The sequence below is a fragment of the Tomitella fengzijianii genome (assembly GCF_007559025.1).
GTDB lineage: Bacteria > Actinomycetota > Actinomycetes > Mycobacteriales > Mycobacteriaceae > Tomitella > Tomitella fengzijianii.
Map to the genome: position 1 here is coordinate 3,671,605 of NZ_CP041765.1, position 228,347 is coordinate 3,899,951.

General features: G+C 70.5%; 214 protein-coding genes and 2 pseudogenes (2 of these 216 only partly in view). 116 read left to right on the plus strand and 100 right to left on the minus strand.

The annotated features are described in order from the left end of the window. The 9 genes from FO059_RS16650 to FO059_RS16690 form a co-directional block, all read left to right on the plus strand. A protein-coding gene (locus FO059_RS16650) for an MCE family protein (protein ID WP_143910057.1) crosses the window boundary here: on the plus strand, positions 1-188 show its 3' portion. Its footprint begins 988 nt before the window's first position; only the last 188 of its 1,176 coding nucleotides appear in the window; its start codon lies beyond the left edge, outside the window; it ends in the stop codon at positions 186-188. Continuing rightward, positions 185-1,426 (plus strand): MCE family protein, encoded by a 1,242-nt coding sequence (locus tag FO059_RS16655; protein WP_143910058.1) that lies wholly within the window; start codon positions 185-187, stop codon positions 1,424-1,426. The genes FO059_RS16650 and FO059_RS16655 overlap by 4 nt, the downstream gene beginning before the upstream one ends. Next, complete coding sequence (locus tag FO059_RS16660; protein WP_143910059.1) at positions 1,423-1,935, plus strand: hypothetical protein; 513 nt, start codon at positions 1,423-1,425, stop codon at positions 1,933-1,935. Before FO059_RS16655 ends, FO059_RS16660 begins: the two co-directional genes overlap by 4 nt. Beyond that, complete coding sequence (locus FO059_RS16665) at positions 1,932-2,405, plus strand: twin-arginine translocation pathway signal (protein WP_143910060.1); 474 nt, start codon at positions 1,932-1,934, stop codon at positions 2,403-2,405. Before FO059_RS16660 ends, FO059_RS16665 begins: the two co-directional genes overlap by 4 nt. A gap of 99 nt (positions 2,406-2,504) precedes the next feature. Continuing rightward, positions 2,505-3,161, plus strand: coding sequence for a TetR/AcrR family transcriptional regulator (locus tag FO059_RS16670; protein ID WP_143910061.1), 657 nt, complete (start codon positions 2,505-2,507; stop codon positions 3,159-3,161). A gap of 196 nt (positions 3,162-3,357) precedes the next feature. Beyond that, positions 3,358-4,245, plus strand: coding sequence for an NHL repeat-containing protein (locus FO059_RS16675; RefSeq protein ID WP_143910062.1), 888 nt, complete (start codon positions 3,358-3,360; stop codon positions 4,243-4,245). A gap of 209 nt (positions 4,246-4,454) precedes the next feature. Then, positions 4,455-5,906: an FAD-binding protein gene (locus FO059_RS16680; RefSeq protein ID WP_143910063.1), complete on the plus strand. Its 1,452-nt coding sequence runs from the start codon at positions 4,455-4,457 to the stop codon at positions 5,904-5,906. 165 nt (positions 5,907-6,071) lie between these two features. After that, positions 6,072-6,527 carry a Zn-ribbon domain-containing OB-fold protein gene (locus tag FO059_RS16685; RefSeq protein WP_143910064.1) on the plus strand — a complete coding sequence of 152 codons (456 nt, stop codon included), beginning with the start codon at positions 6,072-6,074 and terminating at the stop codon, positions 6,525-6,527. Further along, positions 6,524-7,714 carry a lipid-transfer protein gene (locus FO059_RS16690; RefSeq protein ID WP_143910065.1) on the plus strand — a complete coding sequence of 397 codons (1,191 nt, stop codon included), beginning with the start codon at positions 6,524-6,526 and terminating at the stop codon, positions 7,712-7,714. The genes FO059_RS16685 and FO059_RS16690 overlap by 4 nt, the downstream gene beginning before the upstream one ends. Positions 7,715-7,806: 92 nt before the next feature. Here FO059_RS16690 and FO059_RS16695 read toward each other — a convergent pair whose 3' ends face one another. The 5 genes from FO059_RS16695 to FO059_RS16715 form a co-directional block, all read right to left on the minus strand. After that, positions 7,807-8,574, minus strand: a complete 768-nt coding sequence (locus FO059_RS16695) for a hypothetical protein (protein WP_143910066.1) — start codon at positions 8,572-8,574, stop codon at positions 7,807-7,809. 98 nt (positions 8,575-8,672) lie between these two features. Further along, positions 8,673-9,557 carry an ABC transporter ATP-binding protein gene (locus FO059_RS16700; protein WP_143910067.1) on the minus strand — a complete coding sequence of 295 codons (885 nt, stop codon included), beginning with the start codon at positions 9,555-9,557 and terminating at the stop codon, positions 8,673-8,675. Next, positions 9,554-9,970 carry a GntR family transcriptional regulator gene (locus tag FO059_RS16705; RefSeq protein ID WP_143910068.1) on the minus strand — a complete coding sequence of 139 codons (417 nt, stop codon included), beginning with the start codon at positions 9,968-9,970 and terminating at the stop codon, positions 9,554-9,556. The genes FO059_RS16700 and FO059_RS16705 overlap by 4 nt, the downstream gene beginning before the upstream one ends. A 219-nt stretch (positions 9,971-10,189) precedes the next feature. Then, on the minus strand, positions 10,190-11,002 hold the full coding sequence (locus FO059_RS16710) for an ABC-2 transporter permease (RefSeq protein WP_143910069.1): 813 nt from the start codon (positions 11,000-11,002) through the stop codon (positions 10,190-10,192). Then, positions 10,999-11,934: an ABC transporter ATP-binding protein gene (locus FO059_RS16715; protein ID WP_199256970.1), complete on the minus strand. Its 936-nt coding sequence runs from the start codon at positions 11,932-11,934 to the stop codon at positions 10,999-11,001. The genes FO059_RS16710 and FO059_RS16715 overlap by 4 nt, the downstream gene beginning before the upstream one ends. A 206-nt stretch (positions 11,935-12,140) precedes the next feature. Here FO059_RS16715 and FO059_RS16720 point away from each other — a divergent pair, with 206 nt between their 5' ends. Together FO059_RS16720 and FO059_RS16725 are read left to right on the plus strand one after the other, a co-directional pair. Continuing rightward, positions 12,141-13,268, plus strand: coding sequence for a DMT family transporter (locus tag FO059_RS16720; protein WP_143910071.1), 1,128 nt, complete (start codon positions 12,141-12,143; stop codon positions 13,266-13,268). Between the two features lie 18 nt (positions 13,269-13,286). Further along, a complete protein-coding gene (locus tag FO059_RS16725; RefSeq protein WP_143910072.1) occupies positions 13,287-14,147 on the plus strand; it encodes a DMT family transporter in 861 nt (286 codons plus the stop codon). Here the strand turns inward: FO059_RS16725 and FO059_RS16730 are convergent, their stop codons facing one another. Next, the gene (locus tag FO059_RS16730; RefSeq protein WP_143910073.1) at positions 14,148-14,873 is read right to left on the minus strand and encodes a polysaccharide deacetylase family protein; all 726 of its coding nucleotides are present in this window, start codon (positions 14,871-14,873) and stop codon (positions 14,148-14,150) included. A gap of 23 nt (positions 14,874-14,896) precedes the next feature. Here FO059_RS16730 and FO059_RS16735 point away from each other — a divergent pair, with 23 nt between their 5' ends. From FO059_RS16735 to FO059_RS16745, 3 genes are all read left to right on the plus strand, one after another. Next, positions 14,897-16,000 (plus strand): MGDG synthase family glycosyltransferase, encoded by a 1,104-nt coding sequence (locus tag FO059_RS16735; protein ID WP_143910074.1) that lies wholly within the window; start codon positions 14,897-14,899, stop codon positions 15,998-16,000. Between the two features lie 80 nt (positions 16,001-16,080). After that, the gene (locus FO059_RS16740) at positions 16,081-17,238 is read left to right on the plus strand and encodes a sensor histidine kinase (RefSeq protein WP_143910075.1); all 1,158 of its coding nucleotides are present in this window, start codon (positions 16,081-16,083) and stop codon (positions 17,236-17,238) included. Further along, positions 17,235-17,903: a response regulator transcription factor gene (locus tag FO059_RS16745; RefSeq protein ID WP_143910076.1), complete on the plus strand. Its 669-nt coding sequence runs from the start codon at positions 17,235-17,237 to the stop codon at positions 17,901-17,903. The genes FO059_RS16740 and FO059_RS16745 overlap by 4 nt, the downstream gene beginning before the upstream one ends. A 75-nt stretch (positions 17,904-17,978) precedes the next feature. Here FO059_RS16745 and surE read toward each other — a convergent pair whose 3' ends face one another. The 5 genes from surE to FO059_RS16765 form a co-directional block, all read right to left on the minus strand. Further along, positions 17,979-18,956 carry a 5'/3'-nucleotidase SurE gene (gene surE, locus FO059_RS16750; RefSeq protein WP_158726364.1) on the minus strand — a complete coding sequence of 326 codons (978 nt, stop codon included), beginning with the start codon at positions 18,954-18,956 and terminating at the stop codon, positions 17,979-17,981. Positions 18,957-19,128: 172 nt separating this feature from the next. Next, positions 19,129-20,529, minus strand: coding sequence for an APC family permease (locus FO059_RS16755; protein WP_143910078.1), 1,401 nt, complete (start codon positions 20,527-20,529; stop codon positions 19,129-19,131). A 177-nt stretch (positions 20,530-20,706) separates the two neighbouring features. After that, on the minus strand, positions 20,707-20,793 hold the full coding sequence (locus FO059_RS19035; protein WP_372497927.1) for a putative leader peptide: 87 nt from the start codon (positions 20,791-20,793) through the stop codon (positions 20,707-20,709). A gap of 113 nt (positions 20,794-20,906) precedes the next feature. Further along, positions 20,907-22,904, minus strand: coding sequence for an acyl-CoA dehydrogenase family protein (locus FO059_RS16760; RefSeq protein WP_143910079.1), 1,998 nt, complete (start codon positions 22,902-22,904; stop codon positions 20,907-20,909). A gap of 167 nt (positions 22,905-23,071) precedes the next feature. Further along, positions 23,072-24,484, minus strand: a complete 1,413-nt coding sequence (locus FO059_RS16765) for an MFS transporter (protein ID WP_233266675.1) — start codon at positions 24,482-24,484, stop codon at positions 23,072-23,074. Between the two features lie 127 nt (positions 24,485-24,611). Between FO059_RS16765 and FO059_RS16770 the strand changes: the two genes are divergently transcribed. From FO059_RS16770 to FO059_RS16780, 3 genes are all read left to right on the plus strand, one after another. Beyond that, positions 24,612-25,406 carry a (Fe-S)-binding protein gene (locus tag FO059_RS16770; protein ID WP_143910081.1) on the plus strand — a complete coding sequence of 265 codons (795 nt, stop codon included), beginning with the start codon at positions 24,612-24,614 and terminating at the stop codon, positions 25,404-25,406. A 101-nt stretch (positions 25,407-25,507) separates the two neighbouring features. Further along, positions 25,508-26,983 carry a lactate utilization protein B gene (locus FO059_RS16775; protein ID WP_143910860.1) on the plus strand — a complete coding sequence of 492 codons (1,476 nt, stop codon included), beginning with the start codon at positions 25,508-25,510 and terminating at the stop codon, positions 26,981-26,983. Further along, the gene (locus FO059_RS16780; protein ID WP_143910082.1) at positions 26,980-27,684 is read left to right on the plus strand and encodes a LutC/YkgG family protein; all 705 of its coding nucleotides are present in this window, start codon (positions 26,980-26,982) and stop codon (positions 27,682-27,684) included. The genes FO059_RS16775 and FO059_RS16780 overlap by 4 nt, the downstream gene beginning before the upstream one ends. Here FO059_RS16780 and FO059_RS16785 read toward each other — a convergent pair. Beyond that, positions 27,668-28,102 carry a DUF6314 family protein gene (locus FO059_RS16785; protein WP_143910083.1) on the minus strand — a complete coding sequence of 145 codons (435 nt, stop codon included), beginning with the start codon at positions 28,100-28,102 and terminating at the stop codon, positions 27,668-27,670. The two genes, FO059_RS16780 and FO059_RS16785, sit on opposite strands and share 17 nt — an antisense overlap. Positions 28,103-28,291: 189 nt before the next feature. Here FO059_RS16785 and FO059_RS16790 point away from each other — a divergent pair, with 189 nt between their 5' ends. After that, the gene (locus tag FO059_RS16790; protein ID WP_143910084.1) at positions 28,292-29,182 is read left to right on the plus strand and encodes an alpha/beta fold hydrolase; all 891 of its coding nucleotides are present in this window, start codon (positions 28,292-28,294) and stop codon (positions 29,180-29,182) included. Positions 29,183-29,216: 34 nt separating this feature from the next. Here the strand turns inward: FO059_RS16790 and FO059_RS16795 are convergent, their stop codons facing one another. Further along, complete coding sequence (locus FO059_RS16795; RefSeq protein WP_143910085.1) at positions 29,217-30,440, minus strand: ATP-grasp domain-containing protein; 1,224 nt, start codon at positions 30,438-30,440, stop codon at positions 29,217-29,219. Between the two features lie 699 nt (positions 30,441-31,139). Here FO059_RS16795 and FO059_RS16800 point away from each other — a divergent pair. After that, on the plus strand, positions 31,140-32,393 hold the full coding sequence (locus FO059_RS16800; protein WP_143910086.1) for an EamA/RhaT family transporter: 1,254 nt from the start codon (positions 31,140-31,142) through the stop codon (positions 32,391-32,393). A gap of 25 nt (positions 32,394-32,418) precedes the next feature. Here the strand turns inward: FO059_RS16800 and FO059_RS16805 are convergent, their stop codons facing one another. The 4 genes from FO059_RS16805 to FO059_RS16820 all read right to left on the minus strand — a co-directional run bounded on the left by FO059_RS16805 (position 32,419) and on the right by FO059_RS16820 (position 37,024). Continuing rightward, positions 32,419-32,871 (minus strand): hypothetical protein, encoded by a 453-nt coding sequence (locus tag FO059_RS16805; protein WP_143910087.1) that lies wholly within the window; start codon positions 32,869-32,871, stop codon positions 32,419-32,421. Positions 32,872-33,062: 191 nt separating this feature from the next. Next, entirely contained in the window at positions 33,063-35,576 is a 2,514-nt protein-coding gene (gene pepN, locus FO059_RS16810; RefSeq protein WP_143910088.1) for an aminopeptidase N, read from the minus strand. A 40-nt stretch (positions 35,577-35,616) separates the two neighbouring features. Next, on the minus strand, positions 35,617-36,315 hold the full coding sequence (locus tag FO059_RS16815) for a hypothetical protein (protein ID WP_233266676.1): 699 nt from the start codon (positions 36,313-36,315) through the stop codon (positions 35,617-35,619). Positions 36,316-36,319: 4 nt separating this feature from the next. Further along, a complete protein-coding gene (locus tag FO059_RS16820; protein ID WP_143910089.1) occupies positions 36,320-37,024 on the minus strand; it encodes a hypothetical protein in 705 nt (234 codons plus the stop codon). Positions 37,025-37,217: 193 nt separating this feature from the next. On the opposite strand from FO059_RS16820, the gene FO059_RS16825 reads away from it, so the two are divergent. Together FO059_RS16825 and FO059_RS16830 are read left to right on the plus strand one after the other, a co-directional pair. Beyond that, positions 37,218-37,634 (plus strand): hypothetical protein, encoded by a 417-nt coding sequence (locus FO059_RS16825; RefSeq protein WP_143910090.1) that lies wholly within the window; start codon positions 37,218-37,220, stop codon positions 37,632-37,634. 69 nt (positions 37,635-37,703) lie between these two features. Continuing rightward, on the plus strand, positions 37,704-38,201 hold the full coding sequence (locus tag FO059_RS16830) for a hypothetical protein (protein WP_143910091.1): 498 nt from the start codon (positions 37,704-37,706) through the stop codon (positions 38,199-38,201). Between the two features lie 22 nt (positions 38,202-38,223). Here the strand turns inward: FO059_RS16830 and FO059_RS16835 are convergent, their stop codons facing one another. After that, complete coding sequence (locus FO059_RS16835; protein ID WP_143910092.1) at positions 38,224-39,669, minus strand: serine hydrolase; 1,446 nt, start codon at positions 39,667-39,669, stop codon at positions 38,224-38,226. 98 nt (positions 39,670-39,767) lie between these two features. Between FO059_RS16835 and FO059_RS16840 the strand changes: the two genes are divergently transcribed. Then, positions 39,768-40,586 (plus strand): enoyl-CoA hydratase, encoded by an 819-nt coding sequence (locus FO059_RS16840; RefSeq protein ID WP_143910093.1) that lies wholly within the window; start codon positions 39,768-39,770, stop codon positions 40,584-40,586. Between the two features lie 339 nt (positions 40,587-40,925). Here FO059_RS16840 and map read toward each other — a convergent pair whose 3' ends face one another. Then, positions 40,926-41,696, minus strand: a complete 771-nt coding sequence (map, locus tag FO059_RS16845) for a type I methionyl aminopeptidase (RefSeq protein WP_143910094.1) — start codon at positions 41,694-41,696, stop codon at positions 40,926-40,928. A gap of 95 nt (positions 41,697-41,791) precedes the next feature. Between map and FO059_RS16850 the strand changes: the two genes are divergently transcribed. Beyond that, positions 41,792-42,058, plus strand: coding sequence for a helix-turn-helix domain-containing protein (locus FO059_RS16850; RefSeq protein ID WP_143910095.1), 267 nt, complete (start codon positions 41,792-41,794; stop codon positions 42,056-42,058). A gap of 263 nt (positions 42,059-42,321) precedes the next feature. On the opposite strand, the gene FO059_RS16855 is transcribed toward FO059_RS16850, so the two are convergent. From FO059_RS16855 to FO059_RS16865, 3 genes are all read right to left on the minus strand, one after another. Then, positions 42,322-42,735, minus strand: coding sequence for a YccF domain-containing protein (locus FO059_RS16855; RefSeq protein WP_143910096.1), 414 nt, complete (start codon positions 42,733-42,735; stop codon positions 42,322-42,324). A 95-nt stretch (positions 42,736-42,830) separates the two neighbouring features. After that, positions 42,831-44,141: an NAD(P)/FAD-dependent oxidoreductase gene (locus FO059_RS16860; RefSeq protein ID WP_143910097.1), complete on the minus strand. Its 1,311-nt coding sequence runs from the start codon at positions 44,139-44,141 to the stop codon at positions 42,831-42,833. Between the two features lie 101 nt (positions 44,142-44,242). Next, entirely contained in the window at positions 44,243-44,875 is a 633-nt protein-coding gene (locus FO059_RS16865; RefSeq protein ID WP_143910098.1) for a TetR/AcrR family transcriptional regulator, read from the minus strand. A 141-nt stretch (positions 44,876-45,016) separates the two neighbouring features. Between FO059_RS16865 and FO059_RS16870 the strand changes: the two genes are divergently transcribed. Next, positions 45,017-46,315, plus strand: a complete 1,299-nt coding sequence (locus tag FO059_RS16870; RefSeq protein ID WP_143910099.1) for an NAD(P)/FAD-dependent oxidoreductase — start codon at positions 45,017-45,019, stop codon at positions 46,313-46,315. A gap of 55 nt (positions 46,316-46,370) precedes the next feature. Here FO059_RS16870 and FO059_RS16875 read toward each other — a convergent pair whose 3' ends face one another. Beyond that, positions 46,371-46,874 (minus strand): MarR family winged helix-turn-helix transcriptional regulator, encoded by a 504-nt coding sequence (locus FO059_RS16875; RefSeq protein ID WP_143910100.1) that lies wholly within the window; start codon positions 46,872-46,874, stop codon positions 46,371-46,373. Positions 46,875-46,945: 71 nt separating this feature from the next. Here FO059_RS16875 and FO059_RS16880 point away from each other — a divergent pair, with 71 nt between their 5' ends. From FO059_RS16880 to FO059_RS16910, 7 genes are all read left to right on the plus strand, one after another. Then, a complete protein-coding gene (locus FO059_RS16880; RefSeq protein WP_143910101.1) occupies positions 46,946-48,061 on the plus strand; it encodes an FUSC family protein in 1,116 nt (371 codons plus the stop codon). 345 nt (positions 48,062-48,406) lie between these two features. Then, positions 48,407-49,876: an MFS transporter gene (locus FO059_RS16885; protein ID WP_143910102.1), complete on the plus strand. Its 1,470-nt coding sequence runs from the start codon at positions 48,407-48,409 to the stop codon at positions 49,874-49,876. Positions 49,877-50,171: 295 nt separating this feature from the next. Further along, a complete protein-coding gene (locus FO059_RS16890) occupies positions 50,172-51,842 on the plus strand; it encodes an MFS transporter (RefSeq protein WP_199256971.1) in 1,671 nt (556 codons plus the stop codon). Between the two features lie 6 nt (positions 51,843-51,848). Further along, positions 51,849-52,319: a MarR family winged helix-turn-helix transcriptional regulator gene (locus tag FO059_RS16895; RefSeq protein ID WP_143910104.1), complete on the plus strand. Its 471-nt coding sequence runs from the start codon at positions 51,849-51,851 to the stop codon at positions 52,317-52,319. Positions 52,320-52,341: 22 nt separating this feature from the next. Beyond that, positions 52,342-53,229 (plus strand): sulfurtransferase, encoded by an 888-nt coding sequence (locus tag FO059_RS16900; RefSeq protein WP_143910105.1) that lies wholly within the window; start codon positions 52,342-52,344, stop codon positions 53,227-53,229. Between the two features lie 91 nt (positions 53,230-53,320). Further along, positions 53,321-53,797, plus strand: coding sequence for a hypothetical protein (locus FO059_RS16905; RefSeq protein ID WP_143910106.1), 477 nt, complete (start codon positions 53,321-53,323; stop codon positions 53,795-53,797). A 103-nt stretch (positions 53,798-53,900) separates the two neighbouring features. Continuing rightward, a complete protein-coding gene (locus FO059_RS16910) occupies positions 53,901-54,644 on the plus strand; it encodes a DUF305 domain-containing protein (protein ID WP_143910107.1) in 744 nt (247 codons plus the stop codon). A 45-nt stretch (positions 54,645-54,689) separates the two neighbouring features. On the opposite strand, the gene FO059_RS16915 is transcribed toward FO059_RS16910, so the two are convergent. Then, a complete protein-coding gene (locus FO059_RS16915) occupies positions 54,690-55,736 on the minus strand; it encodes a DUF4185 domain-containing protein (RefSeq protein WP_143910108.1) in 1,047 nt (348 codons plus the stop codon). A 279-nt stretch (positions 55,737-56,015) separates the two neighbouring features. Between FO059_RS16915 and FO059_RS16920 the strand changes: the two genes are divergently transcribed. The 3 genes from FO059_RS16920 to FO059_RS16930 are packed head-to-tail and all read left to right on the plus strand — an operon-like array spanning position 56,016 to position 58,122. After that, entirely contained in the window at positions 56,016-56,786 is a 771-nt protein-coding gene (locus FO059_RS16920; protein ID WP_233266677.1) for an ABC transporter ATP-binding protein, read from the plus strand. Further along, entirely contained in the window at positions 56,783-57,538 is a 756-nt protein-coding gene (locus tag FO059_RS16925) for an ABC transporter permease (RefSeq protein WP_143910109.1), read from the plus strand. Before FO059_RS16920 ends, FO059_RS16925 begins: the two co-directional genes overlap by 4 nt. Next, entirely contained in the window at positions 57,499-58,122 is a 624-nt protein-coding gene (locus FO059_RS16930; protein ID WP_143910110.1) for a TetR/AcrR family transcriptional regulator, read from the plus strand. The genes FO059_RS16925 and FO059_RS16930 overlap by 40 nt, the downstream gene beginning before the upstream one ends. Before the next feature lie 398 nt (positions 58,123-58,520). On the opposite strand, the gene FO059_RS16935 is transcribed toward FO059_RS16930, so the two are convergent. Beyond that, positions 58,521-59,453: a hypothetical protein gene (locus tag FO059_RS16935; protein WP_143910111.1), complete on the minus strand. Its 933-nt coding sequence runs from the start codon at positions 59,451-59,453 to the stop codon at positions 58,521-58,523. Between the two features lie 652 nt (positions 59,454-60,105). On the opposite strand from FO059_RS16935, the gene FO059_RS16940 reads away from it, so the two are divergent. Next, positions 60,106-60,333, plus strand: coding sequence for a hypothetical protein (locus FO059_RS16940; protein ID WP_143910112.1), 228 nt, complete (start codon positions 60,106-60,108; stop codon positions 60,331-60,333). A 43-nt stretch (positions 60,334-60,376) separates the two neighbouring features. Here FO059_RS16940 and FO059_RS16945 read toward each other — a convergent pair whose 3' ends face one another. Next, positions 60,377-60,727 (minus strand): DUF6278 family protein, encoded by a 351-nt coding sequence (locus tag FO059_RS16945; RefSeq protein ID WP_143910113.1) that lies wholly within the window; start codon positions 60,725-60,727, stop codon positions 60,377-60,379. Positions 60,728-61,571: 844 nt separating this feature from the next. Here FO059_RS16945 and FO059_RS16950 point away from each other — a divergent pair. The 7 genes from FO059_RS16950 (at position 61,572) to FO059_RS16985 (ending at position 66,530) form a co-directional block, all read left to right on the plus strand. After that, positions 61,572-62,078 (plus strand): hypothetical protein, encoded by a 507-nt coding sequence (locus FO059_RS16950; protein ID WP_143910114.1) that lies wholly within the window; start codon positions 61,572-61,574, stop codon positions 62,076-62,078. Positions 62,079-62,166: 88 nt separating this feature from the next. After that, positions 62,167-63,636 carry an MFS transporter gene (locus tag FO059_RS16955; RefSeq protein WP_143910115.1) on the plus strand — a complete coding sequence of 490 codons (1,470 nt, stop codon included), beginning with the start codon at positions 62,167-62,169 and terminating at the stop codon, positions 63,634-63,636. A 106-nt stretch (positions 63,637-63,742) separates the two neighbouring features. Further along, positions 63,743-64,318 carry a sugar O-acetyltransferase gene (locus FO059_RS16960; protein WP_143910116.1) on the plus strand — a complete coding sequence of 192 codons (576 nt, stop codon included), beginning with the start codon at positions 63,743-63,745 and terminating at the stop codon, positions 64,316-64,318. Positions 64,319-64,381: 63 nt separating this feature from the next. After that, entirely contained in the window at positions 64,382-64,855 is a 474-nt protein-coding gene (locus FO059_RS16965; protein ID WP_143910117.1) for a hypothetical protein, read from the plus strand. Positions 64,856-65,297: 442 nt separating this feature from the next. Continuing rightward, positions 65,298-65,558 carry a ribbon-helix-helix protein, CopG family gene (locus FO059_RS16975; RefSeq protein WP_143910119.1) on the plus strand — a complete coding sequence of 87 codons (261 nt, stop codon included), beginning with the start codon at positions 65,298-65,300 and terminating at the stop codon, positions 65,556-65,558. 89 nt (positions 65,559-65,647) lie between these two features. Then, the gene (locus FO059_RS16980; protein WP_143910863.1) at positions 65,648-65,827 is read left to right on the plus strand and encodes a pentapeptide repeat-containing protein; all 180 of its coding nucleotides are present in this window, start codon (positions 65,648-65,650) and stop codon (positions 65,825-65,827) included. A 91-nt stretch (positions 65,828-65,918) separates the two neighbouring features. After that, positions 65,919-66,530, plus strand: coding sequence for a GNAT family N-acetyltransferase (locus FO059_RS16985; RefSeq protein ID WP_143910120.1), 612 nt, complete (start codon positions 65,919-65,921; stop codon positions 66,528-66,530). Between the two features lie 11 nt (positions 66,531-66,541). On the opposite strand, the gene FO059_RS16990 is transcribed toward FO059_RS16985, so the two are convergent. The 5 genes from FO059_RS16990 to FO059_RS17010 all read right to left on the minus strand — a co-directional run bounded on the left by FO059_RS16990 (position 66,542) and on the right by FO059_RS17010 (position 71,088). Beyond that, a complete protein-coding gene (locus FO059_RS16990) occupies positions 66,542-67,330 on the minus strand; it encodes a fructosamine kinase family protein (protein WP_143910121.1) in 789 nt (262 codons plus the stop codon). Then, positions 67,330-67,860: a hypothetical protein gene (locus tag FO059_RS16995; RefSeq protein WP_143910122.1), complete on the minus strand. Its 531-nt coding sequence runs from the start codon at positions 67,858-67,860 to the stop codon at positions 67,330-67,332. Before FO059_RS16995 ends, FO059_RS16990 begins: the two co-directional genes overlap by 1 nt. An 84-nt stretch (positions 67,861-67,944) precedes the next feature. Next, a complete protein-coding gene (locus FO059_RS17000) occupies positions 67,945-69,645 on the minus strand; it encodes a flavin monoamine oxidase family protein (protein WP_372497922.1) in 1,701 nt (566 codons plus the stop codon). Continuing rightward, a complete protein-coding gene (locus tag FO059_RS17005) occupies positions 69,642-70,580 on the minus strand; it encodes a nitrilase-related carbon-nitrogen hydrolase (protein ID WP_143910123.1) in 939 nt (312 codons plus the stop codon). The genes FO059_RS17000 and FO059_RS17005 overlap by 4 nt, the downstream gene beginning before the upstream one ends. A gap of 22 nt (positions 70,581-70,602) precedes the next feature. Next, positions 70,603-71,088, minus strand: coding sequence for a hypothetical protein (locus FO059_RS17010; protein WP_233266678.1), 486 nt, complete (start codon positions 71,086-71,088; stop codon positions 70,603-70,605). A 166-nt stretch (positions 71,089-71,254) separates the two neighbouring features. On the opposite strand from FO059_RS17010, the gene FO059_RS17015 reads away from it, so the two are divergent. Beyond that, positions 71,255-71,557 (plus strand): nucleotidyltransferase family protein, encoded by a 303-nt coding sequence (locus FO059_RS17015; RefSeq protein ID WP_143910124.1) that lies wholly within the window; start codon positions 71,255-71,257, stop codon positions 71,555-71,557. Between the two features lie 47 nt (positions 71,558-71,604). Then, positions 71,605-71,895: a HepT-like ribonuclease domain-containing protein gene (locus FO059_RS17020; protein WP_168226632.1), complete on the plus strand. Its 291-nt coding sequence runs from the start codon at positions 71,605-71,607 to the stop codon at positions 71,893-71,895. A 20-nt stretch (positions 71,896-71,915) separates the two neighbouring features. On the opposite strand, the gene FO059_RS17025 is transcribed toward FO059_RS17020, so the two are convergent. Further along, entirely contained in the window at positions 71,916-74,339 is a 2,424-nt protein-coding gene (locus FO059_RS17025) for an ATP-binding cassette domain-containing protein (RefSeq protein ID WP_143910126.1), read from the minus strand. 117 nt (positions 74,340-74,456) lie between these two features. On the opposite strand from FO059_RS17025, the gene speB reads away from it, so the two are divergent. Then, positions 74,457-75,416: an agmatinase gene (gene speB, locus FO059_RS17030; RefSeq protein ID WP_143910127.1), complete on the plus strand. Its 960-nt coding sequence runs from the start codon at positions 74,457-74,459 to the stop codon at positions 75,414-75,416. Between the two features lie 76 nt (positions 75,417-75,492). Here the strand turns inward: speB and FO059_RS17035 are convergent, their stop codons facing one another. Next, positions 75,493-76,254, minus strand: coding sequence for an alpha/beta hydrolase family protein (locus FO059_RS17035; protein WP_158726366.1), 762 nt, complete (start codon positions 76,252-76,254; stop codon positions 75,493-75,495). 147 nt (positions 76,255-76,401) lie between these two features. Between FO059_RS17035 and FO059_RS17040 the strand changes: the two genes are divergently transcribed. Further along, on the plus strand, positions 76,402-78,558 hold the full coding sequence (locus FO059_RS17040; protein ID WP_143910129.1) for an FAD-dependent oxidoreductase: 2,157 nt from the start codon (positions 76,402-76,404) through the stop codon (positions 78,556-78,558). A 299-nt stretch (positions 78,559-78,857) separates the two neighbouring features. Here the strand turns inward: FO059_RS17040 and FO059_RS17045 are convergent, their stop codons facing one another. Together FO059_RS17045 and FO059_RS17050 are read right to left on the minus strand one after the other, a co-directional pair. Next, a complete protein-coding gene (locus tag FO059_RS17045) occupies positions 78,858-79,049 on the minus strand; it encodes a hypothetical protein (RefSeq protein WP_143910130.1) in 192 nt (63 codons plus the stop codon). A 383-nt stretch (positions 79,050-79,432) separates the two neighbouring features. Continuing rightward, complete coding sequence (locus FO059_RS17050) at positions 79,433-79,900, minus strand: hypothetical protein (RefSeq protein ID WP_143910131.1); 468 nt, start codon at positions 79,898-79,900, stop codon at positions 79,433-79,435. 342 nt (positions 79,901-80,242) lie between these two features. On the opposite strand from FO059_RS17050, the gene FO059_RS17055 reads away from it, so the two are divergent. Continuing rightward, the gene (locus FO059_RS17055) at positions 80,243-81,277 is read left to right on the plus strand and encodes an IS30 family transposase (RefSeq protein ID WP_143905932.1); all 1,035 of its coding nucleotides are present in this window, start codon (positions 80,243-80,245) and stop codon (positions 81,275-81,277) included. A gap of 342 nt (positions 81,278-81,619) precedes the next feature. Here the strand turns inward: FO059_RS17055 and FO059_RS17060 are convergent, their stop codons facing one another. The 5 genes from FO059_RS17060 to FO059_RS17080 form a co-directional block, all read right to left on the minus strand. Further along, positions 81,620-82,654 carry an NADP-dependent oxidoreductase gene (locus FO059_RS17060; protein ID WP_143910132.1) on the minus strand — a complete coding sequence of 345 codons (1,035 nt, stop codon included), beginning with the start codon at positions 82,652-82,654 and terminating at the stop codon, positions 81,620-81,622. A 259-nt stretch (positions 82,655-82,913) separates the two neighbouring features. Continuing rightward, positions 82,914-83,147, minus strand: coding sequence for a YlcI/YnfO family protein (locus tag FO059_RS17065; RefSeq protein WP_143910133.1), 234 nt, complete (start codon positions 83,145-83,147; stop codon positions 82,914-82,916). Continuing rightward, positions 83,144-83,449, minus strand: coding sequence for a hypothetical protein (locus FO059_RS17070; protein WP_143910134.1), 306 nt, complete (start codon positions 83,447-83,449; stop codon positions 83,144-83,146). The genes FO059_RS17065 and FO059_RS17070 overlap by 4 nt, the downstream gene beginning before the upstream one ends. A gap of 106 nt (positions 83,450-83,555) precedes the next feature. Further along, entirely contained in the window at positions 83,556-85,148 is a 1,593-nt protein-coding gene (locus tag FO059_RS17075) for a carboxylesterase/lipase family protein (RefSeq protein WP_143910135.1), read from the minus strand. Between the two features lie 197 nt (positions 85,149-85,345). Beyond that, on the minus strand, positions 85,346-87,520 hold the full coding sequence (locus tag FO059_RS17080) for a heavy metal translocating P-type ATPase (protein WP_143910136.1): 2,175 nt from the start codon (positions 87,518-87,520) through the stop codon (positions 85,346-85,348). A gap of 305 nt (positions 87,521-87,825) precedes the next feature. On the opposite strand from FO059_RS17080, the gene FO059_RS17085 reads away from it, so the two are divergent. Next, the gene (locus tag FO059_RS17085; protein WP_143910137.1) at positions 87,826-88,704 is read left to right on the plus strand and encodes an endonuclease domain-containing protein; all 879 of its coding nucleotides are present in this window, start codon (positions 87,826-87,828) and stop codon (positions 88,702-88,704) included. 79 nt (positions 88,705-88,783) lie between these two features. On the opposite strand, the gene FO059_RS17090 is transcribed toward FO059_RS17085, so the two are convergent. The 7 genes from FO059_RS17090 to fabG all read right to left on the minus strand — a co-directional run bounded on the left by FO059_RS17090 (position 88,784) and on the right by fabG (position 97,367). Then, on the minus strand, positions 88,784-90,859 hold the full coding sequence (locus FO059_RS17090; protein ID WP_143910138.1) for a 3-hydroxyacyl-CoA dehydrogenase NAD-binding domain-containing protein: 2,076 nt from the start codon (positions 90,857-90,859) through the stop codon (positions 88,784-88,786). An 87-nt stretch (positions 90,860-90,946) separates the two neighbouring features. Next, positions 90,947-92,179 (minus strand): acyl-CoA dehydrogenase family protein, encoded by a 1,233-nt coding sequence (locus tag FO059_RS17095; RefSeq protein WP_143910139.1) that lies wholly within the window; start codon positions 92,177-92,179, stop codon positions 90,947-90,949. A 52-nt stretch (positions 92,180-92,231) separates the two neighbouring features. Further along, positions 92,232-93,053, minus strand: coding sequence for an SDR family oxidoreductase (locus tag FO059_RS17100; protein ID WP_143910140.1), 822 nt, complete (start codon positions 93,051-93,053; stop codon positions 92,232-92,234). A gap of 23 nt (positions 93,054-93,076) precedes the next feature. After that, positions 93,077-93,760, minus strand: a complete 684-nt coding sequence (locus FO059_RS17105; protein WP_143910866.1) for a TetR/AcrR family transcriptional regulator — start codon at positions 93,758-93,760, stop codon at positions 93,077-93,079. A gap of 184 nt (positions 93,761-93,944) precedes the next feature. After that, positions 93,945-94,706: an SDR family NAD(P)-dependent oxidoreductase gene (locus FO059_RS17110; RefSeq protein WP_143910141.1), complete on the minus strand. Its 762-nt coding sequence runs from the start codon at positions 94,704-94,706 to the stop codon at positions 93,945-93,947. A 61-nt stretch (positions 94,707-94,767) separates the two neighbouring features. Beyond that, a complete protein-coding gene (locus tag FO059_RS17115; protein ID WP_233266679.1) occupies positions 94,768-96,615 on the minus strand; it encodes an acyl-CoA dehydrogenase in 1,848 nt (615 codons plus the stop codon). Next, positions 96,612-97,367, minus strand: a complete 756-nt coding sequence (fabG, locus tag FO059_RS17120; RefSeq protein WP_143910142.1) for a 3-oxoacyl-ACP reductase FabG — start codon at positions 97,365-97,367, stop codon at positions 96,612-96,614. Before fabG ends, FO059_RS17115 begins: the two co-directional genes overlap by 4 nt. Positions 97,368-97,568: 201 nt before the next feature. On the opposite strand from fabG, the gene FO059_RS17125 reads away from it, so the two are divergent. Together FO059_RS17125 and FO059_RS17130 are read left to right on the plus strand one after the other, a co-directional pair. Next, positions 97,569-98,255, plus strand: coding sequence for a TetR/AcrR family transcriptional regulator (locus FO059_RS17125; RefSeq protein WP_143910143.1), 687 nt, complete (start codon positions 97,569-97,571; stop codon positions 98,253-98,255). 7 nt (positions 98,256-98,262) lie between these two features. Then, complete coding sequence (locus FO059_RS17130; protein WP_158726368.1) at positions 98,263-99,924, plus strand: amidohydrolase; 1,662 nt, start codon at positions 98,263-98,265, stop codon at positions 99,922-99,924. Here the strand turns inward: FO059_RS17130 and FO059_RS17135 are convergent. After that, complete coding sequence (locus tag FO059_RS17135; RefSeq protein ID WP_143910145.1) at positions 99,914-100,516, minus strand: HAD family hydrolase; 603 nt, start codon at positions 100,514-100,516, stop codon at positions 99,914-99,916. The genes FO059_RS17130 and FO059_RS17135 overlap by 11 nt on opposite strands. Positions 100,517-100,599: 83 nt before the next feature. Continuing rightward, the gene (locus FO059_RS17140) at positions 100,600-100,926 is read right to left on the minus strand and encodes a YbjQ family protein (RefSeq protein ID WP_143910146.1); all 327 of its coding nucleotides are present in this window, start codon (positions 100,924-100,926) and stop codon (positions 100,600-100,602) included. 49 nt (positions 100,927-100,975) lie between these two features. Between FO059_RS17140 and FO059_RS17145 the strand changes: the two genes are divergently transcribed. After that, a complete protein-coding gene (locus FO059_RS17145; RefSeq protein WP_143910147.1) occupies positions 100,976-101,380 on the plus strand; it encodes an MmcQ/YjbR family DNA-binding protein in 405 nt (134 codons plus the stop codon). A gap of 31 nt (positions 101,381-101,411) precedes the next feature. Here FO059_RS17145 and FO059_RS17150 read toward each other — a convergent pair whose 3' ends face one another. The 3 genes from FO059_RS17150 to FO059_RS17160 form a co-directional block, all read right to left on the minus strand. Continuing rightward, positions 101,412-102,014, minus strand: a complete 603-nt coding sequence (locus FO059_RS17150; protein ID WP_143910148.1) for an FMN reductase — start codon at positions 102,012-102,014, stop codon at positions 101,412-101,414. Further along, positions 102,011-103,126, minus strand: coding sequence for an LLM class flavin-dependent oxidoreductase (locus FO059_RS17155; protein ID WP_143910149.1), 1,116 nt, complete (start codon positions 103,124-103,126; stop codon positions 102,011-102,013). The genes FO059_RS17150 and FO059_RS17155 overlap by 4 nt, the downstream gene beginning before the upstream one ends. A 159-nt stretch (positions 103,127-103,285) precedes the next feature. Further along, positions 103,286-103,924: a hypothetical protein gene (locus FO059_RS17160; RefSeq protein WP_143910150.1), complete on the minus strand. Its 639-nt coding sequence runs from the start codon at positions 103,922-103,924 to the stop codon at positions 103,286-103,288. Positions 103,925-104,234: 310 nt separating this feature from the next. Between FO059_RS17160 and FO059_RS17165 the strand changes: the two genes are divergently transcribed. Both FO059_RS17165 and FO059_RS17170 read left to right on the plus strand, forming a co-directional pair. Beyond that, positions 104,235-104,504 (plus strand): hypothetical protein, encoded by a 270-nt coding sequence (locus FO059_RS17165; RefSeq protein WP_143910151.1) that lies wholly within the window; start codon positions 104,235-104,237, stop codon positions 104,502-104,504. An 86-nt stretch (positions 104,505-104,590) separates the two neighbouring features. Beyond that, entirely contained in the window at positions 104,591-105,841 is a 1,251-nt protein-coding gene (locus FO059_RS17170) for a cation:proton antiporter (protein WP_143910152.1), read from the plus strand. 31 nt (positions 105,842-105,872) lie between these two features. Here FO059_RS17170 and FO059_RS17175 read toward each other — a convergent pair whose 3' ends face one another. From FO059_RS17175 to FO059_RS17185, 3 genes are read right to left on the minus strand one after another with little or no spacing between them, the layout of a single operon-like run. Further along, positions 105,873-107,072, minus strand: a complete 1,200-nt coding sequence (locus FO059_RS17175; RefSeq protein ID WP_143910868.1) for a bifunctional 2-methylcitrate synthase/citrate synthase — start codon at positions 107,070-107,072, stop codon at positions 105,873-105,875. Beyond that, positions 107,072-107,986 carry a methylisocitrate lyase gene (prpB, locus tag FO059_RS17180; RefSeq protein ID WP_143910153.1) on the minus strand — a complete coding sequence of 305 codons (915 nt, stop codon included), beginning with the start codon at positions 107,984-107,986 and terminating at the stop codon, positions 107,072-107,074. The genes FO059_RS17175 and prpB overlap by 1 nt, the downstream gene beginning before the upstream one ends. Beyond that, on the minus strand, positions 107,986-109,527 hold the full coding sequence (locus FO059_RS17185; RefSeq protein WP_235671097.1) for an MmgE/PrpD family protein: 1,542 nt from the start codon (positions 109,525-109,527) through the stop codon (positions 107,986-107,988). Before FO059_RS17185 ends, prpB begins: the two co-directional genes overlap by 1 nt. 174 nt (positions 109,528-109,701) lie before the next feature. Here FO059_RS17185 and FO059_RS17190 point away from each other — a divergent pair, with 174 nt between their 5' ends. Continuing rightward, on the plus strand, positions 109,702-110,628 hold the full coding sequence (locus FO059_RS17190; RefSeq protein ID WP_143910154.1) for an AEC family transporter: 927 nt from the start codon (positions 109,702-109,704) through the stop codon (positions 110,626-110,628). A 218-nt stretch (positions 110,629-110,846) separates the two neighbouring features. Here FO059_RS17190 and FO059_RS17195 read toward each other — a convergent pair whose 3' ends face one another. Together FO059_RS17195 and FO059_RS17200 are read right to left on the minus strand one after the other, a co-directional pair. After that, positions 110,847-111,749, minus strand: a complete 903-nt coding sequence (locus FO059_RS17195) for a hypothetical protein (RefSeq protein WP_143910155.1) — start codon at positions 111,747-111,749, stop codon at positions 110,847-110,849. Between the two features lie 160 nt (positions 111,750-111,909). Next, complete coding sequence (locus FO059_RS17200; protein ID WP_143910156.1) at positions 111,910-112,431, minus strand: VOC family protein; 522 nt, start codon at positions 112,429-112,431, stop codon at positions 111,910-111,912. 88 nt (positions 112,432-112,519) lie between these two features. Here FO059_RS17200 and FO059_RS17205 point away from each other — a divergent pair, with 88 nt between their 5' ends. Both FO059_RS17205 and FO059_RS17210 read left to right on the plus strand, forming a co-directional pair. Beyond that, complete coding sequence (locus FO059_RS17205) at positions 112,520-113,275, plus strand: (2Fe-2S)-binding protein (protein WP_158726625.1); 756 nt, start codon at positions 112,520-112,522, stop codon at positions 113,273-113,275. A 199-nt stretch (positions 113,276-113,474) separates the two neighbouring features. Continuing rightward, on the plus strand, positions 113,475-114,272 hold the full coding sequence (locus FO059_RS17210) for a YdcF family protein (protein WP_199257096.1): 798 nt from the start codon (positions 113,475-113,477) through the stop codon (positions 114,270-114,272). Between the two features lie 63 nt (positions 114,273-114,335). Here FO059_RS17210 and FO059_RS17215 read toward each other — a convergent pair whose 3' ends face one another. Beyond that, the gene (locus tag FO059_RS17215; protein WP_143910158.1) at positions 114,336-115,202 is read right to left on the minus strand and encodes a class I SAM-dependent methyltransferase; all 867 of its coding nucleotides are present in this window, start codon (positions 115,200-115,202) and stop codon (positions 114,336-114,338) included. 190 nt (positions 115,203-115,392) lie between these two features. Here FO059_RS17215 and FO059_RS17220 point away from each other — a divergent pair, with 190 nt between their 5' ends. The 5 genes from FO059_RS17220 (at position 115,393) to FO059_RS17240 (ending at position 121,120) form a co-directional block, all read left to right on the plus strand. Then, positions 115,393-116,529, plus strand: coding sequence for a Glu/Leu/Phe/Val family dehydrogenase (locus FO059_RS17220; RefSeq protein ID WP_143910159.1), 1,137 nt, complete (start codon positions 115,393-115,395; stop codon positions 116,527-116,529). A gap of 66 nt (positions 116,530-116,595) precedes the next feature. Next, positions 116,596-117,855, plus strand: coding sequence for an aspartate aminotransferase family protein (locus tag FO059_RS17225; protein WP_143910160.1), 1,260 nt, complete (start codon positions 116,596-116,598; stop codon positions 117,853-117,855). A gap of 2 nt (positions 117,856-117,857) precedes the next feature. Next, the gene (locus tag FO059_RS17230) at positions 117,858-118,601 is read left to right on the plus strand and encodes a GntR family transcriptional regulator (RefSeq protein WP_199257097.1); all 744 of its coding nucleotides are present in this window, start codon (positions 117,858-117,860) and stop codon (positions 118,599-118,601) included. After that, positions 118,598-119,644 carry a D-2-hydroxyacid dehydrogenase gene (locus FO059_RS17235; RefSeq protein WP_143910162.1) on the plus strand — a complete coding sequence of 349 codons (1,047 nt, stop codon included), beginning with the start codon at positions 118,598-118,600 and terminating at the stop codon, positions 119,642-119,644. Before FO059_RS17230 ends, FO059_RS17235 begins: the two co-directional genes overlap by 4 nt. Positions 119,645-119,683: 39 nt before the next feature. Then, on the plus strand, positions 119,684-121,120 hold the full coding sequence (locus FO059_RS17240; protein WP_143910163.1) for an amidase: 1,437 nt from the start codon (positions 119,684-119,686) through the stop codon (positions 121,118-121,120). A 12-nt stretch (positions 121,121-121,132) separates the two neighbouring features. Here FO059_RS17240 and FO059_RS17245 read toward each other — a convergent pair whose 3' ends face one another. From FO059_RS17245 to efeU, 4 genes are all read right to left on the minus strand, one after another. Further along, positions 121,133-121,939, minus strand: coding sequence for a siderophore-interacting protein (locus FO059_RS17245; protein WP_143910164.1), 807 nt, complete (start codon positions 121,937-121,939; stop codon positions 121,133-121,135). A 143-nt stretch (positions 121,940-122,082) separates the two neighbouring features. After that, complete coding sequence (gene efeB / locus FO059_RS17250) at positions 122,083-123,387, minus strand: iron uptake transporter deferrochelatase/peroxidase subunit (protein WP_143910871.1); 1,305 nt, start codon at positions 123,385-123,387, stop codon at positions 122,083-122,085. A gap of 31 nt (positions 123,388-123,418) precedes the next feature. Beyond that, on the minus strand, positions 123,419-124,597 hold the full coding sequence (gene efeO, locus FO059_RS17255; protein WP_143910165.1) for an iron uptake system protein EfeO: 1,179 nt from the start codon (positions 124,595-124,597) through the stop codon (positions 123,419-123,421). Positions 124,598-124,691: 94 nt separating this feature from the next. Further along, a complete protein-coding gene (gene efeU, locus FO059_RS17260) occupies positions 124,692-125,630 on the minus strand; it encodes an iron uptake transporter permease EfeU (protein ID WP_143910166.1) in 939 nt (312 codons plus the stop codon). 322 nt (positions 125,631-125,952) lie between these two features. Here efeU and FO059_RS17265 point away from each other — a divergent pair, with 322 nt between their 5' ends. Next, positions 125,953-126,567 (plus strand): phosphatase PAP2 family protein, encoded by a 615-nt coding sequence (locus FO059_RS17265; protein WP_143910167.1) that lies wholly within the window; start codon positions 125,953-125,955, stop codon positions 126,565-126,567. 44 nt (positions 126,568-126,611) lie between these two features. Here the strand turns inward: FO059_RS17265 and FO059_RS17270 are convergent, their stop codons facing one another. From FO059_RS17270 to FO059_RS17280, 3 genes are all read right to left on the minus strand, one after another. Then, positions 126,612-128,399, minus strand: coding sequence for a penicillin-binding transpeptidase domain-containing protein (locus tag FO059_RS17270; protein ID WP_143910168.1), 1,788 nt, complete (start codon positions 128,397-128,399; stop codon positions 126,612-126,614). A 68-nt stretch (positions 128,400-128,467) separates the two neighbouring features. After that, positions 128,468-129,418 carry a serine hydrolase gene (locus tag FO059_RS17275; protein WP_143910169.1) on the minus strand — a complete coding sequence of 317 codons (951 nt, stop codon included), beginning with the start codon at positions 129,416-129,418 and terminating at the stop codon, positions 128,468-128,470. Continuing rightward, complete coding sequence (locus FO059_RS17280; protein WP_143910170.1) at positions 129,411-130,346, minus strand: LysR family transcriptional regulator; 936 nt, start codon at positions 130,344-130,346, stop codon at positions 129,411-129,413. Before FO059_RS17280 ends, FO059_RS17275 begins: the two co-directional genes overlap by 8 nt. 101 nt (positions 130,347-130,447) lie before the next feature. Between FO059_RS17280 and FO059_RS17285 the strand changes: the two genes are divergently transcribed. Next, on the plus strand, positions 130,448-131,152 hold the full coding sequence (locus FO059_RS17285; RefSeq protein WP_143910171.1) for an NUDIX domain-containing protein: 705 nt from the start codon (positions 130,448-130,450) through the stop codon (positions 131,150-131,152). 50 nt (positions 131,153-131,202) lie between these two features. Here FO059_RS17285 and FO059_RS17290 read toward each other — a convergent pair whose 3' ends face one another. After that, a complete protein-coding gene (locus FO059_RS17290) occupies positions 131,203-131,505 on the minus strand; it encodes a hypothetical protein (protein ID WP_143910172.1) in 303 nt (100 codons plus the stop codon). Continuing rightward, positions 131,495-132,379 carry an SDR family oxidoreductase gene (locus FO059_RS17295; RefSeq protein ID WP_143910173.1) on the minus strand — a complete coding sequence of 295 codons (885 nt, stop codon included), beginning with the start codon at positions 132,377-132,379 and terminating at the stop codon, positions 131,495-131,497. Before FO059_RS17295 ends, FO059_RS17290 begins: the two co-directional genes overlap by 11 nt. Positions 132,380-132,695: 316 nt before the next feature. Between FO059_RS17295 and FO059_RS17300 the strand changes: the two genes are divergently transcribed. From FO059_RS17300 to FO059_RS17320, 5 genes are all read left to right on the plus strand, one after another. Continuing rightward, a complete protein-coding gene (locus FO059_RS17300; protein WP_233266970.1) occupies positions 132,696-133,931 on the plus strand; it encodes an esterase/lipase family protein in 1,236 nt (411 codons plus the stop codon). 139 nt (positions 133,932-134,070) lie between these two features. Further along, positions 134,071-134,691, plus strand: coding sequence for a 5,6-dimethylbenzimidazole synthase (bluB, locus tag FO059_RS17305; RefSeq protein ID WP_143910174.1), 621 nt, complete (start codon positions 134,071-134,073; stop codon positions 134,689-134,691). A gap of 104 nt (positions 134,692-134,795) precedes the next feature. Further along, positions 134,796-135,281, plus strand: coding sequence for a MarR family winged helix-turn-helix transcriptional regulator (locus FO059_RS17310; RefSeq protein ID WP_143910175.1), 486 nt, complete (start codon positions 134,796-134,798; stop codon positions 135,279-135,281). Then, complete coding sequence (locus FO059_RS17315) at positions 135,278-136,927, plus strand: MDR family MFS transporter (RefSeq protein ID WP_143910176.1); 1,650 nt, start codon at positions 135,278-135,280, stop codon at positions 136,925-136,927. The genes FO059_RS17310 and FO059_RS17315 overlap by 4 nt, the downstream gene beginning before the upstream one ends. 109 nt (positions 136,928-137,036) lie before the next feature. After that, positions 137,037-138,680: an HNH endonuclease signature motif containing protein gene (locus tag FO059_RS17320; protein WP_143910177.1), complete on the plus strand. Its 1,644-nt coding sequence runs from the start codon at positions 137,037-137,039 to the stop codon at positions 138,678-138,680. A gap of 272 nt (positions 138,681-138,952) precedes the next feature. On the opposite strand, the gene FO059_RS17325 is transcribed toward FO059_RS17320, so the two are convergent. Then, complete coding sequence (locus tag FO059_RS17325; protein ID WP_143910178.1) at positions 138,953-140,434, minus strand: FAD-dependent oxidoreductase; 1,482 nt, start codon at positions 140,432-140,434, stop codon at positions 138,953-138,955. A 162-nt stretch (positions 140,435-140,596) separates the two neighbouring features. Continuing rightward, positions 140,597-141,070, minus strand: coding sequence for a hypothetical protein (locus tag FO059_RS17330; RefSeq protein ID WP_143910179.1), 474 nt, complete (start codon positions 141,068-141,070; stop codon positions 140,597-140,599). Positions 141,071-141,141: 71 nt separating this feature from the next. On the opposite strand from FO059_RS17330, the gene FO059_RS17335 reads away from it, so the two are divergent. After that, a complete protein-coding gene (locus tag FO059_RS17335) occupies positions 141,142-142,233 on the plus strand; it encodes a tocopherol cyclase family protein (protein ID WP_143910180.1) in 1,092 nt (363 codons plus the stop codon). Positions 142,234-142,333: 100 nt separating this feature from the next. On the opposite strand, the gene FO059_RS17340 is transcribed toward FO059_RS17335, so the two are convergent. Continuing rightward, the gene (locus tag FO059_RS17340; RefSeq protein WP_143910181.1) at positions 142,334-143,104 is read right to left on the minus strand and encodes a class II aldolase/adducin family protein; all 771 of its coding nucleotides are present in this window, start codon (positions 143,102-143,104) and stop codon (positions 142,334-142,336) included. Position 143,105: 1 nt separating this feature from the next. Next, positions 143,106-144,323 (minus strand): amidohydrolase family protein, encoded by a 1,218-nt coding sequence (locus tag FO059_RS17345; RefSeq protein WP_143910182.1) that lies wholly within the window; start codon positions 144,321-144,323, stop codon positions 143,106-143,108. 153 nt (positions 144,324-144,476) lie between these two features. On the opposite strand from FO059_RS17345, the gene FO059_RS17350 reads away from it, so the two are divergent. After that, positions 144,477-145,202: an IclR family transcriptional regulator gene (locus tag FO059_RS17350; protein WP_143910183.1), complete on the plus strand. Its 726-nt coding sequence runs from the start codon at positions 144,477-144,479 to the stop codon at positions 145,200-145,202. Positions 145,203-145,218: 16 nt separating this feature from the next. On the opposite strand, the gene FO059_RS17355 is transcribed toward FO059_RS17350, so the two are convergent. Beyond that, a complete protein-coding gene (locus FO059_RS17355) occupies positions 145,219-145,617 on the minus strand; it encodes a DUF488 domain-containing protein (protein WP_143910184.1) in 399 nt (132 codons plus the stop codon). Between the two features lie 154 nt (positions 145,618-145,771). Here FO059_RS17355 and FO059_RS17360 point away from each other — a divergent pair, with 154 nt between their 5' ends. After that, the gene (locus FO059_RS17360) at positions 145,772-146,476 is read left to right on the plus strand and encodes a GNAT family N-acetyltransferase (RefSeq protein WP_143910185.1); all 705 of its coding nucleotides are present in this window, start codon (positions 145,772-145,774) and stop codon (positions 146,474-146,476) included. A gap of 39 nt (positions 146,477-146,515) precedes the next feature. Here the strand turns inward: FO059_RS17360 and FO059_RS17365 are convergent, their stop codons facing one another. Next, entirely contained in the window at positions 146,516-146,896 is a 381-nt protein-coding gene (locus FO059_RS17365; RefSeq protein ID WP_143910186.1) for a VOC family protein, read from the minus strand. 312 nt (positions 146,897-147,208) lie between these two features. Between FO059_RS17365 and FO059_RS17370 the strand changes: the two genes are divergently transcribed. The 4 genes from FO059_RS17370 (at position 147,209) to FO059_RS17385 (ending at position 152,644) form a co-directional block, all read left to right on the plus strand. Continuing rightward, positions 147,209-148,591, plus strand: coding sequence for a nucleotide sugar dehydrogenase (locus FO059_RS17370; protein ID WP_143910187.1), 1,383 nt, complete (start codon positions 147,209-147,211; stop codon positions 148,589-148,591). Between the two features lie 219 nt (positions 148,592-148,810). Continuing rightward, a complete protein-coding gene (locus FO059_RS17375; RefSeq protein WP_235671098.1) occupies positions 148,811-150,172 on the plus strand; it encodes a glycosyltransferase family 2 protein in 1,362 nt (453 codons plus the stop codon). A gap of 190 nt (positions 150,173-150,362) precedes the next feature. After that, complete coding sequence (locus tag FO059_RS17380; RefSeq protein ID WP_158726626.1) at positions 150,363-151,871, plus strand: polysaccharide deacetylase family protein; 1,509 nt, start codon at positions 150,363-150,365, stop codon at positions 151,869-151,871. Beyond that, positions 151,868-152,644 carry a hypothetical protein gene (locus tag FO059_RS17385; protein WP_143910190.1) on the plus strand — a complete coding sequence of 259 codons (777 nt, stop codon included), beginning with the start codon at positions 151,868-151,870 and terminating at the stop codon, positions 152,642-152,644. The genes FO059_RS17380 and FO059_RS17385 overlap by 4 nt, the downstream gene beginning before the upstream one ends. Here the strand turns inward: FO059_RS17385 and FO059_RS17390 are convergent. The 4 genes from FO059_RS17390 to FO059_RS17400 all read right to left on the minus strand — a co-directional run bounded on the left by FO059_RS17390 (position 152,641) and on the right by FO059_RS17400 (position 155,471). Further along, positions 152,641-153,657 (minus strand): arsenic resistance protein, encoded by a 1,017-nt coding sequence (locus FO059_RS17390; RefSeq protein ID WP_143910191.1) that lies wholly within the window; start codon positions 153,655-153,657, stop codon positions 152,641-152,643. The two genes, FO059_RS17385 and FO059_RS17390, sit on opposite strands and share 4 nt — an antisense overlap. Before the next feature lie 22 nt (positions 153,658-153,679). After that, positions 153,680-154,564: an SMP-30/gluconolactonase/LRE family protein gene (locus tag FO059_RS17395; protein ID WP_143910192.1), complete on the minus strand. Its 885-nt coding sequence runs from the start codon at positions 154,562-154,564 to the stop codon at positions 153,680-153,682. A gap of 60 nt (positions 154,565-154,624) precedes the next feature. Then, entirely contained in the window at positions 154,625-154,759 is a 135-nt protein-coding gene (locus tag FO059_RS18935) for a hypothetical protein (RefSeq protein WP_268892887.1), read from the minus strand. A gap of 79 nt (positions 154,760-154,838) precedes the next feature. Next, positions 154,839-155,471, minus strand: a complete 633-nt coding sequence (locus FO059_RS17400; protein WP_143910193.1) for a TetR/AcrR family transcriptional regulator — start codon at positions 155,469-155,471, stop codon at positions 154,839-154,841. A 103-nt stretch (positions 155,472-155,574) separates the two neighbouring features. On the opposite strand from FO059_RS17400, the gene FO059_RS17405 reads away from it, so the two are divergent. Beyond that, positions 155,575-156,528, plus strand: coding sequence for an aldo/keto reductase (locus tag FO059_RS17405; RefSeq protein WP_143910194.1), 954 nt, complete (start codon positions 155,575-155,577; stop codon positions 156,526-156,528). Positions 156,529-156,546: 18 nt separating this feature from the next. Here FO059_RS17405 and FO059_RS17410 read toward each other — a convergent pair whose 3' ends face one another. The 6 genes from FO059_RS17410 to FO059_RS17435 all read right to left on the minus strand — a co-directional run bounded on the left by FO059_RS17410 (position 156,547) and on the right by FO059_RS17435 (position 162,277). Beyond that, the gene (locus FO059_RS17410; RefSeq protein WP_158726627.1) at positions 156,547-157,107 is read right to left on the minus strand and encodes a MarR family winged helix-turn-helix transcriptional regulator; all 561 of its coding nucleotides are present in this window, start codon (positions 157,105-157,107) and stop codon (positions 156,547-156,549) included. 236 nt (positions 157,108-157,343) lie between these two features. Then, the gene (locus FO059_RS17415) at positions 157,344-158,363 is read right to left on the minus strand and encodes a TetR family transcriptional regulator (RefSeq protein WP_158726628.1); all 1,020 of its coding nucleotides are present in this window, start codon (positions 158,361-158,363) and stop codon (positions 157,344-157,346) included. Positions 158,364-158,551: 188 nt separating this feature from the next. Further along, on the minus strand, positions 158,552-159,301 hold the full coding sequence (locus tag FO059_RS17420; protein ID WP_143910197.1) for an SDR family NAD(P)-dependent oxidoreductase: 750 nt from the start codon (positions 159,299-159,301) through the stop codon (positions 158,552-158,554). 51 nt (positions 159,302-159,352) lie between these two features. Then, the gene (locus tag FO059_RS17425; protein WP_143910198.1) at positions 159,353-160,303 is read right to left on the minus strand and encodes an alpha/beta hydrolase; all 951 of its coding nucleotides are present in this window, start codon (positions 160,301-160,303) and stop codon (positions 159,353-159,355) included. Further along, positions 160,300-161,151 (minus strand): SDR family NAD(P)-dependent oxidoreductase, encoded by an 852-nt coding sequence (locus tag FO059_RS17430; RefSeq protein WP_143910199.1) that lies wholly within the window; start codon positions 161,149-161,151, stop codon positions 160,300-160,302. The genes FO059_RS17425 and FO059_RS17430 overlap by 4 nt, the downstream gene beginning before the upstream one ends. A gap of 55 nt (positions 161,152-161,206) precedes the next feature. Beyond that, positions 161,207-162,277, minus strand: coding sequence for a zinc-binding dehydrogenase (locus FO059_RS17435; RefSeq protein WP_143910200.1), 1,071 nt, complete (start codon positions 162,275-162,277; stop codon positions 161,207-161,209). Between the two features lie 465 nt (positions 162,278-162,742). Here FO059_RS17435 and FO059_RS17440 point away from each other — a divergent pair, with 465 nt between their 5' ends. From FO059_RS17440 to FO059_RS17490, 11 genes are all read left to right on the plus strand, one after another. Next, a complete protein-coding gene (locus FO059_RS17440; RefSeq protein ID WP_143910201.1) occupies positions 162,743-163,798 on the plus strand; it encodes a Rieske 2Fe-2S domain-containing protein in 1,056 nt (351 codons plus the stop codon). Then, positions 163,795-164,946 (plus strand): acyl-CoA dehydrogenase family protein, encoded by a 1,152-nt coding sequence (locus tag FO059_RS17445; protein WP_143910202.1) that lies wholly within the window; start codon positions 163,795-163,797, stop codon positions 164,944-164,946. The genes FO059_RS17440 and FO059_RS17445 overlap by 4 nt, the downstream gene beginning before the upstream one ends. 6 nt (positions 164,947-164,952) lie before the next feature. Then, a complete protein-coding gene (locus FO059_RS17450) occupies positions 164,953-166,062 on the plus strand; it encodes an acyl-CoA dehydrogenase family protein (protein ID WP_143910203.1) in 1,110 nt (369 codons plus the stop codon). Next, a complete protein-coding gene (locus FO059_RS17455; RefSeq protein ID WP_143910204.1) occupies positions 166,059-166,865 on the plus strand; it encodes an enoyl-CoA hydratase in 807 nt (268 codons plus the stop codon). Before FO059_RS17450 ends, FO059_RS17455 begins: the two co-directional genes overlap by 4 nt. A gap of 2 nt (positions 166,866-166,867) precedes the next feature. Beyond that, positions 166,868-168,448 (plus strand): class I adenylate-forming enzyme family protein, encoded by a 1,581-nt coding sequence (locus FO059_RS17460; RefSeq protein WP_143910205.1) that lies wholly within the window; start codon positions 166,868-166,870, stop codon positions 168,446-168,448. A 53-nt stretch (positions 168,449-168,501) separates the two neighbouring features. After that, positions 168,502-170,424: a flavin-containing monooxygenase gene (locus FO059_RS17465; RefSeq protein ID WP_158726629.1), complete on the plus strand. Its 1,923-nt coding sequence runs from the start codon at positions 168,502-168,504 to the stop codon at positions 170,422-170,424. A 4-nt stretch (positions 170,425-170,428) separates the two neighbouring features. Then, the gene (locus tag FO059_RS17470; protein WP_233266972.1) at positions 170,429-171,499 is read left to right on the plus strand and encodes a ferredoxin--NADP reductase; all 1,071 of its coding nucleotides are present in this window, start codon (positions 170,429-170,431) and stop codon (positions 171,497-171,499) included. A 58-nt stretch (positions 171,500-171,557) separates the two neighbouring features. Continuing rightward, positions 171,558-172,466 (plus strand): IclR family transcriptional regulator, encoded by a 909-nt coding sequence (locus FO059_RS17475; protein ID WP_143910208.1) that lies wholly within the window; start codon positions 171,558-171,560, stop codon positions 172,464-172,466. Between the two features lie 71 nt (positions 172,467-172,537). After that, positions 172,538-173,170 carry a TetR family transcriptional regulator gene (locus FO059_RS17480; RefSeq protein ID WP_143910209.1) on the plus strand — a complete coding sequence of 211 codons (633 nt, stop codon included), beginning with the start codon at positions 172,538-172,540 and terminating at the stop codon, positions 173,168-173,170. Between the two features lie 240 nt (positions 173,171-173,410). Further along, complete coding sequence (locus FO059_RS17485; RefSeq protein ID WP_143910873.1) at positions 173,411-174,571, plus strand: steroid 3-ketoacyl-CoA thiolase; 1,161 nt, start codon at positions 173,411-173,413, stop codon at positions 174,569-174,571. Between the two features lie 43 nt (positions 174,572-174,614). Further along, the gene (locus FO059_RS17490; protein WP_143910210.1) at positions 174,615-176,804 is read left to right on the plus strand and encodes an acyl-CoA dehydrogenase; all 2,190 of its coding nucleotides are present in this window, start codon (positions 174,615-174,617) and stop codon (positions 176,802-176,804) included. A gap of 41 nt (positions 176,805-176,845) precedes the next feature. Here the strand turns inward: FO059_RS17490 and FO059_RS17495 are convergent, their stop codons facing one another. Both FO059_RS17495 and FO059_RS17500 read right to left on the minus strand, forming a co-directional pair. Continuing rightward, positions 176,846-178,510 (minus strand): class I adenylate-forming enzyme family protein, encoded by a 1,665-nt coding sequence (locus tag FO059_RS17495; RefSeq protein ID WP_143910211.1) that lies wholly within the window; start codon positions 178,508-178,510, stop codon positions 176,846-176,848. A 147-nt stretch (positions 178,511-178,657) separates the two neighbouring features. After that, the gene (locus FO059_RS17500) at positions 178,658-180,265 is read right to left on the minus strand and encodes an ABC transporter substrate-binding protein (RefSeq protein ID WP_143910212.1); all 1,608 of its coding nucleotides are present in this window, start codon (positions 180,263-180,265) and stop codon (positions 178,658-178,660) included. Between the two features lie 342 nt (positions 180,266-180,607). Between FO059_RS17500 and FO059_RS17505 the strand changes: the two genes are divergently transcribed. The 12 genes and pseudogenes from FO059_RS17505 (at position 180,608) to FO059_RS18840 (ending at position 191,398) form a co-directional block, all read left to right on the plus strand. Continuing rightward, entirely contained in the window at positions 180,608-181,789 is a 1,182-nt protein-coding gene (locus tag FO059_RS17505) for an acyl-CoA dehydrogenase family protein (RefSeq protein ID WP_143910874.1), read from the plus strand. Then, positions 181,786-182,913, plus strand: a complete 1,128-nt coding sequence (locus FO059_RS17510) for an acyl-CoA dehydrogenase family protein (RefSeq protein ID WP_199257098.1) — start codon at positions 181,786-181,788, stop codon at positions 182,911-182,913. The genes FO059_RS17505 and FO059_RS17510 overlap by 4 nt, the downstream gene beginning before the upstream one ends. An 82-nt stretch (positions 182,914-182,995) precedes the next feature. Continuing rightward, positions 182,996-184,705, plus strand: coding sequence for an AMP-binding protein (locus FO059_RS17515; RefSeq protein WP_143910213.1), 1,710 nt, complete (start codon positions 182,996-182,998; stop codon positions 184,703-184,705). Continuing rightward, a complete protein-coding gene (locus tag FO059_RS17520; RefSeq protein ID WP_143910214.1) occupies positions 184,705-185,241 on the plus strand; it encodes an FAS1-like dehydratase domain-containing protein in 537 nt (178 codons plus the stop codon). Before FO059_RS17515 ends, FO059_RS17520 begins: the two co-directional genes overlap by 1 nt. Next, on the plus strand, positions 185,234-185,638 hold the full coding sequence (locus tag FO059_RS17525; RefSeq protein WP_143910215.1) for a Zn-ribbon domain-containing OB-fold protein: 405 nt from the start codon (positions 185,234-185,236) through the stop codon (positions 185,636-185,638). The genes FO059_RS17520 and FO059_RS17525 overlap by 8 nt, the downstream gene beginning before the upstream one ends. Positions 185,639-185,673: 35 nt before the next feature. After that, positions 185,674-186,090: a MaoC family dehydratase gene (locus FO059_RS17530; protein ID WP_199257099.1), complete on the plus strand. Its 417-nt coding sequence runs from the start codon at positions 185,674-185,676 to the stop codon at positions 186,088-186,090. Further along, entirely contained in the window at positions 186,083-187,261 is a 1,179-nt protein-coding gene (locus FO059_RS17535; RefSeq protein ID WP_143910217.1) for a lipid-transfer protein, read from the plus strand. The genes FO059_RS17530 and FO059_RS17535 overlap by 8 nt, the downstream gene beginning before the upstream one ends. Positions 187,262-187,432: 171 nt before the next feature. Next, a complete protein-coding gene (locus FO059_RS17540; RefSeq protein ID WP_158726631.1) occupies positions 187,433-188,860 on the plus strand; it encodes an MmgE/PrpD family protein in 1,428 nt (475 codons plus the stop codon). Between the two features lie 58 nt (positions 188,861-188,918). Then, on the plus strand, positions 188,919-189,701 hold the full coding sequence (locus FO059_RS17545) for an SDR family NAD(P)-dependent oxidoreductase (RefSeq protein ID WP_143910219.1): 783 nt from the start codon (positions 188,919-188,921) through the stop codon (positions 189,699-189,701). 78 nt (positions 189,702-189,779) lie between these two features. Further along, positions 189,780-190,946: a thiolase family protein gene (locus tag FO059_RS17550; RefSeq protein ID WP_143910220.1), complete on the plus strand. Its 1,167-nt coding sequence runs from the start codon at positions 189,780-189,782 to the stop codon at positions 190,944-190,946. Next, positions 190,943-191,131: pseudogene (locus FO059_RS18835) on the plus strand (zinc ribbon domain-containing protein); the annotation flags it as partial. The gene FO059_RS17550 and the pseudogene FO059_RS18835, both read left to right, overlap by 4 nt. A 12-nt stretch (positions 191,132-191,143) precedes the next feature. Further along, the gene (locus tag FO059_RS18840) at positions 191,144-191,398 is read left to right on the plus strand and encodes a Zn-ribbon domain-containing OB-fold protein (RefSeq protein ID WP_233266987.1); all 255 of its coding nucleotides are present in this window, start codon (positions 191,144-191,146) and stop codon (positions 191,396-191,398) included. Between the two features lie 138 nt (positions 191,399-191,536). On the opposite strand, the gene FO059_RS17560 is transcribed toward FO059_RS18840, so the two are convergent. Continuing rightward, positions 191,537-193,135: an ABC transporter substrate-binding protein gene (locus FO059_RS17560; RefSeq protein ID WP_143910222.1), complete on the minus strand. Its 1,599-nt coding sequence runs from the start codon at positions 193,133-193,135 to the stop codon at positions 191,537-191,539. Between the two features lie 521 nt (positions 193,136-193,656). On the opposite strand from FO059_RS17560, the gene FO059_RS17565 reads away from it, so the two are divergent. The 4 genes from FO059_RS17565 (at position 193,657) to FO059_RS17580 (ending at position 197,834) form a co-directional block, all read left to right on the plus strand. After that, complete coding sequence (locus tag FO059_RS17565) at positions 193,657-194,103, plus strand: nuclear transport factor 2 family protein (protein ID WP_143910223.1); 447 nt, start codon at positions 193,657-193,659, stop codon at positions 194,101-194,103. 130 nt (positions 194,104-194,233) lie between these two features. Then, positions 194,234-195,049 (plus strand): SDR family NAD(P)-dependent oxidoreductase, encoded by an 816-nt coding sequence (locus tag FO059_RS17570; protein ID WP_143910224.1) that lies wholly within the window; start codon positions 194,234-194,236, stop codon positions 195,047-195,049. Between the two features lie 116 nt (positions 195,050-195,165). Continuing rightward, positions 195,166-196,794 carry an ABC transporter substrate-binding protein gene (locus tag FO059_RS17575; protein WP_143910225.1) on the plus strand — a complete coding sequence of 543 codons (1,629 nt, stop codon included), beginning with the start codon at positions 195,166-195,168 and terminating at the stop codon, positions 196,792-196,794. A 134-nt stretch (positions 196,795-196,928) separates the two neighbouring features. Then, positions 196,929-197,834, plus strand: a complete 906-nt coding sequence (locus FO059_RS17580) for a TIGR03619 family F420-dependent LLM class oxidoreductase (protein WP_143910226.1) — start codon at positions 196,929-196,931, stop codon at positions 197,832-197,834. Between the two features lie 94 nt (positions 197,835-197,928). Here the strand turns inward: FO059_RS17580 and FO059_RS17585 are convergent, their stop codons facing one another. Then, on the minus strand, positions 197,929-198,834 hold the full coding sequence (locus FO059_RS17585; RefSeq protein ID WP_143910227.1) for an NAD-dependent epimerase/dehydratase family protein: 906 nt from the start codon (positions 198,832-198,834) through the stop codon (positions 197,929-197,931). A gap of 43 nt (positions 198,835-198,877) precedes the next feature. Next, on the minus strand, positions 198,878-199,615 hold the full coding sequence (locus tag FO059_RS17590) for an SDR family NAD(P)-dependent oxidoreductase (RefSeq protein WP_143910228.1): 738 nt from the start codon (positions 199,613-199,615) through the stop codon (positions 198,878-198,880). A gap of 214 nt (positions 199,616-199,829) precedes the next feature. Between FO059_RS17590 and FO059_RS17595 the strand changes: the two genes are divergently transcribed. The 3 genes and pseudogenes from FO059_RS17595 to FO059_RS18845 all read left to right on the plus strand — a co-directional run bounded on the left by FO059_RS17595 (position 199,830) and on the right by FO059_RS18845 (position 202,168). Continuing rightward, on the plus strand, positions 199,830-200,780 hold the full coding sequence (locus FO059_RS17595; protein ID WP_143910229.1) for an AraC family transcriptional regulator: 951 nt from the start codon (positions 199,830-199,832) through the stop codon (positions 200,778-200,780). A 70-nt stretch (positions 200,781-200,850) separates the two neighbouring features. Beyond that, positions 200,851-201,054 carry a hypothetical protein gene (locus FO059_RS17600; protein ID WP_143910230.1) on the plus strand — a complete coding sequence of 68 codons (204 nt, stop codon included), beginning with the start codon at positions 200,851-200,853 and terminating at the stop codon, positions 201,052-201,054. A 418-nt stretch (positions 201,055-201,472) separates the two neighbouring features. Continuing rightward, positions 201,473-202,168 (plus strand): annotated as a pseudogene (locus FO059_RS18845) (ISL3 family transposase). 69 nt (positions 202,169-202,237) lie between these two features. Here FO059_RS18845 and dnaB read toward each other — a convergent pair. The 7 genes from dnaB to FO059_RS17645 form a co-directional block, all read right to left on the minus strand. Then, complete coding sequence (gene dnaB / locus FO059_RS17615; protein ID WP_199257101.1) at positions 202,238-204,886, minus strand: replicative DNA helicase; 2,649 nt, start codon at positions 204,884-204,886, stop codon at positions 202,238-202,240. 622 nt (positions 204,887-205,508) lie between these two features. Further along, positions 205,509-205,970: a 50S ribosomal protein L9 gene (gene rplI / locus FO059_RS17620; protein WP_143910232.1), complete on the minus strand. Its 462-nt coding sequence runs from the start codon at positions 205,968-205,970 to the stop codon at positions 205,509-205,511. A gap of 16 nt (positions 205,971-205,986) precedes the next feature. Beyond that, entirely contained in the window at positions 205,987-206,241 is a 255-nt protein-coding gene (gene rpsR, locus FO059_RS17625; RefSeq protein WP_143910233.1) for a 30S ribosomal protein S18, read from the minus strand. Between the two features lie 116 nt (positions 206,242-206,357). Beyond that, entirely contained in the window at positions 206,358-206,882 is a 525-nt protein-coding gene (locus tag FO059_RS17630; protein ID WP_143910234.1) for a single-stranded DNA-binding protein, read from the minus strand. 221 nt (positions 206,883-207,103) lie between these two features. Further along, positions 207,104-207,391 carry a 30S ribosomal protein S6 gene (gene rpsF, locus FO059_RS17635; protein ID WP_143910235.1) on the minus strand — a complete coding sequence of 96 codons (288 nt, stop codon included), beginning with the start codon at positions 207,389-207,391 and terminating at the stop codon, positions 207,104-207,106. A 180-nt stretch (positions 207,392-207,571) separates the two neighbouring features. Continuing rightward, a complete protein-coding gene (locus FO059_RS17640; RefSeq protein ID WP_143910236.1) occupies positions 207,572-209,221 on the minus strand; it encodes a pyridoxal phosphate-dependent decarboxylase family protein in 1,650 nt (549 codons plus the stop codon). A 6-nt stretch (positions 209,222-209,227) separates the two neighbouring features. Continuing rightward, positions 209,228-210,628, minus strand: a complete 1,401-nt coding sequence (locus FO059_RS17645) for an MFS transporter (protein ID WP_199257102.1) — start codon at positions 210,626-210,628, stop codon at positions 209,228-209,230. A 142-nt stretch (positions 210,629-210,770) separates the two neighbouring features. Here FO059_RS17645 and FO059_RS17650 point away from each other — a divergent pair, with 142 nt between their 5' ends. The 3 genes from FO059_RS17650 (at position 210,771) to FO059_RS17660 (ending at position 213,859) form a co-directional block, all read left to right on the plus strand. After that, entirely contained in the window at positions 210,771-212,168 is a 1,398-nt protein-coding gene (locus FO059_RS17650) for a glycosyltransferase family 87 protein (protein ID WP_143910238.1), read from the plus strand. Positions 212,169-212,377: 209 nt separating this feature from the next. After that, positions 212,378-212,761, plus strand: coding sequence for a response regulator transcription factor (locus tag FO059_RS17655; RefSeq protein WP_233266974.1), 384 nt, complete (start codon positions 212,378-212,380; stop codon positions 212,759-212,761). Between the two features lie 837 nt (positions 212,762-213,598). After that, the gene (locus tag FO059_RS17660; protein WP_143910239.1) at positions 213,599-213,859 is read left to right on the plus strand and encodes a helix-turn-helix transcriptional regulator; all 261 of its coding nucleotides are present in this window, start codon (positions 213,599-213,601) and stop codon (positions 213,857-213,859) included. Positions 213,860-213,919: 60 nt separating this feature from the next. On the opposite strand, the gene FO059_RS17665 is transcribed toward FO059_RS17660, so the two are convergent. The 5 genes from FO059_RS17665 to FO059_RS17685 form a co-directional block, all read right to left on the minus strand. Then, positions 213,920-214,999 carry an N-acetylmuramoyl-L-alanine amidase family protein gene (locus FO059_RS17665; protein WP_143910878.1) on the minus strand — a complete coding sequence of 360 codons (1,080 nt, stop codon included), beginning with the start codon at positions 214,997-214,999 and terminating at the stop codon, positions 213,920-213,922. Between the two features lie 376 nt (positions 215,000-215,375). Next, on the minus strand, positions 215,376-216,125 hold the full coding sequence (locus FO059_RS17670) for a peptidylprolyl isomerase (RefSeq protein WP_372497907.1): 750 nt from the start codon (positions 216,123-216,125) through the stop codon (positions 215,376-215,378). A 55-nt stretch (positions 216,126-216,180) separates the two neighbouring features. Then, positions 216,181-217,764, minus strand: a complete 1,584-nt coding sequence (locus tag FO059_RS17675; protein ID WP_143910241.1) for a glycosyltransferase family 87 protein — start codon at positions 217,762-217,764, stop codon at positions 216,181-216,183. Between the two features lie 104 nt (positions 217,765-217,868). Further along, positions 217,869-220,277 (minus strand): transglycosylase domain-containing protein, encoded by a 2,409-nt coding sequence (locus tag FO059_RS17680; RefSeq protein WP_143910242.1) that lies wholly within the window; start codon positions 220,275-220,277, stop codon positions 217,869-217,871. Between the two features lie 242 nt (positions 220,278-220,519). Then, positions 220,520-220,924 carry a DUF5318 family protein gene (locus FO059_RS17685; RefSeq protein WP_143910243.1) on the minus strand — a complete coding sequence of 135 codons (405 nt, stop codon included), beginning with the start codon at positions 220,922-220,924 and terminating at the stop codon, positions 220,520-220,522. A gap of 189 nt (positions 220,925-221,113) precedes the next feature. On the opposite strand from FO059_RS17685, the gene FO059_RS17690 reads away from it, so the two are divergent. From FO059_RS17690 to FO059_RS17720, 7 genes are all read left to right on the plus strand, one after another. Next, positions 221,114-221,710 (plus strand): PadR family transcriptional regulator, encoded by a 597-nt coding sequence (locus FO059_RS17690; RefSeq protein ID WP_143910244.1) that lies wholly within the window; start codon positions 221,114-221,116, stop codon positions 221,708-221,710. Beyond that, entirely contained in the window at positions 221,703-222,803 is a 1,101-nt protein-coding gene (locus FO059_RS17695) for an inositol-3-phosphate synthase (protein WP_143910245.1), read from the plus strand. Before FO059_RS17690 ends, FO059_RS17695 begins: the two co-directional genes overlap by 8 nt. Positions 222,804-223,094: 291 nt before the next feature. Next, positions 223,095-224,609 carry an MFS transporter gene (locus tag FO059_RS17700; protein ID WP_143910246.1) on the plus strand — a complete coding sequence of 505 codons (1,515 nt, stop codon included), beginning with the start codon at positions 223,095-223,097 and terminating at the stop codon, positions 224,607-224,609. Positions 224,610-224,705: 96 nt separating this feature from the next. Then, positions 224,706-225,305: an FKBP-type peptidyl-prolyl cis-trans isomerase gene (locus FO059_RS17705; protein ID WP_143910247.1), complete on the plus strand. Its 600-nt coding sequence runs from the start codon at positions 224,706-224,708 to the stop codon at positions 225,303-225,305. 87 nt (positions 225,306-225,392) lie between these two features. Continuing rightward, positions 225,393-226,328, plus strand: a complete 936-nt coding sequence (locus tag FO059_RS17710; protein WP_143910248.1) for an LLM class F420-dependent oxidoreductase — start codon at positions 225,393-225,395, stop codon at positions 226,326-226,328. Next, positions 226,325-226,786, plus strand: coding sequence for a nuclear transport factor 2 family protein (locus tag FO059_RS17715; RefSeq protein WP_143910249.1), 462 nt, complete (start codon positions 226,325-226,327; stop codon positions 226,784-226,786). The genes FO059_RS17710 and FO059_RS17715 overlap by 4 nt, the downstream gene beginning before the upstream one ends. A 128-nt stretch (positions 226,787-226,914) precedes the next feature. Beyond that, positions 226,915-228,347, plus strand: partial view of an endoglycoceramidase I gene (locus tag FO059_RS17720; protein ID WP_143910250.1) — the 5' portion only. 121 nt of this gene lie beyond the right edge of the window; the window shows 1,433 of its 1,554 coding nt (coding positions 1-1,433); the start codon lies at positions 226,915-226,917; its stop codon lies off the right edge, out of view.

The window sequence follows — 228,347 nt, forward strand, 5'->3', positions numbered from 1 at the left end:
ACTATTCGAATCTGTTCATGACGCTGGACCTGACCGTGCCGCGGATCAAGAGCGACATGCTGCACGGTTCGCCGCTGGGCCGGCAGGCCGCTTCCGGTGAGGGCGCTCTGGGCAGCCCCGCCGGTCTCGGCGCGGACGCGGCCGACCCGTTGCTGGCGCCGCTGACGACGGAAGGGGGCACGCCATGATGCTCAGCAGGTTCGTGCGGTGGCAGCTGGCCGTGTTCGCGGTGCTCACCGTCGTCGGGCTCACCCTGATGTCAGTGCGGTTCCTGCGCGTTCCCGAGGCGCTGGGCGTCGGTCGCATCACCGTGACCGTCGAGCTGCCCGGCACAGGGGGACTGTACGAGCGCGCCAACGTCACCTACCGCGGCGTGACCGTCGGGCGGGTCCGGCAGGTGCGGTTGACCGACACCGGCGTGGAGGCGGTGATGACCCTGCCCGACGACGCGCGGATCCCGTCCGACGGGCTGGCGGTGAACGTGCACAGCATGTCGGCCATCGGCGAGCAGTACATCGACCTCGTCCCGGCCTCCACCGGAGCGCCGTACCTGCACGACGGTCAGGCGATCGGCCCGGACCGGGCGACGTTGCCGCAGGCGGTGGGACCGGTGCTCGACCAGGCCGACGCCCTGCTCGACGCCGTGCCGGACGGCGCACTGGACACGCTCGTCGACGAGACCTACACGGGGTTCGCCGGAGCCTCCGACGAGTTCAGCCGGCTCGTGCGCGCCACCCGGCAGTTCCTCGACACCGCGGGCCGCAACGCCGACGCCGCCGTGGGACTGCTCCGCGACGCACAGCCGCTCCTCGACAGCCAGGTGCGTTCGGAGCAGTCCATCAGGGCGTGGGCGGAGGACCTCGCCGGGATCACCGGCCGGCTGGCGGAGTCGGATGCGCACGTGCGCTCGATCTTCGACCTGACCGCGCCCACGGCCGACGCCGCACGGACCGTCCTCGACGAAACCGCCCCCGCGCTGCCGACACTGCTGCGCAATCTGAACGCCGGTGTCGCACTGGCGGACACCTACCACTCCGGCATCGAACAGCTGCTGGTGCTGTTCCCGCCGCTCACCGCTGCGATCCAGACGGTCGTCAACGGCAACCTGGAGGAACAGAAGGCCGTCGTGGACTTCCACATGCAATTCGGCGACCCGCCGGCCTGCCTCACCGGGTACCTTCCGCCCGGCGAATGGCGCATGCCCACGGCGACGGACACTCCGCCGACGCCGTCCGACCTCTACTGCAAGGTCCCCCAGGACGCCAGGATCGCCGTCCGCGGTGCGCGGAACCTGCCGTGCGCGGAGCACCCCGGCAAGCGCGCCCCCACCCCGGAGCTGTGCGACGATCCGCGCGGGTACGTGCCACAGGGCGACAACCCGCCCTTCCCGCCCGCGTCGGCACGCGGGAACGGAGGCGGCGGATGATCCGCCGCAGCGCACCCGCCCTCGCCGCCGTCCTGCTTCTCGCCGGTGCGCTTGCCGTCGGGGCCCTGCTCGTCCTGCAGGCCCGCTCCGACGATGCCCGGCACGACCGGACCGCCCGCGCCGTCGCGCTCGCAGCGGAAGCGGTAACCAGGCTCACCACGGTCTCGCCGGAGTCGGCCGAGGACGACACGGCACGCGTGCTGGCGCTCGCCGGTGGAGACTTCCGCGACAGGTTCGCCGTGCGCTCCGGGCCCTACACCAAGGCCGTGCGGGCGGCCGGGGCGTCGGCCACCGGCACCGTCGTGGCCGCCGGCGCCGAATCCGGTACGGCGTCCTCCGCCCCGGGGGAGCCCGGTGACATCACGGTGCTCGTCGCCGCCGGGCAGGAGGTGTCCTCCGCAGAGGCGGACGGGCCCCCGGTCACCGAGTCGCTGACCTTCCGGTTCCGGGTGACCGTCGCCGACGGTCCCGACGGCCCCGTGGTGTCGGAGCTGGAGTTCGTGCGATGAGGGCGGCGACGCGTTCGCTCCTGGCCGCCGCACTGCTGGTGCTGCTCTGCGGCGCTGTACTGCAGCACCATCACGTCCGGGCCGACGAGGAGCGCGCCGCTGCGGCGGGGGCCGTCGCGGCAGCGGAAGCGCAGGCCACCGCGCTGCTCTCCTACCGCCCCGAGACCGCCTCCCGCACCCTGCACGCCGCCGAGGCCGCGCTGGCGCCGGGCCCCTTCCACAACCGGTACGCCGACATGATCGAGCAGCGCACGATCCCGGCCGCGAAGAACGAGCGGATCGGCACGTCGGCCGAGATCGCGGGTTCGGCCTGGCTGTCCGGCGATGACGAGCGCGCCCGCGTACTCCTGTTCGTGAACCAGACGAGCCGCTCGGGCGACGATCCCCCTGAATCGGCAGGCAGCCGCATCGAGGTGACGGTCACCCGCGCCGACGGCGATTGGCGGATCGTCGAGTTCCGGCCGATCTGACCTGCGGCCGGGGCCGGACGATGGACCCGGCAGCCCGCGGCCCGGAGCCCGCGGCTCTCGGATACTGCCGGCGCGCGATGTGCAGTAGCGTCTGGTCACATGTCCGCGTACGAGTTCGAGTCCACACGCCGCCGGTTGACCGCCCACCAGGCGGAGACCGTCGCCGGTCTCACCGAAGCGGCCGTCGTGGTGTTGCGGGAACGCGGATACGCGGGCCTGACCGTCCGCCTCGTCGCCGCCGAGGCCGGCGTCGCGCCCGCCACGGCCTACACCTACTTCTCCTCCAAGAGCCACCTTCTGGCCGAGGTCTTCTGGCGCCGGCTCGCCGCGCTCCCGCACCGGTACGGTCGCGGCGACACCGCTCGGGGCGACTCCGCTGACGGCGACGCCGGCCGCGCGGACCCCCACCAGGACGGCCGGTCTTCCCGGTCCGACCGGGTCGCGACGGCGATGCGCGACGTGGCGTTGCTGGCGGCCGACGAGCCGGAGTTCGCGGCCGGCGTGACCGCCTCGCTGCTCGGGGACGACCCGGAGGTCGCTCACCTGCGCATCCGGATCGCGCTGAACATCCGCGCGCGGATCGCACGCGCCCTGGCCCCGGATGCCGAGGACCCCGTCGCCGCCGCGGACCCGGAGGTGCTCGAGACCCTCGAGGTGATCTGGGCGGGCGCCCTGCTGCGCGCGGGCATGGGGCATCAGTCGTACGCGAGCATCGCCGAGCGGCTCGAGGCGTACGTCCGCCACGTGGTCGAGTAGGCGACCGGTCCGCGTGATCGGACCGTGAGCGCCCGCAACGATCCGGAACCGCTGCCCCAGAGCGCAATTCACCACGTTGCGTTATCTGATCGTGATAATCGGCGCGGAAAAGATACGTCATTTGGCGGATTCTTTTTACTCCCGTGCGGTCTAACGTCGTATCCGCATCGACTCTTCGAACGATCCGGAGCAGACCATGAGCGCACCCACCACCGTCACGGCTTCCGCCGTCGCCGCACCCGCAACGCGCACCGGCCACCCCGAGATCCACGTCGCCGACTTCACCGGTGCAGGCATCATCACCGCCCGCGCCGTCGCCGGCGGCGCGGGTCCGGCCGACGCCGACGGGGCGTCCTCCACCGATCACGCCCCGCACCTCACCCGCACGCCCGCAGCCGGACAGCCGTTGTCGGTGGCCGCCGCCGGGGACTTCGTCTACTTCACCACCTGGAGCTCCCCGCTGGGGGACGGCACCGTGCAGAGGGTGCCGCGCCGCGGCGGCCCGGCGGAGACGGTCGCCGACGGGCTGCACTGCCCCGTCGGCGTGGCCGCGGACGCGCACACCCTTTTCGTCACGACGTTCTACGGGGCGCTGCACGTCTTCCCCCGCGGGGGGACGCCCTTCCGGATCGACCTGAGCGCACACCTCGAAAACCCCAACGGCATCGTCCTGCAGGGGACGACGCTGTACGTGGTAGACTGGACGGCCGGCGCGGTGGCCGCGATCGACACCGGCGAGCTCGGCGGCCCCGGTTCGACGCCCGCCGTCCGCACCGTCCTTCGCCCGGGCAGCCTGACCCGACCCGGGCACATCGCCGCGGGCGACGGCGTCCTGTACGTCACCCAGACCGGCAGCGCCAGGGGGCTCGACGGCACCATCGAGCGCATCGACCTGCGGACCGAATCGCCCCGCACCGAGACGCTCGCGGGCCGCCTCGCCTACCCGACCGGGATCACGCTGCACGACGGCACGCTCTACGTATCGACCGTCGACTCCCGCTCGGTCGTGGCGCTCGACGTCGACGACCCCCGTCCTGTGCAGGTCGTCTCCGGACTCGAAACACCCTGGGGGCTGGCCATCTGACCAGGGGAACCGCTTCGGCGCCGGCGACTCCGCGGAACCGGCGCCGGGGCGCGCGGCCCGAAGGCCGAGGCATGCGCAGGCCCGGGCACTCCATTGTCCGGACACGTGTCCGACGTCTAGGATCACACCGCATAGAACACGTTCCATCGCAGAGGTGATCGGACCGGCGGCCACTCCGGGCCCGGCCTGCGACGCGCCGAAGGAGCCCCATGAGCAACCCCAGCACCACACCCGTCCCGGCGCAGGCCGTCGACGGGTACTCCGACGAGGTCGACGTCCTGGTGATCGGCTTCGGCATCGCCGGCGGTTCCGCCGCGGTGGGCGCGGCCGAGCGGGGCGCCCGAGTGCTGGTGCTCGAACGCGCGGCGGAGGCCGGCGGCACCACCGCGATGGCCGGCGGCCACTTCTATCTGGGCGGCGGCACCGCGGTGCAGAAGGAGACCGGCCACGACGACTCGCCCGAGGAGATGGCCAAGTACCTCATGGCCGTCTCACGCGAGCCCGACGAAGCCAAGATCCGCGCCTACTGCGACGGCAGCGTGGCCCACTTCGACTGGATCGAGTCTCTGGGCCTGAAGTTCGAGCGCAGCTACTACCCCGAGAAGGCCGTCATCCAGCCGGGAACACAGGGTCTGATGTTCACCGGCAACGAGAAGGTGTGGCCGTTCAAGGACGAGGCCGTGCCGGCCCCGCGCGGCCACAAGGTCCCCCAACCGGGCGACACCGGCGGCGCCAGAATGGCCGTCGACGTGCTGCTGCGCCGCGCCGAGGAGCTCGGAGTCCAGATCCGCTACGAGACCGGCGCCAGCGCGCTCGTGACCGACGGCGACCGCGTCGTCGGCGCCGCATGGAAGCGCTTCGGTGAGACCGGGGCGATCAAGGCGAAGTCCGTGGTGATCGCCGCCGGCGGGTTCGTGATGAACAAAGAGATGGTGGACGCCCACGTCCCGCAGCTGGCCAAGAAGCCGTTCACCCTGGGCAGCACCTACGACGACGGCCTGGGCATCAAGCTGGGCGAATCGGCGGGCGGCGCCACCGAACACATGGACCAGGCCTTCATCACCGCACCCGTGTACCCCCCGTCGGGCCTGCTGACGGGCCTCATCGTCAACGCCGAGGGCCGGCGGTTCGTCGCAGAGGACTCGTACCACTCGCGCACCTCCGGCTACGTCATGGACCAGCCGGGGCAGCGGGCGTACCTCATCGTCGACGAAGCCCACATGGAGCGCCCCGAGTTCCCCCTGTGCCCCTTCATCGACGGCTGGGAGACGGTCGCGGAGATGGCGGACGCGCTGGGCATCCCCGCGGACGCATTGACCTCCACTCTGGACCGATACAACGCGGGCGCCGCACGCGGCGAGGACCCCGACTTCCACAAGTCGCCCGAGTGGCTCGCACCCCAGGACCACGGACCCTGGGCGGCGTTCGACATGACCCTCGGCAAGGCGCTGTACGCGGGTTTCACGCTGGGCGGGCTGCGCACGTCGGTCGACGCGCAGGTGCTCCGCGCCGACGGCACCGTGGTCGACGGGCTCTACGCCGCGGGCGCCTGCGCGTCGAACATCGCCCAGGACGGCAAGGGCTACGCCAGCGGCACCCAGCTGGGCGAGGGGTCGTTCTTCGGCCGGCGCGCGGGCCACCACGCCGCGGCCCGGCCCTGACCGCCGGCGGCGCCTGAACCCGGCCGACGCCGGACGCCGACTGCCGCAGATCGGGATGCGCGCGTGACCGCCCGCGCACGGCCGTGAGAACCTGAATCCTTGAGCCCCCGCGCGCCGCGTCGCCGCGGACGACCGGGCGCCGTCCCCCGACGAGTGAGGTTGTCAATGACCGAGACCGCCATTCCGGCTGTCGAGGGCTGGTTCACCACCGGCCCCGAGCCCGCGCTGGTGGGCACCAAGTGCACCGCGTGCGGCAACATCTCCTTCCCGCGTGAGACCACGTTCTGCAAGAACCCGGCATGCCCCGGCGAGACCTTCGACGACGTCGAGCTCTCGCGCCGCGGCACCGTGTGGTCCTACACCGACGCGCAGTACCAGCCGCCCGAGCCGTTCATCCCCGCCACGGATCCGTACGTGCCGTTCGCCCTGGCCGCCGTCGAGCTGCCCGAGGGCCTCGTCGTGATCGGCCAGGTGGCGGACGGCTACGGCGTGGACGACCTCACGGTGGGCGCCGAGGTCGAGCTCGTCGTCGAGCCCCTCTACACCGACGACGAGGGAGTCAGGACCATCTGGCGGTGGAAGCCGGCCGGTTCGGCGAGCACGAAGGAGCAGCAGGCATGAGCAAGCACGATGTGGCCGTCGCGGGCGTCGGCATGCACGCGTGGGGCAAGTGGGGCCGCCCCTTCGTCGAGTACGGCGTGGCGGCCGCGCGGGACGCGCTCAAGGATTCCGGCATCGACTGGAACGACGTCGACTTCATCGTCGGCGGCGAGACCGTCCGCAACGGCTACGGCGGATACGTCGCCGGCGCCACGTTCGCCAGCGCCCTCGGCTGGAACGGCGCGCGCGTGGCCACCTCGTACGCGGCGTGCGCCACCGGCGCCCAGGCGCTCGACACCGCCCGTACCCGCATCCTCGCCGGGCTGAGCGAGGTGGCGCTGGTCGTCGGCGCGGACACCACGCCCAAGGGCTTCCTCAAGCCCAACGCCGGCGAACGCTGGGACGACCCGGACTGGCTGCGGTTCCGGCTCATGGGGATGACCAACCCGGCCTACTTCGCGCTCAACGCCCGCAGGCGCATCGACCTGTACGGGGCCACGCAGGAGGACTTCGCCGCCGTGAAGGTGAAGAACGCCAAGCACGGGCTCAGCAACCCCAACGCGCGGTACCGCAAGGAGTTCTCCGTCGCCGACGTCATGGCCTCGCCCGTCGTCGCCGACCCGCTGCACCTAATGGACATCTGCGCCACCTCCGACGGCGGGGCCGCAGTGGTGCTGACGTCGGTGGAGTACGCGCAGCGCCACGGGCTCACCGGGCCGCGCATCAACGCCATCTCCACGGTCACGCCCACCTTCCCGCAGACGCAGCTGGACATGCCGTACTTCTCCTCGGAGTCCACCGCCGCCGCGCCGGCCCCGCAGTACACGCACAAGGAAGCGCTGGCCCGCGCCGCCTACGAGGAGGCCGGCATCAGCCCCGAAGACGTCGACGTCGCCGAGGTGTACGACCTGTCGACGGCCCTCGAGCTGGACTGGATCGAGGACCTGGGCCTCGTCGAACGCGGCACGGCCGAGCAGCTGGTACGCACGGGCGACACGTCCGTCGGCGGCAGGCTGCCCGTGAACCCGTCGGGCGGGCTGGCCTGCTTCGGCGAGGCCGTCCCCGCCCAGGCGCTCGCCCAGGTGTGCGAGCTGACCTGGCAGCTGCGCGGCCAGGCCGAGGGCCGCCAGGTGGAGGGCGCCCGCGTGGGCATCACCGCCAACCAGGGGCTGTTCGGCCACGGATCCTCGGTGATCCTCAGCGCGTAGCCCCCGCCGCACGGCCAATGAGCGCGTGCCCACGGTTTCCCGTACGGAACCGTGGGCACGCGCTCATTGTGGGTAGGCCCGGCGGAGGCCTCTCACGCCTCCACGTTGCGCATCATCCGGTACCCCGCCCCGAACAACAGCACGCCGAGCACCGCGGGAACGGCCAGCAGGAGCACCGCGACCGGCGTGTCGACAAAGAAGCGGCCGACGGCCGGCCAGCCGCGCTGCCAGGTGATCAGCAGCGCCGCCACGGCCGCCACCAGCGCCAGGATCAGCGCCGCGGTGAACATCCCGTTGGCCCGCCACTTGAGGTAGACCACCCCGGCGAACACGCCGAGGGCGGCGAACGCCATGGTCACGAGCACCATCGAGAAGAACACGAGCGCCGGGCTGTCGGTGATCCGGTACACGACCGAGAGCACTTCCAGGTGGACGGTATAGCCGTCCGTGGCCCGCTCGATCTGCGCGAAGATCAGCACCAGCACGCCGTTGACGACCCCGGTGCACAGCGACGTCAGCGCCGTACCCAGGTAGAAGTCGCGGCGGGTGACGCCGAGCCCCATCGCGAACGGGAAGTGCTGGGTGGTGATCGACGCGAACATGGCGACCGAGAAGAAGAACAGCGTCGACCCGACTCCGTTGAACCCCTCGTCCGGGATCTCCACGCCCTGTGAACGGACGATGGCGAGGATCGCGGCATGCGCCCACGTCACCACGAGGACGATCGCCCACGGCATGGCGAACAGCATCCACTGCCTGCTGTTCATGCGGGTCACCGCGAGCGCCCGCGAGAACGCGACGTTGCGCAATCCCGCCGCCGCCTCCTGCCGGCCTATCGCCGCTTCTTGTGCGTTCATCATCTGCTGCCCCGTCCCGTGGGCGTTCGCCCCGTCGTCCGGCCGTGTTCCCGCTGTCCTGGTCCCGGCTGTCCTGGTTCCCGCTGTACTGGTCCCGGTGTTCATGACGCCTGCCGTCCTTCCGTCCCGGTGGCGCCGATCATCAACTGCTGCAGCGACGCCGGTGCGATGTCCACTCCCCGCTCCCGCGCCCGGGCCAGGTCGTCGTCGGTGAAGTCGCCCTGCAGCGTGACGCGCGCCTGCGTGCCCAGGGTTTCGCGCCGCAGCTCCGTGCGCCCCGCGGCGAGGTCGTCGATGTGCGCGGTCCCGCCCGTCGCCACCACCGCTCTGCGTCGCAGGTTCTCGGCGCAGTCGTCGATGAGCACGCGGCCCCCGTCGATGAGCACCACGTGCTCGAGAAGGTTGGCGACCTCGTCCACCAGGTGCGTCGAGAGCACGATGGTGCGCGGGTGGGCGGCGTAGTCGGCCAGCAGCTCGTCGTAGAACATCTGGCGGGCGACCACGTCGAGGCCCAGGTACGGCTCGTCGAACAGCGTCACCGGCGCCCGCGACGCCAGCCCGATGATGATGCCGAGCATCGAGTGCATCCCGCGCGACAGCTTCTTCACGCGCCGGCCAGTGGGCAGATCGAACTTGCCCAGCAGGTCGTCGGCGAAGCCCTGGTCCCACTGCGGAAGCAGATCCGCGGCGGAGGCCAGCACGTGCTTGACCTTGAACTCATCGGGGTAGCGCTGGCTCTCCTTCACGAAGCACATCGACGACATGGCGTCGCGGTCCTCGAACGGCGCACGACCGAAGACGTCGACGCTGCCCGAGGACGGCTTCGCATGGCCGGTGATGATCTGCATCGCGGTGGTCTTGCCGGCGCCGTTGCGGCCGAGCACGCCGCAGATGGTGTTCTCCTGGATGGCGAACGAGACGCCGTCCAGCGCGGTGACGTCGCGGTAGGTCTTGCCCAGACCCGCCACGCTGATCGCTGTGGTCATGACTGCTCCTCAGTGGTTGCGGATTGGGCGGCGGCGAGGGCGTCGCGCGCGGTGTCGCCTTTTTCGAGCTGGGTGACGAGCCGGGCGATGTCGGCGGCGGAGATGCCGAGCTTGCGGGCCTCCTCCACGGCCGGCGCGAGGTAGCGGGCGACGAAGTCCTCCCGGCGGCGGAAGCGCAGCTTCTCGCGCGCCCCCGGGCTGACGAACATGCCGATGCCGCGCCGCTTGTACACCGTGCCGTCTGCGACGAGCGTGCCCAGGCCCTTCGCGGCGGTGGCCGGGTTGATGCGGTGGAACATGGCCAGCTCGTTGCTGGAGGGCACCTGCGCGTCCTCGTCCAGCGAGCCGTCGATGATCGAGTTCTCGATCTGCTCGGCGATCTGCTGGAAGATCGGCTTGTCCGACGTCAGCATGACCGCGCCCCCGTGCTCGCACCGCGGACCGGCCGGCGGTGCGCGACGGCGCACCCCCCGCTCCGGCCCTTTGGTTCGTTACTCATGTAATGAACCATAGCGCTACCGAACCGATGAGGCAAGGGTTGCGACGCGAAGCGGCCCCGCGGACCACGGCTGACGTGGTCGACGGGGCCGCTGGGAGATGCCGCCCGGTCTGCGCCGGGCGTGCCTCCGCTGCTACTTCACCTCGGAGCGCATGATCGCCCGCACCCCGATGGCCAGCGGGATCACCAGCCAGATCACGCCGGACACCCCCAGCGTCGCCCAATCTCCGGCCGGGCCCGACTCGTACATCCGGTTGAGCGAGTAGTTGAAGTCCACCCACGGCTGCAGGTCCGCGAACCACTCCTGCGCGCCGGCGAGCGCACCGAACACCCCGGGGACCACGAACGAGTACACGAAGTACCCGACGATGGCGGCCGGCGAGTTGCGGATGAGCACGCCCAGCATGAAGCCGACCATCAGGCCCAGCACGTTGATGATCACGATGCGCGCCACATCGACGGCGGACACGTCCCACGTCATGCCCGCGCCGCGGATGAGCGACCCGATCACGTTGCCGAGCGCGCCGATGCCCAGCGCCAGCAGCATCGACACCGCGCCGACGACCACCGAGGTGATGGCCTTGGCCCCGATGACGCGCCCACGGTCCGGCACCAGGGTAAAGGTGGTCAGCCCCGTGCGCTGGCTCCACTCGCTGGTCACCGACAGGATGGCCATGACCGGTAGCAGCACTGCCATGGGCACGCCGATGGCCGTGGCGAATGCGCCGTAGTTGATCTCGTCGGCGTCGATGAACGCGATCACCGCGATCGTCGCCACCAGGGCGAGCACCCCGATGCTGGCCATCAGCCAGAAGCCGGAGCGGGTGTCGAACATCTTGCGCGCCTCGACCCTGACGAGGCGGCTCATCGGGACCGTCGGCGCGCTGCCGTCGATGGTGATGGCGGGTGCCCCGGCGGCGCCCACGGTGCCTGCGGTGGTGCTCATGCCTGTGCTCCTACTGTCTGGGCGGGCGCAGCGGCGGACGCGCTGCCCTCACGCTGCGATTCGTTGGTGAGCTGCAGGAACATCTCCTCGAGCCCGGCGGACTCGGCGGGGCGCAGCTCGATCAGCGGAATACCCGCCGCCGCGGCCACCTTGCCCACCTGCTCGGGCGCGGCCTCCGTGGTGAGGCCGCCGCCGGAGCGCGGCGTGGAGGTGATGCCCGCGGCACTGAGCGCCACCGACAGCGCGGTGTCGTCGCCGGCCCTGACCAGCGCCCCCGACGCCTGCAGCAGCTCATCCTTGGTGCCCTGCGCGATGATCTTCCCCTGGCCGATGACGATGATCTCGTCGGCGATCACCTCGATCTCGTGCAGCAGGTGCGAGGAGAGCAGCACCGTGCCGCCCCTGTCCGCATATCCGCGCAGCAGGGTGCGCATCCAGTGGATGCCGGCCGGGTCGAGGCCGTTCGCCGGCTCGTCCAGGATGAGGATCTGGGGGTCGCCCAGCAGCGCGTTCGCGATGCCGAGTCGCTGGCGCATGCCCAGCGAGTAGTTGCGGACGCGGCGCTTGGACTCCTCGGGGGTGAGGCTCACCAGGTGCAGCATCTCGTCCACCCGCGACATGGGCAGGCCCATCGTCATGGCGCTGAGCGTGAGGATCTCGCGGCCGGTGCGCCCGGCGTGCTGCGCCGACGCGTCCAGCAGCACGCCCACCTGCGTCCCCGGGTTGGGCACGCGGCCGAACTCGACGCCCGACACCGTGGCCGAACCGCTGCCGGCCGGGGTGAGCCCGGCGATGATGCGCATCGTCGTGGACTTGCCTGCGCCGTTCGGCCCCAGGAAGCCGGTGACCATGCCCGGCTTGCAGGTGAACGAGACGTCGTCGACGGCGGTGAAAGCCCCGTACGTCTTCGTAAGGTTCTCAACGGTGATCATGGTGACCACTCTGCCGCCCGCGGGCGCCCGCGCACATCGGTCTACAGCCTGATTCTGTGCAGCCGAAAGTATGAGATCGCTCAGGGGGAAGTAGGGGATGTCCCCCGGGTTTCCCGGGCCTCGGGACGGCACGCGCGCCCGCGACGCGCAATAATCGACCATGTCGGCGCCCACGCGCCGGCCCGACGCGGAGGGGAGGAGCAACGTTGCTCGTCTACGTGCTCGCGCTGCTCACCGCCGTCGCCAACGCGACGGCCTCGGTGCTGCAACGGGCGGCCAACCGCAAGCGCCCCGCCGACGAGCTTTTCCATCCGCGCCTGATCATCCGGGTACTGCGCGAGCCGCTCTGGTTCGCCGGCATCGCCGCGCTGATCATCAGCTTCTTCCTGCTGGCCGGGGCGCTGGGCAGCGGCCCAATCTCCATCGTCGAACCGCTGGTGGTCCTCACCCTGCCGCTGACCCTGGTGATCGCCGACCTCACCTTCGGGCGCCACACGCGGCCCGCCGAGTGGGGTGCCGCGGCGGCCATCACCGTGGGCCTGGTGGGGGTTCTGTTCTTCCTCGCCCCGGAGGCCGGCCCCGGGGAACCGATCCCCGCATCCACGTGGGCATGGGGCCTCGGCGCCGCGGCGGTGTGCATCGCGGTGCTCGTGGTGGTGGCCGCCCGCTCCGCCGTCGGTTCGATGGCCCGGCCCGCCCTGCTGGGAGTCGCCACCGGAGTCGGTTTCGGAACCAACGCGGCGCTGATCAAGGCGATGACGGCCGCATTCAACCACGGCGGCCTGCCGGAGCTGGTCACCACGTGGCAGACGTACGGGGTCATCGTCTGCGGCGCGCTGGCGTTCTTCCTTCTGCAGGCGGCCCTGGGTTCCGGCCCGCTCATCGCGGCGCAGCCCGGGCTCACGGGCGCCGAGCCGATCGTGTCTATCCTCTGGGGGACCATCGTCTTCGGGGAGCATGTGCGCGGCGGGTTGTTCTACATCGGCACCGGCATCTCGGCCGCGGTCATGGCCGCCGGCATCTTCGCGCTCACCATGGCGTTCACCGCGGCCGTCGAGCCGGAGGGCATCGCCGCGGCGATCTCCGACGACCGGACGGCGACGCGCCGCCTGCACTCCGCACCCGATCCGCACGGCGCCTTCGGGCTGTGCGACGACCTCTTCCGGGACGACGACCTGCTCCCGGACCACCAGCAGATCCCCGACGACGAACCCGCCCCGGACGATGAGCACGCACCCGCGGTCAGGCCCGTCGACGAGGCCGGGAACCGTCAGGTCCCGGGGAAGCGGCGCGGCGCGGGCAACCGGCACCGGCCGGAACTCGAACCGGACTGACCGCCCGGGCCCTGCGCAGTGCTGGTCTACCTGCTCGCGATCCTCACCGCTGCGGTGAACGCCGCCGCGTCGGTCCTGCAGCGCGCCGCCAATCGCAAGCGTCCGCCCGACGAGCTCTTCCACCCGCGGTTGATCGTCCGCATCCTGCGCGAGCCGCTGTGGTTCGCGGGGCTCGCGGCGATGATCGCCAGCTTCGTGCTCATGGCGGCGGCCCTGGCCAGCGGGCCGATCGTCGTAGTCGAACCGCTGCTCATGCTGGACCTGCCGTTCACCCTGGTCATCGCGCGGGTGTTCTTCGGCCGCCGCACCCGGGCGGACGAATGGCGGGCGGTCGCCGCGATCACCCTCGGCCTGGCAGCGCTCCTGTTGCTCCTGGCCCCGACGGGCGGCGACGCGGCGGACGTGCCGGGGCGCACGTGGATCATCGGGCTCGGGGCGTCGGCCGCCGTCGTGGTCGTCTTCGCGGCGCTGGGCGCCCGCGCGCCCGTCGGATCGCTCGCCCGGCCCGCGCTGCTGAGTTTGGCCGCCGGCACCGGCTTCGGCGTGACGACGGTGCTCACCAAGGCGTTCACCACGGAGATCGTCGACGGGGGCCTGGCCGGGGCGTTCACGACGTGGCCCGTCTACGGCCTGCTGGTGGCCGGCGCGATCGCGTTCTTCCTGCTGCAGGTCACGTTCGGCTCGGGCCCGCTGATCGCCGCCCAGCCGGGGCTGACGGGCACCGAGCCGGTGGTGGCGATGATCTGGGGCGTCGTCGTGTTCGGGGAGAACGTGCGCGGCGGGTGGTATGCCGTGCTCGCGGTGCCGGCGGTGGCGCTCATCGCGGTCGGGGTGGGGGTGCTGGCCCGCTCGTTCGCCGCCGCGGGTGCGCGTGACTGATCAGGCCCCGGCCGCGTGTGCTCCGAGGGGTCCGACGCGCAGTCCCTGCGCGCGGCAGGCGCCGACGATGCGGGGCAGCGCGGCCAGCGTCGCCCGCCACGAGCCGGGCTGCGCGTAGGCGTCGGTGTCGTGCAGCAGGATCGTGGCGCCGCCGCGCAGGCCGGGTCCCACCACGCGCAGCACGTCGCCGGCGGTGACACCCGCCGTCCAGTCCTTCGCCCACACCGACCACAGCACCGGGGTCAGCCGGGCGCGCCGCGCGGCGAGCACCCCCTGCCCGGTCAGCACCCCGTAGGGCGGGCGGTACCAGCGCGGCGGGCGCCCCGTCACATCCGAGATCAGGTCGCGGGCCGCCCGCAGCTCGGCGCCGACGGGGCCGGGCCGCAGCAGCTGGTTGCGGTGGCACCACCCGTGGCAGGCGATCTCGTGCCCGCGCTGCGCGGCCTCCCGCGCCACCCGCGGATGCCTGCGCACCTGCTCGCCGACGCAGAAGAACGTGGCCCGCACGCCCAGTGCGTCCAGCGCGTCGAGGAAGTACGGGGTGGACGCCGAGTCGGGGCCGTCGTCGAAGGTCAGCGCCACGTGATCGGCGGCGCCGGGCCCGCACAGCGACGGCGCGATCGCCCTGCGCACCGGCGGCAGCCACGTGCCCGCGGGCAGGACGTGCGCGGCGGCCACGGCGCCGAGCACCCGTCCGGTGACCCGCGCTCCGGCCATGCGCCCCATGCCCGAAGCCTAGGCTCGAAAGCATGCAGGGGCAGCGGATTCTGCTGGTCTCGGCGGGCATGGGCGCCGGGCACGACCAGTGCGCCCGCGAGCTGGCCCGCCGGTTCACCGAGCGCGGCGCTGAGGTCCGCGTCGTCGACCTGCTGGCCCTGCTTCCGCTGCGCCTGGGGTCCGCGCTGCGCGGGTTCTACGGCGGCATGCTCGCGCACGCGCCGTGGCTGTACTCGGCGATCTACCGGGTGTTCATGGCGGACCACCGGGACGCGTCCGCCGGGCGCCGCGGAGTGTCGCGGTCGCGCCCGATGGCGATGCTCGGCGCCCGGGCGCTGGCGCCCGTCGTCGACGATTTCGCCCCCACCGCCGTCGTTTCGACGTTCCACCTGGCAGGCCAGGCCGTCGGCGAGCTCCGGCGATGCGACGGACACGACTATCCGTCGGTCGTCGTGATCACCGAGATGGTGGCGCACGCGATGTGGCTCGGCGGCGGCGCGGACCTGTACTGCTGCATCTCGGAGCCCATCGCGCGCCAGGTGCACGCGGCGACGGGGGCGGACGCGATCGGCCCCGGCCCCCTCATCGACCCGCGGTTCCGCCGACCGTCCGGCCGGGAAGCGGCTGCGGCGGAGCCGAACGCCCAGAGCGCGGTGCTGGTCTCCACCGGATCGTGGGGCATCGGCGACATCCTCGAGACGGTCGCCGCCCTGGCCGCCGTCCCCGGGATCCGGCCGGTCGCCCTGTGCGGGCGCAACGCGCGGCTGCACCGGCGGGTCGCCGCCCTTCCGGGCGCGACTGCGCTGGGCTGGCGCGACGACATGCCCGCGCTGCTCGCCGGCGCGGCCGTCGTCGTCGACAACGCGGGCGGGTCGATGTGCATGGAGGCCCTCGCCGCCGGCGTCCCCGTCGTCGAATACCGCCCCATCGCCGGCCACGGCGTGCCGGTGGCGCGCGCACTCGTCGAGCACGGGCTGGTCACGGGCGCCGACGACGCGGCCGCGCTGGTCCGGGCGGTCGACGCGCTGCGCCGGCCCGGCCCGCGGCGCTCCGCGCAGGTCGAGCGCGGCGCGGCGCTGTTCCGCGCCGACCCCGCCGCGGAGATCGCCCGGTGGCTGGCGCGCCGCGCGGGTTGAACACTCGGCAAGTCGACCACTGCGCAGGTCGAGCACAGTGCTCGCACCCCCGTCGGCCGCCGACCACCTACTCTTGCCTCGTGGACCCCGCCGACTACCAGCCGCCGCTCACCGTGTGGGGGCACGTCTGGCGGACGCTGCTGGCACTGGCGATCTCCGCGCTCGCGTGGTCGCAACTGGCCGGCTGGCAGTGGGAGCACGCGCGCTGGTGGTTCTTCCTGGACCTGGGTCTGGGGCTCGGCCTGTTGATCCTCGGCTTCACCCGCCGCCGGTTCCCGGTCGCCGTCACCGCGGTGACGGCGGTCCTGGCGGCGCCGTCCGCGTTCGCCGGCGGCGCGGCCACGCTCACGCTCGCGTCGCTGTCCACCCGCCGCCGGTGGCGCGAGATCCTGCCCATCAGCGCGGTGTCGCTGGCATCGGGGATCGTCGTCGAATACGCCAACCCCACCACCGACGATGACTGGCGTGTCATCGTCCCGCTGTCCGCGGCGTTCGTCGGCATCACGGTGGCGTTCGGCCTCTTCATCGGCTCGCGCCGCGAACTGCTCGCCACGCTCCGCGAGCGCGCCGAGCGCGCCGAGACGGAGCAGTCGCTGCGGGTGCGGCAGGCCCAGATCGCCGAGCGCGCGCGGATCGCTCGCGAGATGCACGACGTCCTGGCCCACCGGATCTCCCTGCTCACCCTGCACGCGGGCGCGCTGGCCTACCGCGACGACCTCGACCCGCACGAGGTGCGCAAGGCGGCCGGGATCATCCAGGACACCTCCCACCAGGCGCTTGTCGAGCTGCGCGAGGTACTCGGCGTGCTGCGCGAGGGCCCCGGCGACGCGCTGCCCGAGCTGCCGCAGCCCGACGCCGACGACCTGCCCGAGCTCATCGCGGAGGCGCGCGCCGCCGGGCTGCGCATCCGCTACGAGGACACGCACTGGCCCAGCGCCATCCCGATCGCGACCGGGCGCACGCTCTACCGGATCGCCCAGGAGGGGATCACCAACGCCCGCAAGCACGCGCGCGACACGCTCGTCACCGTCGTGCTCACCGGGTCCCCGCGCAGCGGACTGACACTGCGCGTGGACAACCCGCTGCGCGTCGGCACCGATCCGCACCGGGCGCCCGAGTCGGGGCTGGGACTGGTGGGCATCGCCGAGCGCGTCGAGCTGGCCGGCGGACGCCTGACGCACCGCGTCGCCCCCGGACGCCACTTCGTATTGGAGGCCTGGCTACCGTGGCCGTCATGACGATCCGCGTGCTCATCGCCGACGACGACGCCCTGGTGCGGGCCGGGCTCGCAATGATCCTGGGCGGAGCGGCCGACGTGACCGTGGCCGGCGAGGCGGACGACGGCGCCCACGCCTGCCGGGTCATCGAGGAGTCCGCGGCCGGCGCCGAGCCGGTGGACGTGGTGCTGATGGACATCCGCATGCCGGTGCTCGACGGCATCTCCGCCACCGCGCGCATCGCGGCGATGTCGCGGCCGCCGAAGGTGATCGTGCTGACCACCTTCGACGCCGACGACTACGTGGTGCGGGCCCTCGCGGCCGGCGCGCACGGGTTCCTGCTCAAGGACACCGCGCCGCCCGCCATCGTCGACGCGGTGCGCAAGGTGCACGCCGGCGAGCCGATGCTCTCGCCCACCGTCACCGCGCGGCTGATCCGGCAGGTCGCCGAGTCCGCCCCAGACGGCCGCGCACTGGCCGCCCGCAAACGCACGGCGGCGCTGACCGGCCGGGAGCGCGACGTCGCGATCGCCGTGGGGCACGGGCACTCCAACGCGGAGATCGCCGAGAACCTGCACATGAGCCTGGCCACCGTGAAGGCGCACATCGCGCACTGTTTCGCCAAGCTGGAGGCCACCAACAGGGTGCAGGTGGCCATCACCATGCACGACGCGGAACTGCTGTAGCGCGGCGGCGAGTTGGTGGTTCTCCGGTGCTAAAACCGCCGCGGGCCACCGAAAAACCACCAACTCGGCGGCCGGTCAGGAGCCGAAGGACGACCCCAGGCTGCCGGCGGGCACGGCAGGAGCGGTGGGCTCCGTCGACGGATCGCCGTTGAGGCCCGCGACGAGCTCCTTGACGGCCGCGGCATCGGCCTCGGGCGCCGTCCGGTTGGCCTCCAGCACGGTGAAGGTCACGTTGCCGGCCTTGAGCTCGGCCAGGTCCGATCCGGGCTCGGGCACCGCGTCGGACCGGCCCGGCCGCAGCTCGTAGGTGGTGTCGCCGGTCTTCTCGTAGCCGATCGCCGCCTGGGACACGTCCGACATCGGCGCGTACACATAGCCGTTCGGCTCCGTGGCTCCGTCGGCCAGCTTCGGGTAGTTGATGTTGAGCACGGTGCCCTCGGGGAACTGCGGGATACCGTCGGCCAGGATGCCGGTGACCAGGTTCGCGGTCTCGTCGAACGCGCCCGCGCCGTCGCGGCTGGTCGCCGTGCTCACCGCGATCGCCGGGATCCGGTACACGCCGGCCGCCACGACCGCCGCGCCCACCGTGCCCGAGTAGTTGGTGTCCGCACCGCTGTTGGTGCCCACGTTGGTGCCGGAGACGACGAGGTCCGGCGGGTTGTCCTTGAACACCTCGTTGAGCCCGAACATCAGCGAGCCCACGGGCGTCGCGCTCACCGCGTAGACGTCGGGGTCGTCGCTGGGGTGCGTGACCTCGATGCTGCCGGTGAACTCGAATCCGGCGCTCTGGCCGCTCTGGTTCTCGGCCGGGGCCACCATGGTCACGTCGTACCCGGCCTCCTTGAGCGCCTTGTACGTGGCCTGGATCCCGTCGGCGTTCCAGCCGTCGTCGTTGGTCAGCAGGATCCGCAGGGGACTCTGCTCGGCATCCGCGGCAAGGGAGGTGTCGATCTCGTAGGGCCCGGCCGCGGGTTCCGACGTCGCCGAGCAGCCGGCGGTGAGGGCCAGAGCCGACGTCGCCGCCAGGGCCGCGAGGATGTTCCGAGTACGCAATGCACGCCTTTCGTCACCAGTGATGTGTGACGCGGAACATAGCAACCTGGACGAGTGTTTCGTTAGCGGATCTCGCTCCATGGAATTCGGCGGCCGCCCCCGCGCCGAGTTGGTGGTTCTCCGGTGCTAAAGCCGCCGCGGGCCACCGAAAAACCACCAACTCGGCGGCCGGTCACTCGGCCGACGCGTACCCGCCCCGCCGGTGCTGCACCGCCACGACGGCCAGCCCGGCCACCAGCCACACCGCGCCCACCACCTGCGCGACGCCGTTGGCCTCCACCAGCACGACGAGGAGGATCGCCGAACCCAGCACGGGCGCCACCAGGTGCGAGACGACGCGGCGCGGGCCGCCCAGGCGCCGCACCCAGTAGTAGCCGATCACCGAGCCGTGCAGCAGCAGGAACGCGCACAGGGCGCCCACGCTCACCACCGAGACGAGGATGTCCAGCCCGTCGTCCGCCGAGGCCGCCCACACCGCGATGACCACGTTGAACGCCGCCGCGATGAGCACCCCCACGGCCGGTACCCCGGTGTGCCCGTCCACCTTGGCCAGGAAGGCCGGCAGCCGCTTGGCGCGCCCCATGTCCATGAGGATGCGCGACGCCGCCGCCTGGCCGACCATCGCGGAGAACGCCGCGCCCGCCGCCTTGGACACCGCCAGGGCCGTGGACAGCCAGCCCGCGATCCTGTCGTCGACGAGGCGGTAGTAGGCGTCGCCCTGCAGGTCCGGGTTCGCCGCGAGGAACTGCGGGGTCTCGGTGGTGATCAGCGCGGCCACGTACGTCTGCGCGGCGAACAGCAGACCCGCCGTCACCAGGCAGATGACGAGTGCGCGGGCCACCATGCGTGACGCCCCGATGGTCTCCTCGGCGAAGGTCGCGATGGCGTCGAATCCCAGGTAGGACAGCATCGCCACCGACACCGCGCCCAGCACCGCCGTCAGCGACAGCCCGCCCACGCCTGTGAGCGGCGAAAGCGGGTCGCGCACGGTGCCGTGCTCGGCGATCACCCGGACGCCGCCGGCCAGCACCATGGCCAGCACGATGCACTCGGCGGCGACCACCAGCGTGGCCACGCGTGCGGCGATCCGCACGCCGGCCAGGTTCAGGCCCGTCGTGAGCACCACGGCCATCGCCGTCCAGCCCCACGTGGGCACCGCGGGCAGGAACGAGTGCATCGCGATGCCCGTGAACAGGTAGGCCACCGAGGGGATCAGCAGGTAGTCCAGCATCACCATCCAGCCGCCCATGAAGCCGGTGCGCGGCCCGATCCCGGCGCTCGCGTAGGCGAACACCGACCCCGCGCGCGGCACCCGGCGCGACATCAGCGCGTACGAGTAGGCGGTGAACGCCATCGCGACCGTCGCCACCAGGTACACCAGCGGCACCGCGCCGTGGCTCTGCGCGTCGAGCGGGCCGAAGATGCTGACGGCCGCGGCGGGCCCGATGAACACCAGCCCGTAGACGACCAGCTCGAAGAAGTTGATGCGCCGGCGCAGCGTCGGGGTGCCGCCGGACGGTGCGTCCTCCGGCGCTGCGGCGGGGCGTTCCGCGAGGCTGTCCTGTTCGGTCATGGGGGTGTGCCGATCCTTCCGGGCCGGGCCCGAACGACCCGGAGAACTGTGGTGGTGCGAATGCACGGGGAAGCCGCGCTGCGCGACGACATGCGCGAGGGGACGGCGGGACCACGAGGAGGGGCGGGCGCCGCAGAGTCGACCGTCAGGCCGGCGGCTCGTGCGCGCTCGGCGGGGTCAGGCCGGACAGAGTGCGGAGGCCGACCGGCACTGGTCGATGTGGCGGCGGGAGACCAGCGCGACGCAGCAGTATCGGCTACTCATCCCGCTGCCTCCGTCCGCTTCGTGATCCGTGGGGCCACTGCGGGCCCCGGTGCGTGCGCGCGGTGTGCGCACCGCCCGACCTGCTCAGGATACGCACCGCGGCCACGCGCCCCTCACTCGGCGCGGGCGGACCTGCGCGCCACGTCGGGCTCCGTGGACGGTCCGGGCTCCCAGTGCGCGATCCACGGTCCCGTGCCCTCGCTCTGGTCGAGGATGCCGGCCTCCAGCCAGGTGTAGCGGTCGTCGAGCACCCCGCGTGCGAGGGCACGGTCGGACGCGTCGGTGTTGTGCCACAGCGCGTGCATCAGGTGCTCGGCCCTGCCGGCGGCCTGGCGGCAGAACGCGTCGGCCAACTCGTGGGCGCCACCGCCCTGCACCGGGTCGTCCTGACGCTGCGCCTCGGCCCGCACGCACGCCGCGGACATGGCGAACAGCTCGGCGCCGATGTCGACGATCCGCCCCAGGAAGGCCTGCCGGTTCTCCATGCCCGCCTGCCAGCGCGCCATCCCGTAGAAGGTGTTGCGCGCGAGCTTGCGCGCCGATCGCTCGATGAAACGCAGGTGCCCGGCCAGCTCGCCGAACTCGGCGTACCCGCCGGGCACATCGCCGCGGCCGGCCACCAGCGTGGGCAGCCACCGGGCATAGAATTCGCTGGCTCCGGCCGCGGCCTTCGCCTTGCCCTGCAGATCGGACTTCGGGTCGGCCAGCGCGCCCGCGGCGGAGAGGTGCGCGTCCACCGCCTCGCGGGCGATCAGCAGCCGCATGATCTCGCTGGAGCCCTCGAAGATGCGGTTGATGCGCAGGTCGCGCACCAGTTGCTCGACGGGCACCGCGCGCTCGCCGCGGTCGCGCAGCGACGACGCAGTCTCGTACCCGCGCCCGCCCCTGATCTGCAGGAGCATGTCCGCCAGCTCGCAGACCTGCTCGCTGGACCAGAGCTTGCCCAGCGCCGCCTCGATGCGGATGTCGTTGCGCCCCTCGTCGGCCATCTGCCCGGCCAACTCCACCACGGACTCGAGAGCGTACGTGGTGGCGGCGATGCGGGCGATCATCGTGGCGACGGCCTCGTGCTCGCCCACCGGCTTGCCCCATTGCACGCGCTCGCGCGACCATTCGCGCGCGATCTTCAGGCACCACTTGCCGCTGCCGGCCGCCATGGCGGGGATCGCGAGTCGGCCGGCGTTGAGGGTGGTCAGAGCGATCTTGAGCCCGTCGCCCTCGCGCCCGATGAGATTCTCGCGCGGCACCCGCACCTTGTGCAGCCGGGTGACGCCGTTCTCGATGCCGCGCAGGCCCATGAACCTGTTGCGGCGCTCGACGGTGATCCCCTCCGACGCCGCCTCGACGACGAACGCCGACACCCCGCCCCGGTGGTGCGCGCCGGACGCGTCGTCCCATTCCGGCACGCGCGCCATCACCACGAGCAGGTCCGCGATCACCCCGTTGGTGGTCCACAGCTTGACGCCGTCGAGCTCGTAGGCGGCGCCGTCGTCGACGGGGGTGGCCGTGGAGGCCAGACGCGCCGGGTCCGAGCCGACGTCCGGCTCGGTGAGCAGGAACGCCGACACCTCGCCGCGGGCGCAGCGGGGCAGGTACTCGTCCTTCTGCGCGTCGCTGCCGGCCAGCTTGAGCGGCTCGGGCACGCCGATGGACTGGTGCGCGGACAGCAGCGCGCCGATGCTCGGGTGCACCGAGGCCACCAGCGTCAGCACCCGGTTGTAGGCCACCTGCGACAGACCCATGCCGCCGTGTGCGCGGTCGATCTTGAGCCCGAATGCGCCCGCCTCCGCCAGCATGCGCACGTACTCGTCGGGGATCCGCGCCTCCGCCTCGATGCGCTGGCCGTCCATCTGCTCGCACACGCCGCGCAGCGTCCGCAGGTATTCGTCGGTGCGGGCGACGTCTTCCGCGGGCGGACGCGGGAACGGGTGCACCAGCTCCAGCGGGAACCGCCCCAGGAACATCTCCTTGGCGAACGACGGCTTGTCCCAGCCGCCCTCGCGCGCCTGCTCGGCGACCTCGCGCGCCTCCTCCGCGGTCACCGTCGGCCGCTTGTCGCCGTCGGTCGCACCTCCCGTATCCCCCGCCGCGCGTGCCGTGGTCCCGCTCATCGCCAGCCTCCTCGCGTCAGTGCTCACCTCCGGTCTACCCGGTGCACGTCGCGTTCATGCGCGATTGCGGCCGCGCCGCCCCGCGCCCGGCCGTCCCTGCACCGAGTTGGCGGTTCCCGGGTGCTCCACGGCGCTCGCGGCACCGGAAAACCACCAACTCGGCGCCCTCAGGCCTGGCGTTCCCGCGGCCGCCACACCGCCGCCAGCGCCAGGGTGACCACCGCCAGCCCCACCATCACCGGAACCATCACGCCCCAGTGCTCCTGCGTCGCCCCGGGCCCGAACACCACGCCGATCACCGCCGTCGCCGAGATGGCGCCCAGGTACCGCGAGGTCTGCAGGATGCCGGCCGCCACCCCGCTGTCCTCGGGCCGCGCCGAGGCGTACATGCCCTGGTTGGCGGCGATGCTGACGATGCAATATGGGATGCCGGTGAGCGCCAGGAGCACCGCGACGACGGCCCCGGCGATGGACAGCGTGAGCAGCCACAGCAGCCCGGCCGCCGCGACCAGCGACGCCGACCCCACCAGCATCACCGTCCGCACCCCCCACCGGTCGATGGCGCGCGCCGCGAACGGGGTGCCCACCACCGAGACGGCGGCCAGCGGCAGCATGAGCAGCCCGACGACCGCAGGGCTGTAGCCGCCGGACTGCTGCAGGAGTTCGGGGAGCCCGTAGAACGCGCAGTAGTACACCCCGTTGAACACCGCGAACGCCGCGTACACGAGGATCAGGGGCCGGTTGCGGCCGAGCATCCGCAGGTCCAGGAACGGCGTGGGGCACCGCAGCTCACGCCACCCGAACGCCGCCATCGACACCAGCGCGCCCGCCGCGAGCCACCAGGTGGCCCCCGGGATCGCGCCGAGCACCGCGGTGAGCGCGCACACCAGCATGGCCGTGAACAGCACGATGCCGGGAACGTCGGATTCGATGACGATCGTCCGGAGCGGCTTGCGCTCGCGCGGCGGGTCGGCGGGCGTCAGCCACAGCACCCCGGCCGCCGCGGCCAGCCCCAGCGGCACGTTGACGAAGAACAGCGCGGGCCAGCCGAACACGCCCACCAGCACCCCGCCGAGCACCGGCCCCACGGCCGCGCCCGCAGTGTTGGCCATCTGGATCATGCCCAGCGGCCGGGTGGAGCTCACCTGCGCCCGGGCCGTCAGCGCGCCCACCATGGCGACGGCACTGGGGTAGGCGGTGGCCGTGCCGAGCGCCATGAACACCCGCGCCACGCACACCAGCGCGAAGCTCGGCGCGAACGTCGCCAGGGCGCAGGTGACCACTACCAGCGCCATGCCGGTGATGAACAGCCGCTTGGCCCCGAAGCGGTCGGCGAAGCGCCCCATCACCGGCTGCATCGCCGCCGAGCACAGGTAGAACGAGGTGATCACCCAGGTGACGGTGGCTATGTCGAGGGCGAAGTGCCGCTGGAAGTCGACGAGGGCCACGGCGATCATCGACGAGTTGAGCGGGTTCAGCACCGTGCCCAGGCAGAGCGCGGCGACGCTGGGGCCGAGGCGCCGCGGGCCCGGGCTGCTCGTGCCGGGGCTGCCGGAACCCCTCCGGCCGGTTGTGTTCACGATCGCACCAGCATAGGCGGGCCCTGGCCCGCACCTGCCGCGCCGCACCCGCATCCGTGAACCGCCCGCGCACTGCTCGCTGCTCTGCGACGCTGGAGGGCGGCACGCTCGCAACCTGGAGGCGCGGATGCGGATCGCACTGTTCATCGCCTGCTTCAACGACGTGATGTATCCGCGGACGGGCAAGGCGATGGTGCGCCTTCTGCGCCGCCTGGGCCACGAGGTGGTGTTCCCGCGCGGGCAGACGTGCTGCGGTCAGATGCACTTCAACACCGGCTACCAGGACGACTGCATCCCGCTGGCCGAGCATTTCTGCGACGTGTTCGACGGCTACGACGTGGTGCTCGCCGCGTCGGGCTCGTGCGCGTCGATGGTCGAGGAGTACTACCCGACGCTGGCGGACCGGGCGGGCTCGCAGCGCCTGCACCGCCGGGTGGACTCCGTGGGCGCGCGCCTCTTCGAGCTGTCCGAGCTGCTGGTGGACGTGCTGGGCGTGACGGACACGGGCTCGTACTTCCCGCACCGCGTCACCTACCACCCCACCTGTCACACGCTGCGGATGCTGCGCGTGGGCGACAAGCCCACGCAGCTTCTCCGCAACGTCGAGGGCATCGAGCTGGCCGAGCTGCCGGAGGCCGAGGAGTGCTGCGGGTTCGGCGGCACGTTCGCGATCAAGAACGCCGACACGTCCACGGCGATGGGCTCGGACAAGGTGGCCAACGCGATGCGCACCGGCGCCGAGGTGCTCACCGCGGCCGACAACTCCTGCCTCATGCACATCGGCGGCATGCTCTCGCGCGGCCGTTCGCCCATGCGCCCGCTGCACTACGCCGAGATCCTCGCCTCCACCCGCGAGGATCCGCTGGGCACCGGCGGCCCGGTGCGCGAGGTGGACCGGCCGACGCGGGAGTTCGCGCCGTGAATCCCGGTACCGCCGCCGGACGTTCCGCCACCAAACGCTCCGCCGCCGAAAGGACCGCCGCCGCCGGGGCCGTCGTGCCCCCGCAGCGCGAGCACCTGGGCATGCCGCCGTTTCCCGAGGCCGCGGCGCACGAGCTGCGCAACTCGCAGCAGCGCCACAACCTGCACAAGGCCACGCGCACCATCCGGGCCAAGCGGGACGCGCTGGTCGCCGAGCGCGACGACTGGGAGCAGCTGCGCCTGTCCGCCGAGGCGATCAAGAACGACACACTCGCCCACCTGGACGAGTACCTGCTGCAGTTCGAGGAGGCCGCCACCGCCGCCGGGGCCATCGTGCACTGGGCGCCGGACGCGGAGAGCGCCAACCGCATCGTCGCCCGGCTGGCGGTGGATGCCGGCGCAGACGAGGTGGTCAAGGCCAAGTCGATGACCACCGAGGAGATCGGCCTGGACCGGGCCCTGGCCGCCGCGGGCGTCGACGCCTACGAGACCGACCTGGCGGCGCTGATCGTGCAGCTGGCAGGGGACGTCCCCTCGCACATCGTGGTGCCGGCGATCCACCGCAACCGCGCGGAGATCCGGCAGATCTTCGACAAGAACATGGGCGCGTTCGGCAGGCCCGCCCCCGACGGCATGACCGACGACCCGGCGTCGCTGGCCGCTGCCGCACGCGCCCACCTGCGCGAGAAGTTCCTGCGCGCGGGCGTCGCGGTGACGGGCGCGAACTTCGCGGTGGCCGAGACTGGCACGCTCATGCTCGTCGAGTCTGAGGGCAACGGGCGCATGTGCGTGACGATGCCGAAGACCCTGATCAGCGTGGTGGGGATCGAGAAGATCATCCCCACCTGGCGCGACACCGAGGTGTTCCTGCAGCTGCTGGCCCGCTCCGCCACCGGCGAGCGGATGAATCCCTACACCTCGATGTGGACGGGGGTGCACCACGCCGAAGGCGTATCCGGGGAGCCCGTCGCCGACGGCCCCGAGCAGGTGCACATCGTGCTGCTCGACGAGGGCCGCACCGACGTGCTCGCAGATCCCGCCGGGCGCTCCGCTCTGCGCTGCATCCGGTGCGCGGCCTGCCTCAACGTGTGCCCGGTGTACTCGCGGACCGGCGGGCACGCCTACGGCTCCGTGTATCCGGGGCCCATCGGGGCGGTGCTCACCCCGCAGTTGCGGGGGCTGCACAGCGAGCAGGACCGCAACCTGCCGTACGCGTCGTCGCTGTGCGGGGCGTGTTTCGACGCCTGCCCCGTGCGTATCCCCATCCCGCACCTGCTCACGCACCTGCGTTCGAAGGTGGTGGACGCGGAGCCGGCGTTCCCGCCGTCGCCGGAGCGGGTGGCGATGAAGGCCGCGTCGGCGATCTTCGAACGCCCCGCCGCGATGGGGCTCGGCGAACGCCTGGCGGGCCTGGCGCACAAGGTGATCCGCGGCGGACCCGACGCCAACGTCCCGTCCGTGCCGGGTCTCGCGGGCTGGTTCGGGTCCCGCGACGTGGCCGTGCCGCCGCCGGAGAGCTTCAGCAATTGGTGGTCCCGCACCGACGGCGGCACGCGCGACGGCGGGGACGTCCCATGAGCACCGACGGCGAGGCGCACGACGGCCGGGCGGTGATCCTGGGCCGCATCCGCCGTGCTCTGGGCCCGGGCCGCGCTGCGCCGCCCGTCTCCCGCGACCCTGTCCCCGACGCCCCCGTCCCCCGCGACTACGCCCCCGCATCGCCCGAGTCGGGGACGCCGGAGCTCCTCGCCCTGTTCGCCGAACGGATGGAGGGCACGCACGCGACGGTCCGCCGCACGCGGAGCGACGCGGTGGCCGCCGCCGTCGCCGCCGTCGCCGAGGACCGCGGGCTGCGCCGCGTCATCGCACCGCCGGGGCTCGATCCGGGGTGGCTGCCGCGGAACGCGATCGAGTGGATCGGCGACGATCCGCCGCTCACCACCGCGCAGGTCGAGGGGGCCGACGCCGTGCTCACCGCCGCGACGGTCGCGGCCGCCGACTCGGGCACGCTGGTGCTCGACGGCGGCCCCGGCCAGGGGCGGCGGGTGCTGTCTCTGCTGCCCGACGCGATGATCGTCGTGCTACGCGCCGGGCAGGTGGTGGCCGATCTTCCGGCCGCGGTCGCCCGCATGGACCCCACCCGCGCGCTCACCGTCGTCTCCGGCCCGTCGGCCACCGTGGACATCGAGCTGAGGCGGGTGGACGGGGTGCACGGCCCGCGCGAGCTCGACGTCCTCCTGGTGGACGACGCCAAATCCGACCTCAGCGCCCGCCGGTGAGCCGCGTGGTCATCGTGTAGTCCTTCTCCGGCCCGGCCACGTCCCAGCGCACCGTCCACGCATCCGGCTCCGGCCGGTCCCCCACGTCGATCCGGCCGCTGTAGAGGTCGCGGCCGCACAGGTGCTGCACCTGCTCGCCGGTGGTCCACGGGTGGAAGTCGTGCCCGTCCTCGAACACGACGAACCAGCCGTCGCCGCGCGGCTCGACGAACATCGTCCGCGTCACCGGCAGGTCCTGGCCGTCCAGGTGCAGGGTGCCCTCCTCGTACCAGCGCACCCGCTCGCCGTCGGCGCTGAGCGTGATGGTCCCGTCCACCGTCTTCCTGTCCCCGGCGAAGCGGTCGTCGATGGTGCGCGAAAAGCCCCAGCGGCCCAGCAACGTGCGCGGATCCGGTTCCTCGTCGCCGTATCGGTCCACGCACCCAGTCTAGGCGGCCGGGCACAGGCGGAGCCGCCGTGCCGGACATCACCGTGACGGGGCGCCGAGGGCCGCCACCGGCGGCCCGCACGGTGGCAGAATCGTCGGCGAAACCTGCGGCAACCGAGCGCGGGCCTCACCGCCACTCTCGGCCGCACGTCCGCGCGTCCCCGCTAGGAGTCCACCCGCATGGCCGACGAATCCCCGCTCACCCTCGCCCCGCACGACACCGTGACCACGCCCGACGGCGTCGCCCTGGGGGCGTGGAGCCGCGGTGAGGGCCCCGCGGTGCTGCTCATCGGCGGGCTCGGCATGCCGTCGATGGTGTGGGAGATCTGCGGACTGGCGCCCGCGCTGGTCGACGCCGGTTTCCGCGTCATCCGCTACAACGCCCGCGGCCTGGCCCCGTCGACGGCCCCGGCCGCGCCGTATTCCATGGACGACATGGCGGTGGACGCGGTCGCCGTGCTCGACCACTACGGCATAGACCACGCCATCGTCGTCGGCTACTCGATGGGCTGCTACACCACGCAGATGCTGTTGCGCTCCCACCCCGAGCGGGTCTCGGCGGCCGTGCTGTTCGCCGGGCTCCAGCCCACCCCCGTCGGCGAGATCGTCGGCGAGATGGAGCTGGGCCTGATCGCCAAGTACGGCGAGGTTCCGCGCGAGGTGCTCGTATTCGAGCAGCTCATGACCACGCTGCATCCCAGCCTGCTGCAGGAGCCGGCGGCCGTCGGCGGCTGGCGGGACGTCCTGGCGCACGGCGACGGCGGCTGGGCGGACCCGGAGGGGTTCCGCGGCCAGCTGACGGCCTCGCAGCAGTGGATCACCGCGCACGAGCCCAGGCCGGAGCACCTCGCCGCCATCTCGGTGCCCACGCTGGTGCTGGCGTTCGAGTTCGACCTGTTCTTCCCGCCCGGCCAGTGCGCGGCCACGGCCAGCCTGATCCCGGGCGCGAAGTTCGTGCAGATCGACGGGGCGGGCCACGGCGGGCTGTTCACCGGGCCCGGCGACAGCGCCAAGCGGATCACCAAGTTCTGCACGGCCCACCGCGAGCAGGCCGACGGGCGGGACCTCTGAGCCTCGGCTCGGCTGATCGGCCCCCGCCGCCCCGTCACGTCGGCAGCGGCCGGCCGTCCCACTCGTTCTCGTACATGAACGCCTCGGGCACGTTGACGCGGTAGCGCAGCGCCTGGGCCAGGATGTTCCCCACCGCCAACGGCACGCCGAACGCGGGCCCCAGGTCGTCGCGTTGGACGATCACCTCGTCGGTGCGCCGGAAGTCACGCAGGAATCCGCGCAGCGTGTTGCCCTCCAGCGACGACTTGCGCCAGCCGTACATTGCCATCCCCGGCCCGAGCATCTTCGCGACTCCGGGCCGCGGCCTGATCACCTCGTCGTTCTCCGCGAAGAAGGCGCGGTCCACCCGGTCCTCCGGCTCGAAGAGCATCACCCCGCTGGTGGCGCGCGGGTTGCACTCGATGGTGAACAGTCCGCGTTCGGGGTTGTCGATGAAGTCGAACCCCACCTGGCCGGTGAAGTTGAGCTCCTTGACCCGCTGGCGGATCCACTCGGCGATGCCCTCGTGTTCCACCTGCTCGTAGCTCAGGCAGGAGTGCCCGTCGATCGCGTAGTGCACCGGGTAGAGCGCGTCGGCGTACACCTTGCCGTCGTAGCAGATCGAGTATGAGCAGTACTTGTCTCCGCTGAGCCACTCCTGCGCGATCCACGGGTTGGCCGGGTTGAAGCTCAGGTCGCGCGGCTTGTCGTCGGGGCGGACCTTGTGGATGTCCTGCGCGCCGCGGGAGAACACCTGCTTGAGAGCGAAGGTGAAGTCGAAGTCGAGGGCGTCGAGATCGTCCTGGCTGCGCACCAGCGCATAGCGCAGAGTGGGCACGCCGATCGAGTCCAGAAGCCGCTGGTACTCGTACTTGTTGTGCATGGCGTGCTCGAGCTCGAAGTCCGACAGCAGCAGCCTGCACGAGTCCGGGAACAGGTCGGGGTACCGCATGATCACCTGCGCGAGGATGTCCGTCTCCTCGTGCACCGTGACGAGCAGGTCGATCTTCTGCGCGCGGACGATGCCCGCGATGGCGAACGCCCACTCGAGCGGCTCGTACTTGGGCCGCGGCGTGCGGTGCATCTTGACCACGCGGTTGGAGAATCGGCTCACCGCGAACGGGACTGCGTCCGCCACATGCACCTCGTGGCCCGCGGAGCCGAGGAGCCGGGCGATGGACAACGACAGGAAAGAGCGCCCGAAGGTGACCAGCACGCGCTTCGGCGACTCCGCCGACAATGCGGACGCCGCGGCGCTGGCGCGGTCGGATGCGGACATGGGACCTCCGGTCTCTCGGGGTGCCGGGAGCACCCGCCTCGGGCGGACTCCGGCGATCGTCCTCGGGCGCACTTCGACGATCGTCTTCTGCCGACTCGACTCTGCCACAGCACGCACCCGCGATCGTCGACTGAATCGCGGTGCGATGAAGAACACCGTCGCACGGACATCGGGGCGCCGGACCCCGCACGGACGGGCGCGCTGTGAGTACCCGCCGCAGTTCGGACCACCGTCGGTCCACGATATCGGGTTCACCGCCCGCGGCGCCCGCCTCGCCGGCCCCCGGCCGCGCAACGGATGCGAGGAGCCCGCCGGAGAATGTCAACTGGCTGAAGGTCGCCTTGTTCCGTACACTTCCGACCCGGCCGGAATGTGTGCGTGACGGGCATTCCGGCGCTACCACGGTGCGGAACGGGCATGGACCAACGCGGTGATCCGCGGGACGATCGTCGCCGGAATGTACGGACCTCACCGGGTGTTGACACATAAGGTATGCGGGTAGGTGTGACTTGTCGCCGCTTATGACGGCAAGGTTGCACGCACCACCACGTTGAAGACACGACACTTACGCACACGACACTTACGCACACGAGACTGACGCACGACGGAGAGCGACCGGCGACAACCTCCGCGCGGAATCCGGATCGACGGAAGCCGCCGGGGAGCCGCAGCGGATGACACGGGATCGGAGGTTGCCTGTTGTTCCTGATCGGCGTGTTCTTCGCCAGTGGCGCGGCGGTCGCCTACGGCGTGTCCACGGTGCTGCGCGCGCTGGGGGCGCGCTCCGCGGCGATCGAGGAACGCAAGACCAAGACCCCCGGCACCGTCACCGAGCACGACGGCCCCACGCTGACTTCCACCGTGGAAACCTTCCGCAGCAGGGAGTTCGTGCTCGGCACCATCTTCCTGCTGGTGGGTTTCGCGGGTGGCGCTATCGCGGCGCGGTTCCTCCCGCTGTTCCTGTCGCAGACCATCGTGTCGGCGAACCTCATCGTCACGGCATTGCTCGGCGCGGTGATGCTGGAGAACAAGCTGCACACGCGCGACTGGGTCGCCATGATGACGGTGATCGCGTCGCTGCTGATGCTCGCGTTGTCCGCCGACCATCACGCCGGCGGCGGTGAGCAGCGCAGCTTCCACTGGTACCTGTTCCTCGCGACGGCGATTCTCAGCGTCATCGGCTGCCTGGCCGCCTACAAGCTCGGCAGCCGCGGCGCCATCCTCGACGGGGCGCTGGCAGGCGTCATGTTCGGCATCATCGCGGTCGGGGTGCGCGTGCTCGACGGTGTGAGCCCGTTCGATCCGCTGCGCATCATCACGGACCCGGCCGCGTGGACCATCGCGCTGGCCGGCGTCGTCGGTTTCTATGTGCAGACGGTGGCGCTGCAGGTGGGCCACGTCAACGGGGTCACCGCCGTGCTCGTGGTGGGGGAGACCGCCGCGCCCGGCATCATCGGCGTCGTGTTCCTCAACGACGACGCGAAGCCCGGCATGGCGATCGTCGCCTTCATCGGATTCATCGGCGCCGTGGTGGGCGCGGTACTGGTGGCGCTGTACAGCTCCACCGAAGCCGACCACCTGGGCGAACTCGAACCGCCTTCCGGCGGCTGGAGCCTGCGGGGCCGCTTCACCAAGCGACGCCGGCTGGCCGAGTTCGCGCAGGCGATCACGGGCGAGATCCCGATTCTTCGGCGGTTCGAGGCCCAGCGTCCACCCGAACCCCAGCCGGACCCGCAGCCTGCAGTGGCCGACCCGGAACCCGCTTCGGCCGACCCCGAACCTCCGGTCGGCGAGGCGCCCGACGCGCAGTCCGCCCAGCCCACCGACGCGCAGCCGGAGCCCGACGCGGCCGAGGGCCGGTCCGGTGACGATCCCGAAAACGGTGGGCCCCGATCGGGGGGCGCCCACGACGCCGACAAGCCCGTCGAACCCCGCCGCAGCTCGCATCGCTGAGGCCGGCGGTCAGGCGGCTCGGCGGTCAGGCGGCGGGCCGGCGCCCGGGTGGTCGCGCCGTGCGCTGGATGGGGATCCCCTTCGGTTCGACGACCCGCCGTGGCGGCGCCTCCGGAACGCGCCCCATCGCCAAGCGGGGCACCGGCCGCTCGCGCCGCATCGCCGCCGGGCCGAACTCCGGGAACACCGCGGGCAGGTACGCCCCGTAGATGCCGCGCGGGTCGCCCCGTAGCACCGCTTCATGCTGGCGCATCGCACGCGACGCGAGCGCGGCCCTCTCCGCCTGTGCGCCGGCCTCCCGCGCACGACGCGCCTTCACCCGCCGGTCGATGAGCCAGTACACGAGCCACGACACCGCGACGACGCCCACCATGATCGAGATGGCCACGATGTACGTGATGATGAAACCGACGACGGCCAGCGCCAGGAAGACGATAATCCAGCCCCCGCCGGAACCGTTCGCGCTGCGCCTGCTCATCGCCGGACCTCCGATTGCCGTGTCGCCAGTGCCGCGGTGTCTCCTGCAGAACGGTGTCTCCTGCAAAACGGTGCCGCCTGCAAAACGGTGCCTCCTGCAGAACGGCGTCTCCTGCAGAAAGGTGTCCCCTGCAGCCCGCGTATTCAACACAGTGATATCACCGGGGTACGACAACTCCGCCCGGCCGTCGGCTACCGCCCGATCCCCCGCACCCGGATGGCGCGCGCCAGGTGGTCGCCCTGCTCGATCACGAGCCTGCGCAGCGCGCCCGGGGCGTCGGGGTGCGCGGCGAGCCACCCTTCGACGGCGTCCGTCGTCTCCCCTGCCGGGAACAGGCCCAGCACGATGCGGCGGGCGATCTCGATGCTGCGCCCGCGCCACACCCCCGTCAGCCCCGCGAAGTAGGCGTCGTCGTACTCCGCGATCAGGTCCCGCCGCCGGCCCGCACGGAACCCGGCGATGAGCGCGTCGACCTGGTCGTTGGTGAGCGACTCGTCTTCGAGGATCCGCCGGCGCGCGTCCCTCTTCACCGCGGGGTCGGGCCGCGCCGCCAGCGCACGCAGGTGGGCGGTGCGGCCGCCGGCGGTGTCGTCCGCGGCGAGTTCCGAGTCCAGGTCGGCGGGACCCGCGTGCCCGGTCGCCGCGAGCGCCGTCCACAGCGACCAGCGCAGATCCGGATCCAGCCGCAGGCCTTCGGGGACCGGCGCGGAGCCGTCGAGAAGCGCCCGGATCCCGGCGGCGCGGCCGTCGGCCACGGACGCCGCGCCCGCGAGCGCGCGCGCCCACGGAAGGCCGCCGCCGGACTGCACCGCCGACCACGCCGTGTCCAGCCACTCGCCGCGGCGGCGCGCACGGTCGGCCTCCGGCACGTAGCGGTTCACGGCATCGTCCGCGTTGGCCAGGGCCGAGGCGAGCAGCGCGGTGTTCGTCTCGCCCGGGGCGTGCCGCGCGACGACGGCCAGATAGCGGGCGGGATCCAGCTCCCCGTCGCGCACCGCGTTCCACAGCGCCGCCCAGATCTGGCCGCGGGCCAGCGGGTCGGCGACACGGCTGAGCCCGGACTCGACGGTGCCCAGCGACCGCGCGTCGAGCCGCGTCTTGGCGTAGGTGAGGTCGTCGTCGTTGAGCACGATCAGCGGGGCCGCCGCGAGCGGGACCGGCGCGTGCTGCGGTGTGCCGGTCAGCTCGACGTCGGCCCGTTCGACGCGCACGAAGGCGTCGCCGTCATAGTCGTACCGGCCGGCGCCGAAGCGGTGCGGGCGCCCATCGGACTGCGCCGCCACCACTTCCCCGGACGGGCCGTCCTGCTCGAGGGTGAGCGTGGCGACCCCGGTGGTCTGCAGCCAGGCCCGCGCCCACGCGTCGAGGTCGCGGCCGGATGCGGAGGACAGCTCGGCCAGCAGGTCGGTCAGCGTCGTGTTGCCGTACGCGTGGGCGCGGAAGTAGCGGCGCGAACCCTCGAAGAACGCCTCGCGGCCCACATACGCGACGAGCTGCTTGAGCACCGCGGCGCCCTTGGCGTAGGTGATGCCGTCGAAGTTGAGCTTCGCCGCCTCCAGGTCGACGATGTCGGCGACGACGGGATGCGTGGTGGGCAGCTGATCCTGCCGGTACGCCCACGCCTTGCGCCGTTCCGCGAACGCCACCCACGCCTCGGTGAACTCCGTCGCCTCCGCGCAGGCGAGCGTGCCCATGTAGTCGGCGAACGACTCCTTGAGCCACAGGTCGTCCCACCAGCGCATCGTCACCAGGTCGCCGAACCACATGTGCGCCATCTCGTGCAGGATCGTCGTCGCCCGCGCCTCGTACTGGGCACGCGTCGCCTCCCCGCGGAAGACGTACTTCTCCGTGAAGGTGACGCAGCCGGGGTTCTCCATGGCCCCCAGGTTGTACTCGGGGACGAACACCTGGTCGTACTTGCCCCACGGGTACGGGTAGCCGAACGCGTCGTGGAAAAAGTCGAGGCCCTGGCGCGTCACCTCGAGGATGGCGTCGGCGTCGAGGTGCTGCGCCAGCGACGCGCGGCAGAGAACGCCGAGCGGCACGGTGAGGTCGGCGCCGCCGGGGCCCGCGCCCACGCCACGCCATTCGCCGTCGACGCGGTGGTAGGGCCCGGCGACCACCGCGGTGATGTAGGTGGGGATCGGCAGGGTCGGTGCGAACCGCACGCGCACAGCGCCGGGGCCCGCCTGTTCCGTCGCGGCCGCCTCCCTGTTGGAGATCACCTCCCATCCCTCGGGCGCGGTGACCTCGAAGGTGAACGGCGCCTTCATGTCCGGCTGCTCGAAGCAGGCGAACACGCGGCGGCAGTCGGCCGGCTCGTACTGGGTGTACAGGTACGTTGCGCCGTCGACGGGGTCGACGAACCGGTGCAGTCCTTCGCCCGAGCGGCTGTAGCGGCCCGTCGCCTCGACGCGCACCGTGCTGCGCCCGCGCAGGTTCCGCAGCGCGACGCGCGCGCCGTCGTACTCCACCGGCACCGCGGCGCCGTCGACCCGCACGGCCTCGACCGACTCGCCGAGGAAGTCCAGCCACGTGTCCCCGTCCCCCTCGACCTCCACGGTCACCGTGCTGGGGAACCCGGTGGCGGCCGCGTCCGGTGCGCCGGTGACGTCGAGTTCGACGCGGTAGCCGTGGACGGTGACCTGCGCGGATCTTGCCGCAGTCTCGTCGCGGGTCAGGTTGGCCGTGGTCGGTTCGCTCATGCGCCCGATCCTGCCATCCGGCGGGGCGACAGCGGGGCCGTCACCGGGGAGCGTCCAAGACGACACCGAAGTCGTCGAACAGAGAGTCCTCGACAAGATCACGGGACCATCCCGGCCGGCCGAGTTCCCCGGTTTCGAGAAGCTCGATCGCCGGCGCGTTATCCCGCTCGATCAACAGCAGCGACCGCTCCTCCAACCCATTGCGACACCTGTATCGAACGCCTTGAGCTTCTGTGGTAGCCACGAGAATTTCGGTACACGTGACACGGCTGTTGCCGTAGTCGCGCCACGTGCAGGCGGTCAACGAGGCATCCTGGTTGACCGCGACCAGCCCTGCTTGCGTGTCGAGCACCGCGACAGCCACGTCTTCACGCAGCACCATCCGTGTCAGCGAGAGCTCCGACAGCGCTGCGGCCGAAAGGATTCCGGAAGGTGGGATGTCGGCCGAGCGGAGGATGCCTTCGGCGACCACCGCACCGACCGTCAGGCCCACGTAAAGGTATCCGCCGAGAAGTTCCCCGCCCGGGCACACGCTCGCGTCATGGACCGGGTCGAAGCGCCCTTGCTTCGGGATCCGCTCCTTCCGCATGTCGATCGCGGACGCATCGATCAAGGGTGCGAGGTTGGTGGAGTTGAAGCAATTCGGCGGGTGGATGTCGTCGGTGCGGTGGACACGCCACAGTCCGGTTCCGTCGACGACGATGTCGGTGACAGCGGGTGCGCCGTTGTAAGCCCGCAACCGGTCACATACCCCGACGTACGTCGTCGAGGACGTTGTCGATCGCGACTTCAGTGAGGATCCCGGCTTCCAGGTCTTCGAGCGGGCTGCGGTCGTCGAGCACATCCGCGGGCGTGAGCCACCAGCTCGCCGCACCATACGGGTCGTTGGCGACGTCGAGGCGCCGATTGGCATGCGCGACCAACGAGCGGACGCGTTGCTGTGCGCGGTCGAACTGGAAGTCCGGATAGCGGAAGTCCGGCCGCTTCCCCACCGGGAGCCCGATCAATTCACCTGCCTTCCGCCGCTTCTGCGCCACGCTCCGGGCCGGCGCACTGGTCGGCGCGAGGATGCGGGAAACCTCCTTCGAGTCGAGGACATCGAATGCGCTGAAGATCGACTCGCGCCCCTCCGCCCGGGCCTTCTCGCGCCGGTCGGCATCGTGTCCGGTCACGGTACCGATGAGGTCCTGGGCAAGCTCCAGTCGTTGCTGTTCGGACAGCGTGGCGACTCCCAGGTCCACGAAGACGGAAACCAGACCGTGGGTGCGACCGGCAGTGCGTCGCGTGTTGATCCGCCGATTGCGGTCCGTCGTGTTGATGGCGTCAGCATGCTGCGCAAACACTGACTCGACCATGGCATCGACAACTGCCTTGAGGTCATCAGCGACCGATCCGTCGTCAACAATTTCCTGCGCAGCACCCTCTGCGGGAACAAGCTGTGCGGCCATGCCTCCACCCCTCAGGTACGAATCCAATGCAACGTACCTATCGTACCCCATGTGAGCTGGCCCGGCGCACGCTCCCGCCGGCCGGATCGCTTGGATTCCCGCCGCGGGTCACGCCGGACGCCCTGAAACCCTCGAACAGTTGGAGCAGATGTAGCGGACCTCTCCGGGGCCACGTTTCGGATACGGTGACGCGATGAGGACCCTCCAGGTCACGTCCGCCATCGCTGCGGCGTGCTCCGTGCTGATGTGGTGCTTCCTTCTCGTTCAGCCGGTCCTGCCGATGAACCCGTCTGCGGCCACCGACGCCGGATTCATCATCCTCGCCGGGGGCATGCTCATCGGGCTTCTCGCCGCATTCATCGGCCTCGTCGCCGGTGCCACGCTGGGCCCGCACCCCGCGTGGCGGATCCGCATCCTGACGGGCAGCCACGCATTGACGATCGTCCTGACCGGCGTCGTCGTCCTGTGGGCGTTCGTGTTCCCGCAGTCCGGATGGGAGTTGCTGGCCCTGCCCGGCGGAGTCATGATCGGCCAACTGCCCGCCATCTGCGTCCTCACCGCGTACCTGTGGACTCGATCATCGCCACGCCAGGATCGACCAATCGGGTGATTTCCGGTTCGCGGCAGCGCAATCGGCGAAACCGCCTTGGATGTCCGGCCCGGATGCAACGATGACGTCATGGAGGAATACTTCTGGGTGATGAAGGAGCAGGAGCTCGATCTCATGCGTGAGATCGAGCCCGCACGGCTCGCCGAGCTCGACGAGGACGCGCTGCTGGAGGTGCACCGCCGCGTACGGCGAGCCCGCAACAAGCATGTAAAGAACTACCGCCGCGCCGCGCGGGAGAACGTCTCGGAGATGGGCGGCCGCGGCGCCGCGGCGCCCAAGGGCGCCAAGAAGCGCCTGCGCGCCGAGGCGTTCGAGGAAGCGCTCGCGCTGGTTTCCGAGCGCGTCGCGGTCGTCGCGCACGAGGCCGCGGAGAAACTCAAGGCAGAGCGGCTCGCGAGGGCGCAGGAGAATCGGGGCTCCGGCCCCGATGCGCAGGCTGCCGCCGGCGGCAAGGTCGCCGATACGGGGCGCGCGCGGAAGCATGCGGGGACGACGGGCGGCGTCAAGCGGGACGCCTCGTCGCGATCGCAAGGCGCGCAGCGTCAGGCCAAGCGCGACAGCCGCTGACGCCGCCGCGGGCCGCGGCCGTTCACCCGAACATCCCCAGTGCCCGCCCCATCAGCCCGAACACGTAGTTCTGCTCGATCACGCCGATCGGCTCGTCGGACGCCATCTGGAACACCAGCACGTGCGAATCGCCGTCGTCGCCGGTGACCAGCCAGCTTCCGGCGAGCCGTCCGGGCGTGCTGCCGCCCTTGTAGGCGACGTACTCCAGCCCGTCGACGTCCTGCACGCCCGGGTTCTCGGCGAGGATGCCGCGGATCGGCGCCGCCGCATCGCTGCCGGCCGCCATCCGCTGCAGCGCCACATGGGCGTGGCACACGTCCTGCGCGGAGGCGTACCAGCCGATGTCGCCGGCGCCGAGCGGCGTCTGCATGAGCTGCTGCAGGTCCACGTCGTCGAGCGACCGGGTGTCCGCCTCGGCGAGCACCGCGCGGCGCTCCGCCTCGGTCGCGGACGCGTCGGGAAGGTCGGCGGCGTCGGCCCACCGTTGCCGCAGCGACGGGTCCGGGCCCCAGCCGATGATGAACAGCTCCCGCGTCGTCGGGAACGGCGTCAGCGCCCCGGGGTTCTCGTCGCCCATCGCCCGCACCGCCGCCTCCACGCGGTCGCGCCCCACGGCGTGGATGAGCATGTCGGCCGCGGTGTTGTCGCTGATAGAGATCATCTTCTCGGCGGCCTCGCGCACCGTCACCGTCGATCCGGACGGCCGATTCTGCAGCTCGCCCGACGGCAGGGACTTGACGTCGTCGGTGATCGTGAGCGTGTCGTCCCACCCGATCTCGCCGGCCGCCACCGCGTCGCCCAGCGCACCGAGCACGTAGAGCTTGAAGATCGAGCCAAGCGGCATCACCTCGTCGGCGCCCGACGAATACACCGCGCTGCACTGTCCGCCCGAGTCGGCCGCATCCAGGTCCGCATCGGCGGCGAGCAGCGACACCCGCGCGCCGATGGCGGCGGTGCCCGCGTCCACGTCCGCGAAGGTCGCCGCGTCCGGCACGTCGGGCAGCATCGTGATGCCGTCGATGAGGCCGACCGGGCCGACGTGCACGGTCAACGTGGCCGGCACCCCGCGCGCCGTCTCGAGGTGCGTCACCGCCGTCGGCCCGTCGTCCTCGGTGCCCGTCACAGTGAAGGGGCCACTCGCCTGCCAGGCCGTGAACGCCGAGGCCAAGGACTGCGGATAGAGCGCCGCGGTGAGCGAGGGCGCGGACATCGCCAGGGCCTCGACCGGGTCGACCGGCGCGTCGGAACCGATGATCTGCAGAACCCGGTCCGCGCGGTCGCGCGCCGGCTGCCACTGCAGCGATCCCTGCGATGCGATCGACGCGTCGGGCGCGGCCGGCGCAGCCGCGGCGGGCAACGCCAGCCCCGTCGCGGTGAGCGCAATGGCCGTCACCGCTGCCGCCGCGCTTCTGACCGCCGTGTTCTTGACCGCCGTGTTCTTGACCGCCGAGCTTCTCAGAGTGGACACGGGGCGCCACTCTATTGCACCGCCATCCGCCGCCCGCCCACGCCGTGCCGGCCCGCGTAGCATCGCCGGTGGGGCGGACACGGCACGGAGGTGGAGTTGTGACGACCAGCGAACACGCCGCGGCTGCGGCCGCCGACCACCCGGTCGCAGTACGGACCTCCCTCGACGCGGACACGGGGATCGGCCGCGTCGTCCTCGACAACCCCGCGCAGCGCAACGCCCTGTCCACCGCGGTGATGCGCGCGGTCACCGCGGGCCTGAGCTCGTTCGCCGCCGACCCGGATGTGCGGGTAGTGGTGATCACCGCGACCGGGCCGGTGTTCTCCGCGGGCCACGACCTGTCCGAGATGATCGACCGCACCGTCGAGGACGAGCGCGTCGTCTTCGACGCCTGCACCGAGATGATGGAGACCGTGCAGCGGATCCCGCAGCCGGTGATCGCCTCCGTCCCCGGGCCGGCCGTGGCCGCGGGCTGCCAGCTGGTGGCGGCGTGCGACCTGGCGGTGGCGTCGTCGACGGCGGTGTTCGGCACCCCCGGCGTGCGCATCGGGCTGTTCTGCTCCACCCCGATGGTCGCGGTGACCCGCGCGGTGGGCCGCAAACGCGCCATGCAGATGCTGCTGACTGGCGAGACCATCGACGCGCACACCGCCGCCGACTGGGGGCTGATCAACACGGTGGTCGACCCCGACGAGCTCGACGCGGCGACGGCAGCCCTGGCGGCGAAGATCTCCGAGTCCAGCCCGCTCACCCTGCGCATCGGCAAGGAGGCGTTCTACCGCCAGATCGACCTGCCCCAGCACGAGGCGTACGAGCTGATGGGGGAGACTATGGCGACGAACGCGGTCACCTGCGACGCGCAGGAGGGCATGAGCGCCTTCCTGGCCAAACGCACCCCGCAGTGGACCGGGCGCTGATCCGCCCACAGTGACCGCAACGCCCGCGTCGGCGCCGAGACCCGATGCCCGCGCCACCGTCGAAAGGCTCTGACATGTGCTATCCCGCCCCGTGTGCACGCTGCGGAAAGACCACCTGGGACGGGTGCGGTGACCACGCGCACGAGGTCATGGCCACTGTCCCCGAGCCCCGCCGGTGCACCTGCGGGGCCGACCGCGCGCCGGCGTCGTAGGCTCGGTTCTCTTGCTGTGAGTCTCTTGCTGTGAGTCGGCGCCGCACAGTGCCGACCAAGCGTAATTCGCACATTTCCGGGCCGGAACCGGCATTTTCTTCTTGATCGGCGGGGCTCAGACGCCGCCTCACTCCGCCCGGGCCGTCAGAACCAGCGGCTCGTCTTCGGTGACGGCGATGGTGTGCTCGCTGTGGGCGGTGCGTGAGCCGTCGGCCGAGCGGATGGTCCACCCGTCGGGGTCGTACACGATCCTGTCGGTGCCGCGGGCGAACCAGGGCTCGAGCGCCAGGGTGAGGCCCGGCCGCAAGACCATGCCGCGCCCGGCCCGCCCCCGGTTGGACACGTGCGGGTCCTCGTGCATGGTGCGCCCGAGCCCGTGCCCGCCGAACTCCGTGTTCACCGGGTAGCCGTACTCGTCGGCGACGGCGCCGATGGCCGCGGAGACGTCGCCGAGCCGATTTCCGGCCTGCGCTGCAGCGATACCGGCGGCGAGCGCATTCTCGGTGGCCTCGACGAGCCGCCGGTCCTCGGCGCGCGGCGTTCCGCCGATCACGCTGCGCGCCGAGTCCGCCACCCAGCCGCCGATCGAGACGGCGATGTCCATGCTCAACAAGTCGCCGTCGCGCAGCGCGTAATCGTGCGGCAGACCGTGGAGCACAGCGTCGTTGACGGAAAGGCAGATGACGTTGCGGAACGGGCCGCGGCCGAACGACGGCGCGTAGTCCCAGTAGCAGGACTGCGCACCTCGTTCGGTGATCAGCGTGCGGGCACGGCGCTCCAGGTCCAGAAGGTTCACGCCCGCTTCCACGCGCGATTGCAGGTCGTCGAGCAGGCCCGCGATGAAGGAGCCGGTGACACGCATCGACTCGATCTCGCGGGCTGTCTTCAGTTCCACCATGTGCATCCTCCAAAGCCTCGCCACCATAACGGTATATAAATACCAGACTAACTTCAGCGACGGTATTTTCATACCGGTGGCGGTAGGATGTGCTCATGGTGCGATCTCCCCTGACCCCGGAGCAGCGAGCGGCCGGCAAAAGGCTGGGCGCCCACCTGCGCGCAGCCCGCGGCGATCGTCGGCCGGACGAGGTGGCCCGTGCCGCAGCGATCTCACCGGAGACCCTCCGCAAGATCGAGACCGGCCGCCTGGCCACCCCGGCGTTCACGACCGTGGCCGCGCTCGCGTCGGTGCTGGGCATTCCGCTGGACGAGCTCGCCGGCGTCGCGCTGCCGGCCCTTGGCCTGCAGCGCACCGGGTAGCCGGAAGCGTAGCGATGCCGTACGGCGCAGCACCGGCCAAGCGGTTATTGCACACTCCCCGGCCGGAACCGACATTTTCTACTTGTTCGGCGGGGCAGGGCGAGAGTTCCGGCCCCGGCAGTCCGCGCCGCGCGCCGATCATCCCTGCGCGCGCGCATTGCCCCGGCGTGTCGCGGCAACAGGCGCGCGGCGGTGGCGGGCGACCCATCACAAGCAGGCGGCCGGCACCCCGCGCACGGAGAACCCGGCCGGAACCCGGCCCGTCAGTTCTGCTGGTAGTACACGTGCGCCCCGGCCGGCGGCCGGTCGGCGGAGACGATGTCCTTGCCGAACGGGAAGCAGGTCACCGGGATCATCTTGATGTTGGCCAGCGCCAGCGGAATGCCGATGATGGTGATCGCCTGCACGAACGCGGTGGCGACGTGCCCGATGGCCATCCACAGCCCGGCGATGACGAACCAGATCACGTTCATCACCAGCGAGGGCGACCCCGCGTCGGGCTTGTCCACCACGGTGCGCCCGAACGGCCACAGCGCGAACAGCCCCATGCGGAACGCGGCGATGCCGAACGGGATGGTGATGATCAGGACGCACAGCACGATGCCGATCACGAAGTAGCCGAGCGCCAGCCACAGCCCCCCGAACACCAGCCAGATCACGTTGAGCACCAGGCTCATCGCACTCACCTCCCGCGCATCCCGCCACGCCCCCGTCGACGCGCCGCCTCGGCCCCATCATGCCGGAACCCGGGCGCCCGGTCGTGCACTTCCGCTCAGCGCAGCGGGTCGAACGCCGCAATGTCCTCGGGTGTGCGGCCGGTGTCGATGGCCTCGGCGAGCAGCATGCCCGTCGCCGGCCCCAGCGTCATGCCCCACATGCCGTGCCCGCCGGCGACGAACACCCGCCGCGAGCCCGTCGGCCCGATCAGCGGCAGGCCGTCGGCGGTGCAGGGGCGCGACCCCACCCACTCGTCCCGGCGAGCGTCCAGATCCACCCCCGTCAGCAGCGGCCGCACCGAATCGACGACCGCGGCGATCCGCCTCGGGTCCATGGGGGCGTCGTGCCGCCGGAACTCCATCATCCCGGCCACCCGCAGCCGGTCGCCCAGCGGAGTGCAGGCGACCCTCGACACCGGGAAGTAGAGGGGCCCCGGCGGAGTCCGGTCCACCGGCACGCTGAAGCTGTAGCCGCGCCCGGCCCGCACCTGTGCGCGCACGCCGAAGCGCCCCGCCATCGCGTTGAGTTCCGCCCCGTCGGCGAGCACCACCGCGTCGGCCTCGAAATCCACGGCGGCTCCTTCGGCGGATGCGCCGTCCACAACAGCACCGTCCACAGCAGCGCCGACCACGGCTGCGCGGCGCCCGCGGTCCCGGACGGCGTCCACCCTGACGCCGCCGCGCACCTCGCCGCCGCGCGCAGTGACCGCGTCCGCGAGCGCGGCGACGAACTTCGGCGGGTGCAGGTACCGCTGCCCGCGCAGCAGCAGCGTGGCCCGCACCTCGGGCGAGAGCATGGGCGCGCGCCATCGCGCCTCGTCGATGGGCAGCTCGTCCACCTGCACCGGCTGGCCCGCATCCGTGATCTGCCGCGCCTCGTCGATCAGCGACTGCGGCCCGGAGGTGTCGGTGTATCCGACGATGAACGGGTCGGCCTCGTGCAGGCAGCCGGCCATCGACTCGTCGTCGTGCACCATCTTGTCGAAGGCCTCGAGGGCGTGCCGGTTGATCCGCACCAGCGCCCCCATGGCCGCGCGCCACCTGCCAGGCGTGCTGTTGCGCGCGAACCGAGCGAGGAATCCGGCCAGGCCCGGATCGAGGGCGGCCGACGGCGGCACGTACACCGGCGACGACGGACGCAGCAGCTGACGGATGCCGTAGGCGAGGACTGCCGGTTCCGGCAGCGGGGTGCTGAGTGCTGGCGTGATCCATCCGGCGTTGCCCCAGGACGCGCCGGCCGCGGGCCCCGACACGTCGAACACCGTCACCTCGATGCCGCGTTCCTGCAGGTGCCACGCGGTGGACAGGCCCACCATCCCCGCGCCGACCACAGCCACGCTGCGCATCTCACCGTTCCGGACCGTCATCGCCCGCTCCTTCCGACGTGCGGCGCCCCTCCCCCGATCATGGCCCTTCGGCCGCCGACCCGGCCACCGTCACCGGGGCGCGGGAGCGATCTGCACCCCGCTCATCCCTCGATCAGTTGTTGGATCGACCGACCGTAGTACCGGACGATGTCGGCATCGGACGCGTCGGTGAGCCCCGGATCCTCCACCACGTGCATCGCGGTCATCAGCCCCGTCAGCTGCGCGGCCATCAGCCGGGCGCGCAGGTCCGCGTCCGCGCCGGACAGCCTGCCCGCCACCAGTCCCACGAACATCTCCTCCACCGATTCGGCCAGGTGGGCGCGCACTGTCGGCCTGTCGGAGGCGCGCAGCAATGCGGCGAAGACACCCGCCGAGTAGGACCGCGTCGCGTCCGGCCCGTTCACGACGAGGCCCCGCGTCCTGTCCAGGACGAAGGCGACGGCCCGTTCCCCCAGCCCGTCCAGTGGTCCCCCCATCAGATCGGCGAAGTCCACCGACATCGTCATGGTGCGCAGGAACAGCTTCTCCTTGGAGCCGAAGTAGCGGATGACCAGCGCGGGATCCACCCCCGCCTCGCCGGCGATCTCCCGTACGCCGGTGGCCGTGAAGCCCTTCTCGCTGAACAACCGCGCCGCCGCCTGCTGCACCGCGTTGCGATGACGCTCGGGGCCCACCGTCGGCGACCCGTCACCCTTCGCGGCCGCGCCTGCGTCGCCGCTGCCTGCCGGGCTCATGCCCACCTCCGTGTCCTCGCGTGAACGTCGCGTCCGTCCCCAGTCAACCCCGGGCACGACGACAATGCACCCGCGCCTCGTCAACATTGTTGAATTAGCGTACAGGTCCCGATTCCGCCACCGTCGACTAGTTTCGTGGCCATGACATCACGCCCCCCTGGACCGGAAGACGGAGGACAGCAGGTGGTGCACCGCGAGGTGATCGTGGTGGGCGGCGGATTCGCGGGACTCGCGCTCGCCGAGCGTCTGGGCCGCGAGGACGTCGAGGTCCTGCTGATCGACCGCAACAACTATCACCAGTTCAAGCCGCTCAACTACCAGGTGGCCACGTCGCAGCTCGGCATCTCCGAGGTGGGCTACCCCCTGCGCGGGATCTTCCGCAGGCACAGTTCCGTGAAGGTGGCGGTGGACGAGGTGGTCGCCGTCGACCCCGGCGAGCGGTCGGTCACCCTCTCCGACGGCACCGTGTGCACCGCCCGCATCCTCGTGTTGGGCGTGGGCGTGGACGCGAACTTCTTCGGGGTCCCGGGCGCCGAGGAGCACAGCTACCCCATGTACACCCTCGAGGACGCGGAGCGGCTCAGCCGGCGGCTGATCGGCGAGCTCGATCGTGTCGATTCGCCCCTGGGGGTCACCGATGCGGTCGACGTCGTGATCGTGGGCGGCGGCCCGACGGGCGTCGAGCTGGCCGGTGCCATCGCCGAGAACCTCCGCGTGGTGATCGGGCCGCGCTACGACGGCGGGATCACCGGCAAGGTGACGGTGCACCTCGTCGACCACGGCGACGCGCTGCTCAAGCCCTTCTCGGGTGCGTCCCACTCCTACGCGCGGCGCGAGCTGGAGCAGCTGGGCGTGCAGCTGCACTTCGGTACCTCAGTGACCCACGTGTCGGCGGACGGTGTGGAGCTCGGCGACGGCGGCCGCATCGACGCGGGCACCGTGGTGTGGGCGGGCGGGCAGCGCTCGCCGCGCCTGATCGCCGATTCGGCACTGCCCCTGGGCCATGGCGGGCGGATCAACGTCAACGACGACCTGACGGTGGCCGGGCACGACGGCGTCTACGCGCTGGGCGACATCGCGCTGATCCCCGACACCCACGGCGGCAATGGCGGCAAGCCCGCGTCGCTGCCGCAGCTGGGCTCGGTGGCGCAGCAGTCGGGGCAGCATGCCGCGCGCAACATTCTCGCGGACCTCGCGGGCCGCGACCGCACCGGATTCCGGTACCGCGACAAGGGGATCATGGCGATGATCGGCCGCGGGGCGGCGGTCGCGGAGATCGGGCGCAGCCGTCGGCAGATCCAGGGGCACGTCGCGTTCCTGGCGTGGCTGGGCGTGCACGTGATGCTGCTGCCCAGCGCGTGGCAGCGGGTCGCGGCGGTGACCTCGTGGGTCACCGACTACGGCACGTCGCTGCGGCCCCGGCGCATCAATCTGGGCTGACGGCAGCGCAATAATCACTCCCGGCCCGCGGCGCTCTGTCCCGGGCCTGCGCCACTCAATCCAGGGCAGCCCGTTCGGCGTTCGCCGTCACGCGGCGCAGCAGGTCCAGCAGGACGGCGCGCTCTTCGTCGTCGAGCCCCGCCAGGAGGCGCCGGTCGCGTTCGACGCGCGCGGGGAAGACCTTCCGGACCAGTTCCCGGCCCGGGACGGTGATCCGCAGAAGCACCACCCGTTTGTCCTGATCCCACGTGTCGCGCTCCACGAGTCCCTTGCGCACCAGCGCGTCGACGTACTTGGTGGTGGCGGCGGGACTGACCATCGTGGTGGTCGTGACCTCGCCGGGCCGCAGCGGATGGTCGCTGCGCACCAGCGCGCCGAGCACCTCGTACTCCCCGCGCGAGACCTCCGTGTGCGCCAGCTCGTGCTCGAGCGCGCGGAGGCTCAGCGTGCTGATGCGCGCGATGCGGACGATCACCTCGACGGGAGCGAGGCCGACGTCCGGGAACGCGGAATCCCATTCGTCGACGATCCTGTCGACCAGGTCGCCGTCGGGTTGCATACGGACAGGTTAACGCATCGCAGCTCCAGTTACTTTACTTGTGTTTTACTTGTGAACTATCATGATCGGCGATGCGCACTCCGACCCCCGCTCCCGGCCTCTCCGCCCCCGACCCCACCGCACTCCGCAGCCACGTGCACCGCGCGCGCACTGCGGCCCGGCATTCCCGCGACCGGTCGACGTGGCGCCGCGCGTTCACCCTCAACCCCGCGTCCCCGAGCCTCGTCCCGGCGCTGCGGGTGGGCGTCGCCACCGCGCTCGTCCTCGTCGTCGGCGGCGCACTGGGGCACACGGAGCTGGCCGCCCTGGCCGGCCTGGGTGCCATCACCGCGGCTTTCGCCCGCGGAGAGCCGTACCGGCGGCGCGCGGGCAAGACGGCCGTGGCCGGGTCGACGATCATCGGGTCGATCCTGCTCGGCTCGGCCCTCACCGGCACACCCATGCTCCTGCAGATCGCGGTGCTGTCGGTTGCCGGCGGCGCGGGAGCCTGGCTGCTCGCGTCCTTGCGCATCATCGGGCCGGGCGCCGTCGTGATCGTGTTCGCGGGGTCGGCGGCCGCGATGACCGGCGACCTGCCCCGGGCCGCGCTGGCGACGGCGCTCGGCGTCGCGGTCGGCTGGTTGTGCGCGATGGCGCCGGTGACCCGGGCTCCCGAGCACGGCACCGACGAGGAACGCCGGTGGATCCGATCCGGCCTGACGCGGCTGGCCTCGGCCGAGTTCCTCGGCGCCGGGGCGCGGATCACCGTCGCCGCCCTCGTCGCCGGCCTGGTGGCCTTGGGGGTGGGCCTCGAGCATCCTCTGTGGGCATCGATGGGCGCCACTGCGGCGCTGCAGTCCATCACCTTCGCCAGCACGGTGCAGCGCTCGATCCAGCGGCTCGTCGGCAACGTCACCGGCGCAGCGGTGGCGCTGGCCTTCATCGCGGCGGGATTGGGGTTCTGGCCGACCGCCGCCGCCATCGTCGCCCTGCAGGTCCTCACCGAGCTGACGATCGCCCGCAACTACGCGGTGGCCACCACCGCGATCACCCCGATGGCGCTGCTCATGATGGGACTCAGCGGCGGGCTGACCACTTCGATGGCGCTCAGCCGCGTCGCCGACACGGCGATCGGCGTGATCGTGGGCGTGGTGATCGCGGCCATGACCATCCACCCCGACGACACGCAGCATCTCGCTCGCGCGTAGAGGTGCGCCGCCGTCGGCAGGCCCCATCCGGACGTCCGAAGGTGATACACATCACGATTCCACAACGATTCAGTTCACCCGCGAAGTTCCGTCGCCGACCCTGGTGGACCTTGTGAAACACTCCGAATCCGGATGCATGGGAACGGCCACCCCGGCATTCGCATGATTGGCCACGGCAGGTTCGCATACGTAACGTCGGCCACCCGACGGTGACCGCGGCCCCCGCACCGGCATGAAGGAGACAGGACCGCCGGTGAACGGCCCAGACCCCTGGGCGCGGCACCCGCAACGCCGATCGAGATCGCGCCGCACGCCCGCGCGGACGACATCGACGGAGGAGGACCTATGCGCACAGACGCAGGGCTGCCCGACGACGCCGACGGGACGGGCGCACAAGGCCCACGGCCGGGCGGCGCGTCCGGAGGCTCCGAGACAGTCCCGGACGGCGGGGTCGTGGCCACGGACGAGGTCACCGGCACGCCCGATCCCGAGACCCCGGAGGGGCGGCGCCTGCTGCGCCGGGTGATCGCGGCGTCCGCGATCGGCAATGCCACCGAGTGGTACGACTACGGCGTCTTCGCCGCCACGGCCACCTACATCGGCGACGCGTTCTTCCCCGGCGAGCTCTCGACCCTGTCGACGATGCTCACCTTCGCGATCTCCTTCGTGCTCCGCCCGATCGGCGGCATGATCTGGGGGCCCATCGGCGACCGGATCGGCCGCAAGGCCGTGCTGGCGACGACGATCCTGCTGATGTCGGCGGCGACGTTCCTGATCGCGTTCATCCCGTCGCACGCCAGCATCGGCGTGGCGGCCCCGATCCTGCTCGTGCTCCTGCGCGTGATCCAGGGCTTCTCCACCGGCGGCGAGTACGGCGGCGCCGCGACCTTCATGGCGGAGTACTCGCCCGACAAGCATCGCGGCAAGTACGGCAGCTTCCTGGAGTTCGGCACCCTCGCCGGCTTCGTCATGGGCGCCGCAGTCGTGCTGATCTGCCAGACCGCGATGACCGAGGCCGCGATGGGCGACTGGGGCTGGCGCATCCCGTTCCTCATCGCCGCGCCGCTGGGCCTGGTGGGCTGGTATCTGCGGTCGAAGATGTCGGACACGCCCGTGTTCACCGAGGCCGAGAGCAGCGAGTCCACCGAGATGGAGGGCTCCGCCTGGCAGCGGATGGTCGACCTGGTGCGCGACTACCGTGGGCCGATCTTCACCATGTTCGGCATGGTGATCGCGCTCAACGTGGTGCAGTACACGCTGCTCACCTATCAGCCGACCTACCTCGAGAACAAGATCGGCATGAGCGAGGACTCGACCACCCTGCTGATCCTCATCGGCGAGCTCGTCATGATGGCGGTGATCCCGTTCATCGGCCGGTGGTCGGACTCGACGGGTCGAAAACCCATGTGGCGGGCGTCGCTGATCAGCCTGTTCATCCTGGCGATACCCATGTATTGGCTCATGGGGCAGGGCTTCGGCTGGGCGCTGCTGGGGTTCGCCGTGCTGGGGCTGCTGTATCTGCCGCAGCTGGCGACGATCTCCGCGACGTTCCCGGCCATGTTCCCCACCCACGTGCGCTACGCCGGCTTCGCGCTGAGCTACAACGTGGCGACGGCGGCCTTCGGCGGCACCGCCCCGTTCATCAACGACGCGGCCATCAGCGGCACCGGATGGGACCTGTTCCCGGCGCTGTACATGATGATCGCGTGCGTGATCGGCATGGTGGCCGTGCATTTCCTACGCGAGACCGCCGGCTGTTCGATCCGCGGCACCGGGATCCCCGGTGCGGCGCCGGAGCCCGTGGCCGCCCGCTGACGGCCCCGCCCCGACCGGAGGAGCCCGGCACGTCCACTGGGACGTGCCGGGTTCTTCCGTCTGCGCGCACTTCCTCGCCGACCCCCCGTCGCCGTGTCGGGACTCACACGCGAATTGTTAGTTGTATTGCGCAACCAGTTGTATGGTTGACGAAAGCAACTAATACCGCCGGGCGCGTCCTCGCTGCCCGGCGCTTGGACCTCTTACACGTTCTTTCGAGGGATGCACCTGGATGAGTACCGCCGAAACCACACGAAACGCCCCGCCCGACCCCCCTTCCGCAGGCACCGCACCGATGAGCCACCGCGCTGTGCTGCTGGCTCTGTCCGGACTGCTCATGGCGATGTTCGTCGCCATGCTCTCGTCCACCGTCGTGTCCACGGCCCTGCCGCGGATCGTCGCCGACCTCGGCGGCAGCGAAGCCGGCTACACCTGGGTCGTCACCGCGTCGCTGCTGACGATGACCGCGACCACGCCCATCTGGGGCAAGTTCGCCGACCTGTTCAGCAAGAAGGCCCTCACGCAGTTGGCGCTGCTGATCTACCTGGCCGGCTCGATCGTCGCCGGCCTGGCGGACGGGATCGGCGTCCTCATCGTCGCCCGCCTCATCCAGGGCATCGGCATGGGCGGCCTGTCCGCGCTGGTGCAGATCGTGATCGCGAGCATGATCACGGCGCGTGACCGCGGCAAGTACTTCGGTTACCTCGGCGCCGTCTTCGCGGTGGCCACGGTGAGCGGACCGCTGCTGGGCGGGTTGCTCGTGGACGCGACGGCGCTCGGCGACGCGCTTCCCGGCTACATGTCCGGCGACGCCTGGCGCTGGTGCTTCTACGTGGGCGTGCCGTTCGCCGTCATCGCGTTCGCAGTGCTGCAGAAGACACTGCACCTGCCCACCGTCAAGCGCGACGTGTCCATCGACTACGTGGGCGCCACACTCATCACGGCCGGCGTGTCCGTGCTGCTCGTCTGGGTTTCGCTGGGCGGCTCGCAGTTCGAGTGGGGCTCGGCGCTGAGCATCGGCATGCTCGTCGGCGGCCTCGCGCTGCTGGCGCTGTTCGTGTGGGCGGAGACCCGTGTCCGCGAACCGATCATCCCCCTGCACCTGTTCAAGGACCGCACCACCAGCCTCGCCGTGTTCGCGTCGGTGATGGTGGGCGTGGCGATGTTCGCCGGAACGGTCTTCCTGGTGCAGTACTTCCAGCTCTCCCGCGGCATGAGCCCCACCAAGGCCGGCCTGATGACCCTGTTCCTCGTGGGCGGCGTCCTGGTGTCGTCGGTGGTGTCCGGCCGTCTCATCGCCGCCAAGGGCAAGTGGAAGCGCTTCCTCATCTTCGGCTCGGTCGTACTGATGGCGGGCACGATCCTGCTGAGCACGATCAACTCCACCATGCCGGTCGTCGTCGTGGGCATCTACATGACGGTCCTCGGCATCGGCGTCGGCTGCCTCAACCAGAACCTGGTGCTGGCGGTCCAGAACAACGCGGCGCAGAAGGACATCGGGTCGGCCAGTTCGCTGGCATCGTTCATGCGCACCATGGGCGGGGCCATCGGCGTCTCCGCGCTGGGGACCGCGCTCGGGCACAAAGTCGCGGCCTCGATCTCCGGCGCCGCCCACTCCGACCCCGAGGTCGGCAAGGCCATGATGAGCGTCGACACCCACCAGATCCCCGACGTCACCACGCTCGGTGATGTGCTGCGTCCCGTGTACGAGCATGCCTACGGGTCGGGCGTCGCCCAGGTGTTCCTGTTCTCGGTCCCGTTCGCCATCCTGGCGTTCGTCGCCGTGCTGTTCATCAAGGAGGTGCCGCTGCGCGAGACCATCGAGCGCGAGGACGAGCTCGCCGACCTGGAGGCGGAGTCCGGCGATGCCCCCGGCGACGGTGACGACGGGCCGGACGCTGACCCTGCTGCAACGCCGGGAGCCTCCGGTCCCGCGGACACCCCCTCCGGCGTAAAGGTAAGCTGACGTGCGATGACGGCCACTGATGCGGGGATCTCACCTGCCGATGCACTCGAGTTCAGCGCGGTGCGCGGCATCGAGTACGAGTTGCGCACACTGGTGCGGCGGATCCGCCTGAGCAAGGCCGAGGTGGCCCGCAAGATCCACGAGGAGATGCCGCCGTCCACGTACACCGTGTTCGTCGTCGTCGCGGAGCACCAGCCCACGCGGGCGGGCGAGATCGCCGAGGTGCTGGACATGGACAAGAGCGTGATCAGCCGGCACCTCGCCGCGCTGACGGAGCTGGGCCTGATCCGCCGCGACTGCGATCCGGACGACCGCCGCTCGCACACCGTCTCGCTGACGGAACTCGGCGTCGGGAAGGTGCGCGAGGCGATAGCCATGCGCTGGGAGGACATCTCCGCGCGGCTCGAGGGCTGGACCCGTCAGGACCTCGACGCGTTCGTCGCGCAGTTGCAGCGGTTCAACGCGGCCATCGAATGAGCCGCGGCCATAGGGTGGGGGAATGAGCAGTCCCCGTCCCGCGTCTCCGCTCGTCGGAGCGCGTGTGCTCCGAGACCTGGTCGCGTCGGCCACGCCGCCGGTGCTGCTGGACGTGCGCTGGGCCCTGTCGACGGGGTCCGACCGTGCCGCGTTCGACGACGGGCACATCCCGGGCGCCCGGTTCATCGACCTGGACGCGGAGCTCGCCGGACCGCCCGGGCCCGGCGGGCGCCACCCGCTCCCGTCGGCCGGGGCGTTCGGGGAGTCGATGCGCGCGGCCGGTGTCGGCCGCGGATCGACCGTCGTCGCCTACGACGCGGGCCCGGCCACGGCCGCCGCGCGCGTGTGGTGGCTGCTCCGGCACTTCGGGCATGAGGACGTTCTGGTGCTCGACGGCGGCCTGGCGGGGTGGCGTGCGCAGGGGTATCCCGCCGAGTCATCCGGCGACGGAACCGAGAGCGGCCTCCCCGCGCCACGCGGCGACTTCCGTTGCGGGCCCGCACCGTCCGCGGGACCGGGCTCGGCGCTCGAGGCGGAGGACGTCCCGGCCTTCACGGCACGCGGCCTGCTGATCGACGCGCGGGCGGCGGAACGGTTCCGCGGCGACGCCGAGCCCGTCGACCCCGTCGCCGGGCACATCCCCGGCGCCGTGAACCGGCCGACCACCGACAACGTGCGCGACGACGGGACGTTCCTGCCGGCGGAGGAGCTGCGGCGGCAGTTCGGCGCACTGTTCGACGGAATCGGCAGCGGGCCGGACGAGCTGGCCGCCTACTGCGGCTCGGGCATCACTGCCGCACACGAGGTGCTGGCGCTGCAGATCGCGGGGATCCCGGCACGCCTCTACCCCGGTTCGTGGTCGCACTGGATCACCGATCCCGCGCGGCCCGTCGCCACCGGCGACCGCTGAGCGCCCGGCGCACCCGCCGGCCTCCCGCGCGGTGCCGACTCGATCACGCCGGCGGCGACGCACACCCCCGGTAGGTATCGTGGCGGTCGACGTGACCATGAATGCCGGCGGGAGGATCCGGGTGCAGCAGGATCGATCGGCAGGGCGGCGCGGCGCGATGCACCCGGGGCGCGGACTGCTCGCGCTCATCGCCGCCGCGCTCATGGTCCTGGCCGCCCCGGCGGGCGTCGCCGCCGCGCAGTGCCTCGGCGCGCCGATGACACACGCGCAGGGCCACTCGGGTACTTCGATCCCCGTGGATGCCTCCGGGACGGCGAATGCGATCGATCACGGCGCGCATGAGCCCTGCGGCGCGGTGCACGAGTGCTGCACCCACCAGTGCATCGCGCCGGGGACGACGGCGCCCGCCGCGCTTCCGCTCGGAACGCCGGTCCCCGCGGCGCCCCTCACCCCCTACGCCCAGCTGCACGGTGGCCCCGCCGCCGTCGGCGACTCGGGCCCGGCGATACGGCCGGTGCCGCCATGGGCGCATCCCACATTGGAACTCCTGGCGATCCTGCGCGTGTGATGGGCGCGCCCCGCCCCGGACACACCCCGGGCGGCCCCCTATCGACTCTCGCGTGCGGCGCCGCATTCGGCGCCGCCCACCATCGTGATCCAGGAGGATACCCATGCGTACCACCACCTTCCGCCGTTCCCTGCAGTCGAAGCCGGTCCTCGCCGTCTCGGCGGTCGCCGTGTCCGCGCTGGTGCTCGCCGGCTGCGGCTCGGGCGACGCGGACTCCGACGCCGCCGCCACGCCCACCGCGAGCGTCGGTGCCACCGCCGCCGAGGGCGACGGAAACGAGGGCACCGACGCCGCGCAGGCGCAATTCAACGACGACGACGTCGCCTTCGTCGAAGGCATGTACCCGCACCACGCCCAGGCCATCGAGATGACCGACATGGTCGACGGCCGCACCGACAACGCCGACCTGATCGCGCTCGCGCAGCAGATCGACGCCGCCCAGGGCCCGGAGATGGACACGATGACCACGATGTTCGAGCAGTGGGGCCTGCCCGCCCCCACCGCGGACGGCGGCCACGACATGGGCGACATGGGCGGCGGGCACGACATGGGTGACGGGGCCGACTCGAGCGACTCGGCCGACAACGGCCAGGACCAGGGCGGCCACGAGATGACCGGCATGATGACGGACGAGCAGATGGACCAGCTCATGGCCGCCTCCGGCCCGGAGTTCGACCGCATGTGGCTGGAGATGATGATCCAGCACCACGAGGGCGCCGTCGAGATGTCGCAGGAGGTGCTCGGCTCCGGGACCAACCCGCAGGTGCAGAAGATGGCGCAGGCGATCATCGACGGCCAGGAGGCCGAGATCGGGCAGATGCAGGAGATGCTGCAGAGCGGCTCCTGATGCCGTGCGCCGTGGCCTCCCCCTCCGCCGGGGGCGGCCACGGCGCTACGCCGCGACGGAAGTCCGGAACTGCAACACGTGGTACGGCGCGCCTTCCGCCGTGTTCCACTGCGACACCAGCAGATGCAGGTCGTCGAGCGTCGAGTCCGGGTGGATGAAACCCCCGTAGATCTGCGCAAAGGTGCCGTCGCCGGCGCCCCATTCGCCGCCCGCCACCTGGACGACCGGCTCCGACCACGGGCCCGTCGGATCCGGGGCGGTGCGCGTGGTGATCGCGTACGCGGCCGGGTCGAACCCGGCCAGCACCCAGGTGCCGTCGATGCGGCGCAGGCTCAGCTCGCCGACCGGCCCGGGCAGCACGGGGACCACGGGCGCGGACCGCACCGACATCCATACGCCGCTGGGCATCTCGTCGCGCTCCGGCACCCACGCCTCGTATGCCCAGGGCTCCTCGATCCGGTGCTCGGGCACGCGGCGCAGGATCACCCCGCCCGGGTTGGCGCGGTCGAACGCCGACGACATGATGTACACGTACCCGTCGGCGCGGTCCATCGTCCACATCTGGTCCAGGGCGCCGCCGGTGTTGTCCCAGCGCGCGTCGGTGCGTTGCCAGGTCACGCCCAGGTCGTCGGAGCGCGCCAGGTAGGTGAAGTTGGTGGGCGCGGCGGCGGAGTTCCACGAGTGCACGCTCACCACGGACAGGTACACGCGCCGGTCGACGGTGATGGCGTCGCACGGGATCACCGTGAACTCGCTGCCCGGGGTCTCCGGGTCCGGCCGCTCGGACGGTTCGTGGGCGTTGGGCAGGATCTCCCGCGCGTAGCGGCCGCCGCATGCGCCGTCGAAGACGATGCCGTCCTCCAGCGCGCCCCCGTCCAGCGCCCCCGCGGCCGAGCGCAGCATCACCGGGCTGCGCCAGCCGGGCCCGCCCGCGGCCGACGACTCGAAGGTGTCGCCGAAGAAGTACGCGACCGCGCCCGAAGACAGCTGCGCTGGAATGCCCAGGTCGGTGCCGGCCACGCCCCACCTGTCGGTGCGCAGGCGGCCGGTCAGTGTGGCCACGTACCGCGCGCGGCCGGGCGGTGGGGTCATCGCGCATCACCTCCCGGCGCCGCCGACGGGTGCCGACGTCCTGTTCCGACCCCGAGGCTACTGGCCGCCGGCACCAGGAGTCGGCACCCGCGGCCTGGGCGCGCCGCGGATCGCCTGTGCCCGCGCCTGAGCCCGCCGAGCAAGCAATTTCTGCCGGTTTGGCGGCGCAGACGTGCACTGGATGCTTGCTCGGCGGGCTGCTCGGTGAGGTGCACGGCGGGGGCTACTGCGCCTGCACGGCTCTTGACGCGGCCGCAGCGCAGGCGCACAATTCACCACATGATGAGTTCATCGCTCGGTGAATTACCGGACCCGGCGATCGACGTCCGCGGGCTCACGGTGCGGCGCGGCGGCAATCCGGTGCTGCACGGCGTCTCACTCGCCGTCCGCGCGGGGGCGATCACCGGGCTGCTCGGCCCGTCGGGGTGCGGCAAGACCACCTTGCTGCGCAGCATCGTCGGGACGCAGATCGTGCAGTCGGGGACGGTGTCCGTGCTCGGCAGCCCGGCCGGGGCGCGCCGGCTGCGCTCGCGCGTCGGCTACGTCACCCAGGCCCCGAGCATCTACGGCGACCTCACCGTGCGCCGCAACGTCGCCTACTTCGCTGCCCTCGCCGGGGCAGCACGCTCGGCGGTGGCGGAGGCCCTCGACGCGGTCGGCATGGGCGAGTATGCGGGCCGGCGCGCCGACGCGCTGTCCGGCGGGCAGCGCACCCGCGTCTCACTCGCCTGCGCGCTGGTGGCCGACCCGGACGTGCTCATCCTCGACGAGCCGACGGTGGGCCTGGACCCGGTGCTGCGCGCCGAGCTGTGGGAACGGTTCCGCCGCCTCGCCGACGACGGCCGCACCCTCGTCGTGTCGAGCCACGTGATGGACGAGGCCGACCACTGCGACGAGCTCGTCCTCCTGCGCGACGGGCACATGCTCGCGCAGCTCACCCCGGCCGCGCTGCGCCGCACCACCGGGGAGGACCGGCTCGAGGACGCGTTCCTGGCTCTCGTACGGAGCGGCCCGGGCGGGCGGCACATGGCGGAGGAGGCGGCGGGATGAGTGCACGCGCATACGGGGCCACGAGCGTGCGGGTGCTGGGGCAGCTCGGGGCGGACAGGCGCACCGTCGCCATGATCGTCGCCGTCCCGTCGCTGCTGCTGACGCTGCTGTACTTCGTCTACCAAAACCAGCCCGGCCCGCCGGGGATGCCGTCGGTGTTCGACAGGGTCGGTGTGAGCATGCTCGGCATCCTGCCGTTCGTCGCGATGTTCCTTGTCACCGCCATCGCCATGCAGCGCGAGCGCACGTCCGGCACCCTCGAGCGCCTCATGACCACGCCGCTGACCAAGCTCGACCTGCTCGGCGGCTACGGCACCGCGTTCTCGCTGGCCGCGATGGTGCAGGCGGTGGTCGCGTGCGTCGTCTGCTTCTGGCTGCTGGGCCTCGACGTGGCGGGCGGCGTGGCGCTGGTGGTGCTCATCGCCGTGGTGGTCGCGGTCCTCGGCGTGGCGCTGGGCCTGCTGTGCAGCGCGTTCGCCCGCACCGAGTTCCAGGCGGTGCAGTTCATGCCGCTCATCGTCGGCCCGCAGCTGTTCCTGTGCGGGCTGCTGGCGCCCCGCGAAACCCTGCCCGGCTGGCTGGAGGCGATCAGCAATGTGCTGCCGCTGAGCTACGCGGTGAGCGCGATGAAGCAGGTGGCGGCGCACCCGTCCCCCACCGGCGCGATGTGGCGGGATCTCGCGGTGGTCGCCGGTTTCGCCGTGGTGTCGCTGTGCCTGGCGGCCGCGACGATGCGGCGGCGGACCACGTGAGCGGCGGGCGCAGGCCGGGCAAGTCCGGTACCCGCGAGCAGATCCTCGCCGCGGCGCGGACGCGGTTCGCGGAGTCCGGGTTCGACGGGGTGAGCGTCCGCGCCATCGCCGCCGACGCCGCCGTGGACCCGGCCCTGGTCCACCACTACTTCGGCACCAAACGGAACCTCTTCGCCGCCGCTCTGGCCCTGCCCGTCGACCCGGAGACGGTGCTCGCGCAGGTCCGGGCGGTGCCCGTCGACGAGATCGCCCGCGCCGTCCTGCGTGCCGTGGTGGGGCTGTGGGATTCTCCGCAGGGGGCGGCGGTGATCGGCGCGTTCCGCACCGTGCTCGGCGGCGGGGATCCGCAGCTGATCCGCTCGTTCATCCTCGAGGTGGCGCTCAAGGAGGTGCGCGCTCGCGTCGACACCCCGCCCGGGTCCGCCGAGGTGCGCGTGAGCCTCGCGGCCTCGCACATGATCGGGATCCTCGTGGCCCGCCGGATCCTCGAGATCGAACCGCTCGCCTCGATGCCCCTCGACGAGCTGGTGGAGCGGTGCGCACCGCAGATCCAGCACTACCTCACCGGGCCGATTGAAGTGTGAGAGGCGGGGCGCAGTGCGGAACGCGCCGAGCCGACTCCCGCCCCGCCGAGCAAGCGGATGCTGCCGTTCCGGCGGCGCACACGTGCACTGGATGCTTGGTCGGCGGCATCCGCACCGGCCACGACGCACACCCCCTGCACCACCAGCTCCAGCGCTGCGGCAAACGCGGAGTCGGGAGGCGGTGAGCATTCGACTGTCCGGGGTGCCAGCCGATCCCATCTCACCGGGCCGGGCGCGTTCATCCTCGACGCGCTGACCGGTACCGCCATGGCGACGGGGGCCGGTGCTGCGTGATCAGAACCTGACTGCCGACGACATGCTCCTGTTCACCCGGCTGCAGATGACCGTATTCGGTGAAGCAGTCCCCGCCTCATCGGTGCGGCCCTGGCTACAACCGATCACTGCTGATCCTGCGGTATCGATTCGATTACGCGGGCGAGGTCGTCATCGCTCAAGGGCGTGTCGACCAGCAGTGCCCACTGCCAGCGTTCGTCGTCCCACCGGTGCACCGGATGGGTGCGGAAACCGTCCTTCCATGAATCCGGAAGCTCGGAGCCACATGGCCACCGCAGCAGCACGGCCAGGCTATTCACGTCGAGCACCGCCCGGAAAGCGCCGGTATCCGGGTCGCCTTCGTTCGCGTAGTAGTGCACGCCCCGGGGCCACCAGCGAGGTACCGGGAGCTGCTGCTCGCGGGCCCAGTTCTGTCCGGCGCGGCGATGTTCGTGTGCGTCGCGTGTGGCCGTGGAAACCGCACCATGCCAGGCGAATACGTCGGGCGGTAGCGCGGCATCTAGGTCGATGGCGACGATCTCGCGCACGTGCCGCTTTTCCGGGACGGCGATGCGCAGCGGTAGGCCGCTTTGGTCGTCTGCTGCGACTCGCAACGGGTACGGCTTGTCCGCATACCTGCCAGGGCTGGCTGCGAGCTGGAATTCGGTCGCCTGGCGGCCGGCGACTGTGACGGGAGTGCCTGAGTTGAGTGGCCGCGGGAAATCTTCCGCCCACCCGAACATGCGACCCGCACCGAACGCATTACCGAGCACAGTGCGTGGATGCTGCGATCGCCGTGGCCCGAGGTGGCCGGTCAACGAAACGTGCTCGATGCCGTTGTCGGTGCGCAGTAGCACACGGTCACCGTCGTCGAGGTACCACAGGCCGTACTCGTCCTCGATACGCCACCGGTCGGGTGCTTCGTGCCAGAACTCGATTTCATAGGTGTTCGTAGCATCGCCCGCGGGCGACTCGCAGCGCATGCGGCCGTGGATCGTGGTGACCGCAGCCGTCTTCATACGGCCGAACGCCTCGGCCCAAGCCTGCTCGGGTGACATCGAGATCACGATATCCGATCACGATCACAAACGGCGTCAACCTGGCCCGTGACCGGTATTCATACGCAAACGCAATTGCTCGAGTTCGAATCGTGGCCACGACGGCTTTTTCACCGCCACCCGGACGCCACTATGGCCTGTCGCGAACAGTGAAGACCGTGACCGGCGTGGCGGCCGGTGACAGGTGAGGCTTCCGGAGTATCGCAGGCGGTGTCAAAGCAACAACGACACCGCCGGAGGCCTCATGTCCACGGTAAAAACTGCCGCCCGTCACGATCTGACCGACGCGCAGTGAAAGGTACTCGAACCGCTCCTACCTGCACCGCCTCGCTTGGGCCGGCTGCGTGTGTGGCCTGTGCGCCAACTGGTCGACGGGGTACGACAACCTTGCCCAGTATGGGGCCGACATTGGCGTTGCCGGCGAAAGGCTCAGCATCGCGAAACCGTTCCTCGTCGTGGCATTCGGAACAGAGCAGGGCTGGTCCGGACTCCGCTGAGCGTGCCGTGCCACCCTGGGACCATGCCTGCCGCAGCTACACCCCCCACCCGCCACTCTCCGCGTTGTAGCGCCGGGTGGGGTGTCATTGCGGCGAGCATCATCGCCGTATTCGTCTTTGTCCCCGCAACATTCAGAATCCAGAACGCCCTGAACGTGCCACCAATCAACCCCACCCCCGGAAGCACTGCGCCGATCTCCGCGTCGTACTGGTGGACGTGGGCCCTCTGCTTCGCGCTGCTGCTCACGCCGGCACTGGTGATGGCCGTGTTCCGCAGGTCCAGGCGTGCCGCCGCCGGCTACGCGGTCACCGCGACGGTGCTCGGCGGACTGCTCGCCGCGGCGTTCATCAGCGTCGATCTGGGCGGCTTCGCCCCCTCCTAGCCGGCGGACTACCGCTCTGGCTGCCGGTTACCCGCCACGTCGACTACCGGCGGTAGCGGTCCACCACTGCGGTCAGCGGCTCCCCCTGCCGACACACATAATCGTGCGCGATCGCGCTGACGTCGAGTTCGGTGTGCCCGATGCGCACCACGGGATGCCCGTTCGGCCACACGATCCACCGCGCCCCATCCACGGCCGTAACCAGTACTGCGCCCAGCAGGAGTGCGGCCTCGTTTTCGACCATGGGCCCGAGTTCCGGATCGGCCAGCGCTTCCGGCAAACGACGCTCCACCGCGGCGAGCGCCGCACGCGCGTCCCCGCACGGCTCCCCGCGGTCGGCCAACCACTGCCGCAGCCCGTCCGGAGCCAGCACCCCAGCCGGGCCCACCTCCATATCGACGTCGATCGCGACACCCGGCCCTTACACAGCCATCCCACGCGCCACGCCGAAGCAGGGCCCGACCCTCGCGAGCCGCTGCAAGGACCGCGGCAGCCACGCGGCGACAGGGTCCGGCAGCATCCTGTCCCACCACTGCATCACCGCACCCTACGGCGACCATCTCCCCACCCCTTCGGCGTGCGCGTGTGTTTCACTCGCCCCATGCGGTGGGCGCACTGGCGGCGGGTGGAATCGGTGATGGAGACGTGGGGCCCGTTCGTGCTGCTGCCGGTGCTCGGCGTCCTCGTCGGCCCCGACTACGTCCGCGAGATCATCGACGACCCGACGCCCTGGCACTGGTTCGTCTTCCTCGTGTGGGTCTTCGTCATCACCACCCTGGTGTGGACGTGCGCGAGCCGGATCCGCCACCGCGGCCGCACACCGCGGCCGCACGCCGTCGCTCCGGGAGACGTGCCGGCCGCCGACGTCACCGCCGCGGTCGCCGCCCATCCCGATCGGATAGCGGCGATCCGAGCGCTCCGCGAACAGCACCGCGGACTCGGCCTCGCCGACGCGGCCGCCCTCATCGACGGCGCCGCCCGGCAATGGCCGCCCCAGTGCCGTCATGCCCAGTGTCGTCATGCCCGGCGCCGCGCAACGCAGCACCTCCCCCGCCGGATCCCCGGTCCGCTCTGCCGCGCCGAGCAAGCGGATTCCGCACTTCCGGCGGCGCATACGTGCACTGGATGCTTGGTCGGCGGCATCCGCGCCGGCCCGATCCCCGCCGTCCCGCCGTGGGTGTCGGCCCCGTGCGGCAGGATGTATACCACGGTGCAGGAGCAAGGGGAGGCGGTTGCTGATGAGTCGGCGCAGCAAGTCGGGCCAGGGCGAGAGTCGGGGCGTTCGGGCGTCAGGGAAGACACTGCTCGCCAGGGCTGTTGCGGCGGCGGGCGCGCTGGCGGTGGCCGCGGCCGGTACGGCGGCACTGGGTGTCCCGGCGGCCGCCGCGCCGCCGTCCTCGCTCGACGGCACCACGCAGGTGGTGGACTGCGCGCGCGAGCTCGTCAAGGAGCCCGCGGACATCATCATCTTCTGCGGCGACGCGAACGGCGGCTTCACCGACATCACCTGGTACCTGTGGACGGACCAATTGGCCGTGGGCACCGCCAACAAGTATTGGAACGACTGCGACCCCGCCTGCTATCAGGGCACCTTCCACGAGGAGCCGGTGTGGATCGCCCTGCACGATGTGGCCGCCACCGACGACGGCCCGGCGTTCCGCACGCTCACGTCCGTCGACGACTCCGGTCCGCATGACGTGCCGCTGCCCGGGTTCCCCGTCTCCGGACCCATCGAATTCCCGTAGCAGCGTGCCGGCGGCGGGCCACGTGATCCACCGCCCACCGCGCGGCACCACCCGCCCCGCGCCACGGGCGCCCTGACACCCTGAGCGGATGACCGGCACTTCGCACGACGACGCGGCGCCCCGCGACGAGGCACCCGCGCAGCAGAACGCGCGGATCGGCGCGGGCACCTGGCGTGAGCTCTTCGGCCCCGCATACCGCGCGTCGGCCGTGGTCCTCGCGGGCGGGGTCGCCGCCTACGCCACCAACATCTACCTCACCACCAGCCTGCTCCCCAACGCCGTCGAGGACATCGGCGGCGAGCAGTACTACGCGTGGGCGATGACGGTGTTCCTGCTGGCGTCGGTGATCACGTCGATGTTCGTCGGCGTCTCGCTGCGCAACAGCGGTCCGCGCCGCAGCTACCTGATCGGGTTCGCCGTGTTCGCCGTCGGGTCGCTGGTGTGCGCGGCGGCGCCGACGATGGCGGTGATGCTCGCGGGCCGCGCGGTGCAGGGCCTCGGCGGCGGCCTGCTCACCGGCCTGGCGTTCGCGGTGCTGCGGTCGGCGCTGCCGGAACGCCTGTGGCCGCGGGCCGTCGCGCTCATCTCGGCCATGTGGGGTGTCGGCAACATCCTCGGCCCCGTCCTGGGCGGGCTGTTCGCACAGTTGGGCGCGTGGCGCGGGGCGTTCATTCTGCTCACGGTCTTCGTCGCGGTGCTGTGCGTGATGTCGCAGCGGGCGCTCCCCCGCCGCCGCCCCGACGAGGGCGGCGAGCGCGCCGGGGTGCCCATCGTCAGCCTGGTCGTGCTCACCGGTGCCACCGCGGCGGTCTCCATCGCGAGCATCGCCTCGTCCACCGCCGTCATCGTGACGCTCGCCGCGGTGGGTGTCGCAGCGCTGGCGGTGTTCGTCGCAGCCGAGCGGCGCACGCGCGTCACGGTGCTGCCGCGGTTCGCCTATTCGCTGCGCTCGCCGCTGCCGTGGGTGTACCTGGGGATCGTGGCGCTGGCCATCGGGTCGACCACCGAGACGTTCGTGCCGCTGTTCGGCCAGCACCTGGGCGGCATGGAACCGTTCGTCGCGGGCATGCTCGGCGCGGCGATCTCCTGGGGCTGGTCCATCGCGTCGATCCTGTCCACCTACGCCACCGCCGAGCGCTCCACCACGGCCATCAAGATCGCCGGCCCGCTGGTGCTCGCGGCCGGGCTCCTGGGCTACGGGCTGCTGCAGGCCGACGACCCGTCCGCGCTGACGGTGACCGGCTGGTTCGTCACGCTCGCCATCGCGGGGGCGGGAATCGGGATGGCGTTCGCCCACTTCATCACCGCCGCCATTTCCAGCACCGACGACGAGGCCGACGCCGCGAAGGCCTCCGCGGGAGTGAACACGGTGCAGCTGATCTCGAACACGTTCGGGTCGGCGCTGGCCGGGCTGCTGGTCGCGGTCGGCGGGCCGTCGCTGGTGGGGTCGGCGCGGCTGCTCAACTTCGGGTTCGCCGGGGTCGCCGCGGTGGGCGTGCTGTTCGCGGTGGCGGCGGCCCGGCGGGGGCGGAGCGCGGCACGCTCGGCAGACGCGTGATCGCGCCCGTAGCAGAATCTACAATGTTCTAGCGTTGACTATAGATATAGGAATATTCGTCTGACTTCGCGCGCTTCTTCCGGCGCGGGCCGCTACCGTCGCTGTCATGGGTGAGATGAAGCGGCGCATGCTCTCCGGCGAGTCCTACCGCGACGACGACGGCGAACTGCTCGCCGAGCGCCTGGCCTGCCGCCGCGCTCTCGACGAGTTCAACGGCGCGCCCGCCGACGACGAGGAGCGCCGCATCGAGATCCTGCGGTCGCTGCTCGGGTCGCTGGGCGAGCGGACGCGCATCATGCCGCGGCTGACGTGCGACTACGGCGCGCAGATCCACATCGGCGACGATTCCTTCCTCAACTACGACGCGATCCTGCTCGACTGCGCACACATCACCATCGGCAGCAACGTCTTCATCGGGCCCCGCGCCCAGCTACTCACCGCGCTGCACCCGATGGAGGATCATGCGGCGCGGCGCGCGGGGTGGGAATCGGCCGCGCCCGTGACGATCGGCGACGGGGTGTGGCTGGGCGCGGGGGTGATCGTGTGTCCGGGGGTGCGCATTGGGCCGGATACGGTGATCGGAACGGGGAGCGTGGTCACCCGCGACCTGCCCGCGCGGGTCTTCGCCGCCGGCAACCCGTGCCGCGTCATCCGCTCGCTCGAGGGCGAGGCGCCGGCGTGAGGCGCCGGTGCCCTCGCACCGAGTTCGGTCGACAGCCAAAGACTTTAGAAGTACTTTGTAAGTATGCAGGTTGATGAGGTGCCATTCTCCGAGCTCCAGTTGCACGGCAAGGCCACGGTCGCACGCCTGCAGAGCACACGTGGCCAGTCGCTGCTGATCCGGCGCCGCGACGGCGACAACCTCGTACTGACCACCGCCGAACGGGCCGGTCGCGACCGCGAAGTCTCCTCGGTCGCCATGCGGGTACTCGCTACGCTTCTCTCACGCGACAGGAATGCGCAGGACTCGATCTCCGGCGCCATCACCGACGTCTTTCCGTGGGCCGTCTTCCTGCCCCCGGAGGACTTGCGCAGGTTCGTCGACGAGCTCGCCGAAACGCTGCGGGCCGCCGATGCTCTCGATAATCCGAATCCCCTGGCCCAATCGATCGCGGCCTGGCGCAACACCGCCGAGGCCCACGCCGATCCGGCGGTCGCCGCGCAGCTGAGCACTGACACCGGCGACGACCACGGCACCGTGCCTGCGCCCGCCGCGTGAGCCCGAAGCGCGGAGACCGCGTCGCCCCACCCGCGGACCCCGCCGGCGGTTGGGATCTGCGTTTCGCGACGGCGGAGGCTGCAAGGGGCTGGGAGGCTCTTTGCCGACAGGCACCGGGAAACACGCTCACCGCCTGGAACACCTTGCGCGACCGTGCCACTGCGCCGACACCGACACCTCGGCACCATCAGCTCAAGGGCTCACTCGCCACAGCTACTCATCGGGGAACCGTCATGGAGCAATGGCAGTACGAGGTCACCGGAGGCGGGCGGATCTGGTATCTCGTAGACATCGAACGCAGCACGCTGTGGGTGAAGGCAGCAACGACCGGGCACCCGAAATCCACCGAGTAGCAGCGTTCACCATCGGCCCACACCGGGGTGGGAGCAGCTCGCGCCACGCGCCTTATCCGGCTGCCCCTATTCGTATTACGATTATGCATATGGAGCGGAAGATCCGGGGGCAGGAAGTATCGGACCGCCAGATTGACGAGCGGGTTGCCGAGGCCGAGGCCGGCTACAACCCTCAGTGGCTGAAGAAACGCATGGGCCGCCCCTCACGGTCCGAGCACGCGGCCAAGGTGGTTCCCGTGCGCTTGACCGACGCTGAACTCGAGGCAGTCATGGCCCGGGCCGAACGCGAGCACCTCAACCGCTCCGATGCGATTCGGCAGGCACTGGCCCAGTGGGCCGCCGCGTCGTGATCATCCGGCGATCAGCACGCAAGCACGACATCACCGATGGGTGCCATCCCTCGACATCGTTCTCTACCCTTTTCTAGCCTCGCGCACAGATTACCCTAGCGAGCCATGACGTCGACCTAACCGGCGCCGACCTGCGCGCCGCGACGCTCCACGGGGCGGACCTCGACAGGGCGCTGTTTCTCACCGCATCGCAGGTCGGCGCCACCCTGGACGACGAGCACACGCTCCTGCCGCCGGACATCGACCGCCCGTCCCACTGGGGCCGATGAGCCTCCATCGCTCTCTATATCGCAATCTAACGCATATGATAGATAGCGGAATAGTCGCCGATCGTGCCGGCCGGCGCGCGGCGGGTGTTCAATGGCGGAGGTGGACTCCCCGTGGCGCATCGACCCTGTGACACTCACCGGCAGCCTGGTGGAACTGGTGCCGCTGGCGCCCGAACACCACGACGGCCTGGTCGACGCCGCCCGCGACGGCGAGATGTGGGACCGCTGGTACACCTCGGTGCCGGAACCGGACGGCATGCGCGCCGAGGTCGACCGCCGCCTGAGCCTGGCCGAGCGCGGCGAGATGGTGCCGTTCACCGCCGTGCGCAGGTCCGACGGGGCGGCGCTCGGCATGACCACCTACTACGCGCTCGACCCCGTCGTGCCGCGCCTGGAGATCGGTTACACCTGGAACCGGCAGTCCGCGCACGGCGCCGGCACCAACGCGGAGTCCAAGCTGCTGCTGCTCACCCACGCGTTCGACGTGCTCGGCTGCCAGTGCGTGGGGTTCCGCACCCAGTGGCAGAACCGTCAGTCGCAGGAGGCGATCGAGCGGCTCGGCGCCCGGCGCGACGGGGTGCTGCGCGCGTACGGCCGGCACCGCAACGGCGTGCTCAAAGACGTGGTCATGTACTCGGTGCTGGCGCACGAGTGGCCCGAGGTGCGCGCGGGACTGGAGCACCGGCTGCGGCACCGGCGCTGACGGACGGGCCTTCAGTCGATCAGCGCCGCAACGGCCGCCCGGGCCGACGCGGCGTACCCACCACCGAACAGCAGCGCGTGCACCAGCAGCGGGAAGAGTTGGTGCAGGCCTATGCGGTCCGTCCAGTCGCCCGGCAGCGGCGCGGCGTTCGCGTAGCCGTCGACGATGGACTCCAGGTGCGGCGCCCCGAACAGGCTCAGCATTGCCAGATCCGCCTCCGGGTGCCCGCCGCACGCGGCCGGGTCGATGAGCACCGCGCCGCCGTCGTCCCACAGCACGTTTCCGGCCCACAGGTCGCCGTGGATGCGGGCCGGACGCACCGGCCGGCCGTCCGCGCCGAGGTCCCACCGGCCCGCGCGCAGATCGGCGCACACGCGCTCCACCCCGTCGGACATCGCCCCGTCGATCGCCCCCTTTCCCCGGCACCAGAGAGCCACGGGCTCGACGCGCGCCGCCGCGTAGAACTCTCCGAAGTGTGGCGACGGCGCGTGCGGCAGCGCCAACGGGTGGCACATCGGGCCGAAGAAGTACTGCTTCGCGCCCGGCGGGAGCGCCCCGAACGCGTCCGCCCCGGCGGCGTGCGTGCGAGCGAGCCCGCGGCCCATCGCCCAGGCGGCATCACGTCGCGGAGCCGTCTCGTCGACCCGCTCGAGCATCATCCCGTGCTCGGACTCCTCGCGCACGCCCACGATCCGTGCACCACCGGACTCGGCCAGCCAGCGCAGCCCTGCCGCCTCGGTGGCGAAGAACCCGGGCGGCGCGTGCGGGTCGGACTTGGTGAACTCGCCCGGCACCCCCATCACCCCAGGTAGGGCGTCGACATTCCGGCGCCCGCGAACGGCCCGAGCGGCCCGGCCAGCACGCTCACCATCCGCAGGTTCTCGCCCAGGGGCAGTTGCTCCAGTGTCACCGGATCGGCGGGCACGATGAGCCCCGAGGGCACGCCCGGCTGCTCCCACGCCTGCGCCACCACGAACGCCTCCGGCAGAGGGGCCCCGACGAAGGCGAACCTGGGCGCACCCGGGATCCCGTCGCCGGCGGAGTGCACGCGCCGCAGCACGAGCTCATCGGCCGGAGGCGAGGTGTTCTCGGCCGGACGCACTTCCGCCACCTCGTACACCTGCAGGCCCGACTGGTAGAGGACCACGTCGCCGAGGTGCTCGATGGACGCCGTCACCGGGTCGGCGGGCACTGGGCCGGCGGCCACGGAACCGGCCGCCGATGCCGTGCCGGCACCGAGCATCGCCCCGGACGTCAGCACTGCTCCACCCAGCAGCACCGCCGCCGCCCCGACGGCCGCCGCCCCGCGCGTCAACACCTTCGCCGACATCCCGCACCTCCGGTCGCCATCCCCGTCACCCCCGTGGTGCACCGATGATCCCACGCGGGGCCGCGGGCCACGGGGGTTTCCACCTCACGTCACGTCCGGCAGCCGCACGGGCGCGAGCTCGGCGAACCGGTCGCCGGGGCCCGGGTTCGCCGCCGCGCACGCCCCGCCCAGGTGGTGCATCACGCCCCACACCGCGTTGAGCGCCGTCTGTACCGCGCCCTCCGCCCAGCCTGCGGTCCACGAGATGTCGTCGCCGGCGAGGAACACTCCGCGGTGCCCGTCGGCGAAGCCGTCCTGCATGAAGTGGGTGAACAGCCGCTCCTGGTAGCGGTAGTGCCCGGGCAGGTTGGCGCGGAACGCCCCCATGAAGTTGCGTTCGACCTCCCAGGAGATGGTGAGCGGCGACGCGATGACGTGCGAGCGGATGTCGACGTCGGGGTAGATGGCGGACAGCGAGTCCAGCATGAGGTCCATCCGCTCGGCGGCGCCCAGGGGCACGAGCTTGAGCGAGTCGTCGGTCCAGGTGTAGGACAGGCAGATCGCGGCGGGCCCGTCCCCCGGCGCGCCCGCCCCGGCCAGCGGACCGTCGAGCAAGTAGGTGCCGCGCGGCATGCGGTCGGTGAGCGTCATGCCCATCACCGGCCGGCCGGTCGCGGGGTCGACATCACGCCAGAACGGCCGGTCCACCAGCACGAACACCTTGGACGAGCCCATGTAGTGGGTGCGCTCGATGGCGCTCCAGCGGAGCGGGTCGAACAGCGACTCGTCCGTCCGGATCGTGTTGAGCAGCAGCCACACCGGCGCCGTGTGCACCACTGCCGGGTAGGTGGCGATGGCTCCGTCGGCGTCGGTGATCGTGATGCGGTGCGGGTGGGTGCGCCGGATCCCCGTCGCCGCCGGCCGGGGCAGGCCACCGGGGTGCAGCGCGGCGAGCGAGGTGCCGGCCGGCCAGTGCGCCGTCCCCGCGGGCGCCGACGACCACAGGCGCAGCGGCAGTTGCTGTGCGCCGCCGTCGATCCCGCGGTGCTCCTCGTCGGCCGCCGTCGCCACCACGCGCAGCACCTCGAGGATGGAGTTGGAGAAGTCGGTGTCCCAGCCGCCGGTGCCGAAGCCGACCTGCCCGAACAGTTCCCGGTCCGCGAACGAGCGCAGGTGCGGCGAGTCGACGAGGAACCGGTAGAAGGTGGTGTCGTCGTAGCGGCGGACCAGCGGATGCCACAGCGCCGCGATCGCCTGCGGATCGCGCGCCCGGATCGCGTCGCGCAGGGCGGACAGGCCCGCCCTGTCTTCGAGGGTCGCCGCCCAGGCGCGCGCCACCCGCCGGAACACCGCGGGCAGCTCGTCGAGCGTCCGGCCGCGGACCGTGGCGCCCTTGAGGTCGATGACGGTCTCGGGGGTGGCGGGCGAGAGCGGGTTGGGGAACGGCGACGTGCGCAGCCCCGTCTCGCGCAGGTATCCGTAGAGGGTGGTCGACGACCGCGGGAACCGCATCGCGCCCAGCTCGGCGACGGTGCCCGGGTGCCCGTCGAACGCGGCCGATCGCATGCGCCCGCCGATCTGCTCGGCCTCGTACACCACCGGCCGCAGCCCCATGCGCAGCAGCTCGTAGGCGGCGACGACGCCGGACAGGCCCGCCCCGATCACCGCCACCTCGGTGCCGTGCGCCGCCGCTGGCACCGCGCCGATGCCCGCGGGATGCTCGCGGAACGTGTCGTACGGGAAGGGGAAGTCGGGGCCGACCATCGACAGCGGGCTGCCGGGCCCGGGCGCGACGGGGATGCTCACGCCGGGCCCGCGGCGCTGCGGGGACCGGCCCCCTCGCCCGCCGTCTCGCCGCCCTCCGTTCCGGAGCCTGACGCCCCGTACAGGTCGGTGCGGCGGTCGCGCAGGTAGGTGTTGCGCCGCCGCGAGCGGGCCAGCAGCTCCGGGTCGAGGTCCACCACCAGCAGCTCGGCCTCGTCGCCGGCACGGGCGAACTCGGTGCTGTCCGGGGCGACGGCGCAGGTGTGGCCGCAGTAGTAGGTGACCGGCGAGCCCTCGAACGCGCCCGGCTCCTGGCCGATGCGGTTGACGTAGGAGATGAACAGCTGGCTCTCCACGGCGCGCGCGGGCACCAGGATGCGGGCCACGTGGTCGTCCGGGTAGGCGAGGGCGGTGGGCACCAGCAGCCAGTCGGTGCCGGCCAGCGCGTGGGCGCGCACGGCCTCGGGGAACTCGACGTCGTAGCAGATCAGGATTCCGCAGGTCAGGCCGCCGAGAGCGAACTGCACCACGGGGTCGTCGCCCGGGGTGAAGGCGGCGTCGTCGGGCCCGCCGCCGGCCGCAGGACTCGTATCGTCTTCCCGTGGGACGTACAGGTGGGTCTTGCGGTAGTGGGCGAGCAGTTCGCCGTCGGCGCCCACCACGGCCACCGCGTTGTAGAGCGGCAGATCCTTACCGCCACCGCGCTTCCCGACCCGCCCTTGCTCCACGTACCCGTACGCGATGGCGATGCCGGTTTCGCGCGCGGCCTGCGCCATCGTCCTCGCTATGGGACCAGGAGCCGTGCCGCCGGGCCCCGGTTCGGGGCGCAGCGGCCGCCTGAATCCGGTGCAGGTGAGCTCCGAGCACACGAGGATCACCGCGCCGGACTCCGCGGCGGAGCGCGCCGACGCGGCGACCTCGGCCAGGGCGCCGTCGATGTCGGTCGACTCGGGACCCTGCAGCAGTGCCACCCGCATGACGCACCTCCATCGTCGACGGCTACCCGGCCGTGTCGGCGGCGGCGTCGGGCTCGTCCGCCGCCGACGCGCAGCAGCTCTTACGGGACAGTGCGGCGTCGATCAGCAGGCTCGCACCGATGCCGAGCAGCCACGAATCCTTCGCGATGGCCGTGCCCTGCTGGGTGGGCCGCGGCGAGCCGTCCTCGTGCATGCCGGGCGTGCGGGCGTACATCGTCAGCAGCCCGGAGCTGAAGGCCACGAGCCCGGCGCCCGCCACGGCCGTGGGAACGAACGGCGCCAGCAGCGCCGAACCCAGCGCGATCTCCGCGCCCGCGAGCGTCTTGCCGAACGTGCCCGGGCTCAGGCTCTTGACGGGCGGGACGGCGTTGGCGGCCATCGATTGCAGCCCCGCCGCGCCGTCGTCGTCCAAGGCCAGCTTGCCGACGCCCGAGTTGAGGATGAACGCGCCCGTCACGGCCCGCAGCGGCAGGCGGCGTAGGCGGGCATTGCGTGGCTTCAGGTTCACTGGTGGCTCCTCGATTCAGATCGACCATGGTCTCCTGGGAGGCCTCTTCCATCCCACCAGAACACCCGCCCGCTCGGCACTATTTCCACGAAGCCGCAGCGAACGTCGAATTCCTACCGCTCCGAGCACCCGTGTCCGCCGTCGGCAATCCCGGTAGCATCGGGCCATGGCCACAGCGAGCGCGGCGCAGACCTACGACCTGCCGCATGAGGGCGAGGTGCGTGCTGTACTGCGTCGCTACGGGGTGCGCCGCGCGCAATTGTTCGGCAGCGCCGCGCGCGGAGAGCTGACGCCGACGAGCGACATCGACATGCTCATCGACCTCCCCGGCCCGCTTGATTACGCAGTACTGCTGCGCCTCTCCGAGGAACTCGAGGCTGCGACTGGTCGGCGCGTCGATCTACTGACCTCGATCAAGCCGGTGTTCCGCCCCTACATCGAGCCGGACCTGGTCGAGATCGTCCTGTGAAGTCACCTCGTCCGTACTTGCAGTTGGTGGTCGCGGCGGCAGATCGCGTGGCAGAGTATCTCCCTGCCTCCGAGGACGAGTTCCTCCGCACGCAGCTCGTACAGGATGCCGTATGCATGCGCCTGCAGGAGATGGGCGAGAAACTCGGCAAGATCCGCCGCCAGTTCCCGGACTTCTACGCGGACAACAGCTCTGAGAGCTGGCAACGGCTGATCGGGCTCCGCAACGTCATCTCGCATGGCTATGGCGAACTCGACATGCGCGTCGTCTGGCAGATCGCCTCAGTCCACCTGGATCCGCTGACCGAAGACCTCCAGGCCCTCCTCGATCCGCCCTGAAGGGTCCATAAGTCCGCCTTCTACCCGCCCGCATACGCCGCCAGGTGTTCGCCGGTGAGCGTCGACCGGTCCGCCACCAGCTCCCGGGGCGTGCCCTCGAACACCACGCGCCCGCCGTCATGCCCGGCGCCGGGGCCCAGGTCGATGATCCAGTCGGCGTGCGCCATCACCGCCTGGTGGTGTTCGATGACGATCACCGACTTGCCGGAATCGACCAGCCGGTCGAGCAGCGCCAGCAGCTGTTCCACGTCGGCCAGGTGCAGGCCGGTGGTGGGCTCGTCGAGCACGTAGACCCCGCCCTTGTCGCCCATCCGGGTGGCGAGCTTGATGCGCTGGCGTTCGCCGCCGGACAGGGTCGTCAGCGGCTGGCCCACCCGCAGGTAGCCGAGGCCCACGTCGGCCAGTCGCACCAGGATCTTGTGGGCGGCGGGGATCCGCGCGTCGGCGGCGCCGTCCACCTCACCGGAGAAGAAGCGCTCGGCCTCGGCGACGGACATGTCGAGCACCTCGGCGATGGTGCGGCCGCCCAGCGTGTACTCCAGCACGGACGCCTGGAACCGCCGGCCCTCGCATTCCTCGCACACCGTGGCCACGCCGGCCATGATCGCCAGGTCGGTGTAGATGACGCCCGCCCCCTTGCACGCCGGGCAGGCGCCGTCCGAGTTGGCGCTGAACAAGCCCGGCTTGACCCCGTTGGCCTTGGCGAACGCCTTGCGCACCGGCTCGAGCAGCCCGGTGTAGGTGGCCGGGTTGCTGCGCCTCGAGCCCTTGATGGCCGACTGGTCGACGACCACCACCCCGTCGCGCTCCTCGAGTGATCCGTGCACCAGCGAGCTCTTGCCCGAGCCCGCCACGCCGGTGACCACGCACAGCACGCCCAGCGGGATGTCCACGTCGATGCCGCGCAGGTTGTGGGTGCTCGCGCCCCGGATCTCCACGGCGCCGGACGCCTCGCGCACCGTCTCCTTGAGCGCCGTCCTGTCGCCAAGGTGCCGGCCGGTGACGGTGTCCGCGCCGCGCAGCTGCTCCACCGTGCCCTCGAACACGATGCGCCCGCCCTCGGTGCCCGCGCCCGGGCCCAGGTCCACCACGTGGTCGGCGATGGCGATGGCCTCCGGCTTGTGCTCCACCACCAGCACCGTGTTGCCCTTGTCCCGCAGCTGCAGCAGCAGGTCGTTCATGCGGGCGATGTCGTGCGGGTGCAGGCCGATCGTCGGCTCGTCGAACACGTAGGTGACGTCGGTGAGCGACGAGCCCAGGTGCCGGATCATCTTGGTGCGCTGCGCCTCTCCGCCGGACAGCGTGCCGGACGGCCGGTTGAGGCTCAGGTAGCCGAGGCCGATGGCCACGAACGAGTCGAGCGTGTCGCCCAGCGACCCCAGCAGCGGGGCCAGCGACGCGGCCGACGCACCGCCCGCAGCACCATCACCCGCAGCACTCTCATCCGCGGAGCCCGCAGCGAGCTCCCGCACCCACTCGGCCAGGTCGCTGATCTGCATCTCGCACACGTCGGCGATGGACTTGCCGGCGATCCTCGATGAACGGGCGAGCGCACTGAGCCTGGTCCCCCCGCACTCCGGGCACACCCCGAAGGTGATGGCCCTGTCGACGAAGGCGCGGATGTGCGGCTGCATCGCCTCGCGGTCCTTGGCCAGGAACGACTTCTGGATGCGCGGGATCAGCCCCTCGAAGGTGACGTTGACGCCGTCGACCTTGATCCGGGTGGGCTCCTTGTAGAGCAGGGCGTTCAGCTCGCGCTTGGTGAACTTGGCGATGGGCTTGTCCGGGTCGAAGAACCCGCATCCGGCGAAGATGCGCCCGTACCAGCCGCTCACGCTGTAGTTGGGGATGGTGAGCGCGCCCTCGCGGATCGACTTGGAGTCGTCGTACAGCGCCGTCAGGTCGAAGTCGCTCACCTCGCCGCGCCCCTCGCACCGCGGGCACATGCCGCCGGTGACGGAGAACTCGCGGCGCTCCTTCACCTCCCGGCCGCCCTTCTCGATGGTCACGGCGCCGGCACCGCTGATGGAGGCGACGTTGAACGAGAACGCCTGCGCGCTGCCGATGTGCGGGGTGCCGAGCCGGCTGAACAGGATCCGCAGCATCGCGTACGCGTCGGTGGCCGTGCCCACGGTGGAGCGCGGGTTGGCGCCCATGCGCTCCTGGTCGACGATGATCGCGGTGGTCAGGCCGTCGAGCACGTCCACGTCGGGCCGGGCCAGCGAGGGCATGAACCCCTGCACGAAGCTGCTGTAGGTCTCGTTGATGAGGCGCTGCGATTCGGCGGCGATGGTGGCGAACACCAGGGAGCTCTTGCCGGAGCCGGAGACACCGGTGAACGCGGTGAGCCGGCGCTTGGGCAGCTCCACGCTGACGTCGGCGAGGTTGTTCTCGCGCGCGCCGTGCACGCGGATCAGGTCGTGGCTGTCTGCGGGGTGCGTCACGGCTCACGATGCTACCGGCGCGCCGCCCCCTCGAGTGGGTGGTTCTTCGGTGCTCCACTGGCGGTCGCGCACCCGAAAACCGCCAACTCGGCGGGCGCGAGGGGGACAATCGACCCCATGACGGATCCCGTGGGTCCCGTGGACGCCACGCGGGTGCCGCGGTTCGCGGGCCCGCCCACGTTCGCGCGGCTGCCCCGCATCGACCAGGTGGCGCCGGAGTCGCTGCCCGCGGCCGTCGCGATCCTCGGCGCACCGTTCGACGCGGGCACCAGCTACCGGCCGGGCGCGCGGTTCGGGCCCGGGCACGTCCGCGCGTCGTCGCGGCTGCTGCGGCCGTTCCACCCGGGGCTCGGGGTGTCGCCGTTCGCGGCGCGGCAGGTGGTGGACGCGGGCGACCTGGCTCTGAACCCGTTCGACATCGCCGCCGCGCTGGGCGACGTGGAGGCGGGCGTGGGGTCGCTGCGCGCGTCGGGCGCGCGGGTGGTGACGCTCGGCGGGGACCACACCATCGCCCTGCCGATCCTGCGGGCGGTGGCGCGCGACGCGGGCCCGGTGGCGGTGGTGCACTTCGACGCGCACCTGGACACCTGGGACACGTACTTCGGCGCCCCGTACACGCACGGCACCCCGTTCCGGCGGGCCAGCGAGGAGGGGCTGATCGACCTGCGCCGCTCGGTGCACGTGGGCACCCGCGGCCCGCTGTATTCGGAGTACGACCTGCGCGACGACGCGGTCCTGGGCTTCCAGGTGATCCCCGCGGACGCCTACGAGTCCGCCGGCGTGGCGGGCGTGGCCGGGGCGATGCTGCGGCGCCTCGGCGACGGCCCGGTCTACGTCTCGGTGGACGTGGACGTGCTCGACCCGGCGCACGCCCCCGGCACCGGCACCCCCGAGGCGGGCGGGCTCACCTCCCGCGAGCTGCTGCTGACGCTGCGGGCACTGGCGGGCCGGGAGCTGCTGGGCGCGGACGTGGTGGAGGTGGCGCCGGCCTACGACCACGCGGAGATCACCGGCATCGCCGCAGCACACGTCACCTACGAGCTGCTGGCGCTGATGGCGACGAGCCCCTGGCACTGACCGCGGGTCGGCCTGCTGCGGCACCCCGGCACCCCCGCGCGCCGTCGCACCGCCCGCCCGTCACACTGCCCGCCCGCTACACCACCCGAGCCGCCCACTGCGCGATGATCCGCCCCGCCCGCGCCGCCGAGCCGGGCCGGGTGAGCAGGTGGTTGGCGGTGTCGTCGAGGGTGACGAGCTCCCTGGGTTCCCGGGCCGCGGCGTAGAGGCGTTCCGCGTCGGCGAGGGGGACCTCCCGGTCGCCGGGGGCGTGCACGAACAGCACCGGCACGCCCAGGCGCGCGACGCTGCCCGCGATGTCGTGGCGGTCCAGGTCGTGGACGAACTCGCGGGTGATCGTCAGCGGACGGCCGGCCAGCGGCACATCGGCCTCGCCGTCGCGCTCGATCCGCGCGCGCTGCGCGGTGAAGTGACGGTGGAGAGCGGTGACGGTGCAGGGCGCGGCGACGGTGGCCACGCCGCGCACGCCGGGGATGTGTGCGGCGGAGGCGAGCACGGCCGCGCCGCCCAGCGAGTGCCCCACCAGCAGGTCGGGCGCGGAGCCGAGGCCGGCGAGGTGTTCGGCGGCGAGCACCAGGTCTTCGATGTTCGTGTTGAACGAGGTGTCGCGGAACGCGCCGCCCGATTCGCCGAGCCCGGTGAAGTCGATGCGCGCCGCCGCGAACCCGGCGTCGACCAGCTCCCGGCAGATCCGCGCGGAGGCGATGGTGTCCTTGGAGCAGGTGAAACAGTGCGCGTAGAGGACGGTGCCGCGGGGCGGGCCGTCGGGCAGGTCGAGGATGCCCGCCACGGGCGCGTCGACAGCGCCGGGGAACATCAACCGCTCACGTGCAGGCAATCGACGACTGTCCTTCCACCTCGCCGACCGACGACGGCCGGCCGTTGTCGGTCCCATGCCACTATCCGTGGTCCGCGCGCAAGCCACGGGTCCCGATAATTGAAACCCGCCCTGCCCGGGCCGTGCCCCGGGCATACCCTATGGACCGTGGCGACGACAACTCAGACCTACCCCCACCTGCTCAGCCCCGGCCGCATCGGCCCCGTGGAGCTGAAGAACCGCGTGACGCTCTCCGCGATGGATATGAACGTCTCCCACGACGGTGTCATCGAGAAGGAGGACATCGACCACTTCGTCGCCCGCGCCGCCGGGGGGACGGGGATGATCATCACCGGCTGCTGCTCGGTGGCCTACCCCAAGGGCAGCACCAGCACCAAGGAGCCGGGCCTGTCCGAGGACCGCTTCATCCCCGGGCTCACCGCACTGGCCGAGGCGGTGCACGAGGCCGGCAGCAAGCTGTGCATCCAGATGGTGCACCACGGCCGCGTCGCCCGCATCGACACCATCCAGGACCGGCCCATGCTGGTGCCGTCCGCGCCGCACGTCAAGCGCGACATGAGCGCGCTGGCCGACAACACCCCCACCGAGCTGGCCAAGATGGCCGCGGTGACCGGCGGCAAGAAGGACACCTACCACGAGGCCACCGCCGAGGACCTGGCCGAGGTGGTGCAGATCTACGCCGACGCCGCCCGCCGCGTCAAGCAGGCCGGCGCCGACGCGGTGGAGATCCACTGCGCGCACGGCTACCTGCCGGGCGGGTTCCTCAGCCGCGCCGACAACCTGCGCACCGACGAGTACGGCGGCTCGCTGGAGAACCGGGCCCGCCTGGCCTGCGAGATCATCGCCGCGGTCAAGAAGGTGGTGGGCGACGACCTCGCCATCATCGTGCGCGTCGCCGGCCGCGAGTTCGGCGGCACCGAGGAGCCGAACGCCCTGAGCACCCCCGAGGCCGTCGCCGCCGCGCAGCTCTTCGAGGCCGCGGGCGCCGACGCCATCGACGTCACCGGCTGGGGCCGCAACCCGTTCTCCAACTTCACCGACGGCCCGCTGCCCGATCAGATCGGCGCCTACACCGACTTCGCCGGCCAGGTGAAGCAGGCCGTGGCGGTCCCTGTGATCACCGTGGGCCGCGTGCTGCCCGAGACGGGCGAGCAGGCCATCGCCGAGGGCAAGGCCGACTTCGTCGCCATGGGCCGCCAGCTGCTGGCCGACCCGGACCTGGTCAACAAGCTCAAGGCCGGGACGCCCGAGCGGGTGCGGCCGTGCATCAACTGCTACGTGTGTGTGCAGGAGAACTTCTGGGACGACACGCCCATCTGCGCCGTGAACCCCGCGCTGGGCAACGAGACGCTGCTGCCGTTCCCCACCGCGAAGACGGGCAAGCGCGTCGTGATCGTGGGCGCCGGGCCGTCCGGGCTGGAGACGGCGCGCATCGCCACCGAGCGCGGGCACCGGGTGACGGTGCTGGACAAGACGGATCGGCTCGGCGGCACGCTGTGGTTCTCCTCGCTCACCACGCCGGCGAACTATCCGCTGCTGGAGTGGCTGAAGAACGAGACGGCGCGCCTGGGCGTGGACATCCGGCTGAACACCGAAGCCACCCCCGAGCTCATCGCGTCGCTGCGCCCGGACACCGTCGTGCTCGCCACCGGCGCGGTGCGGGACCGCCCGCAGATCCCCGGCGGCGACCTGCCCCACGTGCACACGGGCGACACCATGCGCGCGCTGATGACCGGCGTGGGTGATACGGCCGGGCAGTCCTGGTACCTGCGTGTGGCCGGCAAGCTGGGCAAGCTTTCCGGCATCACCAAGAGCCCGAAGCGGATCCGCGAGATCACCAAGAAGTTCCTGCCGATGGGCAAGGACGTCGTGGTGATCGGCGGTTCGCTGGTGGGCCTGGAGCTGGCCGAGTTCCTCGCCGAGCGCGGCCGCCGGGTCACCCTGCTGCACGACGAGCAGCAGCTGGGACTTCCGATGGCGCTGCCCCGCCGCTGGACCGCGGTACGCCACACCCGCGAGGCAGGCGTGACCATCCACCGCAACACCACCGCCACGCGCATCACCAAGGACCGCGTGGACTTCGAGGTGGCCGTGACCGACCGCAAGGGCACGGTGGTTGAGACCAAGGCGATGTCCGCGCCCGCGTCGATGGTGATCCACGCGCTCGGCACCGACGCCGCCGCGCCCCTCGAGCAGCAGCTCGCGGGAGTGATTGATGACGTGCGCGTGGTCGGCGACGCCGGCTCCGTCGACTACATCGAAGGCGCCATCCACACCGCGTGGAAGGTGGCGGCGGGGCTGTAGTTGCGACAGTCAACCGGCCCCTGTCGCAGCGCGACAGGGGCCGAATTCACTTCCCGACTACTTCGGAATCATCACGCTTCCGATCGGGATCAACTCAGGCAGGTTGATCGAATAGAAGGTCAGAAAGTCTAGAGAGAACGTTTCCAACATGGTTCCCCTCCTTACGTCGTCTCGGGCGTCGATGAGAGCGCATCGAGGTACTCTCCGAAGACCCCCACAAGATCCACTAGCATGAAGTTCACAATATTCGATAGTGAAGCTGTCGATGTTTCAAGCAATTACTCTCTCCCTTCAGAGCATCAAGCACTGGCTGAAGATGCCAGGCCGCTATCGATCAATCCCGCCAGAGCCCCCGAGCCGCTAACACCAACCTCCAGAGCGCCGGAAATCGCGGCAAATACGTTCTCGACGATGCCGACGCTCCCCCTGCCGAGCGGGGCTAAGGACGATGCATCGATACTCCCGAGAGCATCCAGAATGCTTCCTGTCACAGCAACTCTCCTTTGTGCATTTCGTACCTAACGATTAGAAATCGATACACCTCTAAGGCTGTTTCCATTCGGAGTCCATCGACAGGGTCAATGGCTTGATTGACATCGCCCCGAGCATTGGAGCCACCAAGAGATCCCACATCGGGTTGTTGACGGCGTCGACAACCGATCCAAAAGAGCCCATAACTAGTCACCTTCCTGCTAAGTTCGGCAATTTACAAATAGTCAGCTCATCGTGACGACCCCGTCCTTGAACACATCAAGACTCGGCATTATTGAGCCCGACCACGTGGCATTCAGCAATCCCGAAATGAGATCGATCGTAGCTCGTAAGAAATCCGTAGACATGCATTCTCCATTCTCTTCTTAGCCGGTGACTCGCATCAATTTGCTACCGCATCGATATCCTTTGCCGAAGCGACAATGAGATTGAAGGGATCGGCGTAGAGGTGGCTGTTGAACTCTGCCTCATAAATGTCGACACAGTCGGAACCGGAGCCGAGGAAACTGAACGGCTTTCCATTCACCGCAGCCGGGTCCACGCAGACGGTAACGTACCCGCCGTTGTAGATCGTATCCGCCAGAGTCGCATCCCCCTGGATGCACCAACCACCACCCGAATTGGTTTCGTCCTGGTATGGACCGGTCACCAGGTTACCTGTGGAATTGTAAAGATTGCCCGTCACTGTTGCACCCTCAACCGCCGAATCCGGGGAGACATACACGTTTCCGCACATTTCCAGATTTGCCGTGGGGACCTCGTCTACTACGGATTCTGGCCCATGCACGATAACGGCCGCGCTCGCCGCCGTTGCAAGACCCACCGTAAGGCCGGCGGCGGCCGTTACCATTACGATGTACGCACGCTTCGCTTAAACACAACAACTCCTAAACAAACTGATCGCAAAAACTAGCATCCACAATTTACCGAAACAGATCAGTGATCAGCCCAGGCCTCATAGACGCAAGGGGGCGCCAACCGAACGTCGTCCCCATCCTCACCTCCCCTGCCGTACCGCACGCTGACTGCGTGATGCAGGTCACCGTAGAACAGTAGTGTGGAACACGTAACCCCTCCGGTCAATACGTTTAGCGCTGGATGCCCCGACTCCGTGCAACAACAGGTTCACCAAGTGAACGGCGGTGTCATAGCGTCGTAGCAATGATGCTGGTGACACGGTAGGAGTGGTGGGTTGGGGCGGCGGCAGCTGACGCTGGACGACAGAGTGCAGATCGCGGTCGGGATCAAGGCCGGTCTGTCCGACGCGGAGATCGGTGAGGACATCGGCCGGAACCCGACGGTGATCTGGCGCGAACGCAAACGCAACGCCAGCGCGGCCGGCGGCTACCGGCCAGTGGCCGCCGACCGCGCAGCACGAGGGCGCCGTAGCAGACCACAGACCCGCAAGATCGACGCGGACCCGCAGCTTGAGCTGCGGGTCCGCACCGATCTGCGCCACTCACGCACGCCCCGCCAGATCGCCGGCAGGTTGCACCGTGAAGCTACCGACGACAGCGTGGACACCATGGTGCATTCCCCTGACGCCGGAGGCCGAACCATCTCACACGAGGCCATCTACCAGTGGATCTACGCGCTGCCCAAGGGCGAGCTCGCCAAGTCCGGGATCCTGTTGCGCTCCAAGCGCACCCGCCGCAAGCCCCGTAAGGCGCTCGGCGAGCGCACCGGCGCGAAGATCGTCGGCATGGTCTCGATCGACGACCGGCCCGAGCAGGCCTCCGACCGCAGGGTTCCTGGATCGTGGGAAGGCGATCTGATCATCGGGAAGGGCGGCAAGTCCGCGGCCGCCACCTTGGTCGAGCGCACCAGCAGGTTCACCCTGATCTGCGGTCTTCCCGCAGGTAAGAACGCCGACGGCCTCGCAGATGTGCTCATCGATACGGTCAGCGGCATGCCCCGGCACATCCTCGGTTCCCTGACCTGGGATCAGGGGACCGAGATGGCCCGGCATGCCGCGCTGACCACGGCCACGGACCTGAAGGTGTACTTCGCTCATCCGCACTCGCCGTGGGAGCGCGGCACCAACGAGAACACGAACGGGCTGATCCGCGAGTACCTGCCGAAGGGCATCGAGATCACCGACCACCAGCCCTACCTGGACACGATCGCCGACGAGCTCAACGACCGGCCACGCGCGGTACTCGGCTTCCTCACCCCGCGGGAGGTGTTCACGAAGCTACTGGCCGAGCCGATTGCTTCCACGAGTTGACACTGCCAACTCTTGGGGGGGTATTCTTTGGTAGCGACATGCCTCTACGGTGACGGAAGCTGACGATCCGACACGGCCGGATCATGCTTCAATACGCTGTCCACGCAGTCCGCACATACCTGAGACGGCGAAGCTGGGTCCACGGGCCGTAGGCTTCGATCGGCATCTACTGTGCCTCGCCTGCAAGATCTTCCAATTGCGGATCTACGTATTCAGACGCCGGATCAATCGGCATACATCCTGACTGAGTCCGGAATCTGGCCACGCAACGTTCGCGCTTCGCACTGCTTGGACCCCGCATCCGGGTGCCTTTCACCGCCCCCCCGTTCAGCAGTGTGCCCGCTACTCCTCCGCCACCCGAACCACGAGCTTGCCGAAGTTCCGCCCCTCCAACAGGCCCATGAACGCGGCCGGCGCGTTCTCCACGCCGTCGACTATGTCCTCCCGGTAGCGCACCCGTTTGCTCTGCACCCAGTCGGACATGTCCATCAGGAAGCCCGGATACCAGTCGTCGACGAACTCGCTCTGGATGAACCCCCGCACGGACAGGCTCTTCGTGAGTACGTAGTTCATGAATGCGGGGAGCCGGTCCGGGCCGTCGGGGCGGCCGGGCAGGTTGTACTGCGACACCAGCCCGCACACCGGCACCCGCGCGTACGTGTTGAGCAGCGGCATCACCGTGTCCGTCACGGGGCCGCCGACGTTCTCGAAGTACACGTCGATCCCGTCGGGCACCACGTAGGCCAGCTGCTCCGCGAACTCGGGCGAACGGTGGTCCACGGCCTCGTCGAACCCCAGCCTGCCGCGCACGTAGTCGCACTTGTCGGGCCCGCCGGCGATGCCGATGGCCCGCGCCCCCTGCAGCTTCGCGATCTGCCCCACCACCGACCCGACCGGCCCGCTGGCCGCCGCCACCACCACGGTCTCGCCCGCGACCGGTCTGCCGATGGCCAGCAGTCCCGCGTAGGCCGTGAAACCGGGCATGCCCAGCACCCCCAGCGCCGTCGACAGCGGCGCCCGCCGGGCGTCGAGCTTGCGCACGCGTGCGCCGTCCTCCACCGCGTGCGTCTGCCAGCCGGAATAGGACAGAACGTAGTCGCCCGCGTCCACGCCCGGGTACCGCGATGCGAGCACTTGGGCGACGGTGCCGCCCACCATGACGTCGTCGATCTCCATCGGCTCCGCATACGACTCGGCGGTACTCATACGTCCGCGCATGTACGGGTCCAGCGACAGGTAGATGATCCGCAGCAGCACCTGGCCGCGCCCCACCGGCGGCAGTTGCGCCGTCTCCAACCGGAAGTTCTCCTCGACGGGGGCGCCGTGCGGGCGGGACGCGAGAACGATGCGGGTGCTCTGGACGATCTGGTCGGTCATCGACGGGTACCTCGTGTTGGCGGCCGGGCGCGGTGCTCGGTACCACCATAGGAGCACCAGTTGGTCGTGCGCCCGAATACCGCGGACTCCGCCCGCGAAATCACCGTCGCACCCCGGACGGGCCGGCCAGGAGGCGCCCGCAACCGGGGGAACGACCGGCGTCCTGTGGGGGCAGGAAGCGATCGGCCGGTAGCAGCAGCCGGCTTCATCGCACTCCAGAGGGCCGTTGCACATACTCCTGGCCCTTCTGCGTGATTGGTCAGGCGGGGCGGCGCAGTTCGTGTTCGGCGGCGCGGCGCAGCCACGCTGATACTGAACGGTCGTCGGCCTCGGCGGCACGGCGGATCTGCTCGAGCAACTCGGGCGGAAACCGCACCGGCACCGGATCCGACAGCCGGGGCCGGCGACGCACCGCCGGGCCTTGGGGCTTTTGGTTTTCCGGCTGCGCGTAGAAGTCGTATTCCTGCTCTGGAGTCATCGGCTTGGTGGTCATCGGTCCCTCCGATACTGGTCGGCGAGGTTGCGTGAGGCTTGGTAGCACCCGATGGGGCGGCAGCGGCGGGGATCGCCCGACCGCGCCGGGGCCAGGGGAACGACGAGCACCGTCCCTGCCACCTCGGCGCACATTAGCCAGTGCGCGGGTGGCTTCGCCGGATAGAACAACGGATCGGTCGCCCACACGTCGGCGATGTCGTCGACACCCAGGCGCGGGTGCTTGAACAGGTGTGCGGCCTGAACGTCGATCTCGAACGGATCCTCGTCATCGAGCCGGTTCGGATCGAAGAGTTCACCCACACCCAAAGTGTAATACAAACGAGTACGTTCTGCTCCCCTCGAAGTTCACCGTACTCCGTCGAACTTCGACGGGCCCGTCTGTGCGCAGACCCCGGAGCGGAATCCCCTACCGCCGCCCCTCCCACAGCACGCGGGTCGATGCCCCGGGATCGTCCACCACCGCCGGTCCGCCGTCGGCCGCCTCTCCGCCGTCGCCGGCCCCGCCGCCTGCGCTGTCATGTCCGAACATGCGCACCGTGCGCCGGGCGCCGTACTCGTCCCAGCCCGGGTGCCCGGACTCGATGAACCGCACCCATGCCCCGTGCATCACGTCGGCCAGGTGCTGCGGCGGGGTCGGCCCGGTCATGGGACGCGCGTCGGGGTGGGCGAGCGTGTCGAATACGAAGCCGAGCTCCATCGCGTGGGCCGCACCCAGCCGCCCGCCGAGCTCCGGCGACCTCCAACCGAACTCGTACACGAAGCTCCCCGCGCCGTGCGCCGCGCGCGCCTCCGCAACCCGGATCGCGGGGATGCGGAAGAACACGTCCCGCATCAACGCCATGAACAGCGCCCCCGCCCGCTGCTCCTCCGGCAGGGCCGGTCCGGCGGCCGCGTAGGCGCCCACCGCCTCGTCGGCGTCCAGCCCCAGCGACGCGGCCAGCCCCCGCACGCCGGCCTCCGTCATCGCGGCGTCCAACCCGAACGGCACCGTGAACAGCGTGAACTCGTCGGCGTTCGTGCCGGTGAGCAGCCCGACGGACGCCCCCGCGCCGGCCGCGATCCGGTCGATGGGGCGCCCGGGCAGGACGCTCCCGTCGACGCACGGTTCAAACGCCATCCCGTCCACCGCCGCCTCGCCCCACCGGGTCGGATCGGGCTGCGCGGCGATCCGCTCGGACAGCGCGCGCTGCGCGGCGATGAACTCCTCGATCGGCACCGCGCCCAGCCCCTCCGCCGTCGCCGCCACCCCCAGCGACTCGGCCAGCGCCGAGGTGATGGTGCGCGCCGTCTCCGGGCGCATGGCGTGATGCCCGGCGCCGCTCTGCGTGATGGCCCGCTGGAACAGCCCGTCCGCCGCGGGCATCGCCATCAGCGCGGTCACGCTCATCGCCCCGGCCGACTCGCCCGCCACCGTCACCCGGCGCGGGTCGCCGCCGAACGCGGCGATGTTGTCGCGCACCCACTCCAGCGCCGCAACCTGGTCGAGCAGCCCACGGTTGGCCGGCGCGATGCCCGGGGCGTCCGGCAGCAGGGCGAACCCCTCGGCCCCCAGCCGGTAGTTCACCGTCACGCACACCACGCCGCTGCGCGCGAACGCCGACCCGTCATATAACGGCACCGCCCCGGTGCCGTTGACGAAGGCGCCGCCGTGGATCCACACGAGCACCGGCAGCCCCACCGAGCCGGTGTGCGGCGTCCACACGTTGAGGTTGAGGACGTCCTCGCCGGGAATCGACGGCTCCGGCAGCAACGTGTCGATGGGCGCGCGGTACGGCGGCTTCGGCGGGGTGGGCCCGTAGTCCAGCGCGTCGCGCACGCCCTCCCACGGCACCACCGGCCGCGGCGGCGCGAACCGGTTCTCCCCGTACGGCGGGGCCGCGAACGGGATGCCCTTGAACACGGTGACCTGCGCCTGCTCGTCTCCGTGCTGCGTATGTCCGTGCTGTGCACCGCGCACGCCGCGCACCGCGCCCGCCGCCGTTTCCACCACCACGTCCATGCGTACCTCCGCTCCGCGCCCCCTCACCGGCAGCCTAGGCAGCGCGGGCGGCGTCCGGCCCCGAATCGGCGGCGCAGGTGAGGGAGCGCGCCGGGGGAGCGCGCCGACCAGGCGAAAACTGTCACCGCGGCGCCCGGAACGTGCGGAGAACGCTTGCTCGGCGCGCGGACGGCGCACCGTCGGCCGGGACGGGGCGGTCACCGCGCGGCGACGGCCGCCGGCACCCGCTCCTCGTCGGCCCGCACCGCGCCCGCCACCGTGGCCGGGTCCAGGTCGAGCCGGCGCAGCAGCTGCGCGTTGAGCGCCACCACCACCGTGGACAGCGACATGAGCACCGCGCCCACCGACATCGGCATCGTGAACCCGATCGGCGCCAGCACCCCGGCGGCCAGCGGCACGCTGACCAGGTTGTAGCCGGCCGCCCACCACAGGTTCTGCTTCATCTTGCGGTACCCGGCGCGCGAGAGCGCGATCACCGACAGCACCGCGCGCGGGTCGTCGCCGGCCAGGACCACCCCGGCCGAGCCGATCGCCACGTCGGTGCCCGCGCCGATCGCGATCCCGACGTCGGCCTGTGCCAGTGCGGGGGCGTCGTTGACCCCGTCGCCCACCATGGCCACCACGCGGCCGTCGTCCTGCAGCCCCTTCACGCGGGCCGCCTTGTCCTCCGGCCGCACGCCCGCGAAGACGCCGTCGATGCCCAGGTCGTCGGCCACGCTGCGGGCCACCGACTCTGCGTCGCCGGTGATCATCACGACCTCCACGCCCGCGCGGTGCAGCGCATCCACCGCGGGCTGCGACTGCGGCCGCACCGCGTCGGCCACCGCGATGGCGCCGATCACCTCGCCGCCGCGCAGTACGTGCAGCACCGTGTCACCGTGGTCGCGCCACCGCCGGGTGCCGTCGAGCGGGTCGCGCCCGGCCTCGCCCAGCAGGTGCGGACCTCCCACACGCACCTCGGCGCCGTCGACCAGAGCCGTCACACCCACCGCAGGCGACGACGAGAACTCCGCCGCGCCGGGCACCGCGACGCCGTCCGCCTCGGCGCGGCGCACGATCGCCCGGGCCAACGGGTGCTCGCTGGGCGACTCGGCGGCCGCGGCCAGCGCCAGCACCCGCTGCTCGCCGCCCTCGTCGACGGCGATCAGGCCGGTGACCTCCGGCTCGCCCTCGGTGAGCGTGCCCGTCTTGTCGAACACCACCACGTCCACCGACCGCATGCGCTCCAGCGCCAGCCGGTCCTTCACCAGCACCCCGGCGCGCGCCGCCCGCTCGGTGGCGATGGCCACCACCAGCGGGATCGCCAGGCCCAGGGCGTGCGGGCAGGCGATGACGAGGACCGTGATCACCCGGACCACCGCGTCATCCCCCGACCCCGCGACCGCCCACGCGATCGCCGTGAGCACCGCCGCGCCCAGAGCGAACCAGAACAGCAGCGCCGCCGCCCGGTCCGCGATGCGCTGGGCCCGCGACGACGACCCCTGCGCCTCCTCGACCAGCCGCCGGATGCCGGAGAGCGCCGTGTCGTCGCCCGTGGCCGTGACGCGCAGGCGCAGGCCCGAGTCGGTGGCCACCGTGCCCGCCACCACCGTGTCGCCCACGCCGCGGCGGACGGGGCGGGACTCGCCGGTGATCATCGACTCGTCCACGTGCGCGGAGCCGTCGATCACCGCGCCGTCGACGGGGACGCCGCCGCCGGGGCGCACCAGGACGACGTCGCCCACGCTCAGGTCGGCCGGGTCGACGGCGGTGGCCTCGCCGGTGTCGGGGTCCACCCGCTCGGCCTCGTCGGGCAGCAGCGACGCCAGCGACTCCAGGGCCGAGGTGGTGCCGGCGAGCGAGCGCATCTCGATCCAGTGGCCCAGCAGCATGATCACCACCAGCAGCGCCAGCTCCCACCAGAACTCCAGGCCCGAGTCGAGGATCGACAGCGTCGCGCCCCACGACGACAGGAACGCCACGGTGATGCCCAGCGAGATGAGCAGCATCATGCCGGGCTGCCGCTTGCGCAACTCGTCCCAGCCTCCGGTGAGGAACGGGCGTCCGCCCCAGACGTACATGACGGTGCCCAGCACGGGCGCGATCCAGCCGACGCCGCCCGGCAGGTGATAGCCGATCAAGTGCGCGAACGCCCCGGAGAACGCCACCACCGGCACCGCCAGCACCAGATTGAACCAGAACAGGCGGCGGAACTGGGCGACATGGTCGGCGTGGCCGCCCGCGCCGTGGCCGGCGTGGGATTGGGATCCGTGGGATCCGTGGCCGGCGTGGCCGGAGTTGTCAGAGTGCTCGGCATGCTCGTCGTGCTGTCGGTGGTCCCCGTGTGCCGCAGTGCCGGCGTGGCCGTGGTGCCCCGCCTCGTGTCCGTTCATCGTGCTCCACCTCGTCCGTGTCGCGCCCCGCCGTTTTGATACCCCCATAGGGTATATGACATCGACTCCATTGGTAACCCATGCGCGGGGGTTCGTCAAGAGGGCGGCAGCCGGCGCCGAGCAAGCGGATTCTGTACGCGGGGGCGCCGAAACCGGCAGAGAATGCTTGCTCGGCGCACGCGGATCGCGAGTGCCGGAGCGGTCGTCCACAACCGCCACCGCTCTCCACAGGATTCTGCATTTCCCCAGGTCGCAGCGAGCCGGCAGAGGGAGCGCCGCCAGGCCGGTCGGCCATGCTCGGGGCCGTGGACATCGACGACGCGCCGTTCCGGGGCACCGAGGCGCTGGCATCCGGGGCCGTCTCCCGGCGGCGCCTGGCAGAGCAGCACCGGCGGATCCTGCCCGGCGTGTACCTGCACACCGCGGCGGCGCTGACCCCGCTGCAGCGCGCCCGGGCGGTGTGGTTGTGGTCGCGGGGACGCGCGGTGCTGGCCGAGGTGTCCGCGGCGGCGGTCCTGGGCGCGCACTACCTGGGCGACCACACGCACGCCTGCTGCATCCGCGCCGCGCCCTGCCACCTCGCGCCGCGGTACGGCTGGCTGCACGTGCACCAGGACCGCCTCGACCCCGAGGACGTGCAGCGGGTGCGGGGCATGGCCGTCACCTCGCCCGCCCGCACCGCGTTCGACGTGGCGCGCCGGATGCCGTATCCCGCGAACGTCGAGGTGATCGACCAGATCTATCAGGCCACCGGGCTCACCCGCCGCGGGCTCGCCGAGTACGTGGCCGAGCATCCCGGTTTCCGCGGCGTCGCGCAGGCGGCCGCGGCCGTCGAGGCATCCGACGAGGGCGCCGAGTCCGTGTGGGAGACGCGGGCGCGCATGGCCGTCGTCGCCGCCGGGCTCCCCCGCCCCGAGGCCCAGGTCGACATCCGCGACGCCGACGGCGCCTTCCTCGCCCGCGTCGACATGTGCTGGCCGCAGTACCGGGTGATCTTCGAGTACGACGGCGACGGCGCGCACTCCACCGTCCGGCAGCGCGACCGCGACATCACCCGGTGGAACGACCTCACCGACGCGGGATACACAGTCATCCGGGTGCGCGCGCCGCACCTGCGGGGCGCCATGCCGCGGGTGCTGGAGCAACTGCGGGCGGCGCTCCGAAAGGCCGGCGCGGGCGTGTGAAAGGACCGGCCCCGCCGAGCAAGCGGATTCGGCACGTCTTCGAGCTGTGATGTGCCGAATCCGCTTGCTCGCGCAGGTGCTACGTCAGGCTCGCACCCTCCTGCGCCCGCCGCACCAGCAGCGGCGCCGGCTCCCAGCCCTCGTCTCCGGCGTGGAACCCGCGCAGCTTCTCCACGACGGCCGGCAGTCCCACCCGGTCGGCGTAGAACATGGGCCCGCCCCGGTACCGGGGGAACCCGTACCCGGCCAGGTAGACCAGGTCGATGTCGGAGGCCCGCAGCGCGATGCCCTCGTCGAGGATCCGCGCCCCCTCGTCGGTGAGCGCGAACACCAGCCGCTGGACGATCTCCTCCTCGGAGAACTCCTGCTTGTCGGTGCCGTGCCGGTGGTGGAAGCGCTCGAGCAGCTCGTGCACCACGGTGCTGACCTTCGGTGCGCGGCTGCCGGATTCGTAGTCGTACCACCCCGCGCCGGTCTTCTGCCCGTAGCGGCCCATCTCGCACAGCTCGTCGGCGATCTCGTCGCGCGGCATGTCCGGGTTCTCCGCGTACTGGCGCTTGCGCACGGCCCAGCCGATGTCGCCGCCGGCGAGGTCCTGCATGCGGAACGGCCCCATGGCGAAGCCGAACCCCTCGATGGCCTTGTCCACCTGGTGCGGGGTGGCGCCCGCGCGCAGCAGCGTCATGGCGGCGTCGCGGTACTTGTGCAGCATGCGGTTGCCGATGAACCCGTCGCACACCCCCGACACCACGGGCGTCTTGCCCACGCGCTTGCCCAGGTCCAACGCGGTGACCAGCACGTCGTCGGCCGTCTTCTCGCCGCGCACCACCTCGAGCAGCGCCATCACGTTGGCGGGGCTGAAGAAGTGCATGCCCAGCACGTCGCCCGGGCGGTCGGTGAACTGCGCGATCCTGTCGACGTCCAGCGTGGAGGTGTTCGAGGCGAGCACCGCGCCCGGCTTGGCCACCTCGTCGAGGCGGGTGAACACTTGCTTCTTCACCTCCATGTCCTCGAACACGGCCTCGATGACGAGGTCGGCCGTGGCCAGGTCGGAGTACTGCATGCTGGGCGTGAGCAGTCCCATGCGCCGCTCGAGCGTGTCGGCGGAGAGCTTGCCCTTGTCCACCTGCGCCTGGTAGTTGCGCCGGATGGTGGCCAGCCCGCGGTCCAGCGCGTCCTGCGCCATCTCGAGGATCGTCACCGGGATCCCGGCGTTGAGGAAGTTCATGGCGATGCCGCCGCCCATCGTGCCGGCGCCCACCACGCCCACACGCTCCACCGTGCGCGGCGCCGTGGACGCGTCGATGCCGGGGATCTTGCGGGCGGCCCGCTCGGCGAAGAACGCGTAGCGCAGCGCCGCCGACTGCCCGCCGGTGACGAGCCGGCCGAAGGCCGCGGATTCCGCCGCCTTGCCCTCGTCGAAGCCGGTGGTCAGCGCGGTGCGCACCAGATCCACGCCCACGGCGGGGGCCTCCTGCCCGCGGGCGCGGCGGAGCACCTTGGCCGCCGCCGCGTCCAGGTCGCCGCCGGCGGCCGGTGCGCGGTCGCGCGTGCGCACGGTCGCGGCGCCGGCCACCGAGCGGGCCAGCTCCACCGCGGCCTGCACCACGTCGGCGGGATCGTCCACGACCTTGTCGAACAGTTGCTGGCCGTCGAGCCGGGCGACGGCGGCCGCGGTGCGGGGCGCCCCGGTGGCGACGATCTCGGCGACCACTGCCGGGTCGAGCAGCCGCGGCAGCCGCTGGGTGCCGCCGGCGCCGGGGATGAGCCCCAGATTCACCTCGGGCAGCCCGATCTTGGACGATGCGGAGGCCACCCGGTGGTGCGCGCCCAGCGCCAGTTCCAGTCCGCCGCCAAACGCGGTGCCGTCGATGGCGGCGACCACGGGCTTCGCGGAGTCCTCGATGCGCCCGATCAGCGCCGACAGGTTGGGCGGAGCCGTGGCCTTGTCGCTGCCGAACTCGGTGATGTCGGCGCCCGCGGAGAAGAAGCCGTTCGACCCGGTGATGACGACGGCGCGGACGGCGTCGTCCGCCTCGGCGCGGTCGAGCCCGTCCGCGATGCCCTCGCGCAGCGCGTGCCCCAGGCCGTTGACCGGCGGATTCGTCATGCGAATGACGGCGACGTCCCCGTCGGTGGAGTACTCGGTGCTCATGTGCGTGCCTTTCTCGATTCGTGGGCCTGCGGCCCCTGCGTCCCCGTCCCCCTGCTGCTCAGTCGCCCCGTGACCGCGCCCGGCCGGTCACGCGCGCGGCTCCCGGTGCCTGCGCAGCTCCTGGCGGGCGATGGCTCGTTTGTGCACCTCGTCGGGGCCGTCGGCCAGCCGCAGGGTGCGTACGCCCGCCCAGGTGCGCGCCAGCGGGAAGTCGTCGGTGACGCCGCCGGCGCCGTGCACCTGCACCGCGCGGTCGAGCACCTTGAGCGCCATCTGCGGCGCCGCCACCTTGATGGCGGCGATCTCGGTGCGGGCCGCCTTGTTGCCCACCGTGTCCATCATGTGCGCGGCCTTGAGGGTGAGCAGGCGGACCATCTCGATCTCGATGCGTGCCTCGGCGATCCAGTCCTGGATGTTGGCGTTCTCCGCGATGGGCTTGCCGAAGGTGACGCGGTGCAGCGCCCGCTCGCACAGCAGGTCCAGGGCGCGCTCGGCCATGCCGACCATGCGCATGCAGTGGTGGATGCGGCCGGGCCCCAGGCGCGCCTGGCTGATCGCGAAGCCCTCGCCCTCGCCCTTGAGAACGTCCTCGGCGGGCACCCGCACGTCGGCGAAGTCGATCTCCGCGTGCCCCTCACGGTCCTGGTATCCGTACACGGGAAGCCCGCGCAGGACGGTCACGCCGGGGGCGTCGATGGGCACGACCATCATCGACTGCTGGCGGTGCACCTGGGCCGACGGGTCGGTCTTGCCCATGACGATCATGACCTTGCAGTTCTTGTGCAGGGCGTTGGACGCGAACCACTTGCGGCCGTTGAGGACGTAGACCGCGTCCGCACCCTCGCCCTCGCGCACCATGGACATCTCGATGTTGGTGGCGTCCGAGCTGGCCACGGCGGGCTCGGTCATCGCGAACGCCGAGCGCATGGTGCCGTCCAGCAGCGGCGCCAGGTACTTCGCCTTGTGCTCGTCGGTGCCGAAGAGCTCGAGCACCTCCATGTTGCCGGTGTCGGGCGCGTTGCAGTTGCACGCCTCCGGCGCCAGGTGCGGGCTGCGGCCCATGACCTCCGCGAGCGGCGCGTATTCGAGGTTGGTCAGTCCCACGCCCGACGACGGGTGCGGGTGGAAGAGGTTCCACAGGCCGCGGCGGCGGGCCTCCGCCTTGAGCTCCTCGATGATCGGCGGGTGGAAGTGCGGGTCGCCGGACTCGCGCATCTGCTGCTCGTACACCGGCTCGGCCGGGTAGACGTGGGTGTCCATGAACTCGAGCAGGTCCGCGCGGATCCGTTCGGCGCGTTCGGAGATGTCGAACATCGGCATTGTCGCTCCTGACGGTGGATGGGTTGGGGCGTGCGGCGGGACGGGTTTCCGCTCAGCTCTCACCGTCCAGCAGCGATTCCTGGTAGCGCTGCATGCCGCGAAGCCACCTGTCGTAATCGGATCCCTTGCGCCGGTACATGTCCAGCACCTCCGGGTGCGGGAGGATGAGGAACCGCTCCTCCTCGACGGCCGCCAGCACCCCGGCCGCGACCGTCGCCGGGGTGAGCACCTCGCCCGCGCTGGTGACGGCGCGGGTGGCGGCGGCGCCCAGGCGGCCTCCGGAGCGTTCCCCCTCGCGCAACAGTGCTGTCTCGACGCCCATCGGGCACAGGCAGCTCACGTGCACGCCGCTGCCGCCGTACGTGACGGCGAGCCACTCGGCGAACCCCACCGCCGCATGCTTGCTCACCGAGTAGCCCGCGGAACCGATCTGCGTGAGCAGGCCGGCCGCCGACGCGGTGGACACGAAGCAGCCGTCGCCGCGTTCCGCCCACCCCGGCACCAGCAGCCGTGCCGCACGGATGTGGGCGCGCAGGTTGACGTCCAGCACCTGGTCCCACTGGTCCTCCGACAGGTCCAGGCCGGGCGCACCGGCGATGCCCGCGTTCGCGAAGTACATGTCCACCGGGCCGAACTCCGCCGCGGCGCGCGCGATGAGTCGTTCGATCACCTCGGTGCGGGCGACGTCGCCGCCCTCGGCGACCGCGGTGCCCGGGTGGGCGGAGTCGATCTCCGCGGCCACCCGTTCCGCCGCGGCATCGTCGAGGTCCGCGACGACGACGCGGGCCCCCCGGTGCACCAGCCCCCTCGCGACAGCCGACCCGATACCCCCGCCGCCGCCGGTGACGACGGCCGTCCTGCCCTGGATCTTCACGCCCGGTCCTCTCGTGGTGTTCGTCAGCTGTCCGTGGGTGCGTGCGCGCGCCGCGGCGGCATCCGCAGCCCGTTGGCCCAGATGCGGGTCACGGTGTCGACGATCTGCTCGAAGGTCTCGGGGTCGACGCCGTCCCGCGGTCCGTCCGCCTGGACGCCCTCGCCGTGCCCGATCATGAGGAAGGCCAGCCGACTGACCATGCTCGACAGCGCCCGCGAGGCCAGCATCGGATCGAGCCCGGGGTCCGCGACCCCGCGCCGTTGCAGGTCGGCGATGGCGCGCGCGTTGCGGGCGATGAACACCTCGCCGCGGCGGTTCCGCAGCTCCCGGAAGGCGGGGTCGATGCCCGCCACCTGCTCCATCAGCACCATCAGTTCCGCGTTGCGGCGGTAGGCCTCGAGGTAGGCACGGTTGCTGGCCTCGAGCACCGCGTAGGCGTCGTCCGGGTCGGCCACGCGGCCCATGCCGGGGTGCAGCATCTCGTCCTGCGCCTGCTCGAGGACCGCAGCGAACACCTCCTCCTTGTTCTTGAAGTAGGTGTAGAACGAGCCCGTCGAACAGTGGGCCTCCCGCGTGATGTCGGTGAGGCGGGTGTCCAGGTATCCGGACCTCTCGAACACGGTGCGGGCGGCGGTGATGAGCGCGGCGCGGGTCCGTGCCCCGCGCTCGGTGACGGGCGGTTCACGCAGCAGCTCCGGCGCGGCCATCGAGGGCGGCTCGACGTCGTCGTGCCCGGGACCCCCGCGCCCCGTCGTGCCGCCACCGTCGTGGCCGTCCTCGACGGCGTTCCGGGACCGGGTGTGACTCATGCCCTCTTTATACTTGAACTTGACGTCAATTCCAACTGGTGCCACTGGTTTCGCCGGCCGAGCAGCGGCGCGGCGGCGTCTCCTAGGTGATCGTCACACCGCCGTCGACGGGGATCGTCTGGCCCAGAACGTAACCGGCGGCGTCGGATGCCAACCACACTGCGGTGGCCGCGAGTTCCTCGGGATCGCCCATGCGGCCCAGGACGATGCGCTTTCGCATCTCCTCCAGGTACCCCGGCTGGTAGGTGTCGGTCATCTCCGATGCGAAGAATCCCGGCGCGATGGCGTTGACGCGGACGCCCTTGCGCCCGCCCCACTGCTGGGCCAGGTCGCGGGTCAGCCCGATGACCCCGGACTTGCTCGCCGAATACGCCGCCTGCGGCAGCCCCGCCGTGGTGAGGCCCAGGACGCTGGCGATGTTGACGATGGCGCTGCCCGGCTCCATCACCCGCCCGCACGCCTGCGCGGCCCAGTACGAGCCGGACAGGTTGATGTCGACGACCCGCCGGAACTCCTCGGGTGTCTCCTTCGTGGCGGGGACCGCGGTGCCGATGCCCGCGTTGTTGACCAGCACGTCGATGCGGCCGAACTCCGCCATCGCCGCGTCCGCCATGGCCTGGCAGGCGGCCGGATCGGCCACGTCGGTGGCCACGCACAGCGCAGTGCGGCCGGCGGCGCGCACCAGCTCGGCGGTGTCTTCGAGCTTGTCGGCGCGACGGGCGGCGAGCACCACGTCGGCACCCGCCTCGGCGAAGCCGCGCGCGAACGCGACGCCGAGGCCCGATGACGCGCCGGTGACGATGGCGACGCGGCCGTCGAGCCGGAACCTGTCGAGAACGGTCATGATGAAGTCTCCTCAGAGGTGCGGGAAGTGCGGGATTGGCAATGGACCGGCCCGGCCGGGCTCACAACCAGGCCGGATCGAGGTCCACCGTGGTGCGATCGCGGCGCGCCAGCAGGTCGAGCTGCGGGCCGGTGCGCGGCAGCTCGTAGCGATAGAAGTAGCGGGCCGCCGCGCGCTTGCCCTCGTAGAAGGCGCCGTCCTTGCCCTCGGCGGCGAGCAGCTGTTCGAGCCACATCCACGCGATCACGACGTGCCCCGCGGCCTCCAGGTAGATCGACGAGTTGGCGAGTGCCACCTGCGCGTCTCCGTCGGCCCACAGCGTGCCGGTGACCTCGGCGAGCCGTTCCACCGCGGCGGACAACTCCGCGGCATGGCCGGCCGCTTCCCCGCCGGCGGCGCGTCCCCGCTCGGCCGTGGCGGCGATGGTCTGCGCCAGCAGCACCAGCCCGGCGCCGCCCTGCATGATCATCTTGCGGCCCAGCAGGTCCAGGCCCTGAATGCCGTGCGTGCCCTCGTGGATGGGGTTGAGCCGGTTGTCCCGGTAGTACTGCTCGACGTCGTAGTCGCGGGTGTACCCGTATCCGCCGAGCACCTGGATGGCGAGGCTGTTCGCCTGCAGGCACCACTGGCTGGGCCAGCTCTTCGCGATGGGGGTGAGCACGTCGAGCAGCAGCGTGGTGCGAGCGCGCTCCGCGTCGTCGTCCGCCGTGTGCTGCTCGTCGACGAGCTTGGAGCAGTAGAGCCCCAGCGCCAGCGCGCCCTCCGCATACGCCTTCTGCGCCAGCAGCATCCGCCGCACGTCGGCGTGCTCGATCAGCGCCACGGGCGGCGCCGACGGGTCCTTCTCGCCGGGCCGGCGGCCCTGGGTGCGGTTGCGTGCGTACTCCAGCGAGGCCAGGTAGCCGGCGTATCCCAGCGCCACTGCCCCGAAACCGACCCCGATGCGCGCCTCGTTCATCATGTGGAACATGTAGGCGAGACCCTTGTTCGCCTCGCCCACCAGGTATCCCACCGCGCCCGCCCGGCCGCCCGGCGCGTACGTGCCGTCGCCGAACTGGAGCAACGTGTTGGTGGTGCCCCGGTTGCCCATCTTGTGGTTGAGGCCCACCAGGACCACGTCGTTGCGTTCACCCCGCCGGGCCGCGCCGCCGCGCTCGGCGTCCGTGGCGACCCCGCCCTCCGGCACGTATTTGGGCACGATGAACAGCGAGATCCCCTTGACGCCGTCCGGCGCGCCCGGCACCTTGGCCAGCACGAGGTGCACGATGTTCTCGGTCAGCTCGTGGTCGCCCCCGGAGATCCACATCTTGGTGCCGGACAGGCGGTACCGATCCGGCTCCGGGCCGTCGTCCTTGACCGCCTTGGTGGTCACGTCGGCCAGGGACGAGCCCGCCTGCGGCTCCGACAGGCACATGGTGCCGAACCAGCGTCCGGCGAGCATCGGCCGCACGAACGTGTCGACCTGTGCCGGGGAGCCATGCGCTGCAAGCAGATTCGCGTTGCCAATGGTGAGGAACGGATAGCCCGACGTGGAGACGTTCGCCGCCTGGAACCAGGCGGTGGAGGCGCGCGCGACGACGGTCGGCAGCTGCATCCCGCCGAGTTCCTCGTCGAACGAACCGGCGATCAGCCCCGCCGCGGAGAACGCGTCGAGCGCCTTCTTGATCTCCGGGATCGTCTCGACGGTGCCGTCGGGGCGCATGCGCGGCTCGTGGGCGTCGGAGAGCTTGTTGTGCGGCGCGAACAGGCTCATCGCCATGTCCTCGGACAACTCGAGGACCGCGTCGAACGTCTCCCTCGAATGCTCCGCGAAACGGCGGCGGGCCGTGAGGGTTTCGACGTCCAGCCACTCGTAGAGCAGGAACGCGAGGTCCTCGCGGGACAGCGGGCGGGCGGCGGTTCCGGTCACGCCTTGGGCCCTCCCGCCACGTAGAGCACCTGGCCGGAAACGTACCCGGCGCCCTCGCTCGCGAAGAACGACACCGCGTGCGCAATGTCCGCGGGCATGCCGATGCGGCCCACCGGGGTCTCCTTGGCGATGCCCTCCTTGAACTGCTCGAAAGGCACCCCGATGCGCTCGGCCGTCGCCTGCGTCATCTCGGTCTCGATGAACCCGGGCGCGATGGCGTTGGCCGTCACCCCGAACTTGCCCAGCTCCAGCGCGAGGGTCTTGGTGAAACCCTGCATGCCGGCCTTCGCGGCGGAGTAGTTGACCTGGCCGCGGTTGCCCAATGCCGACGTGCTGGACAGGTTGATGATGCGCCCCCAGCCGGCCTTGGTCATGTGCGCCTGCGCGGCGCGGGTCATGAGGAAGGCGCCGCGCAGGTGCACGGCCAGCACCGAGTCCCAGTCGTCGACGCTCATCTTGAACAGCATGTTGTCGCGGATGATTCCCGCGTTGTTGACCAGGACGGAGGGCGCGCCGAGTTCGGCGGCCACCCTGTCGACCGCGGCGGCGACGGCGGCCTCGTCGGAGACGTCCGCCCCCACGGCCAGTGCGCGGCCGCCCGCCGCCTCGATCCGGGCCACCACCTTTTTGCAGGCGGCCTCGTCGAGGTCCAGAACTGCTACCGCGTAGCCGTCCGCCGCCAGCCGCTCGGCCACGCCGGCGCCGATGCCCCGGGCCGCGCCGGTGACGATGGCGATCCTGGTGTCGTTCATGCGGTTCCTCCTGTGGTGTGCCGGCCCGCGATCGGCCCTTGCAGACGGAGGCGCCGCCTCACGGCCGGTGGAGGGATCGCGGTGATCCGCATCGCGATCCGCCGGACAGATGGTTACTAAGCGCTTGCTTAGAGTTATAGTGACCTACACCATGCGCCGAGTCAAGACCCGCAGACGACGAGAGACCGGAGAGGAACCGCGATGAGCGACGATGCAGTGTCCGCCCGGGCGACGCATGGCGGGCACGCACAGGACCGCACGGCCGACGACCGCGCACGGGTCACCCGCGCCCGGCTGGCCGAGGCCGCCACCGCCGCTTTCGCTGAGAAGGGCTTCAACGGCACCACCACCCGGGACATCGCGTCGGCGGCCGGCATGAGCCCCGCCGCCCTGTACGTGCACCACAGCTCCAAAGAAGAACTGCTGTACCAGATTTCGCGAGCCGGCCACGAGGAGACCCTGCGCACCGTGCGCGCCGCGGCCGCATCGGAAGACGACCCCGCAGAGGTCCTGTGCGCGGTGATGCACGATTTCGCCCTGCAGCACGCCCGCACGCGGACGCGGGCGCGCATCGTCAACTACGAGCTGGCCGCGCTCACCCCCGAGCACTTCGCCGAGATCCGGGAGCTGCGCCGCACCATCGAGCACGAGTTCCGCACCATCGTCGAACGGGGCGTGGCGTCCGGGGATTTCGATGTTCCCGATCCCGAGTTCGCCGCGGTGGCGCTGCTGTCGCTGGGCATCGACATCGCCCGGTGGTTCCGCTCGCACGGCCGGTGGAGCCCCGAGCACGTCGCGCAGAGCTACGCCGCGATGGCGCTGCGGATCGTCGGGGCCGACCCGCACTCCGGGAATGCGCATTCCGTCGGGGAATCCCCTGGCGGATGATGGCGGGATGACCGACAACCGAGCTGCATCCCACGACGGCACGGCGACCGCGGACACCGTGTTCACCGGCGGCACGGTCCTCACCGTCGACGAGGACTTCTCCACGGCCGAGGCGGTGGCCGTCGCCGGCGGGCGCATCCTGCGGGTGGGCACGCGCGCGGAGGTCCTCGCCCTTGCCGGGCCGCACACCGAGACCGTCGACCTGGCCGGGGCCGCCCTGCTCCCCGGCTTCATCGAGGCGCACGGCCACCCCACCGGCGAGATGGTGATGGCGGGTCCCGATTCCGTGGACCTGCGCGCCTCGGTGTGCCCCACGGCGGAGGCCGTGCTGACGAAGCTGCGCGCGGCGGTCGACGCGGCGCCGTCCGACGGCTGGGTGGCGGCCTCGGGCTGGGATCCGCTGCTGCTCTCCGACCTGCCGACGCTGTCCCGCGCACTGCTCACCGAGCTCTCGCCCCGCGTCCCCCTGTCGGTCATGCACTATTCGGGCCACGCCGCATGGGCCAACGACGCCGCGATGGAGCGCCTGGGCATCACCCGCGACACCCCCGACCCGGCCGGTTCCGTCTACGTGCGGGACGCCGACGGCGAGCCCACCGGCGAGGGGCGCGAATACCCCGCCGCCGGCGTCATCATGGGCCCGGGCCGCCTGGTGCCACAGGGGGAGTTCGGCCCGCGGCTCGAGGCGGCGTTGCGGATCTCCGCCGCGGCCGGCGTGACGATGACCGGCGACCTCGCCTTCAGCCCCGCCGCCGAGTCGACGGTGCGCGAGTACTTCGCGGCGGGCACCGCCCCCGTGCGCATGCGGTCCTACGAGATCTCCGGCATCCGCGACACGATCCCCCGCGCGGAGGAGACCGACCCGTTCTTCCGCCCGGTGGGCGTGAAGATCTGGAGCGACGGCTCGCCGTGGGTCGGCAACATCGCCACCAGCTTCACCTATCAGGGCGGCCACGCCGCGGACGTCATCGGCGTCTCCGAGGGCCACCGGGGCTGCAGTAACTACACGTCCGAGCAGCTGCTGGAGCTGTGCCGGCGGTACATGGTCCAGGGCTGGCAGGTCGCCTGTCACGTCCACGGCGACGTCGCCGTGGACGAGGTGCTGGACGTGTACGAGACGGTGCTGGGCGAGAACCCCGGCACGGAGTTCCGCCTGCGCATGGAGCACTGCGGAAGCATCACCCCGGAGCAGGTGCGCCACGCGCACGGTCTGGGCGTGACGATCTCGTTCTTCCCCGCGCACATCCACTACTACGGCGAGGTGCTGCGCGAGTTCTTCGGCGAGCGCGCCGACGCGTGGGTGCCCGCCGGCGCCGCCGAGGAGTGCGGCATGCGGTTCTCGCTGCACAACGACCCGCCGGTCACCCCGGAGAACCCGCTGCTCAACATGCAGACGGCCATCGACCGCACCACGCGCAACGGGATGGTGCTGGGCGCGGAGTACGGCGTCTCGGTGCGCGAGGCGATCCGCGCACAGACGATCCACGCGGCGTGGCAGCTGCACTCCGAGCACGAGGCGGGCTCCATCGAGCCGGGCAAGCTCGCCGACTTCGTCTTGCTCAGCGACGACCCGACGCGCGTCGACCCGGGTGGGATCGGCGCGATCCGGGTCCTGGGCACCTGGGTGGCCGGCCGGCAGGTCACCGGCGGTGCACCCGTCAGGCGGTGAGCCCGAACCGCTCGGCGAGTTGCCGCCGTGTGTCGTCGGCTGCGGTGTGCAGCACGCCGGCGATGCCCAGGCGGGCCGCGCCGTCGAGGTTCTGCTGCAGGTCGTCGACCATCACCGCCTGCTCGGGAGCGACGCCCAACCGCTCGCATGCGACGGCGTACATCTTGCGCGAGGGCTTGCGCACGCCGAGGTCCGAGGAGATCACGACCACATCGGCGATCGAATCCAGGTCGACGCCCGCATAGCAGTCGTGGCCGAACGCGTTGGAGACCAGTGCCACCGGCACCCCGGCCTTCCGCAGCCCGGCCACCAGGCCCAGCATCTGCTCGTCGGGCCGGAGCCCCGCCATGAGCCCCGCCTGCAACCCGTGCGCCGCCACCTCCGCACCGTGCGCGCGCAGGCGCTCGGCGAATCGCGCCTCGAACTCGCCGGCGGCGATGACGCCCTTCTCGTGATCGGAGATCAGCCCACGCGAGACGTCATCGGTGGAGAGCAACCGCGCGGGCAGGTCAGGCTGCCCGAACCCCGCTCCGAAGGCCCGGAACGAGTCCAGGACGCTGGTGGTGAGCACGCCGCCGAAGTCGACGAGCACCGCACACACCCTCGCCCCCGCCTGGTCCCCGGCGGCGTCTGCCTCATTCTCGGAAGCGTCGGCCCGGTCCCCGGCAACGCCGGTCACTGCACGGGCGCGTCGACGACCACCGCGGTGCCGTACGCGCACACCTCGACCCCCGAGGACTCGTATTCGTTGGTCTCGAAACGGAAGGCCACCACGGCGTTGGCCCCGCGCTTCTCGGCCTCGGCGGACAGGCGCACCAGAGCCTCCTCCCGCGCCTCGTGCAGCAGCTTGGTGATCCCCTTGAGCTCGCCGCCCGCGAGGGACTTGAGCCCGGCGCCGATGTTCGAGCCGACGTGCCGCGAACGGACGGTCAGACCGAAGCACTCGCCGATGGTGCGGGTGATGGTGGAGCCGGGCACGTCGTTGGTCGTGACGATGATCATGTGGCGCAGACTACTCTCCGCACGGACGGGTATCGGATACTCTGGCGGCATGCCGCACCCGATCATGTTCGACGACGGCGATCCCGTGCTGGCCCGCGTGCGCGCCGTCGCGCTGGCACTGCCGGGGGCGGCGGAGAAGATCTCGCACGGCCGCCCCAATTTCTTCACGGTCAAGGTCTTCGCCACCTACAGCGGCTCCCTCCGCGCCGGCGACGGCCGGCGGTTCCCGCAGTCGATCCTGGTCAAGCCCGACGAGGGCGAGTTTCCGGCGCTGCTCCAGCACCCGCGCTACTACGAGCCCAAGTACATGGCCCCGTACGGCTGGATAGGCATCGACCTCGCGCCCGGCGACGCGCCGCCCGTCGATTGGGACGAGGTGGCCGAGCTGCTGGACATGTCGTACCGGATGACCGCGCCCGCCAAGCTCATCCGGGAGCTCGACGGGCGCGGATGACCGGCCGGCACTCCGGGCCGGTCAAGTCCCGTCACCCGCCCAGCAGCTCCGCGAACGGCACCGGGTCGGCGAAGCCGTCGCGCACCGGCTGCCGCACCGGGCCGCCGGCCACCATCGCCGCGAACTCGCCTGCGGCACGCCCGATCCGCTGGTCCAGCCCGGCGGCGCCCCAATCCGTCGACGCCGCATACACGCCCGTGGGGGCGGGCATGGCGCGCAGGTAGGCCATCAGCGGGCGCATCGCGTGGTCGATCATCAGCGAATGCCGCTCGGTGCCGCCGGTCGCGCCCAGGAGCACCGGCTTGCCTTGCAGCGCATCCGGGTCGAGGACGTCGATGAACGACTTGAACAGACCGCTGTAGGACGCGGTGAACGTCGGCGTGACGAGGATGAGCCCGTCGGCCGCCGCGACATCGTCGACCACCTCGCGCAGCGCGCCTGATGGGAATCCGCTGAGCATCGCGTCGGCGATGGCGTGCGCGTGCCCGCGCAGCTCGACGGTGCGGACCTCGGCGCCGCCCGTTTCCCCACCGTTCAGCGCCTCCGCCGATTCGCGCGCCAGCCGGTCGGCCAGCAGGCGCGTGCTCGACGGCTCCGACAGGCCGGCGGAGACGGCGATCAGCCTGCGGGTCATGCCGGCACCTCCACCTTCTCGTCCGCCGATTCCGCCGCAGCTTCCCGCGCCGCCACGAGCGACGCGTGCGTCGGCGCCTCGGGCACATGCGCGGGCCGCAGCGCGTCGAACTCCTTGCGCAGCACCGGCACCACTTCCCCGCCCAGCATGTCCAGCTGCTCGAGGACGGCCTTGAGGGGCAGCCCGGCATGGTCGACGAGGAACATCTGGCGCTGGTAGTCGCCCACGTAGTCGCGGAAGCCCAGCGTCCGGTCGATCACCTGCTGCGGGCTGCCCACGGTGAGCGGCGTCTGCTCGGAGAAGTCCTCCAGCGACGGGCCTCCGCCGTAGACGGGGGCGTTGTCGAAGTAGGGCCGGAACTCACGCATCGCGTCCTGCGAGTTCTTCGCCATGTACACCTGCCCGCCGAGGCCCACGATGGCCTGGTCGGCGGCGCCGTGCCCGTAGTGCTCGTAGCGGCGACGGTAGAGCTCCACCATCCGCTTGGTGTGCTCCGGCGGCCAGAAGATGTGGTTGTGGAAGAAGCCGTCGCCGTAGTAGGCGGCCTGCTCGGCGATCTCGGGGCTGCGGATGGAGCCGTGCCACACGAACGGCGGCACATCGTCCAGCGGCCGCGGCGTCGAGGTGAATCCCTGCAGCGGGGTGCGGAACCGGCCCTTCCAGTCCACCACGTCCTCGCGCCACAGCCGGTGCAGCAGGTTGTAGTTCTCCACGGCCAGCGGGATGCCCTGCCGGATGTCCTGTCCGAACCACGGGTACACCATGCCCTGGTTGCCGCGACCCAGCATGAGGTCCACGCGCCCGCCGGCAAGGTGCTGCAGGGTCGCGTAGTCCTCGGCGATCTTCACCGGGTCGTTGGTGGTGATCAGCGTGGTGGAGGTAGAGAGCATGATGCGCTCGGTGCTCGCCGCGATGTAGGCGAGCGTGGTGGTGGGCGACGACGGCACGAACGGCGGGTTGTGGTGCTCGCCGGTCGCGAAGACGTCCAGGCCCACCTCCTCCGCCTTCTTCGCGATGGCGACGGTCGCCTGGATGCGCTCGTGCTCGGTGGGGGTGCGCCCCGTGGTGGGGTCGGCGGTCACATCGCCGACGGTGAAGATGCCGAACTGCACTGGGAACCTCCCGGATCGCCTGCTTCTGATGCCCACGGTACAGGTATTTGCGTGAGCAACTACCAACCGTAACCGTGGTCGGCGGCCGGATATTCCGGAAGTGTCCCCGCTGGGCGCGCCGACGACCGACGGCGCACTACGTAACGCCGGAGGCGGGTCTCAAAGAACGATCATGCTGTAGTCGACGTCCACGGAGAGCGGGATGTCCAGCCCCGCCTCCGGGTAGGCGATCGTCACCTTCACCACGCTCGATACCGGCAGTGACGGGCTCAAGAAATAGGACGCCGACGTCTCCGTCGAACTGCTGCGAGACGAACCCCCGTAAAGCCACGCGGTCGTACGGTCTTCATCCTCAGGCGCATCGTGCAGGTGGCTTCGCTTGTTGCTGACCACGGTGCCGTCCGGAAGGATCACCCCCAAGTACACCCGGCCCACACTGCGGTTCTTGATGCGATGACTGAGATTCCACCGGTCCCCGAGCATCCCCTGCGCGGCGCCGTCGCCGCGCGCAGTCAACGTGAAAGCCAGCCCGGAATCGCACACACGGACATCGCGGAGCGCGAACTCGACACCACACTGCGGCCCCGGCGGGAACGCGAGCTCGTCGAGGCGGCCCAGGACTCGCTCCTCGCCGGCGGGCGGCTTCCTATGCTCGGGAACATCCCTGCGCGCACGCCTCCGTGCCATGTTCTCGGCTTGCTCGGCCTCGGTTTTCGCAATCTGCGCCACCATCCACGGCGGAAGTTCATCGGCGAATGCGAAATTGATGCGGCCTTCATAGCCTGGAGTGGACGGCATGTGACTCATCATGTCACTGCACCGGCGGCCGTCATCCATGCACGAAACGGGCGGCGAACGTCGATATTGCCGAGCAGCGAGCACCGATCGCATCGAATAACCCCCGGGAAGCCAGCGCGGAGTTCGGGTACAAGGACACGATGGGTATAAAGACACGATGACCCGTTCCGCCGCGGCGATCGCGGTTCTCGCTATCGTGTTCTTCGCCTCGGGATGCTCCCGGTCGGGGTCCGACGCTCCGCCTCCCCCGGAGTTCCTCAGATTGGCAGCGTTGCCCAGCTGTGGTGAGGCGACGTTGGAGAAACCGCCCATGCCGCTCACCGACGTATTCCCACCCGCCACGACCGATTGCCTGATCGCCTCGAGGCGATCGCACGGCGCCGGCTATGTGGTCAAAGGATCGACAACGGACGGCGATCCCATCGAACACCACTTCTTCACCGACCCCGATTCCGATTCAATCACGCTGTTCGTCGACACCACGCGCGACGAGTACAGCAAGCAGGGATGGATCCACCGCGTGTGCTCGATTCCCGAAATATCGGCAGCGGAGTTGGCCGCCTGCATGCAGGGCAGGTGATGGCGAAAGCCTCCCGCAGGCCGCACGGCATCGAGTCGACCCTGAATCGCTCACGCACCGACTAGTCGCCGTGGCACGATGCGAGCATGACCCTGCTGGCGGCCGCCACCGCGGATGCCGCCGCGTCCGGCCCGTCGGACATCGTCTCGCTGTTCTGGGTGGCGCTCGCCGCCGTCGCCGCGCCGCTGCTGGCCCGGGCCGTCCGCGGATACGTCCCCAGCGTCGTGTTCCTGCTGGTGCTGGGGATGCTCATCGGACCGTCCGTGGCGGATCTGGCGTCGTCATCCGGGGGTCTGGAGCTGATCAACGAGCTCGGCCTGGGCATGCTGTTCCTGCTCGCCGGCTACGAGCTGGATCCGGCCCTCACACGCGGGAGGACGGGGCGGGTCGCCGGGGCCACGTGGCTGATGAGCCTGCTCATCGCGCTGGGGCTGGTCGCGCTGGTGGCCACCGACGACACGTCGGTCACCTCGATCATCGCGGTGGCCATCGCCATGTGCTCCACCACGCTGGGCACCCTGGTGCCGATCCTCAAGACCGAGCGGCAGATGGACAAGCCGCTCGGCCGGGCGGTCATGGCCCACGGGGCGATCGGCGAGTTCGGGCCGGTGATCGCGATGGCGCTGCTGCTCACCGGCCGGCAGGCGTGGGCCGCGGTCGCGGTGCTGGCGACCTTCGCCGTCGCCGCCATCGTCCTTGCCCTCGTGCCCGAGCACCTGGCCAAACGGTTCCCGGCGATCGGGCGGATGCTCAATTCTCTGCAGGGCGGCACCGAGCAGCTGCCGGTGCGCGTCGTATTCCTGCTGTTGGTGGTGCTGATGGCCGTCGCCACCGAGTTCGATCTGGATGTGGTGCTCGGCGCGTTCGCGGCGGGCATCATCCTGCGTCGGCTGGTCGGCGCGGCGCGGCCTGACCTGGACGAGCCGCTGGAAGCGATCGGCTACGGGGTGCTCATCCCGGCGTTCTTCGTGGTCTCCGGCATGGGGATCGACCCGGCGGCGGTCGCCGACGCTCCCGGCACCTGGCTGGTGTTCGTCCTGATCATCCTCGTCGCGCGCGGTCTGCCGGTGTGGCTCAGCGATCGGATCTTCCGCCACAGCGCCAGCGTCGACACCGCCGCCGACCGCGTGCAACTGGGGCTCTACGCGGCGGCCGGGCTGCCGATCATCGTCGCGGTCACCGAGGTCGGCACCCGCACCGGGCTGCTGGAGGAGGACCTCGCGTCGACGATGGTGGCCGCCGGTGCCACCACAGTGCTGCTGTTCCCCCTGGCGGCGAAGATCATCGGGCGACGGTACGCGGGCGGGACGGCGGAGCCTGTCGTGGAGCCGGACTGAGGAATACCAGGGGAGCGGTCCCAGCGTGTTCTCACGCCGACGACGGCACGTCCCGCCTGCTGCGCCCGTCATAGTGGGCCAACGGCCTGATCAGGTGGTTCGACCGACGCTGCTCGATGATGTGCGCCGCCCAGCCCGCGACGCGCGCCATCGCGAAGATCGGCGTGAACATCTCGATGTCGATGCCCAGCAGGTGGTAGGCGAGGCCCACCGGGTAGTCGACGTTGGGCTTGAGCCCGGTCGCGTCGTCCATCTGCCGCTCGAGCTCGTCGTAGACCGCGAGCAGCCGTCGCCCGTCCCGCCGCTCTGCGATCTCCCCGAGCGCGGCCCGCATCGTCGGCACCCGCGAGTCGCCGTTCTTGTACACCCGGTGCCCGAAGCCCATCACCTTGCGGTGGGCATCCAGCTCGCCGCGCAGCCATTGGCCGACGCGCTCCGGGCCGCCGATCTCCAGGAGGTTGCGCATGGACGCCTCGTTGGCGCCGCCGTGCAGCGGGCCCTTCAGCGCTCCGATCGCGCCCGTCACCGCGCTGTACAGGTCCGACTGCGTGGACGTGATCACCCGCGCGGCGAAGGCCGAGGCGTTGAAGCTGTGCTCGGCGTACAGGATCAGCGACGTCTCGAAGGCGCGCGCCGGTTCCGGGTCCGGCGCCGCACCGTGGCACATGTGCAGGAAGTTCGCCGCCAAGCCCAGTCTTTCGTCGGGCTCCACCGGATCGAGGCCGCGCCGCCGGCGCATGTCCGCCGCCACGACGGTGGGCATGAGCGCCATGAGCTGCAGCGCCTCGTCCTGCTGGCGCCCCTCCTGCAGCGCCTCCGCGTCGCGCGAGCCGCCGGCGTCGACCATCGCCGCGTCCTCGTCCGGGTCGCGGGCGCCCAGGTATCCGACCACGGTGCGCAGCACATCCATCGGATGGCACCGTCGCGGCATCAACGCGAGCAGGGCGTCCAGCGGGCGGTCCGTGCGGCGGTGCTCGCGTTCCCGCTCGATGAACCGGTGCAGCCGCGCGGGCTCCGGCAGCTCGCCGTTCCACAGCAGGTAGGCGACCTCCTCGAAGCCGCACTCCCGGGCCAACTGCTCCACCGGGTAGCCGCGGTAGGTGAGCGACTGGGTCGCGGGGTCGATCGCCGCGATCTCCGTGGAGTCGACGACCACGTCGGCCAGGCCCTTGTGGATGTCCGGCGCCGCCCCCCGGCCGTCGAGCGCGGCGCCGTCGGCTTGCTCCGGCATCATGCGCCTCCTTCCAGCGTGAAGTTGAACAGCGAGGTGTCGAAGGCGTTGTAGCCCTCGTAGTCGAGCAGCTCGTAGAGCCGGCTGCGGTGCTGCATGCGGTCGAGCATCCCGGCCTGGGTGCCTTCGGCGGCGAGCTCGCGCAGACCCTCCTCGGCGGCGAACATGGCCAGGCGCAGCGTGGTGACCGGGTAGATGACCGCGTTGTAGCCGATGTCCTGGAGCCGGCGTGCGGGGATGAGCTCGGACTTGCCGAACTCGGTCATGTTCGCCAGCAGCGGCACGTCGACGGCCTTGCGGAAGGCCTCGAACTCGGCCTCGTCGGCCAGCGCTTCGGTGAAGATCATGTCGGCGCCCGCGTCCGCGTAGGCCTTGGCCCGGTCGATGGCGGCATCCAGCCCCTCGATGCCGCGGGCGTCGGTGCGCGCGCAGATCACGAAGTTCTCGTCGCGGCGGGCGCCGACGGCGGCGCCGAGGCGGCGGACCATGTCGGCGGCCGGCACCACGGCCTTGCCGTCGAGGTGCCCGCAGCGTTTGGGGTTGACCTGGTCCTCGAGGTGGCAGCCGGCCACCCCGGCCTCCTCGAGGTGGGTGATGGTGCGCGCCGCGTTCATCGGCTCGCCGAAGCCGGTGTCGGCGTCGACGAGCGTGGGCAGGGACGTGACGCGGGCGATCTGGCGGCTGCGGTCGGTGACCTCGCTCAGGGTGGTCAGGCCGATGTCCGGCAGGGCCAGGTCGGCGGAGACGACGGCGCCGGAGACGTAGACGCCCTCGAAGCCGACCTCCTCGATGAGCGTGGCGGTCAGCGGGTTGAAGGCGCCGGGCAGCCGCACGATGCTGCCCGACGTCAGGCCGGCGCGCAACGCCGTGCGCTTGTCGGCGGCGGGCACGTCGGAAGTGATCAATCCGGTCATCAGAGCAGTCCTTCCGGGATTGCGGGAACGCGGGCCTCCGCCTCGTCGGTCACCGTGAACCCCAGCCGGTGCAACTGCCCGGGCGGCAGGTCGGCGACGGTGTCCACCGCGCCCAGAAAGCGGTCCTGCTCGTCCGGGGCGACGACGCCGTCGGCGAGCGACCGGAACTTGGCCACGTACTCGGAACGGCCGAACGGGCGGGCGCCCTGCGGGTGCGCGTCCGCCACGGCCAGCTCGTCGACGATCGTCTCCCCGGAATCCAGCGTGATCTCCGCGCGCGCGCCGAACGCCTTCTCCGCCGGGTCCGGGGCGTGATACCGGCGGGTCCACTCGGGGTCCTCGGCGGTGGCGACCTTCCGCCACAGCTCGACGGTGTCGGGGCGCTGTGCCCGCTCGGGGGAGTAGGAGCGCTCGTGGTGCCACGTTCCGTCCTGCAGGGCGACGGCGAAGATGTACATCACCGAGTGGTCGAGGGTCTCGCGGCTGGCGTGCGGGTCGAACTTCTGCGGGTCGTTCGCGCCGGTGCCGATCACGGTGTGCGTGTGGTGGCTGGTGTGCAGGGTGACGGTGGCGATCCGAGACAGGTCGCCGATGCGCCCGCGCAGCCGGAAGGCCAGGTCGATGATGGCCTGCGCCTGGTATTCGGCCGAATGCTCCTTGGTGTAGCTGTCGAGGATGGCGCGCTGCGGGGCGCCGGGCGCGGGCAGCGGAATCTCGTAGACGGCGTCGGGCCCGCCGAGGAGCCGGGCGATCACCCCGTCCTCGCCCTCCCAGATCGGGGCCGGGGCGCCCTCGCCGCGCATCGCCCGGTCCACCGCCTCGATGGCGGCCTTGCCCGCGTAGGCGGGGGCGTAGGCCTTCCAGCTGGAGATCGCGCCCTTGCGGGACTGCCGGGTGGCGGTGGTGGTGTGCAGGGCCTGGCCGATCGCCTGGTAGATCACCTCGGGATCCAGGCGCAGCGCGGCGCCGATGCCGGCGGCGACCGACGGGCCGAGGTGGGCGACGTGGTCGATCTTGTGCTCGTGCAGGCACATCCCGCGCGCCAGGTCGATCTGGATCTCGTACCCGGTGGCAATACCGCGCACCAGGTCCGCGCCGGATGCCCCTGCGTGCTGGCAGGCGGCGAGGATCGGCGGGATGTTGTCGCCGGGATGCGAGTACTCGGCCGCCAGGAACGTGTCGTGGAAATCGAGCTCGCGCACCGCGACACCGTTCGCCCACGCCGCCCACTCGGGCGCGAACCGGCCGTGCACCCCCCACACCGAGCCGCCGGGGGAGTAGGGGCGCACCCGCGCCTGCGCCCGCGCCGCCGCGACCGGCCGCCGCGCGAACGACGCGGCAGCCACAGCGGCGTCGTCGATGATCCGGTTGACCACCATCTCGCGCACGTCCTCGTCGACCTCGACGGGATCGGCCGCGACCTGCGCGATCTTCCACGCCAGGTGCTCGTCGCGAGGGAAGTCCTCGGCGGATCTGTGGGTGCGGACGGTGTGGACGGAATGCAATCGCAGCGACGATGCCGGCATCTGCTCTCCAGCCATGGGGCCTCCTGCACCTGATTCGGCGGTCGCGGGGCGGGCCGCCGCCAACACTTCCGGGGTGGGGCTTCCGGGGTGGGCCACCCCTACTTCGGACGTTACTCGCGCAGTGCCGCGGGGCCGCCGGATCTAAACTTGCGGAGATCCCCTGCAGCCGCGCTCCCGGAGGTGCCCCGCGTGTCCGGTGTGCTGTCGGGGTTCGTGGTGATCTTCGTGGTGATCGCCGTCGGCTACCTGCTGGGCCGGCGCGGAACGCTGGGGGACCAGGGCCGGATCGTGCTCACCCGCCTGGTGTTCTACGTGGCCACCCCGGCGCTGCTCATCGACGTCGTGGCGCACGCCGACCTCCAGACGCTGTTCTCCTCGGGTCTCGCCGTCGCCGCCGGCACCGCGTTCGCCGTGGCCGTGGTGTACGCGGTGGTGGCGCGATACGTCCTGCGACGCGCGGGCCCCGAGGTGATGGTGGGCGCCATGGCGTCGTCGTACCTCAACGGCGGCAACCTGGGCATCCCCATCGCCGTGTTCGTCCTGGGCGACGCGTCGTATGTGGCGCCGGTGATGCTGTTCCAGATCATCGTCTACGCGCCGATCGCCCTGACCGTGCTCGACGTGACCACCACCGGGCGGCCCGGATCGCTGCGCGGGGTGGCCGCGTCGATCGTCCGCAACCCCATCGCACTCGGCGGCATCGCGGGCCTCGTCCTGTCCGCGGCCCACTGGCTGCCGCCCGAGCCGATCATGGACTCGATCTCACTACTGGGCGGCGCCGCCGTGCCGGGCGCGCTGATGGCGTTCGGGCTGTCGCTGTCCGGGGCGCAGGTGCTCAAAAAGGGCACGAGCCCCCGGCGCGATGTCGCCGTCGCCTCCCTGCTCAAGGCGGTCGCGCAGCCTGTCCTCGCCTACCTGCTGGGCCGGTTCGGGCTGGGGCTCGACGGGCATGTGCTGTTCGCGGTGGTCGTCGTGGCCGCGCTGCCCACCGCCCAGAACGTGTTCATCTACGCCTCCCGGTACGGGCGGGGCATGGTGCTGGCGCGCGACGCGGCGCTGGTCACCACCATCGCCGCGGTGCCCGTGATCCTCGTGGTCACCGCGCTGCTGGGGTGACGCCGAGATCCCCACTGCCCCCGGCGTTTGGTGGCCGCCCCCGAGATCCTTACTGCCCCGGCGTTTGGTGGCCGCCCCCGAGATCCCCACTGCCCCGGCGTTTGGTGGACATTTGGTCGGATATCCGTGGATTTCCAGCCAAATGTCCACCAAACGCGACGCGGGACGGGGCGGGGCGAGTCGGGGCAGGGCGACGCGGGACGGGGCGGGGCGGTGGCTCACAGAACCGGCAGCTCCCCGGGATCAGCGCCGGCTGCCAGCAAGGCGTCGCGCACATCGCGGAGGAACCGGACGAGCCCGTCGCCGCGCAGATGGTGCGCCCGAACCCGCACCCAGTTCCACCCGTCCTTGTGCAGCGCATTTCCCCGGCGCACGTCCTTGTCCAGCTGCGCCCGTTCCGTGTGACCGCCGCCCTCGTAGTCGAGGAGCACCCGCCAGCGCCGCCACCCCAGGTCGATATATCCGCTGAATGAGCCGTCGTCGGTGCGCACGTGGATCTGCGACTCGGGCGGCGGGAAGCCTGCGCGGACGATCGCCAGGCGCATACGGGTCTCCTGTGGCGAGTCGGCCCCTTCGGCCGAGAGCGCGATCACCTCGCTCGCCCTCCGCGCGCCATGCACTCGCGGACGGCTCTGCGCGTAGAGTTCCAGCTGCCGTTTGTGCACGCTGCGGGTCCGGTACATGGCGTCGACCTTGATGACGGCCTCGTCGCCGGGGATCCGCCGTGCCAGGTCGAATGCCGTGCGCGCCGGCGAGGTGATCGCGACTCCCCGCACCGTCAGGATGTCGTCCTCGCAGAGCCTGTCCCGGTACACATCCACGTCATCGAGAGCTTGCACCGCGTGTCGGCTGTTGCAGGCTCCGCGCTCGTCGTCCCCGATCCACTTGGCGCCCCAGAACGCGGCAGCGGACCTGCCTGCCAGCACGACCCCGCAACGGCCGCTCGGCTTGCTCGACGCCCACATCGCAATGGCGTGTGCACGCCGCGTCGCGGTCAGCGGCACACCCCCGCGGACGTAGACGCCCGGGAGGATGCGCATGCACTTGTTGCGCACGAAGTTCCTGGTCACCTGGCCGCTCGATACCGCCTCCGCCGCACGAAACGGCTCGCTCCCCTCCACGCCCCACATGATCGCACCGGCCTGGGACGTTCTCCGCCGCGCAGACCTCCGCCTGTGGATAACTCCCAGTGCTCTTTGGTGGACATTTGGCTGGATTTCCGCCGATTTCCAGCCAAATGTCCACCAAACGCGGGGTCAGTAGAGGTACAGCCCCCGCCCGTCAGCGCGCGCGGATCTGCTCCCACACGCCGAAGTCCTCGCGTGGCCCCCCGGGGGTGTCGGCCCCGTACTTGGCGATCTCCGCGTTCAGGTCCAGCGGCCGGGTGGGCGGCGTTCCGGGTTCAAGCTCGTCGAGGATCGACGCGTCCGGCACCATCCAGCACACCTCGAACTCGATGCCGTCGGGATCGGCGCCGTACAGGGCCTTCGTGGAACCGTGGTCGCCGGCTCCGGTCAGCGCACCGGCCTCGCCGAGCCGCCGCCCCATCTCCGTCAGCGCGCCGAGCGTGTCCACCTCCCACGCCAGGTGGTACAGCCCCACGCCGCGGGCGGGGCGGGGCCCGGTGTCGCCCACCTGGAACAGGCCCAGGTCGTGGTCGTTGGCCGAGTCGGCGGCCTGCAGGAACGCCGCGCCCGGGAACTGGCTGAGCACGCGGAATCCCAGCGTGCCCACGTAGAAGTCGAGGCTCCGTTGCAGGTCCGACACGTACAGCACGGCGTGGTTGAGACGCTTGATCGACATGCCGTCATTGTCCCACCGGCGGTGGCGGCACACTGGACGTCGCCGGGCTCGTGCCCGGGCATCCCGGTCTCGGGAAAGGATCACGACGATGGGCGATCGGCTGCCACCGCGCGTAGATGCGTTCTCCGGCGAGGCCCTGCGCGACGGCGCGTGGCTGGCCCGGCAGGTCTCAGACACCCGCCGGCGGTGGCGCTTTCGCGAAGACCGCGCGGCGGGCACGCTCTGGTGGTATTCGGCGAGCGCGACGCTCACGGCCCCGGGCCCCCGGATGCTCCTGGCCGACGGAACCGCCCCGAACCCTGCTTTGGCACAACTGGATTGCACGCTCACCCCGTACGGTCACCTCGGTTCCGCGCGCTCCGCGGGGTGGGTGAGCGGGCCCGACGAGTACAGGCGGGCATTGGTGCCGGCGTTCGCGGCGATCATCGGGGCGCTCGCGCGGGCTTCGGGTGCTCCGGAACCCTCGCTGTGGGCGATCGCGTCGGATTCTCTGGCCAATCAGGCGCTGCAGGCGGGTGTCGACGCCGGACGCTGCGCCGATGCCTGCGTACTGGCGCGACGCCTCACATGCCCGCCGCTGGTGCCGGCGCGATTCGTGGACGTGGTCCCGCACCCATCAGCGCCGCACCCGTCGGCGCCGCTCGCCATGGACGGCGCCGCCCGGGTCAGCGTGCGCCCTGCCGATCCGGCATCGCCGCCGCCCGCCGGCGGCCTCCGGATAGTCCGGCGCAGTTCCTGTTGCCTCCTCTTCCAGGCGCCCGGTCAGGGCAAGTGCGTGAGCTGCCCACGCCGCAGCCCGGGCGAGCGCGCCGCCGCGCTCGGCGGGTGGTTCGCGGGGTCCTGAGAAGTGTCCGCATCCTCCGTGGACGCGGCCGCGACGCGCCTCCCCAGCGTTACATAATCGAGATATTCACCCGTGAAACACTCGCTGAATTAAGATTTTCAAGCCGTCTGCCAGCAAATATCAATTCCCTCTGGCGGGAATCGATTGACACACGTACCTTCCGTCCAGTTGCTGAATCAGAACGGGGAGGTCTGCACGAATGAATGATTCACCGAGCTCGTCCGCTGTCCGGCCCCGCGGCCGATCCGCCCTGGGGGCGGTGGCCGCGTCGGTCGCGATCGCGGCCACCGCCGCGATCGCGGTCCCCGGCACCGCGGAGGCCGCCCCGCCCTCGCCCGGCGCACTGCTCGAGTCCGCGGGCGTGCCCCCGCGCATCGCCGAACTGGCGGACTCCGGCAGCCTCTCGGTCAAGTCGGTGGACCTGATTCCGGAGGCGATCGCCGCGTTCTCCGGCTCACTCGGCCTGCCCACGACGGTGTCCAACGCGATCCTCTCGACGGTCGGCGGATGTCAGAGCGACGACGCCGAGGCGATCGTCGCGTGCACGGAGGATCAGACGCTCACCACCGAAGCGCCGCTGCTGCTCAGGACCGACCCGGTACGGACCAACATCGTCGTCCTGGGCGCCGGCTTGTACGACGACGGCACCATGCGCCCGGTCCTCGAAAGCCGCCTGCGCGCGGCGCTCGATCTCGCGAACAACTTCCCGGCCGCACCGATCGTCGTCACGGGCGGAGTGCCGCAGAACGGGCGGACCGAGGCCGACGCGATGTACGACTGGCTCGTCGCCAACGGGATCCCGGGCGACCGGATCACCAAGGAGGGGCGTTCGACGTCCACCATCGAGAACGCGCGGTTCACCGACGAGATCCTCGACTCGCGCCGGTCGCCCGCCGCGGTCGTGGTCACCTCACCGGGTCACCTGCAGCGCGCGCTGGTCGACTTCCGCAAGGCCGTCGGCGGGGAACGGCCGATCCAGGGCGTCGTCGCACCGTAGGCGCCGGCGGGTGCCCCGGTTCAACGCCGGGGCCGGGGCACCTGGCCACCGGGTGGGGTCCGGTCAGCCCACACGCCCCACCCGCATCGATACCGGCCACTGCACGGGGCGCCGGAGTTCGGGCGGCCCCCAGAGCTCCGCCATGTCGGCCGCGAACCGGTCGATGAGATCGCCGTGTCCTCGTGCATGGATGTTGCGCGTCGCCGACCAGGTGCCGACGTACCCGAGCAGGTCGTCGAGCCGCCATGACCTGCGGATCGTCGCGGCAGGCGCGGCAAGCTCCTCGAAAGGGAAGCGGATGTCCGAATACCCGTTTTCCACCATTGCACGTTCCGGCGGCCAGAAACGTGCGATCTCTTCGCCGTAGAATCGCTGGAATCGTGCTCCCGCCGCGTCGATTCCCCTATCTCGATCCGATTGCAGCGGCGCGGCGGCACCGCCGGTGCGGATGGTGCCGCCCGTGTCGGGGACGGGAAGCGAAGCATCACCGGGCGGGCCCACCACGAGCTTGCCGTAGGTCGCCAGTGCGACGACGGCGCCGGGGACCGTCACCCGCCGCACCTCGTCCCAGAACCGGGGCAGGTCGAACCAGTGGGCCGACTGCGCCGCGGTGACGAGCGATGCGACGTGGTCCGCGATGGGCAGCCGCTCGGCCGCGCCGCAGGCGTAGGCGACCCGCCCGATCCGGTCTCCGCCCGCAGCGGCGCGGACGTTGGCGAGCTGATCCGCGCTCGGGTCCACACCTATCACGGCGGGATAGGCCGTCGCGAGCTGCTCCGTGAACTGCCCCGTGCCGCAGCCGACGTCGACGACCCACCCCGCGCCGCCCGCACCGGGCGGCGCCACGCCGGCGAGGTGGCGAACGACCTCCGGCGGGTAATCAGGACGCGATAGCGCGTAGTCGGCGCCTCCGTCGCTGAACCAGTTCATCCCGCCAGTGTGCACCCCGACGCTTCCCGCCGATTCCGACCCGGGCGCGTGCTTCGGACGTACGCTGCGAGTACGGCCAGCACCACCGGCGGAACAGCCGGCACCACAGCCCGCCCGTCCCCGACAGAAAGCCATCCCACCAGCGACATAGCGAACGCCCCAACGGGGCGCGTCATCTCCAGGAGGCATCATGCAACCGAAGCCGGTCCTGCAGACCAAACCGCACCTCACCGTCACCTGGCATGACGACCAGTCCCCGGCCGTCGGATACCTCGTGGTGCACGACCTGGTCGACGGCATCGCCACCGGCGGCTGCCGGATGCGGGTTGGGTGCACCCTCCGCGAGGTGGAGGACCTGGCCTACGCGATGTCCACCAAATCGGCCGCGTTCCAGCTCCCGGTGGGCGGCGCGAAGGGCGGCATCGACTTCGACCCCAAGGACGACCGCAGCGACGGCGTCCTCCTCCGCTTCATCGACGCCATGCGCCCGTTCCTGGAACGCACCTGGGTGACTGCGGAGGACCTCGGAGTCTCGCAGCACGTGCTCGACGCGCAGTTCGACGCGGCGGGCCTGGGCCCGTCCTCCTACCACGCGCAGATCTCCCGCTCGGCCGATCGCAAGGCGACGCTGCATCGGGTGGAGGAGGCGATGGGCGCGTCCACACCGGACGGCCTGTTGTGCGACCTGATCGGCGGATACGGGGTGGCCCAGGCGGCGGCGGCGACACTCGACGAGCTCGGCGACAGCCCGGAGTCGACGACGATGGCGGTGCAGGGCTTCGGCACGATCGGCGGCGCCACCGCCCTCTACGCGCAGCACCTCGGGATGACCGTCGTCGCCGTGTCCGACGCCCTCGGCACCGTCTACGACCCCGACGGCCTCGACATCCCGGCGCTGCTTGCCACGCGTAACGAATGGGGCGAGTTCGACCGGTCGGTCCTCGGCGACGGCGCCGAGGAGCTCCCGCGTGACACGCTGCTGGGCCTCACCGTCGACGTGCTCGTCCCCGCCGCCGTCTCCTACGCCCTCACCGCGCACAACCACGATCAGGTGAATGCGCGGATCGTCGTCGAGGGCGCGAACGCGGCCGCCACCCACGAGGCGGAACTGGAGCTGGCGGTGCGCGACATCCCCGTGGTGCCCGACTTCATCGCCAATGCCGGCGCCGTCGCGTGGGCGTGGTGGATCCTCCTGGACGAGGACGACGACGTGTACGGCCGGCTCCGCAGCGAGATGTCCACGCTGGTCAAGAAGGTGCTCACGCCGTGGCTGCTCGACGGCACCATGCCCCGCCAGACCGCGCTGTCCCTGGCCGTGCGCGGCTGAGTTCCACGCCGCGCACCCCCGCGATCGATTGTTGACAATCTACAATCAGAGAGTGACAGTGACCACATGACAGCCTTAAGCCCCCTCCTCAAGCAGGCCACTCCCGTCGTGGTGGATCACGCCGAGGGCTGCTGGATCCACGGCACCGACGGTCGCCGCTACCTCGACTTCACCGCCGGCATCGGCGTCACCAGCACCGGGCACTGCCACCCGAGGGTGGTCGAGGCGGCCCGCGCCCAGGTGGGCACGGTGATCCACGCGCAGTACACGACCGTCATGCACAAGCCGCTGCTGGAACTGACGGACAAGCTGGGCGAGGTCCTCCCGCCGGGCATCGACTCGCTCTTCTACGCCAACTCGGGCTCGGAGGCGGTCGAGGCCGCCATGCGCCTGGCGCGCATGGCCACCGGCCGGCCGAACATCATCGCCTTCCACGGCGGATTCCACGGCCGCACGGTGGCCACGGCCTCGATGACCAGCTCCGGCACCAAGTTCCGCTCGGGCTACGCCCCGCTGATGGCCGGGGTGCACTTCGCCCCGTACCCCACCGCCTACCGCTACGGATGGGACGTCGACACCGCCGTCGACTTCTGCCTGCGCGAGCTCGACTTCCTGTTCCAGACCGTCTCCAGCCCGCAGGACACCGCCGCGATGATCATCGAGCCGGTCCTGGGCGAGGGCGGCTACATCCCCACCCCGCCCCGGTTCCTCGAGGGCCTGCGGGAACGCGCCGACAGGCACGAGATCCTCCTGATCGCCGACGAGATCCAATCCGGCGTGGGCCGCACGGGCAAGTTCTGGGGCCACCAGCATTCCACCGTCGTGCCCGACATCATGACCATCGCCAAGGGCGTGGCCAGCGGCTTCCCCATCTCCGCGATCGCCGCGCCCACCGAGCTGATGTCCACGGCGTGGCCGGGCTCGCAAGGCGGCACCTACGGCGGCAATGCGGTGGCGGCGGCCGCGGCGGTGGCCACCCTCGACGTCGTCCGCGACGAGGCGCTCGTGGACAACGCCCGCGACCGCGGGGCCTCCCTCCACGCGGCGCTGCGCGGGCTGGCGTCGGCGCATCCCCGGATCGGCGACGTCCGCGGCCTGGGGCTCATGCAGGCCATCGAGTTCACGGCACCCGACGGCACGCCCGACGTCGCTACCGGTCACGCCGTGCAGCACGCCGCCGTCGACCAGGGTCTTCTGCTGCTCAACTGCGGGCTCGGCAACGTCGTCCGGATCATCCCGCCCCTCGTCGTCACCGACGAACAGATCGCCGACGGCGCCGCGCGGCTGTCCGCCGCGATCGAGGCGGTGCTCCAGGGGGAGGAGTGACGGTGGCGGCGGCGGGCCTCACCCCGCTCACCGGGCCGCAGACCGCCGCGCTCATCGCCGATCAGCTCCGCGAGCTCATCATCGAGGGCGTCTTCCGGCCCGGCGAGCAGGTGGGGGAGGCATTCCTCGCCGGCCGGCTGCAGGTCTCCCGCGGGCCGGTGCGCGAAGCCCTCCAGCGACTCGCCCAGGAGGGCCTCGTCGTCAGCCACCGCAACCGCGGCATGTTCGTCGTCGAACTCGCTCCCCGCGACATCGCGGAGATCTACTCGGCCCGGGCGGCGCTGGAGCTCGCCGCCGCCGACGACCTCGCCGGCCGGGCCGCCCCGGAGCGCGCCGCCGTGGCCGCACGGCTGCGCGCCATCATCGAACCGATGCCGGCCCACGTGCGCCGCGGCGACTGGCCCGCCGTCGCCCGCGCAGACCTCGCGTTCCACTCCACCCTGGTGGCGCGTACCGGCAACGGCCGCCTGACCCGCATCTACGCCACCCTCGCCGCCGAGACGCGCATCTGCATGCTCGACCTGGGACGGGCCTACCTGCGCCCGCAGGACCTGCCCGGGGAGCACCACCGGCTGGTGGACCTGCTCGAGGCCGGCGACGGACCGGAACTGCGGACCGCCATCCGCGCCCATCTGTCCACCGCCGTCGACGACCTGCAGCAGCTCATGCGCGAGCGTGGCGGCGGTCCGCACGGCCCCGCTGAATCCGGCCCAGCCGTACCGTCCAGGAGTAAGCACACACCATGAGCACCGCCAAGCCCGCCGTCGTCGTCATCCTCGAATCCGACGCCGCCCCCCGCCGATTCCCACGCGTGGAGGAGTCCGCCGACGTCCGCTACACCACCGCGGAGAACTTGAGCCGCGACCTGCCGGGCGCCGACGTGCTGCTGATGTGGGACTTCTTCTCCGGCGCTTTGCAAGACGCCTGGCCGCACGCGGACGCCCTGCGCTGGGTGCACATCGCCGCCGCCGGGGTGGACACGCTGCTGTTCGACGACCTGGTCGCCTCCGACGTGACGGTCACCAACTCGCGCGGCGTCTTCGACCGGCCGATCGCCGAGTTCGTCCTGGGGTCGATCCTGGCCTTCGCCAAGGACCTGCCCCGATCGCTGCGCCTCCAGTCGCAGTCCCGGTGGCAGCACCGCGAGACCGAGCGCATCGAGGGGGCGCACGCGATGGTCGTCGGTACCGGGGCCATCGGCCGCGAGATCGCCCGGCTGCTGCGGGCAGTCGGCATGCGGGTGACGGGGGTGGGGCGGACCGCCCGCGACGGTGACGACGACTTCGGCACCGTCCACGCCAGCGGCGACCTCGCCTCGGTGGTCGGCGACGTCGACCACCTGGTGCTCGCAGCGCCGCTGACCGAGCAGACCCGCAGGCTCGTCGACGCCGCAGTCCTCCGCGCACTGCCGCCGAGGGCGCGGCTGATCAACATCGCCCGCGGCGAACTCGTCGTCACCGACGACCTGGTGGCGGCGCTGCGCAAAGGCATGCAGGGCGACGGCATGCAGGACGGCGGGGAGCAGGACGGCGGGGAGCAGGACGGCAACGCGCAGGGCATCGCCGGGGCCGCGCTCGACGTGTTCGAGACCGAACCGCTGCCGGCGGACCACCCGCTGTGGTCGATCGACACCGCCATCCTCACGGCGCACATGAGCGGCGACGCGGCGGGCTGGCGGGACCGGCTCGCCGAGATCTTCGTCGACAACTTCGAGCGATACATCCGCGCGGCGGACCCCGGCGCGCTGCACAACATCGTCGACAAGCACCGCGGCTACGTGCACGGGTAGTCACCGCACCAGTCCCAGGCGGCAACACAGGAGGAGACCATGGATCCGAACACACCCGGCGCACGCCCCGCCGACCTGGCCGACTGGACCGCCACCGAGCTGGCCGACGCGTTCCGGCGCCGCGACGTCTCGCCCGTCGACGCCATCAGGGCCGTGCTGCGGCGGATCGCCGAACGCGACGCGGACCTCAACGCCTACTGCCTGGTCGACGAGGAGCACGCGCTGGCCGCGGCGGCCGACTCCGAGCGGCGGTGGACGTCGGGCACGCCCCTCAGCGGCATCGACGGCGTCCCCACTTCCATCAAGGACATCTTCCTCACCGACGGTTGGCCCACCCTCCGCGGCTCGCGCACCATCGATCCGGCAGGCCCCTGGACCGAGGACGCCCCCGCCGTGGCGCGCCTGCGGGACGCGGGCGCGGTGTGCCCGGGCAAGACCACCACGCCCGAGCTCGCGTGGAAGGGGGTCACCGACAGCCCCCTCAACGGCGCCACCCGCACCCCGTGGGACACGGCCCTCACCAGCGGCGGGTCCAGCGGCGGCGCGGCGGCCGCCGTCTCCGCGGGCATGGGACCGCTGGCCATCGGCACCGACGGCGGCGGATCCGTGCGCATCCCCGGCAGCTTCTGCGGCGTGGTCGGGTTCAAGCCCACCTACGGCACCGTGCCCATGTATCCGCCGAGCCCGTTCGGGACTCTCGCCCACGTCGGGCCGATCACCCGCACCGTCGAGGACGCGGCGCTGCTCATGGACGTGATCACCGGCTTCGACTCGCGCGACTGGTCCGCGCTGGCCACCCCCACCCGTCCCTACAGCCACGACCAGCACGAGACGGCGACCGGCCTGCGGGCGCTCGACGGGCTGCGCGTCGCATACAGCCGCACCCTCGGCTTCGCCCCGCTCGACGAGGAGGTGGGCGGCGTCGTCGACCGGGCCGTCGCCGTGCTCGAATCGCTGGGCGCGCGGGTGGAGCGCATAGACCCGGGGTTCGAGGACCCCCTCGAGCACTTCGAGTGCCTCTGGTATTCGGGCGCCGCCAAGGCCACCGCCCATCTCACCGACGCGCAGCGCGGCCTGATGGAACCGACGCTGCGGAAGGTGTGCGAGCAGGGACTCGAGTACAGCGCACAGGACTACCTGGACGCCATGGAGGTGCGCATGAACATGGGCGTGCGCATGGGCGCGTTCCACGAGACCTACGACCTGCTCGTCACCCCGTCGATGCCGATCCCGCCGTTCGAGGCGGGCCTGGAGGTGCCGCCCGGGTGGCAGGGCGAGCACTGGCCCACCTGGTGCCAGTACTCCTACCCGTTCAACATGACCCAGCAGCCGGCCGCGTCGGTGCCGTGCGGGTTCACCGCGGCGCGGCTGCCGGTGGGCCTGCAGATCGTCGGCCCGCGGCACGCCGACCGGCTGGTCCTCACCGCGGCGCGCGAATACCAGGACGCCACCGAGTGGTGGCGCGCCAGGCCGTGAGCCGGCGGCGGGTCAGGACACCGGGATCGTCTCCGCCGCGACCGCGCGCACCCAGGCGCCCTTGACCGCGCGCCACTGCTCGTCGTCGTGGCCGGTGCGCCAGTACGGCGAACACGACAGGAGGTCGGGATCGACGAGCCGGCCGGCCAGCAGCACCCGCCGCACGGCACGGGTGGCGGCCGCCTCGCCGTGCACGAACGCGCTCACCACGCCCTCGGCCCGGGGCAGTGCCGCGACGGCGTCGGCCAGCAGTCGGTCCGGGTCCGCCGCGCCCGCGCGGTGCACCCAGGTCACCTGCAACTCGCCCGGGCAGTCGAGCCCGATCTCCTCGCCGGCGTCGTGGACTTCTGCGACCACCCGGACCGGACGGCCCGCGGGCACGGCCTCCGTGCAGGCCGCTATCGCGGGCAGCGCGCTCTCGTCGCCGACGAACAGGTAGGCGTCCGCATCCGCGTGGGGCCGGTATCCGCCTGCCGGGCCGCGCATCTGCAGCCTGTCGCCGGGCCGCGCCGCGACGGCCCAGCGGCCCGCATAGCCCTCCTCGCCGTGCACGGCGATGTCGAGTGTGAGCTCACGCCGCGCGTCGTCCCACGTGCGCACCGTGATCCGCCGGGGAAACGGCCGCTGCTCCCTCGGCAGCTCACGCACCTCGGCGTCCTCGAATGGGACGCCGTACGGCGCGCCGGCCGGGAGGAAGAAGCAGTTGACGTAGGCGTCGGCGTGGTCGGGTGCCGCGAACCCGGCGAGCCCGTCGCCCCCGAGCACCACGCGCATCAGATGCGGCGTCAGCGTCTCGGTGCTGATCACTTCTCCGTACATGGCTTTCACTCCTCGGAGGTCGTCGGTGATGCCAGGCCCGGCGTAACCGAATCGGCAGTGCCCGGCACAGCAACCCGGCCCAATGCTCGAGGTTAGCCTCACCTTATATCACTGTTTCCGACGGTGACGCGACGGCCGCACCCTCAGGCGAACAGCCCCGAGCCCCAGTGGTCGCCGGAGCCGCCCACCCCCGGCGGCACCGCGAACACGGCGGAGCCGACGTGGGTGATGTACTCGTTGAGCAGGTCGTTGCGGGACAGCGCCGTCTGCAGCGGCACGAACTGTTTCTGCGGGTCACGGCAGTACGCGATGAAGAACAGCCCCGCGTCCAGATGCCCCAACCCGTCCGAACCGTCGGTGAAGTTGTAGCCGCGGCGCAGGATCTGAATGCCGCCGTTCTTCTCCGCCGACGCCAGCCGCACGTGCGCATCCTCGTCGATGAACAGCCCCTTGGGCCCCTTCGACTGCAGGTCCAGCGGGTCGAACTCGTCGTCCTGGCCCAGCGGCGCCCCCGAGCCCTTCTCGCGGCCGAACACCCGCTCCTGCTCGTGCAGCGTGGTGCGATCCCACGGCTCGATCTGCATGCGGATGCGCCGGGCCACCAAGTACGAGCCGCCCGCCATCCACGGCTGGTCGTCGGCGCCGTCGACCCACACGTAATCGTCTACGGCGGCGGAGTCCTCGGCCTTGATGTTGCGGGTGCCGTCCTTGAAGCCGAACAGGTTGCGCGGGGTCTCCTGCGTGGTGGACGTGGACGAGGTGCGCCCGAACCCCAGCTGCGACCAGCGCACGGCCACCACGCCGAACCCCACGCGCGCCAGGTTGCGCACCGCGTGCACCGCCACCTGCGGATCGTTGGCGCAGGCCTGGACGCAGATGTCCCCCTCGCTGCGCGCCGGGTCGAGGGCGTCGAGCATGAACCGCGGCATCTGCTCGAGCGCCGCCGGCTTGCGCGCCGCGATGCCGAACCGGTCCTCGCCCTCGGCGGGCGTGCCCGGCGCGCCGACGAACAGCCCCGGCCCGAAGCCGATCGTGATCGTCAGCTGCGACGGGTCCAGGCCCAGCGCCTCGCCGGTGTCGTCCGGCGGCGAGTACTCCCCGGAGCCCGTCGCCCCGTCCGGCGTGGCCTGCAGCCCCTGCGACATGCGCTCGGCCATCGACGTCCAGGTCTTGAGCAGCGACACCAGCTTCTCGCGCGAGTCGGTGATCACGTCGAAGGCGACGAAATGCATCCGGTCCTGCGCCGCCGTGACGATGCCCGCCTGGTGGGAGCCGTGGAACGGGACGGTGCCGGCCATCCCGCCGCCGTCCGCAGCGGTGGCCCTGCCGACGGCCGTGCCGACCGCCCCGCCGGCCGCCGCGCCCACCACGACGCCCGCGCCCGCCAGCCCGAACAGCGAACGCCGGGAGAATCCGCGGCGCGGCGCTTCAACCGTGTCCGCCTCCACCTCGGCGCCGGAACCTCCGCCGGCCTCCTGCTCACGCACCGGCGACCACGCCCTGCACCTGGCTCACCACCGCGGACAGCGCGTCGATCTTGTGCGACAGGTCCCGCCTCTGCTCCTCGGTGACCTGGTCGTACGACACGAAGCCGTCGCCCTGGCGGAACTGCGCCAGCGTGTCGTCGAGGTCGGCGAAGCGCTGGTCGATCTGCGTGCCCAGCTCCGGGTTCTGCTCGTCGATGACGGGCCGCACCGAGGCCACCGCCGCCTGCGAGCCGTCCACGTTGGCCTGGAAGTCGTACAGGTCGGTGTGGCTGAAGATGTCCTCCTCGCCGGTGATCTTGGTGGCTGCCACCTCGTCCAGCAGCCCCTGCGCGCCGCCCGCCACCTGCAGCGGATCCACCGTGAAGTCCGGGGCGGAGACGCCGTCCGCGAGCTCGTTCAGGTCCGCCATCAGCTGATCGGCCATCGCGGCGCTGTCCGGCTGCAGGCCGGTCACCCACAGGTCCTTCTCGAGGCGGTGGAATCCCGTCCAATCCTGCCCGTCCGCCAGGTCGGCCTCGCGCAGGTCGATGCGGGGGTCGAGGTTGTCCGGGAAGGATTCGGCGATGGGCTCGATGCGCTCGTAGTAGGTGCGCACCAGCGGGTACTGGGCCTTGGCCGATTCCACGTCGCCGGCCTTGATCGCGTCGACGAACTGCTGCCCGGTCTGCTGCAGCGCGTCGATCTGGCTGAGCACGTACCGCTTGTAGCCCTCCGCGGCGGCGACGAGCTTCGCGGACTTGTCGGTGGGCTGCTGCGCCTCGCCGGACACCGTGAACGTGCTGCGGATGCCGTCGCCGACCATCCCCGGCTTGCAGGCGGTCTCGTAGTCCCCGGGCTGCGGCAGGTTGACGATGAGGGTGCGGGTGAGCCCCGGCCCGATGTTCTCCACCTCGCCCATCACCCGGTCGCCGTCGTCGTAGACGTAGAACTCCGTGGTCTTCGAGCCGTTGTTGGTGATCTCGAAGGTTCTCTGACCGGTCTGCCCGGAATCGGCCGAAAGTTCGCACGCGGTGTCGGTGGCGTTCACTGTGATCGCGTCGGCGTCCGCGCCCGACTTCGCGGTGCACGCGGCCAGCGCCAGCGGGCTCAGCGCGACGAGCCCCGCCGCGACGGGGACGGCCAGGCGGCGCGGCGTGCGGCCGTGCGGGCGGGCGGGGGCATTGCGGGTCATGCGGGATCCTTCTTCTTGAACGGATTGGAGGGTCGGGCTGCCGGCCGCTGCCGGAGCGAGGGTGGCGGGGGCCGGCCGCGCCCGCCGGAGCCGGTCAGGCGGTCTGCGGCTCGTCCGCCGCCTGCGGGGCGGGGCCTGGCTCGGCCTGCGGCGCGGCGGGGGCCGGCTTGGGCTTGACCGGACGCAGGAACAGCGGCATCACGATGACGATGTAGGCGACCCACACGACGAGCTGCGCCACCGTGGGGTCCGGCCGGAAGTTGAAGATGCCTTGCAGGACGGTGCCGTACCAGCTGGACGCGTCGAACGAGTCCGACCAGTCGAACGCCATCGTCGAGCCGCCCGGCAGCACCCCGCCGATCTGCAGTGCGCGCACCCCGTAGCCGAGGATCCCGGCGGCCACCAGCACGAGGAATGCGCCGGTGTACTTGAAGAACCGCGCGAAGTTGATGCGCACCGCGCCGAAGTACAGCGCCACCGTCAACGCGGCCGCCACCGCGACGCCGGCCACCAGCCCCACGAGCGGCCACGCGCTGCCGCCGGCGTTCTCGGCATAACCCACCAGGAGCAGCGCGGTCTCAACGCCCTCGCGGCCCACCGCGAAGAACGCCAGGGCCGTCACCGCCACCGGGCCCACGTCCAGGGCGCGGCTCAGGCCGGCGCGCAGGTGGCCGGAGATCGACGCCGCGGCCGTGCGCATCCACAGCACCATCGCGGTGACGATGGCGACGGCCACCAGCGAGGCGATGCCGCTGATCAGTTCGGCCGCGGTGCCCGTGACCGTGGAGGTCCCGAAGTGGATGCCCGCGAACAGGCCCAGCACCATCAGGACGGCGACGGAGACGCCCAGCCACACCCACTTGAGCGCGTCGCGGCGATCGGACTTGACCAGGAACGCGACCAGGATCATCACGACGATGCCGGTCTCGAGGCCCTCGCGGATCCCGATCAGGCCGCTCCCGAAAAGCTGTGTCCAGACGCTAGGGGCGGCGGAATCTGCCGCCAGCACCGCGCCTGCAGCGAGAACATGCATGGGTTGACCTTCGTGTTTCATCGGTCGCCCCAGGCAGGAGCAGGCCGTACCAGGCAAGGCTTACCTTTGCCGTTTGCCTGAAAAACGTATCATCCCACCCGGCCCACGATGAAGTGAATTCCCTCACGAAAAGTTGCACGCGGCGCGAACATGCGTTCTCGACGAACGTCCGTATCCGTCCTCCGCGACCGCACCGGACGGCACTCGCCGGCGCCGCCTGTCGGTACTCTCGACGCGGTCGGGGCCGGGGCCGGACAGGCACCGGCGCCCTCCCCGCAGACCGACCGACGAAGGACGCCCGCGTGAACCAGGAACCCGCAGCATGACCGCCGCACTCGCCGCCCTCGACGGCGCCTCCATCGACGGCTCGCTGTACCTGGACGTCAACGACTTCGCCCGCGACACCGGCTGGCTGCACGGGTTCATGACCGCGTTCACCGACATCGGCCTGGCGATCTTCGCGCTGATCATGGTCATCGCCTGGTGGCGGGCCCGGCGCCGCGGCCCCGCGGCGATGGCGGCCGCGCTCGCCGTGCCGGTGGCCACCGTCGCCGCCTACATCGTCAGCGACCTGGTCAAATCCGTGTTCGACGAGACCCGCCCCTGCCACGTCTACCCGCGGGCGCTCGTCCTCGGCGGCTGCGACCCCGTCAACGACTACGCCTTCCCCAGCAACCACTCGGTCATCGTCGCCGCCGCCGCGGCGGGGCTGTTCCTCGTCGAGAAACGGTGGGGGGTCGTCGCCGCCGTCGTCGCCCTGGTGCTCGGGTTCTCCCGGGTGTACGTGGGCGCGCACTACCCGCACGACGTGGTCGCCGGGCTGGTCGGCGGGGCGATCGTCGGGCTCGTGGTGGCGTTCGTCGTCGCCCGGCTGCTGCGGCCCGTGGTGCGCGGGCTCACCCGGACCCCGCTGCGGCCGCTCGTGTCAGCGGGGTAACAGCGGCGGGGTTGGCAACAGCGGGGCACCTACCCGTTCCGGGCCTACCCGTTCTGCGCGCCCCGCAGGAAGTCGCCCGCCATCGTCACCGCCGGCCCCGACGAGTCGGCGCCCTCGATGAACGCGGTGAACGCCACGTCGCCCCGGATCCCCGCGAACCAGCCGTGCGCCGGGCCGCCGGCCACCTCCGCGGTGCCGGTCTTGCCGCCGAGCCCGTCGATGTCGGAGAGGCTGCGCGCGGTCCCGGACTGCACCGCCTCGCGCATCATCGCCCGCACCGCGTCCACCGTCGCGGGCTCGAGCGGGCCGGGCTCGCTGTTCGCCGTCGCGGGCTCACCCTCCACGAGCATCGGCAGCACCATGCGCCCGCCGTTGGCCAGCGACGCCACCATCTCCGTCATCCCGAACGGGCTGGCCGTCACGGTGCCCTGCCCGATGGCCGCCTCCACCCGGGCCGGGCCGGGCTCGGTCACCGGCACGGTGCCGGTCACCGTCGTCAGCGCCGGGGTGACGAAGTCGACGCCGAAGCCCAGCGACGCGGCCGTGTCGCGCATGGCGGTCGGCCCCAGGTCTGCCGACATGATCGCCTGCGTGGTGTTGCACGACTGCGCGAACGCCGTGTGCAGCGGCACGTCGCCCAGGTCGAAGTCGTCGTCGTTGGGGATCGAGCGGCCGTCCACCGTGACGCGCGCCGGGCAGGGGAGCACCGTGTCCGGCGCAGCGACGCCCGCCTGCAGCGCGGCCGAGGTGGTGACGGTCTTGAACGTGGACCCGGGCGGGAACAGCCCCGTCAGCGCGATGGACCCCTGCTTACGGGCGGCGTCGTTCTGCGCCACCGCCAGCACGCCCCCGGTCTGCGGGCTCATCGCCACGATCACGGCCGGCTCCGCGCGCGCGCCCACCGCCCGCTGCGCCGCCGCCTGCATCGTCACGTCCATCGTGGTGCGCACCGCGTCGAGCGGCGCCGGGGCTTGCCCGCCGATCTGCGCGTCGCCGTCGGGGTTCGACACGGTCAGCGACCAACCCGCCCCCTCGTCGAGCTTGCCGCGCCAGTACTCGCTCAGCTCGCCGAACACCGGTGAATCGAGGTTCTTGCCCGCCGTGATCAGCTTGCCCTGCTCGATCAGCTGCACGCCGTCGACGGCCTCCAGTGCCCCGCGGATCGGATCCAGGTCCTCGTCGCGCAGCGTGATCACGGTGTAAGGCGCGGCCGGGTCGGCGGCCACCGCGTCCTGGATCTGCCCCGCGGTGACCGACGGCTCGACGGTCGACACCGCGTCCGCGACCGGCCCGGCCGCCGCGAGGTTTCCGGCGTCGACGACGACCTGGGTCACCGGCGCCCAGTGCATCAGTTCCGTGCCGCTCCGGTCGACGATCGGGGCGGTGAATCGGCGCACGTCCGAGTACACGACGGCGCCGCCGGGCTGCAGGCGCGCGTCGATGATCTGCGGCGACCACTGCACCCGCGACCCGTCCGGGCCCAGCGCGATGGTGCCCTCGGTGTGCACCGTCTCGCCCGCGGGGACCTTCCAGTCGAAACCGGTGGGCAGCTCCGCGCCGTCGCCGTCCGGGGTGTCCATGTGCGCCTCGGTGCCGCCGATGCCGTCGAACACCGCCTGCAGGGTCTCCTGCGCGGCGGCCGGATCCGTCGTCAGCTCCGCGGCGGCCGCCACGTCGCCCTTGTTGAACGCCGCGGCGAACCTGTCCATCGGCCCGTCGTCGGAGCCGAACACGCTGCAGCCGGAGAGGACCAGTGCTGCGGTCACGGCGAGGGCCGACGCCGCTGCGGCGCGGCGCTGCCGGCCACGGGGTGTGTGCAAATACGACGTCATGCTTCGATGGCACCAGGGTTCGGCCGCCGTGTCGAAGTGGCGCGCGGGCGCGCGTCGATAGTGTGCGGCTATCGCCGCTGGAAGGCGGACATGCGCAGGTGGTCGACGGCGATGCGCGCTACCGCGCCCACAGACGCGTCGACCCGCGGCAGGTTCGCCTCGGCGCGCGCCGCGCGGGTCACCACGCACACGACGATCGGCGTCTCCCCGTCCGGTTCGACGACGGCGGTCTCGGCGCGGATGCGGCCGATCGTGCCGGTCTTTCCGAACACGCGGAACGTCTCCTGCGGAAAGCCCGACGCGATGCGGTGGGTCCACACCTGCCGGCCCAGCACCCCGCGCATGAAGCGGCACGATTCCGGCGACGCCGCAGTGTCCTTCCACACCGCGGCCATCGCCGTGCACAGCGCGCGGGGTGTGGCGCGGGTGACGTAGGCGGGATCCCCGGCGTGCACCGCGTCGGCCGCCGGATCGTGCGCCAGGTGGTGGGCGGCGTCCTCGTAGTCGGTGCCGCCCCATCGGCGCGCCCTCTCATGCAGGGCCCCCTCGCCGCCGGACGCGCCCGATCCGTCCTCGAGACCGGTCCCCAGCACGGCGAGCGCCTCGTCGAACGCCCCCGCCGGCAAAAGTCCCCGCAGCACCTCCGCCGCCGTGTTGTCGGAGACCGTCATCATGAGCAGCACGAGGTCGCGCACAGAGAGCTCGACGTTGTCGGCGAACGCCCCGAGGCCCGTCGGCCCGGGCGCGTGCCGCGCCGGATCCACCGTCACGCGGGCCAGCGGATCGAGTCGCCCCGCATCCGCCGAGCGGCAGACCGCCACCATCACATACAGCTTGTACATCGACGCAAGCACCACGGGCACATCGGATCCCGCGCCGATGCACTCATCCGGACGCCCCACCACGGCGGCATGCAGCCAGCCGTCCGCACCGGCGTCGGCCAGCACCGACCGCACGCCGTCACGCCAATCCGGCACGGCGCCAGCGCGATCCGGCACGGCGCCAGACCAATCAGTCATCGCAGTCCCCTACGGCCGTGCCCGCCGACACGGCATCGCGGGCGGCAGCGGCCAGCGCCTCGTCGAGTACCGCGCGCACGTCGCGCTGCGCATGGTCGGTCTGCCTTTCCGGGTGCACCACGGCGCGCAGGCGCAGGTCGAACTCGCGGGGCAGCGCGCGCCAGGCCAGTCCGCTCGCCCGGGCGAAGGCGGCGTCCACCACGGCGTAGCCCTCCCCGCCCGCGATGCGGCCGACGATGTCCCAGGCGCGGTCGACCTGCACCACCCGGGGCAGCGGCAACCGCGCCGCCACCAGATCCACCAGCAGATCGTGCGCCGCAGGGCACTCGTCGCGCGGAGTCGTCACCAGGTGGTGACCGGCCAGCCGCGCCCAGTCGAGACGCCGTCGGGCCGACGGGCCCCAACCGGCCGGCACCAACAGCACACGGGGCAGACGGTGCAGCCGACCCCGCGCCAGATCCGCGTACGGAGTGGGGTCTTCGACCACCCCGCATGCCATCTCGCCGGTGCCGACGGCGTCGACGATGCGCGGACAGGTCGCCCGGCGCGCCTCCACCCGTGCGCCCGACGCCGCAAGTGCGGCCACCGCCCCGGCCACCGCCGACGTCGGCACCGCCGCCGCCACACCGCATTCGAGAGTGCCACCGCGTGCGGCGATCCGACCGGCCTCCGCGGCCAGATGCTCGGCGTCGCGCAGCAGGGTCCGCGCCAGCGGCAGCACACGCCGCCCCTCTGCGGTGACCACCGCCGCCCGCGCCCCGCGGTCGATCAGTTGCAGGCCTACGCGATCCTCCAGCCGGCGGAGCCCCTGCGACACCGACGGCTGGGTCATCGCGAGCCGGTCGGCCGCCGCGCCGAAGTGCCCCTCCTCCGCCACCGCGACGAAAATCGCCCAGTGCCGCAGCAGGTCGATCCGGGTGGTCGTCACCGTTCCATCATCCGATCGCCCCGGCGCTGCCGTCCACGCACCCCGCCTGCTCACCCCACCTGTGCAACGCAGAGCGCAGCGGCCTCTGCGATTATCGGGGCATGGAACAGTCCTCGGTGTCGGTCGACGTGGTGGTCCTGCGCTTCGGCAACCCCCATCCGGGAAGCCTGCGCCTGGCCGTGGCCCCGCGGCGCCGCGAGCCCTACACGGGCCGCCTGGCGCTGCCCGGCGTGATGCTGCGCTCCGGCGAGCGGCTGCAGGACGGCGCCCGGCGCGCAGCGCAGGTCAAGCTGGGGATCCCCGCGGAGGCGATCGTCGACGTCGGGCAGCTCGCAGTGTTCGACGAGCCCAGCCGTGACCCCCGCGGCCCCACACTGTCGGTGGCGATGTGGGCCGTGGTGCGCGCCGACGACTACGTTCCCACCGACGACATCGACGTGCATTGGCTGGAGTTCGACGAGGCGACGGCGCTGGCGTTCGACCACGATCGCATCGTCTACCACGGCCGGCGCATCCTGGGCGGCATCCTGTGGCGGCACGACAGGTTCACCCGCGCCATCACCGGCCCCCGCTTCCCTGCCACTTTCGCCGTCGAGATCACCGCCGCCCTGCTCGGCGCGCGGCCGGACGCCGGGAACCTCAACCGCACGCTCAAGATGCTGCCCGGGCTCGAACGCACCGACGAGCGGATGCGGGTGCAGGCCACGGGGCGGCCGTCCGTCGTGTGGCGGTGGGAGGACGACGGACCGCGGCTGGGCGACGCGCAACTCGACGACGCCGGGCTGGGCGGCCCCCCGGCCGAGTGAGGCCTGGCGGCGGCGGTGCACGTCGCGGCCGCACACCCCGCCGACACGCTCTACCGCGACGACAGCCCGGCCAGCGACATTCCGCTGAGCCACGAATTCACCGCGGCGTCGACCATCGCGTGGGGCGGGTTCTCCCACAGCATCCCGCCGATGAGACGCAGCTGATGCGCCTTCGCCACCAGGCCGTCCGGCGACAGATCCGTCGTCATGAACACGGCCTGGCTGGGCGGGGGCGGTGCAGGCACGGCAGCGGCCGGAGTCGCCAGCGCCGGCACGGTGATCGCCACCGCCGCAACCACAGCGGCCCCCGCGCCGGTCACACGCGTCCGGACGGCCCGGTTCTCAATCGTCATGCCTCTCCTCATCCCGCACACCCCCATAACCCGGCGCACCGCCCAGTGCCCGCGACTCGTAGCCGGCGCGCGTATTCGACCCGCGCACGGCCCTGACCTGGTCCGGAACCATCCGCCGGAGCACCGCATCCCGCAACCGCTGGGGCAGCAGCAGTCCCGCGCGGGCGAGCGGACCCACGTATCCTGGCACGGTCACCTCGAAGCGGGGCCGGCGGATCGCAGATGCCACGGCCTCCGCGACATGCTCCGGCCGCAGCAGAGCAGCACCGCCCGCGTCGGTACCCGCGGCCAGCGTCGTATCCACCACCACCGGCATCACCGCGGTGATCGCGACGCCGCTGCCGCGCAGCTCCTCACGCACCGCCGTGAGATACCCCAGCACGCCGTGTTTGGTGGCCGCATACGTCGCCTCGCCGGGGGGCGCCAGCCGCGAAGCCGCCGACGCCACAGTGACGATCTGGCCGCCGCCGCGCTTCCGCATCGCCGGTGCGGCCAGCCGGACACCGCGGATCACCCCGTGCAGGTTCACGGCGAGCATCGCGTCGGTGGCCGTGTCCGGCTCCTCGTCGAAGGGCCCCACCCACATCACGCCGGCGTTGTTGACCAGCACGTCCAGCGGGCCCTGCGACTGCTCCGCGGCACTGAGAAACCCCCGGAACGACGCCGTGGAAGCAACGTCCAGCGCCAGCGCCACGGTGCCCCCGCCGAGCTCGTCTGCCGCCGCTTGCGCCGCCTCGAGGTCCTTGTCGCCGATGACGACCCGGGCGCCCGCGTCGACCAGCACGCGCGCGATCTCACGCCCGATGCCTTGCGCGCCGCCCGTGACGGCCACGACTTTGCCCGCGACGGGACCGCCCGCTGCGCGTACGACCATGCTCGTCCACCTTCCATGCCACGGCGCCGGGAATCCAGCGCGCCGCACCGGCCCGCCCGTTGTCGTGTGGTCATGTCAAATATCGTGTGCACGAGTGTGCCACGCGAACACACGATGAGGACCGTCGTCTTGTCCGACCCGAACGGCCGACGGTACGGCGGTCTCACCGCGTCGGCTCCGTCACGCAGATACGCCGAGCCGCGAGACTCACCGAACGCGGATTCCACGAGTCGTTCACCGACCTCTCTGCACTGCGCCCGGATCCGGTCCGTCCGATCGCCCCCGACCGCGGAGCGCCTCTGGGTACATTCCAGCTGTGCCGAAATCCCCCATGGCCCATGCTCTGGGCGACGCGATCGCCGCGCCCATCCGCCTGGCCACGGTGCTGCAGCGGTCGATCGCAGCGCTCGACCAGATGACGGGCGACGCCGTCCGTGACGCCGCGGCGCTCACGCTTGCCGCCACCGAACGCTCGGCCGCCGTCTCGGCACGCGCCGACGCCGCGGCCACCCCCGACGCCCGCGCAACCACGTACGCCGGCACGACCACGGTGGCCGTCACCCTGCCCGGGCCGGACATGGAACCGCCCGGGCCCGACGCGCCCGCGGTGCACGTGCAGACCGGGCTCGCAGGCGAAGCGGACGACGTCGTCTCCTATTCCGCGCCGGAACTCGTCCCGCACAAGCATCGCCGGGTGGACTACGACTTCTTCTCCGGCATCGCCCCCGAGATCCGCCACCCGGGCGGCGCCCTGCCCGGGGCCAACCTGTGGGATACGCCGCCCAGCGCCGAGCGCCCCGTGCCCGTCGTCCTCGTCCACGGCACGGCCGGCGGCGGGCAGACCAACTGGGGCCCCTACGTCCCGCTGCTCACCAACCACGGCTTCTCGGTGTTCACGCTGACCTACGGCGCGATCCCCGGCTCGGCCTGGCCGGTGTCCGCGATGGGCGGAATGCGGCGCATCGAGGACAGTGCGGCCGAGTTCGGCGCGTTCGTCGGGCACGTGCTGGACGCCACCGGCGCGGAGCAGGTGGACGTCGTCGGCCATTCCCAGGGCACTCTGGTTCCCGGCTACTGGGCCAAACGCCTGGGCGGGGCGGACCGTATCCGCCGGTACGTCTCGCTGGCGCCGCTGTGGCAGGGCACCCGGGCGTTCGGCGCGCTGCGCGGCACCCTCGCCGCCGTCGGCATGCGGTTCGGCGTCGCCGGTCTAGACGTGGCGGCCAGCCTGTCGATACCGCAGATGATCACCGGATCCGACTTCCTCGCCGAGCTGTGGTCCGGCGGCACCCCGTACGTGGAGGGGATCGAGTACACCAACATCTCCACCGAGCACGACGAGTTCGTGGTGCCCTATACGAGCGGGCAGATTCCCGGCGGCCCCGGCATGGACGTCACCAACATCGTCGTCCAGGACGGCTGCCCCGCCGACCACAGCGACCACCTGGGCATCTGCGGATCGCGGCGCGCCGCCACCATCGTGCTCAACGCCCTCGACGACATCGACCAGAACCCCGTGCCCGCCGGGTTCGTGCCGCCGTTCTTCGGGTAGCCGGAACGCCGCTACGGTGGTGGCCGTGACCGTGCCCGATCGCCCCGCCGCCCCTCGTCCCGCCGCCTCTCGTCCCGCCGCCTCTCGTCCCGCCGCCTCTCGTCCCGCCAGCTCTCGTCCCGCCAGCTCACCGGAACCGATGAGCGTCCACGAGGCCATCGCCCTGCGCCGCGACGTGCGCGCCGAATTCAGCGGCGACCCGATCGACGACGCGACGCTCATGCGCATCCTCGGCTCGGCGCACCGGGCGCCGTCCGTCGGCAACACGCAGCCGTGGGACTTCGTCGTGGTCCGCGACCCGGCCACGCTGGACAGGTTCGCCGGGCACGTCGCAGACAAGCGCCGCGCATTCGCCGAGTCGCTGCCACCGGAGCGCAAGGACACCTTCAACCCGATCAAGATCGAGGGCATCCGCGAAAGCCGCACCGGCGTCGTCGTCACGTACGACGGTTCCCGCGGCGGCCCGAACGTCCTGGGCCGGCACACCATCGAGGACACCGGGCTGTTCTCTGCCGTGCTGGCCATCCAGAACCTGTGGCTCGCGGCCGTGTCCGAGGGCATCGGCGTGGGCTGGGTGTCGTTCTACGACGAGGATTTCCTGGCCGACCTGGTGGCCATACCGGCCCCGGTGCGCCCCATCGCCTGGCTGTGCGTCGGCCCGGTGACCGGATTCCAGCAGGTGCCGGACCTGGAGCGGTTCGGCTGGCGGGGACGGCGTCCGCTGGAGGACGCGGTGCACCTCGAACGTTTCCGCAGCTGACTGCGCCGCACCCGTCCCGACGCTGCTACGCCCGAGGGGACCATCTCTGTTATATTGTTGCTTTCGGTAAGCAATTAGCTTTCGGTAAGCAACCAGGAGGTCATGTGATCGAGGCCGAACAGGCGGGGGTCATCCTCGGCGAGATGGTGGAGATCGGCCGCGCATTCCGCACGGCCGGACGCCGCAGCAGGGAACGTGGTCTGACAGGCACCAAGTTCAGCGTGCTCCAGCAACTGCGCGAATCGGACACCAGACTCACCGGCCTCGCCGAACGGCTGGAACTCTCGGCGCCGGTCACCTCGCGGGCCGTCCAGGCGCTGGAGTGCGAGAAACTGGCTGAACGCAACCCCGACCCCGACGACGCCCGCGCCGTGCGGATCTCGATCACCGAAGCCGGCCTGGCATACCTCACCGCACGGGAGAGGGCCGCCGTCACCGCGTTCACCGAGCACCTCGGCGAGTGGTCCCCGGACGAGGCCGCCCGGACCATCGAGACCCTCCGGACACTCCGCGGGAAGCTCACCCGCGCATTCGACGACCTCGACACGGCCGCCCTGCGCGCCGGCGACAGGGCAGGAGCACGCGGATGAGCACCGGATCGACCGCCCCAACCGCCGCCCCGCGGAAGTACTCGCACGGCGAGGTGCTCGGCGTCATGGCAGGCCTGCTCGCAGCCCTGTTCACGGCGATGCTCTCCACCACCGTCGTCTCCACCGCGCTTCCCACGATCATGGCCGACCTGCACGGCACCCAACGCCAATACACCTGGGTGATCACCGCCAGCCTGCTGATGATGACCATCAGCACACCGATCTGGGGCAAGCTCTCGGACCTGTTCAGCAAGAAGCTGCTCACCCAGCTCGCGATCCTGCTGTTCGTCGCGGGATCGCTTGCCGCCGGCTTCTCCCACTCCATCACGCTGATGATGGTGGCGCGCGCGGTGCAGGGCATGGCGATGGGCGGGCTCATCGCGCTGGTGCAATCGGTGATGGGGTCGATCGTCTCGCCCCGCGACCGCGGCCGCTACGCCGGATACATGGGTGCGGTGATGACCGTCGCCACCGTCTCCGGCCCGCTGCTGGGCGGCGTGATCACCGACGAGATCGGCTGGCGCTGGACGTTCTTCGTGTGCGTCCCGCTGGCCGTCATCGCGCTCGCACTCATCCAGTGGAAGCTGGACCTGCCCGCCAACCCGCGGACCGGGCGCGTCCGCATCGACTACCTCGGCGGCATCCTGCTTTCGGTCGCCGCGGCCCTGCCGATGCTGTGGGTGACGTTCGCGGGCAGCGACTACGCCTGGGTCTCGTGGCAGTCGGCCGCATTCCTGGCCGGATTCCTCATCACTGTCGCCCTCACCGTGCTGGTGGAGCTGCGCGCGCCCGAGCCGATGCTGCCCCTGCGGGTGCTCCGCAACTCCACAGCGGTGCTGATGATCGTCGCCAGCCTCGCGGTGGGCGTGGCCATGTTCGGCTCCGGGGTGTTCCTCACCCAGTACTTCCAGCTGGGCGCCGGCTATACGCCCACCAAGGCCGGAGTGATGACGATCCCGATGATCATCTCCCAGATGCTCTCGGCCACCATCGGCGGACAGATCGTCAGCCGCACGGGCAGGTGGAAACCCATCATGGTGGCCGGCAGCATCACGATGCTCGCCGGGCTGGTGGGCCTGGGCACGATCTCGCACACCACGTCCTACCCCCTCGTCGCCCTCTACATGGTGCTGCTCGGACTCGGCGTCGGCACGCTCGTACAGAACATCGTGCTCGCCGTGCAGAACACCGTCGACGTCACCGAAGTGGGCGCCGCGTCCGCCGCGATCGCGTTCTTCCGCTCGCTCGGCGGAGCGGTGGGCGTCACGGCCCTCGGGGCGGTGCTGACCAACCTGGTGGCGGGCAACATCCGCGACGGCCTGAGCCAGATGGGGATCCCCGCCGACCGGCTGGGTTCGGCCGGAGACACGCAGCTGGACGTCAGCGGGCTGCCCGCGGAGATACAGGGGGTGTTCCACGACTCGTACGCCGACGGGTTCGGCCCGCTGTTCATGATCGCCGCCGCCATCGCCGTGGTGACCGTCATCGCGGTGATCGTCGTCCGCGAGACCCCGCTGCGACTCACGATCGGAATGGATCGTCCGGAGGGTGGCGCGGACTCGGATACGGGACCTGGGTCGGGGGACTCGGACTCGGAGGATTCGACGCCATCCGGCGCTACGGACAGCGGGGCCCGCACCTCGTAACCCGCACCCACGCCGAGTTGCTGCTCGATGTGACTTGGATTATAGAACATGCTTGCTGTCGAACTTGTGTGCCGGTAGGGTGGTATGCGAGGGGATCGGGGGGTTTGTCATGGGGGATGGAGCGGCCGGGGGTGCGGCTGGTGCTGCTGCGCGGGGCACGGTGTTCGAGGCGACCCGGGTGGTGGCCGGCGAGGGTCGGGTGGGCCCGGATGCGGCGCGCGGCGCCGATCATGTGGCGGGCATGGCGGATCTGTTGATGGCGCCGATGTCGGAGGGATTGTGGCGGTGCACCGACGGGATGCTCGACGGGTTCGTCGCCGAGATCGGCGGCTGGCGCCGATGTCTCGAGGTCGCCGAGGTGCGGGTGCTCGCCGAGCAGGTGCGGCGCCGCGGCGAGGCCACAGGCATGGGCGTGCACGCGGCGGTCAACCGGGTCGGTGACGCGTTGGCGCTGGCCGGGTCGCTGTCGACCGATCAGGCGCGGGGCCGTGTCGGTTTCGCCGTGGGGCTCGACGCCCTGCCGGATACGTTGGCCGGGTATGCCGACGGGTCGGTCTCGCGGGAGCAGGCCGGCAAGATCGTCACGCTCGTCGATACGGTGCCCGATATGCCGGGCCGCGCGCAGACCGTGGCCATGTGTGAGCGGGCGCTGCTCGAGGCGGCGAGGATCAGTCCCGGGGTGGGCCGGGCGTTCGGCAGTGCGCTGTCGAATCTGCGGACCGCGCTGGACCCGGACGGCAGGGCCCCGGCCGATGATCCGGGGCGTAACGAGTTGACGTTGTCGCCGTTGCTTGATGGCCGGTATTCGCTGCGCGGCAATCTCGACGCGGCGAGCGCGGAAGCGCTGTATGCGGCGGTCCTGCCGATGTCGGCGCCGCGCCCCGAGGACGATGGCAGCCGGGATCGGCGGGGGGCGCCGCAGCGCCGCGCGGACGCGCTCGGGGAGTTGGTGCGCCGGTTCCTCGCGGGCCTGGACCCGGACATCGCCGCCCGGGTCAACGCGGACAGTGACAACGCGGGCGGTGACGGCGCGGCCGGCGGCGGCGGCGCGGGCAGTGACGGCGCGGGCGGCGGCGGCGCGGGCAGTGACGGCGCGGCCGGCGGCGACAGCGGCACGGGCGAACACGGTGGCGGGCAGTCGTCGGCCGGGCCGGTGCCGGGCGGGTATGCACGTCCGCAGGTGCACGTGCACATCCGTGCGGCCGACCTGGCCGGGGTGTCCGGCGGGCGCGGCAGGTTCCTGGGTCTGTTGCGGGCGGGCCGGGTCAGTGAGTTGTTCGCGGCGCTGGGCGCGGGCCGGGGCGAGTACACCGGTGCCCTGGGTGCCGGGGAGATCCGGCGTATCGCCTGTGACGGGGTGGTCACCCCGGTGGTCGTCGACGATGCGGGGGTGCCGCTGGTGCTCGGTCGGACGGTGCGTTTAGCGACCGCGGGCCAGCGGCGGGCGTTGGCGGTGCGTGATCAGGGGTGCGCGTTTCCGGCGTGTACGCGGCCGACGGCGTGGACCGAGGCGCATCACATCGTCGAGTGGTCCGCGGGTGGCCCCACTGATCTGGACAATCTGGTGTCGTTGTGTTCGGCGCATCATCGGGCGGTGCACAACGACGGCTGGGACATTGCCTTGTCGGAGCACCGTGTGCCGGTGTTCCGGCCGCCGGCCGGTGTCGATCCGTATCGGCGGTGGGTCGATACCCACGGCCTGGCCACCGGCGAACCCGCCACCGGCCCGGGAGACCTGCCCCCACCACGGTGAACACCGCGCACCGCCACCCTCGCGCCACGCACCACGGCACGGGGGTGGAAGTGCGCGACCGTCCACCCGCATCTCAGCTCACCACAACCTGCGGCAAGTGCCCTCCACGCCGCGCCGGCACGGGAATAGGTTCGCCCCCGCTTAGGTTGCACGGGGTGGATCGGCCGCGTTCCGTGTCCCCCGGGCTCAAACCATTGCCCTCGCGGAATACCGTCCGGCAGGAGCCGCGTTGCGCCTATCGCCGAGAGGCGACCGAGCGCGGTCGGTCCGCCTTATCCTCCGACACCAGCGCGCACGCCCGGTCGCACGAGCGCCGCCGCCTCGCGGCCCGCGATGCGCCCGAAGGCCAGCGCGTCGGCGATGTGGAAGCCGCCGTCCTTGCACCAGCTGTAGGTGGAGCTCACCTCTCCGGCCGCGAACAACCCCGGAATCGGCTCGCCGTGCACGTCCAGCACCCGGGACCGCCCGTCACGCCGGGGCCCGCCGCTGCTCCAACCGATCATCGGCACCACCTCGAGCGCGTAGTACGGCGGCGCGTCCACGGGGCCCATCGTCGCCGGATCGCGCCCGAACCAGTCGTCACGGCCCGCCGCGCACGCTGAGTTGTAGTGGCGCAGCGTCGCCTCCAGCGTCTCCGGGTCGACGCCGATAGCCTCGGCGAGCGCCTGCGGGGTGTCGGCGGCGACGATCCGGCCGTCCGCGAGTTCCGCGGAATTGTCGGCACTCCACCGGGTGTCGTACTCCAGCAGCTCCCACCCCACCGGCAGCACGCCGCGGTCCGGACTCAACGGCCCGGCGGAGAGCAGCCGGCTGTCGAACACCACGTGGAACCGGTGCGTGGGGAAGTGTTCGTAGCGGCCGTCGTGTTCGACGTGCCCGTGCCGCGCCTCCGCGGTCTCGTCGGCGAACCGCCGCCCGGCCGCCGAGACGAACAGGTGGTGGGGCGAGCCCCACAGCGCCAGGTACATCCCCGTGCGCCGGCCGGTGTCCACGCCGGTGATCGTCATCATGTTGTCCATATGCCACAGGTCGGCCCCCGCCTGTTGGGCCATCCGGTGGCCGTCGCCGGTCGAGTGCGGAGACCCCCACAGCACGTGGTCCGGCAGGCGCAAGTAGTCGCGCACCATCTGCGGGTTCGCGGCGAATCCGCCGGTCGCCAGCACCACGCTCCGCGCCTCCACCGTCGTCCCGTCCTCGAGCGCGACGCCCGCAATCCCACCGTCCGGGTCCCGGACGATCTCGCGGGCCGCCGCCCCTTCCCGCACCTCGATGCCCCGATCGGCGAGCACCCCGCGGAGGAACCCCAGCAGCGCGCCGTTGCCCATCCGGCCGTCGACCGTGTCCATGCCGGTGTAGCAGTCTGCGCCGTCGACCCCGAGGTACTCCGGGCTGGTGTGGTATTCGCCGCTCCGCGCCACCGGCGCACCGAGGGACCGCATCCACTGCGAGTTCACCGCGGTCTCGGCCGCCCACGAGCGGATGACCTCGTCGTCCAACCCGTACTGCCCGCACAGGGTCCGGAGGAACACCTCGGCACGCTCGGGGCTGTCGTGGGTGAACCAGCCGCCGCCGGACACGCGGGTGTTCCCGCCCGCGGTCGCGGCGTCGCCCTTCTCCAGCACCAACACGCTGGCACCCGACTCGTGCGCGCTCAACGCCGCCGCCGCGCCTGCCGCGCCCGCGCCGACGACCAGCACGTCGTATCCGCCTCCGCGCGCATCGGTTTCGCGCACGCCGTCGCCGTCCACCGTCATTCCCGCTCCCTTCGCGCCTTTCCATGAACGTAATCCGCGTCACAGCAGGTGCATCGGGGCCCTCTCAACCAGCGGGAGGTTCCGGCGGGCGGGGATCCATCGGCGATGCGGGTTCCGCGGCGGGACGGGCTCAGCCGGCCGCGGGAGAGCGTCGGGGAATCCCTACAGCTGCTCGTCCAGGGCGAACCGCACGATGCGCGCGCGATCCGCCGCGGCGCCCGCCTCGTCGCGTGTCGGCGTCCGCCCCTTCGGCAGGCTCAGGAACGGGTCCTGCGCGGCGCTCGTGACGCCGCGCTCCACCAGCTCGATGATCAGATCCGCGACCTCCACACGGTCATCGACGAGCAGTCCTTCTGCGCGAAGATCGCGGCCGCGCAGCCGAAGCGACGCCGGGCGCGGCAGCCGGAAATTGGTCATCCAACCGGTACGCGCTCCGAACGCCCACACCTCGTCGGGACTGAACGCGTAGTACGCGACGGGAAGCGCGAAACTCCGCCCGGACTTGGCCCCTGTATACGACACGACCATCAGCTTTCCGCTCGCCAGTCGATGCACGGGCGAGCGGAGAAGCGGGACGACCAGGCGGTTGGCCGCATTGAAGACGGCAGCCAGCGGACGCGGATAGGGCGTGCTCATGCGTCGACGGTACACAGATCGACGCCGCTGGAGCCCCGGAATCAGCACCCGGCCACGGGTAGCGTGAACCGATGGCACCACTTCACGAAACCTACCGCGGCACCGGAGCCGACCTGCCCTTCGGCGACCCGCTTCGCGCGCACGGCGTCGCGATGGAGGGCTACTTCTGGCGGTTCACCCGGCCGGACACGGGCGACGTGGTGATCGCGCTGTGCGGAATCAACAATGGCAGTGCCGACCAGGGCGGCGTGAGCCGGCGCGGAGTGAGCCGGCGCGGGGTGAGCCAGGACGGGACCGGCACGTGGGCCACCGTCGGACTGGCCGGACACCCGGGCGGATTCCTGCGCACCGACGCCGTGCCCGGAGCATCCGCGGCGCCGGACCGCCTGGGCGCATCCGCGGGCGGAGCCTTCGCCGGCACCGCCGACCACGTCCGGATGGATCTGGGCCCGCGCGCCCGGCTCGACGTCGCCGTCACCGGTCACGTCCCCTGGCCGCGGCGGCGCTTCGGCGGATCGAGCGTGTTCCATTGCGTCCCGGCGCTCAACCAGTACTGGCACCCGTGGCTCCTCGGCGGCCGGGCCCATGGAACTGCGGTATTGGGCGACGAGACGATCGATCTCACCGGAGCGCAGGTGTACGGCGAGAAGAATTGGGGCCGTGAGGGTTTCCCGGGATCATGGTGGTGGGGCCAGGCGCACGGATTCGACGAACCGGACGCGTGCGTCGCCTTCGCCGGGGGAGAGGTGACCGCGGGGCCGCTGCGCACCGAGGTGACGGCCTTGGTGGTCGCGCTTCCCGGCGGGCGGGTGATCCGGCTCGGCAACCCCGTGACCTCCCCTGTCCACGCCACCGTGACGGATGAATCCTGGTCGCTGCGCGGCCGGAACGCCAACTGGGAGGTGCGCGTGGAGGCCGAGTCGCCGCTGGGGGACGCGCATGTCCTGCCCGTGCCGATCCCCTCCGAGGGCCGCAACGTGCCCGGCGCCATCGAGCACCTCGCGGGACGGCTCTCCGTGATGGTGCGGCGGCGCGGACGCACATACTGGAGCGGCGAAACACGCCTTGCCGCACTGGAACACGGGGGTATCGACCGGGCGCGCGCCGAGGTGCGCCGGCGCGGTGGCCCGGCCGATGCGACCGGCGCCCCGCCGATCCGCTGAGGCAGTGCGCCCACGATCGGCGGGCGCGGCCACGCCTTACCGTGGTCACGCCCTACCGTGGTCACGCCCTACCGTGGTCACGCCCTACCGTGGTAATGCCTCACCGCGGCCGGGTCAACACCGCCTCGGCCAGCGCGGGTTCCGCGCGCAGTGCCTTGCGCACGGCCGCCTCCCAGAACCCGTGGTAGCCGTTGCCGTCGCTGCGCGCCTGCCGGTCCATCCACCAGTCCGGCAACGACGACTTCTCGGGGCCGCCCGCCACCCGCACCATCCATGCGTTCTTGGCGCGCTGCTCCAGGGCCACCGCGCGCAGATATGCCGCGCGGGCGGTGTCCCCGATGACGAAGACCCCATGGCCGCCGAGGATCGCGCGGTCCGCGTACCCGATCGCCCGCACCGCGGAGTCCGCCGACTCGCGGCTGTCGACGGCACCCTCGTACTCGTCCACCAGCACCACCTCGCCGCCGCCGAGGCTCGAGCTCTGGTCGTAGGCGGGCGGCACCGCCTTGATGTCGCTCCACACCGTCCCGTACTCGGAGTGGTTGTGCACGGCGTACTGCACCTCGGGCCGCGCGGCGTGCAGCGCCAGGTGCAGGGGGATCCCCAGCGGCACCGGCCATTCGCCCTCGAGCACGTTGCCGTCGAGGTCGATGCGCAGCACATCCGCCGGCATCATCTCCTCCCAGGTGAGCAGCCACGGATTGCACAGCAGCGTCCCGTCGCCCATGTTGACCGTGATGTGCCCGGCCAGGTGGTCGCAATACCCCTCGGCCCACAGCGTGCGCCCCAGCAGCACGATCTCCTCGCGCACGTCGAGCTCCGGGATCAGGTGATCGGGGGTGGGGGTGAAGCCGTTCGGCGCCGGTGCCATGTCAACGCTCCTGTTCGTCGCGGGGCAGCACCGTCGCGGGCAGCGGGTGCCGGTAGAGCTTCGCGGCGTTCTCGCTGCACATCATGCGCAGCTCACGGGCGGGGATGCCGGCCCAGTACCGGTCGAGCACGTCCTGCGTGCGCGGCCAGGTGCCGTCGCCGTGCGGATAGTCGGTCTCCAGCATGATGTTCTCGACGCCGATCACGTCACGCAGGGCGATGGTGGACGGGTCGTCGAGGGTGCAGAACCAGAAATTGCGGCGCAGGATATCGGCGGGTCGCTCGTCCCAGCCCAGTCCGTAGCCGGAGCGGTCGATGATGTTGTCGAGCCGGTCGATGAGCATGGGCACCCAGCCGATGCCGCCCTCGCTCATCGCGATCTTCAGCGTCGGGTTGTCCTTGGGGTAGCCCGACCACAGCCACTCGGAGCACGCTCCCAGCGACAGTTGCCCGAACATCGTCGCGCCCAGCTGCAGCCCCGGCGCGCCCTTCGGGTAGGAGTACATGCCCGAGCTGCCCACGTGCAGGGAGACGACGGTGTCCGTCTCGACGCAGGCCCGGATGATCGGGTCCCAGTGGTCGCGGTCCCACAGCGACGGCAGGCCGATGGCGTGCGGGCGCTCCGGGAAGGTGACGGACGTGAACCCGCGCTCGGCGTTGCGGTGGATCTCCTTGACCGCCTCCACCGGGTCCGTCAGATAGGTGATGCCGCCGGGGATCACCCGCTCCGGGTACTCCAGGTACCACTCGTTGTAGAGCCAGTCGTTCCAGGCGCGGGTGGCGGCGATGCCCACCTCGCGGTCCTTCGCGAACGCGAACACCCTGCCGCAGAAGCCGGTGATCTGCGAGGGGAAGTTGAGCATGGCCCAGATTCCGCCCAGGTCCATATCTTTGACGCGGGCGTGGATGTCGTAGCAGCCGGGGCGCATCTGGTCGAAGCGGAACGGCTCGTACTTGACCGTCTCCTTGCGTCGGCCGGCGACGGCGTTCATCCCCACCTGCGAGTAGATGTCGCCGTCGAACTCCCACACCTGTGCGCCGGTGCCGTTCTCCACCATCTTCGGTCCGCGGTCCCGCAGGCCGGCGGGCATCCATGTGGAGAACAGGTGCGGCGGTTCCACGACGTGGTCGTCGACCGAGATGATCGTGTAGCGGCTGTCCTGCTGTTCCGGCTCCGGCGCGAACAGCGCCGGGTCGAGGTCTTCAGGTGCGGTCGTCATCGGCTTTCCCTTCCCGCGGGCGGCGCGAGCCGCCCGCGGCATCTGTCCGGAGCGCTCTGGCTCGCGTCGGCGGGCCCGGATCGGCGGGCCCGAAAGCGTAGGCGGGCTAATATCACTATGTGATATGATCTATCACATAGTTTTAGCTTAGGAGTGGTCCACATCGCAGTCAAGACCCTGACGACCCTCTCCAGGGGCCTGCGCACGCTCGAGGCGCTCGCCGCCGCGCAGCCCGTCGGGCTCACCGAGCTGGCGGGCATCCTCGGCGAGGACAAGAGCGCCCTGCAACGCACGCTCGCGACGCTGCACGCCGACGGCTGGATCGCCCCCAGCCCCGGCGCGCGCGCCCACTGGGAGCTGACCACGCGGGCTCTGTCGATGGCCGGGGGCGCGGCCGCGTCGTCGCCGCTGGTGACCCGTGGCCGCCCGTTGCTGGGCGCACTGCGCGACGCGACCACCGAGACCGCCCACCTGGCGCTCGTGGCCGCACCGTCGCTGGTCGTCGTCGACGTCGCCGAGGCCCGGCAGGTGGTGCGCACCGCCCTGCACATCGGCAGGCGGCTGCCGGCGGACACCAGCGCCGGCGGACGAGCGGTATGCGCCGAGCTGGACGCGCCCGCGCGCGGCGAGTTCACGTACGGCTCCCGCGACCTGCTCGACCCGGGCGATTACTCGGAGATCCATCAGCGCGGGTGGGCGGTGTGCGAGGGCGATGTGAAGCCCGGATGGACCAGCGTCGCCGGGGCCGTGCGTGCCGCGGACGGACGCCCGGTGGGGGCGGTCGTGGTCAGCGGCCCGTCGACCCGCCTGGCCCCGGAGCGCTACCCGGACATCGGGCCGATGGTGCGGGACGTCGTCGCCGAGCTCAGCGGCGCATGACCCGGGCGGCGCGGGGTCACCGCTTGTCGTTGATCCACCTGCGCAGGACGACTGCCTGGTTGTGCTCCTCGTCCTTGGCCGAGTAGAGCAGCACGATGTCCCGGTCCTTCGCGGCGGCGACGAGGACGTGCGCCGCCCCGTCGGCGTCGCCGTCCAGCTCCGCCCGGTACCGCTCGGAGAACTCGGCGAACCTGCCCGGATCATGGCCGAACCATTTCCGCAGGTCCGTGGTGGGGGCGACGTCCTTCACCCACTCGTCGAACGGCAGCGACACCTTCGACACCCCCCGCGGCCACACGCGGTCCACGAGGAAGACGCTGGGACGATCAGGGCCGGACGCTGCGGCCGCGACCTCGTCGTGCTGCGGGTGGCCCTCGGTGGCCTCGTAGACGCGGACCAGGCTGATCTGCCCCATCGGACTCCTCCGTTCCACCCTGCGGCCGGGCGAGCATGCGCCGTGTCCTCCGCACACACCACCGTAGTCCCCGGCGCGCCCAGCCCGTCCCGTTCCGCGGGGCGCGACGCACTCGCCGGAGTCCGGGCGGTGCAGCCGGGTACCGTGAACCGCCATGCGGTGCGACGTGTCCGTCCTCGACGATCCGGTGCGGAATTCTCTGCTCGGGGCGCACGCGCACCTGGCCCGCCGGGTGGGCGGCGCGGTCACCTACCGCGAGGGCGTGTGCACCTTCGCGGCCGTGCCCCCGCTGCCGGCCCCCGCCGACTGGCGCGACCTCGAACAACTCGTGGGCGCGGGCGGGCTCGCCGACCTGTTCAGCGCCGAACTCACCGCCCCCGCCGCCTGGACACCGGAGTTCGCCGCGGACGGCGTCCAGATGGTGCTGGATCCGCCGCAGGCCCGCCCGGTTCGCGCGGCGGTGGGATCGGTCGTGGAACTCGGAGCGGACGACGTGCCGGACATGCTCGCGCTCACGGCCGCGACAACCCCCGGGCCGTTCTTCGACGGCACCATCTCCATGGGCACGTACCTCGGGGTGCGCGATGACGGTCGACTGGTCGCGATGGCGGGCGAACGGCTCCGGCCGCCCGGATGGACCGAGATCAGCGCCGTGTGCACGGCGCCCCAGGTCCGCGGCCGCGGCCTCGCCTCGCTCCTGGTCGACGCCCTTGCACAGCGGATCCTCGCACGCGACGAGCGCCCGTTCCTACACGCGGTGGGCAGCAACACCGGGGCGATCGCACTGTACGAGCGGCTCGGGTTCCGCCACCGGAAGGACGTCCGCTTCCACGGCTACCGGGTTCCGGCGGGCCGATGACGACTCTTCGACTCCGAGCGGGCCGCCGGCCGCAGGACGCTAGTCCGGCCGCATCACGCTGAGGCAGAACGGATGCCCTGCCGGATCCAGCAGTACCCGCCACCGTCGGGGCGAGGGCTGCACGTCGGCCTCGCGGGCACCGAGCGCAACGGCCGCCTCGACATCGGCGTCGAGATCCTGTGACGCCAGGTCCAGGTGCATCTGCTGATGCTGAGACCCGCCGGGCCACGATGGCGGCGTGTAGTCGTCCACCCGCATCAGGGTGAGCATCGGCCCGGCGCCGGACAGGCTGATCACGCCGCGGTCCTCGGTGGCGAACGCCTCCTCCAGACCCAGCAGGCGCGAGTAGAACCGGGCGAGCACGTCCGGGTCGGGGCAATCGATGGATATCGAGGCCAGTGCGGCGATGCGATCGGTCATGGCCCCAGATTAGCCGCGACCACCGACAGGAATTCACCACGCGGACTGCCGGTCCGGTCCGCAGAGAGCCCGCCGCGTCGGCTCCGGTGGAGAACACCGTGAAAAACATCGGACGACGTTTCATCGACTGTCATGCATAGGAAGTACAACTCTTCCGCACTTTTACATACCTGCGGTAGCTTCAAATTCGGTTTCCACCGATTGAAGTACGTGAGTGTCGTCGTGATCGCGATATCCGGCGCCGCAGCCCCCATCCGCCGGCAGCAGGGCCCCATTGCAGTGGCCCCGCAGCCATCGCTCGCAGGAATGCACATGACCGAGATCTTGAACTCCGTTCGATCGACCCCCGCCCGCCCGCTCATCGCGGCCGATCCTGCGCCGCTGTCCGGCGCGGACGAGCTGATCACAACCCTCGTGGAGCCGTCGGCACGGCGTCTGACGGGGCGGCGGGTCGCCGTAGTGGGCATGGGCTACGTGGGGCTTCCATCCGCGTTGTCACTGGCCGGGGCCGAGGCGCACGTCGTCTGCGTCGATATCGACACCACCCGGCTGGACGCGATCCGCCAGCGGAACGTTGACCTGCTCGACCGCGACCTGGTACGGCTCGATTCGGCGCTCACCGCGCAGCTGCTCGAGCTGACGGCCGATGCGCGGGCGCTGCAGTCCGCGGAGGCCGTCATCGTCTGCGTGCCCACGCCCATCGACGACCACCTCACACCGGACCTGCGCGCACTGTCCGCCGCCTGCGCCGCCGTCGTCGACAACGCCCGTGCCGGGCAGACGCTCATTCTGACCTCGACGACCTACGTCGGTTGCACCCGCGACCTGCTGATCACCCCGCTCACGGCCCGCGGTTTCTCCGTGGGCGCCGACGTGTCCGTGGCATTCAGCCCGGAGCGCATCGACCCCGGCGTGGTCGACCACGCGCCCGACCTCACGCCGCGCGTGCTCGGCGGCACCACGGAGACGTGCACCGCCCGCGCGGCGGACATCCTCTCGGCCACTGCGGCGGAACTGCACACGGTGTCGTCGCCCGAGGCCGCCGAAATGACGAAACTCGTGGAGAACAGCTTCCGGGCGGTCAACATCGCGCTGGCGAACGAATTCTCCGACGTCGCGCACGCGATGGACCTCAACGTCATGGAGGTCATCGCCGCGGCGTCCACCAAACCGTACGGATTCATGCCGTTCTATCCCGGCCCCGGGGTGGGCGGCCACTGCATCCCCTGCGACCCCCATTACCTGCTGTGGCAGCTGCGAACCCTGCGTTCACGGGCGCCCCTGGTCAACGAGGCAATGACGGCGATCGCGGCCCGGCCCGGCGTCGTCGTCGACCGCGCGCGGCGCATTCTCGGCGATGCTGGCCTGCCGCTCAGCGGGTCACGCGTCCTCGTCGTCGGAGTCGCATACAAGTCGGGTGTCGCGGACCTGCGGGAATCGACCGCGGTAGAGATCATCGACCAGTTGCGGGGCGCCGGCGCGGCGGTGTCGTTCACCGACCCGATGGTGGACACCCTGCGCACACGGCACGGCGGCACGCTCTGCGCCGTCGGCGATGCGGAGAGTCGCGCGTGGGATCTCATCCTCGTGCACACCATCGCGCCCGAGGATGACGTGGCCTGGTTGGCCGAGCGCCCGGCCGTCCTCGACACCACCTACAAGCTGGTCGATTTCCCCGGCCGCCACGTCCTCTGACGCCCGCCGATGAGAACCGATTCAACTGAGCCGGAAAGCTCCCGACCCGAAACTGTCGCCCGGCGAGCCGGGCACACGCGCCGGCCCGGCATCCGCGTCGCCCTCGCCACGCACACGGCGGGCGGCCCCGGGGCTCCCGTAGACGGGCCGTCGCACCCGCCGGCGAACGGCCCCGGCAACGGCCGCGCACGGCGGTGGCTCGGCCGGCGCACGCCGCCGGTGCAGCGCGGGATCCGGCGGATCGCGGTCACCGTGGCCCTGCTTCCGCTGGTGGCGCTGCTGGCGTGGCGGCTGCCGCGGATCTTCACCGCGGACCCCCTGCTGATCCTCTACGGCGTCACGGTCCTGGCCGGCACCATTGCGCTGCTGTTCATCGCCTACACGCGATACGACGACCCCAGCGAGCGCAAAGGCGCTCATCGGCCGCGGGACCGCGACACGTTCCCCCCGCTCGCAACCCGGCCGTCGGTGACCCTGCTGATGGCCGTCAAGGACGAGGCCGAGGACATCGAGAAGTGCGTGCGATCCATGGTCACCAGCGACTACCCGGAACTGCAGGTGATCGTCATCGACGACGGATCCTCCGACGGCACGGTCGAGATCCTGCGAAACCTCGAAGGCCCCTTGGAATTCCTGCTGTTGGCGCTGCCGCAGAACGTGGGCAAAAAGCACGCGCTCACGCGCGGCGCCCACTTGGCCACCGGCGACATCCTCGCTTTCACCGACTCGGACTGCGTGCTCGAAAGGTCGGCGCTGTCGCGCTGTGTGCGGGCGCTCGTATTGCACCCCGAATTGGGCGCCGTGAGCGGCCACGCGCGCGCGCTCAACCGAGAGTCCTCAATGCTCGCCCGCATCCAGGACGTCTGGTATGAAGGGCAGTTCCGGGTGATGAAGGCCGCCGAGGCCACGTTCGGCTCCGTCACCTGTGTGTCCGGCCCGATGGCGGTGTTCCGCCGGGACGCCGTGTTCAACTATCTGCCAGCCTGGGCCGAAGACCGCTTCCTGGGCGGCGAATTCCGCTTTGCAACCGACCGCCAACTCACCGGGTACGTGCTCGGCCAGCGCTGGGCCGGCCGCGCGCTCAAGCAGGCGCACAGCGGTTCACCCTTCCTGGCCGTCGACTATCCGGAACGCGAGTGGCGGGTCGGCTACGTGCGCTCGGCCCGGGTGTGGACGAACGTACCCGAATCCATCCGGGCGTTCTACAAGCAGCAGATCCGCTGGAAGAAGAGCTTCATCCGCAACTGCTTCTTCACCGGCAGGTTCATGTGGCGCCGCGGCCCCGGACCCGCGGCCCTCTACTACGGCCACGTCCTGTGGGTACTGGCGGCGCCGGTGATGGCCGTCCGCCACCTGATCTGGGCGCCGCTGAGCGGGCTATGGCTGCTCAGCGGGCTCTACCTGTGCGGCGTCACCCTGAAGGGGTGCGCGTACGGGCTCGCGTACAAGTTCGACAACCGCGGCGACCCCGCCTGGTGCCTGCGCCCGTTGATGAGCCTGATCTCGTCGCTCACGCTGTCGTGGATGCTCGTCTACTCGGCACTGACCATCCGTCGCGGAATCTGGAGCAGAACCTCATGAGCGGCCGCCGTCCGCCACGCCTCGTCGCGCAGGTCCTCAGCGCGGTGACGATCATCATCGTCGTCGGTGCGCTGTACGTCCTCGTGTTCACGGGAGGCGCCATCCTATGACGCACTTCCATCCGCTGCGGCGCCACCGCACACGTGAAGGTGCCCGGGCGCTGAAACGCAACCGGCCGGCTGGCGGCGCCATGCACAAGGGCCGCGGTGCGGGCGTCGCCCTGTGGGTCGTCTGTCTGATGCTCCTCGTCGCCCCGTTCCCGATCGCCTTCCACTTCTACCACCGCGACGTGCTGCCGCCGCGCCTCGGCACACCGGCCGCGGACACCGTCGGTATCGACCTCGCCGGCAACGGCTTCCCCGCGGGCAGCGGCGCGGCGCCCATCGTGCTCGCCTACCACGACATCGGGACGGACTCGTCGTCGAAGTACACGATCGCCCCGGAGGAGTTCGAGGCGCAGATGTCCGCACTGGACGCCGCCGGCTACCGCTCGATCACCGCCGACCAGTTCCTGAGCTACATCGACGGCGCGAACGTGCCCCCGCACAGCGTGCTCATCACCTTCGACGACGGCACCAGCGGCCTGTGGACCTACGCCGACAAGATCCTCGAACGCCACCGGTTCACCGCGGTGTCGTTCCTCATCACCAGGCTGGTCGGAACGAACCAGCCCTACTACCTCACCTGGCGACAGATCGCGGCCATGCAGGATTCGGGGCGCTGGGACTTCGGATCCCACACCCAGGACCTGCATCACCGGGTCCGTTCCACCCCGGCGGGGGTGCCGGGTGCCGCACTGACGCAACGCAAGTGGCTTCCCGAGGCGGGAAGGACCGAGACCCATGCGGAGTTCATCGCACGCATCCGCGCCGACCTCGCCGGTTCGATCGACGACCTCACCGCGCACGGGCTGCCGCGCCCGGCGTTGTTCGCCTACCCGTTTTCCGAGAACGAAACCGGCGACGGCGACGGAACCTCCCAAGACGCGTCGACGGTGGTCCACTCGCTTTTCCCGGTGACTTTCGTCAACAACGCGCCGATGCTCACCACCAGCCGACGGCAGTCGCGCAACGGCGTCGTCAACCGCATCGAACTGACCGACACCGACACCCCGCAGTCCCTCCTCGACCGGCTGGCGAGGACGACCACCATTCCGATCACCGACGATATCGACCTGGCGAACGCCGCACGCTGGACCGACGAGGCGGGAAACATCGCGGACATCACCGTGGACGGACGCACGGTCCGCCTCGCCGCACCGTCCGCGACCTACGCGCGCGCGGCCTTCGCACCACGCAAGACGGCGGACTGGGTCGAATACACGATCTCGGCCACGATCGCCGGGCTCGATCCCGACGCCAACCCCACCGACACCATCGCCGTACGGACCGGCTCGCCCGAGCAGATCCTCGTCCGCGTCTCCCGGAACTTCGTCACGATCAGCCGTGGCGCGTTCTCGGCCACCGAACCGCTCTTCGAATCCCGTCTCGCCGCATCGGATCGCCACCGCGTGGACGTGCACGTCGGTGACCGGTCGACGGACATCACGATCGATGGCACGCCACTGTTCTCGCAGCTGGTCTCGGGCCCGACGGAGGCCGCCACGGGCGGATTCACCTTCGCCGGCGACCGTCGATCCACGGCGGACCCGTTCGCCCCGTTCACGGGAGTCGCCGTACTGCCCGACGCGGTGTCATGAGCATGCGGGCCGGACTCGCGGCATGCGGCGCGGCACTCGTCCTGGTCGCCTGCGCGTCCACGGCGGTGCACGCGCTGCGCGGGCCCGAGCCGGACGCGTTCCATCCGGAGTTCGCCCAGCAGTCGGCCCTGGTCACCAACGAGTTCGCCCACCGGCACCCTGCCGGGGACGGGGCCGTGCTGTCCCCGGACTGGATCGTGACCAGCGGCTCCCTGTTCGCCCGCGATAGCGCGGGCTGGACCGGGGTGCCGGACGGCGCCGACCCGGACGCACAGTCCGGCAACGGCACCGGCTCGGCCGTCTTCCGCGCTGTGAGCCGGCGTGCGGACCTCGGCGACACCAGGGTGGACTTCGACCTGCGGGTGCTCGGATTCGTCACGACTCCGCGCACCCCCGCGCAGGATTGGGATGGCGTCCACGTCTTCCTGCGCTACCAGAGCGACGCTGAGTTGTACGCCGTCAGCGTCATCCGCCGCGACGGCACGCTGGCGATCAAGAAGAAGACGCCGGGCGGGCCGATAAACGGGGGCGCCTACACGACCCTGGCAGAAGGCCAGTCACCCTCACTCGCCGGTACCGCCGTGCACGTCACCGCCACGGTGCGCACCATGTCCGACGGCTCCGTCGTGCTCAGCGCAGCGCTCGACGGCGCGACGGTGCTCCGGGCGACGGACACGGGCCAAGGCGGCCCGCCGATCCACAAGGCGGGGCGCGTCGGGTTGCGCGGAGACAACTGCGAGTTCGCCTTCCGCGGCTTCCGCGCGCAGCACTAGCCGCCCTCGTCCGGCCCACTGCCGGGTCCGCCGTCCACGTCGCCTGCCGGGCCGCTTCGGCACGGCATCAGCCGCGGCACCAGCCGGACGAGAATGACCATCACGACCAGTTCGACCAGCGTCTGGGTCACCACCGCGAGCGGGGCGAGATCAAACGCCGGAGGCAAGGCGAGCACCAGCGGCAGTACCACCAGCGAGTTACGGGTGACTCCACTGAACACCACCGCCCGCCCGGCGGGGACGTCGAGACGCGCCACCCGCGACGCGAAAACCCCCACCGCCACCATCACGCCGGCGAACAGCACGTAAACGGGAACGACGAGCAGCAGCGCGCCGAGCCGGGCGCGCACCCCGTCGATCTGCGAAGCGACGACCACGGCAAGCGTGAACATCATCAGCGGCACCATCGCCCCCGTCGCGGCGCGCTGTAGCGCCGCGCCCGGGCGCGTCCGGCCGGCCGCCTGCGTGAGCCCGGCGGCCGCCAACGGCACGACGATGAGCAGGAGGAACGCCTCCACGAACGGCGCCACGTCCACCGAATCCACGAACCCCGACCCCAGGAACAGGCGCAAGTAGACGGGCAGCAGCACCATCTGCGCGAGCATCAGCAGCGGGGCGGTGGCCAGCAGCCGGCCAGTGGAGCCGCCGGCGATCCCGGTGAAGACGATGACGTAGTCCACGCACGGCGTCAGCAGCACGAACAGGACCCCGGCCAGCAGCGCGTCATCGTGCGCGACGATCCGCGACACCGCCAGGACCACCGCCGGGACGGCAAGGAAGTTCGTCGCGAGCACCGTCGTCAGGAACCGCCAGTCACGGAGCGCCGGAACGATCTTCGCAAACGGAACACCGAGGAAGGTGACGTAGAGCAGCAGGCCCAGGACCGGCTGGATCGCGGATTCGGCGGGGCCCGAAACGGCCGGTGCCGCCAGTCCGACTGCCGCCCCGACCGCCAGCGCCGCGAGGTAGAGGGGCACCTGGCGCCGCTCCGCCCACTCCGCACCCCGCCGCATGGCGACGATTGTGCCCGGTGCCTCAACCCAGGGTGATGCGCAGGACCCGTCCCGCACGCTGCGTCGCAGTGACGTCCGGACGCCAATCCGGTGAGGAACACACGAACAGCTCGCCGGCCCCTGCGGCGCCGTCGTCCGGTCTGCGCAGTGCCACCGCGTACGGGTGGGGGACGGCGAGACGCCGGTCCACGGTGCCGCCGGCGTCGACTCGCAAGATCTCCTGCGTGAACGGGGACGCCACCCACACGTTGTCCGCGCCGTCGATCGCGATCCCGTCCGGCATCACGTCGCCGTCGAACTCGCACAGTGTGCGCCGACCGGTCAACACGCCGTCGGCACCGATCGAGAAAGCCGTCAGCCGGCCCGGCACGGCACGCGTCTCCGCGACGATCAGCGTGGCCCCGTCGCCGGTGGTGACCATCCCGTTGGCGAACATCATGCCGCCGGCCGCGGCCGCCGCCGTTCCGTCGGGGTCCACGCGGATCAGGTCCGCCGGGCGGGGCGGCTCGGGCGGGGCCGAGTCGTCACCGTAGTCGCCCACGAACGCGCGGCCGGCCGCGTCGACGCACATGTCGTTGAGCTGCCACGCGGCGAGCTCCGAGAGGTCCGCGTGCACCGCGAGGCGTCCGTCGGGTTCGCGCCGGTAGACGACGCGGTCGGTGCCCGACAAGATCAGCAGACTCCCGTCGGGCAGGAAGCCCAGTCCGCACGGCGCGGTGTCGAGTTCCGCCATCGCCTCCGGCGCCGCGCCGGAGGCCGGATCCACGCGCAGCACGCGCCCGGCGTACACGTCGGAGAACCACAGTGCACCGTCGTGCCAGCGCGGAGCCTCCGGAAAGCGCAGGCCCTCCGCGATCACCTCGAAATCCGGTTGTTCCACGGGCTGCACCACGTCATCGTCACTCATGGTCACATTCTGCGGCCGCGCGTGCGGCCGTGTCACCGGTACTTCCCACCGTGCTCGCACTCATGCCAGAAGTCGCTCCCGGAAGGCCAACACCGTCGGCCGGTCGGGCGCCGGCACGATGGCCTTGCGCTCGTGAGCATCCGCTCCGGGGTGCCCGTCACGGTTGTCGATCCGGATGGTCTCCACGAACTTCACCGACGGCAGCTGGGGCGCACCGTCACCAACGGCCGGCCAAGCGGTTGTCCAACGCCATCCTGCCGGTAATTGCCACGCGCTACAGAGCTGGGCGGTTCGCTCCACAGCCGATCCGCTCCCCGCCCCCGGCAGGGAAGAGCCGCTCCACCGCGGCGACGATGGCCGCGCGCCGGTCCGCAAAGAACTCCTCCCGCGCACGGCCGTCGAGCGACAACGAGCGCGGGCCGTCGGACCAGGCCGTCGCCAGCTGGTTGACGAACACGAGGATGTCGAGCGGATCCCACGACGGGTCGAGCAGCCCGTCCTCCTGCGCACGGCGCAGTATCGCCGTCTTGCGCCGGGCCGTCTCCGCGACGGCGTCGTCCCCGGCCGGACCCTCGAGCGCTCCCCACTGCATCAACCGACGATTGTCGGGGTTCGCCACGAAGTAGTCGTGCACCCGCCCCGCATATCCCGGCAGATCGGCAGGGTCCAGCTGCGTCGCCTCGGCCACCGCGTCGAGTTGGCGGCGGGCGACGAACCGGTAGAGCTCGTCCTTGCCGCGGAAGTACGCGTACACGCGCTCCTTGCTGGTGCGGGCGGACCGTGCGATCCGGTCGATCCGCGCGCCTGCGATCCCGTGCCGCGCGAACTCGGCCGTCGCCGCCGCGATGATGCGGTCACGAGTCGAGTCTGCGGATTCGATGGGATCGGCAGTCGACGGGTCCGGCATCCGACCAGCCTAGCAAGCCGAACCGATCGGTTTGACGCGGCGCCCGGTCACGGCATAGCGTCACACCATACTGTTCGGTTTGGCACGCGAAAGGGGTCGCACCATGCAGCAGCGGACGTTGGGGACGCAAGGGCTCGCCGTCTCTGCGGTGGGTTACGGATCGATGGGAACCGCCGTGGGGTACGGACCCACAGATGACGCCGAGTCGATCGCCGCGATCCGCCACGCGCACGACCTGGGCGTGACCTTGTTCGACACCGCCGAGATGTACGGCTGGGGCGGAGGGGAGAAGCTGCTGGGCCGTGCGGTGGCCCCGTTCCGCGAGGAGGTCATGATCGCCACCAAGTTCGGGCTGACGCGGGAGTTCGGCACCGACTCGCGGCCCGAGCACATCCGCGCGGTGGTCGAGGCGAGCCTGCGCAACCTCGACGTGGACTGCGTCGACGTGCTCTACCAGCACCGGGTGGATCCGGCCGTGCCCATCGAGGACGTCGTCGGCACCATGGCGGAGTTCGTCGAGGCCGGCACGGTGAGGTATCTCGGCCTCTCGGAGGCACCACCCGAGACCATTCGCAAAGCCCATGCGGTGCACCCGATCTCCGTGCTCCAGACCGAGTACTCCATCTTCGCGCCGGACGCCGCACCGCTGTTCCCGCTGCTCGAGGAGCTCGGCATCGGATTCGTCGCGTACTCGCCGCTGGCGCGCGGATTCCTCACCGGGACAGCGAAACCCGCCGGAGAGTACGGGCCAGCAGACTTCCGTCGCCGCATGCCTTGGTGGGCCGCGGACAATTTCGACGCCAACGCACTCCTCGTCGCGCAATTCGCCGCGATCGCCGACGCCAAGGGGGTCACCCTCCCGCAGCTGGCGCTCGCGTGGGCGCTCGCGGCGCGCGACTACGTCGTCCCCATCCCCGGTTCCCGCAACACAGACCGTGTCGCCGCCAACATCGCGGCCGCCGACGTCGCCCTCACCCCCGACGAGCTGGCCCGCGTGGCCGCCATCGCACCGGACGGGGGCCGTGGCGGGCGCGGCACGCCGTCACCCTGGCTGTAGAGGGCCCGCTGTGGGCGCTCAGCCTTGCTGCGCCGCATCGTCCTTCGCCGCCTGGGTCTGTTCGAAAAGAGAGATGTACTCCTCGAGCAGGTCGGCGAGCATCAGCCGACGGCCGGGTTCCATCGGCGCGAGTGCCTCCCGCATGACCATGCGGCGTTCGTCGGCCACGTACGTCGCGGCGTCGCGGCCCTCGGCGGTGCACCGGACCACCACATAACGCCGGTTGGCCGGATCGGTGAACCGCTCCACCAGCCCCGCCTCGACCAGCGGGTTGGTGGCACGGGTGACGGTCGAGGGGTCGAGTCGAAGCTGGGCCGCCAGCTGGTGCATACGCACCTCACCCTCGTATGCGACCACCTCCAGCGCGTCCACCTGGGCAAGGCTGAGCTCGCGACCCCCGACGGTGTAAAGCTTGGTCTGAATGCGCTCGCGGCGGCTCGAGCGGAGGAAGCGCCGGGTCGCATCGATGAGCCGGTCGCCGAGTTGATCGAACGCGGCCCGGGACTCCGCTTCCGTCCATTCGGCTGCCGAGTCGGCGTCCCGATCCCCGTGGATTGTGCGACTTTCTCGAGCGGGCACTCTCATCTCTCCCTCTGCCGTCGTGTCCGCGTCGTGCGTCGGCGCCGGATCGGGTCACAATCCTACATCATGATTGATCGATACAAGAATTGCGCACGCAACCCTTCCAGCGGCAACCGCCCCGGCGCGCGGGTCGTCGATGTCGGGGTGGTGGGGGGAGCGAGCTGATCGATCGGCACCGGGCGGACGGCCCTCCGCGCCGCGAGCAGACCGTCATGCGACGGTGCGCCCGGTGATCAGTCGCGTGGCCGCGCGGCGTACATGAGCACCTTCAGCAGGTCGATGACCTCGTCACGCAGATCATCGTCGTCGCGGTCGCCGAGCCCGGCGAGCGTAGTCAGATAGGGGCCGTAAAAGTCCCAGCCGAGAGACACCAGAGCGATCAACGACGCCAGGAGCCGGGGATCGAAGTCGTGGCGCACGCCCGGCGGACGCGGATCGTCCCACAGGTCTTCGATGTGCTTCCGGTATCCGAACGCCTCGATGCCGTCGCCGAACAGTCGCTCGGGCTTCGCGCCGTCGAAGATGGCCCAGGTGAGCATGCGGCCGAACTGGCCCGAATCGGCGGCGAACGACAGATCGAGCGCCTCGTACGGCCCCTCCATGCCGGTGATGCGCTCGCCGCCGTAGTTGACGAACAGCGTCATCACGCTGACCAGCAAGTTCTCTTTGGTGCGGTAGAAGCGGTAGATCAGGCTGTACGGCACATCGGCCGCCGCGGCTACCTCCCGCAGCGAAACCTTGGCCGGCCCGCGCCGTGCGAACAGCTCGGCCGCCGCCCTGAGGATTGCGTTGCGCGGGTCCACGGCCCCGTCCCGGACCGTCGTGGGCAGCCAGTTGTAGACCCCCTCCGAGCTCTGCACTGCGGACGCCGCGCCGGCCCCATCGCCGTCATCACCCGGCCGATACCGCCGCGCCAGGTCGAGCGCGGTGTCCTTGCACGCGGGGATGAGGAGCAACTCGGCGGGGGTCGCGTCCATGCCGGCGACCCTGAGCGTCGCCCACCGGGCCGTGTCGGCGAGCGGAATGTCGGCGTCGAGCGCCGCGAGCAGTTCCTCCACCTCGGGGTGCACGGACCTGTTCGCCATGTCGAACTGCCACCGGGGAAAACGCGTCACGCCGCGTTCCAGGTACCCGATCAGCTTACGGCTGTGCACGCGCCGATTGATCGCCTGGCGGCTGATCCCCATGAACTCCGCGACCTCGGGGGTGGTCCACTCCGCGCCGCCGTCGGCTCCCGTGACTGGCTTACTCATCGTCCTCGGCACCCGCATACCCGGCGCCGCAGCGGCGTACAGGTACTCTGCTCTGCTCCGGTCATCACCCGGAACGGTCCTCGGCCACCCCGCACAAAGTCACTGCCACATGCTACATCCTGCAATTCGCACTTCGGCACCGTCGACACCCGGCCGACGGCGCCGAAGTGGGCGGCCGGCAGATCGGCTCATTCGCCGCCCGTCAGCATGAGCGTCTGGCCGGACATGTAGGTGAAGTCGGCGCCCGCCAGCCCGACGACGGCCCGCCCGATGTCCAGTTCGGCGTCGCCGACGCGGCCGAGCGGGATGCGCGCTTGCCGGAGGGCGAGTCGATCGGGTTCGGCGGCGTCGAACGCGGCGGCCGTGGGCGACAACGCGTTGGGTACTACGACGTTCACCCGGATGCCGTGCCTGCCCCACTCTGCGGCGGCCACCCGCGACAACCCGCGAATCGCCTCCTTGGCCATGGCGTATACGCCGAACCCCGCGGTCCCGCGCACCGCGGTCGAGGAGCCGAAGTTCACGATCGCGGCATCGCCGGCGTCGCGCAGGTGCGGGAACGCCGACTGCATCGCGTGCATGGTCGCCAGCGGCCCGCTCTCCCAGACGACACGGAGGTCGTCGTCGGTGGCCTCTGCGAGGGGCCCATTGCGTACCGTCTGGGCGTTGTTGACCAGCGTGGTGAGCCCACCGAACACCTGGACCGTGCGGTCGATCGCGGCGCTGAGGTCATCGGGGGAGGTGACATCGCACCGGATAGGCTCTGCGATCCCGCCGAACGCGGCGATCTCCTCGGCGACGGCGACGCACTTGCCTTCGGTCCGCCCCGCGACGACGACCTTCGCACCCTCCCGCGCCAACGCCAGACAAGTGCCTCTGCCTATGCCCTGCCCGCCGCCCGTGACCAGGGCGATCTTGCCTTCGAGTCGTGCGGCCATTTTATGCGACTCTCCTAACGCCGGTTCCGTGGGGACGCCCGCTGCGATTGATCACCTGTCGCCTCCGGGATCCTGTCGATCGATGGCGAGTCGGGGTACGGTCTCCGCGATCCGGCGGGTGAATCGACCGAACTCGTCCACGGCGATGGCCGAGTCGGGGATGTCCGGCTCGATGAGGGGCCAGGTATGCCCACGGCCTGCGTAGGTCTGCAGCGTGCAGGGGATCCCTTCGGACGCGAGGCGATGGCTGAAGGCGAGCGCGTCGCCGAGCAGCGTCTCGTTGGTGCCCACCTGAATGAGGGTGTGCGGGAACCCCGAGGGGTCGGCGCGCAGCGGCGAGACCAGGGGATCATCGCTGCGGTGCCCTTGCAGGTAGGCCGAGCCGGCCGCTTGCGCTGTCGCGCGGTCGAACAGCGGGTCGGTGGCGGAGTCGTAGGTCGGCGAATCGCAGCGGAGATCAAGCCAGGGCGAGAGCAGCGCGAGCCCGTCGGGTCCGGCGGCGCCGACGCCGGACATCGCCACCGACAGTGCCGCCGAAAGACCTCCGCCCGCCGAATCGCCGGCCACGACCATCGGCGCCCGCGGATGGCGTTCACGTAGGGCCAGGAAGACCTCTACGGCATCGCGGACCGCCGCCGGGAACGGAGACTCGGGAGCAAGCCGGTATTCGGCCAATACCAGCGTCGCGTTCGCGGAGCGTGCAAGCCGCGAGGCGTAGGGCGTATAGCCTGCCACGTTGCCGAGCCGGTACCCGCCGCCGTGCAGGTAGAGGACGATGACGTCGTCGCCCGCAGTGAGCGTGCGGCATGGCACCGACCCGAACGTGTCGTCGGAATAGGGCACGGACGCGTCGCCGCCCGAGTCGGTGAATCCCTCCCTCTTGGCGATGAGGTCAGGTGCTGCCGCTTCCCCCCTCCTCTCGGGGGGAAGCGTCTCCAGTATCGCGGCCGGATCTCCCGCGTGGTGGTTGTGGTCGGGTGCGAGGGCCGTGTCGGTGCTCATGCGTTGTCCGTACTGCTGTCGATGCCGTCCATCGCGTACGGATAGCTCACCGTGGCGCCGGCATCGATGACCAGCGTCTGGCCGGTGACGGATGAGGCGAGATCGCTTGCCAGGAAGGTGATCCCGGCCGCGATATCGGACGGGGTGGTCAAGACGGGCAGCGGCCCCGCCGCGCGGCCACGCGCCACCTGCTGCTCGTCGAGGGCCCCGACCATGCGCGGGGTGAGGACGAAGCCGGGGGCCACCGCGTTGACACGCACACCCTGCGGGCCTAGTTCGACGGCCGCAGTGCGCACCAGCGATACCAGGCCGGCCTTGAACGCGCCGTACGCGCCATGCCCGGGGGAACTGCTGATGCCCGACACGGACGCAACGAAGGTGAACGACCCGGAGCCCTGGGCCGCGAGCCTGCGGCCGAAGTGGCGCAGCGCCAGCCACGCGTGCCGCAGGACGATGTCGTGCTCCCAATTCCAGTCCTGCTCCGACACCTCGAGCAGCGATGCGTAACGGGCGATCCCGATGACGTCGACGACGCCGTCGATCCGGCCGGCCTCCTCCGCCAGGGCGGCGATCCCGGCATCGGAGGTCGCATCGACGGCGCGTGCGACGGCGCCCGGGATCGCGGCGGCCACCTCCTCGGCGCGGTCCAGATCGGAGTCGACGATCACGACGTCGGCACCCAGCTCGGCAAGCGCGTGCGCGGCGTGCCGGCCCATGCCGCGTCCGCCGCCGAGGACGACGAAGCGCCGCCCTACCAGCCGGAAGCGCTCGGTGATGCTGCGGATTTCGTCGGCTTCCAGGGCCCAGCGCTCCACGGGCGAGGTCGATTGGTTCAGGTCTGCGGTCATGGGGGCTCCGGTCGTTGCGAGGGATGTGCAGGGGGGCGTACGGGGCGCGCGGCTGTCAGGATGCGAACGTCAGAACTCCGCGGTCCAGGAGGCCGGCGCGGGCATCGTCGACCATGCGATGGAAGTCGTCGAACGGGTAGGTGCGGGTGACGAGCTCGTCGAGAAGCAGCGTTCCCTGCCGGTACATCTCCGCATAGCGGACGATGTCCGCGCCCGGCCGGGAGCTGCCGTAGCGGCATCCCAGGATCGCGCGGTCGAGGTACAGCAGGTCCGCGGGGAACGCGAACTCGGTCCCCGCGCTGGGAACGCCCAGGATGATGGCCTGTCCGCCCCAGTCCAGCATTTCCAGCGACCGACGCACCGTGTCGGGTGACCCCACGCAGTCGAACGCGTGGTGCGCCCCGCCCTGCGTGAGATCTTTGACCGCCTCGACCGCATCGTCATCGCGCGGGTCGACGAAGCCGGTGGCGCCGAAGCGTTCGGCCTGCGCGCGCTTGTCCTTGTTGGTGTCGACCGCGATGATCGTGGCGGCGCCGCAGATCCGTGCCGCCTGGATGACGTTCAGTCCGACCCCGCCTGCTCCGATGACCACCACGCGATCGCCGGGGCCGACGCGGGCCCGGTGGAACACGGCGCCCGCGCCGGTGAGGACGGCGCACCCGATGAGGCACGCGGAGGTCGCCGGAATGTCTTGGGGCAGCACGGTGGTCTGCGCCGCGCGGACCACGATGCGCTCGCTGAATGTGGACAGCGACGCGAAGCTGTACACCTCTACACCGCGCCGCCGGAAGGGGGCGTCCCGGGCGCCGAAGGATTCACGGCACATGGTGGGTCGTCCCGTCACGCAGGAGGGGCAGCGTCCGCAGTTCGCGAGAGTGGAGGTGACCACCCGGTCACCGATCCGCGGCGACACCACGCCCGGCCCTACGTCTTCGACGACGCCGGCGCCTTCATGCCCGAGCACGACGGGAACGGGGTAAGGGATCGTGCCGCTCATTACGCTCAAGTCGCTCTGGCACAGTCCGCTGGCGAGCATCCGCACCACGACCTCGCCGTCGGCGGGTCGGCGAAGCTCCATGTCGTCGACGATCGTGTTCTCGTGCCCGTCGAACAGTATCGATCTCACCTGGTGACCTCGCTTCACGTGCGTAGGAATGACGGCAGGTGTTCCCGGGCCGCGTTCGCCGAACCTGCGGACGGATGGTTGACGCATTGCGTCCGGAAGCGCCCACCTCACCGTAGCCAGTGGCTACATCTTCGTCAATGAGTTTCATCGAATTCGCACCTGACCCTCCCCCTCGCGACGCCAGAAGCTGTCGATCATCCATCGATTACGCACGTCAGCCTCCGGAGTACGCCAACTTTCCTCACGCCAGCCCGTCAACGTAAGCCACGCCGCGACGGCTCGTTCTGCATGGATGTCAACCCGCTTAAAGGTTGACGTACGTGTAGCCATTGGCTACCGTGATCGCTATCACGCCTTCCACGCCGAGCCTCGGTCGCGTCCCTTGCGACCCCGGCCACGTCGGGTGGCCGGCGACATGCGCGGCGCACGAGCAGCCGCTAGCGCCCGGAAAACTAGGAGATGTCCATGACGTCGATGTCGTTGTCGATGAAGCCCACGGGCTGGTTCCAGATCGGCTGGTCCGATGAAATCCCTGCCGGGGAAGTGGTCCCGCTCCGCTTCTTCGGGAAGGAACTGGTCGCCTACCGGACGGAATCGGGCCGGCTTGCGGTGCTCGATGCCTACTGCGAACACCTCGGTGCGAATCTGGGATACGGCGGCACGGTCTGCGGAGACGACATCCAGTGCCCCTTCCACGGGTGGCGCTGGAGCCCGGAGGGACGCAATACGTGCATTCCCTACCAGGAGAAGATCAACCGTGTGCGCCGGATCGGGACGTGGACGTCCGCGGAACGCGACGGAGTGATGTTCGTCTGGCATGATGCCGCCGGCCGCGCGCCGGACCACGACGTGCCCAGCGTGTTCGACCTGTTCTCCGGGTCCGGAACGGCCGACGAGTACCACGCCGTGCGGCCGGGTGGCGGTTTCTGCGAAACCGGGCTGACCATCCACCCGCAGTACGTGATCGAGAACGGGGTGGACTTCGCCCACTTCAAGTACGTGCACCGGGCCGACGAGATGCCCGAGGTGGTCCGTCGGGATTTCCTGGAACATGAGTTCCGCACCGCGCTGTCGATGAAGTTCAAACGCAAGGCGGAGGACGGGTCCATCGAGGAGGTGCGGGGTGACGTCGACGCGATGATCCTCGGCGTGGGGCTGGGCTACTCCTTCGCTTCCGCCGCGGGGCGGGTCTGCAGTCTGACGTCGGTGACACCGGTCGACGACGAGACCTCGACGCTGTGGTTCTCGGCATGGGTCAGCAAGGAGGGCGAGGACGAGGACACGATCCGCGCCCGGCAGCGAAGCGCGATCTCTCAGGTCCGAGCGGACCTGGCGATCTGGCGGCATCAGCGCTACACCGAGCCGCCGGGGCTCGCCACAGCGGAGGCGGCCGGCTTCCGAGACGTCCGGAAGTGGGCGCGGCGGTTCTATCCCGAGGGGCACAAGGGTCACGAGGCCGCAGACCAGATGGCGGGTACGGATGCATCGGTCGCGACCGCGTCCGGCGGTGCAGAGCGATGAGGCGCGTGTTGTCCCCGGAGCTGGAGGCATGGCGCAAGGAGATCCGGGCGTTCCTGGATGCCGAGTTGCCCCCGTCCCACGCGTTCAACGTGGAGTTCGACGACGCTCCGGACCGGTGGGAGACCGCACTGGAATTCAGCAGGAAGCTCGCGTCGAAAGGGTGGATCGGCCTCACGTGGCCGGTGCGGTACGGCGGCGCGGGCCGGTCCCCGCTCGAGAACCAGGTTCTCCTCGAGGAGTTGGCGGCCGCGGATGCCCCGGTGGTCAACTCGGTGGGGATCTTCCTGGCCGCGGGGACGATCCTCGCAGGCGGCAGTGAGGAACAGAAGGCCACCCTGCTGCCGGCGATCTCGTCCATGCGGACCCTCTGGGCGGAGGGTCTGACCGAGCCCGAGGCCGGATCCGATCTGGGCTCCCTGCGGACGCGCGCTGTACGCGACGGGGACGACTGGGTGATCACCGGACAGAAAGCCTTCACGTCCTGGGGTCCGATGTCGGATGTGCTGTTCGTGGCCGCGCGGACCTCGGAGGAGGCGTCGACCAGCGGTGCGATCAGCATCTTCGTCGTCGACCTGAGATCCCCCGGCGTCACCCTGCACCCGATGCGCAACTTCGGCGGCGGAGTCCAGTCGACCACCTTCCTCGACGGTGTGCGCGTGCCCGGTGAGGCGCTGATCGGTGAGGAGGGGAAGGGCTGGAGCTACATCATGGGTGCCTTCTACTCCTCCGGCACGGTGGAACCGATCTACTCGTCTCAGGAAGCGCGCTTGCAGGCGTTGCTCGAGCACGGCGACGGGGCGCCCGAGCACGGCGCCTCGGCATCCTCGGACATCGCCGAGCTGGCCTTGATGGTGCAGGCGCAGCGCCTTCTCGCCTACGAGGTCGTCGGCGACAACGTGCAGGGCCGTCGCACCGCGTACGGCGGCGGTGTCCAGCAGGTCATCGCGAAGGAGTATGAGCCGCGGTTCGCGCAGTTCTTCGACCGTGTCCTGGGGCCCGCCAGCCAGCTCACCGCGGACGCGGCCGGCGCGCCGCTGGGCGGCGCACCCGAGGCCTGGTACCGCCAGTCGTTCGCGAACCACGCCGGGGGCACCAGCCAATTGAAGCGGATGGTGCTGGCCACCCGCGGTCTCGGTCTGCCGCGATAGGAGCAAATGATGGATTTGATCTGGGGCGAGGACTACGACGTCCTCGCAGAAGTTTCACGCGCTGTGTTCCAGCGCGTGTCGCCATTGACGGACCGGGAGATCTCCAGGGACCTCGCCGATGAGATCCGGGAGCTCGCGGAGCTGGGGTGGCTCGAACTCGGGGATCCGCGATCAGCCGGATCCGAGGCCGCGGACCTCGCGAGCATGGCCGCTGTGTTCGTCGAACTCGGCCGCGCCCTCGTGCGCAGCCCGCTGCCGGCGCTCACCACGGCACGCGATGCCGCGCTCCTCTGCGGATCACGCGCCGCTGACGATCTCGCCGCGCGGGCGGCCACCGGTGGGGTACAGGTCTTTCCTGCGTTCACCGACCCGGCGTGGCGGCGGCCCGCACCGCGGTTGCGGGACGGCGTGCTCACCGGCACGGTGCTGGACGTCCCGTATGCGGACGCCGCGGACGTGCTCCTCGTGGAGGCGACGGAGAACGCGGACACCGATGAACCGGTCGAGGTACTGATCGCGGTGCACCGCGGGCCGCGCATGACGATCGATCCGATGCCGAACCTCGGCGGATATCGCATGTCGGCCGTGGAGTTCCGGGAAACGCCTGTGGCGGAAGCGGATGTGCTGGCTCGTGGTCCACACGCGCGCACTGCACTCGTCGGAGCGCGGCAGCGCACGGCGATCCTCACGGCCGCCCAGGTGTACGGGGCGGGAAGTGCCCTGTTGGACAGGACGGTGGACTACGCCCGGGAGCGCCGGCAGTTCGGCGGACCCATCGGCCGGTTCCAGGCAGTGCAGTACCTGTGCACCGACATCGCCGTCGACGCCCACCTCACCTCCGCATTCATCCGGGATGCGGCGCGGATCGTCGACGAAGGGGATGACGCGGGCCTGGCGGTCGCCCTGATGTGCAAGCAGGCCCGGCGTACCGCCGAACAGATGGTCCATGCGGCCCACGAGGTGCACGCGGGGATCGGCTTCATGGTCGAGACCGATATCCACCTGTTCACGAAGGCGGCCAAGAAGTGGGTCTTCGACCTGGGCGGCTGCGATGAGCGGCACGACGGGGTCATTCACGCCGAAATGCGGCGGCAATTGATCGGAGCACGACTATGACGACGGTGCAGTACAGCGTGGAGGACGCGGTAGCGACGATCACGCTCGACCGGCCCGAGAAGCACAACGCCCAGGACCAGCAGTTGCTCGTGGAGCTCGATGCGCGGTGGCGCGATGCGGCGGCGGACGATGCCGTCAAGGTGATCCTGCTGCGCGCCAATGGAGACAACTTCTCCGCGGGACACGATCTGAAGTCGGAGGCGGACGGTTTCGCGAAGCCCGGACTGGGGGCCGTCGAGTCCGGCTTCCGATGGGAGGCCGAGCACTATCTGGGGTTCAGCCGGCGCTGGCGGGATGTTCCGAAGCCGTCGATCGCGGCGGTGAAGGGTGCGTGCGTGGCGGGCGCGCTCAACGTCATCTGGCCCTGCGACCTCATCGTGGCGGCGGATGACACCTGGTTCTCCGACCCGGTGGTGCGCTTCGGCATCGGCGGAGTGGAATACCACGCGCACACCTGGGAGATGGGTGCGCGCAAGGCGAAGGAGATGTTGTTCACGGCCGGCTCGGTGACGGCGGACGAGGCGCTGCGGCTCGGCATGGTGAACCGGGTGGTCCCCGTCGGCGAACTCGACGAGCGCAGCCTCGACCTCGCCCGGCAGATCGCGCGCATGGACTCCTGGGGGCTCGCCCAGGCCAAGCGCGCCGTCAATCAGACGCTCGACATCATGGGGCAGCACAGCGCGCTGCAGGCGGCATTCGAGATCCACTGGTCCGGACACGCGAACGCGATGGTCCGTACCGGGCGCCCGCTGTTGTCGGAGGGCCCGCTGAGCGCCGCCGACGCAGGGCGGAACGGGAAGTGACGATGACTGATTTCACCGGACTTCCGGAGACTTTCTGGGGCCTGCTCGCCCACCGTGCCGCGCTGACCCCCGATGCGACGATGCTCGTCGACGAGAAGGGCAGGAGCGAGACGTTCGCGGCAGTGCTGCACGAGGCGGAACGCGTCGCCGCCGGACTGCTGGAAATCGGTGTGCGCGAGGGCGACACGGTGAGTTGGCAGCTGCCCACCCGGATCGAGACGGTGGTACTGAGCTTTGCGCTCGCCAGGATCGGTGCGACGCAGAACCCGATCATCCCCGTCTACCGCAGCCGCGAGGTCGCGGCGATGGTCCGGCAATGCGACGCCCGGTGGTTCATCACCGTGGAGGAGTTCCGCGGATTCGCGCATGGCGCCCTGGCCCGGGAGCTGGCACATTCGAGCGGGATCGAGGCACTGGTCCTCGGCGGCACTATGCCGCAAGGCGATCCCGGCGCGTTGCCGCCGCCACCGCGGTCCGGGTCGGACATCCGGTGGATCTACACGACGTCCGGCACCACCTCGGAGCCGAAGGGTGTGTGCCATTCGGACTCCTCGCTGATCGCCGGCGGACTCGGGCTGGCCGACGCCACCAAGCTGGTGAGCAGCGACGTGACGACGATCTTCTATCCCTACGCGCACATCGGCGGCCCCGACATGATGGTCGCGGTCCTCGCCGTCGGCATGCACACCGTGCTGATGGAGATCTTCGAGCCGGCGGCGGCGATGGCACTGCAGCGCGCGGCGGGCGTCACCATGTCGGGCGGCGGCACACCCTTCTATCTGCTGTACATGGAACAGCAATTGGCACACGGGTCCGAGCCCCTCGTACCCACGCTCAAGAGCCTTTCGGGCGGCGGTTCGCCCATGCCTGAATGGGTCTACCACGACGTCCGCGACGCCATGGGAATCCAGGTCCTGCACGGATACGGCATGACGGAGTGCCCGATGATCGCGCAGGGGGGCCCGGACGACGATCCCGAACGGCTCGCGACGACGGCAGGCCGGCCGGTGCTGGGATGCGAGGTCGAGATCCGCGGGGACGACGGCGAGCCCCTCGGGCGCGGCGAAGCAGGGAAGGTGCTGGTGCGCGGATCGATGCTGTTCCACCACTACCTCGTCGACGGCGAGATCGACGTGCCCCACGATGCCGACGGCTGGTTCCCCACCGGCGACGTGGGATACCTGACGCCGGACGGGCACGTCGTGCTGGTCGGGCGCGAGAAGGACCTCATCATCCGGAAGGGTGAATCGATCAGCCCGATGGAGATCGAGGACGTGCTCAAGGGCCATCCGTCCATCGCGGACACCGCAGTGATCGGCATGCCGGACCCGGTCCGCGGGGAACGGATCTGCGCGGTCATCGAACTCATCGCCGACAGTGAACCACCGACGATCGACGACCTGCGGACCCTGTGCCTCGAGGCCGGTCTCGCGCCGTTCAAGGCGCCGGAACAGGTCGAGGTGGTTCGCTCGATGCCCAGGACCCCGACGATGAAGATTCGCAAACAGGAACTGCGGCAACACCTTCAGCCTGCCGGCACGGACGATTCGGGCCGGTTCCACGCAGCTGTGAGTACCGGGTGAATCCGGCGACCCGACCCGCGCCGCAACACCAGAACGTGATGGGAGCATTGCACATGCCGGAAGCACAACCGGATCGTGATTACATCGAACGGGCGGTGGCCTACGCGAACACCAACGCGCTCCGCGTCGCGCTCTACCAGGTGACCAGGGACCCGGAAGTGCGTGCCGTACCGGCCAGACGCGTGATGGCCGCAGGGTCCGAATCGGTTCAGATCGATGACGACGGCGTCGCCCTGATCCGGCGGAAGGCCGTGGAGTACCTGCTGGAGCACGCGGGAGAGGCTGCCCCGGAAGAGGTTCCGGACAAGGAACTCGATGAGCTCGTCCAGATGGCCGAGGCACGCGAGATTCCGCCCTTCGAACTCGACATGCGGCGACTTCTCCCCAGCTTCGGCCGGGTCCCGCACCGGGCGCGGTGGTCGAAGGACGACCTGACGCCGGCAGGATTCTCCGTCGCGATCGTCGGCGGCGGATTCGCCGGCCTGGCGATGGCCATGCAACTGGAACAGCTCGGTGTGCCGTACCGGCTCTTCGAGCGCCGCGCCGAGGTCGGCGGCGTGTGGAGCATCAACCGTTATCCGGATGCGCGGGTCGATACGCTCAGCGCGATCTACCAGTTCGGCTTCGAGAAGAAGTACGCCTGGACGGAGCACTTCGCGCGGCAGAGCGAAGTCCGCGGATACCTGGATCATGTGGCGCATGAGCACGGCATCGAAGACAAGATCCGGTTCGGCCATGATGTGCGCGACGCCTGGTACGACGAGAACGCGGACGAATGGCATCTCAGCATTGAAGTCGATGGCAAGCGCACCGTCGAGCACACGGCGCAGGTCGTCGTCACGGCGAGCGGCCTGTTCGCGACCCCCAAGGCACTCGACATCCCCGGTATCGAGACCTTCGGCGGCCGCGTGCTCCACACCACCGAGTGGGACGAATCGATCGAGTACCAGGGCCGGCGTGTGGCGGTGATCGGCAACGGGTCCACCGGGGTGCAGATCCTTGCGCGCCTGGCCGACGATGCGGAATCCGTCGCGGTATGCCAGCGGACTCCGCAGTGGATAATGCCGCGTCCCGGATACGGCGCGCCGATCGAAGACGAGCTGCGATGGCTGATCGACGCGATGCCGTGCTACTGGAACTGGGACAAGTTCGTGGCGGGGATGAGTTCCACCGATCTGTACGAGCAGTTGCTGGTGGACCATGAATGGATCCGCGCCGGAGGCCAGGTCAGTGAACGAAACGACGCCCTGCGCGCCGTGCTCGAAGGATATATCGCACAGCAGGTGGGCGGGCGCGAGGATCTGATCGGGCGGCTGATCCCGGACTACCCGCCCATGACACGGCGGCCTGTGGTCGACAACGACTGGTACGCGTCGCTGACCCGCGAGAACGTCGAGCTGGTCACCGAGGGGATCGAGTCGATCGACGAGACCGGGCTGCGGTTCGCGGACGGCAGCCACCGGGAGGTGGACCTGATCGTGACCGCGGTGGGGTTCCAGGCCCAGAAGTACCTGTGGCCGACCCGGTACCGGGGCCGCGGCGGGAGGACGCTCGAGGAAGCCTGGGCCGAGGAGGGCGCGAAGGCCTACCTGGGCATGACCGTCCCCGATTTCCCCAACTTGTTCATGCTCTACGGGCCCAACTCCCAGCCCGTCGCCAGCGGAACCGGCCTCCCGTGCTGGTTCGAGATCTGGACCCGCTACATCGGCGAGGCCCTCGTGATGATGCTCGAGGGCGGCCATTCCGCGATGTCGGTACGCCCGGAGGTGTTCGAGAAGTACAACAGCCTGATCGACGACGAAGCCCGCCGTCTCGTCTACCTGTTGGACGATTCCGCGTTCAAGAAGAACTACTACGTCAACGATTGGGGACGTCTCCAGTCGCTCGCCCCGTTCACCGGCGAACATCTGTTCTCGATGTCCGCCAATGTGGACCCGGACGATTTCGAGTTCACCGGTGCGCCCCGCAGTGGATAGCCGGGTGGGCGACCCAGGTGACGCGCACCCGGTACTGCTGGTCCGGGACGTCATCGATGAGACATCCGATGCCCGGTCGATCGTCCTGGAGGTGCCCGAGGGCGGCCATGACGCGTTCAGCTACAGCCCCGGTCAGTTCCTCACCTTCAGAATCCCATCGGAACAGACCGGCTCCGTGGCGCGGTCGTACTCGCTGTCGAGCGCTCCGGGCATCGATGAGCACCTCAAGGTCACCGTCAAACGCACGGCCGGCGGATACGGATCGAACTGGCTCTGCGACAACATCGCGCCCGGGGATGGCGTCGTCGTATTGCCTCCGTCCGGCCGCTTCACGCCGAAGTCCCTGGACGGCGACCTGCTGCTGCTCGCGGCGGGAAGCGGAATCACCCCGGTGATGTCCATCCTCAAGACAACGATGAAGTGCGGCTCCGGCCGGGTGCGCCTGTTCTACGCGAACCGCGATGCCGATGCCGTCATTTTCGATGCGGAGCTGCAGGATCTGCAGCGGCAGTATCGGGCCCGGCTCGTCGTCGAACACTGGCTGGACGACCGGAGCGGACACCCGGATTCCGAGGTTGTCAGGCGCACAGCGGAGGCCCTCCCGCATGGGGACGCGTTCGTCTGCGGTCCGGCACCCTTCATGGACCTCGTGGCCCGCGGGCTGGCCGCCGCCGGTTTCGAGCGGGCCCGGGTACACCGTGAGACCTTCAGTTCGCTGTCCGGGAATCCATTCGCCGAAACCGCCCCCCATGTCGGAGATGTCGCGTCCGGGAAGCCGATCGGCGCGGAGGGCGCAGTGGGCGGGGGAGCGGCCGCCGTAGTGCATCTCGAAGGAAGGGTGCACGAATTCACCTGGGCGCGGGACCGCTCGCTGGTCGACGCCCTTCTTGAGCGCGGAGTGGATGTGCCGCACTCATGCCGGTCCGGCGAATGCGGGTCCTGCGCCTGCACGATCCTCACCGGCGAGGTCCGCATGGAGAACTCGGAGATTCTCGATCCGCAGGACGTCGAGGACGGATACTTCCTCGGTTGCCAGGCGCGGCCGGTGTCGGACTCGGTGGAGGTCGAGTTCTGAGCGCAGGCACCGCCACCGCCCGTGGCGGGGCCGATCGAACCGTCGATGAGAGGACTCCATGATCGAACGCGTTGCGGTGGCCGAGCCCGTGGACCGTGTCCCGATGGACAGCGGCGCTGTCGGCGCCCAGTTCGGCGCACAGTGTCCCGGCAGGGATGCGAGCGGGTCCGGCGTGGATTGGTCGGTCTCCCCACTGCGGCAGAACCCCAGGTCGATGCTGCATCGGGTCACGGCGATCCTGTCCTGCTTCCTGCACGAGTGGGAACGGCTCTGCCTCAACGACATCGTCGAGCGCACCGGTCTGCCGCGTTCGACCACGCATCGGATCCTGGATTCATTGGTGAGTCTGGAATGGCTGACATACGACCCGCCGAATTACCGACTCGGCGGGAGGCCCCTGCTGTTCGCCGGCCAGACGCGGAACCACCTCGGAATCCGCAGCGCCGCGAGCCCGCATCTGATGGAACTGCATGAGCGCACCGGCCTCGTCGTCACCTTGAGCGTGATCGAGGGGGCGGACACGATCGTGCTGGACGTGGTCGGGGCCCGATCACGTCGCGACAGCGTCGCGCGGATCGGTGATCGCCGGATGGCGTTCAAGGGGATATCCGGGCGCGCGATCCTGTCGACGATGGAGCCGGAGATCGTCGATGCCGTCGTGCAGGGACACCTCCCGAGCAGGGTCGGCGGCACGGTGTGGACGAGGCAGCGTCTGCACGGGGAGTTGAGCCGGATACGCCACCGGTATGGCGTATCGATCGAACGGACGACGGACTCGTCACGGTGTGCGGGAGCAGCGCGCGCCATACCCGACCGGTTCGGGGTGACGGCCGCGGTCTCGCTGCAGGCCTCGTCGGCCGTACCTGCGGCTCGGCGGGGTGTGCCGAAGTGGCCGATGCCGCTTCTCGTCGATAGCACACGTCGCATCGCCGACGAAGTGTCCCGTGACCGCGATGCATGGGTCTGACTACTGGGTACTGTGGGATGGTCCGGGTATGAGGCGATGAGTCTGCGGATCGCGGGAAGCGGGGAGCGGCGGTGCCGAGGGTAGGCGAGGCCAGAGAGGCTGCGGAACCCGCCTCGGCCGATCAACGGCTGCGGTACCGGCGCATTCTGAGCGCGGCAGCGAAGTTGGGTTCCGAGAAGGAACTCGAGCGTGTGCAGATGAATGAAGTCGCCAGAGAGGCGGGCGTGGCGATTGCCACGCTCTATCGCTATTTTCCGTCTAAGACGCACCTGTTCGTGCGGGTGATGATCGACCAGATCGATCGGTTGAACGCGTCGGCGGTGCGCAGCGCGGGCCCGTCGGCATCCCCCCAGGATCGGATCTGCGAGGTCCTCCTCCAGGCCACGCGCGCACTGCTCCGTCGTCCGACGCTCGGCAATTCCATGATCCTGGCGGTGAGCGCCGCGCGCGCGGCGACGATCCCCGACGTCTCGACGGTCGACCGGCACTTCCGGGACACGATCCTCGCCGCTGCCGGCATCGACGTGGAGCGGGTGACCGAACGCGAGTTCGTGCCGGTGCGGGTACTGATGTACGCGTGGTTCGGCCTGGTCCAAGCCTGCCTGAACGGACGGCTTTCCGTTCCGGACGCGGAGTCCGATATCCGCGTCGCCTGCAGGATGCTGTTGTCGGATCTCCCTGCCGGTTCGTCCGAGGGATTCTGACCGCACCACGCACTGAAATTCAGTCTATCCATCAGAATTGTTGGCGGCGGCGGCGTTGCCTACTGTGGTCACGCAGTCGCGCCACCAGGAGGGTAGAGCCGACCCGGAACGGCCATTGACCGCGCATGTTCACTAGAATACATTATAGCTTGAGGCGATAGCGCCGTGTGAGGACGATCTCCAATGCCCGACGGCGGCTTCGATGCCCGAGGAATTTCCGCACTCTCCCAAGGAGCTCCGATGCCTGAAGCCGTGATCATCGATGCTGCGCGGACACCGATCGGGCGCCGATCCGGCGCACTGTCGGGTGTCCACCCTGCATCCCTTCTGGGGGTGGCCCAGCATGCGGTACTCGACCGGACGGGGATCGCGTCCGAGCAGATCGGTCAGGTCGTGGGAGGTGCGGTCACCCAGGCCGGCGAGCAATCAAACAACGTCACCCGCAACGCGTGGCTGCACCGGGGCCTCCCCTATTCCACCGCCGCAACCACGATCGACTGCGCATGCGGATCTTCGCAGCAGGCGGTGCATATGGTCTCCGGGTTGATCGCGTCCGGCCAGATCTCGGCGGGGATCGGTTGCGGGGTCGAGGCGATGAGCCGCGTGTTCCTGGGCCAGGCCGGGACCCCGGGCACCGGCAGGCCGCACCCGGACGACTGGGCCGTGGACATGGGCGACCAGTTCACGTCAGCCGAGCGGATCGCCTCCCTCCGCGGAATCACGCGAGCCGACACGGACGCATTCGGCGCCGAATCGCAACGGCGCGCCGCTGCGGCCTGGGCCGAAGGGCGGTTCGACCGCGAAATCGTCCCGGTGGAGGCCCCCGTGCCCGGCGAGGACGGCGGACCGGCCGGGACGGCGACGGTATCGCGTGACGAAGGGCTTCGCGAGACGACCGTGGCCGGGCTCGCCAAGCTCAAGGCAGTGGTGGACGGCGGGATCCATACGGCGGGTTCATCATCACAGATCAGCGACGGCGCCGCCGCCGTACTGCTTGCCAGCGAGGAGAAGGCCGCGGAGCTGGGCGTGCGCCCGCGAGCGCGGATTCTGGCGTCGACGCTGGTCGGTTCGGATCCGTACTACCACCTCGACGGTCCCATCGATTCGACCAGCGACGTCCTGGAACGCACGGGAATGTCGCTGAGCGACATAGACATCGTCGAGATCAACGAGACCTTCGCGTCGGTCGTGCTCTCGTGGGCGCGGCACTTCGATGCGGATATGGGCAAGGTCAACGTCAACGGCGGCGCGATCGCGCTCGGGCATCCCGTCGGATCCACCGGCGCGCGATTGATCACGACGGCTCTGCACGAACTGGAGCGTTCGGACTGTTCCACTGCGCTGATCACCATGTGCGCGGGGGGCGCGCTGTCGACGGCGACCATCATCGAACGCATCTGAGCCGTCCTGCGCTGATGCCCCGGAAACCTGCAGAGGAGAGCCCATGACTCTAGCGCTGAGCGCCGAGGAACACGAGCTGCGCGATTTAGTGCGGCGATGGGCCGCACGGCACGCGCCGCCGGACGTGGTCCGCGCGGCCGTGGAGGCCGAGAAGGAGGTGCGCCCCGACTACTGGAGGTCCCTGGCCGACTTGGGGATGCTCGGATTGCATCTGCCGCAGGAGCATGGCGGAGGCGGATTCGGGTTCGTCGAACTCGCCGTCGTGGCGGAGGAACTGTCCCGGGCCATGGTGCCCGGCCCGTTTCTTCCCACTGTCATCGTGTCGGCCGTCTTGAGCGACGCCGGCATGGTCGAAGAGCTCCCCGGCCTGGCCGACGGCAGCCGCTACGGCGCGGTCGCATTGCAGCCGGGAACTCTCACAGTCGTACGCGATGGTGCACGGTCGCGGCTTACCGGCGAATCGGGACCCGTGCTCGGCGGCCAGGTGGGAGACGTCTTCCTGCTCGCCGCCGACGATGGCGGCCGCACCGTGTTCGTCGCGGTCGATCGAGCGCTCCTCGAGGTCACCGACGTCCGGAGCCATGACCTGGTACGCCGCAATGCGATCGCCTCCGCCGACGGTGCAGACCTCGACGCCGGAGCGATCCTGCGACCGGAATCCGGTCGTGTCGTGGACATCGCGGTGACGCTGTTCGCTGCGGAGGCCGCCGGGATCGCCGCGTGGGCGACCACGACAGCCGCGGAGTACGCCGCAGCACGGCGTCAGTTCGGACGCGTCATCGGGCAATTCCAGGGAGTCAAGCACAAGGTCGCCCGCATGTTCGGCATGGCCGAGCAGGCACGCGTGACCGCCTGGGATGCCGCGCGTGCCCTGGGGGACCGAACCGGCGCCGGCGAGTCGGCGCTCGCGGCCGCGGTCGCCGCCGCTGTGGCGCCTGATGCCGCCTTCCAGGCCGCGAAAGGATGCGTGCAGGTCCTCGGCGGAATCGGCTATACCTGGGAGCACGATGCGCACCTTTACCTGCGCCGCGCCCAGACCCTCCGCATCCTTGCGGGGGCCGGCGCGCACTGGCGGCGCAGGGTGGCGGACCTCACCACCGGGGGCACGCGACGGCGGCTCGAGGTCGAGCTGCCCCCGGAGTCCGCGGAGCTGCGCGCCGGGGTACGCACCGAGCTCGCCCCCGCGTGCGGCCTCGACGACGCCGGCCGGAAGCGTTATCTGGCGGAGAAGGGTTACACGTCGCCGCACCTGCCCACGCCGTGGGGGAAAGGCGCGGGGCCGGTGGCCCAGGTGGTGATCGCCCAGGAGCTCCGCCGCGCCGGCCTGCGCCCGCACGACATGATCATCGGCGACTGGGTGGTGCCCACTCTGCTCGCGCACGGCGACGAGGAGCAGGTCCGACGCTTCCTCCCCGGGTCGCTGAGCGGAGGGATCACCTGGTGCCAGCTGTTCTCCGAGCCCGGCGCCGGTTCCGACCTGGCCGGGCTGTCGACCAAGGCGGTCAAGGTCGACGGCGGCTGGCTCCTGTCCGGCCAGAAAGTCTGGACGTCGAAGGCACGCGACGCGGACTGGGGGGTCTGCCTGGCACGCAGCGACGGCGATGTCCCGAAGCACAAGGGGCTGTCGTACTTCCTCATCGATATGAACAACAGCGAGGGAGTCGACATCCGTCCGCTCCGGGAGATGACCGGCGAGGCGCTGTTCAACGAGATCTTCCTCGACGACGTGTTCGTACCGGATGATTGCCTCGTCGGTGATCCGGGTGACGGATGGACGCTCGCCCGCACCACGCTCGCCAACGAGCGGGTGGCGCTGTCGAACGACTCGTCCCTCGGCTCCGGCGGTGAGGCGCTCGTGGACTTGGCGGCCACGATGCCCGGCGGCCTGGACGCGGAACAGCGGACGTTGCTGGGTCAGGTGCTGTGCGACGCGCAGAGCCTCGGCCTGATGGGTCTGCGCACCGCCCTGCGGTCGCTGGCCGGAGCGCAGCCGGGCGCGGAGTCGTCGGTGGCGAAACTGCTCGGGGTCGAGCACATCCAGCAGGTGTGGGAGGTCGCCATGGAGTGGGCCGGCCCGTCGTCGCTGTACGGCGATCACGACCGGGCCTCCGCGACGCACATGTTCTTGAACTCTCAGTGCATGTCGATCGCAGGCGGCACAACCAACATCCAGTTGAACATCATCGGTGAACGCATCTTGAAACTTCCCCGGGATCCGGCCCCCGCGCGCTGAGCACGAGCGGGGCCCCGTCCATCATGGACGGGGCCCGTTTCTCACGCGATGATCTTCGTGCGGATCAGCTTTCCCGTGGCATTGCGCGGCAGCGGCCCGGTCGTGAACCGCCATCTTGTCGGCACCTTGAAGTAGGACAGTCGGGCGGCCGCGAAGTCGCGCAGCTCATCATCGGTGACCGCGGCACCGGGGGCGGTGACGATCACTGCCGCGACCTCCTGCCCCAGATCGCTGTGCTGGACACCGATGACCGCGCATTCCGTGACCGCGGGGTGCTCATCCAGCGCTTGTTCGATCTCCGTCGGATAGATGTTCTCGCCGCCGCGGAGGATCAGATCGGAGCGCCGACCGGTCAGGCGCAGCACTCCGTCCTCGACCGCGCCGTGGTCTCCGGTGCGCAGCCACCGGTCCGCGGTGATCGCGCGCGAGGTCGCCTCCGCGTCGTTCCAGTACCTGATCATGACGAACGGACTGCGGGTGCAGACCTCTCCCTCCTCTCCGTCGGGCACCCTGATGCCGTCGGGCCCGCGGATCTCGAGCTCCACCGTCATGATCGGCCGACCGAGAGTGCCGGGGTGCCGCGCCAGATCCGCCGGCCCCGCGACGGCGATCGCGGTGCTGCACTCCGTGAGTCCGTAACTGTCGGAGATCGCGTGGCGGGCGAAGGGAATCCGCTCACGCAGCCGGTCCTTGAACGCCACCGATGAGGGCGCCGACGCCAGCGCGAACGTCGTCAGGGACGACAGGTCGTACTTCTCGAGGCCGTCGTGCTCGAGCAGGCGCGAGGCCATCGTGGGTACCGCGCCCCAGTTCGTGACCCGCTCACGCTCCACGAGGGTGAGGACGGCGTCGACATCGAAGGCGCCTTGGTGCATCACCACGGTGCTGCCGGTCGCCAACCGCGGCACGACGAGATTGTGCAGGCTCGCGATGTGGAACAACGGAGACGTAAGCAGATATCGGAGGTCGCTGGGGGAAGCCGGATCCGGTCGGCGGCCGGCGTGGGCGGCGATCTTCACATCGATGAGCCGATGGTGGTCGACCACTGCGAGCAGGTTCCGGTGTGAATGCAGAACGCCCTTGGGCCGGCCGGTGGTCCCGGAGGTGAAGAGGATGACGGAGGGGTCGTCCTCCTGGATGTCGGCGGGCGGCGGCGTGCGACCCGCGAAGGCCGAGATCAGGCGCGGAACATCGTCCTCGACCGTGAGCACGTGGGCGTCGGCCGTGTCGACGTCCGCGAGCACCGCGGCCCGTTTGGCATCGACGATGACGACCGCGGGCGTGCTGTGCCGCAGGCCGTACTCGACTTCGCGGGGGACCCACCAGCCGTTGAGACCGACCGTGATCGCTCCGAGCGCCTGCGAAGCCCAGAATGCGGTCACCCACTCGGGGTTGTTGGCGGACAGGATCGCGACCCTGTCGCCCTGGCCGATCCCGTACTGCTCGCTGAGAGCCGCTGCGAGTGCGCGGGCCGAGGCGACCTGCTCGGCGAACGATATACGGCGGTCGAGGGTGACGATGTAGTCGCGGTCGCCCCAGGCTTCGGCATCGGTGAGCAGGTCGCCGACGGCCCGGGTGCGATTCTTGATCACGCGCATACGGGTGCCGAGGACCTCCTCCTCGACGATTTCGAATCGGCCGCCCGGGCCGGTGTGTTCAGCCATGACGCGATCCGCATCCGACTGTGGTGGGACGGTTCGGGTCATGTCTGTTCCCTTCGCGATGCTGCAGGAGCGAGAAGTTCGTAGATTCCGGGTTCACTCCCGGGAGATTGGTGCCGGACACCGCCCGGGGCGGCGTCCGGCACCCGGCTTGCCGGCCGCAGAGCATGTTCTTCTGCGGTCGGCTGCGCCTCACTTTCCGATGAAGGCCTTGTCGAGCAGCATGATCTGGTCGACCGAAGGATCGACGCCGAAGACATCGTCGGCCCATGCGATGTACGTTTGGCCTGCCGACCAGGTCATGAACGGCTGTTGTTCATTGACCGCCTTCTGGATGCCGTCGATCGCCGCCTGCTTTGCCGCCTCGTCCGGCGCCGAGAGCATGTCGGAGATGAGCTGGTTCATCTCCGGGTCGTTGGCCCCGGTGATGGGATCGCTCTTGCCGGCCAGGGAGTTGAACAGGCGGATCTCCGGTGCGACGTCGGTGACCTCGTAGGCCCCGAGCGCGAGGTCGAAGTCGCGGTCGACGTTGACGCGCATGACCATGTCGGTGACGCTGCTGGCGTAATCGAGGGTGACGTCGAAGCCGACCGCGTTGAGCTGCGCCTGGATCGCCAGCGCGACCTTCGTGCGTTCGGGGCTGTTGATGCCGACGTAGGTGAGGCGCCCGTCGTAGCCGTCGGCCTTCGCCTGATCCAGCAGTTCCTTCGCCTTCGCGGGGTCGGGCTCGATGCCCGATGCGTCCCCGTGCCACTTCGACCAGGGCTCGAACATGTCCGTGCCCGCCATGTTCTGACCGTCGTAACCGCGTTGGTTGATTACCTCCGGGTCGATCGCGTATGCCATGGCCTGACGCACGCGGGGATCGGCGCCGGGACGGCCCTCCCGCACGTTGATCAACCCGACGAGCGACATGCTTGCGGTCTCGATGAATCCGGGGAACTGCGCCTTCGCCGCGTTGACGGTGTCGGCGCCGCGCAGGTAGATCATGTCGACTCCGCCGGTCTTGAGGCTGTCGATCTTCGCCTGGTCACCGGAAATGGCGACGAACTTCAAGCCGTCCAGGTTGGGCTTGCCGCCCCAGTAGTCCGGCCGGGCTGTGAGTTCGAGGGTCTGCTGCGGCTGGAGACGGGCGACGGTGAACGGGCCGGCGCCGATCGGCGTGAACTTGCCGCCCTTGTCCGAGGACGGGGCGACGATCATGCCATGCCCGTACGCGAGGATCGCCGGGAAATCGCGCCACGGGCGGGTCAGGGTGAAGACGACGGTCGATGGATCCTTCGCGGTCGTGCTCTCGACCATCTCCAGATAGAGCTCGGAGTAGAGCCCGGCGCCATCGTTGAACCGCTTGATGCTCGATACGACTGCGTCGGCGTTCAGAGGTGTGCCGTCGCTGAAGGTCACACCGTCGCGGAGCGTGAGCGTCCAGGTCATGTGATCGTCGCTCTCCTCGAGCGACTCGGCGAGCCGGGGGACGAAGGACTCGGACTCATCGTCGTACTGGACGAGGACGTCGTAGACGGCCGCCATCTCCGTACCCCCGGTCGGCCCGGTGGGCGGAGTGAGGGCCGGGTCGAGCGTGGCGACAGGAGCGTAGCTGGCGAAGGTCACCGTCCCGCCCTGGACCGGCTCGCCGGGTTCTCCCTGCTCCCCGAGGAATCCCCGAGTCTGGGAGACCTCCGACGAGGATGCCGTGCCGACGTCGTCGCCGGCGCCCGCATCGGCGCAGCCCGCCAGCAGGGCGGCGCAGGCCGCGGCCGCGATGACGACCCGCCCGAGACGGGGGCGTGTGAGTTTCATGTGATCGACCTCCATGGGTGTGTGGGGGAACCGCCTCGAATACGGGCGGCAGCAGCGGGTCGGGGCCCGGCTGTGTGCGGCGCCGTTGCAGCGCGCCGACGATGCGGTTCAGTGCGCTTCCACGGCCAGAACACCTGCGTGATCGGAAGATCCCCGCGCGACGATGTCGCTGACCTGCAGTGTTATCGAATGCATGCCATCTTCACGGGCTTAAACTGCAACTATTGTTGCGCACAAGTCTTGCAGATGCAATAGATACTTGTTAGCGTCATCACACCACGTCCGATACCGGGCCGTGGGCACATTCGACCGACGTGATCCGTCATGGAAGAGAGGCGCCCGGTGTATCTCACACCGTCGCAAAGCGCCCGGAGACTTCGCCAGGAATTGCGCCGCTACCTCGCCGAACTGCTCACCGATGAGGTGTGCGCCGGCATGGCGGCACCCGGCGAGACGGGCAGGCTGGCCAAATCGAAGATCCTCCGGCAGATGGGCGAAGACGGGTGGCTGGGAATCGGCTGGCCCACGGAATACGGCGGCCAAGCGCGGGGGCCGGAGGCGCAGTACGTGCTGTTCGACGAGGCCTACCGCGCCGGGGCCCCGCTGCCCATGGTCACCCTGACGACGGTGGCCCCCACGCTGATGGCCAAGGGTTCTCCTGAACAGAAGGAGTACTTCCTGCCCCGGATCCTCCGGGGCGAGCTGATCTTCGCGATCGGATACACGGAGCCCGAGGCGGGGACCGACCTCGCGTCGCTGCGCACCAGGGCGGTGCGCGAGGGCGACGAGTACGTGATCAACGGCAACAAGATCTTCACGTCCGGCGGCGATGAGGCCGACTGGATCTGGCTCGCTGCGCGGACCGACCCCGAAGCCCCCAAGCACAAGGGGATCTCGCTGATCCTCGTCCCGACCACGTCGAAAGGCTTCTCCACGACGCCCATCCACACCGTCGGCCGAGGACGGACGACGGCCAGCTACTACGACGACGTGCGGGTGCCCGCATCGAACGTCGTCGGCGCGGAGAACAACGGATGGCACTTGATCACAACCCAGCTCAACCACGAGCGCGTGGGCCTGGCCGCGTTCAGCGGGATCTGCGAGGGGATGCTCGAGGAGACCCTCGCCTGGGCGAACCGGGCCGCCGCGGCCGACGGGCGCCGGATGATCGACATCCCCTGGGTGGCCGCCACGTTGGCGGAGGCCCACGCGCGTTTGAGCGCCATGCGCCTGATGAATCTGCGGCTGGTGGACTCCACCGCCGGCGGCGACGTGGCCCCCGGAGACGCCAGCGCGGCCAAGGTCTTCGCCACGGAAACCGCCGTCGACGTCTACCGCATGCTGCTCGAGGTGCGCGGTCCGTCGGCGCTGCGCATCACCGACTCCCCGTGGCGCCTCGACTCCGGCCGGCTCGCGGTGATGAACCTTGCCGCACAGATCAACACGTTCGGCGGCGGAGTGGCGGAGATCCAACGCGAGATCGTCGCCTGGGACCGACTCGGCCTGGCCAGGAGGGCACGATGACCGAAGAACGCATGGACTTCTCTCTCGGCGAGGACCATGAGGCCTTGCGCGGACTCGCCGCGGACGTGTTCGCGCGGTTCGGCGACGACGAGCGCATCGCGGCCATGGAGCGCGACGGAGTCCCCTACGACGAGCAGCTGTGGTCGAGCCTCCTCACCACCGGACTGATCGACGCCGTACTCCCGTCGGATGCCGGCGGTGGCGACGCCGGAATGGTGGGCCTCGCAGTGATCCTGGAGCAGCAGGGGATCCGCCTGGGGCGGGTTCCCCTGGCCTCCACCGGCACGGCCGCCCTTGCCCTCGCCCGTTTCCACGGCGCGGATGCGCCGCTGCTGGCCTCGCTGCGCCGCGGCGACGCCCGGATCGCGGTTGCCACGGCCGACGCGCGGTCCGGATTCGTCGTGCGCCGCGACGACGGCCGCACCGTCCTCACCGGCGGCTGCCCGCACGTGCACATGGCCGGGTCCTGCACACACGTCCTGGTCACGGCGGACGACGCGGGCATCGAACGCTGCTACGTCGTCCCGCTGGACAGGGACGGCGTCACGGCCGACGTCTTCGACGGCATCAGCCGCACCGCGCACGCCGACATCGTCCTCGACCGGGTACCGGTGGGCGAGTCCGACCTGCTGGGCACCGCCGCCGACGGTGCCGCACCCGCGGCGTGGGTGCGGCACCGGTATCGCACCGCCGTGGCGGCGATCGTCTCCGGCGTGTGCGCCGAGGCGATCCGCCGGACTGCGCAGTACACCTCGCAGCGCACCCAGTTCGGGCGGCCGCTGTCGACCAACCAGGGCGTCGCGCTGCGCGCGGCCGACGCGTACATCGACACCGAGATCGTCCGCCTGACGATGCTGGACGCGGCGTGGCGATGCGACGTGGATTCCGACCCCGAGGCGGCGGTATTGACCGCGGCGTGGTGGGCGAAGGAAGGCGGCGTCCGCGTCGTGCACGCCACGCAGCATCTGCACGGCGGAATGGGCGCGGACGTGGACAACCACATCCACCGGTTCTTCCTGTGGGCCCGCGAGTTGGACATGGTCGGCGGCCCGGCCCCGCTGGTGCTCGACGAACTCGCGAACACCCTGCGCACCCCCGACCCGCGCGAAGCGGTCCGGCCATGACGTCTCACACACCACCACTCGACCGGGACGGCGCAGGCCGTAGGCAGATACTGCAGTCGGCCCGGGCAGGAAGGCCCGGAGGATGAACGACCGACCATTGACCACCGCCTCCTTGTTGCTGGAGAGAGCGGACGACGACCACGCGGCACTGCTCTTCGAGGACTCGCGCTGGACGTGGCGCCAGTTCGTCGCGGAGTCCTCCACCCGCGCGCGGCTCCTCCATGAGCTCCGGGACGGTGACCGCCCGTTCCACATCGGGGTGATGCTGGAGAACGACCCCGAGTACCTGTTCCTCATCGGTGGCGCCGCCCTTGCCGGCGCCACCGTGGTGGGGGTCAACCTCACACGCAGGGGCGGCGAGCTGGCTGAGGACATCCGCTTCACGGACTGCCGGATCATCGTCACCGACAGCGCCTCGGCGGGACGGCTGGACGGCCTCGACCTGGGCATCGACCACAGCCGGGTCCTCGTGCTGGACTCGCCGGAGTACAAGACCATGCTCGAGGAGGCGGCCACCCGATCCGCGCCGGCGCTGCCCACGCCCGCCGCGCAGGATCCGGCCACCCGGCTGCTGCTGCTGTTCACATCCGGATCGACGGGGCGGCCCAAGGCGGTGATCTGCTCCACCGGAAGGCTCGCCGCCATCGCGTCGCGCCGGCACATGGACATCGGCCGCGACGACGTCTCGTACAGCTCGATGCCGCTGTTCCACGGGAACGCGATCATGGCCTGCTGGGCGAGCACGCTTGCCACGGGCGGCACCTTCGCGCTCGCCCGCAGGTTCTCCGCGTCGCGATTCGTCCCCGATCTCATCAAATTCGGCGCAACGTATTTCACCTACGTCGGCCGCGCGTTGGCTTACGTCCTGGCAAGGCCCGAATCCGCGGACGAGAAGGCCACGAAGCTACGTTGCGCCTTCGGCACCGAGGCGTCCAGCGTCGACCGCCACGAGTTCCACCGGCGCTTCGGGATCATGCCGACCGAGAGCTTCGGCTCCAGCGAGGGCGGGCTGTCGATCGTCCGCACCGACGACACGCCGGAGGATGCGCTCGGCCGCCCGCAGCCCGGGCTGGATGCGGTGGTGCTCGACCCGTCGACCCTGCAGGAATGCCCCCGCGCGCGGTTCGATGCGAGCGGACGGCTGACCAACGCCGGCGAGGCGATCGGCGAGCTGGCGAACCTCACCGGCGCTCGGCTGTTCGAGGGGTACTACAAGAACCCGGGTGCGGAGGCCGAGCGGGTGCGCGGCGACATCTTCCTCACCGGCGACCTGGGCTATCGCGACGCCGAGGGGTTCTTCTACTTCGCCGGAAGATCAGGGGACAAGCTCCGCGTCGACAGCGAGAACTTCTCGTCGGCGCCCATCGAGCGGATCCTCACCCGCTATCCGGGCGTGCGACTCGCCGCCGTCTACGCGGCCCCCGACGAACGCACCGGCGACCAGGTCATGGCCACGCTGCAATTCCCCGATGCAGACGACTTCGACGCCCAGGCATTTGCAGAGTTCCTCGCCCGGCAGCCCGACCTGGGCACCAAATGGTCCCCGAGGTACGTGCGCATCGTGACCGACGTGCCGATCACGGCGACGCGGAAGATCGACAAAGCGCGGTTGCGCACCGAACTGTGGATGGTCGACGATCCGATCTTCCTGCGGCCCGGCTGCTCCGAGGAGTACCGGCCGATGACCGACCGAGACCGCGGCGAGATCCGCCGCGGTTTCGAACGCAACAAGCGGCATGCGCTATTGCCGGCGCCGCCGGCTTCCGATGATTTTCCCGCAAGGAGGGACTGATGGGCGAAGAAGAACTCGTCGCCAAGATCCAGGCGATGATCGACGACGGCGGCATCCGCACCTCGGTGGCCCGCGACCCGGTCAACAGGCCCATGATCCACCACCTGTGCGACGCACTGGGCGAGAAGAATCCGATCCACCTCGACCCGCAGGCGGCCAAGGCCGCGGGGCACCCCGACGTGGTCGCGCCCACCGGCGCGCTGCAGGTGTGGAACATGACGGTCCCCGGCGAAGAGGACGCGGCGGGGCCAAGCCCCGTCGACGAGGCCTACGACACGCTGCGCTACAACGGGTTCCCGAATGTCGTCGCCGTCAACAGCGAGCAGGAGTATGTGCGGTACCTGGTGCCCGGCGACCTGCTGACCGCCGAAGAGCGCGTGGAGAGCATCTCGGCGCGCAAGAGCACCAAGCTGGGGCCGGGCCACTTCATCACCACGCTCACCACGTACTCGGATCAGAGCGGGAGCCCCGTCGGGACGATGCGCTTCCGCACGCTCTGGTACGCCGCCGACGGGCAGGAGAGCGGCGATGAGTGAGGCGCTGCGGCCGCGGCCGCCCATCAATGCCGACAACCGCTTCTACTTCGACGCGCTCGACGCCGGCACCGTCTGCGCCCAGTGCTGCGATGCCTGCGGCGAGTTCCGCCATCCCCCCGTCCCCATGTGCCCGCGGTGCCACTCGCTCGAGTGGTCCCCGCGGGAGATGCCGGGCGAAGGCGAACTCGTCAGCTTCGTCGTCATGCACCATCCCGTGCGGCCGCCGTTCGAAGACGGATACATCGTGGCCCTCGTCGAATTCCCCGAGGGTCCGCGCATGGTGATGAACCTCGAAGGGATCGCCGAAGACGACGTCAAAATCGGAATGACGTTGCGCGTCGCCGCGGAGGCGGTGGATGACGAGCTGACGCTTCCCGTCGCCCGGCCGATCACCTAGATCCGATCTTCTTTTACATGCAGAGGAGTAAAACAATGGCAGATCGTCGCGTCGGCGAAACGCTCCCCGAATCACATGTCCCGATCACCGCCACCCTGATCGCCTCCGGGGCGATTGCGACCAGGGATTTCCAGCGCGTGCACCATGATCGCGATGCCGCGCAGGCCGCCGGCACCAAGGACATCTTCATGAACATCCTGACGACCAACGGCCTGGTGACCCGGTACCTCACCGAGTGGGCCGGCCCTTCCGCCCGGATGAAGAAGTTGAGCATCGGCCTGGGGGCACCGAACTTTCCCGGTGACGAGATGACCCTGACGGGCGTGGTGGAAGACGTCGCGGACGACGGCACCGTGCGGGTGTCGGTACAGGGCCGCAATTCACTCGGCACCCATGTATCCGCTCAGGCGCATCTCGCCTTCCACGGTGCGGAGGTGCTCGAGAATGCGTGAGATAGCGGACAAGACCGCCATCGCCGGAATTGGCGCCACGGAGTTCTCGAAAGAGTCCGGCAGGTCGGAACTGCAGCTTGCCCTCGAAGCATGCAAGGCGGCGCTCGATGACGCCGGCATCAACCCGCACGACGTCGACGGCATGGTCACGTACTCGATGGATACGAATCCGACGATCGACGTGGCGCGCGGTCTGGGTTGCGAGAACCTCAACTTCTTCAGCCTGGTCGACTACGGGGGCGGCGCCGCGGCGGGCACGCTGTTGCACGCGGCGATGGCGGTGGCGAGTGGCGCCGCCGAGACGGTGCTGTGCTACCGCGCATTCAACGAGCGGTCCGGGAACCGGTTCGGCACGGGCATGAGCGTCGAGGGGATGGCACCGGACGCGCGGGCGGCGAACTACGCCTGGTACCTGCCGTACGGACTGCTGACGCCGGCGTCCTGGGTGGCGATGTTCGCGCGCCGGTACATGCACGTCGCCGGCGCGACCAGCGAGGATTTCGGGCGGGTCGCGGTGGCGGACAGGAAGCATGCCGCAACGAATCCCAAGGCGTGGTTCCACGGCAAGCCGATCAGCCTCGCCGACCACCAGCAGTCGCGGTGGATCGCGAAGCCTCTGCATCTGCTCGACTGCTGCCAGGAATCGGACGGCGGGCAGGCGTTCGTGGTGACGAGCACCGAACGCGCCCGGGACCTCAAGTCCAGACCCGTGATCATCCGCTCCGCCGCGCAGGGCGCGGGATACGACCAGCACTCGATGACCAGCTACTACCGCGGCGACAGAGATCGTGCACTGCCCGAGATGGGCGTCGTCGCAAAACGGCTGTGGTCGGACACCGGACTGGGGCCGCGCGATATCCAGACAGCGGTGTTCTACGACCACTTCACGCCGTTCGTGCTGTGTCAGCTCGAAGAGTTCGGCTTCTGCAGCCCGGGGGATGCGAAGGACTTCATCAAGGACGGAGCCATCGAACTCGGCGGCGCCCTTCCGGTGAACACGCACGGCGGTCAGCTCGGTGAGGCCTACATCCACGGCATGAACGGAATCGCCGAGGGCGCCCGGCAGATTCGCGGCGAATCGGTGAATCAGGTCGAGGGTGCCGAGAACGTCCTCGTCACCGCCGGAACCGGCGTTCCGACGAGCGCGGTGATCCTGGGGGCGGACGGCTGACCCCGGCGGGCGGTCACACCGTCCGCCCGACGACCGGCCATCCGGGTGGATCCGTTGGACGGCACGAATCGTGCGCCCCCGGGGTCGGAGGCGCGCTCGGCTCCGGGGGCCGGCGGCGCCCACGTTCTGCGCGGCGCACGAGATATCAGATTGCGTAAGGAGCCTATGACTATGTCCACCACTGTAGAAAACATTTCAGAGACCACCGAGGAGGCCGCGCAGGTATTCGCGCGGAACGCCGTGGCGGTCGGATTCGACGACCTCCCCGAGGGCGTGGCCGAGATGACCGGCAAGGCCATCATGGACACGCTGGGCGTCATCCTTCCGGCGAGTACGACCTCGGTGGAGGCGCGACTGCTCGCCGAACACGTCCTGGACTTCGGCGGAAAAGGTGAATCGACGGTTCTGGGATTCGGCACGAAGGCGCCCGCGTGGCTCGCCGGGTATGTGAACGGTGCGATGGTGAACTGCGGAGACTACAGCGACCTGCACCCGGACGCGGCGCACATCTCCTCCCCCGTAGTGCCCGCAGCCCTGGCCCTGGCAGAGCGGCAGGGCGGCGTCAGCGGGCGTGATCTGATCACCGCGGTAGCTGTGGGCGTGGACCTGCAGTGCCGCCTGACCAGGGCGGCGGCCGCCCAGCCCGGCGGAGTCATGGCGCCGTGGCATCCGGCGCCGGTGTTCGGCGTCTTCGGAGCCGCGTTGGCCTGCAGCAAGCTGCTCGGCCTCGATGTGAACCAGACTGTGGACGCCCTGGGCATCGCCTTCACCCAGGCGGCCGGAACCCAGGAGATCGTGTTCGGCAAGGACTCGACCATCCGCGGCTTCGGGCATGCAGTGCCGGGCGAGGTCGGAGTGCGCGCTGCGCAGCTGGCGCAGCTGGGGATCAGCGGGGTGCGGAACAGCCTGGACGGACCGCGGGGATTGTGGAACACCTACTACCGCGGCATCTACGACAGAGAGCTTCTGCTCGGAGGGCTGGGGACCCGCTACGACGTGCTGAACGACGGCTTCAAGCCCTGGCCGTCGTGCGCATTCACGCACGTTTTCGTGGACATGGTCCAGGAGCTCCAGCGCGAGAATGGTTTCGCCGGCGACGAGGTGGAGTCGGTCCTGGTCACCGTCGGCGACTTCGCCCGCGGCCAGACCGAGCCGCTCGAGGAATGGCGCCGGCCGGCCAATTCGATGCTCGCCAAGCTCAGTGTGCCGTTCACGGTCGCCACGGTCCTGCATACGGGGAACGTGACCATCGCCGACTACGCGGAGGAGAAGCGCGTGGACGGCGAGGTGCTTGCGATGGCGGACCGCATCACGTCGCGCTTCGATCCCCAGTACAACTTCGTCTCGGGAGCGGGCTTCCCCGGAGGTGAAATCGAGATAGTGCTGCGGGACGGCCGGGTGCTGCGCCGACAGCAGCCGCGGGCCTACGGCCATCCGCTGAAGCCGATGTCCTGGGACGGACTGATCGCGAAATTCAGGGACTGCGCAGCATACTCCGCGCGCACGGTTCCCCCGGCGGACCTTGATCAGGCCGTGGAAGGTTTCCGCACCCTCGAGTCGGTGGACGACGTGGGCGCGCTGATAGCCCTGGTCGGCTGAACGGAGATCCGATCCGATCGACAGTGATTGTCAATAATCAACCTCAAGGAGACTCCTGATGCAACTCAAAGACAAAGTCGCAGTGATCACCGGATCCGGTGCGGGCATAGGCAGACAGTCGGCGATCCGGTTCGCCGCAGAAGGCGCGCGGGTGATCGTCAGCGACGTCAATGACGACGCCGGCGCCGAAACCGTGGACCAGATCCGCAGCAACGGCAACGAGGCGACGTACTGTGCATGCGACGTGACGCAGGTCGCCGAGCTGGAAAAGCTGATGGACTTCGCCGCCACCACGTACGGCGGAGTCGACGTCTTCTGGCACAACGCCGGGACCACCGGCTCCGCGTTCGGTGCGGACGGGACCGGCTACCAGAGCGGAGTCACAGAAGCCGACTGGGACCAGCAGATGGACGTCCACCTCAAGGCGGGGTTCTTCGGGGCTCGGTTGGCGGTGGACCAGATGATGCAGCGGGGCGGCGGTGCGATCCTGTTCACCAGCTCGGCCGCCGCGCTCAAGCCGCCGCCCGAGGTCTCGCCCGCGTATCCCGTGGCCAAGCACGGCCTGATCCTGTTGACCAAGATGATGGCGATGGACCTGGCCAAGCACAATATCCGGGTGAACGCGATCTGCCCTGCCTCGATCAGGACCGCGATGATCGAGTCCCTGCTCGCCGACGAGTCGACGAAGGGCGTGGTCGACGAGCTGGTCAAGAAGATGCCGATGGGCAGGATCCTTGAGATGGAGGAGGTGGCGAACTGCGCCGCTTTCCTCGTCTCCGAGCAGGCATCTGCGCTCACCGGAGTCGTCCTCCCCATCGACGGCGGACGTACCGCACTCTGATGCCCTGCAGTCCCGGCGTCGAGAGCTCGTCGAAGCCGTGAAACGCCGGGGCTGCAGCAGGATACGAAGGCGACCCACGTGAATGGACACCCGTTCCGCGATGTCGCGGTCTCGGCGGTCTACAACACTCCGCAGGCCCGGGTGCTCGAGGGCCATGACAGCGTGACCATCACGGTGGACGCGGCACGCGGCGTCATCGCCGAGGCCGGGGTCGACGTCTCGAGCATCGACGGGGTCTTCGGACAGTCGGCGTCATCCGCGGTCTACGCCCTCGGCCTCGGCCCGGTGTGGTGCTCCAACACCCGGGGCGGTATCGCCGGAATCCTGCAGGCTGCGAGCGTCATCGCGGCGGGGCTGTGCACCACCGTGCTCATCGCGGACGGCGAGGCGGGGTTGTACACGGACCGCAGCGCCACCGCTCCGTGGACTCGTCCGTCGAACGAGTTCGTCGCGCCGTTCGGTCTGTACACGGCGGTCGAGTTCGCGCTGATCGCCCGGCGCCACATGCACCGATACGGCACGACGCCCGAGCAGCTGGCAGCGGTGGCCGCGCGCATCCGGAACAACGGGCACATCAACCCCGAGGCAGTGTATCGGGGTCGCGGGCCGTTCAGCATCGACGATGTCCTGTCGTCGCGGATGATCGCGGACCCGTTCCGTCTCCTCGACTGCGCGACGACGTCCGAGGGCGGATGCGCCCTGATCCTCACGACGGCGGCCCGCGCGGCGGACCTGCCGGGTGAACCTGTCTACATCCTGGGCGGCGGGCTCGACTCCATGGGTCCGCAGTACCGGCATGCGCCCGACTGGGACCTCGTCAGCCGTACCGACGACATTCCGAACGGGTACGTCGGCCGGCGGGCCGCACGGCAGGCTTTCGCGATGGCCGGCATCGGGCCCGAGGACGTCGATGTGGCGGAACTCTACGATCCGTTCTCATTCGAGCTCATTCGGCAGTTCGAGGCTTTCGGGTTCTGCAAGGACGGCGAAGGCGGAGCCTTCGCGACCGAGCGGGTCACCGGAGACGACCCCGCGCTGCCCATCACCACCGACGGCGGATTGATGTCGTACAGCCACGGCGGCGGCGTCGTCCAGCTGAATCAACGGGTGGCACGCGGCGTTCAGCAGTTGCAGGGGACCTGCAGATCCAACCAGGTCGCGGGTGCCCGCACCGTATTGTGCAGCAACGGCGGCGCCGGGGCGCTGTTCACCGATGTGCTGTTGCTGGGAAGTGAGCGGCCATGACAAGACCGACTGGGGAAAGGAGCGACCGGATCCTGCGGCCGCAACCGGACACGGTCGCGGCGCCGCGGCCCACCGTACTTTCCCAGCATTTCTGGGACGGGTGCGCCATAGGGGAACTGCGATTCCAGCGGTGCACCGACTGCCGGCGCGCGGCATTCGACCCGGTCATCCTCTGCCGACATTGCGGAAGCGGGCGCGTGGCATGGAAGGTCAGCGCCGGATCGGGAATCGTGTACAGCCACACCATCGTCCACCGTCCGCAAACGGCCGACTTCGTCGTTCCGTATGCCGTCGCGATCGTGTCCGTCGACGAGGGTTTCCACATGCTGACCAACATCGTCGGATGCGCCCCCGAAGACGTCGCGATCGGAATGGCGGTGGAGGTCGTGTTCGACCGCTCGCCAGTGCGCGCCGCCCTGCCCTACTTCAGGCCGGCGCGCGGGCCTGGATGATCGGCGGGCGCCGACAGCCGATCACCCGCGAGGCGCGACGTTTCGAGGCGCGCTGAGCCCGGCGCACGCGGCGCCGGGCTCAGCCTGCCATGCTCGAACTCCGCACCGCCCCGGGGGCGGAGCCCCCGGGGCGGCGACTCACTTCTTGATGAACGCCTTGTCGAACAACATGACCTGGTCGATCGACGGGTGAACGCCATACACCTTGTCGGACCACGCAACCAAGACCTGGCCGGCATTCGTGGACAGGAACGGCTGCTGCTCGTTGGTGTACGCCTGGAGGTCGTCGATCGCGTCGCGCTTGGCGTCCTCGCTCGGCGCGGAGAACACGGCGTCCATCCGCCGGTCCATCTCGGGATCGTCGATGCCGATGATGGGGTCGCTCTCGCTGTGCAGCGAGTTGAAGAGCCGGATCTCGGGTCCGATCTCGGTGACGTCGTAGCCGCCTTGCGCGAGGTCGAAACTCTGCTCGACGTAGACCTTGATGTTCATGTCGGTGATGCTGCTGGCGTAATCGATCGTCACATCGAATCCGACCGCATTGAGCTGCGCCTGCACCGCCAGCGCCACCTTCACCCGCTCGGGAGTGTTGACGGCGACATAGTTCAGCTGCCCGTCGTAGCCGCCCGCCTTGGCCTGTTTCAACAACTCCTTCGCCTTGGCCGGGTCGTACTCGGCCCCGTCGACGTTTCCGTGCCAGTTCGACCACGGCAGGAACATCCCTGAGCCGCTTATGCTCTGGCTGTCGTAGGCACGTTGATTGATCAGTTCCGGGTCGATGGCGTAGGCCATGGCGCGCCGGACCAGCGGGTCGGCACCGGGGTGGCCGGGTTGGTTGTTGATCAACTGGACCAGTGACATGTTCGTGGTCGCGATGAATCCCGGGAACTGCGCCTTCGCGGCGTTGACGGTGTCGGCGCTGCGCAGGTAGATCATGTCGACGCCGCCGGTCTTGAGTGCGTCGATCTTGGGCTGCTCGCCGCTTATGGCGACGAACTTCAGGCCGTCGAGATTGGGCTTCCCGCCCCAGTAGTCCGGCCGCGCCTTGAGCTCGAGGATCTGCTGCGGCTGGAGATCGACCACCGTGAACGGGCCGGCGCCGATCGGCGTGAACTTTCCGCCCTTGTCGGCGGACGGGGCGACGATCATGCCATGCCCGTACGCGAGGATCGCGGGGAAGCTCCGCCAGGGCTTGTTCAGGGTGAACACGACGGTGGACGGGTCGCTCGCAGTCGTGCTGTCGACCATGTAGGCGTAGAGCTCGGAGTAGAGCCCGCCGCCGTCGTTGAATCGCTCGATGCTCGATACGACTGCGTCGGCGTCCAGTGGCGTGCCGTCGCTGAACGTCACGCCGTCACGCAGCGTGAGCGTCCAGGTCATGTGATCGTCGCTCTCTTCCAGCGACTCGGCGAGCTGGGGGACGAACTCGTCCGCGTCGTTGTCGTATCGCATGAGCACGTCGTACACCGCCGCCAATTCGCTGGCCCCTGCGGATCCGGCCGGCGGGGTGACGGTCGGATCCAGGCTCGCCACCGGCGCGAACGTCGCGTAGCTCAGGGTTCCGCCCTGCACGGGCTCGCCGGGGTCGCCCTGGTCGCCCAGGAATCCCCGCGTCTCGCCCATTTCCGCCGCGCCGCCGCTGTCCGTGGCGCCCGAGTCGGCGCACCCGGCGACGAGGGCGGCACAGGCCGCGAGAACGGCGCATGTCCGGCCGAAGCCGGAGAACCTGACATTCATGTGATCAACCTCCGTGTGTGGGATCAAAACGACGACGCGGCAACGGGATTGGCCGTGCGGCTGCTTGCGGATACCTCTGTGCTGCGCAGTCATCAGGAGGCCGATACCGATACCGGTACCGGCACCAACGCAACCAGCACCACCACCGACGTCGCCGACCGCGCAGCGCTCCTGCGCCGTGCGCACATCTCGGGCAATACACACTGCTCGAATTGTGTCGTACAACTCTTGTGCATACAAGAGTTGAATAAGTCGACCCATGAACGGGTCGGCAACGCCCGGGCTGGGCTAACCGGAAGGTTGACGCCACTGTAGCCGGTGGCTACAGTGGCGTCTATCACTTAACGCCGTCGGATCATGCAGCGCGGCGCGTCATCTCGACACCCGCGTAACCGGTCATCGGCGCGACGGAGGCGCGACACATCGTCACCGGTCAAGCGAACAGGCCCTGAAAGGGGATGCATGCGAATGCTGGATTGCACCGTCACTTCGCGCCGACGCTCACCGAGGGAGCTGCACCCGTGAACGTCGAGGAGATGCTCACGCGCGAGGCGATCCGCGACAGGTACGCGATCTACAACCGGTCCGGCGACAAGGGGCGACTGGAGGAACTGGCGCAGTGCTTCACCCCGGACGGGGTCCTCGACGCACCGGGGTACTTCTCCGCGCGCGGCAGGGAAGACATAGTCCGCTGCCTGATGCGCCCGCCGCCGGACACCCGCGACTCCGCAGCCTCCTCCGGGAAGCCAGCGCGCATAAGACATTTCGTCTCGAATATCCGGTTCGAGTCGATCGAGCGCGACACGGCGCGGGCCTCGGCCTACTTCATGGTCTGCCGCGGTGATGCGCTCGATCATTGGGGGACCTACCGCGACGTCTTCTCCCGGGCCGGCTCCCGATGGCTGCTCGCGCACCGCTCGGTTGCGGTCGACGGACGAGTCGACGACGCCGGGCGTCAATCGGATTAGAAACGGCACGCCGGAATGACAACGACACCGATGTGAAGCCTCCACCGCTGCTGCGGGTGCCGGGGCGCGATGAGGGCTACCCGTCACCTGCATCGGCGCGGATCAATACAGGAACGGAGCCCGGACCACAGTGGATCTGCAACTCGACGGAAAGTGCGCGCTGGTATCGGGCGGGAGCTCCGGTATCGGGGCCGAATGCGCGCGATGGCTGGCGCGCGAGGGCGTGGCGGTCGTGGTCGCCGGACGGGACCGCGAGCGGTGCGAGGCGGTCGCGGCGGAGATCGGACACGAGGGCGGCACCGCTGCGGCGGTCACCGGCGATCTGTCCACCGACGCCGGCGCGCAGCACGTGGCGCTCGCGGCGCTGCAGACGCGCGGCCGCATCGACATCCTGGTCAGCAATGCCGGCGGGGCATCCCACGGGCGCGGCATCGACGGGTGGGCGGGCGCCGCGCCCGCAGACTGGGTGGACGCCTATTCGTCCAACACGGTCGGGACGGTCCGACTGATCCGGCAGCTGGCGCCGCACATGGTCGAGCGCCGCTGGGGCCGACTCATCACCATGGCCAGCGCCGCGGCGATCTCGCCCAACCCCGGAATGGCCCACTATGCCGCGGCCAAGGCGGCCATCATCAACCTCACCCTGAGCGCATCGAAGGCGTTCTCCGGCTCGGGCGTCACCGCGAACACGATCAGTCCCGGCATGATCCGCACGCCGTCCCTGGACGAGTGGCTCGACGACATCGCCCGCGCTCAAGGCTGGCCGGGCGACCGGGATCGCAGCGCGGCGTGGGCGATCGCGAACATCGTCCCGCAGACCGTCACGCGCATGGGCTCCGTCGAGGACATCGCCGCCGCCGTGACCTACCTGGCCAGTCCGCTCGCCGGTTTCATCACCGGCGCCAACTTCAGGATCGACGGCGGACGCTCACCGTCGATGAATTGACCAACGCGAACGGCGCACCCGGAGCGGCGCATGCGCGTCCCCCGGAAGCTCCGTCGGCCCACGGCCCCGCAGCAGCTCCCGCGTCAGTGCGAACCCTTGCAGAAAGGACCCCACACATGCGGTATCCGAGAATCATGCAGAAACGCAGGCGCCTGGTCGCGGCGGCCGGGGCGGCCGTCGCCTGCGCCGCCCTCGTAGCCGGGTGCGCCGGCCCTGGAACGGAGGCGTCCGGCGCCACCGACGGCGGGCTCACCGAGGTGCACGCGGCCGGGATCATCGGTGAGCAGCCTGATTCCGGTGACCCGGTCGAGGGCGGCACGGTCACCTTCGCCGGCTACACCATGCCGTCCAGCCTCGACCCCACGAAGACGCAGCCCTCGGGCGAAACCGGCGGCACGGAGATGATCAACATCTACGACGTCCTCGTGACCCTCGACACGGACACCAACGAGTACGTGCCCCGGCTTGCGCAGTCGCTCACCGAAAGCGACGACCACCTCACGTGGACTCTGACGCTGCGCGAGGGCGTGACGTTCTCCGACGGCACGCCGCTCGACGCGGACGCAGTGGTCGCCAGCATCAACCGCTACAACACCCTTGGCGGGGCAATCGCTCAACCGTTCACGGACGGGGTGGCCGGAATGGAGGCCACCGACGCACGGACGGTGGTGTTCCGCGTGACCGAGCCCTGGCCGGAGTTCCCCGCACTGCTGTCTCTCGGGCACGGCATGATCGTCGCGCCCGCCGCCTACTCCGACCCCAACGCCTTCACTCCCATCGGCGCGGGGCCGTACACCGTCGGGCGGTTCGCGCCCGGCACGTCGCTCGACCTGGTGCCGCGCCCCGACTACTGGGGCGGAAAGCCGCATGTCGACGCGCTCAAGTTCGTCAGCATCGCGACCGACCAGGCCCGGATCGAAGCCCTTCGCGCGGGAGACGTCCAGATGGCCTTCATCAAGGCGCCCGACTCGGTCACGACCGCCCGTGCCGCATACCCGGGCTTTTACGAGCCGGTGAGCCTCGTCGACGTATTCACGATCAACAGCCGCGACGGCCGGCCCGGTGCAGACGTCCGCGTGCGCAAGGCCATGGCGATGGCGATCGATCCGTCTCTGATCAGCCAGCGCGCATACGGCGACACGGCCTTCGCCACGAGCAAGGTCTTCCCGGAATGGTCGCAGTGGAACAACGACGACCCCGAGGCCTCCTTCGATCCCGCGGCGGCGCGCGAGCTCCTCGATCAGGCCAAGGCGGACGGCTACGACGGCAAGCTCACCTACGTGATGGTGAACGGTCCCACCTACCAGGCCATCGCCACTGCGGCGCAGGCGCAACTCGACTCCGTCGGGTTCGATGTCAGCGTCGAGACCGTGCCCTCCTTCACTGCGCTCATCGAACGCAACTACGTCAAGCACGACTTCGACGTGGCCTACGGCGGCTACAGCGTCTCCGACGCCATGCCGGTGCTGCGCCTGTCCTCGGGCGTGCACAGCGAATCGACGAACAACCCGCTCGGTTATGCCAGTCCCGAGATGGACCGGCGGCTGCACACGGCGAAGACCGCGACGGATGAGCAGTCCAAGAAGGCGGCGCTCGCCGCCGTGGAGAATCAGATCCACCAGGACGTGCCCTTCGTCCCCTGGGCCGAGGGCGCCAACTTCGTCGCCTGGAATCGCGACGTGCACGGCGTGAATCCGAATGGCCGAATCATGCTGCTCGACGAGGTGTGGATCGGCACCGAATGAGCATCTTCGGCACATCTGATCGCCCTCGGCCCCGCGCATTCTGAGCGCATGGGGGCGCGCCGGCGCCCCCATGCGCCGCCCGGTGGATGCAGGCGGCTGGGGAACCGCAATCACTCGACAAGGACGGCGCCTCAATGCAATACAGCTACCAGTTCCCCGGCCACGCGCTGGCTCAGTGGGACGCCTGGGCCGAAGGGCGCGACCTCACCGACATCGCCGTCTGCGCCGAGGAGGCTGGATTCGACGTCGTGTCGGCCACCGACCACCCGTTCCCCGGTGGACGGTGGGTGGACAACGGCGGCCACCATGCGTTCGACCCGTTCGTGGCTCTATCGTTCATGGCATCCGCCACCACGACGATCCGTGTGATGACTTTTCTACTCGTGTCGGGATACCGCAATCCGTACTTGATGGCGAAGTCCATCTCCTCGCTCGACGTGCTGTCCCGGGGACGCACGGCCATCGGGATGGGAGCGGGTTACCAGCGCCGGGAGTTCGCGGCTTTGGGAGCCGACTTCCCGCGGCGCGGCCCGCTGTTCGACGAGGCAGTGGCGGCGATGCGTGAGGCATGGCTCGGAGAGCCGCTCCTGCGCGAGGAATCGGAGTTCCCGGCCACGGGCAACGTGATGCTGCCTCGACCGCGGCAAAGGCCGGGGCCGCCGATCCTCATCGGCGGCAACAGCAAGGCGGCGATGCGCCGCGTCGCCGAGCTGGGCGACGGGTGGCTTCCGTTCGAGCAGACGGCGCCGATGGCCGAGACGACGGGCACACCGCGGCTTTCAGCCGACGATCTTCCCGACCACATTTCGGCCATCGGCGAGCGACGGGCGGCCTTGGGGCGCGACCCGCACTTCGAGGTGATATACACGCCGCTACAGCACGATGATCCGGCCCGACGCGCGGATGCACTCATGGAGTTGTCCGCGCGGCTCGAGTCGTCCGGCGTCACACACATCGCCTTAGAGGGGACTGGGCCCACCCTGAGCGCCTGCATCAACGAGATCGAGCACATCGGTGACGCTGTCATTGCAAAGCCGTGAAAGCGCACCTGGCTTGGCCTCACGGCTTCGTGGGGCGCTGTTCCTGCGCCTTGTCGGCCGCAGGATGGCGGATCACCGGATACTCGGCCGCCGATCACGGGAAGTAGCCTCCGCCTTCGAGGTCGTCGACCAGTGCCGGTTCGGAGGGTGACCAATCGAGTCGTTTCCGGGTCATGACACTCGAGGCCGGGAAATCACCGCCCGCGAGGCCGGCGAATTCGCCGAAATGCTCTGCTGCCGCATCGGCGTTCAGAGATGCGGGTGCGATGTCGAGGTGGGCGGCAATCCTTTCGGCGAGGCGCCGGAACGGCACTCCCTCTTCCGCCACTGCGTGCAGCGTGGAGCCGGGTTCTGCGTGTTCCGCGGCGACGTGGAACACGCGTGCAGCGTCGAGACGGTGCACGGCAGGCCATCGGTTCGCGCCGTCTCCCATGTATGCCGAGATACCGGTTCGCCGGGCGAGATCGATGAGCCGGGGAACGAAGCCGGTATCGCCGGCGCCATGGACGGTGGGAGGCAGGCGGACCACCGAGGAGCGGACTCCGTGTTCGGCGAGGCTGAGTGCGTGCGCAGCTGCGTCGATGCGCTTCCCGGCAGGCCCGCTTGCCACGGCGCGGTCGGTCTCTGTGGCCACGGAGCCTTCAGGGAGACCGGCGAGACCGGCGGCCACGACGAGGGGACGGTGCGACCCGGCCAGGGCTTCGCCCAGGGTGGTGACGACCCGGTGCTCGGTCTCGGCGGCTCCGGCCGGATCCGTGGTGAAGGCGATGTCGTGACGGTAGGCGAGGTGGACGACCCCGTCGCTCTCCTCAGCGGCGCGGCGCAACGAGTCGGTGTCCTCGAGGTCGCCGCGGATCGGGACAGCGCCGAGCGAGCGCACCTTGTGCGCCGCAGCGGTAGAGCGCACGGCGGCGGCGACGACGTGGTGACGTGCGGCGACGAGTTGCGGGACGAGCGCGGAGCCGATCCATCCGGTGGCTCCGGTAACGAGAATGCGCACAGTTCTCCTACAGGAATGAGGGGTCAGGGGCGTCGACTTGCGATCACCAGGCGACGGGCCCGGCGGAGTCGGTGAAGGTGCCGGTCGGCCCGTCTGCGGCGATCGTGGCCATGGCGACTGCCTGGCGGGCTCCGTCCTGCGGGGTTCCGGTTCCATGGTGGTCGTTCAGGTCGGTGGCGACGAAGCCGGGGCAGACGGCGTTGACGAGGATTCCCTCGGCGTGCAGATCGCGTGCGTACATCATGGTGACCGCGGTCAACGCAGTCTTGGACGGCACGTAGCCGAGAGCTATCGGATCGGTGTTCGAGAAGTCGGATATCGCTGCGAGCGAGCCGGCGCTGCTGGAGATGTTCACAATCCGGGGGGCGTCGGAGGCGCGCAGGAGGGGAAGGAATGCACTGGTGACGGTGATGACGCCGAACACGTTGGTCTCGAACACGTGTCGGACATGATCGACATCGGCGGATCCGGGCAGTTGGCCGATGAAGTCGGCACCGGGTTGATGGCTGATTCCGGCATTGTTGATCAGTGCATCCAGACGGCCGTGCCGGGCCTTGACGGCCGCCGCCGCTGCCGCGACAGATTCAGAATCGGTGACGTCCAGGGCCACGCTCGTGACCTCGCCGCCCAGTGCGCGAAGCTCGGCCGCCGTCTTATCCCCACGCTCCTGGCTGCGCGCGCCGATGATGACGGTGTGCCCCTGGCCGGCGAGCTGGGCAGCGATCTCGCGGCCGATGCCCTTGTTCCCGCCCGTGACGAGCGCGATCAGATCGGTGTTCATAGAGTGTGCCTCTTCCTGCGGTGGTGTACCGCTGTCCTGTATCCGTGTGGTGTGGGGGAGGGCGATTCATGGCCTTTCGAGCGGACGCGGTCTTCCCCGGCGCACTACGGCGCCGACGCTCCCGGTGCTCAGCGGGCTCTGTCACGAGCGTGGCACCCCGAATCCGGACTTTCCATAACGTGGAATCCGCAATTATTGCGCTAGAGTACGAGCTATACGCTCCGGTGACCGGCTCTCCGACATCCTCGACTTCGTCGAGGTCAGAAGCGTCGTATCCGGCGGATCCGTCGTGACCAGCCGGTGGCAGGTGAACAGCACGATCGACGACCATCTGAAGTTCATCGCAGTCGTGCACGGGAGCGCCCGCCTGCAGACCAACGACGTGCCCGGCGTCGCCGACCTGGGGCCGGGTGATGTCGCCGTCCTCAACGGGAGAACCTGGCTCCGTATCGATGGCGGCGCTGGCGACGGTGAGCCCACTGAAGTTGCCCCGCCCGAGGCGGGTGCGCCGTTGGACGGCACCCTCGACGGTGACGCGGATGCATTGATCGGTGGCCGCGTCGAGCTCGACCCGATTGGACGCGAGCTCGTGCTCCACGCGATGCCTCGGCTCCTCCACGTGCGAGCAGGCGACTCCGCAGGGGTGCACCTCCACGACTACATCCGACGCATCTTCGACGAACTCGTCGGCGGCCGGCAGGGATCCCGGATCGCCGTCCGGCACTACGGGCAGCTCTTGATCCTCGAGCTCATCCGCGGTCTCGCCCACGATCCGGAGTTGCCCGCGGGATGGCTCACCGCCCTCACCGATGAGTCGCTACGCCCTGCTCTCACGCTGATCCACGAGAATCCCGGTCACAGGTGGCGGCTCGAGGATCTCGCTCATGCGGCCGCGATGTCGCGCACCTCCTTCGCGGAACGATTCCGACGAGCAGCAGGCGTGCCGCCGCTCACGTACCTGCACGATTGGCGGATGCTCATCGCGCAACGCGCACTACGTTCCACCGATACACCGGTGGGGACCCTCGCCCGCGAAATCGGATACCTTTCCGAGAGCGCGTTCAGCACGGCGTTCACAAGGCACGTCGGAGAATCACCGACGAAATATCGGGGCTCTTCGAGGTTGAGCGGGCTGTCGTGGCCTGATGGCGTTCGGCGTGTCTGACATGCCAAAGCCCCTGGCCTCCTGAAATCTGGTTGTTGCGAAGCAATCGGATCTCAGGAGGGCCAAGGGCATGGACGATGCTACGACAACACTGTTAGGGCTACCGGGGCTGCGGGTCATCGACGTTCATCATCTCGATGACGGCACCAGAATCGTCGAGGTGGTCACCGACGACGACGGTGCGCGTGTCTGCCCGGACTGTGGGATGGTGTCGACTTCCCGTAAGGGCGCCGCAGTCACCCGGCCGAAAGACCTTCCCTACGGCGGCGACTGAATCATGGTGCAGTGGCACGAGTCCCGGTGGCGGTGCCGCGAGGCCAGTTGCGCTCGCACCAGCTTCACCGAGGAGATAGAGCAGATCCCGGCGCGGGCCCGGGTCACCGGCCGGCTGCGCACCCGGATGGGCGTGGCGATCGGCGACGCCGCACGGTTGGTCGCAGAGGTCGCCGCCGGGTTCGGCGTGTCCTGGCCGACGGCGCATCAGGCGTTCATCGACCACTCCGACGCGTTCCTGGCGGGCCCGGCGCCGGTGCGGGTGCTGGGCATAGATGAAACGCGACGGGGCAAGCCGCGCTGGCAGCGATGCGCGGCGACAGGCAAGTGGGTGCGTGGTCGATCCGTGGGACACCGGGTTCGTCGATCTGGGCGGCAGTCAGGGGCTGCTCGGGCAGGCCGAGGGGCGCACCGCGGCCGTGGTCGTCGCCTGGCTCAAGGAGCAGACGCCGGCCTTCCGGGCGGGTTTCGAGCACGTCGCGATCGACCCCGCCGGCGTCTACGCCAAGGCGGTCCGCACGCCGGGGCTGTTGCCGAACGCGGCGCTGGTGGTCGACCACTTCCACCTGGTCAAGCTCGCCAACGACGCGGTCACCCAGGTCCGAAGGAGGGTCACCTGGGAACTCAAGGACCGCCGCGGCGGGAAGGCCGACCCGGAGTGGGCCAATAGGAGACGGCTCCGGACCGCGCGGGAACGATTGTCGGACAAGAGCTTTGTGCGAATGTGGAACGCGATGATCGACGAGGACCCGTCGGACCGGATCCTGATGGCCTACATCGCGAAAGAGGAGCTGCGCCGGCTGCTCGGCACTGTGGAGGCCGGCGGAGACCCGCACCTGGCCCGTCACCGGCTGCACAGGTTCTTCGCATAGTGCGCGGACTCGCAGCTACCGGAACTGGTCACGCTCGCGACCACGGTGGACACGTGGTGGCCGGAGATCAACGCGTTCCTGGAAACGGGCATCACCAACGCCGGCACCGAGGGTTACAACAGGCTGGTCAAAGCCGTCAAGCGGTCTGCTTGCGGCTTCCGGAACACGGAGAACTCCCGCCCCCGGACACGATTCCACTGCCCCCGTCGACAGCGGGATGCTGCACACCAGTTCTCATGCTGACTGCCCGCACAAACTCGAAGAGCCCCTATAGCCGCGTTCAGTCCCAGATTTGCGCGCGAGCGGCAGCCACTATCCCCGCGCCATATCCACGAACCGCGAAAGGTGGAGTTGGTGCGCAACAGTGACCGTGGCGGTGGGACCGTTACGGTGCTTGCCCAGGATCAAGTCGGCTTCGCCCATGCGCGGGTCGTCCCGCTCGAAGGCGTCGGGGCGGTGCAGCAGGATCACCATGTCCGCGTCCTGCTCGAGCGAGCCGGATTCACGCAGGTCGGACACCATGGGCTTCTTGTCGGTGCGCTGCTCCGGCCCACGGTTGAGCTGACAGATCGCCACCAACGGCACCTCGAGCTCCTTGGCCAGGAGCTTGAGGCTGCGCGAGAAGTCCGACACCTCCTGCTGCCGCGACTCGACCTTCTTTCCGGACGACATCAGCTGCAGGTAGTCGACCACGATGAGCTTGAGGTCGTGCTTCTGCTTGAGCCGGCGCGCCTTCGCGCGGATCTCCATCATCGTCATGTTCGGCGAGTCGTCGATGAACAGCGGCGCCTCGGAGATCTCGCTCATGCGGCGGGCCAGTCGCGTCCAGTCGTCGTCGGTCATCTTGCCGGAACGCATATCGCCCAGTTTCACCTTCGCCTCGGCGGAGAGCAGACGCATGACGATCTCCGTCTTGCTCATCTCCAGCGAGAAGATCACGCTCGACATCCCGTGTTTAACGGAACATGACCGCATGAAGTCCATGCCGAGGGTCGAGTTGTGCGTGGGGACCATCGACCGGCCTGCCAAGTAGAGATGGTCCTCGGCCGATACTTCAACACACCGGACCGGCACCGAGTCGATCGGGCGAACGTCGACGATGAAACGCGAGCCCGACCGAGCGGTGTTCGATGCGTGTCGCCGTTCCTTGTGAGCAATCCGCTTGCGCTCAATGCCGAACACCGTGTCGTCGGTCGCGAAGGTGAGCGTATAGGCGGTGGAAGTGGCCTCGCTCCTACCGCGGACCCGCTTGGTACTCACCTGGCAGCGGTATCCCAGGCTCACAATCAGCTCGTACACATCGTCGATCAGCCGCTTGTCCACCCCGGCATACTGAACCGATCCGCCGGCGGTGACGGTGCCGTCGGTGTCGAGCAGGCCCGCGAGCATCGCCCGCCGCTGACGCTCCGACCCACGCAAGTACTGGGTCGGAATGTGTTTGTTGCCTAGTACCCCCAGAGTGCGGAGCTGGGCCTGGACACTACCGACCGAGTTTCGGCAGCTCTGGCACATCCGAAGGCCGGTGCACGGATCGCCACACACCGGGCAGGTGGGAGGCGCTACCGGGCGCGACATGAACCTCGCCTTGCCGCCGCAGGACTGCCCGCACGTGCGGACCTCGCTCGTATGCGGCACGAACGTCTTTCCACACACCACGCACTCGCGCGATTCGATCGGAGGTTCCGGCGGCAGCGAGATCCGATAGCGGTAGTTGGCCGACGAGGAACTCGTCGCAACCAGCCCCTCGCCTTCGATGAGCATAGCGATCTCGGGGTCCGCGGTGGTGATGTCCGCGGCGGCTGTGGTGCCGTCACCGAGCCAGGCGCCCAGCATGTAAGGCGGTACGAGCAGGTCCTGGTCGGGCAGTTCCATCGCCTGAGCGTTGACCACTGAATGGTTGATCCGGCTGTCCGCGGTGGGGCATCGGAGGGTGGCCGCGATCTGCTCGGTTGTGCGCACCTCGGGGAACGTGCGCTGGTTCTTGTACCGGTTGTACCCCGCCGCGGCCGCCTGCGCCGACTTCCGCGAAGCACGCGTCTCCGTGAGCCACTGGTGCTCCGCGTCGGCGACGATGACCGTTCCGTCGGAGAATTCCACCTCGAAGCACGGCCTACCCGCCATCACCTCGGTGGTGGCAACCACCCGCACCGGCCGGCCGTCGGCGCCGATGAGGTCGTCGCCCACGGCGACCTCGCCCATGATCGTCCACCCGGCGGGCGTGGGGAGCGGCGTGTCGAGCGCGAGCGCCTTTCCCACGCCGGGCCTGGCCGCCACGATGATCATCTGCCCCGGATGCAGGCCGTTGGTGACCTCGTCCAGCTCCACGAAACCGGTGGGAACGCCCAGCGACAGCCCGCCGCGCGTGGCGATGGAGTCGATCTCGTCCAGCGTGGGCTGCAGCAGCTCCTCGAGCGGCACGTAGTCCTCGGTGGTGCGCCTCTCGGTGACCTCGAAGACCTCCGCCTGGGCGCGGTCGACCACCTCGTCCACTTCCTGGCCGTCGGCGCCCGCGTACCCGTACTGCACGATGCGGGTGCCCGCCTGCACGAGCCGCCGCAGCACGGCCTTGTCCGCGACGATCTCGGCGTAGTAGCCGGCATTCGCCGCCGTGGGCACCGTCGAGATCAGCGTGTGCAGGTAGGGGGCGCCGCCGATGCGCTTGAGCTCCCCGCGCCGGTCCAGCTCGGCGGACACCGTCACGGCGTCCGCCGGCTCGCCCCGGCCGTAGAGATCGAGGATCGCGTCATAGACGTTCTGGTGCGCCGGCCGGTAGAAGTCCGACGAACGCACCACCTCGAGCACGTCGGCGATGGCGTCCTTGCTCAGCAGCATGCCGCCCAGCACCGACTGCTCCGCCACCATGTCCTGCGGGGGCTGCCGGCCGAAATCCTCGGTGGGGGGCTCCTGCGGCAGCGGCCCGTCCGAAAACCCGGACTGATCACGATCGTCGACCACCGACACGCGGCTCAAGCCTCCCCTCACACGAAGACCCCTGTGGTCTTCGAACAACTACTACACCGGACCTGCGACAAGTTCTGATCGTGCCGCGCCGATCGCCGGAATCGGCGCCCGCGCGCACCCGTCGCCGGGAGTCCCGGATCGACCGTAAGTCGTCCGCGTGCGGGTGACAACTACGCCTGTGGATGAGCCTGTGGACAAGTTGTGAGTAGTCGCGGCAGACCTGTGAAGACATGCCGTCAGCCTGTTAACCCCTTGTGGACAAGCTGTGGATGAAGTAGCGGAGTTATGCCATCCCTGCAGGTAGTGACCACCGGACGAACTTCACACCCTGTGAATTGTTTCTCGTTCGGCGTGTCGCGCCGACCCGGCAGCCGGGCGTGTCGCCGTTGCGGGTGCGCCGGACTATCCACAAGCTCTCCACAAGCTGCCGTGATGGGCGTCACGGCCAGGCGGAACAGTGCGCAGACCGGGGCCGTCGCCCCTCCGCTCCCGCTGCCGCCCGCGCCGGCGGCGGTGAACTGGTACCAGTTCCAGGTCCGCATGAAGACGCCGCCGACCCCCGCGCCGATTTCTCGGTGCGGGGGTCGGCGGCAGTGCGCGGTCTACGCGCGCCGGGGCCGGGTCAGGCCGCGGCGCCGGTGACCGTCAGCGTGAACACGGCGGTGACGCCGGCGTGCAGCTTGACGGACACCTCGTACTTGCCGACGCTCTTGATGTGCGTCTTCGGCAGCACCAGGGTGCGCTTGTCGATGTTCGGGCCGCCCGCAGCCAGCAGGGCAGCGGCCACGTCGCCGGCGGTGACGGAGCCGAACAGCTTCTCGCCGTCGGCAGCCGTACGCGCCTGCAGCTCCACGGCGTCCAGGCCCTCGATGGCGCCCTTCAGCTCGCTCGCATGGTCGATGTCGCGCACGCGCTTGATCTCCTGCGTGCGGCGGATGCCCTCCACCTGCTTGAGAGCGCCGCGCGTGGCCACGATGGCCAGCCCGCGGGGCAGCAGGTAGTTGCGGCCGTAGCCGTCCTTGACCTCGACCGAATCTCCAGCAACACCGACGTTCTCGACATCAGCGGTGAGGATCAGCTTCATCGGTAAATCCCCTTCCTCAACGAGCCGTCGGCGTGTAAGGCAGCAACGCCACCTCACGCGAATTCTTGACGGCAACGGCTACGTCCCGCTGATGCTGGACGCAATTGCCGGTCACCCGGCGGGCACGGATCTTGCCTCGATCACTGATGAACCTGCGCAGCAGCGCGGAGTCCTTGTAATCGATCACCGTGTTCTTCTCTTTGCAAAACGCACAGGCCTTGGTCTTCTGCGGCTTGCCGGCCTGCGCCTTGCGCTCTCGCGCCTTGGCCATGGTCCTTCTCCGTAGTCTGGGTTCTCACGGGGGCGTGTCGCCCCGCTGCAGCGCTCACCCGACTCCGACGTGCGCGGCCCGGTCCCGCCGGTAGGGCGGGAGCCCGGCTGCGCAGGTCAGAACGGGGGCTCGTCGTCCGAGGCGCCACCGAACGAGCCCGACGCCTGCGGGGCGCTGCCCCACGGATCGTCGCCGCCCGCCCGGCCGCCGCCTGAGGGTGCGCCACCGCCGCCGGCGTTTCCGCCGCCTCCGCCACCGAACCCGCCGCCGCCACCGCGACTGACCTTCTCGACCTTGGCGGTCGCGTAGCGGAGGGACGGACCGATCTCATCGACATCCAGCTCCACGACGGTGCGCTTCTCGCCCTCGCGGGTTTCGAAGGACCGCTGCTTGAGCCTGCCCTGCACGACCACGCGGGCGCCCTTGGTGAGGGACTCCGCCACGTTCTCCGCCGCCTGCCGCCAGATGCTGCAGCGCAGGAACAGGGCCTCGCCGTCCTCCCACTGGTTCGTCTGCTGGTTGAACCGGCGGGGCGTGCTCGCCACGGTGAACCCGGCCACCGCCGCCCCCGAAGGGGTGAAGCGGAGCTCGGGATCGGCGGTCAGATTGCCGACCACGGTGATGACGGTCTCGCCTGCCATGTGTCCTCCTCGTGCGGTCGGCCCCGATGGGGCCGCGGGTTGACTGACGCGAATGCTCGGGCATTCACCGGCCGGGCGTCCTGCACGGCTCCCGGGAGTGCCGCTCGTCTTCGGAACGGCCCTACCGGAACAGCCCTGTCGCAGCGGCCGGTGGTCGGATCGGATGGTGCTGGGATCGATTGGTGCTGGGATCGGGGTGGTGGTTGCGGTGACGCGAACGCTCAGGCGCTGCGGCGCAGCACCTTGGTACGCAGAACCGACTCGTTCAGACCCAGCTGGCGGTCGAACTCCTTGACCGTGGCGGACTCGGCGGTCATGTCGACCACCACGTAGATGCCTTCGGTCTTCTTGTCGATCTCGTAAGCGAGACGCCGCTTACCCCAGACTTCCAGGTTGTCGACCTTGCCGCCGGCCTCACGGACCACGTTCAGCAGTGTCTCCATGGACGGGGTTACGGTGCGCTCGTCCAGACTCGGATCGAGGATGATCATCATTTCGTACTGACGCACGGGACCTCATCACCTCCTATGGGCTTGAGTAACGGCCACGGCTTGTCCGTGGCAGGAGGGTCGTTGCGTCAAGCAACCCCGTTAAGCTACCAGACGGCATGCTGACCTGCGATGTCGGCCCGTATCGACGGTGACCGGTCACCGTCGCGGCGCGGCACGCGGTCCTCCGGCGTATCGGTATCACCGCGGCGGCGTCAGCTGCCGGCTGAGCACCGCGGCGAGCAGGCGCTCGGCCAGCGGCGCCGGAACGGCGTCCACCAGCGCATGCACCGGCGCCATCCGGGCGGGCAGACCGGCGTGGCCGCCGTCGCCCACACCGGCGAGCCGCAGCAGCCCCTCCACCTGCTCCTCGGTGAGCTCCGCGGGTTCGATGGTGCGCGCCATTTCCACCAATTGCGCATCGGGCTCGACCCGGCCATGCGCGCGGGCCGCATCGGCCGAGTCGCGCAGCGCCGTCAGCAGCTCGTCGATCCGCCCGGCGGCCGCGCCGGTGATCGAGGCGTGGGCGGTCATGGGCACGCGGCGGGCCCGGAGCGCCGTGCCCATCGACGGCTGCACCTGCAGATACCACCCGCGCTGCGCGAGCTCGTCCACCACCACGCGCACGTCCGGATCGTCGGGCCCGCCGTCGTCGGTGAACGCCACCAGGGTGGAGTCCACGTCGCCGACGGTGCGCAGTCCGCCGATCCCGGGGCGCCCCGCCGTCCCGTCGATGCCCGCGGCCAGCCGCCGCGCCGCGTCGTGCGCCGACCTGGCCAGAGACCGGAACCCCGGCATGGCCGCGCCGCCGGTTCCCGGCGACGATCCCGCACCCGGATCGTGATCCTCGATCCCCAGGAACTTCTGCACCGCCCAGGCCGACGCCATCGGCCCGACCGGGCGGCTCGACTGCAACGTGGGATTGACCAGCGGATACCCCGCCCAGCCCGCCAGGGTGAACCAGTGCAGCCGGCGCAGCTCGGCGCTGCGGTGCAGCAGCACGGACACGCCCTTGGGCACGTAGCCGTACTTGTGCAGATCCACGGCGATCGAGGTCACGCCCGGCACGTCGAGCCCGAACGCCGGCGGGTCGTCCAGGAACGGCAGGATCCACCCGCCGATGCACGCATCCACGTGGCACGGCACTTCCCACTGGGCGGCGGCCGCGGCGATCGGCTCCACCGGGTCCACCACGCCGTAGGCGTACGCGGGGGCCGACGCGACGACCAGCGCGGTGCGCGGGCCGATCGCGGCCGCCATCTGCTCCGGGTCCGCCCGCAGCGTGTCCGGATCCACCGGCACGGTCTGCACCTTGAGGCCGAACAGGTGCGCGGCCTTGAAGAACGCGGCGTGGGCCGTCGCCGGCACCACGATCCGCGGATTGCCGGTGCTGCGCCGCCGCCGCCACAGCTCGCGCGCCCCCAGCACCGCCAGCAGGCACGACTCGGTGCCGCCGCTCGTGACGGTCCCCACGGTCTCGTGGTCGCCGCCCAGCTGCCCGGCGACGATGGACACCAGGTCGTTCTCGATGCGCGCCACCGACGGGAACTGCGTGGGGTCCAGGCCGTTGACGTGCGCCAGCAGCTCGTAGGCACGCAGCGCCACCGCGTCCACCTGGTCGAGTCCCGAGTCGAACACGTACGCGGTGGTGGTGCCCCCGCGGGTGGGCAGGTCGTCGCGCCGCAGGTCCGCAAGGTCCGCGAGCACCCGCCGCGCCCGGTCGCCGAGCCCACCGAGACCACCGAGACCACCGAGGTCACCGGGCGTACCGAGGCCACCAGGCGGGGGGTCGGCCGCGCGCTCCAGCCCCTGCAGCCCCGCCGCGTCTCCGTCGACCGCGTCCGGATCCATCCGACATCACCCGCCTCGTCCCACCGGCTCTCCGCCTCCAGCATGCCCCGACCCGCCGTCATCCGGGGGGCGATGCGCCAGCACGAAGACGATGCTCAGCAAAGCGCAGGCGGCGGGCACCAGCGACATCGACCAGGTGATCGCCTGCAGCGCGGACGCCGGCTGGGCCACGGTCTCGTCGCCGGACGCGGAGACATAGCCGCTGAGCCCCAGCACCACGGACACCACCACGAACGGCCCCAGCGCCAGGCCCACGGTCTCGCCCGCCGTCCACACCCCGGTGAAGATGCCCGCCCGCGACGCGCCGGTCCGGCGCGCATCGTCCGCCAGCGTGTCCGGCAGCATGGCGAGCGGGAACATCTGCGTGCCCGCGTACCCGACGCCGACCACGGCCACCAGCGCATACACGCCGAGCGCGGGGAGCGATCCGCCCGCCGTGAGGCCCAGCGCGCCCGCGGCGAACACCAGCGTCGCCAGCACGTACCCGCGTCGCTTGCCGACGAGTCCCGCGACCCGGTGCCACAGCGGCATCGTGACCAGCGCCGGGCCCACCAGGCACGCGAAGAGCACGGACGTGAGGCCGTCGTCGCCCAGGTGGTACTGCGCGAAGTACGGGGCGGCCGCCAGCATCGCGCCGGAGGCCACCGCCTGCAGCACGAAGGCCGCGAGCAGCGCGACGAACGGCCTGTTGCCCGCGGCGGCGCGCAGCTGGGACCGGATCGTGCCGGTGACCTCGCCTACGCGCACCGTGCGGATGCCGCGGGTGCCCAGCCACGCGCCCACCATGCCGGCGGCGATCCCGCATCCCAGCACGATGCCCATCAGCGCGTACCCGCCGCGCCCCTCGCCGCCCACTGTCACCAGGATCGGCGCGGTCACGCCGAACAGCAGGATGCCGACGGTGAGCATCGCGATCCGCCAGGCAGTGATGGTGGTGCGCTCGGCCGGGTCGGCGGTCATCTCGGTGGGCATGGTCACGTACGGAACCTGGAACACGCCGTACCCGGTCGCCGCCAGCAGGAAGAACACGACCACCCACGCGGCCGCGGCATCGCCCGACAGCGCTCCGGGGGTCAGGAAGGTGAGCGCGAACGCCACCGGCAGCGCCGCCGCGCCGGCCAGCAGCCACGGGCGGCGGTCGCCGCGGGCCATGAGCGTGCGGTCCGTCATCCGGCCGATCGCGGGCGCGATGAGGACGTCCCACAGCTTGGGCACCAGGACCACGGCCCCGGCCAACCCGGCCGCCACGGCGAGCGTGTCGGTGAGGTAGTAGGCGAGCAGCAGGCCGGGCACCACCCCGAATCCGCCCGTGCCCAGCGAGCCGAGCGCATATCCCACGGTCTGCCGGCGCGTGAGATTCCCTCCCGCGCTCCGCGTGCCCGGGTGTTCCGGTTCCGGGTCGGTCACATCCCGCCTCCGCCCTCGGCCGCCGATCCCGCGTCGGACGCAGGCGGACTGAACCGCAGCGTATCGGCGTGCGGCCCGCCCCACGCGTGATTCGGCGGGCGCGCCCCGCCGCACCCCGGCGCCCTTCCCTACGCTGGCCTCCATGCGCCTGCCCGCCCGGACGACCGCCGTCGTCGTCCTCGCATCCCTGGTGACTCTGGTTCTGGGGTACGTCAACAAGGCGCGATGCGCCGGGCCGCCGTTCTCGGACCTGGGCCGGAGCCTGAAGTTCGAGTCGCTCAAGAACGTCGACGTGTGCTACTCGGACATCCAGTACCTGTGGATCGGCCGCGACATCGACAACCACGTCTTCCCGTTCCTCCACGGCGGCATCACGCCGTCGGGCAGCCTGTTCGGCGGCACCGTCGAGTACCCGGTGCTCAGCGGGTTGCTGATGTGGCTCGGCGGGATCGGCTCGCACACCGACGCCGCGTTCCTGCTCCACAGCGCCATCATCCTGGCCCCGTTCGGGCTGCTCACCGCGTGGCTGCTCGGCCGGATCTCGGGGTGGCGGGCGCTGTGGTGGTCCCTGAGCCCCGCACTGGTCCTGTTCGCCTTCCACAACTGGGACCTGCCCGCGGTGGCCACCACCGTCGCCGCCGCCTACGTGATGATGAAGGGCCCCGGCAGCCTGCGGACCCGCGGGATGATCGCCGCCGCGCTGCTCGCCGTGGGCGCCTGCCTCAAGCTCTATCCGGGGCTGTTCGTGCTCCCCGTCGCATTGGCCGTCCTGTGGGGCCCCGTCGCACAGCGCGCCGGGCGCACGCCGGACGACGACGGGGGGGCGACGGTCCGACGGTCCGGGCCGCTCGATGTGCGCGGCGCGCTGTCCACCGTCGGCGTCGCCGTCGGGACCGCGGCCGCCATCAACCTGCCGTTCGCCGTCCTCGGGCTGGACGGCTGGCTGGCCTCGTTCGCCTTCCAGGGCAATCGCACCGCGGACATCACCACCAACTCCATCTGGTACTGGGGCCTGCGCCCGCTGATCGGCGACGACGACGCCTACAACTCCGTCGTGTCGATCGCCTCCCCGGTGCTGGTGGTGGCGTCGTTCGTCCTGGCGCTGTGGATCGGCGTCCGGATAGCCCGTCGGACGGGCACGTACCCCTGGTTGCAGGTCTCGGCGGCGATGCTGTGCGGGTTCCTTCTCCTGCACAAGGTCCACTCGCCGCAGTACGTCCTGTGGATACTTCCGTTCTTCGTGCTGCTGCGCGTGCGCTGGCAGGTCGTCATCGGATACCTCGCCGCCAACACGGCCCTCGGAATCGGCCTTTTCCGCTACTACGACGCGCTGGGCACCGATCCGGACGTGGCACGCCGGTGGGAGTACCTCGTGTGGTTCGGCGTATGGGGGCAGGCCGTTCTTCTCGCCGTCCTCTTCGTCGTCTTCCTCCGGACCGCGCCGTCCGGTGGCGACGCTCCCGGGCAGCGGCCGCTCCGCCCTCCGCAATGCGCGGCATCCCCGGCCCCGACGGCCAGCGATAGAACAACAGTTTTATAGAACAACAGTTCCCGTATTCGGTCTATCCCGCCGCACCCGGACCCGGCATTCCGCCATTCACTCTTCCGCACACCCGTGCGAAGCGAAACGAAAACGGCCCAGTGATCGATCACACCGTCAGTGACCGGCTTTGGTGACCCGGGTCGAGATCCGGGCACCGCGTGGCGCGGCACGCATGCACGCCCGCGAAAGCATCTGGGGAGGATCTTGTGCGCACAACGGAAGGCAGCCGTCCTGGCGGGGACCCGTCGCGCGGATGCGCCGAGCTCGACGCGGCACCTGCACGGGGCGGCGGAACCACCGCATCCGGCCGGCCGGCGGCCACCGTCATCCGGACCGGCACGACGGTTCGATCACGCGACTACCAGCGGCCCACGCTGTCGCACCGCGAGATCGAGGTCCTGCGCTGCTGGCTGCTGTCGGACTCCAAGACCGAGGTCAGCGGCAAACTGCACGTGGCGCCGGGCACCATCAAGTCCCACCTCCATCGCATCCGCGGCAAGTACGAGGCCGTCGGCCGCAATGCGGGCACCAAGGCCTCTTTGGTGGCGCGCGCACTCCAGGACGGGATCCTCAGTCTCGAAGAACTGTGACCGCATCGTGACATTTTCCGGGGTCGCAGCGGCACCGCCATTGGTGAATTGCATTGATGGCATTCACAAAGACGCTGGCCGCGGAAGGTTCCTCGCACGCTCCGGCATCACATTCCCCATTGTTCCGCCACGGCGACCGAACAACGTTTTGATTGCGACAGGACAATCCCGGCGGCAACGCGCGAAAGTTGTCGGAGTCCATCACTAGCCTCATCCATGAGAGCAATTGTTCAGTACACAATCGCTGCCGCCGCCGACCCGGCCGGCGGACCCGGTGGTCCATGGACGTGCGGGACCGCAAGACGACTACCCGCGAGGTCCTGAGTCCCTGCGATCGGATCGGATCGGATCGGACGGCTCCGATCGGATCACCCGATGGCGCATCCGCAGACGACGGTCGCGATGCCGGACGGTCACGCCGCGGGGGACCGGCCACGAGGCTGACGTGATCGCGGCGCGACCGACGGGACCCGACAGTCCCGTGCAGAAGGGAGTTGAGGAGCGTTGGCACGCAACACGCCCTCAGACGATGAGCGGGCGGGCGATGAGTCCGTCTCCGGTTCCGGAAGCACCGCCGGGTCGCGTCGTCGAGTACCCCCTACGCGATCCGACCCGACGGGGCGGCCCGACCTGCCCAGCGGTGCTCGGCGGCCCCGCCCGCAGAGCAGCGGCGGCATACGGCGCCCCACCGGGCCTCGCGGGCCCGAAGGCGTCCGCCCGCCCGCACCGCGCAGGCAGCCTGAACAGGAGCCTCGCACCCAAGGGCCGGAAGGACGCCGCGCCGCATCATCCGGCCCGGCGCAACGCGAGAACACGGACAGCCCCGCCGCGCGCCGCATGCCGGCATCGGCGACCACCGGGAACGCGCTGCCCAAGCCCAGTCTTTCGGCGCGCGAGGTGGAGGTGCTGCTGTCCTGGTTCCATTCGGAATCCAAGGCGACGGTATCGGAGAAGCTCGGCCTGGCACCCGGCACCGTCTCGACGTATCTGTCCCGCATCCGGGTCAAATACGAACTGGTGGGGCGCACGGCCAACTCCAAGGCGGCGCTGGTGGCGCGAGCCGTTCAGGACGGGCTGATCACGCTCGACGAGCTCTGACGCCCGGGCCGCAGGCGCGCCCCGGGCGTCAGCCGCCCATGCCGTTGCCGGTACCGACCGTCAAGCGGTTCCCATCTCGGCCAGCAGCGGATCCGCCAGGTCCGTCGTCGCGCCCAGGATCCCCTCGACCTTCGCGATGTTGCCGTCGTTGATCAACGCGAGCAGTGAGTCGATGCCGTTGACCGCGATCAACTGCTCGAACAGGTCCATCACGTCATCGACGCGGTCCAGGACGCCGTCGACCATGCCACCGCCCTCACCCATGGCCCCGCCGCCGTCTCCGCCGACATTCCCGCCGCCGTCACCGCCCTCCGGTTCCGGCGCCGACTCCACCGCGTCCTCCGCGGCCTGGCCCGCGGCACCGCCGCCGGCCAGGTACGTCGCGATGCCCACGGCGATGGCCTTCGCATGCTTCGCCTGCCCGTCGGCGCTCTCGAGGACCTTCGCGTCACCGGGATTCGAACCGTTGCCCATCTCCACGAACACCATCGGCACCTCGGTCAGCGCCGGGCCGGCGACGTCGCCGCGCTCGTCCAGGCCGTCCTGCCCCAAGTAGTTCGACGGCGTGAACCCGCTGTCCTTGTACACGTCGCGCATGATCTTCGACGCGTCGCGACCGCCACCGGCCTGCGCCTCCTCCGCCTTCGCGTCGGTGATCCCCTCGAGCTGCGGGATGATCATGTGGAAGCCGTGGTTCGAGGAGTCCGTTCCCGCCGAGGTGGAGTCGGCGTGGATGCTCACCGCCACGTCCGCGCCGGAGCTGTTGGCCTTGTCCGCCCGGTCGGTGATGCAGCCGCCCCAGCCGGTGGCGCCGCGGCTCATGACCACGTCCGCCCCCAGCTGCTGCAGGGCGCCCTTGACGATCTCCGCCACGTTGTAAGTGATCGCGTACTCGGGAGTGCCGCCCAGCGCGGTCATGCCGGAGGTCTGGCAGTTCTTGGTGCCGCCGTACCCGTCGTCGACCTGCTTGGACATGTCGTGGCCGGCAGCCGACTCCTGGTGGCCGGGGTCGAGGAAGACGGTCTTGCCGGCCAACGCGTCGTCGGAGACGTCGTCGGCGGCCGCGCTCGTGGCCGGCACCACGAATGCCGCCGCGGTGACGCCCGCCAGCAGCAGCGATGCGAATGCGGAACGTTTCATCGTCGGTTGACGCGCGCGGGGCGACGCGTCGTCCTCCTCCCTCATGGGAATCCAGGCCGGCCGCGCGGTGCGCGCCTACCGCGCGGACTGCGAGGCCGATCGAATCTCTCGGCGAACACTGGCATCAGCTATCCCGGAAGCCACAGGGGTGTCACTAACCTCAGTGGCTTCAGTAGTCACATCAACCTCAACTTGCACAAGTGAACCAGATGCGGCGTGTCAATGCGAGGGGCTGGGCGGAATCGGTGATAAAGAAGCCCGCTGCGGCCGTCCCGATCCGCCTCGGGGATCGGAACGGCCGCAGCGGGCGCGAGGACGGCGAGACCCTGCCGACGGCATCGGCGGGGACGGTGCGCGGCGGCGCGGCGCGAATCGCTCAGCCGACGACGGCGTCGACGATCTGGACCTGCATGTTCGGCGCCGTCATGCCCCCCGGCCCCGGCTTGGTCCCGGCCGCTGCCACCTCGTCCAGCACCGCGAGCCCGGCCTCGTCGATGGTGCCGAACACCGTGTACTCGGGCGGCAGCGGCGAGTCCTTGTACACCAGGAAGAACTGGCTGCCGCCGGAGTGCGCACGGCCGGTGTTCGCCATGGCGACGGTGCCGCGCGGGTAGACGTCCGTTCCCGACCCCATTCCCTCGGCCGGCGCGAGGTCCTGCGGGAACTCGTCGGGGACGGTGTAGCCGGGCCCGCCGCTGCCGGTGCCGGTGGGATCACCGCACTGCAACACGTAGATCCCCTGGGTGGTCAGCCGGTGGCACGGGGTGTCGTCGAAGTAGTTCTGCTGGGCCAGCGACACCATGCTCTCGACGGTGCACGGCGCCTGCGCGCGGTCGAGGGTGAGCCCGATGGCGCCCACCGACGTGTCCAGCGTCAACGGCACCGTGCCGGTGCTGGGCGGATTCGGATTCTCCGGCGGGTGCACGTTGCGCGCGGCCGCCTGCGGCGACGCGGTGAAGTCGCACATGCCCGACGCAGCGGTGGTGGGCGACGCGCCGGTGGTGGCCGTCGCCCCGGCGGCGCCGGTGGCGGACGTGGCGGCGGCCGCGTCGGATGAACCGTCGCTGCTGCCGCAGCCGGCCAGCACCAGGCCGGCGGCGGAGACGGCGACGGCGATGCGGGAGATCGATGTCCATCGTCCTGAAGTCACCAGCGCAGGATATGCCACCGCACCGGCGTCGTCACCGTCGCGCGAGCACCGCCCGCACCCCGCCCGGTCTCCGGCGCGGTCGCCGCGTCCCGCCCGGCCGGGAGACGGCATTCCGGCCGAGGACCCTTCCCGGCACGTCCGGCGCCCCGTCGAGCACGCCGCCCGCCGGGTCGTCCACGGCCTGACCATCGCCCGGCGGCGGCTCCGTCCGCACCAGGTCCTCGCCCGGCCGGTAGATCTGCCTGATCACCAGCGCGCACAGCGCCACGACGGCGATGTCACGCACCAGGACGGTGGCCGTGAACCACTGTTCCGGCAGGCCCATGTTCGATACGCCCAGGTAGAACATCATCCGCGGCACCCACACCAGGGCGTCGACGGTCATCCAGGCCAGCAGGATCCGGCGGTGCGGCAGGGCCAGCACCGCGAGCGGAACCAGCCACAACGAGTATTGCGGACTCCACACCTTGTTGGTCAGCAGGAACGCGGCCACCACGAGGAAGCACAGCTGCGCGACGCGCGGGCGGCGGCGCGCGGTGAGGCCGATCGCCAGGATCCCCACGCAGGCGGCGGCGAACAGCGCCATCGTCACCAGATTGAGGGTCGACGGCGATTCGCCCTGCGCGAGCGGACCGTCGAACCCCGTCCACCCGGTGAACGACGCGATGACGTTGTAGATCGAATCCGGATCCATGGGTCGCGACCGGTTGAGCCGGAAGAACTCCGACCAGCCGTCGGGGTAGAGCACGGCGATCGGCAGGTTGACGGCCGCCCACGCGGCGACGGCCCCGGCGGTCGCCTTCCACCACGCGCGCATCCGCCCGGACCGGATGCACAGCACCAGCAGAGGCCCCAGCAGCAGCGCCGGATACAGCTTGGCCGCCGCCCCGAGGCCCAGCAGCACGCCGGCGAGCACCGGTCTGCGACGCGCCCACGCCAGCAACCCGCCCATTGCGAACGCGGTGGCGAGCGCGTCGAAGTTGGTGAAGGCGTGCACCAGAACCAGCGGGCTCACGGCGATCAGCACCGCGTCCCACGGTCGCCGGCGGCCCGACAGCGAAGAACTGGCCCACACGGTGATCAGCCAGGCCAGGGCCAGCCCCGCCGCCACCACGTTGAAGTAGATGACCACCTCGAGCGCGCCCGGCAGCACACCGGCGTCGGCGCCCGCATGCCAGACCTTCGCGATACGCATCGCCGCGTACTGGTAGAGCCCGGAGAGCACCGGGTACTCCATGTGCCGGATCACCGGCTGCCCGTCGGGGCCCACGGAGCCGTCGGTCCACGACGACTTGTAGGGGAACTCGCCCTGCGCGAGCTTCTCGATGCCGTACAGCGGAATCGTGTCGGAGTAGCACATGGCCACGTACTGGCGGCTGCCCCGCCAATCGAGGGTCTGGGCACCGTCGGGGCCGCCCGGGTACTGCTGGATGCACGGGGCTTTTCCCAGCCACGACAGCGCCAGTACCGCCAAAGACAGCGCCAGGAGCACGCGGAGCGGCGTGAAGAACCGCTGCCGCCCGATATCCGCGTGCAGGCCCACCGGCCCGCCGATCAGCGTGGACGCCCCGGCCGCCAGCGTGTCCGTGCGCGAGGGCAGGTCACGGTCCTGCACACCCGCAGGCGGAGGCCCGGGCGATGCGACGTCCCCCGGCGGAAAATCGGCGTCCCCCGGCGGAAACGCAGTATCCCCCGGGGGATCATGCGGGCCGGTGACGCTCACGCACCACCGACGCCCGCAGGCAGCGCTCCGTAATCGGTGTCAGCGTCGGCACCGCCGCCTTCACCGCCAGGGCCGCCGGCGTTTCCGCCTGTGCCGCCGTCGCCGGTCGGGCCGGAATCGCCCCCGCCGCTCGGCTGCCCTCCATCGCCGTTGCCGTTTCCGTTGCCATCGCCGCCTCCGCCGCCGGCGGGCGGCGATTGACCCGCTCCGCCTCCGGCACCGCCGCCCGGCCCCTGCTCGTTGCCGCCCCTGTTCGGCGGGACGATCACCGGAACCGGCACGCCCATGATCTCCGTCTGCGTGATCTGCGGGAGCTGCAACTGCGGCTGCCGATCGTCACCGGGCGCCGTCGTCGGCGCCGGGCCGGTCGTCGTCGGCGCCGCGCCTGTCGTCGCGGTGGGCGACTCCCGCGTCCACTGCGGCACGCCCGCCACGCCGCCGATGGCGGGGGGATCGGGGAAGCTCTCGTAGTCGGTGCCCTTGAGCGCGCCGTCCATCGCCGACTTCCAGATGTCCGAGGGCAGCCCCGAACCGTAGATCGTGTTGCCCGCATAGTTGGTCAACGGCTTGCCGCTCGTGATGTCGCCGACCCACACCGCGGTGCTCAGCGACGGCGTGAAGCCGATCATCCAGGCGTCCTTGTTGGCGCCGGAATCGCCCAACTGGGTGGTGCCCGTCTTGGCGGCCGAGTCGCGCCCGCCGGCGAGGCTGTGCCCCCGCGAGTACGCGGCGATGGGCTCCATCGCGGCGGTCACGTTGTCCGCGACGGCCTCGGACATGGCGCGTTCTCCGTCACCCGGTTCGTGGTCCAGCAGCACGTTCCCGTCGGAGGTGACGACCTTGGAGACGAAGAACGGATCGTGGTGGACGCCGGACGCCGCGAACGTGCCGAACGCCGAGGCCATGTCGAGCGGCCGCGACAGGTACTCGCCCAGGATGATGCCGTTCGACACATTGCCGTCGTCATTCTGCAGGCTCGTGCCCTCCACGCCCGGGATCTGCTTGGGGATGCCGGCCTTGTGGGCCATGTCCGCCACCGACTTCGAGCCGTGGTCCAGCGACAGCTCCATCCGGTAGAAGCTCGTGTTCAGCGACATCTTGAGCGCCTGCGCGATGGTGCACGACCCGCAGGATTCGCCGCCGACGTTGCCGATATCGATGCCGTTCACGGTCAGCGGGGAGCTGTCGAACGTGGTCGCCAGCGAACGCCCCTCGTCCAGTAGAGCGGCCAGGCCGAACACCTTGAACGTCGAGCCCGTCTGCAACGGCGCGTTCGCGAAGTCGTAGCCGGTGCCGCTGGGCCCGCCGTAGTAGCCGCGTACCGCGCCCGTGCGCGGATCCACCGAGACCGCCGCCGTCCGCAGGGTGTCCGGCTCGCCCTCCAGCTTGCTCTTGGCGGCGTCGACGACGGAGTTCTGCACCTTGGGGTCGATCGTCGTGGTGATCTTGAGGCCGCCGGTGTTGATCTCCTGCTCGCTGATCCCGGCGTTCTTGAGCTCCTGGATCACCTGCGTCTTGATCAGGCCGTTGGGGCCGGCGAGCCGGTCCTCCTGGCCTTGGCTCTCGCCTGGTTCCAGCACCGTGGGGAACGTCATGGACGCACGCTTGGCGGGGTCGAGCGCGCCGGTCTCCACCATGCCGTCGAGCACGTAGTTCCAGCGCCCCTCCGCCATGTCCGGGTTGACCGACGGATCCAGCACGGAGGGACTGCGGATGACCTCGGCCAGCACCGCGCCCTGCGCGACGTCGAGCTGCTCCACCGGCACCCCGAAGTACGCCTCCGAGGCCGCCTCGACGCCGTACGCGCCGCGACCGAAGTAGATCGTGTTCAGGTAGGCCTCGAGAATCTGGTCCTTGGACCAGTTGCGGGTCATCTTGGCGGAGACGACCAGCTCCTTCATCTTGCGCCACAGCGAGCGGTCGGATCCCACCAGCGCGTTCTTGACGTACTGCTGGGTGATGGTGGAACCGCCGCCCGCGTTGTCCCGACCCAGCACGTTGTCGCGTGCGGCGCGCAGGTATCCGGACACGGAGAACCCGGGGTTGGAGTAGAAGTTGCGGTCCTCCGCGGCGATCACCGCGTTGCGCACGTGCGGGGGGATCTGGTCGAGGTCGACGTCCTTGCGGTTGGCGCCCATCTCCGCCAGCACGGTGGTCCCGTCGTTGGCGACGATGGTGGCCGTCTGCGGGGCGCTGATCGAACCCGGCTGCGGGATGTCCGCCTGCCAGTAGTAGACCCCGCCCGCGGCGGCGCCGCCCACGATGAGCACCAGCAGGACGATGAGCCCGTACTTGACCGTCTTGCCGAAGATGCGCAATGCCTTGCGGCCGCCGGTGGGACCGGCACCGTGCGGATCGCCGCCATCGGGCTCGTCGTCGTGGGGCTCGGATGACCCCGGTGGCATGTAGACCAATGCGTCTCCAGATCGTTGCGGGCCCGCGGCGGGAGCTCGGCTGGGTTGTCACTTGCGGCCGCGGGTTGTTGGCCGGCGCACGCGTACTCCCGGGCGGCGGCGGTCTTCGCGCCGCAGGCATGCGGCAACCGCTATCCGGGACGTCGCGGCGGCGTGCGGTGCTGTTACGACTCCGCCGCGTTACGGCACCGTCGCACGCCGATACGCGGGGTCCGCGCGCACGATAGTACGGCTCACGAACCCGCGCTGCGCCGCCGCCGTGTGCCGCGAGGTTCCGGCACGCGGCCCAATACGTAGGACCGCACCAGGTGATTCCATCTGCAGGTTCGGCACACCTCGACCTCGTGCACAGTGAACTCCTCGTGCTTCGAGGCCAGCCGCTCCAGCTCTTCGATTGTACGGGCGGATCCGGACACCTGGCCCAGCCGCTCGCCGAAGACCCAGGATACGAGCGCCAGGGGCTCCTTGCGGCAGATGGGGCAGATCACGTCGCCGGACCGGCCGTGGAACTGCGCGGCCCTCAGCAGGTACGGATCCGCGTCGCAGACCTCGTCCAGCCCGGTACGGCCGCCGGACACCGCTGCGAGTACGGATCTTCTCCGCAGCGCGTAGTCCACGACCTGCCGTTGCGTGTGCACCCGTTCAGGGTACGTGCACGCCCGTGCGCGCGAGAGGTGGCGAGTATCACATCGTGTCCACATGTCGACCGAGTGTGAATGTCGTCTATAGTTTCTACATATATCGGCGCGATACAAACAACGCACCGACCGATCCGGCACATCGAGTGCGGCCTGATCGGAACCGACTCGCCCGAAAGGCGGTGAAGCGTGCTCGAGCTGGCGATCCTCGGCCTCCTGCACGAATCACCCATGCACGGCTACGAGCTGCGCAAGCGACTGACCGGCCTGCTCGGCCCCTTCCGGGCGTTCTCATACGGCTCGCTGTATCCCACCCTCAAGCGCATGCAGGCCCACGGCCTGATCGCCGAGGAGGACGGAGCGGACGGCATGGTGCGGCGGCGGGCACGCAAGGTCTACCGTCTGACCCCCGCCGGCAAGGAACGCTTCGGGGAGCTGGTCGCGGACACCGGCCCGCAGAACTACACCGACGACGGCTTCGGAGTGCACCTCGCCTTCTTCAGCCGCACGCCCGCCGAGGCCCGCATGCGCATCCTCGAGGGCCGGCGCCGGCAGGTGGAGGAACGCCGCGAGGGCCTGCGCGACGCGGTGGGACGCGCCTCCGGCCACATCAACCGCTACACCCGTCAACTCCACGAACTGAGCCTCGAGTCCAGCGAACGCGAGGTCCGCTGGCTCAACGAGGTCATCGCCGCCGAGTCCGGAGCGAGCCGGACCGACCCAATCGAACCGCCGACGATCAACGCGGCGGCCGCAAAGAAAGAAGGAGAACCCGACCATGGGTGAGAACAGCACCGCAGTGCGCGTAGCCATCGTGGGGGTGGGCAACTGTGCGTCATCCCTGGTCCAGGGCGTGCACTACTACAAGGACACACCCGCCGATTCGACCGTGCCCGGCCTGATGCACGTCCGGTTCGGCCGCTACCACGTGCGCGACGTCCAGTTCGCCGCAGCTTTCGACGTGGACGCCAAGAAGGTCGGCTTCGACCTCTCCGAGGCGATCAACAACTCGGAGAACTGCACCATCAAGATCGCCGACGTGCCCCCCACCGACGTGATCGTGCAGCGCGGCCCCACGCTCGACGGCCTCGGCAAGTACTACAAGGAGACCGTCGAGGAGGCCGACGCCAAGCCCGTCGACGTCGTCCAGGCGCTCAAGGACGCGCAGGTGGACGTCCTCGTCTCCTACCTCCCCGTGGGATCCGAAGAGGCCGACAAGTTCTACGCCCAGTGCGCCATCGACGCCGGCGTGGCGTTCGTCAACGCGCTGCCCGTCTTCATCGCCTCGGACCCGGTGTGGGCCCAGAAGTTCATCGACGCCGGCGTTCCGATCGTCGGCGACGACATCAAGAGCCAGGTGGGCGCCACCATCACCCACCGCGTGATGGCCCGCCTGTTCGAGGACCGCGGCGTGGCGCTCGACCGCACCATGCAGCTCAACGTCGGCGGCAACATGGACTTCAAGAACATGCTCGAGCGCGAGCGCCTCGAGTCCAAGAAGGTCTCCAAGACCCAGGCCGTCACCAGCAACCTCAGCGGGTCCCTGGCCGGCAAGATCGACGACGAGAACGTCCACATCGGCCCGTCCGACTACGTCGGCTGGCTCAACGACCGCAAGTGGGCCTACGTGCGCCTCGAGGGCCGCGCCTTCGGCGATGTGCCCCTGAACCTCGAGTACAAGCTCGAGGTGTGGGACTCCCCGAACTCCGCCGGCATCATCATCGACGCCGTGCGCGCCGCGAAGATCGCCAAGGACCGCGGCCTCGCGGGCCCGATCCTCCCGGCCTCCGCGTACCTGATGAAGTCCCCGCCGGTCCAGATGGAGGACACCCACGCCCGCGAGGAGCTGGAAGCGTTCATCATCGGGGCGGAGGGCTGACGCCCAAAGCATCTATCGGGGCGGAGGGCTGACGCCCAAAGCATCCATCGGGGCGGAGGGCTGACCCCGCCCCCGCACGCCACGACGGCCGCGCGTTCCACACCGGAACGCGCGGCCGTCGGTGTTCTCCGCGCTCTCCGCACGATCCGTTTCCTCGGCTTTCCCGTGACACGGAATTCGACGTGGTCCCACCCGCACCTGAGGGTGTGTGCTGCCTCACAGCGCTACACGGACCCAGCGCCACGTCACACTCCGCAGTCAAGTCCCGGCGCACGGGGCGGGAAGGAAGCCATGACCCCGACCACCCCGGTCGACACACCCGGCACAGCGGAGGAGAGCGGCTGGTCGCCCCGGCTCGCATTCTCGTTGTTCTCGATCGTGCTCGTCCTCGAGCTGCTCAGCGTCAGCTACATGATGATCGCGATGGCGCTGCCCGACATCGCCATGCACTATCAGACCACCCAGGCCGCCTGGCTCATCACGGCGTTCCTGCTGCTCGGCGCGGTCGCAGCACCGCTGGTGGGCAAGCTCGCCGACATCTACGGCAAACGCAAGCTGCTCATCGTCTGTCTGATCATCTCGGCGCTCGGATCGCTGATGTCCGCGCTGGCGGGCAGTTACGCGCTGATGATCGCCGGGCGCGCACTCGCCGGCATGCTCGTTCCTTGCCTGTTTCTGAGCTACTCGCTGATCCGTGACGTCTTCCCCTCGAAGACCGTTCCGCTCGCGGTGAGCATCGCGACCGCCGGCATGGGCCTGATCACCATCGCCGCGCCGTTCCTCACCGGTTGGCTGATCGACGACTTCGGCTGGCGCAGCATCTTCTGGTTCTTCACCGGCACGCTCGTGGTGCTCGGCGTCCTCGTCCTCGCGAGCACCCCCGAGTCCGCCGTGCGGCTGCGCTCGCGGGTCGACTTCGTCGGCGCGATCCTGCTGGGCGCCGGCATCGCCGGTGTGCTCGTCGCCGTCAGCTTCGGGCCCACCTGGGGCTGGGGCGCGGGCTCGACACTGCTGTACCTGTTCGGCGGCGTGGTGCTGCTCGGCGCCTGGCTGGCCTCGTCGCGGATCATCAGCGAGCCGCTGATGCGCCTCGACATCCTGCGGCTGCGCCCGGTGCTGTTCACCGTGGCCGCCGCCGGCGCCGTCTACGGTGCCACCAGCGTCTACGCCACGATCCTGCCGAGCATGGCGATGACGCCGTCGTCGCTGGGCCTGGGGTACGGCTTCGGCGTGGACGCCGAGGGCTTCGCGATCTTCCAGGTGCCGATCGGCGCGCTGACGATGGTCGGCGGCATCATCGTCGGCCTGCTGTGCGCCCGCGGCATCGCCGCCCGCACGCTGCTGATCAACGGCTCCGCCCTCCTCATCCTCGGCGGCGTGCTCACCGCGCTGGAGAACGACAGCAAGGGCCTGCTGCTGCTGTGGGGCGCCGTCTTCGGCCTCGGCACGGGCCTCGGCTACGCCGCCATCCCCAACCTGGTGATCAAGGCCGCTCCGCCCGAGCTGCAGGCCTCCACGGCGAGCATGACCGGCGTGTCGCAGAGCCTCGTCGCCTCGATCACCCCGGTGATCGCCTACGCCGTCATGAACAACTCGTTCATGGCCCCGATCGACCCGCAGCTGACTGGCGGGGCGGTGATGTACACGGAAGGCGGATTCGTCGCCGCGTTCCTCGTGGCCGCCGGCGCCGGCCTCGTCGCGCTGATCATGGCGCTCGGCATCCCGCGCGTGTTCACCCGGTTCGCCGCCTACACCGGCCCGTCCGCCACGGAGGCCGAGCCGGTCGCCGTCGCGGCGGCGGGCTGACCGCCGCCGCACCGACTGCCGTTCGACGGCCGCGTGCTGCGCTACCGCAGCACGCGGCCGTCGAGCGTCGTCCCGCCATCGCTAGAGTGGGCGCTCGTGAAGAACCCCAAGGCGTTCGTCCTCGTCCCCGCCGCCGCGTGCGCGCTGATCCTCGCCGGATGCTCCTCGTCCGGTGACACCGCCGCCGACGCGACGGCCACGGCCGCCGCACCGACGGCGCCGCAGGAGTCGGCCGCACCGACCTGCCCGTCTGAACCCGCCCCGGCGGACGCCCCCGTCCAGTGGCAGCTCGACGGCGTCACCGGCTCGGTCTCGGTGACGGGCCAGACCGACACCACCGCACCCGCCATCACCGTCGATGCGCCGTTCTCGGTGGACCGGACGCAGGTCGAGACTCTCGAGCCGGGTGACGGGCCCAAGGTGACCGGCCAGTCCACCGTGCTGGTCTGCTACGTCGGCGTCGACGGGCGCGACGGGTCCGTGTTCGACAGCGCCTACCAGCGCGGCCGGCCGGAGGCGTTCCCCGCCTCCGGCGTGGTGCCCGGATTCCAGCAGGCGCTGGTGGGCCAGACCGTCGGCTCGTCGGTGGCCGTGGTGATCCCGCCCGCCGACGGCTACCCGCAGGGCACGCCCGACGGCGCCATCAAGGCCGGCGACTCGATCGTCTTCGCGCTGAAGATCGTCGCCGCGCGGTAACCCGCGGACGGCCACCGGCGCAGACGCGTTCCGGCGGCCGGGAGCCGCGGTGCCCGCTGCGTCCCGTCCGGCGTTAGCGTGCGGATCATGCGCTATTCCGTCATGGCACCCACCGAAACCGGCCGCGCCGCAGACCCCGAATGGATCGCCGCCTTCGCCCGACACGCCGAGACCTGCGGATTCGAGTCGATCGTGGCGGTCGAGCACGCAGTCGTGATGTCGCAGTACTCCAGCGAGTACCCCTACGACAGCTCCGGCCGGATGGAGCTGGCCGACGACTGCCCCATACCGGATCCCCTCAACCTGCTGGCCTACCTGGCCGGATGCACCGAGACCCTCGGGCTCGCCACCGGGGTCCTGATCCTGCCGAACCACCACCCGGTCCCGCTTGCCAAGCGGCTCGCCACCCTCGACCGGCTCTCCGGCGGCCGCCTGCGCGTGTGCGCGGGCGTCGGCTGGATGCGCGAGGAGATCGAGGCCTGCGGCACCGACTTCGCCACCCGGGGCCGCCGCACCGACGAGGCCATCGACGTGCTGCGGGCGCTGTGGGCCGAGTCAGGCCCGGAGGGCGCCACGCACGACGGCGAGTTCTTCGGGTTCAGCGGCGCGATGTCGTACCCCAAGCCGGTCCGGCCGAGCGGAGTGCCGATCCACATCGGCGGCCACTCCAAGGCCGCGGCCCGCCGTGCGGGGCGGCGCGGCGACGGATTCCAGCCGCTCGGCCTCCACGGCGACGCGCTGCAGGCGCTCGTGACGGAGATGCGCCGGGCCGCCGAGGACGCCGGCCGCGACCCGCACGCCATCGAGCTCACCCTCGGCCACGCCGTGATGAAGATCGACCCGGCCCGGGCGGCGAAGCTGGAGTCCGCGGGGGCATCGCGGATCGTCCTCGCAGGCAGCGGCGCCACCGCGTTGCAGCAGCAGTGCGACGAGCTGTCGGCCTGCGCGGAGCGGCTGGGACTCACCGGCCCCCGGCCCGGTCCGGCCGCGTCCGGCGCCGCAACGGCAGGGGACGCGCGATGACCGCGTTGTCCGTCGCCGACCGCCTCGACCTGGCCGACCTCGTCGACCGGTACGCCGCGCTGGTCGACGACCGCGACCACGACGCGCTCGGAGCCCTGTTCACCCCCGACGCGGTCCTACGGCAGCCCCGGCCGCCGAAGCAGATGGACCCGGTCGACGAGGTGGTGGGGCGCGCGGCCATCGCCGGCAACTTCGCCCGCCTCGACGGCCTGCGCGCGACGCAGCACGCGGTGGTCGGCAAGGTGTTCACAGCCGGCTCCGACGGTGCCGCGTCGGGCCGCATCGCCTGCATCGCCCACCATGTCTCGGTGTCCGATGACCGGTCGGTGGATCACGCCTGGCACCTCACCTATGAGGACGTGTACCGGAGGACCGACGGGGTGTGGCAGATCGCCGCGCGGACGCTGCGGCTCGGGTGGATCGAGAAGCGGACGGTGGGCGCGGTTCGCGCACCGTGACGGTGACCGATCACGATTCCGACCGAAACGCCCACGGTGCACGCAACTCTGGACTACTGTCCATGTTTCCAGGACCGCCCCCGACGACAGTCCGCATGGGACGGTAGCGCGCAGACCAGGGGATCAATATGGGCGCCCACCAGCCATCGACTTCCCACCCACGCCGCATCGGCGCGGCACGAGTGCGGTGCGCGCTGCGCCGGGCGGCCGCGGTGACCTGCGCCGTCACGCTCGGACTGGGCACGGCGCTCGCCACCACTGCTCCGGCGGCTCCGGGAGCACCTTCGGTGGGCTCGCGCACCGGACCTCTGCACACCGACGGCGACCGCATCGTCGACGAGTACGGGCGCACCGTCGTCGTGCACGGGGTGAACAACGTCGACAAAGGCGAGGAGCCGCTGGGAGCCCGCGAGCTCGTGGTGTCCGGCGACGGGTTCACGATCACGCCCCGCGATGCCGAACTCCTCGCGGACCACGGCTTCAACGCCGTGCGGCTGGGCGTCTCCTTCGCCGGGCTCATGCCGGAGCGCGGCCGCATCGACCACGCGTACATCGACCGCGTCGTCGGCATGGTCGATATGCTCGCCGCGCACGGCATCCGCACGCTGCTGGACAACCACCAGGACGGCCTGTCCGCGGTGTGGGGCGGCAACGGGTTTCCCGCGTGGTCCATCGCATCGCGCCCGCTGCCCGGCGAACCGAATCCCGGATTCCCCCTGTACTACTTGATGCCCAGCATGAACCTCGGCTGGGACGAGGTGTGGAGCGACGACCACGGCGTGCTCGACCTGCTCGGCGACGCGTTGGGCGCGCTCGCCGGCGCAGTCCGTGGGCACGCCGGGGTGATGGGCGTCGAGCTCCTCAACGAACCGTGGCCGGGCACCAGCGCCCTGACCTGCTTCCCGCTGGGCTGCCCCGGCTTCGACGACCGGTATCAGGCCGCGCTCGAGTCGTTGACGGCCGCGGTCCGCGCGCAGAACCCCGGCATCCCCGTGTACTGGGAGCCCAATGTCACCTGGAACCAGCTGATGCCGTCCTACCTCGGCGCACAGCGGCCGATCACCGACCGGAACGTCGTTTTCGCTCCCCACGATTACTGCATCCCCAGCCAAACCTCCATCTACCTGGGGCAGTCCGCACAGCTGTCGAGTCTGTGCCCTGCGCAGCAGGGCCACACGTGGTCGAACGTCGACGCGGTCACCGAACGCACCGGGCTGCCCACCGTGGTGACGGAGTTCGGCGACGGCGACCCGTCGGTGCTCACGACCACGCTGCGGAACGCCGACGAACGCTTCGCCGGGTGGCTTTACTGGCACTACACCTCCACGCGGGGCCCCGGCTACACACTGCCCGACCCGTTCGCCGCCACCGGAGACGACGGCGGGGGCTCTGTGGGCGCCGCCCTGGTGCGCACCTATCCGCAGGCCACGTCCGGAATCCCGATGTCGATGGACTTCGACATCGACGACGGCCGGTTCAGCTACACCTACGAGCCCGGTGCACGCTCGCAGGAGCAGGGGCCGGCCGGCGAGACGCTGATCTACGTCGCCGCCACGCACTA

Coding starts and splice junctions, on each gene's coding strand:
- FO059_RS16655 (WP_143910058.1), top strand. CDS start 185: ATGATGCTCAGCAGGTTCGTGCGGTGGCAGCTGGCCGTGTTCGCGGTG.
- FO059_RS16660 (WP_143910059.1), top strand. CDS start 1,423: ATGATCCGCCGCAGCGCACCCGCCCTCGCCGCCGTCCTGCTTCTCGCC.
- FO059_RS16665 (WP_143910060.1), top strand. CDS start 1,932: ATGAGGGCGGCGACGCGTTCGCTCCTGGCCGCCGCACTGCTGGTGCTG.
- FO059_RS16670 (WP_143910061.1), top strand. CDS start 2,505: ATGTCCGCGTACGAGTTCGAGTCCACACGCCGCCGGTTGACCGCCCAC.
- FO059_RS16675 (WP_143910062.1), top strand. CDS start 3,358: ATGAGCGCACCCACCACCGTCACGGCTTCCGCCGTCGCCGCACCCGCA.
- FO059_RS16680 (WP_143910063.1), top strand. CDS start 4,455: ATGAGCAACCCCAGCACCACACCCGTCCCGGCGCAGGCCGTCGACGGG.
- FO059_RS16685 (WP_143910064.1), top strand. CDS start 6,072: ATGACCGAGACCGCCATTCCGGCTGTCGAGGGCTGGTTCACCACCGGC.
- FO059_RS16690 (WP_143910065.1), top strand. CDS start 6,524: ATGAGCAAGCACGATGTGGCCGTCGCGGGCGTCGGCATGCACGCGTGG.
- FO059_RS16695 (WP_143910066.1), bottom strand. CDS start 8,574: ATGATGAACGCACAAGAAGCGGCGATAGGCCGGCAGGAGGCGGCGGCG.
- FO059_RS16700 (WP_143910067.1), bottom strand. CDS start 9,557: ATGACCACAGCGATCAGCGTGGCGGGTCTGGGCAAGACCTACCGCGAC.
- FO059_RS16705 (WP_143910068.1), bottom strand. CDS start 9,970: ATGCTGACGTCGGACAAGCCGATCTTCCAGCAGATCGCCGAGCAGATC.
- FO059_RS16710 (WP_143910069.1), bottom strand. CDS start 11,002: ATGAGCACCACCGCAGGCACCGTGGGCGCCGCCGGGGCACCCGCCATC.
- FO059_RS16715 (WP_199256970.1), bottom strand. CDS start 11,934: ATGATCACCGTTGAGAACCTTACGAAGACGTACGGGGCTTTCACCGCC.
- FO059_RS16730 (WP_143910073.1), bottom strand. CDS start 14,873: ATGGGGCGCATGGCCGGAGCGCGGGTCACCGGACGGGTGCTCGGCGCC.
- FO059_RS16735 (WP_143910074.1), top strand. CDS start 14,897: ATGCAGGGGCAGCGGATTCTGCTGGTCTCGGCGGGCATGGGCGCCGGG.
- FO059_RS16745 (WP_143910076.1), top strand. CDS start 17,235: ATGACGATCCGCGTGCTCATCGCCGACGACGACGCCCTGGTGCGGGCC.
- FO059_RS16755 (WP_143910078.1), bottom strand. CDS start 20,529: ATGACCGAACAGGACAGCCTCGCGGAACGCCCCGCCGCAGCGCCGGAG.
- FO059_RS19035 (WP_372497927.1), bottom strand. CDS start 20,793: ATGAGTAGCCGATACTGCTGCGTCGCGCTGGTCTCCCGCCGCCACATC.
- FO059_RS16760 (WP_143910079.1), bottom strand. CDS start 22,904: ATGAGCGGGACCACGGCACGCGCGGCGGGGGATACGGGAGGTGCGACC.
- FO059_RS16770 (WP_143910081.1), top strand. CDS start 24,612: ATGCGGATCGCACTGTTCATCGCCTGCTTCAACGACGTGATGTATCCG.
- FO059_RS16775 (WP_143910860.1), top strand. CDS start 25,508: ATGCCGCCGTTTCCCGAGGCCGCGGCGCACGAGCTGCGCAACTCGCAG.
- FO059_RS16780 (WP_143910082.1), top strand. CDS start 26,980: ATGAGCACCGACGGCGAGGCGCACGACGGCCGGGCGGTGATCCTGGGC.
- FO059_RS16790 (WP_143910084.1), top strand. CDS start 28,292: ATGGCCGACGAATCCCCGCTCACCCTCGCCCCGCACGACACCGTGACC.
- FO059_RS16795 (WP_143910085.1), bottom strand. CDS start 30,440: ATGTCCGCATCCGACCGCGCCAGCGCCGCGGCGTCCGCATTGTCGGCG.
- FO059_RS16805 (WP_143910087.1), bottom strand. CDS start 32,871: ATGAGCAGGCGCAGCGCGAACGGTTCCGGCGGGGGCTGGATTATCGTC.
- pepN (WP_143910088.1), bottom strand. CDS start 35,576: ATGAGCGAACCGACCACGGCCAACCTGACCCGCGACGAGACTGCGGCA.
- FO059_RS16820 (WP_143910089.1), bottom strand. CDS start 37,024: ATGGCCGCACAGCTTGTTCCCGCAGAGGGTGCTGCGCAGGAAATTGTT.
- FO059_RS16825 (WP_143910090.1), top strand. CDS start 37,218: ATGAGGACCCTCCAGGTCACGTCCGCCATCGCTGCGGCGTGCTCCGTG.
- FO059_RS16830 (WP_143910091.1), top strand. CDS start 37,704: ATGGAGGAATACTTCTGGGTGATGAAGGAGCAGGAGCTCGATCTCATG.
- map (WP_143910094.1), bottom strand. CDS start 41,696: ATGGTGGAACTGAAGACAGCCCGCGAGATCGAGTCGATGCGTGTCACC.
- FO059_RS16850 (WP_143910095.1), top strand. CDS start 41,792: ATGGTGCGATCTCCCCTGACCCCGGAGCAGCGAGCGGCCGGCAAAAGG.
- FO059_RS16855 (WP_143910096.1), bottom strand. CDS start 42,735: ATGAGCCTGGTGCTCAACGTGATCTGGCTGGTGTTCGGGGGGCTGTGG.
- FO059_RS16860 (WP_143910097.1), bottom strand. CDS start 44,141: ATGACGGTCCGGAACGGTGAGATGCGCAGCGTGGCTGTGGTCGGCGCG.
- FO059_RS16865 (WP_143910098.1), bottom strand. CDS start 44,875: ATGAGCCCGGCAGGCAGCGGCGACGCAGGCGCGGCCGCGAAGGGTGAC.
- FO059_RS16870 (WP_143910099.1), top strand. CDS start 45,017: ATGACATCACGCCCCCCTGGACCGGAAGACGGAGGACAGCAGGTGGTG.
- FO059_RS16875 (WP_143910100.1), bottom strand. CDS start 46,874: ATGCAACCCGACGGCGACCTGGTCGACAGGATCGTCGACGAATGGGAT.
- FO059_RS16880 (WP_143910101.1), top strand. CDS start 46,946: ATGCGCACTCCGACCCCCGCTCCCGGCCTCTCCGCCCCCGACCCCACC.
- FO059_RS16885 (WP_143910102.1), top strand. CDS start 48,407: ATGCGCACAGACGCAGGGCTGCCCGACGACGCCGACGGGACGGGCGCA.
- FO059_RS16890 (WP_199256971.1), top strand. CDS start 50,172: ATGAGCCACCGCGCTGTGCTGCTGGCTCTGTCCGGACTGCTCATGGCG.
- FO059_RS16895 (WP_143910104.1), top strand. CDS start 51,849: ATGACGGCCACTGATGCGGGGATCTCACCTGCCGATGCACTCGAGTTC.
- FO059_RS16900 (WP_143910105.1), top strand. CDS start 52,342: ATGAGCAGTCCCCGTCCCGCGTCTCCGCTCGTCGGAGCGCGTGTGCTC.
- FO059_RS16910 (WP_143910107.1), top strand. CDS start 53,901: ATGCGTACCACCACCTTCCGCCGTTCCCTGCAGTCGAAGCCGGTCCTC.
- FO059_RS16915 (WP_143910108.1), bottom strand. CDS start 55,736: ATGACCCCACCGCCCGGCCGCGCGCGGTACGTGGCCACACTGACCGGC.
- FO059_RS16920 (WP_233266677.1), top strand. CDS start 56,016: ATGATGAGTTCATCGCTCGGTGAATTACCGGACCCGGCGATCGACGTC.
- FO059_RS16925 (WP_143910109.1), top strand. CDS start 56,783: ATGAGTGCACGCGCATACGGGGCCACGAGCGTGCGGGTGCTGGGGCAG.
- FO059_RS16935 (WP_143910111.1), bottom strand. CDS start 59,453: ATGTCACCCGAGCAGGCTTGGGCCGAGGCGTTCGGCCGTATGAAGACG.
- FO059_RS16945 (WP_143910113.1), bottom strand. CDS start 60,727: ATGGAGGTGGGCCCGGCTGGGGTGCTGGCTCCGGACGGGCTGCGGCAG.
- FO059_RS16950 (WP_143910114.1), top strand. CDS start 61,572: ATGAGTCGGCGCAGCAAGTCGGGCCAGGGCGAGAGTCGGGGCGTTCGG.
- FO059_RS16955 (WP_143910115.1), top strand. CDS start 62,167: ATGACCGGCACTTCGCACGACGACGCGGCGCCCCGCGACGAGGCACCC.
- FO059_RS16960 (WP_143910116.1), top strand. CDS start 63,743: ATGGGTGAGATGAAGCGGCGCATGCTCTCCGGCGAGTCCTACCGCGAC.
- FO059_RS16965 (WP_143910117.1), top strand. CDS start 64,382: ATGCAGGTTGATGAGGTGCCATTCTCCGAGCTCCAGTTGCACGGCAAG.
- FO059_RS16975 (WP_143910119.1), top strand. CDS start 65,298: ATGGAGCGGAAGATCCGGGGGCAGGAAGTATCGGACCGCCAGATTGAC.
- FO059_RS16985 (WP_143910120.1), top strand. CDS start 65,919: ATGGCGGAGGTGGACTCCCCGTGGCGCATCGACCCTGTGACACTCACC.
- FO059_RS16990 (WP_143910121.1), bottom strand. CDS start 67,330: ATGGGGGTGCCGGGCGAGTTCACCAAGTCCGACCCGCACGCGCCGCCC.
- FO059_RS16995 (WP_143910122.1), bottom strand. CDS start 67,860: ATGTCGGCGAAGGTGTTGACGCGCGGGGCGGCGGCCGTCGGGGCGGCG.
- FO059_RS17005 (WP_143910123.1), bottom strand. CDS start 70,580: ATGCGGGTGGCACTGCTGCAGGGTCCCGAGTCGACCGACATCGACGGC.
- FO059_RS17015 (WP_143910124.1), top strand. CDS start 71,255: ATGGCCACAGCGAGCGCGGCGCAGACCTACGACCTGCCGCATGAGGGC.
- speB (WP_143910127.1), top strand. CDS start 74,457: ATGACGGATCCCGTGGGTCCCGTGGACGCCACGCGGGTGCCGCGGTTC.
- FO059_RS17050 (WP_143910131.1), bottom strand. CDS start 79,900: ATGGTAACGGCCGCCGCCGGCCTTACGGTGGGTCTTGCAACGGCGGCG.
- FO059_RS17060 (WP_143910132.1), bottom strand. CDS start 82,654: ATGACCGACCAGATCGTCCAGAGCACCCGCATCGTTCTCGCGTCCCGC.
- FO059_RS17065 (WP_143910133.1), bottom strand. CDS start 83,147: ATGACCACCAAGCCGATGACTCCAGAGCAGGAATACGACTTCTACGCG.
- FO059_RS17075 (WP_143910135.1), bottom strand. CDS start 85,148: ATGGACGTGGTGGTGGAAACGGCGGCGGGCGCGGTGCGCGGCGTGCGC.
- FO059_RS17080 (WP_143910136.1), bottom strand. CDS start 87,520: ATGAACGGACACGAGGCGGGGCACCACGGCCACGCCGGCACTGCGGCA.
- FO059_RS17090 (WP_143910138.1), bottom strand. CDS start 90,859: ATGAGCACCGAGTACTCCACCGACGGGGACGTCGCCGTCATTCGCATG.
- FO059_RS17095 (WP_143910139.1), bottom strand. CDS start 92,179: ATGCCGATGTTCGACATCTCCGAACGCGCCGAACGGATCCGCGCGGAC.
- FO059_RS17105 (WP_143910866.1), bottom strand. CDS start 93,760: ATGGCCGCGCCGGAGCTGCTGCGTGAACCGCCCGTCACCGAGCGCGGG.
- FO059_RS17110 (WP_143910141.1), bottom strand. CDS start 94,706: ATGACCGTTCTCGACAGGTTCCGGCTCGACGGCCGCGTCGCCATCGTC.
- fabG (WP_143910142.1), bottom strand. CDS start 97,367: ATGAACGACACCAGGATCGCCATCGTCACCGGCGCGGCCCGGGGCATC.
- FO059_RS17125 (WP_143910143.1), top strand. CDS start 97,569: ATGAGCGACGATGCAGTGTCCGCCCGGGCGACGCATGGCGGGCACGCA.
- FO059_RS17130 (WP_158726368.1), top strand. CDS start 98,263: ATGACCGACAACCGAGCTGCATCCCACGACGGCACGGCGACCGCGGAC.
- FO059_RS17140 (WP_143910146.1), bottom strand. CDS start 100,926: ATGATCATCGTCACGACCAACGACGTGCCCGGCTCCACCATCACCCGC.
- FO059_RS17145 (WP_143910147.1), top strand. CDS start 100,976: ATGCCGCACCCGATCATGTTCGACGACGGCGATCCCGTGCTGGCCCGC.
- FO059_RS17150 (WP_143910148.1), bottom strand. CDS start 102,014: ATGACCCGCAGGCTGATCGCCGTCTCCGCCGGCCTGTCGGAGCCGTCG.
- FO059_RS17160 (WP_143910150.1), bottom strand. CDS start 103,924: ATGCCGTCCACTCCAGGCTATGAAGGCCGCATCAATTTCGCATTCGCC.
- FO059_RS17165 (WP_143910151.1), top strand. CDS start 104,235: ATGCCGCTCACCGACGTATTCCCACCCGCCACGACCGATTGCCTGATC.
- FO059_RS17170 (WP_143910152.1), top strand. CDS start 104,591: ATGACCCTGCTGGCGGCCGCCACCGCGGATGCCGCCGCGTCCGGCCCG.
- FO059_RS17175 (WP_143910868.1), bottom strand. CDS start 107,072: ATGCCGGAGCAAGCCGACGGCGCCGCGCTCGACGGCCGGGGGGCGGCG.
- prpB (WP_143910153.1), bottom strand. CDS start 107,986: ATGACCGGATTGATCACTTCCGACGTGCCCGCCGCCGACAAGCGCACG.
- FO059_RS17185 (WP_235671097.1), bottom strand. CDS start 109,527: ATGGCTGGAGAGCAGATGCCGGCATCGTCGCTGCGATTGCATTCCGTC.
- FO059_RS17200 (WP_143910156.1), bottom strand. CDS start 112,431: ATGTCGATCAAGCGTCTCAACCACGCCGTGCTGTACGTGTCGGACCTG.
- FO059_RS17205 (WP_158726625.1), top strand. CDS start 112,520: ATGGGCGATCGGCTGCCACCGCGCGTAGATGCGTTCTCCGGCGAGGCC.
- FO059_RS17210 (WP_199257096.1), top strand. CDS start 113,475: ATGAATGATTCACCGAGCTCGTCCGCTGTCCGGCCCCGCGGCCGATCC.
- FO059_RS17215 (WP_143910158.1), bottom strand. CDS start 115,202: ATGAACTGGTTCAGCGACGGAGGCGCCGACTACGCGCTATCGCGTCCT.
- FO059_RS17220 (WP_143910159.1), top strand. CDS start 115,393: ATGCAACCGAAGCCGGTCCTGCAGACCAAACCGCACCTCACCGTCACC.
- FO059_RS17225 (WP_143910160.1), top strand. CDS start 116,596: ATGACAGCCTTAAGCCCCCTCCTCAAGCAGGCCACTCCCGTCGTGGTG.
- FO059_RS17235 (WP_143910162.1), top strand. CDS start 118,598: ATGAGCACCGCCAAGCCCGCCGTCGTCGTCATCCTCGAATCCGACGCC.
- FO059_RS17240 (WP_143910163.1), top strand. CDS start 119,684: ATGGATCCGAACACACCCGGCGCACGCCCCGCCGACCTGGCCGACTGG.
- FO059_RS17245 (WP_143910164.1), bottom strand. CDS start 121,939: ATGTACGGAGAAGTGATCAGCACCGAGACGCTGACGCCGCATCTGATG.
- efeO (WP_143910165.1), bottom strand. CDS start 124,597: ATGACCCGCAATGCCCCCGCCCGCCCGCACGGCCGCACGCCGCGCCGC.
- efeU (WP_143910166.1), bottom strand. CDS start 125,630: ATGCATGTTCTCGCTGCAGGCGCGGTGCTGGCGGCAGATTCCGCCGCC.
- FO059_RS17265 (WP_143910167.1), top strand. CDS start 125,953: ATGACCGCCGCACTCGCCGCCCTCGACGGCGCCTCCATCGACGGCTCG.
- FO059_RS17270 (WP_143910168.1), bottom strand. CDS start 128,399: ATGACGTCGTATTTGCACACACCCCGTGGCCGGCAGCGCCGCGCCGCA.
- FO059_RS17275 (WP_143910169.1), bottom strand. CDS start 129,418: ATGACTGATTGGTCTGGCGCCGTGCCGGATCGCGCTGGCGCCGTGCCG.
- FO059_RS17285 (WP_143910171.1), top strand. CDS start 130,448: ATGGAACAGTCCTCGGTGTCGGTCGACGTGGTGGTCCTGCGCTTCGGC.
- FO059_RS17290 (WP_143910172.1), bottom strand. CDS start 131,505: ATGACGATTGAGAACCGGGCCGTCCGGACGCGTGTGACCGGCGCGGGG.
- FO059_RS17295 (WP_143910173.1), bottom strand. CDS start 132,379: ATGGTCGTACGCGCAGCGGGCGGTCCCGTCGCGGGCAAAGTCGTGGCC.
- bluB (WP_143910174.1), top strand. CDS start 134,071: ATGAGCGTCCACGAGGCCATCGCCCTGCGCCGCGACGTGCGCGCCGAA.
- FO059_RS17315 (WP_143910176.1), top strand. CDS start 135,278: ATGAGCACCGGATCGACCGCCCCAACCGCCGCCCCGCGGAAGTACTCG.
- FO059_RS17320 (WP_143910177.1), top strand. CDS start 137,037: ATGGGGGATGGAGCGGCCGGGGGTGCGGCTGGTGCTGCTGCGCGGGGC.
- FO059_RS17325 (WP_143910178.1), bottom strand. CDS start 140,434: ATGACGGTGGACGGCGACGGCGTGCGCGAAACCGATGCGCGCGGAGGC.
- FO059_RS17330 (WP_143910179.1), bottom strand. CDS start 141,070: ATGAGCACGCCCTATCCGCGTCCGCTGGCTGCCGTCTTCAATGCGGCC.
- FO059_RS17335 (WP_143910180.1), top strand. CDS start 141,142: ATGGCACCACTTCACGAAACCTACCGCGGCACCGGAGCCGACCTGCCC.
- FO059_RS17340 (WP_143910181.1), bottom strand. CDS start 143,104: ATGGCACCGGCGCCGAACGGCTTCACCCCCACCCCCGATCACCTGATC.
- FO059_RS17345 (WP_143910182.1), bottom strand. CDS start 144,323: ATGACGACCGCACCTGAAGACCTCGACCCGGCGCTGTTCGCGCCGGAG.
- FO059_RS17355 (WP_143910184.1), bottom strand. CDS start 145,617: ATGGGGCAGATCAGCCTGGTCCGCGTCTACGAGGCCACCGAGGGCCAC.
- FO059_RS17360 (WP_143910185.1), top strand. CDS start 145,772: ATGCGGTGCGACGTGTCCGTCCTCGACGATCCGGTGCGGAATTCTCTG.
- FO059_RS17365 (WP_143910186.1), bottom strand. CDS start 146,896: ATGACCGATCGCATCGCCGCACTGGCCTCGATATCCATCGATTGCCCC.
- FO059_RS17370 (WP_143910187.1), top strand. CDS start 147,209: ATGACCGAGATCTTGAACTCCGTTCGATCGACCCCCGCCCGCCCGCTC.
- FO059_RS17380 (WP_158726626.1), top strand. CDS start 150,363: ATGCACAAGGGCCGCGGTGCGGGCGTCGCCCTGTGGGTCGTCTGTCTG.
- FO059_RS17385 (WP_143910190.1), top strand. CDS start 151,868: ATGAGCATGCGGGCCGGACTCGCGGCATGCGGCGCGGCACTCGTCCTG.
- FO059_RS17390 (WP_143910191.1), bottom strand. CDS start 153,657: ATGCGGCGGGGTGCGGAGTGGGCGGAGCGGCGCCAGGTGCCCCTCTAC.
- FO059_RS17395 (WP_143910192.1), bottom strand. CDS start 154,564: ATGAGTGACGATGACGTGGTGCAGCCCGTGGAACAACCGGATTTCGAG.
- FO059_RS17400 (WP_143910193.1), bottom strand. CDS start 155,471: ATGCCGGACCCGTCGACTGCCGATCCCATCGAATCCGCAGACTCGACT.
- FO059_RS17405 (WP_143910194.1), top strand. CDS start 155,575: ATGCAGCAGCGGACGTTGGGGACGCAAGGGCTCGCCGTCTCTGCGGTG.
- FO059_RS17415 (WP_158726628.1), bottom strand. CDS start 158,363: ATGAGTAAGCCAGTCACGGGAGCCGACGGCGGCGCGGAGTGGACCACC.
- FO059_RS17420 (WP_143910197.1), bottom strand. CDS start 159,301: ATGGCCGCACGACTCGAAGGCAAGATCGCCCTGGTCACGGGCGGCGGG.
- FO059_RS17425 (WP_143910198.1), bottom strand. CDS start 160,303: ATGAGCACCGACACGGCCCTCGCACCCGACCACAACCACCACGCGGGA.
- FO059_RS17430 (WP_143910199.1), bottom strand. CDS start 161,151: ATGACCGCAGACCTGAACCAATCGACCTCGCCCGTGGAGCGCTGGGCC.
- FO059_RS17440 (WP_143910201.1), top strand. CDS start 162,743: ATGACGTCGATGTCGTTGTCGATGAAGCCCACGGGCTGGTTCCAGATC.
- FO059_RS17445 (WP_143910202.1), top strand. CDS start 163,795: ATGAGGCGCGTGTTGTCCCCGGAGCTGGAGGCATGGCGCAAGGAGATC.
- FO059_RS17450 (WP_143910203.1), top strand. CDS start 164,953: ATGATGGATTTGATCTGGGGCGAGGACTACGACGTCCTCGCAGAAGTT.
- FO059_RS17455 (WP_143910204.1), top strand. CDS start 166,059: ATGACGACGGTGCAGTACAGCGTGGAGGACGCGGTAGCGACGATCACG.
- FO059_RS17460 (WP_143910205.1), top strand. CDS start 166,868: ATGACTGATTTCACCGGACTTCCGGAGACTTTCTGGGGCCTGCTCGCC.
- FO059_RS17465 (WP_158726629.1), top strand. CDS start 168,502: ATGCCGGAAGCACAACCGGATCGTGATTACATCGAACGGGCGGTGGCC.
- FO059_RS17475 (WP_143910208.1), top strand. CDS start 171,558: ATGATCGAACGCGTTGCGGTGGCCGAGCCCGTGGACCGTGTCCCGATG.
- FO059_RS17485 (WP_143910873.1), top strand. CDS start 173,411: ATGCCTGAAGCCGTGATCATCGATGCTGCGCGGACACCGATCGGGCGC.
- FO059_RS17490 (WP_143910210.1), top strand. CDS start 174,615: ATGACTCTAGCGCTGAGCGCCGAGGAACACGAGCTGCGCGATTTAGTG.
- FO059_RS17495 (WP_143910211.1), bottom strand. CDS start 178,510: ATGACCCGAACCGTCCCACCACAGTCGGATGCGGATCGCGTCATGGCT.
- FO059_RS17500 (WP_143910212.1), bottom strand. CDS start 180,265: ATGAAACTCACACGCCCCCGTCTCGGGCGGGTCGTCATCGCGGCCGCG.
- FO059_RS17510 (WP_199257098.1), top strand. CDS start 181,786: ATGACCGAAGAACGCATGGACTTCTCTCTCGGCGAGGACCATGAGGCC.
- FO059_RS17515 (WP_143910213.1), top strand. CDS start 182,996: ATGAACGACCGACCATTGACCACCGCCTCCTTGTTGCTGGAGAGAGCG.
- FO059_RS17520 (WP_143910214.1), top strand. CDS start 184,705: ATGGGCGAAGAAGAACTCGTCGCCAAGATCCAGGCGATGATCGACGAC.
- FO059_RS17525 (WP_143910215.1), top strand. CDS start 185,234: ATGAGTGAGGCGCTGCGGCCGCGGCCGCCCATCAATGCCGACAACCGC.
- FO059_RS17530 (WP_199257099.1), top strand. CDS start 185,674: ATGGCAGATCGTCGCGTCGGCGAAACGCTCCCCGAATCACATGTCCCG.
- FO059_RS17535 (WP_143910217.1), top strand. CDS start 186,083: ATGCGTGAGATAGCGGACAAGACCGCCATCGCCGGAATTGGCGCCACG.
- FO059_RS17540 (WP_158726631.1), top strand. CDS start 187,433: ATGTCCACCACTGTAGAAAACATTTCAGAGACCACCGAGGAGGCCGCG.
- FO059_RS17545 (WP_143910219.1), top strand. CDS start 188,919: ATGCAACTCAAAGACAAAGTCGCAGTGATCACCGGATCCGGTGCGGGC.
- FO059_RS17560 (WP_143910222.1), bottom strand. CDS start 193,135: ATGAATGTCAGGTTCTCCGGCTTCGGCCGGACATGCGCCGTTCTCGCG.
- FO059_RS17575 (WP_143910225.1), top strand. CDS start 195,166: ATGCGGTATCCGAGAATCATGCAGAAACGCAGGCGCCTGGTCGCGGCG.
- FO059_RS17580 (WP_143910226.1), top strand. CDS start 196,929: ATGCAATACAGCTACCAGTTCCCCGGCCACGCGCTGGCTCAGTGGGAC.
- FO059_RS17590 (WP_143910228.1), bottom strand. CDS start 199,615: ATGAACACCGATCTGATCGCGCTCGTCACGGGCGGGAACAAGGGCATC.
- FO059_RS17600 (WP_143910230.1), top strand. CDS start 200,851: ATGGACGATGCTACGACAACACTGTTAGGGCTACCGGGGCTGCGGGTC.
- rplI (WP_143910232.1), bottom strand. CDS start 205,970: ATGAAGCTGATCCTCACCGCTGATGTCGAGAACGTCGGTGTTGCTGGA.
- rpsR (WP_143910233.1), bottom strand. CDS start 206,241: ATGGCCAAGGCGCGAGAGCGCAAGGCGCAGGCCGGCAAGCCGCAGAAG.
- FO059_RS17630 (WP_143910234.1), bottom strand. CDS start 206,882: ATGGCAGGCGAGACCGTCATCACCGTGGTCGGCAATCTGACCGCCGAT.
- FO059_RS17640 (WP_143910236.1), bottom strand. CDS start 209,221: ATGGATCCGGACGCGGTCGACGGAGACGCGGCGGGGCTGCAGGGGCTG.
- FO059_RS17650 (WP_143910238.1), top strand. CDS start 210,771: ATGCGCCTGCCCGCCCGGACGACCGCCGTCGTCGTCCTCGCATCCCTG.
- FO059_RS17660 (WP_143910239.1), top strand. CDS start 213,599: ATGCCGGCATCGGCGACCACCGGGAACGCGCTGCCCAAGCCCAGTCTT.
- FO059_RS17665 (WP_143910878.1), bottom strand. CDS start 214,999: ATGAAACGTTCCGCATTCGCATCGCTGCTGCTGGCGGGCGTCACCGCG.
- FO059_RS17680 (WP_143910242.1), bottom strand. CDS start 220,277: ATGCCACCGGGGTCATCCGAGCCCCACGACGACGAGCCCGATGGCGGC.
- FO059_RS17695 (WP_143910245.1), top strand. CDS start 221,703: ATGGGTGAGAACAGCACCGCAGTGCGCGTAGCCATCGTGGGGGTGGGC.
- FO059_RS17700 (WP_143910246.1), top strand. CDS start 223,095: ATGACCCCGACCACCCCGGTCGACACACCCGGCACAGCGGAGGAGAGC.
- FO059_RS17710 (WP_143910248.1), top strand. CDS start 225,393: ATGCGCTATTCCGTCATGGCACCCACCGAAACCGGCCGCGCCGCAGAC.
- FO059_RS17715 (WP_143910249.1), top strand. CDS start 226,325: ATGACCGCGTTGTCCGTCGCCGACCGCCTCGACCTGGCCGACCTCGTC.